The sequence below is a fragment of the Terrabacter tumescens genome (genome assembly GCF_014646815.1).
Taxonomy (GTDB): Bacteria; Actinomycetota; Actinomycetes; order Actinomycetales; family Dermatophilaceae; genus Terrabacter; species Terrabacter tumescens.
The window spans coordinates 1-228,938 of sequence record NZ_BMNZ01000002.1 but is presented as its reverse complement, the minus strand read 5'-3'; the positions used below and the strand labels follow the sequence as shown (position 1 = coordinate 228,938).

The 228,938-nt window shown below is 71.8% G+C and carries 207 protein-coding genes, 3 tRNA genes and 1 pseudogene (1 of these 211 running past the window's edge); 121 read left to right on the top strand and 90 right to left on the bottom strand.

The genetic code is table 11. The features are described from left to right. The 11 genes from IEY30_RS05025 to IEY30_RS04975 all read right to left on the bottom strand — a co-directional run. Positions 1–978, bottom strand: the 5' portion of a protein-coding gene (locus tag IEY30_RS05025) for a type VII secretion EssC family protein (protein ID WP_030197709.1). Its footprint begins 3,423 nt before the window's first position; the window shows 978 of its 4,401 coding nt (coding positions 1–978); its start codon is at positions 976–978; its stop codon lies beyond the left edge, outside the window. Continuing rightward, positions 975–3,671 (bottom strand): transglutaminase TgpA family protein, encoded by a 2,697-nt coding sequence (locus tag IEY30_RS05020; RefSeq protein ID WP_043416698.1) that lies wholly within the window; start codon positions 3,669–3,671, stop codon positions 975–977. The genes IEY30_RS05025 and IEY30_RS05020 overlap by 4 nt, the downstream gene beginning before the upstream one ends. Continuing rightward, the gene (locus IEY30_RS05015) at positions 3,668–5,137 is read right to left on the bottom strand and encodes a DUF58 domain-containing protein (protein WP_030197701.1); all 1,470 of its coding nucleotides are present in this window, start codon (positions 5,135–5,137) and stop codon (positions 3,668–3,670) included. The genes IEY30_RS05020 and IEY30_RS05015 overlap by 4 nt, the downstream gene beginning before the upstream one ends. A 46-nt stretch (positions 5,138–5,183) precedes the next feature. After that, a complete protein-coding gene (locus IEY30_RS05010) occupies positions 5,184–6,176 on the bottom strand; it encodes an AAA family ATPase (protein ID WP_030197699.1) in 993 nt (330 codons plus the stop codon). Positions 6,177–6,280: 104 nt separating this feature from the next. Continuing rightward, positions 6,281–12,598 (bottom strand): Ig-like domain-containing protein, encoded by a 6,318-nt coding sequence (locus tag IEY30_RS05005; RefSeq protein WP_043416697.1) that lies wholly within the window; start codon positions 12,596–12,598, stop codon positions 6,281–6,283. Further along, a complete protein-coding gene (locus tag IEY30_RS05000) occupies positions 12,595–13,404 on the bottom strand; it encodes a hypothetical protein (protein ID WP_030197695.1) in 810 nt (269 codons plus the stop codon). Before IEY30_RS05000 ends, IEY30_RS05005 begins: the two co-directional genes overlap by 4 nt. Positions 13,405–13,579: 175 nt before the next feature. Further along, complete coding sequence (locus IEY30_RS04995; RefSeq protein WP_030197690.1) at positions 13,580–15,283, bottom strand: serine/threonine-protein kinase; 1,704 nt, start codon at positions 15,281–15,283, stop codon at positions 13,580–13,582. Positions 15,284–15,326: 43 nt separating this feature from the next. Further along, complete coding sequence (locus IEY30_RS22110; protein ID WP_156035239.1) at positions 15,327–18,203, bottom strand: FHA domain-containing protein; 2,877 nt, start codon at positions 18,201–18,203, stop codon at positions 15,327–15,329. A gap of 2 nt (positions 18,204–18,205) precedes the next feature. Next, the gene (locus IEY30_RS04985; RefSeq protein WP_043416695.1) at positions 18,206–19,018 is read right to left on the bottom strand and encodes a PP2C family protein-serine/threonine phosphatase; all 813 of its coding nucleotides are present in this window, start codon (positions 19,016–19,018) and stop codon (positions 18,206–18,208) included. After that, positions 19,015–19,590 carry an LpqN/LpqT family lipoprotein gene (locus IEY30_RS04980; protein WP_030197677.1) on the bottom strand — a complete coding sequence of 192 codons (576 nt, stop codon included), beginning with the start codon at positions 19,588–19,590 and terminating at the stop codon, positions 19,015–19,017. The genes IEY30_RS04985 and IEY30_RS04980 overlap by 4 nt, the downstream gene beginning before the upstream one ends. Before the next feature lie 234 nt (positions 19,591–19,824). Further along, positions 19,825–21,321 (bottom strand): CCA tRNA nucleotidyltransferase, encoded by a 1,497-nt coding sequence (locus tag IEY30_RS04975; RefSeq protein ID WP_030197674.1) that lies wholly within the window; start codon positions 21,319–21,321, stop codon positions 19,825–19,827. A gap of 109 nt (positions 21,322–21,430) precedes the next feature. On the opposite strand from IEY30_RS04975, the gene IEY30_RS04970 reads away from it, so the two are divergent. From IEY30_RS04970 to IEY30_RS04935, 8 genes are all read left to right on the top strand, one after another. After that, positions 21,431–21,916 (top strand): NUDIX hydrolase, encoded by a 486-nt coding sequence (locus IEY30_RS04970; protein ID WP_030197670.1) that lies wholly within the window; start codon positions 21,431–21,433, stop codon positions 21,914–21,916. Between the two features lie 41 nt (positions 21,917–21,957). Then, complete coding sequence (locus IEY30_RS04965) at positions 21,958–24,348, top strand: DUF6049 family protein (RefSeq protein ID WP_229674846.1); 2,391 nt, start codon at positions 21,958–21,960, stop codon at positions 24,346–24,348. A 55-nt stretch (positions 24,349–24,403) separates the two neighbouring features. Continuing rightward, on the top strand, positions 24,404–26,383 hold the full coding sequence (locus IEY30_RS04960; RefSeq protein ID WP_030197662.1) for a protein kinase family protein: 1,980 nt from the start codon (positions 24,404–24,406) through the stop codon (positions 26,381–26,383). Between the two features lie 2 nt (positions 26,384–26,385). After that, complete coding sequence (sigM, locus tag IEY30_RS04955) at positions 26,386–26,958, top strand: RNA polymerase sigma factor SigM (protein ID WP_030197659.1); 573 nt, start codon at positions 26,386–26,388, stop codon at positions 26,956–26,958. Between the two features lie 180 nt (positions 26,959–27,138). Then, a complete protein-coding gene (locus tag IEY30_RS04950; RefSeq protein ID WP_030197654.1) occupies positions 27,139–28,002 on the top strand; it encodes an RsmA family anti-sigma factor in 864 nt (287 codons plus the stop codon). A gap of 269 nt (positions 28,003–28,271) precedes the next feature. Then, positions 28,272–29,315: a thioredoxin-disulfide reductase gene (trxB, locus tag IEY30_RS04945; protein WP_030197651.1), complete on the top strand. Its 1,044-nt coding sequence runs from the start codon at positions 28,272–28,274 to the stop codon at positions 29,313–29,315. A 59-nt stretch (positions 29,316–29,374) separates the two neighbouring features. After that, positions 29,375–29,698 carry a thioredoxin gene (gene trxA / locus IEY30_RS04940; RefSeq protein WP_081920461.1) on the top strand — a complete coding sequence of 108 codons (324 nt, stop codon included), beginning with the start codon at positions 29,375–29,377 and terminating at the stop codon, positions 29,696–29,698. A 141-nt stretch (positions 29,699–29,839) separates the two neighbouring features. Further along, positions 29,840–31,075 carry an N-acetylmuramoyl-L-alanine amidase gene (locus IEY30_RS04935; RefSeq protein ID WP_030197646.1) on the top strand — a complete coding sequence of 412 codons (1,236 nt, stop codon included), beginning with the start codon at positions 29,840–29,842 and terminating at the stop codon, positions 31,073–31,075. Positions 31,076–31,110: 35 nt separating this feature from the next. On the opposite strand, the gene IEY30_RS04930 is transcribed toward IEY30_RS04935, so the two are convergent. Further along, a complete protein-coding gene (locus IEY30_RS04930) occupies positions 31,111–31,761 on the bottom strand; it encodes a hypothetical protein (protein WP_030197644.1) in 651 nt (216 codons plus the stop codon). A 144-nt stretch (positions 31,762–31,905) separates the two neighbouring features. Between IEY30_RS04930 and IEY30_RS04925 the strand changes: the two genes are divergently transcribed. Further along, the gene (locus tag IEY30_RS04925; RefSeq protein ID WP_030197642.1) at positions 31,906–32,928 is read left to right on the top strand and encodes a glutathione S-transferase family protein; all 1,023 of its coding nucleotides are present in this window, start codon (positions 31,906–31,908) and stop codon (positions 32,926–32,928) included. A gap of 63 nt (positions 32,929–32,991) precedes the next feature. On the opposite strand, the gene IEY30_RS04920 is transcribed toward IEY30_RS04925, so the two are convergent. The 11 genes from IEY30_RS04920 to rpmH all read right to left on the bottom strand — a co-directional run bounded on the left by IEY30_RS04920 (position 32,992) and on the right by rpmH (position 43,379). Beyond that, positions 32,992–33,798, bottom strand: a complete 807-nt coding sequence (locus IEY30_RS04920; RefSeq protein WP_030197639.1) for an alpha/beta fold hydrolase — start codon at positions 33,796–33,798, stop codon at positions 32,992–32,994. A 102-nt stretch (positions 33,799–33,900) separates the two neighbouring features. Continuing rightward, complete coding sequence (locus IEY30_RS04915; RefSeq protein ID WP_030197637.1) at positions 33,901–34,794, bottom strand: metallophosphoesterase; 894 nt, start codon at positions 34,792–34,794, stop codon at positions 33,901–33,903. A 515-nt stretch (positions 34,795–35,309) separates the two neighbouring features. Further along, positions 35,310–36,170: an Fpg/Nei family DNA glycosylase gene (locus tag IEY30_RS04910; protein WP_030197632.1), complete on the bottom strand. Its 861-nt coding sequence runs from the start codon at positions 36,168–36,170 to the stop codon at positions 35,310–35,312. A gap of 173 nt (positions 36,171–36,343) precedes the next feature. Continuing rightward, on the bottom strand, positions 36,344–37,495 hold the full coding sequence (locus IEY30_RS04905; protein WP_030197628.1) for a ParB/RepB/Spo0J family partition protein: 1,152 nt from the start codon (positions 37,493–37,495) through the stop codon (positions 36,344–36,346). A gap of 290 nt (positions 37,496–37,785) precedes the next feature. Next, positions 37,786–38,640 carry a ParA family protein gene (locus tag IEY30_RS04900; RefSeq protein ID WP_052358503.1) on the bottom strand — a complete coding sequence of 285 codons (855 nt, stop codon included), beginning with the start codon at positions 38,638–38,640 and terminating at the stop codon, positions 37,786–37,788. A gap of 1,099 nt (positions 38,641–39,739) precedes the next feature. Beyond that, on the bottom strand, positions 39,740–40,639 hold the full coding sequence (gene rsmG, locus IEY30_RS04895; RefSeq protein WP_373286659.1) for a 16S rRNA (guanine(527)-N(7))-methyltransferase RsmG: 900 nt from the start codon (positions 40,637–40,639) through the stop codon (positions 39,740–39,742). Positions 40,640–40,714: 75 nt separating this feature from the next. After that, positions 40,715–41,404: a Jag family protein gene (locus tag IEY30_RS04890; protein ID WP_030197610.1), complete on the bottom strand. Its 690-nt coding sequence runs from the start codon at positions 41,402–41,404 to the stop codon at positions 40,715–40,717. A gap of 95 nt (positions 41,405–41,499) precedes the next feature. Beyond that, positions 41,500–42,495, bottom strand: a complete 996-nt coding sequence (gene yidC, locus IEY30_RS04885; protein ID WP_030197605.1) for a membrane protein insertase YidC — start codon at positions 42,493–42,495, stop codon at positions 41,500–41,502. A 93-nt stretch (positions 42,496–42,588) separates the two neighbouring features. Then, positions 42,589–42,876: a membrane protein insertion efficiency factor YidD gene (gene yidD / locus IEY30_RS04880; protein WP_043416753.1), complete on the bottom strand. Its 288-nt coding sequence runs from the start codon at positions 42,874–42,876 to the stop codon at positions 42,589–42,591. After that, a complete protein-coding gene (gene rnpA, locus IEY30_RS04875; RefSeq protein WP_030197599.1) occupies positions 42,873–43,223 on the bottom strand; it encodes a ribonuclease P protein component in 351 nt (116 codons plus the stop codon). The genes yidD and rnpA overlap by 4 nt, the downstream gene beginning before the upstream one ends. Positions 43,224–43,241: 18 nt before the next feature. After that, positions 43,242–43,379 (bottom strand): 50S ribosomal protein L34, encoded by a 138-nt coding sequence (rpmH, locus tag IEY30_RS04870; RefSeq protein WP_028051105.1) that lies wholly within the window; start codon positions 43,377–43,379, stop codon positions 43,242–43,244. A gap of 544 nt (positions 43,380–43,923) precedes the next feature. Here rpmH and dnaA point away from each other — a divergent pair. After that, positions 43,924–45,573 carry a chromosomal replication initiator protein DnaA gene (gene dnaA, locus IEY30_RS04865; protein ID WP_030197586.1) on the top strand — a complete coding sequence of 550 codons (1,650 nt, stop codon included), beginning with the start codon at positions 43,924–43,926 and terminating at the stop codon, positions 45,571–45,573. A 54-nt stretch (positions 45,574–45,627) separates the two neighbouring features. On the opposite strand, the gene IEY30_RS04860 is transcribed toward dnaA, so the two are convergent. Further along, complete coding sequence (locus IEY30_RS04860; protein ID WP_030197581.1) at positions 45,628–46,623, bottom strand: NAD-dependent epimerase/dehydratase family protein; 996 nt, start codon at positions 46,621–46,623, stop codon at positions 45,628–45,630. Between the two features lie 118 nt (positions 46,624–46,741). Here IEY30_RS04860 and IEY30_RS04855 point away from each other — a divergent pair, with 118 nt between their 5' ends. The 5 genes from IEY30_RS04855 to IEY30_RS04835 all read left to right on the top strand — a co-directional run bounded on the left by IEY30_RS04855 (position 46,742) and on the right by IEY30_RS04835 (position 52,473). Further along, positions 46,742–47,527 (top strand): TetR/AcrR family transcriptional regulator, encoded by a 786-nt coding sequence (locus IEY30_RS04855; protein ID WP_052358502.1) that lies wholly within the window; start codon positions 46,742–46,744, stop codon positions 47,525–47,527. A gap of 670 nt (positions 47,528–48,197) precedes the next feature. Further along, positions 48,198–49,325, top strand: a complete 1,128-nt coding sequence (gene dnaN / locus IEY30_RS04850; protein ID WP_030197575.1) for a DNA polymerase III subunit beta — start codon at positions 48,198–48,200, stop codon at positions 49,323–49,325. Between the two features lie 105 nt (positions 49,326–49,430). Further along, positions 49,431–50,447 (top strand): phosphogluconate dehydrogenase (NAD(+)-dependent, decarboxylating), encoded by a 1,017-nt coding sequence (gene gnd / locus IEY30_RS04845; RefSeq protein ID WP_052358501.1) that lies wholly within the window; start codon positions 49,431–49,433, stop codon positions 50,445–50,447. Positions 50,448–50,522: 75 nt separating this feature from the next. Next, positions 50,523–51,896 carry a DNA replication/repair protein RecF gene (gene recF / locus IEY30_RS04840; RefSeq protein WP_229674845.1) on the top strand — a complete coding sequence of 458 codons (1,374 nt, stop codon included), beginning with the start codon at positions 50,523–50,525 and terminating at the stop codon, positions 51,894–51,896. Beyond that, a complete protein-coding gene (locus IEY30_RS04835) occupies positions 51,889–52,473 on the top strand; it encodes a DciA family protein (RefSeq protein ID WP_030197564.1) in 585 nt (194 codons plus the stop codon). The genes recF and IEY30_RS04835 overlap by 8 nt, the downstream gene beginning before the upstream one ends. Before the next feature lie 29 nt (positions 52,474–52,502). On the opposite strand, the gene IEY30_RS04830 is transcribed toward IEY30_RS04835, so the two are convergent. Next, positions 52,503–52,994 carry a hypothetical protein gene (locus IEY30_RS04830; protein WP_030197560.1) on the bottom strand — a complete coding sequence of 164 codons (492 nt, stop codon included), beginning with the start codon at positions 52,992–52,994 and terminating at the stop codon, positions 52,503–52,505. 59 nt (positions 52,995–53,053) lie between these two features. Here IEY30_RS04830 and IEY30_RS04825 point away from each other — a divergent pair, with 59 nt between their 5' ends. After that, entirely contained in the window at positions 53,054–54,535 is a 1,482-nt protein-coding gene (locus IEY30_RS04825) for a protealysin inhibitor emfourin (protein WP_052358500.1), read from the top strand. Positions 54,536–54,568: 33 nt separating this feature from the next. Here IEY30_RS04825 and IEY30_RS04820 read toward each other — a convergent pair whose 3' ends face one another. Together IEY30_RS04820 and IEY30_RS04815 are read right to left on the bottom strand one after the other, a co-directional pair. Next, positions 54,569–55,873, bottom strand: coding sequence for a hypothetical protein (locus IEY30_RS04820; protein WP_030197553.1), 1,305 nt, complete (start codon positions 55,871–55,873; stop codon positions 54,569–54,571). Next, complete coding sequence (locus IEY30_RS04815; protein WP_030197550.1) at positions 55,870–56,376, bottom strand: SigE family RNA polymerase sigma factor; 507 nt, start codon at positions 56,374–56,376, stop codon at positions 55,870–55,872. The genes IEY30_RS04820 and IEY30_RS04815 overlap by 4 nt, the downstream gene beginning before the upstream one ends. Before the next feature lie 236 nt (positions 56,377–56,612). Here IEY30_RS04815 and IEY30_RS04810 point away from each other — a divergent pair, with 236 nt between their 5' ends. The 12 genes from IEY30_RS04810 to IEY30_RS04755 all read left to right on the top strand — a co-directional run bounded on the left by IEY30_RS04810 (position 56,613) and on the right by IEY30_RS04755 (position 70,952). After that, positions 56,613–58,052 carry a M4 family metallopeptidase gene (locus tag IEY30_RS04810; protein ID WP_030197547.1) on the top strand — a complete coding sequence of 480 codons (1,440 nt, stop codon included), beginning with the start codon at positions 56,613–56,615 and terminating at the stop codon, positions 58,050–58,052. Between the two features lie 444 nt (positions 58,053–58,496). After that, positions 58,497–60,707 (top strand): DNA topoisomerase (ATP-hydrolyzing) subunit B, encoded by a 2,211-nt coding sequence (gene gyrB / locus IEY30_RS04805; RefSeq protein WP_030197543.1) that lies wholly within the window; start codon positions 58,497–58,499, stop codon positions 60,705–60,707. Positions 60,708–60,977: 270 nt separating this feature from the next. After that, positions 60,978–63,533, top strand: a complete 2,556-nt coding sequence (gene gyrA / locus IEY30_RS04800) for a DNA gyrase subunit A (RefSeq protein ID WP_373286678.1) — start codon at positions 60,978–60,980, stop codon at positions 63,531–63,533. After that, the gene (locus IEY30_RS04795; RefSeq protein ID WP_229674844.1) at positions 63,530–64,243 is read left to right on the top strand and encodes a DUF3566 domain-containing protein; all 714 of its coding nucleotides are present in this window, start codon (positions 63,530–63,532) and stop codon (positions 64,241–64,243) included. Before gyrA ends, IEY30_RS04795 begins: the two co-directional genes overlap by 4 nt. A 158-nt stretch (positions 64,244–64,401) precedes the next feature. Beyond that, positions 64,402–64,478 (top strand) — tRNA-Ile (locus tag IEY30_RS04790). A gap of 29 nt (positions 64,479–64,507) precedes the next feature. Next, entirely contained in the window at positions 64,508–64,696 is a 189-nt protein-coding gene (locus tag IEY30_RS04785; RefSeq protein ID WP_030197533.1) for a DLW-39 family protein, read from the top strand. Positions 64,697–64,713: 17 nt separating this feature from the next. Further along, positions 64,714–64,789 (top strand) — tRNA-Ala (locus IEY30_RS04780). Between the two features lie 316 nt (positions 64,790–65,105). Continuing rightward, a complete protein-coding gene (locus IEY30_RS04775; protein WP_030197529.1) occupies positions 65,106–65,666 on the top strand; it encodes a TasA family protein in 561 nt (186 codons plus the stop codon). Between the two features lie 122 nt (positions 65,667–65,788). Further along, on the top strand, positions 65,789–66,454 hold the full coding sequence (locus tag IEY30_RS04770; RefSeq protein ID WP_081920460.1) for a signal peptidase I: 666 nt from the start codon (positions 65,789–65,791) through the stop codon (positions 66,452–66,454). Positions 66,455–66,732: 278 nt separating this feature from the next. Next, positions 66,733–68,547, top strand: a complete 1,815-nt coding sequence (locus tag IEY30_RS04765) for an Ig-like domain-containing protein (protein WP_030197523.1) — start codon at positions 66,733–66,735, stop codon at positions 68,545–68,547. Positions 68,548–68,974: 427 nt separating this feature from the next. Next, the gene (locus IEY30_RS04760; RefSeq protein ID WP_030197520.1) at positions 68,975–69,748 is read left to right on the top strand and encodes a response regulator transcription factor; all 774 of its coding nucleotides are present in this window, start codon (positions 68,975–68,977) and stop codon (positions 69,746–69,748) included. Continuing rightward, entirely contained in the window at positions 69,741–70,952 is a 1,212-nt protein-coding gene (locus IEY30_RS04755; RefSeq protein WP_030197517.1) for a sensor histidine kinase, read from the top strand. The genes IEY30_RS04760 and IEY30_RS04755 overlap by 8 nt, the downstream gene beginning before the upstream one ends. 434 nt (positions 70,953–71,386) lie before the next feature. Here IEY30_RS04755 and IEY30_RS04750 read toward each other — a convergent pair whose 3' ends face one another. Beyond that, a complete protein-coding gene (locus tag IEY30_RS04750) occupies positions 71,387–72,445 on the bottom strand; it encodes a hypothetical protein (protein WP_030197514.1) in 1,059 nt (352 codons plus the stop codon). A 125-nt stretch (positions 72,446–72,570) separates the two neighbouring features. Further along, the gene (locus IEY30_RS04745) at positions 72,571–73,197 is read right to left on the bottom strand and encodes an antitoxin (protein ID WP_052358498.1); all 627 of its coding nucleotides are present in this window, start codon (positions 73,195–73,197) and stop codon (positions 72,571–72,573) included. Between the two features lie 175 nt (positions 73,198–73,372). Here IEY30_RS04745 and IEY30_RS04740 point away from each other — a divergent pair, with 175 nt between their 5' ends. The 3 genes from IEY30_RS04740 (at position 73,373) to IEY30_RS04730 (ending at position 75,499) form a co-directional block, all read left to right on the top strand. Beyond that, on the top strand, positions 73,373–73,891 hold the full coding sequence (locus IEY30_RS04740; protein ID WP_030197507.1) for a peptidylprolyl isomerase: 519 nt from the start codon (positions 73,373–73,375) through the stop codon (positions 73,889–73,891). Between the two features lie 66 nt (positions 73,892–73,957). Next, positions 73,958–74,908 (top strand): rhomboid family intramembrane serine protease, encoded by a 951-nt coding sequence (locus tag IEY30_RS04735; RefSeq protein WP_229674843.1) that lies wholly within the window; start codon positions 73,958–73,960, stop codon positions 74,906–74,908. A gap of 6 nt (positions 74,909–74,914) precedes the next feature. Beyond that, the gene (locus IEY30_RS04730; protein WP_030197501.1) at positions 74,915–75,499 is read left to right on the top strand and encodes a P-loop nucleotide/nucleoside kinase family protein; all 585 of its coding nucleotides are present in this window, start codon (positions 74,915–74,917) and stop codon (positions 75,497–75,499) included. 236 nt (positions 75,500–75,735) lie between these two features. Here IEY30_RS04730 and IEY30_RS04725 read toward each other — a convergent pair whose 3' ends face one another. After that, positions 75,736–75,987, bottom strand: a complete 252-nt coding sequence (locus tag IEY30_RS04725; RefSeq protein ID WP_020141592.1) for a cell division protein CrgA — start codon at positions 75,985–75,987, stop codon at positions 75,736–75,738. Between the two features lie 185 nt (positions 75,988–76,172). Here IEY30_RS04725 and IEY30_RS04720 point away from each other — a divergent pair, with 185 nt between their 5' ends. The 3 genes from IEY30_RS04720 (at position 76,173) to IEY30_RS04710 (ending at position 78,580) form a co-directional block, all read left to right on the top strand. Further along, complete coding sequence (locus tag IEY30_RS04720) at positions 76,173–76,955, top strand: helix-turn-helix transcriptional regulator (protein WP_162181003.1); 783 nt, start codon at positions 76,173–76,175, stop codon at positions 76,953–76,955. Between the two features lie 93 nt (positions 76,956–77,048). Further along, a complete protein-coding gene (locus IEY30_RS04715) occupies positions 77,049–77,924 on the top strand; it encodes a DUF881 domain-containing protein (protein ID WP_030197496.1) in 876 nt (291 codons plus the stop codon). Between the two features lie 26 nt (positions 77,925–77,950). Next, entirely contained in the window at positions 77,951–78,580 is a 630-nt protein-coding gene (locus IEY30_RS04710) for an aminodeoxychorismate/anthranilate synthase component II (RefSeq protein ID WP_030197493.1), read from the top strand. A gap of 94 nt (positions 78,581–78,674) precedes the next feature. On the opposite strand, the gene pknB is transcribed toward IEY30_RS04710, so the two are convergent. The 7 genes and pseudogenes from pknB to IEY30_RS04675 all read right to left on the bottom strand — a co-directional run bounded on the left by pknB (position 78,675) and on the right by IEY30_RS04675 (position 87,771). Next, positions 78,675–80,528 carry a Stk1 family PASTA domain-containing Ser/Thr kinase gene (gene pknB, locus IEY30_RS04705; protein ID WP_030197487.1) on the bottom strand — a complete coding sequence of 618 codons (1,854 nt, stop codon included), beginning with the start codon at positions 80,526–80,528 and terminating at the stop codon, positions 78,675–78,677. Between the two features lie 115 nt (positions 80,529–80,643). Continuing rightward, positions 80,644–82,059, bottom strand: coding sequence for a serine/threonine-protein kinase (locus tag IEY30_RS04700; protein WP_081920458.1), 1,416 nt, complete (start codon positions 82,057–82,059; stop codon positions 80,644–80,646). Then, positions 82,056–83,516, bottom strand: coding sequence for a peptidoglycan D,D-transpeptidase FtsI family protein (locus tag IEY30_RS04695; RefSeq protein WP_030197482.1), 1,461 nt, complete (start codon positions 83,514–83,516; stop codon positions 82,056–82,058). The genes IEY30_RS04700 and IEY30_RS04695 overlap by 4 nt, the downstream gene beginning before the upstream one ends. Next, positions 83,513–84,910 carry an FtsW/RodA/SpoVE family cell cycle protein gene (locus IEY30_RS04690; protein WP_043416743.1) on the bottom strand — a complete coding sequence of 466 codons (1,398 nt, stop codon included), beginning with the start codon at positions 84,908–84,910 and terminating at the stop codon, positions 83,513–83,515. The genes IEY30_RS04695 and IEY30_RS04690 overlap by 4 nt, the downstream gene beginning before the upstream one ends. A gap of 867 nt (positions 84,911–85,777) precedes the next feature. Beyond that, positions 85,778–86,224 (bottom strand): annotated as a pseudogene (locus IEY30_RS21775) (PP2C family protein-serine/threonine phosphatase); the annotation flags it as partial. 115 nt (positions 86,225–86,339) lie between these two features. Then, positions 86,340–86,939 (bottom strand): FHA domain-containing protein FhaB/FipA, encoded by a 600-nt coding sequence (locus IEY30_RS04680; RefSeq protein WP_030197473.1) that lies wholly within the window; start codon positions 86,937–86,939, stop codon positions 86,340–86,342. A gap of 49 nt (positions 86,940–86,988) precedes the next feature. Next, positions 86,989–87,771, bottom strand: a complete 783-nt coding sequence (locus tag IEY30_RS04675; protein ID WP_030197465.1) for an FHA domain-containing protein — start codon at positions 87,769–87,771, stop codon at positions 86,989–86,991. Between the two features lie 232 nt (positions 87,772–88,003). Here IEY30_RS04675 and IEY30_RS04670 point away from each other — a divergent pair, with 232 nt between their 5' ends. Together IEY30_RS04670 and IEY30_RS04665 are read left to right on the top strand one after the other, a co-directional pair. Continuing rightward, positions 88,004–89,536 (top strand): hypothetical protein, encoded by a 1,533-nt coding sequence (locus tag IEY30_RS04670; protein WP_052358496.1) that lies wholly within the window; start codon positions 88,004–88,006, stop codon positions 89,534–89,536. A gap of 36 nt (positions 89,537–89,572) precedes the next feature. After that, on the top strand, positions 89,573–90,397 hold the full coding sequence (locus IEY30_RS04665) for an NAD-dependent epimerase/dehydratase family protein (protein WP_030197458.1): 825 nt from the start codon (positions 89,573–89,575) through the stop codon (positions 90,395–90,397). Positions 90,398–90,440: 43 nt separating this feature from the next. Here IEY30_RS04665 and IEY30_RS04660 read toward each other — a convergent pair whose 3' ends face one another. Then, positions 90,441–90,914 carry a MarR family winged helix-turn-helix transcriptional regulator gene (locus IEY30_RS04660; RefSeq protein WP_052358495.1) on the bottom strand — a complete coding sequence of 158 codons (474 nt, stop codon included), beginning with the start codon at positions 90,912–90,914 and terminating at the stop codon, positions 90,441–90,443. 56 nt (positions 90,915–90,970) lie between these two features. Between IEY30_RS04660 and IEY30_RS04655 the strand changes: the two genes are divergently transcribed. From IEY30_RS04655 to IEY30_RS04640, 4 genes are all read left to right on the top strand, one after another. Continuing rightward, on the top strand, positions 90,971–92,683 hold the full coding sequence (locus IEY30_RS04655) for a DHA2 family efflux MFS transporter permease subunit (protein ID WP_081920457.1): 1,713 nt from the start codon (positions 90,971–90,973) through the stop codon (positions 92,681–92,683). Positions 92,684–92,778: 95 nt separating this feature from the next. Beyond that, a tRNA-Leu gene (locus IEY30_RS04650) sits at positions 92,779–92,861 on the top strand. Between the two features lie 345 nt (positions 92,862–93,206). Continuing rightward, positions 93,207–94,208, top strand: coding sequence for a serine/threonine-protein kinase (locus IEY30_RS04645; RefSeq protein ID WP_162181002.1), 1,002 nt, complete (start codon positions 93,207–93,209; stop codon positions 94,206–94,208). Positions 94,209–94,267: 59 nt separating this feature from the next. Continuing rightward, a complete protein-coding gene (locus tag IEY30_RS04640; RefSeq protein ID WP_030197446.1) occupies positions 94,268–94,918 on the top strand; it encodes an LON peptidase substrate-binding domain-containing protein in 651 nt (216 codons plus the stop codon). A gap of 28 nt (positions 94,919–94,946) precedes the next feature. On the opposite strand, the gene IEY30_RS04635 is transcribed toward IEY30_RS04640, so the two are convergent. Further along, a complete protein-coding gene (locus IEY30_RS04635) occupies positions 94,947–95,654 on the bottom strand; it encodes a M50 family metallopeptidase (protein WP_030197443.1) in 708 nt (235 codons plus the stop codon). Positions 95,655–95,778: 124 nt separating this feature from the next. Here IEY30_RS04635 and IEY30_RS04630 point away from each other — a divergent pair, with 124 nt between their 5' ends. After that, positions 95,779–96,621: a matrixin family metalloprotease gene (locus tag IEY30_RS04630; protein ID WP_156035237.1), complete on the top strand. Its 843-nt coding sequence runs from the start codon at positions 95,779–95,781 to the stop codon at positions 96,619–96,621. Between the two features lie 49 nt (positions 96,622–96,670). On the opposite strand, the gene IEY30_RS04625 is transcribed toward IEY30_RS04630, so the two are convergent. Then, a complete protein-coding gene (locus IEY30_RS04625) occupies positions 96,671–97,615 on the bottom strand; it encodes a 2-dehydropantoate 2-reductase (RefSeq protein ID WP_030197436.1) in 945 nt (314 codons plus the stop codon). 120 nt (positions 97,616–97,735) lie between these two features. Between IEY30_RS04625 and IEY30_RS04620 the strand changes: the two genes are divergently transcribed. Genes IEY30_RS04620 through IEY30_RS04605 form a run of 4 tightly spaced genes read left to right on the top strand, consistent with a single transcriptional unit; the run spans position 97,736 to position 102,388 of the window. Further along, on the top strand, positions 97,736–100,363 hold the full coding sequence (locus IEY30_RS04620; protein ID WP_052358493.1) for a molybdopterin-dependent oxidoreductase: 2,628 nt from the start codon (positions 97,736–97,738) through the stop codon (positions 100,361–100,363). Continuing rightward, positions 100,360–101,325: an FAD binding domain-containing protein gene (locus tag IEY30_RS04615; RefSeq protein ID WP_030197431.1), complete on the top strand. Its 966-nt coding sequence runs from the start codon at positions 100,360–100,362 to the stop codon at positions 101,323–101,325. The genes IEY30_RS04620 and IEY30_RS04615 overlap by 4 nt, the downstream gene beginning before the upstream one ends. A 20-nt stretch (positions 101,326–101,345) precedes the next feature. After that, positions 101,346–101,897 (top strand): EVE domain-containing protein, encoded by a 552-nt coding sequence (locus IEY30_RS04610; protein WP_081920455.1) that lies wholly within the window; start codon positions 101,346–101,348, stop codon positions 101,895–101,897. Then, positions 101,894–102,388, top strand: coding sequence for a metallophosphoesterase family protein (locus tag IEY30_RS04605; RefSeq protein WP_030197426.1), 495 nt, complete (start codon positions 101,894–101,896; stop codon positions 102,386–102,388). Before IEY30_RS04610 ends, IEY30_RS04605 begins: the two co-directional genes overlap by 4 nt. A 240-nt stretch (positions 102,389–102,628) precedes the next feature. On the opposite strand, the gene IEY30_RS04600 is transcribed toward IEY30_RS04605, so the two are convergent. The 3 genes from IEY30_RS04600 to IEY30_RS04590 all read right to left on the bottom strand — a co-directional run bounded on the left by IEY30_RS04600 (position 102,629) and on the right by IEY30_RS04590 (position 105,848). Further along, positions 102,629–103,126 (bottom strand): DUF427 domain-containing protein, encoded by a 498-nt coding sequence (locus tag IEY30_RS04600; RefSeq protein WP_030197423.1) that lies wholly within the window; start codon positions 103,124–103,126, stop codon positions 102,629–102,631. Then, the gene (locus IEY30_RS04595; RefSeq protein ID WP_030197420.1) at positions 103,123–104,346 is read right to left on the bottom strand and encodes a cysteine desulfurase-like protein; all 1,224 of its coding nucleotides are present in this window, start codon (positions 104,344–104,346) and stop codon (positions 103,123–103,125) included. The genes IEY30_RS04600 and IEY30_RS04595 overlap by 4 nt, the downstream gene beginning before the upstream one ends. Before the next feature lie 86 nt (positions 104,347–104,432). Then, positions 104,433–105,848, bottom strand: a complete 1,416-nt coding sequence (locus IEY30_RS04590) for an FAD-binding oxidoreductase (RefSeq protein ID WP_030197417.1) — start codon at positions 105,846–105,848, stop codon at positions 104,433–104,435. A gap of 210 nt (positions 105,849–106,058) precedes the next feature. Between IEY30_RS04590 and IEY30_RS04585 the strand changes: the two genes are divergently transcribed. Together IEY30_RS04585 and IEY30_RS04580 are read left to right on the top strand one after the other, a co-directional pair. After that, positions 106,059–106,589: a mycothiol transferase gene (locus IEY30_RS04585; RefSeq protein ID WP_081920454.1), complete on the top strand. Its 531-nt coding sequence runs from the start codon at positions 106,059–106,061 to the stop codon at positions 106,587–106,589. A gap of 92 nt (positions 106,590–106,681) precedes the next feature. Then, entirely contained in the window at positions 106,682–107,521 is an 840-nt protein-coding gene (locus IEY30_RS04580) for a CPBP family intramembrane glutamic endopeptidase (RefSeq protein ID WP_229674842.1), read from the top strand. A gap of 77 nt (positions 107,522–107,598) precedes the next feature. On the opposite strand, the gene IEY30_RS04575 is transcribed toward IEY30_RS04580, so the two are convergent. From IEY30_RS04575 to IEY30_RS04565, 3 genes are all read right to left on the bottom strand, one after another. Continuing rightward, positions 107,599–108,177 carry an SOUL family heme-binding protein gene (locus IEY30_RS04575; protein ID WP_030197397.1) on the bottom strand — a complete coding sequence of 193 codons (579 nt, stop codon included), beginning with the start codon at positions 108,175–108,177 and terminating at the stop codon, positions 107,599–107,601. Positions 108,178–108,241: 64 nt separating this feature from the next. Continuing rightward, a complete protein-coding gene (locus IEY30_RS04570; protein WP_030197395.1) occupies positions 108,242–108,544 on the bottom strand; it encodes a hypothetical protein in 303 nt (100 codons plus the stop codon). A gap of 169 nt (positions 108,545–108,713) precedes the next feature. After that, the gene (locus IEY30_RS04565; protein ID WP_030197392.1) at positions 108,714–110,069 is read right to left on the bottom strand and encodes a S53 family peptidase; all 1,356 of its coding nucleotides are present in this window, start codon (positions 110,067–110,069) and stop codon (positions 108,714–108,716) included. A gap of 162 nt (positions 110,070–110,231) precedes the next feature. On the opposite strand from IEY30_RS04565, the gene IEY30_RS04560 reads away from it, so the two are divergent. Next, a complete protein-coding gene (locus IEY30_RS04560) occupies positions 110,232–110,756 on the top strand; it encodes a GNAT family N-acetyltransferase (RefSeq protein ID WP_030197388.1) in 525 nt (174 codons plus the stop codon). Here IEY30_RS04560 and IEY30_RS04555 read toward each other — a convergent pair. Continuing rightward, complete coding sequence (locus IEY30_RS04555; protein ID WP_043416689.1) at positions 110,714–111,550, bottom strand: hypothetical protein; 837 nt, start codon at positions 111,548–111,550, stop codon at positions 110,714–110,716. The genes IEY30_RS04560 and IEY30_RS04555 overlap by 43 nt on opposite strands. A gap of 213 nt (positions 111,551–111,763) precedes the next feature. Between IEY30_RS04555 and IEY30_RS04550 the strand changes: the two genes are divergently transcribed. Beyond that, complete coding sequence (locus tag IEY30_RS04550) at positions 111,764–112,105, top strand: MmcQ/YjbR family DNA-binding protein (RefSeq protein ID WP_229674841.1); 342 nt, start codon at positions 111,764–111,766, stop codon at positions 112,103–112,105. A 2-nt stretch (positions 112,106–112,107) separates the two neighbouring features. Here the strand turns inward: IEY30_RS04550 and IEY30_RS04545 are convergent, their stop codons facing one another. After that, positions 112,108–112,515, bottom strand: a complete 408-nt coding sequence (locus tag IEY30_RS04545; protein WP_043416688.1) for a VOC family protein — start codon at positions 112,513–112,515, stop codon at positions 112,108–112,110. Between IEY30_RS04545 and IEY30_RS22105 the strand changes: the two genes are divergently transcribed. After that, on the top strand, positions 112,514–112,648 hold the full coding sequence (locus IEY30_RS22105; RefSeq protein WP_268240965.1) for a hypothetical protein: 135 nt from the start codon (positions 112,514–112,516) through the stop codon (positions 112,646–112,648). The genes IEY30_RS04545 and IEY30_RS22105 overlap by 2 nt on opposite strands. A 171-nt stretch (positions 112,649–112,819) precedes the next feature. On the opposite strand, the gene IEY30_RS04540 is transcribed toward IEY30_RS22105, so the two are convergent. Beyond that, the gene (locus IEY30_RS04540; protein ID WP_030197377.1) at positions 112,820–113,017 is read right to left on the bottom strand and encodes a hypothetical protein; all 198 of its coding nucleotides are present in this window, start codon (positions 113,015–113,017) and stop codon (positions 112,820–112,822) included. Between the two features lie 27 nt (positions 113,018–113,044). On the opposite strand from IEY30_RS04540, the gene IEY30_RS04535 reads away from it, so the two are divergent. The 9 genes from IEY30_RS04535 (at position 113,045) to IEY30_RS04495 (ending at position 119,512) form a co-directional block, all read left to right on the top strand. Next, positions 113,045–113,392, top strand: coding sequence for a hypothetical protein (locus IEY30_RS04535; protein ID WP_030197374.1), 348 nt, complete (start codon positions 113,045–113,047; stop codon positions 113,390–113,392). Positions 113,393–113,491: 99 nt separating this feature from the next. Then, entirely contained in the window at positions 113,492–113,803 is a 312-nt protein-coding gene (locus IEY30_RS04530; protein ID WP_030197371.1) for a hypothetical protein, read from the top strand. Continuing rightward, positions 113,803–114,747 carry an FAD:protein FMN transferase gene (locus IEY30_RS04525; protein WP_030197368.1) on the top strand — a complete coding sequence of 315 codons (945 nt, stop codon included), beginning with the start codon at positions 113,803–113,805 and terminating at the stop codon, positions 114,745–114,747. Before IEY30_RS04530 ends, IEY30_RS04525 begins: the two co-directional genes overlap by 1 nt. After that, on the top strand, positions 114,747–115,310 hold the full coding sequence (locus IEY30_RS04520; protein WP_030197365.1) for a ferric reductase-like transmembrane domain-containing protein: 564 nt from the start codon (positions 114,747–114,749) through the stop codon (positions 115,308–115,310). Before IEY30_RS04525 ends, IEY30_RS04520 begins: the two co-directional genes overlap by 1 nt. Continuing rightward, entirely contained in the window at positions 115,307–116,425 is a 1,119-nt protein-coding gene (locus tag IEY30_RS04515) for an NADH-ubiquinone oxidoreductase-F iron-sulfur binding region domain-containing protein (RefSeq protein WP_030197362.1), read from the top strand. Before IEY30_RS04520 ends, IEY30_RS04515 begins: the two co-directional genes overlap by 4 nt. Next, positions 116,409–116,687: a ferredoxin gene (locus tag IEY30_RS04510; RefSeq protein ID WP_052358491.1), complete on the top strand. Its 279-nt coding sequence runs from the start codon at positions 116,409–116,411 to the stop codon at positions 116,685–116,687. Before IEY30_RS04515 ends, IEY30_RS04510 begins: the two co-directional genes overlap by 17 nt. A 136-nt stretch (positions 116,688–116,823) precedes the next feature. Next, entirely contained in the window at positions 116,824–117,729 is a 906-nt protein-coding gene (locus IEY30_RS04505) for an ROK family protein (RefSeq protein WP_030197355.1), read from the top strand. Further along, positions 117,726–118,682: a 1-phosphofructokinase family hexose kinase gene (locus IEY30_RS04500; RefSeq protein ID WP_030197343.1), complete on the top strand. Its 957-nt coding sequence runs from the start codon at positions 117,726–117,728 to the stop codon at positions 118,680–118,682. Before IEY30_RS04505 ends, IEY30_RS04500 begins: the two co-directional genes overlap by 4 nt. Continuing rightward, positions 118,679–119,512 carry a class II fructose-bisphosphate aldolase gene (locus IEY30_RS04495; protein WP_030197339.1) on the top strand — a complete coding sequence of 278 codons (834 nt, stop codon included), beginning with the start codon at positions 118,679–118,681 and terminating at the stop codon, positions 119,510–119,512. Before IEY30_RS04500 ends, IEY30_RS04495 begins: the two co-directional genes overlap by 4 nt. 184 nt (positions 119,513–119,696) lie before the next feature. Here the strand turns inward: IEY30_RS04495 and IEY30_RS04490 are convergent, their stop codons facing one another. Then, the gene (locus IEY30_RS04490; protein ID WP_030197336.1) at positions 119,697–120,596 is read right to left on the bottom strand and encodes an SIS domain-containing protein; all 900 of its coding nucleotides are present in this window, start codon (positions 120,594–120,596) and stop codon (positions 119,697–119,699) included. 126 nt (positions 120,597–120,722) lie between these two features. Here IEY30_RS04490 and IEY30_RS04485 point away from each other — a divergent pair, with 126 nt between their 5' ends. The 4 genes from IEY30_RS04485 to IEY30_RS04470 all read left to right on the top strand — a co-directional run bounded on the left by IEY30_RS04485 (position 120,723) and on the right by IEY30_RS04470 (position 124,844). Then, positions 120,723–121,523, top strand: a complete 801-nt coding sequence (locus IEY30_RS04485) for a DeoR/GlpR family DNA-binding transcription regulator (protein ID WP_030197333.1) — start codon at positions 120,723–120,725, stop codon at positions 121,521–121,523. A 156-nt stretch (positions 121,524–121,679) separates the two neighbouring features. Beyond that, positions 121,680–122,942: an extracellular solute-binding protein gene (locus tag IEY30_RS04480; RefSeq protein WP_030197330.1), complete on the top strand. Its 1,263-nt coding sequence runs from the start codon at positions 121,680–121,682 to the stop codon at positions 122,940–122,942. A gap of 13 nt (positions 122,943–122,955) precedes the next feature. Further along, entirely contained in the window at positions 122,956–123,951 is a 996-nt protein-coding gene (locus IEY30_RS04475) for a carbohydrate ABC transporter permease (RefSeq protein WP_229674840.1), read from the top strand. Beyond that, the gene (locus IEY30_RS04470; protein ID WP_030197324.1) at positions 123,948–124,844 is read left to right on the top strand and encodes a carbohydrate ABC transporter permease; all 897 of its coding nucleotides are present in this window, start codon (positions 123,948–123,950) and stop codon (positions 124,842–124,844) included. The genes IEY30_RS04475 and IEY30_RS04470 overlap by 4 nt, the downstream gene beginning before the upstream one ends. 24 nt (positions 124,845–124,868) lie before the next feature. Here IEY30_RS04470 and IEY30_RS04465 read toward each other — a convergent pair whose 3' ends face one another. From IEY30_RS04465 to IEY30_RS04445, 5 genes are all read right to left on the bottom strand, one after another. Then, positions 124,869–125,330: a DUF8821 family protein gene (locus IEY30_RS04465; RefSeq protein WP_030197317.1), complete on the bottom strand. Its 462-nt coding sequence runs from the start codon at positions 125,328–125,330 to the stop codon at positions 124,869–124,871. A 105-nt stretch (positions 125,331–125,435) separates the two neighbouring features. Beyond that, a complete protein-coding gene (locus IEY30_RS04460) occupies positions 125,436–126,932 on the bottom strand; it encodes a hypothetical protein (RefSeq protein ID WP_156035235.1) in 1,497 nt (498 codons plus the stop codon). A gap of 121 nt (positions 126,933–127,053) precedes the next feature. Next, positions 127,054–127,944 (bottom strand): hypothetical protein, encoded by an 891-nt coding sequence (locus tag IEY30_RS04455; RefSeq protein WP_043416686.1) that lies wholly within the window; start codon positions 127,942–127,944, stop codon positions 127,054–127,056. A gap of 446 nt (positions 127,945–128,390) precedes the next feature. Further along, positions 128,391–128,807 (bottom strand): (R)-mandelonitrile lyase, encoded by a 417-nt coding sequence (locus tag IEY30_RS04450; protein WP_030197302.1) that lies wholly within the window; start codon positions 128,805–128,807, stop codon positions 128,391–128,393. After that, positions 128,791–129,714, bottom strand: a complete 924-nt coding sequence (locus IEY30_RS04445) for a helix-turn-helix transcriptional regulator (protein ID WP_052358490.1) — start codon at positions 129,712–129,714, stop codon at positions 128,791–128,793. Before IEY30_RS04445 ends, IEY30_RS04450 begins: the two co-directional genes overlap by 17 nt. A gap of 310 nt (positions 129,715–130,024) precedes the next feature. Here IEY30_RS04445 and IEY30_RS21770 point away from each other — a divergent pair, with 310 nt between their 5' ends. Next, a complete protein-coding gene (locus IEY30_RS21770) occupies positions 130,025–130,369 on the top strand; it encodes a cyclophilin-like fold protein (RefSeq protein WP_229674839.1) in 345 nt (114 codons plus the stop codon). A 5-nt stretch (positions 130,370–130,374) separates the two neighbouring features. Continuing rightward, a complete protein-coding gene (locus IEY30_RS04435) occupies positions 130,375–130,950 on the top strand; it encodes a sugar O-acetyltransferase (RefSeq protein WP_043416733.1) in 576 nt (191 codons plus the stop codon). A gap of 1 nt (position 130,951) precedes the next feature. Here the strand turns inward: IEY30_RS04435 and IEY30_RS04430 are convergent, their stop codons facing one another. Then, positions 130,952–131,560, bottom strand: a complete 609-nt coding sequence (locus IEY30_RS04430; RefSeq protein WP_030197288.1) for a hypothetical protein — start codon at positions 131,558–131,560, stop codon at positions 130,952–130,954. A gap of 163 nt (positions 131,561–131,723) precedes the next feature. On the opposite strand from IEY30_RS04430, the gene IEY30_RS04425 reads away from it, so the two are divergent. Together IEY30_RS04425 and IEY30_RS04420 are read left to right on the top strand one after the other, a co-directional pair. Then, positions 131,724–132,218 carry a hypothetical protein gene (locus IEY30_RS04425; RefSeq protein WP_156035233.1) on the top strand — a complete coding sequence of 165 codons (495 nt, stop codon included), beginning with the start codon at positions 131,724–131,726 and terminating at the stop codon, positions 132,216–132,218. Between the two features lie 16 nt (positions 132,219–132,234). Then, positions 132,235–134,820 carry a M48 family metalloprotease gene (locus IEY30_RS04420; protein WP_081920452.1) on the top strand — a complete coding sequence of 862 codons (2,586 nt, stop codon included), beginning with the start codon at positions 132,235–132,237 and terminating at the stop codon, positions 134,818–134,820. Positions 134,821–134,844: 24 nt separating this feature from the next. On the opposite strand, the gene IEY30_RS04415 is transcribed toward IEY30_RS04420, so the two are convergent. Further along, positions 134,845–135,792 (bottom strand): insulinase family protein, encoded by a 948-nt coding sequence (locus tag IEY30_RS04415; protein ID WP_162181001.1) that lies wholly within the window; start codon positions 135,790–135,792, stop codon positions 134,845–134,847. Between the two features lie 87 nt (positions 135,793–135,879). Between IEY30_RS04415 and IEY30_RS04410 the strand changes: the two genes are divergently transcribed. The 7 genes from IEY30_RS04410 (at position 135,880) to IEY30_RS04380 (ending at position 141,671) form a co-directional block, all read left to right on the top strand. Then, a complete protein-coding gene (locus tag IEY30_RS04410) occupies positions 135,880–136,440 on the top strand; it encodes an NYN domain-containing protein (RefSeq protein ID WP_188960100.1) in 561 nt (186 codons plus the stop codon). Positions 136,441–136,586: 146 nt separating this feature from the next. Beyond that, positions 136,587–136,784 (top strand): hypothetical protein, encoded by a 198-nt coding sequence (locus IEY30_RS04405; protein ID WP_030197272.1) that lies wholly within the window; start codon positions 136,587–136,589, stop codon positions 136,782–136,784. A gap of 26 nt (positions 136,785–136,810) precedes the next feature. After that, positions 136,811–137,845, top strand: coding sequence for a methylenetetrahydrofolate reductase C-terminal domain-containing protein (locus tag IEY30_RS04400; RefSeq protein ID WP_229674838.1), 1,035 nt, complete (start codon positions 136,811–136,813; stop codon positions 137,843–137,845). After that, on the top strand, positions 137,842–138,609 hold the full coding sequence (locus IEY30_RS04395) for a class I SAM-dependent methyltransferase (RefSeq protein ID WP_052358488.1): 768 nt from the start codon (positions 137,842–137,844) through the stop codon (positions 138,607–138,609). The genes IEY30_RS04400 and IEY30_RS04395 overlap by 4 nt, the downstream gene beginning before the upstream one ends. A gap of 192 nt (positions 138,610–138,801) precedes the next feature. After that, a complete protein-coding gene (locus tag IEY30_RS04390; RefSeq protein ID WP_030197264.1) occupies positions 138,802–138,987 on the top strand; it encodes a hypothetical protein in 186 nt (61 codons plus the stop codon). Between the two features lie 180 nt (positions 138,988–139,167). Beyond that, positions 139,168–140,442: an LLM class flavin-dependent oxidoreductase gene (locus IEY30_RS04385; protein ID WP_156035229.1), complete on the top strand. Its 1,275-nt coding sequence runs from the start codon at positions 139,168–139,170 to the stop codon at positions 140,440–140,442. Positions 140,443–141,086: 644 nt separating this feature from the next. Continuing rightward, positions 141,087–141,671 (top strand): dihydrofolate reductase family protein, encoded by a 585-nt coding sequence (locus tag IEY30_RS04380; RefSeq protein WP_030197261.1) that lies wholly within the window; start codon positions 141,087–141,089, stop codon positions 141,669–141,671. A 102-nt stretch (positions 141,672–141,773) separates the two neighbouring features. Here the strand turns inward: IEY30_RS04380 and IEY30_RS04375 are convergent, their stop codons facing one another. Then, entirely contained in the window at positions 141,774–142,688 is a 915-nt protein-coding gene (locus IEY30_RS04375) for a tyrosine-type recombinase/integrase (protein WP_030197258.1), read from the bottom strand. A gap of 418 nt (positions 142,689–143,106) precedes the next feature. On the opposite strand from IEY30_RS04375, the gene IEY30_RS04370 reads away from it, so the two are divergent. Beyond that, the gene (locus IEY30_RS04370; protein WP_162181000.1) at positions 143,107–143,892 is read left to right on the top strand and encodes a hypothetical protein; all 786 of its coding nucleotides are present in this window, start codon (positions 143,107–143,109) and stop codon (positions 143,890–143,892) included. A 242-nt stretch (positions 143,893–144,134) separates the two neighbouring features. Here IEY30_RS04370 and IEY30_RS04365 read toward each other — a convergent pair whose 3' ends face one another. Then, on the bottom strand, positions 144,135–144,662 hold the full coding sequence (locus tag IEY30_RS04365; protein WP_156035225.1) for a GIY-YIG nuclease family protein: 528 nt from the start codon (positions 144,660–144,662) through the stop codon (positions 144,135–144,137). A gap of 119 nt (positions 144,663–144,781) precedes the next feature. Between IEY30_RS04365 and IEY30_RS04360 the strand changes: the two genes are divergently transcribed. The 5 genes from IEY30_RS04360 (at position 144,782) to IEY30_RS04340 (ending at position 150,748) form a co-directional block, all read left to right on the top strand. After that, on the top strand, positions 144,782–146,194 hold the full coding sequence (locus IEY30_RS04360) for a hypothetical protein (protein ID WP_052358486.1): 1,413 nt from the start codon (positions 144,782–144,784) through the stop codon (positions 146,192–146,194). Positions 146,195–146,940: 746 nt separating this feature from the next. Further along, positions 146,941–147,417: a hypothetical protein gene (locus IEY30_RS04355; RefSeq protein WP_030197245.1), complete on the top strand. Its 477-nt coding sequence runs from the start codon at positions 146,941–146,943 to the stop codon at positions 147,415–147,417. A 149-nt stretch (positions 147,418–147,566) separates the two neighbouring features. Continuing rightward, the gene (locus IEY30_RS04350) at positions 147,567–148,892 is read left to right on the top strand and encodes an ABC transporter substrate-binding protein (protein ID WP_030197241.1); all 1,326 of its coding nucleotides are present in this window, start codon (positions 147,567–147,569) and stop codon (positions 148,890–148,892) included. A 236-nt stretch (positions 148,893–149,128) separates the two neighbouring features. Beyond that, on the top strand, positions 149,129–149,896 hold the full coding sequence (locus IEY30_RS04345) for a carbohydrate ABC transporter permease (RefSeq protein ID WP_229674837.1): 768 nt from the start codon (positions 149,129–149,131) through the stop codon (positions 149,894–149,896). Then, positions 149,897–150,748, top strand: coding sequence for a carbohydrate ABC transporter permease (locus IEY30_RS04340; RefSeq protein WP_030197232.1), 852 nt, complete (start codon positions 149,897–149,899; stop codon positions 150,746–150,748). A 33-nt stretch (positions 150,749–150,781) separates the two neighbouring features. Here IEY30_RS04340 and IEY30_RS04335 read toward each other — a convergent pair whose 3' ends face one another. Next, positions 150,782–151,822, bottom strand: coding sequence for a LuxR C-terminal-related transcriptional regulator (locus IEY30_RS04335; RefSeq protein WP_156035223.1), 1,041 nt, complete (start codon positions 151,820–151,822; stop codon positions 150,782–150,784). Between the two features lie 202 nt (positions 151,823–152,024). Here IEY30_RS04335 and IEY30_RS22100 point away from each other — a divergent pair, with 202 nt between their 5' ends. The 6 genes from IEY30_RS22100 (at position 152,025) to IEY30_RS04310 (ending at position 155,659) form a co-directional block, all read left to right on the top strand. After that, positions 152,025–152,156, top strand: coding sequence for a hypothetical protein (locus tag IEY30_RS22100; RefSeq protein WP_268240964.1), 132 nt, complete (start codon positions 152,025–152,027; stop codon positions 152,154–152,156). Positions 152,157–152,327: 171 nt separating this feature from the next. Next, positions 152,328–152,594: a hypothetical protein gene (locus IEY30_RS04330; protein ID WP_221628574.1), complete on the top strand. Its 267-nt coding sequence runs from the start codon at positions 152,328–152,330 to the stop codon at positions 152,592–152,594. 115 nt (positions 152,595–152,709) lie between these two features. Next, complete coding sequence (locus IEY30_RS04325; protein WP_081920448.1) at positions 152,710–153,432, top strand: ABC transporter ATP-binding protein; 723 nt, start codon at positions 152,710–152,712, stop codon at positions 153,430–153,432. Next, positions 153,429–154,946 (top strand): hypothetical protein, encoded by a 1,518-nt coding sequence (locus tag IEY30_RS04320; RefSeq protein WP_030197220.1) that lies wholly within the window; start codon positions 153,429–153,431, stop codon positions 154,944–154,946. Before IEY30_RS04325 ends, IEY30_RS04320 begins: the two co-directional genes overlap by 4 nt. Continuing rightward, positions 154,930–155,163, top strand: coding sequence for a hypothetical protein (locus IEY30_RS04315; protein WP_162180999.1), 234 nt, complete (start codon positions 154,930–154,932; stop codon positions 155,161–155,163). Before IEY30_RS04320 ends, IEY30_RS04315 begins: the two co-directional genes overlap by 17 nt. A gap of 37 nt (positions 155,164–155,200) precedes the next feature. Continuing rightward, positions 155,201–155,659: a hypothetical protein gene (locus tag IEY30_RS04310; protein ID WP_156035221.1), complete on the top strand. Its 459-nt coding sequence runs from the start codon at positions 155,201–155,203 to the stop codon at positions 155,657–155,659. A gap of 88 nt (positions 155,660–155,747) precedes the next feature. Here IEY30_RS04310 and IEY30_RS04305 read toward each other — a convergent pair whose 3' ends face one another. Then, positions 155,748–156,080 carry a cupin domain-containing protein gene (locus IEY30_RS04305; RefSeq protein ID WP_030197216.1) on the bottom strand — a complete coding sequence of 111 codons (333 nt, stop codon included), beginning with the start codon at positions 156,078–156,080 and terminating at the stop codon, positions 155,748–155,750. Positions 156,081–156,146: 66 nt separating this feature from the next. Next, positions 156,147–156,512: a hypothetical protein gene (locus tag IEY30_RS04300; RefSeq protein WP_030197215.1), complete on the bottom strand. Its 366-nt coding sequence runs from the start codon at positions 156,510–156,512 to the stop codon at positions 156,147–156,149. 79 nt (positions 156,513–156,591) lie between these two features. Here IEY30_RS04300 and IEY30_RS04295 point away from each other — a divergent pair, with 79 nt between their 5' ends. After that, the gene (locus IEY30_RS04295; RefSeq protein WP_081920447.1) at positions 156,592–157,119 is read left to right on the top strand and encodes a DUF3995 domain-containing protein; all 528 of its coding nucleotides are present in this window, start codon (positions 156,592–156,594) and stop codon (positions 157,117–157,119) included. A gap of 21 nt (positions 157,120–157,140) precedes the next feature. On the opposite strand, the gene IEY30_RS04290 is transcribed toward IEY30_RS04295, so the two are convergent. Further along, complete coding sequence (locus tag IEY30_RS04290) at positions 157,141–158,283, bottom strand: carbohydrate kinase family protein (RefSeq protein WP_052358482.1); 1,143 nt, start codon at positions 158,281–158,283, stop codon at positions 157,141–157,143. 201 nt (positions 158,284–158,484) lie between these two features. On the opposite strand from IEY30_RS04290, the gene IEY30_RS04285 reads away from it, so the two are divergent. Further along, positions 158,485–159,855, top strand: a complete 1,371-nt coding sequence (locus IEY30_RS04285; protein WP_030197209.1) for a 6-phospho-beta-glucosidase — start codon at positions 158,485–158,487, stop codon at positions 159,853–159,855. Between the two features lie 10 nt (positions 159,856–159,865). Here IEY30_RS04285 and IEY30_RS04280 read toward each other — a convergent pair whose 3' ends face one another. The 3 genes from IEY30_RS04280 to IEY30_RS04270 form a co-directional block, all read right to left on the bottom strand. Further along, positions 159,866–163,048 (bottom strand): discoidin domain-containing protein, encoded by a 3,183-nt coding sequence (locus tag IEY30_RS04280; RefSeq protein WP_030197205.1) that lies wholly within the window; start codon positions 163,046–163,048, stop codon positions 159,866–159,868. Between the two features lie 109 nt (positions 163,049–163,157). Next, positions 163,158–164,252: a sensor histidine kinase gene (locus IEY30_RS04275; RefSeq protein ID WP_030197202.1), complete on the bottom strand. Its 1,095-nt coding sequence runs from the start codon at positions 164,250–164,252 to the stop codon at positions 163,158–163,160. Between the two features lie 2 nt (positions 164,253–164,254). Next, complete coding sequence (locus IEY30_RS04270; protein WP_030197199.1) at positions 164,255–164,926, bottom strand: response regulator transcription factor; 672 nt, start codon at positions 164,924–164,926, stop codon at positions 164,255–164,257. 321 nt (positions 164,927–165,247) lie between these two features. Here IEY30_RS04270 and IEY30_RS04265 point away from each other — a divergent pair, with 321 nt between their 5' ends. From IEY30_RS04265 to cobA, 12 genes are all read left to right on the top strand, one after another. Then, positions 165,248–170,722 carry an IPT/TIG domain-containing protein gene (locus tag IEY30_RS04265; protein ID WP_229674885.1) on the top strand — a complete coding sequence of 1,825 codons (5,475 nt, stop codon included), beginning with the start codon at positions 165,248–165,250 and terminating at the stop codon, positions 170,720–170,722. A 149-nt stretch (positions 170,723–170,871) separates the two neighbouring features. Continuing rightward, positions 170,872–172,152 carry a multicopper oxidase domain-containing protein gene (locus IEY30_RS04260; RefSeq protein WP_081920446.1) on the top strand — a complete coding sequence of 427 codons (1,281 nt, stop codon included), beginning with the start codon at positions 170,872–170,874 and terminating at the stop codon, positions 172,150–172,152. A 19-nt stretch (positions 172,153–172,171) separates the two neighbouring features. Continuing rightward, positions 172,172–173,512, top strand: a complete 1,341-nt coding sequence (locus IEY30_RS04255) for a multicopper oxidase domain-containing protein (RefSeq protein ID WP_052358479.1) — start codon at positions 172,172–172,174, stop codon at positions 173,510–173,512. 10 nt (positions 173,513–173,522) lie between these two features. After that, the gene (locus IEY30_RS04250) at positions 173,523–176,711 is read left to right on the top strand and encodes a multicopper oxidase domain-containing protein (protein WP_030197190.1); all 3,189 of its coding nucleotides are present in this window, start codon (positions 173,523–173,525) and stop codon (positions 176,709–176,711) included. A 68-nt stretch (positions 176,712–176,779) separates the two neighbouring features. Beyond that, entirely contained in the window at positions 176,780–177,295 is a 516-nt protein-coding gene (locus IEY30_RS04245) for a hypothetical protein (protein ID WP_030197185.1), read from the top strand. Further along, on the top strand, positions 177,295–179,127 hold the full coding sequence (locus IEY30_RS04240; RefSeq protein ID WP_030197182.1) for a copper resistance CopC/CopD family protein: 1,833 nt from the start codon (positions 177,295–177,297) through the stop codon (positions 179,125–179,127). The genes IEY30_RS04245 and IEY30_RS04240 overlap by 1 nt, the downstream gene beginning before the upstream one ends. 100 nt (positions 179,128–179,227) lie before the next feature. Beyond that, entirely contained in the window at positions 179,228–180,178 is a 951-nt protein-coding gene (locus tag IEY30_RS04235) for a lytic murein transglycosylase (protein WP_052358478.1), read from the top strand. Positions 180,179–180,301: 123 nt separating this feature from the next. Next, positions 180,302–182,026 carry a nitrite/sulfite reductase gene (locus IEY30_RS04230; RefSeq protein ID WP_030197176.1) on the top strand — a complete coding sequence of 575 codons (1,725 nt, stop codon included), beginning with the start codon at positions 180,302–180,304 and terminating at the stop codon, positions 182,024–182,026. Beyond that, the gene (locus IEY30_RS04225; protein ID WP_030197172.1) at positions 182,023–182,772 is read left to right on the top strand and encodes a phosphoadenylyl-sulfate reductase; all 750 of its coding nucleotides are present in this window, start codon (positions 182,023–182,025) and stop codon (positions 182,770–182,772) included. The genes IEY30_RS04230 and IEY30_RS04225 overlap by 4 nt, the downstream gene beginning before the upstream one ends. Beyond that, positions 182,769–183,767 (top strand): sulfate adenylyltransferase subunit CysD, encoded by a 999-nt coding sequence (gene cysD / locus IEY30_RS04220; protein ID WP_030197170.1) that lies wholly within the window; start codon positions 182,769–182,771, stop codon positions 183,765–183,767. The genes IEY30_RS04225 and cysD overlap by 4 nt, the downstream gene beginning before the upstream one ends. Positions 183,768–183,840: 73 nt before the next feature. Beyond that, on the top strand, positions 183,841–185,217 hold the full coding sequence (locus IEY30_RS04215) for a sulfate adenylyltransferase subunit 1 (RefSeq protein ID WP_030197168.1): 1,377 nt from the start codon (positions 183,841–183,843) through the stop codon (positions 185,215–185,217). A 44-nt stretch (positions 185,218–185,261) separates the two neighbouring features. Next, positions 185,262–186,485 carry a uroporphyrinogen-III C-methyltransferase gene (cobA, locus tag IEY30_RS04210; RefSeq protein ID WP_052358477.1) on the top strand — a complete coding sequence of 408 codons (1,224 nt, stop codon included), beginning with the start codon at positions 185,262–185,264 and terminating at the stop codon, positions 186,483–186,485. Positions 186,486–186,521: 36 nt separating this feature from the next. Here cobA and IEY30_RS04205 read toward each other — a convergent pair whose 3' ends face one another. Continuing rightward, positions 186,522–186,920, bottom strand: coding sequence for a DUF302 domain-containing protein (locus IEY30_RS04205; RefSeq protein WP_030197166.1), 399 nt, complete (start codon positions 186,918–186,920; stop codon positions 186,522–186,524). 23 nt (positions 186,921–186,943) lie between these two features. Continuing rightward, positions 186,944–187,321, bottom strand: a complete 378-nt coding sequence (gene trxA / locus IEY30_RS04200) for a thioredoxin (RefSeq protein WP_030197164.1) — start codon at positions 187,319–187,321, stop codon at positions 186,944–186,946. Positions 187,322–187,481: 160 nt separating this feature from the next. Between trxA (IEY30_RS04200) and IEY30_RS04195 the strand changes: the two genes are divergently transcribed. Beyond that, positions 187,482–187,655, top strand: a complete 174-nt coding sequence (locus IEY30_RS04195) for a DUF8730 family Cys-rich protein (RefSeq protein ID WP_188960099.1) — start codon at positions 187,482–187,484, stop codon at positions 187,653–187,655. Positions 187,656–187,703: 48 nt separating this feature from the next. Here IEY30_RS04195 and IEY30_RS04190 read toward each other — a convergent pair whose 3' ends face one another. Then, positions 187,704–188,258 carry a hypothetical protein gene (locus IEY30_RS04190; protein ID WP_030197163.1) on the bottom strand — a complete coding sequence of 185 codons (555 nt, stop codon included), beginning with the start codon at positions 188,256–188,258 and terminating at the stop codon, positions 187,704–187,706. 123 nt (positions 188,259–188,381) lie between these two features. Between IEY30_RS04190 and IEY30_RS04185 the strand changes: the two genes are divergently transcribed. Then, the gene (locus IEY30_RS04185) at positions 188,382–189,614 is read left to right on the top strand and encodes an AGE family epimerase/isomerase (RefSeq protein ID WP_043416680.1); all 1,233 of its coding nucleotides are present in this window, start codon (positions 188,382–188,384) and stop codon (positions 189,612–189,614) included. 12 nt (positions 189,615–189,626) lie between these two features. On the opposite strand, the gene IEY30_RS04180 is transcribed toward IEY30_RS04185, so the two are convergent. Continuing rightward, positions 189,627–190,568 carry a phosphotransferase enzyme family protein gene (locus tag IEY30_RS04180; protein ID WP_030197161.1) on the bottom strand — a complete coding sequence of 314 codons (942 nt, stop codon included), beginning with the start codon at positions 190,566–190,568 and terminating at the stop codon, positions 189,627–189,629. A gap of 30 nt (positions 190,569–190,598) precedes the next feature. Beyond that, entirely contained in the window at positions 190,599–191,186 is a 588-nt protein-coding gene (locus IEY30_RS04175; RefSeq protein WP_030197159.1) for a hypothetical protein, read from the bottom strand. 169 nt (positions 191,187–191,355) lie between these two features. Here IEY30_RS04175 and IEY30_RS04170 point away from each other — a divergent pair, with 169 nt between their 5' ends. The 3 genes from IEY30_RS04170 to IEY30_RS04160 are packed head-to-tail and all read left to right on the top strand — an operon-like array spanning position 191,356 to position 193,366. After that, positions 191,356–191,733, top strand: a complete 378-nt coding sequence (locus IEY30_RS04170) for a YciI family protein (RefSeq protein WP_030197158.1) — start codon at positions 191,356–191,358, stop codon at positions 191,731–191,733. 5 nt (positions 191,734–191,738) lie between these two features. Continuing rightward, a complete protein-coding gene (locus IEY30_RS04165) occupies positions 191,739–192,125 on the top strand; it encodes a YciI family protein (protein WP_043416678.1) in 387 nt (128 codons plus the stop codon). Further along, complete coding sequence (locus IEY30_RS04160; protein WP_030197151.1) at positions 192,122–193,366, top strand: RNA polymerase sigma factor; 1,245 nt, start codon at positions 192,122–192,124, stop codon at positions 193,364–193,366. The genes IEY30_RS04165 and IEY30_RS04160 overlap by 4 nt, the downstream gene beginning before the upstream one ends. Before the next feature lie 25 nt (positions 193,367–193,391). Here the strand turns inward: IEY30_RS04160 and IEY30_RS04155 are convergent, their stop codons facing one another. Then, entirely contained in the window at positions 193,392–194,675 is a 1,284-nt protein-coding gene (locus IEY30_RS04155; RefSeq protein WP_030197147.1) for an MFS transporter, read from the bottom strand. Between the two features lie 72 nt (positions 194,676–194,747). Continuing rightward, positions 194,748–195,947, bottom strand: coding sequence for an acetylornithine deacetylase (argE, locus tag IEY30_RS04150; protein ID WP_030197145.1), 1,200 nt, complete (start codon positions 195,945–195,947; stop codon positions 194,748–194,750). A 120-nt stretch (positions 195,948–196,067) separates the two neighbouring features. Here argE and IEY30_RS04145 point away from each other — a divergent pair, with 120 nt between their 5' ends. Further along, positions 196,068–197,138 (top strand): Lrp/AsnC family transcriptional regulator, encoded by a 1,071-nt coding sequence (locus tag IEY30_RS04145; protein ID WP_229674836.1) that lies wholly within the window; start codon positions 196,068–196,070, stop codon positions 197,136–197,138. A 21-nt stretch (positions 197,139–197,159) separates the two neighbouring features. Here IEY30_RS04145 and IEY30_RS04140 read toward each other — a convergent pair whose 3' ends face one another. Then, entirely contained in the window at positions 197,160–197,600 is a 441-nt protein-coding gene (locus tag IEY30_RS04140; protein WP_030197139.1) for a VOC family protein, read from the bottom strand. Positions 197,601–197,690: 90 nt separating this feature from the next. After that, positions 197,691–198,275: a helix-turn-helix domain-containing protein gene (locus tag IEY30_RS04135; protein ID WP_030197136.1), complete on the bottom strand. Its 585-nt coding sequence runs from the start codon at positions 198,273–198,275 to the stop codon at positions 197,691–197,693. A gap of 48 nt (positions 198,276–198,323) precedes the next feature. Between IEY30_RS04135 and IEY30_RS04130 the strand changes: the two genes are divergently transcribed. Beyond that, positions 198,324–199,274, top strand: a complete 951-nt coding sequence (locus IEY30_RS04130; RefSeq protein WP_156035219.1) for a class I SAM-dependent methyltransferase — start codon at positions 198,324–198,326, stop codon at positions 199,272–199,274. A gap of 40 nt (positions 199,275–199,314) precedes the next feature. On the opposite strand, the gene IEY30_RS04125 is transcribed toward IEY30_RS04130, so the two are convergent. From IEY30_RS04125 to IEY30_RS04070, 12 genes are all read right to left on the bottom strand, one after another. Next, positions 199,315–199,782: a GNAT family N-acetyltransferase gene (locus tag IEY30_RS04125; protein WP_043416677.1), complete on the bottom strand. Its 468-nt coding sequence runs from the start codon at positions 199,780–199,782 to the stop codon at positions 199,315–199,317. A 58-nt stretch (positions 199,783–199,840) separates the two neighbouring features. After that, positions 199,841–201,220: a phenylacetate--CoA ligase family protein gene (locus tag IEY30_RS04120; RefSeq protein WP_030197124.1), complete on the bottom strand. Its 1,380-nt coding sequence runs from the start codon at positions 201,218–201,220 to the stop codon at positions 199,841–199,843. Continuing rightward, positions 201,213–201,827, bottom strand: coding sequence for a hypothetical protein (locus tag IEY30_RS04115; protein WP_030197120.1), 615 nt, complete (start codon positions 201,825–201,827; stop codon positions 201,213–201,215). Before IEY30_RS04115 ends, IEY30_RS04120 begins: the two co-directional genes overlap by 8 nt. Further along, positions 201,824–203,635, bottom strand: a complete 1,812-nt coding sequence (locus tag IEY30_RS04110; RefSeq protein WP_030197117.1) for a vWA domain-containing protein — start codon at positions 203,633–203,635, stop codon at positions 201,824–201,826. The genes IEY30_RS04115 and IEY30_RS04110 overlap by 4 nt, the downstream gene beginning before the upstream one ends. Continuing rightward, positions 203,632–204,639: a serine/threonine-protein kinase gene (locus tag IEY30_RS04105; protein WP_030197109.1), complete on the bottom strand. Its 1,008-nt coding sequence runs from the start codon at positions 204,637–204,639 to the stop codon at positions 203,632–203,634. The genes IEY30_RS04110 and IEY30_RS04105 overlap by 4 nt, the downstream gene beginning before the upstream one ends. Then, the gene (locus IEY30_RS04100; protein ID WP_030197106.1) at positions 204,636–206,228 is read right to left on the bottom strand and encodes a MoxR family ATPase; all 1,593 of its coding nucleotides are present in this window, start codon (positions 206,226–206,228) and stop codon (positions 204,636–204,638) included. The genes IEY30_RS04105 and IEY30_RS04100 overlap by 4 nt, the downstream gene beginning before the upstream one ends. A gap of 36 nt (positions 206,229–206,264) precedes the next feature. Then, positions 206,265–207,290 (bottom strand): AAA family ATPase, encoded by a 1,026-nt coding sequence (locus tag IEY30_RS04095; RefSeq protein WP_030197104.1) that lies wholly within the window; start codon positions 207,288–207,290, stop codon positions 206,265–206,267. Further along, complete coding sequence (gene pnuC, locus IEY30_RS04090) at positions 207,287–207,898, bottom strand: nicotinamide riboside transporter PnuC (protein ID WP_052358474.1); 612 nt, start codon at positions 207,896–207,898, stop codon at positions 207,287–207,289. The genes IEY30_RS04095 and pnuC overlap by 4 nt, the downstream gene beginning before the upstream one ends. Before the next feature lie 125 nt (positions 207,899–208,023). Further along, complete coding sequence (locus IEY30_RS04085; protein WP_030197099.1) at positions 208,024–208,854, bottom strand: anti-sigma factor; 831 nt, start codon at positions 208,852–208,854, stop codon at positions 208,024–208,026. After that, entirely contained in the window at positions 208,851–209,462 is a 612-nt protein-coding gene (gene sigK, locus IEY30_RS04080) for an ECF RNA polymerase sigma factor SigK (RefSeq protein ID WP_030197087.1), read from the bottom strand. Before sigK ends, IEY30_RS04085 begins: the two co-directional genes overlap by 4 nt. A gap of 46 nt (positions 209,463–209,508) precedes the next feature. Beyond that, entirely contained in the window at positions 209,509–210,174 is a 666-nt protein-coding gene (locus IEY30_RS04075; protein WP_030197084.1) for a fasciclin domain-containing protein, read from the bottom strand. A 111-nt stretch (positions 210,175–210,285) separates the two neighbouring features. Then, positions 210,286–211,860: a molybdopterin-dependent oxidoreductase gene (locus tag IEY30_RS04070; RefSeq protein ID WP_030197080.1), complete on the bottom strand. Its 1,575-nt coding sequence runs from the start codon at positions 211,858–211,860 to the stop codon at positions 210,286–210,288. Between the two features lie 92 nt (positions 211,861–211,952). Between IEY30_RS04070 and IEY30_RS04065 the strand changes: the two genes are divergently transcribed. After that, a complete protein-coding gene (locus tag IEY30_RS04065) occupies positions 211,953–212,969 on the top strand; it encodes an LLM class flavin-dependent oxidoreductase (protein ID WP_030197076.1) in 1,017 nt (338 codons plus the stop codon). A 19-nt stretch (positions 212,970–212,988) separates the two neighbouring features. On the opposite strand, the gene IEY30_RS04060 is transcribed toward IEY30_RS04065, so the two are convergent. Beyond that, complete coding sequence (locus tag IEY30_RS04060; protein WP_030197073.1) at positions 212,989–213,432, bottom strand: hypothetical protein; 444 nt, start codon at positions 213,430–213,432, stop codon at positions 212,989–212,991. Between the two features lie 101 nt (positions 213,433–213,533). Between IEY30_RS04060 and IEY30_RS04055 the strand changes: the two genes are divergently transcribed. Genes IEY30_RS04055 through IEY30_RS04040 form a run of 4 tightly spaced genes read left to right on the top strand, consistent with a single transcriptional unit; the run spans position 213,534 to position 217,064 of the window. Beyond that, entirely contained in the window at positions 213,534–214,553 is a 1,020-nt protein-coding gene (locus IEY30_RS04055; protein WP_081920445.1) for an ABC transporter ATP-binding protein, read from the top strand. Next, positions 214,550–215,296, top strand: a complete 747-nt coding sequence (locus IEY30_RS04050; protein ID WP_030197071.1) for an ABC transporter permease — start codon at positions 214,550–214,552, stop codon at positions 215,294–215,296. Before IEY30_RS04055 ends, IEY30_RS04050 begins: the two co-directional genes overlap by 4 nt. Further along, positions 215,293–216,453, top strand: coding sequence for a sensor histidine kinase (locus IEY30_RS04045; protein WP_229674835.1), 1,161 nt, complete (start codon positions 215,293–215,295; stop codon positions 216,451–216,453). Before IEY30_RS04050 ends, IEY30_RS04045 begins: the two co-directional genes overlap by 4 nt. Continuing rightward, complete coding sequence (locus IEY30_RS04040; RefSeq protein WP_030197059.1) at positions 216,450–217,064, top strand: response regulator transcription factor; 615 nt, start codon at positions 216,450–216,452, stop codon at positions 217,062–217,064. Before IEY30_RS04045 ends, IEY30_RS04040 begins: the two co-directional genes overlap by 4 nt. A 25-nt stretch (positions 217,065–217,089) precedes the next feature. On the opposite strand, the gene IEY30_RS04035 is transcribed toward IEY30_RS04040, so the two are convergent. Further along, complete coding sequence (locus IEY30_RS04035) at positions 217,090–217,689, bottom strand: class I SAM-dependent methyltransferase (RefSeq protein ID WP_052358473.1); 600 nt, start codon at positions 217,687–217,689, stop codon at positions 217,090–217,092. A 142-nt stretch (positions 217,690–217,831) separates the two neighbouring features. Then, positions 217,832–218,371, bottom strand: coding sequence for an HdeD family acid-resistance protein (locus tag IEY30_RS04030; RefSeq protein WP_052358472.1), 540 nt, complete (start codon positions 218,369–218,371; stop codon positions 217,832–217,834). Between IEY30_RS04030 and IEY30_RS04025 the strand changes: the two genes are divergently transcribed. From IEY30_RS04025 to IEY30_RS03985, 9 genes are all read left to right on the top strand, one after another. Next, positions 218,370–218,570 carry a hypothetical protein gene (locus tag IEY30_RS04025; RefSeq protein ID WP_052358471.1) on the top strand — a complete coding sequence of 67 codons (201 nt, stop codon included), beginning with the start codon at positions 218,370–218,372 and terminating at the stop codon, positions 218,568–218,570. The two genes, IEY30_RS04030 and IEY30_RS04025, sit on opposite strands and share 2 nt — an antisense overlap. 142 nt (positions 218,571–218,712) lie before the next feature. Further along, positions 218,713–219,942 (top strand): ATP-grasp domain-containing protein, encoded by a 1,230-nt coding sequence (locus IEY30_RS04020; protein WP_030197048.1) that lies wholly within the window; start codon positions 218,713–218,715, stop codon positions 219,940–219,942. Positions 219,943–220,018: 76 nt separating this feature from the next. Continuing rightward, on the top strand, positions 220,019–220,888 hold the full coding sequence (locus IEY30_RS04015) for a Type 1 glutamine amidotransferase-like domain-containing protein (protein WP_229674834.1): 870 nt from the start codon (positions 220,019–220,021) through the stop codon (positions 220,886–220,888). Then, positions 220,885–222,036 (top strand): alpha/beta hydrolase-fold protein, encoded by a 1,152-nt coding sequence (locus IEY30_RS04010; protein WP_030197041.1) that lies wholly within the window; start codon positions 220,885–220,887, stop codon positions 222,034–222,036. Before IEY30_RS04015 ends, IEY30_RS04010 begins: the two co-directional genes overlap by 4 nt. 97 nt (positions 222,037–222,133) lie before the next feature. Further along, entirely contained in the window at positions 222,134–222,862 is a 729-nt protein-coding gene (locus IEY30_RS04005; protein WP_030197038.1) for an esterase family protein, read from the top strand. Continuing rightward, complete coding sequence (locus IEY30_RS04000; RefSeq protein WP_030197034.1) at positions 222,859–223,593, top strand: glutamine amidotransferase; 735 nt, start codon at positions 222,859–222,861, stop codon at positions 223,591–223,593. The genes IEY30_RS04005 and IEY30_RS04000 overlap by 4 nt, the downstream gene beginning before the upstream one ends. Positions 223,594–223,667: 74 nt before the next feature. Beyond that, positions 223,668–226,070 (top strand): ATP-binding cassette domain-containing protein, encoded by a 2,403-nt coding sequence (locus IEY30_RS03995; protein WP_030197029.1) that lies wholly within the window; start codon positions 223,668–223,670, stop codon positions 226,068–226,070. A 97-nt stretch (positions 226,071–226,167) separates the two neighbouring features. Beyond that, the gene (locus tag IEY30_RS03990; protein WP_030197026.1) at positions 226,168–226,581 is read left to right on the top strand and encodes a hypothetical protein; all 414 of its coding nucleotides are present in this window, start codon (positions 226,168–226,170) and stop codon (positions 226,579–226,581) included. 127 nt (positions 226,582–226,708) lie between these two features. Then, positions 226,709–228,538 carry an ABC transporter substrate-binding protein gene (locus tag IEY30_RS03985; RefSeq protein ID WP_081920442.1) on the top strand — a complete coding sequence of 610 codons (1,830 nt, stop codon included), beginning with the start codon at positions 226,709–226,711 and terminating at the stop codon, positions 228,536–228,538. Positions 228,539–228,938: the final 400 nt, after the last annotated feature.

Here is a 228,938-nt window from a genome sequence, read left to right as displayed (position 1 = left end):
GACGCCGCTCGGGTGCTCGCCGCGCCGGGTCCGCCCCTCGACCTCGAGCGACCCGCGGATGCGCTGCGAGAGCAGCTCGAGGTCCTCGCGGAAGTCCTGCATCGCCTGCGCGAACTCCTTCTTCTGCTGGCGACGGGCCTCGTAGTACGTGCCGGCCATCATCATCGGCATCATCAGCATGAAGATGATCGAGAAGGCGCTGCGGGTGATGAGGTACATGACGATGCCCATGAGCAGCGGCACGATCATCGCGACGAGCGGCATCGGGTTGAGCTTGGCGCGCTCGGGCAGGTCGGGGACCTGGAACTCCTGGCCCGAGAAGAGCGGCGCCACCCGCGGCGAGCGCGAGAAGGCGACCGTGCCCGCGTCACCCGAGAGGACGCCGCTGCCGGGTCGGCTGACGACGCCGTCGCCCTGCAGGTGCACCTCGAGCTCGCTGTCGCCGACGCGCACGACGTCGCCGCTCTTGAGGTGCGCGCGCGTGACCTGCTGCCCGCCCGCGGTGATGCCGTTGGCCGAGCCGAGGTCGACGACCTCGACGACCTCCTGGATGACGAGCTTGGCGTGCTTGCGCGAGACCGACTCGTCGGACAGCTGCACCTCGCAGCCGCGTCCGCGGCCGACGTATGCCGTGCCGCGGGCGAGCGGGAACTCGCGCCCCGCGTCGGGTCCCGAGCGGATGTAGGCGACGGCCGCGGGTCGACCGCGGTCGACGAAGCCCTCGCCGGCGCGCGTCGTGGAGACCCGCATGCCGGACTGGAGCCCGCTCTCGGCGACCGTGGCGCGCGGGTCGAGGCCCCGCATGTCCTGGTCGACGAGGGCGAGCGTCATCGGTGCGTCGACGCCGAGCACGCTCGAGCGGTGCGGGTCAGCCGCGGCGAGGTAGGCGGCGAGGTCCCCGACCGTGGTGGCGGAGTCCGTCGTCGCGACGAGGTCGGTCTCACGGTCGCCGGACCGGAGGACGAACTTCAGCTTCACGCGTCACCCTTCTTGCCGACACCCGTGCCGGAGCTGCTGCGGCCTGCGCCGGCGCGCCGGCTCGCCCTCGTGTCACCCGGCGCGGACGTGCCGACGCCGGCCTTGGTGGTGGCGGCCCGGCCCCGACGGGCCGGCTCCGCCTTGCCCTGGCGGCGGGAGGTGCGCGCCAGCGCCGGCCCGAGACCCGACCCGGTGGGCAGGTGGTCGCGGAAGGTGCGCAGCGACACGTCGCCGCGCAGCTTCTGCCAGAACGACTGCTCGCCCCGGATCCGCTTGCGGGCAGTCTCGACGTCGGCCCAGAACGCGTCGACCTCCTCCGAGGTCGGCTCGTCGACGTCGAAGACGTGCCCGTTGGCGGCGGCCGCGACCGGCACGAGCGCCAGAGGTCGAGTGCTCACCTTCCCCCCGTCAGGGGATGGGGTGGCCGTTGCCGGGTCGGGGGGAAAGTGAGCACTCGACCTGGGGGCACCCATGAGGGCGCCGTCGACGACGACGCTGGGCTTCGGCGGCGGCGGACCGTCGACGTGCAGCTCGAGCGCCCGGGCCTGCTCGATGCGGGTCCCCTTGGCGGGCACGGGCATCCGCAGGTCGCGCGCGGTGTCGATGATCTCGCGCCAGCCACCCGTGACCCGCGTGGCCATGCCACCGGTCGTGCGCCGACGCCGGCGACGAAGCCACTTGGCTCCGCGGATCGCGCCGTAGACGAGGAGCAGGACGGCCAGCGGCACGAGCACGTAGAAGATGAGCCAGCGCAGCCAGTCCGGCCAGTTGTCGGGGTTGAGCGGGTTGTCGTCCTTCGGCGGGTTGCGCAGCTGCGTCGCGTTCTGCGCCTGGTCGGGGCCCTGCAGCACGCTCGGCGGGTTGTTGGCCGCCGGCGGCGGCACCTGGGCGCCGGTCTTCTTCTCCTCCGACTTGCGGATGAGCTGCTGCGGCTTCTTGTTGCGGTCCGGGACGAACTGCGTGGCGAGGATGGGCATCCACGTGTCGTCGGCGAGCTTGACCTCGACCCACGCCCGGACGTCCTTGCCCTTGACGACGCCACCGGCCTCGGGGACGGCACCAAGGACGACGCGCGCCGGGACACCGAGCCGGTTGGCGACGAGCGCGTAGGCCGCGGCGTACTGCTCGTCGTTGCCGGCCAGCTGCGTCGACTTCATGAACTGGCTCATGCGCAGCAGGCTGTGGCCCGGCAGGAAGACGTTCTGGTAGTCGCCGGGCGTGCCGCCGTCGGTGTAAGCGCCGTCCTGGAGGGCCTTGGCCACGGCCGCGACCTTCTCCCACTGCCCGTCGACGCGGTCGGTCCACGGCGTCACCTTGTCGTCGAGGAACGACAGGGCCGACACGTCGACCGTCGAGCCGTCGGCGACGTCGAGCGACTTCGGCAGCTCCTTCGGCGGGTCCTGGACGTAGGCCGTCACGGTGTACTGGTCGCCCGTGGCGAGCTTCTCGGGGAGCACGCCGGTGTTGGTGTCGACGTTGAAGCGCAGGTCGTCGGAGAGCTGGTCGCTGCGGCTGCCGCCGAAGTCGAGTCCGGTGACCGTGCCGAAGGTCGGCAGCCACACGTCGCTGTAGCCGCCCGCGGGGACCGACACGGTGGCCGTGACCTCCCGCCCCGGACCCTCCGCGGCGATGTGGGTGCCGACCTTGCGGAAGCTCGTGCCCTGCGGGTCGGGGCCGTCGCCGAGGTTGGCGAAGTTGCCCGCGCCCCAGACGAACCCGTCGTAGGAGTCGAGCGCCGCGAACCGGAGCGGCACGTTCGCCGGCAGGCCCTTGACGGTGAGGAGCGTCTTGTCGAACTGCTTCGCGCTGTTGGGCTCGGTGTACTGGCGGAAGCCGGCGAGCGGCGAGGCGTAGCGGCTGACGTCGAACGGCGGCACGAGCGAAGGACGCAGGACCGTGCGGCTCTGGTCGGCGCCCGGCAGCATCGGCCCGACGAAGAAGCCGCCGACGGTCGCGACGGCGAGCAGGCCCGCGGTCGTGACCGCGCGGGTCGTGCGGCCGGCACCGTTCTGCAGGGCCGGTCGGTTGCGGTTGCTGCGCAGCGCGGTCCAGCCGATGGCCACGAGCGCGAACACCGCGCCCTGGACGAGGACGGCCGCCGGCGTCTGCGTGCCGAGCACGATGGAGGCGACGAGCAGCGCGACCGGCGAGACGAGGGCGAGCACCGCGCCGGGCCAGCGACGGGCCACGCCGTAGGTCAGCGCGGCCCCGACGAGACCGAAGAGGAACGGCAGCGCCATGTACGGGCCCTCGGAGTCGACCGGCGGCAGCGCCGTCAGCAGCTCCTTCCAGCCGGGGACCGCCATGTGCACGAGAGTCGAGAAGGTCGAGCCCGAGGGCAGGAACCCCGCGATGAGGTCCTCGCGCACGGCGATGGGACCGCCGAGGAGCAGGTAGGCCGCCGCGGCGCCGAGCAGGGTCACGACGCCGAGGGCGCGGAAGGCGGCGCCGACGTGGCTGACGAGCAGGCCGACGAGCAGACCCGCCAGACCGACCCACAGCCAACCGAGGCCGAAGAAGGTCGTGCGGAAGCCGACGAGGGCGATCCCGACGAGCACGACGGTGAAGCCGGCGTCGACGAGCTGCGGCACCGTCGGGCGCAGCTTGGCCAGCTGGGTGCCGAGGCGTTCGCGCGCGCTCGGGGGCTGCACGAGCGCGCTCGGCGGCGGGGCGGAGATACCGGTCTGGCTCATCGTGCGACTCCGGTGAACAGGAGGGGACGGAGGTCCTCGAGGGCGCTCAGGGTGAGGATCGTCAGGCCACCGCCGCGGCGCAGGCCGTGGTCGGCGAGCGGGTCGACGACGATGATGACGCGCGTCACCTCGGGCGGGAACTGTCCTGCCGCGCGCTGCAGCTCGATGAACGGGCGGTGCGGGCCGGTGACGAAGAAGACGGTCGAGGTGTCGGGGGCGAGGTCGGTGGCGTCGAGGCTCACCGCGAAGAGGTCGACCGGTCCCGGGTCGACGCGCGACATCGCGTCGAGCCCGACCTGCGGCACCGCGCGGCTCACCTTCTGGTCGCCGCAGACCATGGTGCAGTCCTGCTCGTCGAGCATGACGCGGACCATGATCGAGGAGCCGACCGAGATCGCCGTCTCGACGTCGGCCTGGATGGCCGTCGGGGCGTTGGCCGCCATGACGTCGCGCTCGACGTCGCGGTCGGTCCGGCCGGTCTTGCCGTGGCCCGAGCGGTACTGCTCCGGGTCGGGGTCGACGATGACGGTCACGTGCGAGCGCCGCGTGTCGAGGAACTGGCGCACGAGCAGACGGCCGGCCTTGGCCGAGCTGCGCCAGTGGATGTAGCGGCGGTCGTCGCCCGGCTGGTACTCGCGCAGCGCGTGGAAGGCGAGGTCGCTCATCGAGACGTCCTCGGTCGTGCTCCCCTCGAGGTCGCGCAGCAGGCCGGCGCCGAGCGACTCGAGGGCGACGGTGCGCGGGTGGACGAAGAGCTCGGTGCGCTCGGTCCACGTCAGGGTGCGGCGCATGAGGCCCAGCGGGTCGCCCTGGACCGTCGTCGCCGGGCCGACCTGGATGACGCCTCGGCGCGAGGTCGGGACGACGAAGAGCTCCTCGTGGGCGTTGCCCGGGGTCAGCGCCGGCAGGACGAACCGCGCCGCCGACAGGCCGACGGGCAGCTCGACGAGGATCGGCAGCATCGGGGTGCGCGCCTCGTTGGTCACGAGGATCCGACCCGTCGCGGGCTCACCGACGACGACACGACGCGGGTCGACCTCGGCGAGGATGCGGACCTTGGTGCGGCCGAGGGCGAGCACGAAGCAGACGAGGAAGAGCACGAGGGCGGCCGCGGCCACCATGAGCAGCTCGGTCCAGCCCCAGCGCGCGCCGACGACCCAGCAGACGACACCGAGAGCGAGGATCGTCCAGCCGAGCGGCGAGATCCAGCGCAGGATCCCGGCGACCGGGCGCCACACGCCCTCGGTCTGGCCCGCCACCTGCTCGATCGAGCGGGTGATCGGCTGGGTGATCTGGCGGATGCCGCGGCTCGTCGTGCCGCTGACGGCCCGCGCACGCCCACCGGTCGCGCCGGCGGGTGCCTCCGCCACGGGCGCGACGGCACCGGCCGACGCGCCCTTGCGTGACGGCATACGGAAGCGGCCGCCGCGACGCGACGGTGCGGCCCCCTGGTCCTGCTGGGTCATGCGGTCCCCTTGCTTGCTTCTGCGATCCTGCTGCGGTCCGGCGCGCTCAGGCCGAGGCGCGCTCGGCCGGCGGAGCGATGTCGCCGAGGATCTGGTCGATGCACTGCTCGACCGTCGTGCCGGCGAACTGCGCCTCCGCACCGAGCAGGAGGCGGTGGCTCAGCACCGGCTCGGCGAGCACCTTGATGTCGTCCGGGACGACGTAGGTGCGACCCTGGCTGGCCGCCCACGTCTTGGCGCAGCGCACGTACGCGAGGCAGCCACGGACCGACAGGCCGAGCTTGAGGCTCGGGTGGCGGCGCGACTCCTCGGCGATGCGGCTGACGTAGCCGAGGATCGCCGGGTCGACGTGCACCTCGTCGGCGAGCTTGCTCATCTCGACGATGACGTTGCTCGCGATGAGCGGGCTGAGGGTCTTGGCGCGGTCACGCGTCTTGGCGTCGGCGAGCACGGCGATGGTGGCCTCGTGGTCGGGGTAGCCCACACTCGCCTTCATGAGGAAGCGGTCGAGCTGCGCCTCGGGCAGGCGGTACGTTCCGGCCTGCTCGATGGGGTTCTGCGTCGCGATGACCATGAACGGCTCGCCGACCGAGTGCGGCTTGCCGTCGATGGTGACGCGGCCCTCCTCCATGACCTCGAGCAGCGCCGACTGCGTCTTCGGAGAGGCGCGGTTGATCTCGTCGGCCAGCACGATGGTCGCGAAGATCGGGCCGGGGTGGAACTCGAAGCTCTGCTTCGTCGGCTCGTAGATCGTCACGCCGGTGACGTCGCTCGGGAGCAGGTCGGGCGTGAACTGGATGCGGCTGTGCGTGCCCTGCACCGTCGCGCTCAGGGCGCGCGCCAGCTGGGTCTTGCCGGTGCCCGGGAAGTCCTCGAGGAGCATGTGGCCCTCGGAGAGCAGGCAGGTCAGCGCGAGGCGCGTCACGTGCTGCTTGCCGAGGACGGCCTTCTCGATGTTGCCGACGAGCTGGTCGAAGGTGTGCGCGAACCAGGTGACCTGCTCCTGGGTGATGCGACCGGTGGTGGGCGTGGCCGTCATGAGTGTCGTTCTCCTGTCAGGTGTTTCATCGAAGTGGGGGTATGCCGTGTGGGCCGGGTCGGGGTGGCGCCGCGGGGTGCGCGGCGTGCGCCGGGTCCGCGGCGTCATTGCCATGGGTTCTTGGTCGCCGAGTCCCGGCCGTTCGCGCCGGTGCAGGTCACGGTCACCCCTTGGTCCGGATAGCCGAGGAACTTGCCGGAGTTGTTGCCGCCGTTCGTCGGCCGGTGCGTGCCGGCGGTGCCGTCGTCGGGCTGGGACCAGCCGCTCACCGAGCAGCTGATGGCTCCCTCGAAGTTCTGCAGCTCGTAGCCGATGTGGTAGCAGTTCGTGCCGCACTCCTTGCCCTGGTAGGGGTCGAAGCAGCCCGTCGTGCCGCACCGGGTGCCGTGGTAGACGCTGACGACCTTCGGGTTCGGCTTCGGGTCGGTCGTGCCGGACACGTAGGCGGTCCACGGGCCGGGGCCCGAGTCCTGGGCGATGGCCCGGACGCGGATCTTGCGCGTCGTGGAGTAGCCCAGGCCGCCGAACGTCGTCGAGTGCGTGCCGGCGTCGACGGTCTGGTTGCGGTCACCGTCGATCTCGTAGCCGGTGATCGGGCGGCCGTTGTTGGCGGCGGTGCCCCACGAGAACGTGATGCTGTTGTTGTCGTGGCTCTCGCGCAGGTTCGGCACGCCCTGCGTCGGACCGTACGGGTGCACCCGGATGGCGTTGGACATCGGCGAGCAGTAGCCCGCCGAGTTGCAGGCCCGGATCGCGATGGTCCTCGACGTCGTGTCCAGCGGCCTCGTCGTCCCCGCCGACGGGCAGCTGCCGCCGGAGCACGGGAACGAGCCGGTGACGCCGTCGGTCGTCCAGTGGATCCGGTCGTAGGACGCGGCGTGCGCGCTGCCGACCCGGAACGTGACGTCGATCGTCTGGTCGGCCCGCGGCGTCGACGCCGTGAGCAGGGTCGGCGTGTCGGGGTAGCCGTTGGCGACGTAGGACGCGAAGTTCGCCTTGTCGGACGTCGCCGGGCCGCCGTTCGTCGCCGTGACGGTGTACTCGACCTTCTGCCCCTCGTAGGGGATCGTGTCGCTCGCCGTGCGGGACTCGCCGCCCGAGCGGGTCGCGATGAGGTTCCAGGCGCCGCCACCGGTGCGCCGGTAGACGTCGTACCGCGTGATCGGCGGACCGTTGGGGTCGGTGGCCGGCCAGGAGACCGACACCTGCGCATTGGTCTCGCCGGGCACCGGGGTGCGCGGTGAGAGCGCCGGCGCCGGCACGTTGGCCGGCTTGCCGAACGACTGCGCCTTGACCGTCGGACCGAAGGGTCCCCACCCGGCGCCGTTCTTGGCCTGGACGCGGATGTTGTACGCGTCGTCGTTGATCAGGCCCGAGAGCACCTTCGTCAGTGCCGGCGCCTTGACCGGCACCGTGCCGCCCGAGCCGGCGCTGGCGCCGATGTCGGTGTACTGGACGCGGTAGTCGGTGACGTCGCTGCCCTCGTTGGGCGGCATCGTCCAGTTGACGGTGAGCTTGCGGTCACCCGGCACGACGTTGGTGATGACCGTCGCCTTGGGCTTGGTGTCGGGGCGGACCGTGTTGCTCCGCGGGCTCTCGTCGGACCAGCCGACCGCGTTCTGCGAGCGGACGGTGAAGGAGTAGTCCTTGCCGTTGGTCAGGCCGGTGATCGTGCACGGCGAGCTCGTGCAGATCTGGCGCACCTCGCCGCCGTTGGCGATGACCTCGTACTGCGAGATCGGCAGACCGCCGTCGTAGGCCGGCGGGCGCCAGTCGACGCGGGCGGTGCTGCCGAGGATGCGGTCGGCGACGGCCACCGGGGCGTCCGTCGGGTCCGGCTTGCTGCGGACCGTGACCGTGACCTGTCCGATGGCAGCCGGGCGACCCGGGGCGTCGAGGACGCGCAGCGAGATCTTCGTGTCGTTGCGGGCCTTGTCGGACGCCGAGACCGTCAGCTGGCAGCCGCTCACCGACGCCGTGACCCCCACGCCCGAGACGACGCTCGACTCCTGCACCGAGCACTGGGGCGCGGTCAGCGGGCTGTCGAGGTACTGGGCGATGTTGACGGTGCGGCTCGTGCCGGCGATGAGGCCCTCGACGGTGATGGGGCGCAGCGTCGCGATCGGGGGCGCGCTCGTGACGCGGACCTTGATCTTGAACGTGTCGGCGCCGCCCTTGGCCTTGATGGCGACCGCACCGGTCGTGCCGGCCTGCGCGGCGGCCTGCGCCTTGAGGATGACCTGGCGGCCGCCCTGCCCGACCTGCGAGAGGTCGACGCGGTCGGCGGCCGGGTCCCACGTCGCCTCGTAGGCGGCGGCGCCGGCATCGAGGCCGTCGGGCAGCCATGCGTGGCACAGGCGCGGGATGTCGAAGGTGCGCGAGGGGCCGTCGGCCGCGAGGAGGACCTCGTGGTCGGGGCAGCGCAGCACGGGCACGTCGGGTCCGATCTGGACCGGGATCGTGACGTACGTCTTCTGCGCGGCCTTGTCGCTGGGTCCCGTCGAGTTGGTCACCTCGAGCATGAGCGCGGCCGGGCCGACGTAGCCGTTCGTCGAGGTGAGCGTCAGCTCGGTCCCGGACGTGACGGCGGACTGGAGGTTCTCGTCGGGCGAGGTGGACACGGTGTCGGGCGAGGTGACCGACACCTTGCCGCCGCGCGGGTCGATGACGTAGTCGCCGAGCGGCACCTTGACCGTCGAGTCCGCACCCATCTTCACCGTCTTGCCCGACACGACGTAGGGCTGGCCGTTGTTGCCGGCCGGGACGTAGATGAGGGCCATCGCCTGGGCGCCGTCGGCGTCCTCGATGACGTAGGGCACGACGCGCGCCTGCGGACGCAGGGCGATGCGCAGCTTGCGGCCCTCACGGGTCACGCCGTCGCCGTAGAACTTCACGATCTTCAGCTGGGACTGGTCGCCGTCGAGGTCGCGGTCGTTGGCGAGCGCGTCGACGACGATCGAGGTCTCGCCGGGCTTGGCGGAGCCCGTGTCGTCGACCGCCGTCGGCGGGTTGTTGAAGTCCTTCTGCCCGCGGACGGTCAGGGTCGACTTCGACGGGTCGAACAGGCCGTTCGTGATGCCGTAGGTCAGGACCTTGGCCGGACCGACCTCGGGCACGACGACCTTGAAGGAGTCGTCCTTCTGGCGCGAGAACTGCTTGAGGACGTCGGCGTCGTTGAGGGTCGAGAGGTCGACGAACGAGACCGAGTCACCGGCGGCGATGAGGTCGTTGGACAGGACGTCGGCGCGGACCGTGCGGCCGGGAGCGGCCACGACGTCGTCCTCGACGGCGACCGGCGGCTGCGGGTCACCCGGCTGGACGACACCGACGCGCACGAAGCCGTCGCTCGTCCCGCCGAACCGGTCGCGCAGCTGGTAGCGGATCACCTCGGTGCCGGCGCTGCGCGGGTAGGCCTCGTAGCGGATGGTCGCCGCACCGAAGCCGACGACGCGGCCGAACTTGAGGTCGACCGTGCCGCTGTCGCCGCCGACGATGCCGCTGACGAAGGTCAGGTCGCCGTCGGGGTCGACCCCGCTCGTCGGCACCGTGATCGACAGGGTGTCGCCGGCCGTGACGCTGGCACTGAAGCTGCGCGCCTGCGGCGGCTGGTTGGGGTACTTCACCGAGTCGGGCAGCGGGTTGACGGTCACCGTGATGCGACCGGTCTGACCCCGCGAGCGAAGGCCCTCGGGGTAGGTCGTGTACTCGAGGATGGCCGTCTTGGGCCCGGTCATGGGGCCGACCTCGGGGACGTAGCGCACGACGGTGCCCGACGCGAAGGCCTGGCCACCGCCGGAGAGCACGCGGACCTGCGGCGCGAGCTTGAGCGGGATGCCCTCGCTCATCGAGTCGTTGTCGAGCGCCGGGATCGTCACGGCGTCGCCGACGCGGACCGTGGCGAGGTCGTCGACGACGGTCGGCACCACCTTGTCCTTGGGCTCGGGCTTCTGCACGACGGACAGCTGGCCGACGGCGGTCTTCGTGCCGTCGGAGATCGTGTAGCGCACCGATCCCTGACGGGTCTGGCTGCCGCTCACCGGGGACGTCGCCTGCACCCGGACCCAGCGGCCCTGGACGATCGACACGCGCAGCCACGCCTGCGAGGTCTCGACGCGCTGGACGACGAGGACGTCGCTGCGGGGGCTGTAGTCGTTGGACAGGACGTCGGCGATGACCGGCGTCTGACCCCGCACGACGGCGGCGTCGGGGGTCGCGACCGGCGGGGCGTCGTTGTTCTTGTCGGGCAGGATGTCGACGCGGATCCGTCCGGTGGCGACGCCAGCACCCACCTGGGCGGTGTACGTCACGACAGAGGTCCCGGGCGTCTGGCCCGTCACGGTGACGACGCCGGTGTCGAGGTTGGAGTCGAGCTGCAGCTGGCCCGGACCGCGGACCGCTTGCGCGAGACGCATGCGCGCCTCGGGGTCGGTGGGGTCGGCGCCGGCGATGTCGTTGCCGAGCGGCTGGAGCTGGACCGGCTTGCCGACGACGGCGCGCACGACGTCGGGCTGGGTGCGGGGACGCACGGGCTTGGTGTCGTCCTCGCTCAGCACGTCGAGGCCGACCGAGGCCTGGGCGGTGCCGCCGCGACCGTCGTCGACGACGTACTTGGCGATCTGGTCGCCCTTCTGGCCCTGGGCCTTGATCGTCAGAGCGCCGGAGCCGTCGACGCCCGTCGTCTCGACGTCGACCGGCGTCACCTGGATCGGGTCGTTCTCGGCGTCGCGCCAGTCGGCGACGACGCCGACCCTCACCGAGCCGTTCGCGACGACGGGGTAGGACGACTGCGCGAGACGGGCCTGCCCGGCCCGCAGCTTGGGAGCGGAGTTGACGTCGTCGGTGACGATCTTGACGGTCACCTTGGCGGTGGCACGGCCGTTCTTGGCCGTCGTCCCGTTGTTGACGGTGTAGCTGAAGGAGAAGCCCTCGGAGCGGACCTCGTCGGGCACCGTCACCTGGACCGTCTGGCCGTCGGCCGACGGGGCGGCGGTGATGCCGGCGACGTCGGGCTGTGTCACGTCGCCGGGCGAGATCGCGAGGATCGAGCCCTGGCTGTCGGAGTCGTTGTCGAGCACGTGGAGGGTCGAGGTCCGGCCCGGTCGCACCTGCATGACGTCCGGCTGCGCCTTGGGCGGCGTCCGGTTCTGCTGGTCGTCGAGGAGGTTCTCGTCCTTCTTCTTGTTCTTGTCGTCGGTCTGCGGCGGCGGGATGACCGAGTTCCAGTTGTCGATCTTGACCTTGTCGCGGTCGATGTCCCAGACGTCGCCGGAGTCGAGGTCGTTGAGCACGATGAGGCCGCGGTTGACGCGCAGCTTGACGCCGTCGGTGCGCACGCCCTTCTTCATCGCGCCGAGGTCGACGGTGTCGGCGTCGGTCGGCGAGCCGCAGTTACGGCCGTAGTAGACGTTGGACGGCCCGGCCCACGCTGCGTGGATGCAGCTCGCGAGGCGGACGGGTGCCGAGAGGAGCAGCTGCTGGCCGGGTGCGCCCTGGCCCAGCTTGACGCCACCCGTGGTCGGGCCGTCACCGGTCAGCGACACCTGGGCGAGCTGCGACTCGTCCTGGATGAGGACCGAGGCGGCGTCGGGGCCCGGCTGCTGCAGCGCCGCGAACGCGGGGTTGCCGGGCTCGGCGCCGCCGATCGACAGCTGCTGCGGCTCGGACAGGGCGTCGGAGTAGAGCTTGCCGGTGCCGGAGTCCCAGACGACCCAGTGGCTGCCGACGGCCGTGACCTGCGCCGACTTCGAGGAGAACTTCAGGTCGGTCGTGACCGGCTTGTCGAACTCCGTCTTGCCCTTCTGCCGCAGGACGGTGAGCGTGCCCTTCGCGGCCGAGAGGGCGTAGACGGTGCCGTCGACACCCACCGCCACGGCCGCGTTGGCGCCCACCTTGGCGACCGGCTTGGCCTGGGTCTGCAGTCCGTCCAGTCCGCTGACCCCCGAGCGCTCGTCGACGCGCTGGGCGCGCAGCTCCCCGGTGGCGGGGTCGATCATCGCGATGCTGCCGCCGCGGAGGTCGAGGGGCGGCGTCGTGAAGACGCGGTTGCCGGTGGCCGTGCTGGCCTTGGGCAGCAGGACGGCCTGCTCGGACCGCAGGGTGCCCTCCGACGGGCTGATCGGGACGACCTGGTTGCTGGCCCGGGTGTAGCCGACGACGGCCGCGCCGTCCTGAAACATGTCGAGCCCCGAGCTGGCACCCACGTCGGCGTAGACGCCGGCGTCGAGCTGGCCCGCGGCCTTGTTGATGCGCCCGAAGCGGGACTGCTCCGAGTTGGTCACCCAGATGCCGCCGTCGTTGAGGTCGGCCTTGCGGACCATCTCACCCTCGCTGCGGGTCGCGAGCCAGACGAGCAGGCTCGCGACGAGGGCGACGACGACGGTGGAGATGACCCCTATCCGTCGCTTGGTGGCGGCGGTGCTCATGCGTTCCCCTGTTCGGCGACGACCTTGCGGCCGTCGACCCTCTTCTCATCGGCGGTGCTGGTGTGGGTGTCGGCGCCCTGGGCGCCGAGCCGCTCGTCGAGGAGGGCGAGGTCGCCCTCGGTGACGAGCTTGGTCGAGAGCGCGTGCTCGACGAGACGCGCCTTGCGGTTGGTCGCGAGCTTGCCGACGCCGCCGTGCAGGCCGCGCGTGCCGGCGTCGGCGAGCTTCTGGCAGACGTTGTCGAGCTTGCGGTTGAAGCGGGTGAGAGTCCAGCCGAGGCGGTCGGCGGCAGCGGCCGAGGAGGGTATCTGGCTCGTACCCGCTTCCCGGCGCAGGAGGAACGGCTCGCAGAGCGCGACGACGAGCAGCTTCTGGTCGGGGGTGAACGACACGCGCCCGACGGTGGCTGCGCCGACCTCGTCGTCGGCCTCGTCGTCGAACCCTGCGGCGGGGTCGGCCGTGACGGACCGGAAGGCCGGGCTCGCCACGTGGATCTCGAAGTCGTAGGTGGTGGGGCCGGCGGTGAACCAGACGATGAGCTTCTTCATCGCGAGCGGGATCTTCGCGCCCGGGTTGAGCCAGGCCTGGAAGAGGCCCTGCTCGTCGGCGACCGTCGCGGTCAGGGTCGAACCGGTGTTGCTGATCCACCAGAAGCCGTTCTCGAACGAGACGACGAGGAAGGTGCGGTGCAGGTAGGGGTTGTCGTCCACCTCGACGTCGCCGGTGCGACCGATGGTCAGCCCGGTGTCGGGTGACACGGAGTACTCCTCGCCGCAGAACACGACGGTCACCTTGCTGTGGATCACGATCAGGTCCCCTAATCCCTGTCGACACGCCCGCTACTGGCACTTCGCGGTCAACGATGTCCAGTCGTGCGTTGTTACGGAGTCTTGTGGTGGTTTGGTGGTTTCGGGGTCGAGGCTGCCGCGACGACCGCGCGATGTCCACCCGCCGGCATACTCAGACGTTCGGCGCCACGCCTCACTGCGCGGTCTCGCACTGGACGTCGGAGCCCGGCGAGACCTGGCCCGACCGGGACACGCGGACCGTGGCGCACACCTTCGTGCCCTTGGCCGCCTTGACCGTGTAGCTCCGGGTCGTGACCGAGACGAGCTTGGAGCGCTCGGGGTTCCCGGCGTCGGAGGCGGTCGGCGCGTAGGACAGCCGGAAGGTGTCCTTCTTGTCCGGTTGCGGGTAGTTCCACGTGAAACCGACGCTCCCGGCGCCCGACCTCGCGGTGACGGTCGGCTTGTCGAAGACGCCGTCGCCGATGGCGCTGTCGTCGCCCGGCATCGAGACGGTCGCGCTCGGCGACGGCAGGGCGGGTTCGGGCGCGTCCCCCCAACCTCCACGCAGCAGGAGGAACACGACGAGACCGACGAGCACCACGACCCCGGCGGCCAGGCCCCACAGCACGGGGGGCTTGGACAGCGGCGAGACCGGCGGCTGCGCCGGAGCCGGAGCCTCCTGCGCCCCGGCGGCGCCGGCGGCGCGACGGACGGTCGCCTCCTCCGAGGAGTCCGACCCCAGGGGCGCCGTCTGGCTCGTCACCGGGTCGGTCGCGGCGGCTGGGCGCACCGGCGCCGCCGAGGGTGCCGGTCCGGCGCTCGGCACCGGGGCCGGTGACCACCGCTGCCCACCGGCGTCGGACCGGCGACGGGTCTCGCCGTCGGGCATGGTCGGCGACGGCCCGAGCGGCTGCGCGACGACCGTCTGCGGCGCCTTGATGCGCGTGCGGTCCTCGTCGTCACCGCCGCGGCCCGTCGGCGAGCCCTGCGTCTGGCTCACCAGGGTCGTGTGGCCCTGCTCGTCGAGCACGACGATCGGCGTGCGGTTGAGGCGCTGCTGCTGCTCGACGGCCTGGAGGGCGCGCGCGAACTCCAGCGCCGACGCGGGACGGTGCGACGGGTCCTTGGCCATCGCCTGCGCCAGCAGGCGCTCGAGGCCGGCCGGCACGTCCGGGCGCCCGGTCGCGGGCGGTGCGGTGCTGCGGATCCGCGGCATCAACGCATACGCGGAGTTGTCGCCCCCCGGCACCTCGAAAGGGGAACGCCCGACGAGGAGCTGCCACAGCGTGGCCGCGAGGGAGTAGACGTCGGAGCGCTCGTCGCCGTTGCTCTGGCCGTAGAGCACCTCCGGCGGCGCCCACGGCACCGAGACGCCGACGTCGTCGGTGGCCTCCGGCTCGACGTCGCCGTCGCGCGCGCCACGGCCGGCGATGCCGAAGTCGGTCAGGCCCGGGGCGCCGTAGGCGCTGATGAGCACGTTGGCCGGCTTGATGTCGCGATGCGTGATGTGGGCCCGGTGCGCGGTCTCGACGGCACTCGAGAGCTGGATGCCGGTGCGCAGCACGTCCTCGACCGAGAAGCGCTCGGCGCGCGCCCGCATCGCGAGGTTGGGCGGCGGGTAATACTTCATGACGAGGTACGGACGACCGTCGTCGGAAGTGCCCGAACGGAACACCTGCACGATGTAGGGGTGGTCGCCGAGGGCGGCCATCGTGTCGGCCTCCTCGACGAACTGCTGGCGCAGCGCGTCGGTCAGGCCCTCGGGCTTGAGCACCTTCACCGCGACCGGCATGCGAGGGCTCTGCTGCTCGTAGAGGAAGACGTCGGCGTAGCCGCCCGACCCGAGCGGCTGGACGAAGACGAGGCCCGGGATCTTCGGGGGCGCACCCTTCTTCACGACGCACCTCCGGCCGCGGGTCGGGGGTGGACGGGCGTGCGGGTCACAGGGCCGCCTCGAAGGTGAAGGAGACCTCGTCGGCCATGGACACGCGCGACCCGGCCTCGAGGACCTGCTGGTCGTTGGCGCGCAGGCGCATCGGACTCTCGCCCGGCAGCGTCACGGTGGTGCCGTTGGTCGTGCCGAGGTCGCGGATCAGCACGTGCCATCCCTCGAGGATGACCTCGACGTGGTTGCGCGAGATGTCGCGCTCGGGGCTCGGCACCTTGACGACGTGCGGCCGGTCGTGGGCTGCGAGGCCGTCACCGAGCCGTGGCGCGCGGCCGAGCAGGACGCTGCGGTCGAGGGTGACGACGTCGCCCGTCGACAGGCGCAGCACGCCGAGCGGCGGCCGCGGCATCGTGAACGGCTCCTGCGGCGGGATGCTCGAGCCGCACACCCGGCAGCGGTCGCCGTGCGGCGGCGTCGGGTGACCCGCCGAGCACAGCACGGCCAGCACGCTGGGGCCCGAGAACGTCTGGTTCTGCGCGGCGTTGCGCGCCTCGAGCAGCGCGCTGCGGTCGACGGTCAGCTCCGTCTCGTCGTCGTCCGCTGCGGGAGCGGCGTCGACCACGGGAGCAGCCGGGGTCGCCGCGGGCGCCGTGGTTGCCGAGACCGGCGGGGCCGGCGGTGCCGTGGGCAGCGAGATGGGCACGTCGAAGCTCGGCTCCGTGGGCGACTGCACCGACGGGGCGTATGCCGCGGGCTGCGCGGGTGCCGATGGCGCGGCGGGTCCCTGGGCAGCCTGGCCGGTCGGCGGCGCAGGTGAGGCAGGCGCAGGCGAGGCAGGCGGCGGGCCCATGGAGATGAGCGGAGTGGCCTCGGGCGCCCGGGCGCCGGGCGGCGGGGTGTTCATCGGTGGCAGCAGGCTCGGGGCCGGGGGCGGTGTGTGCCGCCCCGAGAAGGTCGGCACCTCGGGAGTCACCTCGGGCCGGGGCGCCGCAGCCGGAGCGGGGCTCGCCCACGGGACGGACGAGATGAGGCCGCCCTCGGACGTCTCGGGGAGCAGCGGTGCCGACGGAAGGGGGCGCTCGGGCACCTCGGGGACGGGCGCGGCATTCGTCACAGGCACGTCGGGCACGTCGGTGACGCTCGGGACCGACAGGTGCTCGTCGTCGTGGGCGGAGTCCTCGTCGTCCGGCTGGGTCAGCTGGGCGAGGGCCTTGCGATGCTCGTCGGCCGTCGTGGTGTGACCGAAGAGGTAGTCGTAGCTGGGCAGCGCTGCCGCCGGCTCGTCGTCCGACTGGTCATCCGTGCCGGCGACGCCCGGCGGGCCCGGGGCGGGTGACAGTGACGTGGCGGATGCCGGCGCGGCCTGCGCGGGCGCGGCGGCCGGGGCTGCGTCCTGCTCGAGCAGGGGTCGGGCGGCCCAGGTCGAGTCGACGTCGCGCGGCTCGGCCGCAGGCAGGTCGCCGGCCACCGGCACGGCGGGCACGGCGGGCACGACGGGCACGGCGGGCACGGCAGGCACGGCAGGCACGGCGGGCGCGGCGGGCGCGGGAGAGGACGGAGCCGGCTCGGACCGAGCCGGCTCGGGTACCTGCTGCTGCACGGGCGTCGTCGCGGACGGCGCGGGAGAGGACGGCGCGGCGGGCGCGGGAGAGGACGGCGCGGCGGGCGCGGGAGAGGACGGCGCGGCGACGGGCTGGGGGGCGGCCGCCGGAGGTGCCGCTGCCTCGAGCTCATCGGGCTGAGGTGCCTCGGGCTGACCTGTCTCGGGCTGCGGAGCCTGCCCCTGGGGCGTCGTCAACGGCGCGGCAGCGGAAGGTCCGCTCGTCTGCGGGTGCAGCGGCGTCGTCTTCGGCGTGGCGCGCACGGGCGCCGGTGGCGCGGCGGCGGTCCACGCGCGCAGCGCCGGCGCAGCCGCAGCCGCAGGAGCAGCGGGAGCAGCAGGAGCCGGCTGGGCGGCGGGGACGGTCGGCGGAGGCTCGTCAGTGCTCGGCGGCTGAGACGTGGTGCCGGCCTCGGGGGGTGCCGCCGGGGTGTCGCGGCGGGCCCAGCTGCGGTCCCACGGCGAACGGCCTGAGTCGTTCGAGCCGGCAGGGTCGCCGGACGCGCCGGACGCGCTGGGCTCGTCGGCGCCCGCGGCACCAGACACTGCGGCGGCCCCGGCCGATCTCGAGACGTCCCCGAAGGTCGGGATGCCGGCACCGACGGGGCGGGCGTCCGGCACCTCGTCCGAGGCCCCGTTCGAGGAGTCTGCGGTGGAGTTGTCGGTGGAGTCTTCAGACGAGCCGGCAGGCGGCTGGGACGGGGGCGCCGTGCCCGGTTCCACCGACGAGCCGGGGGCGGACGAGGCCGGGCCAGCGACCACGTCGGCCGGTTGGTCGAGCGGGTCGTGCTGGTCGTGCTGGTCCGTCGGCGCGACGGCGTCCGGCTGGCCGGCAAGGTCGCCCGCACGGTCGGTGGACGCAGCGGAGGCCGCGCCTCCTGAGCCCTGCTGCACGGCATCGGAGCCCGCAGGACCTCCCGCGAGCCCCTGGGCCGGCACCGGCTGGGAGCGCTCGGACTCGTCGAGCACGCGCAGGACGACGCGCTCGGGGTGCTCGGGCAGGTCGAGGTCGGTCCAGACCTTGCTGCTCGTGGCCCGGACGTCGTGCTCGGTGCCGTCGGTGAGGGTCACGAGGGCCGACACCGGGCCGAAGGCCACGATGCGGGTCTGGGGCTGCCAGTGCACGCCGACGAAGTGGTGGGCCTTGCGCATGCCGCCGGCCGTCAGCACCTCGACGACGTCGTCGATGTCGCCGCCGTCGGCCGCGTCGCTCGCGGCGATCGTGCGCTCGTCGTCCTCGTCGAGGCCGATGAGCAGGTGCATGCCGGGGCCCCCGATGTGCGTCCACCCGTCGGGGGCCCGGTCGACAACAACGGACGGGCCACTCACGTCTACGACCTGCTCTCCCCTGATGAGCCGTTCACGTTCTCGCGCGGGGTGGTGTCCTCGTCGACGTCGGAGTCGGCGTCCTGCCCCTGCACGGCGACGACGATAGCAGTGACGTTGTCGCGGCCCCCGGCCTCGACACCGCGTCGCACGAGCGCCTCCGCGGCGGCCTCGGCGTCGGGGTGGTCGGCCAGGACGGCCTCCATCTCCTCACGCGTCAGCTCGTTGGACAGGCCGTCGGAGCAGATGACGAAGACCTCGCCCGGGTAGGGCGGGAAGACCCACGTGTCGACGACGCCCATGGGGTCGCGGCCGAGCGAGCGCGTGACGACGTTGCGCCCGGGGTGCCGGTGGGCCTGCTCGGGGGTGATGAGCCCGCGCTCGACGAGCTCCCACACCTCCGAGTGGTCGACGGTCACCTGGGACAGGCGTCCGTCGATGCAACGGTAGACCCGCGAGTCTCCGATGTTGAAGACGGCCCAGTGCCGCGAGCCGCCCACCGAGACCAGGGCCAGCCCGGCGATGGTCGTGCCCATCCCGGTCTGCTCGGGGTGGCGTGCGGCGGAGCCGAGGATGCGCCGGTTGGCCTCCTCGACCTGGGCGACGATGTCGCGCACCTGGATGACGGGACGGTCGGCGAGCTCCGCCACGGTCTCTGCGGCGATGCGGCTCGCCACCTCGCCGGCGGCGTGTCCGCCCATCCCGTCGGCGACGGCGTAGACGGTGCCCTGGGTGATGGCGGTGTCCTCGTTGTGCTGGCGGACCCGGCCCACGTCGGTCGCGAGGCCGACGGAGATCGCCGGAAGAGCGCCGCTCATGCGTCCGTTCCCGAAGCCGTGCCTGCAGCCGTGTCCGCAGCGTCCGCCGTGGCCGGCGCGGGGGGGTCGCTCGAGGAGTCAGCCGCGTCGTCGCTCCAGGGGGTGACCCGGACCGTCGTCAGGACCTGCCGGATGAGCTCGTAGTCGTCCACGGCATCCGGTCCGCCGACCGCGCCCGTCAGCTGGACGACGTGGGCACCGGCGTCGGGCGACCCCGAGCGCACGAGGTGGAAGAGGTTGGCCTGCAGCACCGTCTCGACGTCGGCGTCGGGCCAGGTCGCGTCGCACCCGACGAACTGCGCGCCGCCCAGGTCGGCGGCATACGGCTCGGAGACCGTGCCGCCCCGGGAGGTGGCCAGCGAGGCGATCTGCTCGAGCGACTCCTGCACGTCGAACTCGGGTCCGCACGACGAGATCGTGACGAGGACGTTGGGCGCGAAGCCGCCCTCGCGCGGCAGCCGGGCGGCCATCGTCGTGCCCGGCGCGTGCGCGGGCTCCCATCCGTCCGGAACCTCGAGGGCCACCGACGGCTGGCCCGGGAAGTCGGCGCTCGGATAGGCGAGGGTGCTCATGGGCTCGTTCCTTTCGGTCGTTCCCGCAGGGGTCGGGGACGGCGCGGTCAGTCAATCATTCACGAGATGCCGTGTCAGATCGGCCGAGGCGCCGTCTCGGGACGGTGGCGGCATGGGAACGAGGTGGTGCCGAGCGTACGACGACGGCGGCACCCTCGCGATGGGGAGAACTCCCCACCCGCGGACGCCGACCGGCAGCGCTCGGTCCGCGCTCAGCACGCGCTCAGTCCGCGCTCAGTCGGAGGACCGAGCCGCCCACCAGGCGAGCAGCCGCTCGCGCGCGGCGTCCTTGCCGATGGGACCGTCGTCGAGGCGGACCGACAGGAGGAAGTCGTAGGCCTCGCCGAGCACGGGACCCGGCCGGATGGCGAGCGCCTCGGCGATCTCGTTGCCGTTGAGCTCGGGGCGCACGCTGGCGAGCTCCTCCTCCGCGGCGAGCCGCTCGATGCGCTGCTCGAGGTCGTCGTAGGCACGCGAGAGCCGCTGCGCCTTGCGGACGTTGCGGGTCGTGCAGTCGGACCGGGTGAGCCGGTGGAGGCGGGTCAGCAGGGGCCCGGCGTCGTTGACGTAGCGGCGCACCGCCGAGTCGGTCCACTGGCCGTCGCCGTAGCCGTGGAAGCGCAGGTGCAGCTCGACGAGGCGGGCGACCTGCTTGGTCGTGTCCTTGTCGAAGCGCATCGCCTTCATCCGCTTGCTCGTCAGCTTGGCGCCGACGAGCTCGTGGTGGTGGAAGGAGACACCGCCACCGTCCTCGAAGCGCCGGGTCGCCGGCTTGCCGATGTCGTGGAGCAGGGCGGCGAGGCGCAGCACGAGGTCGGGCCCGGGCACGGACTCGGGCGGTCCGCCGGCAGGACCCTCGAGGGCGATGGCCTGCTCGAGCACGATGAGCGAGTGGTCGTAGACGTCCTTGTGGCGGTGGTGCTCGTCGAGCTCGAGGCGCAGGGCGGGCAGCTCGGGGAGGAACACGTCGGCGAGGCCCGTGTCGACGAGGAGCGTGAGCCCGAGCCGCGGACGGGGTGACAGGAGCAGCTTGGTGAACTCGTCGCGTACGCGTTCGGCCGAGATGATCGAGAGCGTGCCGGCACGCTCGGTCATGGCCGTGCGCACCTCGGGCGCGACGTCGAACCCGAGCTGCGAGGCGAAGCGGGCGGCCCGCATCATCCGCAGCGGGTCGTCGGCGAAGGACTCCTCGGCGGCCGCCGGCGTGGTGAGCCGCTGCTGCACGAGGTCGGGCAGGCCCCCGTGGACGTCGACGAACTCGAGGCCGGGCAGCCGGATCGCCATGGCGTTGACGGTGAAGTCGCGGCGCACCAGGTCGCCCTCGAGGGTGTCGCCGAACATGACCTCCGGCTTGCGGGACGAGCGGTCGTAGGTGTCGGCGCGGTAGGTCGTGATCTCGATGACGTGCTCGCCCTTGCGCAGGCCGATGGTGCCGAACTCGCGGCCGATGTCCCAGTGGGCGTCGGCCCAACCGCGGACCACCGCGAGGATGTCGTCGGGGCGCGCGTCGGTGGTGAGGTCGAGGTCGGGCGAGACGCGTCCGAGGAAGGCGTCGCGGACCGGTCCGCCGACGAGGGCGAGCTCGTGCCCGGCGCCCGCGAACCGCTCGCCGAGCTCGGTCAGCATCGGCAGGACGGGGGCGAGTCGGGCGACGGCGGCGCGCAGCAGCGGCAGGCCGGCGTCGGCGGGCTGCTCGCCGTCGGGGGCGGGCGTGTCGGGTCGGTCAGGCACGCGCCCAGCCTAGTGAGCGGTGGGCGCGGCCCCGACCGCACCGGCGGGCGCCCCGTGTTGCCGTCGCGACGACAGGATCGCCCATGGCCCCGCCCGTTATGGTGGCGATGTGAGCGCCCTGCCCGTCCCGAGCCCCGTGCCGGGCAGGCGCCTGCCCGCGGTCGAGGAGCGCTCTGCCGGGGGCATCGTCGTGGACGTGCGCGAGGGCCTGGCCCTCATCGCCGTGATCGCCCGTCGCAACCGGGCCGGCCGCATCGAGTGGTGCCTGCCGAAGGGACACGTCGAGCCCGGCGAGACGCTCGTCGAGACGGCCGCGCGCGAGGTCGCCGAGGAGACCGGCATCGTCGGTCGGGTGCTCATCGAGCTCGGCACCATCGACTACTGGTTCGCGACGTCGAACAAGCGGGTCCACAAGTTCGTGCACCACTACCTCCTCGAGGCCACGGGTGGTGAGCTCTCCATCGAGAACGACCCGGACCACGAGGCCATCGACGTCGCCTGGATGCGGCTCGACGAGGTGCACCGCAGCCTCACCTTCCCCAACGAGCGCCGCATCGCACAGGCGGCGTGGAACCGGCTGGCGGGGACGGCGTGATCCTTCGAGGGTCGCGGCGTCCGGACACGAGCGGGCGTCGCGTGACCCGCCTCGTGCGCAGCCTGACCACCACCGTGACGACACTCGCCGCCGCAGGCCTCTCGGTCGGTCTCTCGGTCGGTCTCTCGGTGGGTGGCAGCGTGGCCGGCGCCGCGCCCGCCGTCGCCGTCCCGATGACGTATGCCGTCACGCCGGTCGCGCAGGCCACGGCAGCCGCGCACGGGCCCGCGGTCACCCCCGCCAAGGACGTCGCCGTCATCGTCCTCGCCACCCTGTCGCCCGCGGTGGTGGGTCCGGGCAAGGACGTGACGATCACCGGTACCGTCACGGCCCCGCTGACGGGTCCGCTGTCGAGCCCCGAGCTGCGGGTCGTGCGGGGCGACGTGACGGTCAACGAGCGCGCGGCTCTCGACGCCTGGGCGTCGGGACGCACACCGACCGCCGGCCGCACCGTCGAGACGACGACGCTGCCGACTGTGGCCGCCGGGCAGAGTCGGGCGTTCAAAGCCACCGTGCCGTGGCAGCAGCTGCGCTCCGACGAGGCCTTCGCCGCGCTGCCGATCTCGGTCGAGGTCGTCCAGGAGGGGGCGAGCGAGCCGACCGGCCGGACGCGCACCTTCATCGCGTGGAACGGGCGCAAGGAGTACGTCCCGCTCAAGGTGGCGACCGTCATGCCGGTGACGCTCGATCCCGACGTCGACCTCTTCGCCCGCGACGACGCCGCACGGGAGGCCGCCTGGCAGCGGGCCATCGGACCCGACTCCCGGGTGGAGCGCATCGTCGAGGGCACCCGGGAGTCCCGGGTCGACCTCGCGGTCGACCCGTCCGTGCTCGGACCCGACACCGGCACCGACGCCACTCCCGGCGGGAGCACTCCGACCCCGACCCCGAGCGGCACGACGTCGACCACACCGACGACCCCCAGCACGACGACCCCCGGCACGACGACCCCCGGCGGCTCTGGCACGTCTGGCACCTCGGGCACCCCGGCGCCGACGACGTCCGGCCAGGCGACGCCCGCCCCGACGGGCACGGGCGGCCAGCCGTCCGGGGCCGCCGCCGCGATCGCCCGCCTCGGTGACGGGCTCGTGACGCAGCTGCACGGTCGCAGCGTGTGGGCGCTGCCCTACGCGGACGCCGACATCGCGGCCACCGTCGGCATCGACCCCGCCAACACCCTCGTGCGCGACCTCGTCAGCCGTGCCACCACCCTCGCCGCTCGACTCGGCCAGCCGGCCCGCGCCGACATCGTGTGGCCGGTCGACGGCCTCCTGCCGACCGGACGCGAGCAGGGCATCAAGAAGCTCCTGTCCGGCACCTCCGTCAAGAAGCCCGCCGGGATCGTCGTCAGCGCTCCCGCCGTGACGAAGGGGACGGCATACACCCCCACCGCGCGGCGGGTCACGAGCGCCGGGACCCGGCTGCTCGCGTACGACCCCCGCCTGTCGGCGCTGCTGCCCAAGCGCAGCGACCCCAGCCCGGTCCTGTCCGTGCAGCGCTACCTCGCCGAGACGCTCGTGCTGCTCGGCGAGCGGGCCGGCACCCCCCGCTCCGTCCTCGTCGCCGCCCCGCGCACCTACGACCCGGACGCCGCCGCCCTCTCGACCTTCCTCACCGCCACCGCGAGCGCGCCGTGGCTCGAGACCGTGGGCGCGGCCTCGCTGCTGTCCGACGACGGCACCGACAAGGCCGTCCCCCAGACGAAGCCCACCACGCCCGTCGCGTCCGCCGCCCCGCGCCCGGTGCTCACGGCGAGCCGCCTCACCCAGCTGGCCGAGCAGCGCGACACCCTCCTCAGCGTCTCGTCGGTGCTGCGCGACGGCGCCGAGTTCGAGCGCACCTACCGCGAGGTCCTCGACGAGCTCGGCAGCGCCCGCTGGCGGTGGCAGCCGGCGTCGTGGGTCAAGCTGTCCGCCTCCGTCGCCAACGACATCAAGGCCGCGACGCGGGCGATCCGCGTCGTGCCGCGCACGAGCACGATCAACCTGCTCGCCGAGAACGGCACGCTGCGCATCACCGTCGAGAACGGCCTCGACTACACGGTGGAGGACATCCGGCTGCGCCTCGTGCCCGACAACCCGCGCATCCGGATCGTGGAGCAGCCGGCGCCCGTGACGATCGGTCCGTCCTCACGCACCAACGTGCCCGTCGAGGTCGCCGCGGTGGCCGCCGGACGCGCCGAGATCCGCGCGTTCCTCACCACGGCCGACGGCACCCAGATCGGCTCGCCGGCCTCCATCCCGGTCGCCGCCAACCCGCTCGACAGCACCATCTACTGGGTCGGAGGGGTCCTCGTCGGCCTCGTCCTGCTGGCCGGTGTCATCCGCGCCGTCGTCAAGGGAACCTCGCGCGTCGACGAGATCGCCGACATCGAGGCGGTCACCGCGGCACACGAGTCTCTCGGCGGTGCGGACGAACGGGATGGCGCCTGACCCGCCTAGGATGGGGGCCGAGCCACGCATGCACGCACGGCCGGACGAGGGGAGGATGACGCACGTGCAGGGAGTCGGACCCGGATCGGTCCTCGGCGGCCGCTATGCCGTCACACTTCGCACTTCCGAGGGCGCCCACCACGAGCGGTGGCGTGCCAACGACCACACCCTCGAGCGTGAGGTCGTGCTCGTATGCTTCCCCGCAGCGGCCTCGGTCGCGGCCGCCGCGCTCGACGCGGCCCGGCGCGCCGCCGGCATCGAGGACCCTCGCCTCGTGCGCGTCCTCGACGTCGGCACCGACCAGGGTGTCGGCTTCATCGTCGAGGAGCCGCTGACCGGCGCCGTGCCCCTGTCGCACCTCCTGCAGAGCGGCGGCCTCGCCGCCGACGAGGTGCGCCGGCTCACGGGAGAGGCCGCCACGGCCCTCGACAAGGCCACCCACCGCGGCCTGCACCACCTCGCGCTCTCACCCAGCTCCGTGCTGCGCATGCCCGACGGCGCCGTCAAGGTGCGTGGCCTCGCCACCGAGGCCGCCCTCACCGACGCCGACCGGCTCTCCGACGAGCGGGCGTCCCGCGCCGACGCCGTCGGCCTCGTCAAGATCGCGTATGCCGGCCTCACCGGTCGCTGGCCGATGGTGGCCGTCGACGACGGGCTGATCCCGGCGGGCTCCCCCGTCGGTCTCGAGCCCGCGCCGACCATCGTCGGCGGGGTCGCCGCGCCGTCCGAGATCGCCGTCGGCGTGCCCAACGACCTCGACCTCATCTGCCGCATGACGCTGGGCAGCGGGCGACGCGGCCCGGTCTCCCCCGGCGACCTCGCCCTGCAGATCGCCCCGTGGCCCGCCGAGATGGCCACGTCCGACGGCGCCACCGGCATGCGACTGCGGGCCCGTGACGACCGCGAGTCGCTCGAGCCGACGCGGGTCATGCCCTCGATCGGTGCCGGCGTGGGCGCGGCCGGCATCGCCGGAGCCGCGGCAGCAGGCGCTGCAGGCGGCGACGGTGGGTCCGGGGTGGGCGGCGCGGGCGACGGCGGCCAGCACGACACGGTCTTCTTCGACCGCGTTAGCGACGAAGGCGCCGACCGGTCGGTGACCACCACGCAGGCGTCGGGCGAACGGCTCCCGGGCGGCATCGCCGCTGCCGGAGCCGCGGCGGCCGGAGTGGCCGGCGCCATCGGCGACCGGGTCGGCTCGTTCGCCCGGGCCGCGGCCGACAAGGCGGCCGCGCGCGCCGCCGAGCGTCGCGCCTCGCGCGACGGCGACCTCGACGACTTCGACGGCGAGGACATCGGCCTCGTCGACGCCCTCGACGAGGCCCCCACCACCCGCCTCGAGCCCCCCGTCCCGGTCTTCGGCCGCGACGCGCCCGAGGCCCCCAGCGGCACCCAGTCCCGCATCGCCCTGGCCATCGTGGGCGTGCTCGTCATCGTGGCGCTCGTCATCGGCGTCAGCAACGTCATGAAGATCGGGCAGCACGACGGCTCGGCCGCCCCGGCGGTCACAGTCACCAAGACGCGCACGCCGAGCTCGACCGCCGCGCCCACCCAGACCACGCAGGCACCGCCGACCACCACCGAGGCACCCCCCGCCGCACCCGTCTCCGTCGTCGGCGGCAAGAGCTTCGACCCTGAGGACGGCAACGAGGCCGACCAGAACGTGAAGCTCACCTACGACGGCGACCTCAGCACCGAGTGGCGCTCCCGCTGGTACGGCTCCGCCACCTTCAACGGCAAGAAGGACGGCGTCGGGGTCCTGCTCGACCTCAGCGCCCCCACGGTCGTCAAGGAGGTCGAGCTGGTGCTCGGCGCCGAGCAGGACGTCACCGTCTACGTCACCGACTCCGGGTCCACCGACTCGCTGGACGGTGCGCAGGAGGTCGGCTCCAAGAAGGGCGCCCAGGGCACCGTCGTCATCAAGGCCGGCGGCGATCTCAAGCCGGCCAGCAAGGTCCTCGTCTTCGTGACCAAGGCCGCGCCCGCCGAGGCCGCGAACCACTACCGAGCACAGATCAGCGAAGTGACGGTGCGCTGACCGTGAGCTCGGGGGACGCCGCCCCGGTCGCCGACCTCAGCGACCGGGAGCTGCTGGCACTGCACGTCGACGGCGACGACCATGCCTTCGCCGAGCTCTTCCGTCGGCACAAGGACCGGATGTGGGCCGTCGCGCTGCGCACCGTGCGCGACCCGGAGCTGGCCGCCGACTGCGTGCAGGACGGCTTCATCGCCGCCTTCCGCCGTGCCGACTCGTTCCGCGGCGAGGCGGCCGTCACGACCTGGCTGCACCGCATCATCGTCAACGCCTGCCTCGACCGGCTGCGACGGCGCAAGCCGACGGCCGAGCTGCCCGAGTACGAGCTCGCCGACCGGCACGACCACCACGCCTCCACCGAGGTGCGCCTCGACATCCAGGAGGCCCTCGCCAAGCTGCCCGAGGGACAGCGGGCGGCGCTCGTCCTCGTCGACATGCACGCCGTGCCCGTCGCCGAAGCCGCCGTCATCCTCGGTGTCGCCGAGGGCACCATCAAGTCCCGCTGCGCGCGCGGACGGGCAGCACTGGCCCAGCACCTCGGCCTGACCCCCGGGGTCCGGCCGGTCGAGGCGGACTGACCGCAGCTCGGCGCAGCACCAGCAGGCCGGCGCCGCGATCCCGCCGAACGATGATCCCGCCGAACAATGGTTGAATCCGGTGGAACCCGACGGCCACAGGGGGCCGTCGAAACCACGGCGACCGGCATACCCCTGCCTGCCCGTACGACCACTGCACGCTCTGCCCGAAGGACCACATCGGTGGACGAGTCCGCGAACCCCCCTGAGCCCGACCACGAGCCCGACCACGAGCCCGACCACGAGATCGACCACGAGATCGAGGACGACGCGCCCGAGCCGCGCCTCGACCCGGCCACCGAGTCCCGCGTGCGCTCCCTGCTCGCCGACGCGTCCGACCCCGGCCCGATGCCCGACGCGGTGTCCGACCGCATCGAGGCGGCGCTGCTCGAGGCCGCCCGCCTGCGCGTCGACCCCGGGCCGCTCCTCGCCACCAGGTCTGCGGCGGGCTCCGACGCGACCGGGAGGACGGGACACCCGACGGGGGGCGGCACGGTCCTTGCGATGCCCTCACGCGCCGAGCGGCCCAAGCCGATCTACCTCGCCGCTGCGGTGGCCGCGGCAGCCGCTGTCGTCGCCGTGGGGGCCTCGGCCCTGCACGTGACCAAGCGGCCCAACGGCGCCGCGGTCGTCGGCGACACGTACAGCTCGGTGGCCGGCGCGACGCCGTCGAGCCCGCCGCCCACGACGACCGGGCTGCACATCCAGCTCAGCACGACGGCATACTCCGCCGGCACGCTCGCCGCCCAGGCACGGACGCTGCTCGACCACCCCGGTGAGCAGATCCGCGACCTCGCCGCCGAGTCGCCGGGCATCGGTCCCATCGCCACCCCCATCGGTCTCGAGGCCTGCCTCGAGGAGATCGGGGCGCTCGACGGCACCGACCCGGCGCCCGACGCCGTGTCGGCCGACGTCGCGACGTTCGACGGGCGCCCCGCGGTCGTCGTCGTCGTGACGCGGGCCGGAGCGAGCACGGTCTGGGCCGTCGAGCGCAGCTGCACGACCGGTGCTCCCGGCGTGCTGGCCAGCGCCACGCCGGTCCCCTGAGCCCCACAGGCCCCTCTCGGCCCTCTCGGCCCTCTCGGCCCTCTCGGCCCTCTCGGCCCTCTCGGCCCTCTCGGCACGGCCGACCCGCGACACCGGGCGCCACGCGCCGGGCCGCTCCGCCGCTGACGGGCGCGGGAACAACGACCGCCTAGGATCGGTTGAGGCCTATGCGGCTCGCCGCTCCCGCCGTCCCGGCTCGTGCCGGTGCGCGGACGGGAGGCAGAGCGGGTCCCGAGAGCGACACGAGAGCGTCACGAGGAGCAGCACACATGTCCACTACGGACACCGTCCGCAACGTCATCATCATCGGCTCCGGCCCCGCGGGCTACACCGCCGCCGTCTACGCCGCCCGCGCCAACCTCGAGCCCCTCGTCTTCGAGGGCGCCGTGACCGCCGGTGGCGCGCTGATGAACACCACCGAGGTCGAGAACTTCCCCGGGTTCAAGGACGGCATCATGGGCCCGGACCTCATGGACGGCATGCGCGCCCAGGCCGAACGCTTCGGCGCGCAGCTGATCACCGACGACGTCACCGCCGTCGACCTCACCGGTGAGGTCAAGACCGTCACCGACGGCGAGGGCACCGTCCACCGGGCCCGCTCGGTCATCCTCGCGATGGGCTCGGCCTACCGCGAGCTCGGCCTGCCCCGCGAGAAGGAGCTCTCCGGCCACGGCGTCTCCTGGTGCGCCACCTGCGACGGGTTCTTCTTCCGCGACCAGGACATCGCCGTCGTCGGCGGCGGCGACTCGGCCATCGAGGAGGCGACCTTCCTGACGAAGTTCGCCCGCACCGTCACCATCATCCACCGCCGCGATGCCCTGCGCGCCAGCAAGATCATGGCCGACCGCGCCCACGCCAACGACAAGATCCGCTTCGCCTTGAACTCCGGGGTCGCCGAGATCCACGGCGAGGGCAAGCTCACCGGCGTCACCCTGCGCGACACCGTCACCGGCGAGACCCGCGACCTCGAGATCACCGGCCTGTTCGTCGCCATCGGCCACGACCCCCGCAACGAGCTCGTCACGGATGTCGTGGACACCGACGACGCGGGCTACGTCCTCGTCGACGGCCGCTCGACCCGCACCAACGTCCCCGGCGTCTTCGCCTGCGGCGACCTCGTCGACCACACCTACCGCCAGGCCATCACCGCCGCCGGCTCCGGCTGCGCCGCCGCCCTCGACGCCGAGCACTACCTCGCAGCCCTCGAGGACACCTCCACCCCGGCCGAGGCCGCCGCCGAGGCCGCCGTCATCGACGAGACCGACTCGGGCGAGATCCCCAACCCGCGCGCCACCGTCGGCGCCGACGCCTAACCTCGGGCCCACGCCCAGAACCTCCCAGAACCCCGCCGCACCACCGAGAAGGAATCTCCATGGCACTGAAGAACACGACCGACGCCACCTTCGCCGACGACGTCCTCATGAGCGACAAGCCCGTGCTCGTCGACTTCTGGGCGACGTGGTGCGGCCCGTGCCGCAAGGTCGCCCCCATCCTCGAGGAGATCAACGAGCAGTACGGCGACAAGATCGAGGTCGTCAAGCTCGACACCGACGCCAACGTCGACACCGCCGCCCGCTACGGCGTCGTCTCGATCCCCACGCTGAACGTCTACGTCAAGGGCGAGGTCGTCAAGACCATCGTCGGCGCGCACCCGAAGCCCAAGCTGCTCCGTGAGCTCGAGGAGTTCATCGGCTGACCGGCTCCGGTCACGAAGGGGTGGTCCACCGTCACGGTGCCACCCCTTCGGCGTACTACGCTGCAGACGGCGCCCGACCACTCCCGACAGACGCACAGCCCACCGCGACCCGTTCGGAGCCCTCCGAGGAAAGGAGCCGAGATGACCCCCCAGCAGTCAGTCGTCCTCCGGCGCGGCGACTCAGGCCCCGCCGTGGCCGCCGTGTGCGAACGTCTCGTCCTCTCGGGCGACCTGCCCGGCGGTCCGGGGCACAGCGACCGCTTCGGCGAGCCCATCTTCGACGAGCGCGTCGAGCAGGCCGTCAAGTCCTTCCAGCAGCGCCGCGGGCTCATCGTCGACGGCGTCGTCGGACGGTCCACGTATGCCGTCCTCGACGGCGCGCGCTGGGCGCTCGGTGACCGGGTGCTGCGCTACCTGCCCGAGCACTTCATCGAGGGTGACGACGTCGTGGCCCTGCAGGCGCGCCTCGCCGAGCTCGGCTTCACCCCCGGCAAGGTCGACGGCCTACACGGTCCCAGCACCGACTCGGCCTTACGCGCCTTCCAGGCCGCCGTGGGGCTCGTGCCCGACGGCACGGTCGGTCCCGAGACGATGCGTGCCTTCGCCGGCCTGCGACGCTCGGTCAGCGGCGGGTCCGCCAACGCCCTGCGCGAGCGCGAGCACATCCGGCGCGGCGGCTACAGCCTGAGCGGGCGCACCATCGTCCTCGACCCGGGCCACGGCGGCGGCGACTCCGGTGCCCACGGCCACCGTGGGCTCGTCGAGGCCCGCCTGGCCCTCGACCTCGCCCGCCGCATCGAGGGGCGCCTGTCGGCCCACGGCGTCAGCGTCGTCTTCACCCACACCGAGGCCACCGACGGGGGCACCGACGAGGAGCGGGCGGCCTTCGCCAACTCGTGCGACGCCGACCTCGTGCTCTCCCTGCACACCGACCACACGGCGTCCGGCTCGGCCCACGGGGCGTCGACCTACTTCTACGGTCACCCCGACAACCCGGGTCACGCCGACTGGTCGGTCATCGGCGAGAGCTTCGCCGACCTGCTCCTGCGCGAGGTCGTGGCCCGCACCGGCCTCACCGACTGCCGGTCGCACGCCCGCACCTGGCCGCTGCTGCGCCGCACGCGCATGCCTGCGGTGCGGCTCGACTTCGGCTACCTCAGCCACGAGGGCGACGCCGCCTCGCTCGCCAACGCCCAGATCCTCGACCACGTCGCCGAGGCGGTCGTCGTGGCCCTGCAGCGGGTCTACCTCGGCGAGGCCGACACCTCCCGCACCGGCGTCCTGCGGCTCGACGACCTCCGTCGCCACCTCGAGACGATGCGCGCGCAGCAGGTCCCTGCCGTCCCTGCCGTCCCTGCCGACCGCACGGTCGGCTGAGCGGACTCCTGCAGCCTTCGGCGGGCGGGTCGCGCTCAGTCCCTGACGTGCGCGTGGCTGTGGCCGTTGGGGTGGGTCTCCGGGACAGGACGCGCCCCCGGCACCCAGGCGAGGGCGCGGGCCAGCGCTGCCGCCGCCTCGTCGCGCAGCGTGACCACGGTGCGCAGGTCGATGCGCAGGCGTGGGTATGCCGGGTGGTCGCGCTCCACGTGGAAACCGACCTTCTCGAGGAACGCGACGTCGAGCACGCACGTGTGCCGGGAGACGGCGAGCGGACGAGCCGCCACCGCCTCGAGGGAGCGGCTCCGGTGGTGCAGGGCGTCCTTGGCCGCCACCTGCACCAGGGCCTTGCGCAACCCGCGGTCGGCGTGGCCGGCTGTGGTCATCGCCGTGACCAGCATGAGCGTCGAGGGGTCCGCCGGGGAGGTCGGGAAGGCCGCGAGGCGCGGCACGTGCCGCGCCGGTGCCAGGAGCACGTGGCCCGCCGGCTCGCCGTCGACGTAGGCGATGCGACCGGGTGGCCCCCAGTCGGCCGTGACCGTCTCGACCCAGTCAGTCAGCAGCTCGAGCGGAGTGCGCGGGTCGGAGTGCCCGTTGCGGGGCACGGTCTGCCAGAACGTGCACGGGGCGCACGTCCCGACGAGATCGGCGACCCGGTCGGGCGTCAGGGGCCGGAGCTCACGCATCGTGTCTCCTCGCAGCCCGTCATGCTCCCCATTCTGACCCGAGGGGGTGCCGCAGCACCATGACCCCCGCCGGGGAGGCACCACCCCTCTACGAACGGCACGGCGCCCCTCGACGACACGGCATACCGAATTAGGCTGGGGCGCATGAGCGAGCCGGGCACGTACGTCGAGAAGAGCTTCAAGCGCGACACGAACTACATCACCACCCGCATCACCGCCGACGGGCGCGACGGCTTCCCCGTCGAGGCCGGTCGCTACCGGCTCGTCGTCGCGCGGGCGTGCCCGTGGGCCAACCGCGCCATCATCGTCCGGCGGCTGCTGGGCCTCGAGGACGCCCTGTCGATGGGCATCTGCGGACCCACCCACGACAAGCGCAGCTGGACGTTCGACCTCGACCCCGGCGGCGTCGACCCGGTGCTGCAGATACCGCGCATCCAAGACGCCTACTTCAAGCGCGACCCCGAATACCCTCGTGGCATAACGGTGCCCGCGATCGTGGACGTTCCGACCGGTGCCGTCGTCACGAACGACTTCAAGCAGATCACGGTCGACCTCGAGACGCAGTGGCGCGAGTTCCATCGCGAGGGTGCGCCGGACCTCTACCCCGACGCGCTGGCCGACGAGATCGAGGCGGTGAGCGAGCCGATCTACCGCTACGTCAACAACGGCGTCTACCGCTGCGGCTTCGCCGGCACCCAGGAGGCCTACGACAAGGCCTACCGGAAGCTCTGGGACAACCTCGACCTGCTCGAGCAGCGGCTGTCCACGCGTCGCTACCTCGTCGGCGACCACATCACGGAGGCCGACGTGCGACTCTTCACGACGCTCGTGCGCTTCGACCCCGTCTACCACGGTCACTTCAAGTGCAACCGCAGCAAGCTCATCGAGATGCCGGCGCTGTGGGGCTACGCGCGTGACCTGTTCCAGACGCCCGGGTTCGGTGACACGGTCGACTTCACGCACATCAAGCGGCACTACTACGTCGTGCACACCGACGTGAACCCCACAGGCGTCGTCCCGCTCGGGCCGTCCCTGGAGAACTGGGCGACGCCGCACGGTCGCGAGTCGCTCGGTGGATCGCCGTTCGGTGACGGCACTCCCCCTGGACCGCCGCGCGAGGTCGTCCCGCCGGAGCACAACCCGGTGCTTGCCCTGCTTGAGAACTGACTATTTGCCGAGCGGATTCCTCTGTCCCGCAGAGGAATCCGCTCGGCATTGCTCGAAAGCCGTTCAGCCAGTGAAGAACTCGGCCAAGGCGGGAGCCAGCGTCGAGGCGGGGACGTGGTGGAACTCTCCAGGCAGCTCGACGGCGGTGGCATTGGGCAGGGCGTCGGCGATGACCTGGGCGGAGTCGTGCAGCCACGGCATAGCCGTCCCACTGCTGCACACCGTCAGGACCGGAATCATCACTCGTGCAAAGGTTTCCGTCGGAATGTCCTGCTCGTCCCCGCCGAGACAGAGCCCGTCGTACTTGACGGTGTAGGTCATCGAGAGCATCGGCTCCCACATGGGCGAGCCCTTGAGACCGTCGACCATCTCGTCCGGCATGCCGACGGCCTCCCGGTTGAAGAAGCGCAGGATACCCTCGCGGTCTCCGGCAGCTTCGAACGCCTCGAGCCGCTCGATGTAGTCCGCCGGGGGCGGTGGCCAGGTAGCGGTCCGGTACGGGACCTCTAGGACCGACGCCTTCGTCAGTGGCGCACCCGCTGCGGATGCCTCGATGACCAGTGCGCCACCGGACGAGGTGCCGAAAGCGTATGCGGCAGAACCGCTTTCACCAGCGGCGCTGATGACCGCGGTCAGGTCATCGACCTCTCGCGCGACGGCGTAGGGCTGGGTGTCACCGCTCTCCCCGCGGCCCCTCCGGTCGTACGTCACGCCGGTCAGGCCGAGCTCGCCCAGCACCTGCGCGACGTCGCGGAAGGCTCCCCTGTCGCAGAAGGCTCCTCCGACGACGACCGCCACCGGCCCCGATCCGTAGGCCTCGTAGGCGATCGGGGTGCCATCCGCCGACGTGGCTTGCTCCACCGTGCTCATGTCTGACTCCTCGAGGTGTGCGGCTCGCAGGTCGAGCCTTCATCACTGCGTCGATCGGCGGTGCCGCATCTCGACAGGTCGATCGTCGGAAGTTGTGCCTTCTCAGGTGCGTTTGCGGGAGAAGACCTCGCGTTGGTCCTCCTCGGGCACCGACTCCATGAACTCCATGACGGCTTCCGACAATGCCGGCCACGTCTCGTGCTGCTCGATCGGCACGACGGTGCCGACGACCTGGTCGTGGTGGATCTCCACGAGGTTCCACGACTGCGGTCCGTCGACCCCCATGAGCAGTTCACGCGGCGCTCCCACGTCGTCGACGTAGCTGACGCCGCCGGCCACGAGGACGGGGATCGCACCCAGCGTGCCGAAGCTCGTCACGTGCAGGTGACCGCTGAGGATCGCCCGGACGTCGCTGCCGGCCAGCACGTCGCGCAGCCGCTCGACGTCGTCGAAGTCCAGCAGCTGCATCACCGGCGAACGGTAGGTGATGGGTGCGTGGTGGATGACGAGGATCGTGCCGTGCTCCGCCGGATCCTCGAGTTTCTTTGTGAGCCAAGCGTATTGGGCATCCGAGAAGCCGCCGTGGTGGTATCCCGGTACGGCGGAGTCGATGGCGATGATCCGGAGGCCTCGGACCTTCGTGACGGTGTCCTGCGGGTCGTCGCTGTCCACGCCGTAGAGCGCCTGAGCCATCGGCCGGCGCTCGTCGTGGTTGCCCCCGGTGAGCACGAGCGCGCAGGCCAGGCGTTCGACGACGGGCCGCACGATCGTCAGGAGCAGCTCGTAGGCCGCTGGGTCGCCGCTGTCCGCCAGGTCACCGGAGATGACGAGGGCGTCGAAGAGCTCACCGGCGTTCTCGACCCGGGCCAGTGCGTTGCGCAGCTGGGTCTCGGTGTCGATGCGCCCCGCGAGCAGGCCACCGTTGCCGATGAGATGGGGGTCGGAGAGGTGGGCGATGACATGGGACGGCGCCTGCCGCGAACCAGTGAGGGCCATGGCGTCAGCCTAGGCGCGCGGGCGCCCACCGTGTCCCAGGTGCAGACCCGGTCATGGGGTGCGACGCTGGGGGTGGAGGTCCCGATGCCGATGCCCCGAGCCGTCGCCCGGCTGAACAAGAAGTACGTCAACAAGGTCCTCGTGCACCTGGCCGGTCACGGGTGGTTCGTGGAGCTCGAGCACGTGGGGCGTCGTTCGGGTCGCACCTACCGGGTGCCGATCATGGCCTTCGACCGGGGAGACGCCGTGACCGTCGCCCTGACCTACGGGTCGGGCGTCGACTGGCTCGCCAACCTGCGCTCGGCAGGGGGTGGCCGCATGCACGCTCGGGACGAGCTGCTCTGCTCGGGGCGCCGGCGAGCCTGTCCGAGGCCGCGGGGCACGCGCGGATGCCGCAACCGCCTCGGGCGATGCTGCCGGTCCTCGGTTGTCACGAGTACGTCGAGATCCCGGTGCTGTCCCGAGAGCCCTTCACCGGGTGGTGACCGAGACAGCTCCACGTGGGAGCTGTCCCGTCAGTGCCGGTGCTGGCAGACCGGACACCAGTACAGGCGGCGACCCGCAATCTCCTTCTCCTGCAACGTGTTAGCGCAGCGCGGGCACGGCTGGCCCGTCCGCTTGTAGACGAGAAACCGGCGCTCGAAGGTGTCACCGAGCCGCTCTCCCGTGAGTCGCCGGGAGATGGCGCGCCCCCGCCCGGACCGTCTCGCTCGCGCTGCGTCCTCGACCTGGTCGGGCATCGTGATGATCTGGGAGAACTTGCGCCCCAGGGGCATGAGCAGGACGAGGTCGTCCCAGATCTCCCGCCAGACCTCCTCGGACAGGTCGACGCCCCGGGTGAGCGGGTCGACGGCCAGACGGTGCAGCACCTCGCAGCGGTAGACGTTGCCGACCCCAGCGACCACGGACTGGTCCATGAGCAGCTCGGCCACCGTGCGACGGCTGCGGTGGACCCGCTCCCAGCCCGCATCGGGTCGCTGCCCCCGCCGGAGCGGGTCCGGCCCGAGCGTCCTCACGATCTCACGCTGCCTGGCCCGGTCGACGAGGGTGCAGATCATCGGCCCACGCAGGTCGGCGAAGTGCTCGGGGCCGACCAGACGGAGCCTCACCGCTCCCACAGCTGCGGGTGGGGTGCTGCCGGCGAGATGTTTCACGGGAAACATGCCGATCAGGCCGAGGTGCACGTGCAGCGTGGCGTCGCCGATGTCGACGAACAGGTGCTTGCCCCAGGCCTGCGCCCGTTCGAGCACACGTCCGTCCAGACGCTCGGCGTCAGCCGCGAACCGCCCCTGCGGACTCGTCGCCTCGACCACGTGTCCGCGGAAGGCCCGCTCGAGGCGGTCAGCCAGCGCATGGATCGTGTGACCCTCAGGCATCGTCGTCCTCTCCGTGCCGTCCGTGGTGGCGTCGGGCGATCAACCGGACCGCAACGGTCACGATCCCCGTACCCGCAGGACCATCCTGAACGGACGTGTGACGGGCTGCTCGGCGGTCAGGGGCACAGGCACTCGAGCGGCTGCCGCTCACGAGCGCGCTCGTCGGTCCCGGGTCAGTCTCGGGTCGGCTCGGGAACGCCCATCAGCCCGAGGATGCGTCGCAGGTCCTCCACGGAGGCGAACTCCACGGTGATCTTGCCCTTGCGCTGACCCAGGGCGATCGCGACGCGCGTCTCCAGGTGGTCCGAGAGGCCGGAGGTGAAGTCGTCGAGCTGCGGGTGACGGCTGCCTGCGCGCGGGCGCCGCGCGCGGGGCGCGTCATTGCCCTCCCCCAGGGCGACGAGCTCCTCGACGTTGCGCACCGAGAGCCCCTCGGCCACGATCCGCTGAGCCATCCGCTCCATGGCGGCGGCGTCGGCCATCCCGAGCAGGGCGCGGGCGTGACCGGCGCTGAGGACCCCTGCTGCGACGCGTCGCTGCACGAGGGGCGGCAGCTTGAGCAGACGCAGCGTGTTGGAGATCTGCGGGCGCGAGCGACCGATGCGGGTCGCGAGCTGGTCGTGCGAGCAACCGAAGTCGTCGAGCAGCTGCTGGTAGGCAGCGGCTTCCTCGAGCGGGTTGAGCTGGCTGCGGTGGAGGTTCTCCAGGAGGGCGTCGCGCAGGAGGTCGTCGTCGCTCGTCTCCTTGATGATCGCCGGGATGACTCCCAGCTCGGCCGCTTGCGACGCGCGCCATCGACGCTCACCCATGATGAGCTCGAACGTGCGCCCCTCGGCCTCGTCGAGCTGGTCGGCCGGGATGCGTCGCACGACGATCGGCTGGAGCACGCCGATCTCACGGATGGAGTGGACGAGCTCGGCCATGTGGTCCTCGTCGAAGACCGTGCGCGGCTGCTTGGGGTTGGGCCGGATCGAGTCGATGTCGAGCTCCGCGAACTCGGCGCCCGGGACGGCGGCCAGCCCGCTCCCCTCGTTCGCCTGTCCGGACTCACGCGCCGCCCCTGCGGCAGTGGCGTCGGACGTGGAGTCGGTCTGGCCGACCGACGTGGCGGCGGCGCCTGCGGACCCATTTGCACCGTCGGCCGGCGTGGCGTCGACATTGGTGCCCGACGAACCATTGGCTTCGGCGGTGTCCGCGGTCTTGGTGACCTCAGGCTGCTTCTGCTCGGTGAAGAAGACGTCGACAGGTCGACCAGCGCCCCCACTCGGTGCGCTCGGGATGAGCGCTCCGAGGCCTCGACCCAGTGCGCGTCGCTTCTCCGCCATCCGACAACCCTTCACAACGTTCCTGACGCGTCCGTCGCGTCCCGGGTCAGTCTAGGTGCTGAGCGCGCTCACCTCTGGCACCGCAGCACGATGTCGGGGTGTGAGCCGTTGCGCTACCAGAGGCCCGGTTTCACGTGGAACGCCGGGCAGCCGCCGCGGCCGGGGCCGGGCCTCGCGGCGGGAAGCGCGCGCCTCTGTCGTTTCACGTGAAACTCCATCTGTTGGTAGGGCTGTTTCACGTGGAACAGGGCCGCCACCGGTCGGTGACGGCCCCGCCCTGGATGAAGACCTCAGGTGTTGCCGGCGGCACCGCGGTCGGCGATCTCCCCCGCTGCCTCGAGGTACGCGAGGGCACCACTGCTCGCCGGGTCGTACGTCATGACCGTCTCGCCGAAGCTCGGCGCCTCCGAGACCCGGACCGAACGAGGCACCGTCGTGCGGAGGACCTCCTTGGGGAAGTGCTCCCGCACCTCGTCGGCCACCTGTGCCGACAGTCGGGTGCGACCGTCGTACATCGTGAGCAGGATGGTCGACACGTGCAGGGTCGGGTTGAGGTGGCGCTTGATCAGGTCGATGTTCTTGAGCAGCTGCGAGAGCCCCTCGAGGGCGTAGTACTCGCACTGGATCGGGATGAAGACCTCGCTGGCGGCGACCATGGCGTTGACCGTGAGCAGGCCCAGGCTCGGCGGGCAGTCGATGAGGATGTAGTCGAACTCGTGGCCGGCCTCGGCAGCGGCGGCGATCGCCTTCTGCAGTCGCGACTCTCGCGCCACGAGCGACACGAGCTCGATCTCGGCGCCGGCCAGGTCGATGGTGGCCGGAGCGCAGTGGAGGTTCTCGACCGTCGTGCAGGGCTGCACCACGTCGAGCATCGGGGTGCCATCGACGAGGACGTCGTAGATCGACGGCACCTCGGCATGGTGGTCGATGCCGAGGGCGGTGCTGGCGTTGCCCTGCGGGTCGAGGTCGATGACGAGCACCTTGAGCCCTGCCTGGGCCAGTGCCGCGGCGACGTTGACCGTCGTCGTGGTCTTGCCGACCCCACCCTTCTGGTTGGCGACGGTGAGAACGCGGGGCGAGACGGGACGGGGGAACTGACGACCCGTCAGCTGGATCCGACGGCGCGCATTGTCGGCGAGCTCCATGGCCAGAGGAGTGTCTGTGCCTGGGGTGGGCAGGGCTGCGGCCAAGGCCTCGCGGTCGGCGTGATCGTTGTCGTAACGGGTTCGCGCCTCTGCGCCGTCCACAGTGTTGTCCCCAGCCCGATTTGCCGCAATTTCCTGCTCAGTGCGCGGATCTTTCGCAGTTTCGTCCACCGCGTTGTCCACAGGCCCGGAAGGCGTGGGGAGGTCCCCACCCGGGCCCTCCTGAGGGCCAGCGGGCTGGTTGTGGACCGGCATCGAGGCGGCTCCCGAAGCGGGCTCCTCGGCGTGTGGCGCCGTTGCCTCGACACCGTGCGTGGCCACGTTCTGCTCCATGGCCGTAGGCGGCTTCATGGCTGGGTCGACATCCGAGTCCATTCCTGCCGCCATCTCTGTGTTCAGGTCGGCGTCACCGAGATCGGCTGAAGTCGGGTCCGCCACGGCTGCGGAGATCATGTCGTCGGCCGGTGTGAGGGGAGCCTCCACGACCGGGTCTTCCCCGGCCTGCGCGCCATCGTCGTCACTCGGGGAGGCCGGTCGAAGGTGCTGCCCGCCATCCGTGGCCTTTTCGAGGTCACGCGGCTCGCCCTCCTCGATGCGAGGAGCGTCGGCCTGGCCGACCGCTGCCTCCACGTCGCCCTCGACCTCGGGCGCCGCACTCCCGGACTCGTCCTTCGACTCGTCCTGCGGCCCCTTCGTGGAGCCGCTCGTGCTGTCGGTCCCGGTGCCGGTCCCGGTGTCGGTCGTGGTGACGATCGTGGAGCCCGTCGGCGCTTCAGTGGCGACGACGTGCTCCGTCGGAGCCTCAGCCTCCCGCTGCGTCGTGACGGGTGCGCCGCCCTCGGCCGTCTCAGGAGAGCCTTGCGCCGTATCGACGGCGTCCTGGTCGGGCCTGCCATCCGTCACCGCGGTGGCGCCGCCAGTTTCACGTGAAACGCCCAGCATCCGTGCGAGCCAACCGAGCCGGCGGTGCTCCGGCGCTGGCTCCGGTTCGCTCGGCCAGCCCAAGTTGGTCGACATCGTCACAGGGAGAGCACCTCCGGGGTTGAGGGGCGTCTCGCAAGGGGTGCGCGAGGCGTCCGTCGAAATGGTCTGGTCACGATCATGGCTGATGGGGCGGCTGCTTGCTGACTCCCGGGCCGGAGCGTCGTGATGCCCGTGGACGATCTGCCCTCCGACGGGCCGACCCGGCGCTCGAGGGCTGTCGAGAACGGAAGCGCCGACGGTCCACGACCTCTCCGATGGTGCAGCGCAGCACGATGGTCGGCTCGTCCAGCAGGTCGGCGCCGTACTCGTCGACGCCGGCGTCCACGACCCCGAGACGTGTCAGGGCAGTACGGCTCTCGGCCAGCTCGGTGACGGCGCGGCTGCCCTTGAGGGCGAGCAGGCTGCCGCCGGCGTCGAGCAGGGGCAGCGTCCACTCGGCGAGCTGCACGATCCGCGACACGGCTCGCGCCGTCACCCACGGGGCGTGCAGCCGGTCCCACATGGCTTCGGCGCGTGCAGTGTGGACCGTGACGTTGGTGAGGCCGAGCTGGGCCACCGTCCCCGTGAGCCATCCGGTGCGTCGCGCCAGTGGCTCGACGAGGTGCAGGTGGAGGTCCGGGCGGGCGATGGCCAGGGTCAGGCCGGGCAGGCCGGCCCCCGAGCCCACGTCGATGACCTGCTGGGTCGCATCGAGGCGCGGGATCGCCTCATGGACCACGGCGCAGTTGAGCACGTGCCGGTCCCACAGGCGGGGTGTCTCACGGGGCCCGATCAAGCCGTGGCTGATCCCCGTGTCGGCGAGGATCGCCACGAAGTGCTCGGCGAGTGCGAGCCGCTCCCCGAAGACGGCCGTGGCTGCCGGTGGCGTCGCCGGCAGCCCCTCGACGAGCCCGCCCGCCAGCCCCTGCGCGGCTGCACCCGACTCTGCGGCGCCGTCCGCTCCGAAGAGGTCGCGTGGTTGGTCGTGGGGCTGGTCAGGCTCGGGCCGGCCGGCTCCGGGAGCGCGCTGGGTCACGTGCCCTCACTCCTCGATCGGTACGGCTGGATGGTGCCGGTGAGCGGTACCCGTTTCACGTGAAACGGGGGTCCGTCATTCCGGCAGGATGACGACGTGACGGTGGGGGTCGACGCCCTCGGACTCGGACACCAGACCGGAGGCGGCGACCTCGTCATGGACCACCTTGCGCTCGAAGGCCGACATCGGCTCCAGGGCACGCTTCGTGCCGGAGTCCTTCACCTCGGAGATCGCCGCCTGGGCGAGCTCGACGAGGGCGGCCCGGCGCTGGGCGCGGTACCCGGCGACGTCGAGCATCAGCCGGCTGCGCTCGCCCGTCTCGGCCTGGACGGCGAGGCGGGTCAGCTCCTGCAGCGCCTCGAGCACCTTGCCGTCGGTGCCGACGAGCCGGCGCGGCACGCGGCCCTCCTCGGAGTCGACGATGGCGATGGCAGCGCGGTCCCCGTCGACGTCGACGTCGATGTCCCCGTCGAGGTCGGCGATGTCGAGCAGCGTCTCGAGGAAGTCGGCCGCCACCTCACCCTCGCGCTCGAGCTGGCGGACGCGCGACTTCTTGTCGCCCTTCTCGCCCTTCTCGGCCGGCTCGGTCTTCTCGGCCGGCTCGGTCTTCTCGGCCGGCTCAGCCTCGGCGTCCGCGGATGCTGCGGAGTCAGTCGCGGCCGTCTCGGTGCTGTCGGAGGCCTCGGTGGGCTCGGTGGCCTCGCTCGCCTGCAGGTCGGGCGCGTCCGTCGGGGTCTCGAGGTCGGTGGCCTGGGTGTCGCTCATGGATACTCCTTCGCTCGCCCGGGCCGATCTGTGGACAACTCGCGTTTCCGCAGTTCAGAGGCCCGAAGCAGTGTGGACAAGTGTGTGGACGAGCCTCAGCGGCTGTTCTTCGTCGGCTGGCTCTTCGGCTGGGTGCGCGCCCGCTTCTTGCCCTTCGGCTGCTGACGCTGGCCCGACTTGGGGGCGTCGTCGGGGACGGCGTCGCTCTGCTCGAGGCCGGGCACCGTGAGCTCCTGCATGTCCTTGCCCTTGCGCTTCATCCGCTCACGGCGGGCACGCTCGGCCTCGGAGCCGGGAGCCGGCATGTTGCGGATGACGTAGAACTGCTGGCCCATGGTCCAGAGGTTGGTGGTCAGCCAGTAGAGCAGGACACCGATGGGGAAGTTGACGCCGGAGATCGCGAAGAAGATCGGCATCAGGTAGAGAAGGACCTTCTGCTGCTTGGCGAAGGGGTTGTCCAGCGCAGCGGCCGGCATGTTCTTGCGCATCAGCTGGTACTGCGTCGTGAAGGTCGTCGCCGACATCAGCACGATGAGCACGGCCGTGAGGATCTTGGTGTTGAGCGGCACGTCGGCGCCGAGGAAGTGGTCCGACAGCTTCGAGCCGAAGATCGTCGAGCTCTCGATCTGCGCCGCGACCTCGCGGGTGATCGGGCCGATCGCGTCGTGGCCGGGCACGCCCTCGGCCTGGGCCTTGAGGTTGTTGAGCAGCTGGAAGAGCGCGAAGAAGAACGGGCTCTGGATGAGGATCGGCAGGCAGCTGCTGAACGGGTTGGTCCCGGTCCGGCGGTAGAGATCCATGATCTCCGCCTGCTGGGCCTTCTGGGACTCGGGGTCGCGCTTGCCCTTGTACTTCTTCTGGATCTTCTGCATCTCGGGCTGGATGAGCTGCATCCGGCGCGAGGAGTGGATCTGGCGGACGAAGAGCGGGATGAGCAGGAGGCGGACGACGACCGTGAGGCCGACGATCGACATGGCCCACGCCCAGCCGGTCGACATGCCGAGGCTGTCGAAGAGCCAGTGCCAGGCGTACATGACCCAGGCTTCACCGAGCTTGATCGGATAGAGCAGGGTGTTGAAGAAGTCGATCACGTGTTTCCTCTGTGGTCTGGTGGGCCGGCCGGTTCAGCTCGGGTTCGAGGTGTTGGGCCACTCACCACTGATCGGCAACCATATGCCGCTTGGTCAGGGGTTGGGACGGAAGTCCTCGGGGCGCACGTCGTTGCGGGTGGCCCACGTCATCGGAACGGGGTCGACCCCGCCGGGGTTCCACGGGTTGCAGCGGCCGATGCGCCGGATCGCGAGCCAGCCCCCGCGCAGGGGACCGAACCGGGTGAGCGCGGTGACGGCATACGCCGAGCAGCTCGGGTAGAAGCGGCAGCTCGGCGCGGAGAGCGGGGAGATGAACCGCTGGTAGAAGCGGACCGCCAGCAGCAGGGGCGAGGCCAGCACCTGGTTGAGCGTGACGCTCATCGTCGGCACGCCTTCTCGAGCTGGCGGCCGAGGGCGAGGTCGAGCTCGTCCCAGGTGGCGTCTGCGGCAGCGGGGTTGGCCCGCACGACGACGTAGAGACCTGCAGGTATGCCGTTCAGCCGGGTTGCGACGCTCGCGCGCAGCCGGCGCTTGGTCCGGTTGCGCACCACCGCGTTGCCGACGGCCTTGGACACAACAAAACCGACGCGCGGCGGAAGATCCGCACGCGCATCGGTCCGGTTGGCATGCACGACGATGAGTCGCCCGCCTGCTCTGCTGGCGCCGGGCCCGCGTACTGCCGAGGTGAAGTCCGTCCGCTCACGCAGTCGGTGACGTGCCGGCAGCACGCCGAGGCCTCCGGCGGCTCAGGCCGAGAGCTCGGCGCGGCCCTTGCGACGGCGGCCGGCGAGGATGGCGCGACCCGCACGGGTGCGCATGCGCAGGCGGAAGCCGTGCGTCTTGGCGCGGCGACGGTTGTTCGGCTGGAAGGTGCGCTTGCTCACGAGGTTCTCCGTAGGTTGCAGGGGCCCGTTCGACGCCATGACGACGTCGGCCGTGCTCCCGTGGTGGGGCTGTCGGTGGCCGATGCGACCGCAATCGGCAAGCCCGTGGAGCACCGAGGGGGTCCGGCTGGGCCGGGCTCGGGGCCATGGGCATGCGAAAGAGGTCGCAGACACGCTCGGTCAACGATACGGGAGCCGCGGAACGAGGGTCAAACCGGCGACGGGCACGGGCCGGCGACGACCGAAACCCACGATCTTCGAAGGTCGTGCGGCGATTGCAAGGCGACACGCCGACCGACCCGACAATCTGTGGACGACTCGATTGTCCTCGGCGCGCCTACCCCTGTAGGTTTTCGTCTCTCACGATCCTCACCCCTCCATGCACAGGCTGTGGACAAACGTGTGGACAACAGGCATCGTTCACCCAGACACAGACGTGCCCAAGGACGTCCGACCCGCCCGGGGTCGAGCTCCCGCTCGGACCCTTCCGAGCCGGGATCGCAGCAGGTGCAACAGAATTGACTCAGGGGTAGGTGGATATCAGGTGGCCGAGACAGGCGTCGATTACGCGCAGATCTGGCAGCAGACGCTGAGCACCCTGGACTCGGTGGGCCTGTCGAACCAGGAGCGCGCCTTCGTCCGGCTCTGCCGCCTCGTCGGCGTGCTCGAGGAGACCGCGCTGGTGCGCGCTCCCAACACGTTCACCAAGGACTTCCTCGAGACCCGGGTCCGTGAGCAGATCCACGAGGCCCTCGCCAGCCAGCTCGGCCGTCCGGTCCAGCTCGCCGTCTCCGTCGACGAGAGCCTCGAGACCGACCTCGGGATGATCACCGACGAGCCGAGTGGCCAGGCCTCGGTCCACGGCGGCGGGCACCACAACGGCTCCCACTCCGGTCCCTCGAACGGCGCCCATGCCGGCACCGTCGGCTACGGCGCGAACGGGGCCAACGGCTACGGCGTGCCCGCGCAGAGCACCGCCCACAACCCGCTGCGCGACCTGGCCGAGAGCGCGCCCGCGCTCAACGGCGCCGACCTCGACGAGCCCCGCCAACCGGCATACCCGGGCGGTCAGACGCGGATGGAGCTCGGCCCCGACCCGCTGAGCGGCGGCGAGAGCGGGCCGCTGCGCCTGCAGCAGCGTCCCGAGCCCAGCTCGCCCGGCGACACCCGGCTGAACCCGAAGTACACCTTCGACACCTTCGTCATCGGTGCGAGCAACCGCTTCGCCCACGCGGCGGCGGTCGCGGTCGCCGAGGCCCCGGCCAAGGCGTACAACCCGCTCTTCGTCTACGGCGAGTCCGGGCTGGGCAAGACGCACCTGCTCCACGCGATCGGGCACTACGCGCGGACGATGTTCCCCAACGTGCGGGTGCGCTACGTGAACTCCGAGGAGTTCACCAACGACTTCATCAACAGCATCCGTGACGACAAGGCGAGCGCGTTCCAGAACCGCTACCGCAGCGTCGACGTGCTGCTCATCGACGACATCCAGTTCCTCCAGGGCAAGCTGCAGACGCAGGAGGAGTTCTTCCACACCTTCAACACGCTGCACAACGCGAACAAGCAGATCGTCATCACCAGCGACCTGCCGCCGCGCGAGCTGTCCGGCTTCGAGGACCGCATGCGCACGCGCTTCGAGTCGGGGCTGCTGACCGACGTGCAGCCGCCCGACCTCGAGACCCGCATCGCGATCCTGCGCAAGAAGGCGATCCAGGACCGGATGAAGGTGCCGGACGACGTCCTCGAGTACATCGCGACGAACTTCAGCACCAACATCCGCGAGCTCGAGGGCGCCCTGATCCGCGTCACGGCGTTCAGCAACCTCAACCGGCAGGAGGTCGACCTGCCGCTCGCCGTCATCGTGCTCAAGGACGTCCTGCCCAACGAGACGCCCAACCAGGTGACGGCGGCGACGATCATGGCGGTGACGGCGGCGTACTACGCGGTGACGCTCGAGGACCTCTGCGGCTCGAGCCGTTCGCGCCAGCTCGTCACGGCCCGCCAGATCGCGATGTACCTCTGCCGCGAGATGACCGACCTGTCCCTGCCCAAGATCGGCCAGCACTTCGGCGGCCGCGACCACACGACGGTCATGCACGCGGACCGCAAGATCCGCGAGCTCATGGGTGAGCGCCGGGCCATCTACAACCAGGTCACCGAGCTGACCAACCGGATCCGCCAGCAGTCGCACTGACGCTCGCTCCCGTGGGCCCGACCCGATGGCGTATGCCGTGGAGCCGGGCCCGCGTCATGCCGCGGCCGCCGCTCGGGTGGCCTTCGCCTCGCGCCGGGCGGCGATGGTCACCGTGAGTGCCTCGTCCCACGGGGTCGGCGCGAGTCCGAAGGTGCGCTGGGTGAGGTCCGAGTCGAGCACGAAGGGGCGCTCGAACTGGTGCCGGGTCTCGCGGACCTCGCGCATGAACGGCACGACGAGGCCGGCTGCGGTGCCGAGGGACCTCGGCAGCACGCGCACGCGGCGGGCCTTCACGTTCGCGAGGCGGGCGACGTCCTCGGCGGCCTGCTCGAACGTGCGGGCCGGCGCCGTGGGCACGTGCCAGGCACGGCCCCACCCGTCGTCGCCGGTCGCGACGCGGGCGCCGAGCCGGCCGACGTCGGGGACGTAGGTCCACGAGTGCGGCGCATCCGGTCGCCCGACGGGCACGAAGGGTGCACGCCCGGCGAGGAGCGCGTCGATGACGATGTCGTTCAGGTAGCTGGTGCGTGGCGTCGTGCCCGGGCCGAAGTAGTCGCTCGAGCGCAGCTCGGTGACGCGCAGGTGGCCGGCCTCGTGGCGGGCGAGCGCCTCGTGCCACATGTCGGCGCGGAGTCCGCCCTTGTGGCCGGCGGGACGCATGGGGTCGTCCTCTCGCATGGGCCGGTCAACCTGGCCGTAGCCGTAGAGGTTGCCGATGATGACGAGCCCGGCACCCGAGCCCTCGGCGGCCGCGAGCGTGGCGGCGGCGATCGGTGGCCAGTCGGTGTCCCACGTCATGTAGCTGGGCGGGTTGACCGCGTTGACGATGCTCGCGGCGCCGCGGGCCAGGGCCGTCACGGCGTCTGCGTCACCGGCGTCGACGCTGACGACCTCCACCGCGTCGGCGGCGCCGGCGCGCGTGGTCTCCCACGGCCGCTCGGTGACGCGTCCGGAGCGTGAGGCGAGGGTGACGGTGTGGCCGAGGGCGACGAGCTCGGTGGTGGTCGAGCGGCCGACGCCTCCGGCGCCGAGGACGAGGTGGTGCGACATGGTCTACTCCTTGGGACGTGAAGTGTGAGCATCGCTCACACTTTGAGGATGACGCGTCCCGCGCCAAAAATCAAGAGCGGTGCTCACATTTATCGTCAGGCTGTGGCACGCTGGCGACATGGAGCAGGAGGCGAGCACCCAGCCGAGCACGCAGGCGAGCACGCAGGCGAGCACGATCGGCGGCGAGGCAGGGCGCCCGCTCGGCAAGCGCGCCACCAAGCGGCTCGCCGTCGAGGCCGACATCCTGCGCGTGGCCCGCGAGCACCTGGCGACGGACGGCGCGGCAGCCCTGAGCCTGCGGGCCGTCGCGCGGGACCTCGGCATGGTCTCGTCGGGCATCTACCGCTACGTCGAGAGCCGCGACGAGCTGCTCACCCGGCTCATCATCGACTCCTACTGGTCGCTGGCCTCGGCGGTGCGGGCCGCCCACGACGCTGTCCCCGTCGACGAGTTCGACGCCCGGTGGGACGCCCTGGGACGCGCCCTGCGAGCCTGGGCGCTCGAGCACCCGCACGACTTCGCGCTCATCTACGGCTCCCCGGTCCCGGACTACGAGGCCCCGGCCGAGCGCACCGAGGAGGCGGGGACCGCCGTCATCGCGCTGCTCGTCGGCCTGCTGGAGGACGTGCGCCGCGCCGGCCGCCTCCCCGACCCGGACCGCCTGGGTCTGGTCGCGGCACGCGCCGACGGCGGTGTGGGCGAGCTGCTCGAGTCGCCGCTGTTCGCCTCGACCGGGCTCCACGCCGTCGAGCTCGCCCAGGGGATCGCCGCCTGGACCCTCCTGCTCGGTGCGGTGACGAGCGAGGTGTTCGCCCAGCTGGGCCCGCTTCCGGACGGTGAGGCGCTCTTCGACTGCCTGCTGTCGGTCTCGCGCCGGTGCGTCATCGAGCCCGCCGGTGACTAGTCAACACGGCCTGACGCCTTCGCACCTGCCCGGCCACACGGCATACGTCCACATTCATCCACAGAGTTGTCCACACCTGTGTGCACAGCGTGACCTCGTTGTGACCTGCGGCGGGACGAGGCCTGTCCGAGCGTCAGGAGGGCGTCGCGGGGAATCCGTCCCGAAAGTTGTCCACCGTCTGTGGAAAAGTCTGTGGAAGTGGAGGCGCTCTCCATGCACAGGGGACTAGTCCCGAAGCGCGGCAAACCGGACATATGCCGACGGCTGTTCCACATGACTCTGTGGAAACGTGTGGATGACGCTCCCGAGCCTGCGGACAACCGGCCCTCGACCTGTGAGGACGATGTGCACGGCCGAAATCCGTCCACAGCCGGCAACTGTCCGCCCGGTCGTGGCCCCACACGCCGTGCACACCCCCATCGACGCGCTGACCAGCGCCGACGCGAGTTGTCCACAGCGTCCACAGCACCTATGACTATGACGAGATCCCAGTCAAAGGGGGAAGCCCCGACAACGAGGGTCTCCCCACGACGACCCGGGCGGCCTCGGGCGACCGGAAAAACCACGTGAATCGGTCCGGAGGACGATTGGGGGAGTGTCTGTGGTGCCAGTCACCCGCAGGCACTAGTGTCTGAGCCCCAATGTCCTTCCCCGTCGAAGTGAGTGCACCGTGAAGTTTCGGGTTGAGCGAGACGTCCTGGCCGAGGCCGTGACCTGGGTGGCCCGCGGGCTCCCGGCCCGCCCGCCGGTACCCGTGCTCGCTGGCGTGCTCGTCGACGCGAACGAGGACGGCACGCTGACGCTGTCGGCCTTCGACTACGAGGTGTCCGCGCGCATCACCGTGCCGGCCGACGTCGCCGAGGCCGGACAGGTGCTCGTGCTCGGTCGACTGCTCGCCGACATCTCGCGCAACCTGCCCAACAAGCCGATCGACGTGAGCACCGACGGCACCAAGGTCAACGTGGCGTGCGGGTCCTCGCGCTTCGCGCTGCGCGAGATGCCGGTCTCGGACTACCCGACGCTGCCGGCCTCGCCCGAGACGAGCGGCACCATCGCCGGCGACGTCTTCACGCAGGCGGTCGCGCAGGTGTCCATCGCCGCCGACAAGGGCGACACCCTGCCGATCCTCACGGGCGTACGCATGGAGATCGACGGCGACAAGGTGACCCTCCTCGCCACCGACCGCTACCGTCTCGCGATGCGTGAGCTGACTTGGAGCCCGTCGGTCACCGACGCCAGCCACGTCGCGCTCATCCCTGCCCGCCAGCTCTCCGACACCGCCCGCGCCCTGGGCGCGTCCGGGTCCGTCGAGCTCGCCCTCGGCCAGGGCGGCGACGGCCTCATCGGCTTCGAGGCCGGCCAGCGCCGTGCGACCACCCGCCTGCTCGACGGCGAGTACCCCAAGGTCACCTCGATCTTCCCGACCTCGGTCGACACCACCGCGGTCATCGAGACGGCCGCTCTCGAGGAGGCCGTCAAGCGCGTGGCCCTCGTCGCCGAGCGCAACACTCCGGTGCTGCTGAAGTTCACCGACGGCCAGGTCGCCATCGAGGCCGGCACCGGCGACGACGCCCAGGCCTCCGAGGCGGTCGAGGCCACCCTCGACGGCCCCGAGATCCAGATCGCGTTCAACCCCCAGTTCCTGCTCGACGGCCTGCACGCGGTCGGGACGGCCTACAGCCGACTGTCGTTCACGCAGCCGAGCCGCCCGGCGGTCCTGACCGGCCAGGCCGAGGTGGACTCCGAGCCCGACACCGGCTACCGCTACGTCCTCATGCCGGTGCGCTTCGCCAGCTGACGTCCACGTCCCACCCGTCCGGCGCGAGCCGCCGGTGGGTAGGCGTAGCCTCGAAGCGCTCCATCAGCACCACCACGCACGCTCCCCCGCAGAAAGGCTCGCGACATGCAGCTCGGTCTCATCGGTCTCGGCAAGATGGGCGGCAACATGCGCGAGCGGTTGCGTCGCGCGGGCCACGAGGTCGTCGGCTTCGACCGCAACCCCGACGTCGCGGACGTCGCGTCCCTGCCCGACCTGGTGAAGTCCCTCGAGGCCCCCCGCGTCGTGTGGGTCATGGTCCCCGCCGGTGACCCGACGCGCGAGACCGTGGCTGCGCTCGGTGACCTGCTCGAGCCGGGAGACCTCGTCATCGACGGCGGCAACTCCCGCTTCACCGACGACTTCGAGAACGCCAAGCTGCTCGGCGAGAAGCAGATCGGCTACGTCGACTGCGGTGTGAGCGGCGGCATCTGGGGCCTCGACAACGGCTACGGCCTCATGTGCGGCGGCGAGGAGCAGTGGGTCGACCGGGCCATGCCCATCTTTGACGCGCTGCGTCCCGAGGGGCCCCGCGAGGAGGGCTTCGTGCACGCGGGCGAGGTGGGCGCCGGGCACTACACGAAGATGGTCCACAACGGCATCGAGTACGGCCTGATGCACGCCTACGCCGAGGGCTACGAGCTGCTCGAGAAGAAGGACATCGTCAAGGACGTCCCGGGCGCCTTCAAGGCCTGGAGCCGTGGCACCGTCGTGCGCTCCTGGCTGCTCGACCTCATGGTCAAGGCGCTCGAGGAGAACCCCCACCTCGACGACGTGTCCGACTACACCAACGACTCCGGTGAGGGCCGGTGGACGGTCGAGGAGGCCATCGCGCTCGGAGTGCCGATGCCGGTCATCTCCGCCTCGCTCTTCGCCCGGTTCGCCTCGCGTCAGCAGAGCTCGCCGACGATGCAGGCCGTCGCGGCGCTGCGCGGCCAGTTCGGCGGCCACCAGGTGATGTCGATCGCCGAGGGCGAGCAGCTGCGCAGCGGCGCCGGCGCCGAGGGCTCGACCCACCCGGCCCCGGCCAGCGAGCACCCCAGCCCGGCTGCCGGCGACGCCGCCGACGCCGGCCCCTCGTCGGGCACCGGCTCCACCTCCTAATGCCGATGCCCCGGTCGGCGGGTCGCTGCCGGCCGGCTCCCCGTCCGACCCGAGCAGAGAACCAGCCGACCTGACGTGCACGTCCGCCACCTGACCCTGAAGGACTTCCGGAGCTATCCGAGCGCCGAGCTCGCGCTGACGCCGGGTGTCACGACGCTCGTCGGCCTCAACGGTCAGGGCAAGACGAACCTCGTCGAGGCCGTCGGCTACCTCGCGACGCTCGGCTCGCACCGGGTCGCGACCGACCAGCCGCTCGTGCGGTTCGGGGCGGCCCAGGCGATCGTGCGCGGCGCGATCATGCGCGACGACCGCGAGACGATGGTCGAGCTCGAGATCACCCCGGGGCGGGCCAACCGGGCGCGGCTCGGCCGCTCCCCCGTCTCGCGGCCGCGCGACGTGCTCGGCACGGTGCGCACGGTGCTCTTCGCACCCGAGGACCTCGCCCTCGTCAAGGGCGATCCGTCGGAGCGACGCCGCTTCCTCGACGACCTGCTCGTCCAGCGCCAGCCGCGCTGGTCGGGGGTGCGCTCGGACTACGACAAGATCCTCAAGCAGCGCAACGCGCTGCTGAAGTCGGCGGCGCCCGTGCTGCGCAAGGGGTCCCGCCGGCCGCCGCGACCGCCACGCGACGGTGACGTGCCGCTCGACGAGGCCCGCGAGTCGGCGCTGCACACCCTCGACGTGTGGAACGACCACCTCGCGACGGTCGGGGCGCAGCTGCTCTACGCCCGACTGCGCCTGCTGCGTGACCTCGCGCCGGACCTGTCCGAGTGCTACGACGCCGTGAGCGCAGCGGCGTCCAACGCCCGGGCCACCTACAAGAGCTCGCTCCACGAGGACCTCGCCAAGCGCCTGGCCACGGGCGAGGTGCCCGAGATCGACGAGCTGCGCGCCGGCATGCTCGAGACGCTCGATCAGCTGCGGTCCAACGAGATCGAGCGCGGCATCTCGCTCGTCGGCCCGCACCGTGACGACCTCGTGCTGTCCCTCGGCGAGCTGCCGGCCAAGGGCTACGCCAGCCACGGCGAGTCGTGGAGCTTCGCGCTGGGCCTCAAGCTCGCGGCATACCGGCTCCTGCGACGCGACCTCGGCGACGACCCCGTGCTCGTCCTCGACGACGTCTTCGCCGAGCTCGACTCCGGGCGCCGCGAGCGGCTCGCGACGCTCGTCGCGGACTGCGAGCAGGTGCTCATCACGGCTGCCGTGGGCGCGGACGTGCCCGACGTGCTCCGCGAGAGCGGGACGACGTATGCCGTCGAGCTGGGCCAGGTGCACCCCGCCGGGTCACCGGTGGTCCCCTCCGAGAGCGGTGGAGCCGACGGTGAGGTCACTGACGGTGCGGTCCCTGACGGGGACGGCCCCGACATCGACGGCCCCGACATCGACGGCCCCGACAGCGACGGCCCCGACAGCGACGGCCCCGACAGCGACGGGCACGACGATGAGTGACGAGCCGGTCGACGGGCCGGTCGACGGGCCGTCGGACGGCGCAGCCGACCCTCCCGAGCCGACCGACGAGGACACCCGCATCGCCGACGCAGCGGCCTCCGCCCTCGCGCGCGCCCGGGCCGGCGCGGCCGAGAAGGGCCTGCGGCCCGGCATGAAGCCGAAGAAGCGGCGCCGGCCGATCGGCCACGCGCCGGTGCTGTCGGGGTCTGCGCGCGACGGCCGCGACCCGGCCCTGCTCGGCGACCAGCTCGACCGCCTCCTGCTCGACCGCGGCTGGAAGGTCGACGTCGCGGTCGGCTCGGTCATGGGCCGCTGGCCCGAGATCGTCGGACCCGACATCGCCGGGCACGTCGAGCCCATGACGTTCGTCGACGGCGTGCTCACGGTGCGCGCCGACTCGACGGCGTGGGCCACCCAGATGCGCCTGCTCGCCTCGTCGCTCCTGTCGCGGATCGACGAGGAGATCGGCGCGGGCGCGGTGAGCGAGCTCAAGGTGCTCGGCCCCAGCGCACCGTCGTGGAACCGCGGCCTCCGGCGCTCCCCCGACTCCCGAGGTCCCCGCGACACCTACGGCTGAGCCAGCCGGCGGCTCAGACCCTGGGCCGCTCAGACCCCGGAGAGTCCGATGACGACCACGGTGGCGACGAGCAGCACCGTCGCGCCGATGACGATCCAGCCGAAGAGCAGCGGCACGCGGCGGGGCGTCCCCGCTGTCGCACCGTCGGTGGTGTCCTCTCCGTCCGCCAGGGCGTCCGGCGGCTCGGGCGCCGTTGGCGACTGGGGCGCATCGGGCGCATTGGGTGCATCGCCGGAATCGGTGGTGGGAGGCGCCGACGCGGATGCCGCCGGCGGTGGCGGGCCGAGCGCCTCGACGACCGCCTCGAGCAGGCGGGCGACCCACGGAGGCAAGGGCTTCCCGTCGGGACCGGTCACGAGGGTGTGCCGGCTCACCGCGCCGCCCGCCCGGGACAGGTCGAGGGAGTCGAGCTGCCCGTCCGGGCCGGGGTCGACACCGGCGGCGAGCAGCTGCGCGCGCACCGGCTCGGGCAGCGCGTCCCACGAGTCGTACTCGCGGCCCCCGACGAGGATGGTGATCACGGGCGAACTGTACGACCGCTCGCAGGGCGGGTGTCGGTGTTCCGACGCAGACTGATGCCATGACCTCGACGACCTCGACGCACTCCCCGGCTGCCGGCCCGACTCCGCGCTGCACGATCGTGCCGCCCTACATCCTCGAGGCGCTGGCGGCGAGCGACGAGCCGGCGCTGGCCACGCACGCCCGTGAGGCACTGCGCCACGACCAGGAGCTCCGCGCGGCGCGGCGCACCCCGACGGCGCGTCCCACCGGCCGGCGCGCACCGCGTCGGGGCGACGTGACCACGGCCCACGGCGAGGGGCCGCACCGCACCATCTACGACGCGAAGGGCACGCAGACCGCCCCGGGCACGCAGGTGCGCGCCGAGGGCGGCGCGCCCAGCTCCGACGCCGCGGTCAACGAGGCCTACGACGGACTCGGCGCGACGTGGGACCTGTGGTCGACGGCCTACTCCCGCGACTCGCTCGACGGCAAGGGGATGCCGCTGCTCGCGACCGTGCACTACGGCCGCAACTACGACAACGCGTTCTGGGACGGCTCGCAGATGGTGTTCGGCGACGGTGACGGCGTCGTCTTCGAGCGATTCACCCGCAGCGTCGACGTCATCGGCCACGAGCTCGCGCACGGCGTCACCGAGCACACGGCCGGCCTGCTCTACCAAGGCCAGTCGGGCGCGCTCAACGAGTCGGTCTCCGACGTCTTCGGGGTCCTCGTCAAGCAGAAGGCGCTGGGGCAGAGCGCGGCCGAGGCCGACTGGCTCGTCGGCGCCGACCTGCTCAATCCCTCCGTCGAGGGCCGCGCGCTGCGCGACATGCGCAACCCCGGCACCGCCTACGACGACCCGCGCCTCGGCACGGACCCGCAGCCGGCCGACATGGCGCACTACGTCGACACCCAGGACGACAACGGCGGGGTCCACATCAACTCCGGCATCCCCAACCGCGCCTTCGTGCTCGCGGCCGAGGCGATCGGCGGCAACGCCTGGGAGGGCGCCGGCGCGATCTGGTATGCCGTGCTCTCGGGTGACGGGATCAATGCGGACTGCGACTTCGAGACCTTCGCCGGCCTCACGGTGGCCGCCGCAGGCAGTGCCCACGGTGACGGCTCGGCGGAGCAGAAGGCCGTGCGCTCGGCGTGGGAGACGGTCGGCGTGCTCACCGCTGCGGCCGGCGATGGTTCCCACGGCGCGAAGAGGACGAAGAAGTCCGGTGGGCGGTCGACGGCTCCCGCCCCCGCCCCGGCCGGGCCGACCCCGAGCTCCGAGGCCCAGGTGCTGCTGCGGCGCACCGGGGGCTTCGCCGGGCAGGTCCGCGAGCGGCGGGTCGCCATCGGCGAGCTGCCCGAGCGCGACGCCAAGGACTGGCAGCACCTGCTCGCCGCGTCCACGCTCCAGCGCATCGCCGCCTCGACCGAGCGCACCCACCCCGACGCGTTCGTCTACTCGGTCGTCTGCGACGAGGTGGGGTGCGACATCACGATCCAGGAGCCGCACCTCCCCGAGGCGATCCACTCCCTCTTCGAGCGCACCCTCGCCGACGACTGAGCCGGCCTCGACCCGAGGGCCTGCGAGCGAGGCTCAGTTGTCTGAGAGCGTGTAGGGGTCCTCGCCCTCCGGGATGTCGACGGCGCGCGGGCTGTCGGGCGCGACGACCTCGCAGACGCCCTCGAGCGTGCACCGCTGGAGGCCCCGGAGGCCGGTGGCCGAGCCGACCTGCACGACGAGCTTCGAGTCGTCACCCATCCGGTACGACACGGGCGAGCCTCCAGCGCCTGTGGCTCCGCCGCCCTCGAGCACGAGCGACCCGTCGCTGGTGCGGACCACGACGAGCCCGCCGTAGCGGAACGTCCCGTCGGGGTTCAGCTGCGAATCGTCGAGGCCGTCGATGTATCCCGTCGCCATCAGGTAGAGGCCGTTGGAGGAGAAGGTCCGCGGCAGGAGGGGACCACAGAGCCTCCACCGCGTCCGGAGCGTGAGCAGGTCCCTGAGCTCGAGGCAGCTGGTCCGCGCCTTGGCACCGGGGGTGAGGACGGCCGCGGTCTCCGTCGCAGGGTCGACCACGGACAGGCGGAAGGGCAGCCGACGTGTCTTGCCGGTCGACACGTCCCAGGCCACCGACGCCTCGAGGTCGCCGCGGTTGGCATAGACGGTCGTGTTGACGACCCCCGCCACCTCGTAACCGCTGCTGCCGCCGCTCGAGCAGCCGCAGGTCTTGACGTCGAGCGAGGCCACCGGTGCGCCGAGGTTGTCGTAGGCACGCAGGCTGCCCCGGACGTCGGACGCGGCGATGAGCAGCCCGGAAGCGGACACGCGTGTCGTTCCGGTGATCTCGGTGAGCGGCAGCCCCGTGCTGTCGAGGACGGTGGAGACGAGGGTGTCCCCATCGGTGACGAGCCAGCCGTCGTTGGACAGGCGTGACAGCGAGCCCCAGCGGCCTTCCGCCTGGATGCGGATCGTGCGTGACTGGTCGTGGATGACGTCGCCGATCAGGTACGGCACCTTGGTCGTGCCGGTCGGCTCGCCGGTGGCGAACCGCAGGTTCACCGGGGCGGGCGACCCGTCTGCGGTGAGGGTCGGGATCGCGGTCGGCGTCGGGGCGCTCGGCGGTGTGTTCGTCGGCGCCGAAGGGCTGCCGGTGGGCGCGGTCGTCGACTGGGACGGGCCGACGGGAAGCGGCCGGACGCTGCTGGCGCGCAGGGCTCCCCAGCCCATGGGCACGGCAACCGCCAGCACGAGCCCGGCCGCCAGGGCTGCGACCCCGAGCTCGCGGCGCTTGTTGGAACGGTCGCGGGCGATGGCGCGCTCCGCGAGGTCGGCCACGACGCGTACGCCCTCGGTGTGCTCGCCGAGCGCCCGCTTGAGCCGCTGGTCCATGTCGCTCATGCCGTGGCCTCGCTCATCCTCGTGCGCAGCGCGGAGATCGCGCGGCTCGTGTGGCTCTTGACGGTGCCGACGGAGCAGCCGAGCACCTCGGCGGTCTGCGCTTCGGTCAGGTCCTCGTAGTAGCGCAGCACGACGGCCGCCCGCTGCTGCGTGGGCAGGCCCTGGACGTGGCGCCACAGGTCGATCGACGCGGTGGGGTCGAGCCCGACGACGCCCGGTGGGTCGATGACCTCGAGGACGTGGCTGCTCGGCGACTCGTGGCGACGCAGCAGGCCGCGCCAGCGGGAGTTGCTCTCGTTGACCATGATCCGGCGGACGTACGCGTCGGGCAGCTCGGCCGCGCGGACGCGCTCCCAGTGGCGGTAGACCTTGGCCAGCGCGTTCTGGAGCACGTCCTCGGCAGCGTCGCGGTCCCCGGTGAGCAGGTACGCGAGGCGCGCGAGGGCCTGCTCGCGCGCCCTGACGTAGGCCGTGAAGTCGGCCCTGCGCTCGGCGTCGTCCATGACGTGTGTCCCCTGTTCGATCCTCTGCCCGGCTCGGTCTGGCTCGTTCCGGCACGGTCCGGCGGGTGCCGGCACCCATCAGGACCGTCGGTGCGCGTCAAAGGTTGTCCGACGGCTCCCGGTATCGCGGGGCGCCGCCACGAAACCGGGGGAAGTCTTTACGGATCCTTTCCGGACGCGGGAGCCGGAGGCGTGGTTGCCTGAGTCGTTGGCCTCCATCTCCCGAAAGGTTCGACATGCGTCGTACGCCTCTTCTCGCCACCGGCGCGGTCGTCGCCGCGGTCGGTGCCCTGCTGTCGACGGCCGCCTCCGGCTCGGCCGCCGCTCCCCTGCCGGCCGTCGCCGGGACCCCCGGAGCCGCAGCAGCCGCCGTGCCCGCCGACGTCACGCTGGTGCAGGTGCGCCGGAGCCTGCTCGGCTCGCACAGCTGGTACGCCCAGACCTACCGGGGCGTCCCGGTGCTCGGCGGCTGGTACGCCGTGCACGCCACCGGGGCCACGGCCTCGGTCGACGACGGCCGCCAGGTGGTCACGGGGCTCGCCTCCGTCGCACCGGGCGTCGCCCGATCCGCCGCCGTCACGGCGGCGAAGGCCCACGGCAACGCACGCGCCAGCCGCCTCGTCGTCGTGCCGGCTGGTGCCGGCGGGGCCGCGACCCTCGCGTGGCAGGTCTCGACCGACCAGGACAAGCAGGTGCTCGTCGACGCCCGCAGCGGCAAGGTCACGAAGGTCACCGACGAGCGCCGGCTCGCCAACGGCTCCGGCAAGGTCTTCGACCCCAACCCCGTCGTCGCGCTGCAGAACGAGTCCCTCAAGGACGGCAACAACGCCGACAGCGCGGTCCCGGCCAGCGCGTACAAGACGGTCACGCTCGCCAACCTCGACGGCTCCGGCTACCTCAAGGGCAGCTGGGCCAACGTCACGAACGCCAAGAAGGGCAAGACTCCCGCCGCCTTCTCGTCGTCGCTGTCCTTCCTCTACACCCGCAGCGACAACCGCTTCGAGCAGGTCAACAGCTACTACGCCGTCGACCGGGTCCAGACCTACATCCAGAGCCTCGGCTTCGCGGACGTCAACCACGAGGCGCAGGACCTCAGCGTCGACACGACGACCCAGGACAACTCCTGGTACACCCCGAGTCAGGACACCATCACCATCGGCACGGGCGGCGTCGACGACGGCGAGGACCAGGAGGTCGTGTGGCACGAGTACGGCCACGCGGTCCAGGACGACCAGGTGCCGGGCTTCGGCAGCGGCTCCGACGCCGGCGCCATCGGCGAGGGCTTCGGCGACTACCTCGCGGGCACCATGTCGCAGGCGAGCGCGCCGGACACCGCGACGACGCCGTGGGCCTGCCTCATGGACTGGGACTCGACGAGCTACACCTCCACGACCCCGCACTGCATCCGCCGGCTCGACACGGCCAAGACCGTCGCGAACCGCACGGGCGAGGTCCACGACGACGGTGAGATCTGGAGCCACGCCCTCTGGGACGTCAACAAGGCCTTCGGCCGGGACAAGGCGACCCGCATCATCCTCGAGGCGCAGTTCTCCTACGCCCCGTCGACGACGTGGGCCGCTGCCGCGCAGAAGACCGTCGACGCCGCGAAGGCGCTCTACGGCGCGACCGACGCCGCCACGGTCCAGGCCGCCTTCCACGCCCGCGGGATCCTCTGACCGCGGGGCCACCACACCGAAGGTCGTATGCCGGGAGGCCGGGTTCCGTTCGGGACCCGGCCTCCCGCACGCCGCCGTTGAGAGCCCAGTGCGCGGCTCCTGTCCACAGCCGTCGTCCACAGTCGTCGAGGGCTGCGGGACGCTGTGGACGCGGGTCGCGGAGCCGGGGCGAGCAGCGGGAGAATGGGAGTCCGCGGCCGGTGTGCGAGGCGACGCGCGAGGTCGGCGGTGATGCGGCGGTGATGCGGCGGGTGAAGGCGCCTGAAAGGCGCTGAGGCCCCCAGGCGTGATCCTCCCCTCGGATCGAGGGGTGTTCGGCCGGGAAAATGGCCGTTTCGCGCGTCTGAGGGCACGGTTCGGGGCGCGGGACCGTTAGACTGGAGAGGTTGCGGCTCGACGTCCACGTCGGGCCGCCCGCATGAGGTCAGACCACCGAGGAGAGACGTGTCCGACGCCGACGAGCCGACCACCCCCAGCACCGCCCCCAGCTCCACCGGACCCGACTCCGTGACAGCGACCGACACCGAGGCTCCCGCAGAGCCCGCTGCGCCCGCAGTGCCGGCGGCCCCTGCCGTCCCCGCTGACGTCCGCCCCAACGGCGTCGACTACGACGCCAGCGCCATCACCGTCCTCGAGGGCCTCGAGGCCGTGCGCAAGCGCCCGGGCATGTACATCGGCTCGACGGGTCCGCGCGGCCTGCACCACCTCGTCTACGAGATCGTCGACAATGCCGTGGACGAGTCGCTGGCCGGCTACGCCGACACCATCGACGTCACCCTCCTCGCCGACGGCGGCGTGCGGGTCAAGGACAACGGTCGCGGCATCCCCACCGACATCCACCCGGTCGAGAAGATCAGCGCCGTCGAGCTCGTCCTGACCCAGCTGCACGCCGGCGGGAAGTTCGGCGGCGGTGGCTACAAGGTGTCCGGTGGCCTGCACGGTGTCGGCAGCTCGGTCGTCAACGCCCTGTCGACGCGCCTCAAGGCCGCGGTCCGCCAGAAGGGCCACGTCTTCCGGATGAGCTTCACCGACGGCGTGCCCGACGGCCCCCTCGAGCAGCAGGAGGCGACCGACGAGACCGGCACGACCATCACGTTCTGGGCCAACGCCGACATCTTCGAGACCGTCGACTACGACTTCGAGACCATCCGCGCCCGCATGCAGCAGATGGCCTTCCTCAACAAGGGCCTGACGATCAACCTCGTCGACGAGCGCGTGGCGCCCGCCGAGACGGCCGGCGACGACGTCGACCTCGACGACATGGAGTCCGACCTCACCGAGGTCGAGCACGACGAGGAGGACGAGCAGGCCGACGGCAGCGCCGATGCCGGCGAGAAGAAGAAGGTCACGGCCAAGAAGGTCAGCTACCGCTACGACAACGGCCTCATCGACTACGTCCACCACCTCAACGGCTCCAAGCGCAGCGAGCCGGTGCACCCCGAGGTGATCTCCATCGAGGTCGAGGACGAGGCCCGATCGCTCAGCCTCGAGCTCGCCATGCAGTGGACCAACGCCTACAGCGAGTCGGTCCACACCTACGCCAACGCGATCAACACCCACGAGGGCGGCACGCACGAGGAGGGCTTCCGCGCGGCGATGACCAAGCTCATCAACGACTTCGCGCGCCGCCAGAACCTCCTCAAGGAGAAGGACGAGAACCTCACGGGCGACGACATCCGCGAGGGCCTGACCGCGGTCATCTCGGTCAAGCTCGGCGAGCCGCAGTTCGAGGGCCAGACCAAGACCAAGCTCGGCAACTCCGAGGTCAAGGGCTTCGTCCAGCGCGCCATGACCGACGAGTTCGGCCACTGGCTCGGCGCGCACCCCAACGAGGGCAAGGACATCGTCCGCAAGTCGGTCCAGGCCGCGGCCGCGCGCATGGCCGCCCGCAAGGCCCGAGAGGCCACGCGCCGCAAGGGCCTGCTCGAGTCGGGCGGCCTGCCGGGCAAGCTCAAGGACTGCCAGAGCAAGGACCCGCGCATCTCTGAGGTCTTCATCGTCGAGGGCGACAGTGCCGGCGGCTCGGCCACGCAGGCCCGCAACCCGCACACCCAGGCGATCCTGCCGATCCGCGGCAAGATCCTCAACGTCGAGAAGGCGCGCATCGACAAGATCCTCGCCAACAACGAGGTCCAGGCGCTCATCTCCGCCTTCGGCACCGGCATCGGTGAGGACTTCGACATCGACAAGGCGCGCTACCACAAGATCGTGCTGATGGCCGATGCCGACGTCGACGGCATGCACATCCGCACGCTGCTGCTGACGCTGCTCTTCCGCTTCATGCGTCCGCTCATCGAGGCCGGCTACGTCTACCTCGCGCAGCCGCCGCTCTACCGCCTGCGCTGGAGCAACGCCCCGCACCAGTTCGCCTACAGCGACCGTGAGCGCGACGGCCTGCAGCAGATCGGTGAGGGCAAGGGCTGGCGCCTGCCCAAGGACAACCCGGTCCAGCGCTACAAGGGCCTCGGCGAGATGAACTACGCCGAGCTCGGCGAGACGACGATGGACGTCAAGACGCGCACGCTGCTCCAGGTGACGCTCGAGGACGCCGCGAAGTCCGACGAGGTCTTCGCCGTCCTCATGGGCGAGGACGTCGAGTCACGGCGCTCCTTCATCCAGAAGAACGCGCGCGACGTGCGCTTCCTCGACATCTGACCCGGCCGTATGCCGTCCGGCACGTTCCACGTGAAACGTCACCACCCGGCATACCTCCTCTACTTGCCTGAATCTGACTGAGAGACAAAGGGATCTGACGTGAGCGACGACCTGCCTCCCATCGACGGAGACGACGTCAACGAGACGCCCGACGAGACGACCGAGCCGGACGGCGAGGTCGTCGACACGGCGCACGAGCAGGGCACCGCCCCGATCGAGCGTGACGACGACGAGACCGACCGCGTCGAGGCCGTCGACCTCAACAACGAGATGCAGCGCAGCTACATCGAGTACGCCATGTCGGTCATCGTGTCCCGTGCGCTGCCCGACGTGCGCGACGGCCTCAAGCCCGTGCACCGGCGCATCGTCTACGCGATGTACGACGGCGGCTACCGACCCGATCGCGGTTACAACAAGTGCGCGCGCGTCGTCGGTGACGTCATGGGTCACTACCACCCGCACGGCGACTCGGCGATCTACGACGCCCTCGTGCGCCTCGTGCAGGACTGGTCGCTGCGCTACCCGCTCGTCGACGGCCAGGGCAACTTCGGCTCGCGCGGCAACGACGGTGCGGCCGCCCCGCGATACACCGAGTGCCGGATGGCCCCGATCGCCATGGAGATGGTCCGGGACATCGAGCAGAACACCGTCGACTTCGTGCCGAACTACGACGGCAAGACGCTTCAGCCCTCGGTGCTGCCGAGCCGCTTCCCCAACCTGCTCGTCAACGGCTCCGCCGGCATCGCCGTCGGCATGGCGACGCAGATCCCGCCGCACAACCTGCGTGAGGTCGCGGCCGGCGCCGAGTACTACCTCAAGCACCCCGACATCGGCCGCGAGGAGCTGCTCGAGCACCTCCTGACGATCATCAAGGGCCCGGACTTCCCGACCGGCGCGCTCATCATGGGCCACCGCGGCATCGAGGACGCCTACCGGACCGGTCGCGGCTCGATCATCATGCGCGCCGTCGTCAACGTCGAGGAGGTCGGCAACCGCCAGGCCCTCGTCGTCACCGAGCTGCCCTACCAGGTCAACCCCGACATGCTCGCGATGAAGATCGCCGACCTCGTCAAGGACGGCAAGATCTCCGGCATCGCCGACATCAACGACGAGACGTCGGGCCGCACCGGCCAGCGCCTCGTCATCACGCTCAAGCGTGACGCCGTCGCCAAGGTCGTGCTCAACAACCTCTACAAGCACACGCAGCTGCAGACGACCTTCGGCGCCAACATGCTCGCGCTCGTCGACGAGGTGCCGCGCACCCTGCCGCTGGACGGCTTCATCCGGCACTGGGTCGACCACCAGATCGAGGTCATCGTCCGGCGCACGACCTTCCGCCTCAACAAGGCCGAGGCCGACATCCACCTGTTGCGCGGCTACCTCAAGGCCCTCGACATGCTCGACGAGGTCATCGCGCTCATCCGCGCCTCGCGCACCGTCGAGATCGCCCGCGACGGCCTCATCGAGCTGCTCGGCATCGACGAGCTGCAGGCCGGCGCCATCCTCAACATGCAGCTGCGCCGCCTCGCCGCCCTCGAGCGCGAGAAGATCCAGCAGGACCACGACGCCCTGCAGGAGATGATCGACGAGTACCGCGCGATCCTCGCCTCGCCGCAGCGCCAGCGCGACATCGTCTCCGAGGAGCTGCAGGCGATCGTCGACAAGTACGGCGACGACCGGCGCACCGAGATCTTCCCGTTCGACGGTGACATGTCGATGGAGGACCTCATCCCCGAGGAGGACGTCGTCGTCACGATCACCCGTGGTGGCTACGCCAAGCGCACCCGCGTGGACCAGTACCGCTCGCAGAAGCGCGGCGGCAAGGGCGTGCGCGGCGCGAGCCTGCGTGGCGAGGACGTCGTCGAGCACTTCATCACCACGACGACCCACCACTGGCTGCTCTTCTTCACCAACCTCGGCCGGGTCTACCGCGCCAAGGCCTACGAGCTGCCCGAGGGCTCGCGCGACAGCAAGGGCCAGCACGTGGCCAACCTGCTCGCCTTCCAGCCCGGTGAGCAGATCGCCCAGGTGCTCGCGGTCCGCGACTACGCCAAGGCCGACTACCTCGTGCTCGCGACCCGGGGTGGCCTCGTCAAGAAGACCCGCCTGGCCGACTACGACTCCAACCGCTCCGGCGGCCTCATCGCGGTCAACCTGCGCGAGGGCGACGAGCTCGTCGGGGCCGGCCTCGCCTCCAACCGCGACGACCTGCTGCTCGTCTCCCGCAAGGGCCAGTCGGTGCGCTTCACCGCGACCGACGAGGCCCTGCGCCCCATGGGCCGCTCGACCTCCGGCGTCACCGGCATGAAGTTCCGCGACGGCGACGACCTGCTCGCCATGTCCGTCGTCGAGGAGGGCGAGAGCCCCGACGTCTTCGTCGTCTTCGAGAACGGCCTCGCCAAGCGCACCCCGATCTCGGAGTACCGCCTCCAGGGTCGCGGCGGCCTCGGCATCAAGGTCGCCAAGCTCTCCGAGAAGGGCGGCGACCTCGTCGGGGCCCTGACGGTCATCGAGACCGACGAGGTCATGGTCGTCATGGAGAAGGGCAAGATCGTGCGCTCGCGCGTCGACGAGGTCCGCCACACCGGCCGTTCGTCGCAGGGCGTGAAGTTCGCGACCCCCGACAAGGGCGACTCGATCGTGGCCGTCGCCCGCAACGCCGAGTCCGAGATCGCCGTCGCCGAGATCGAGGACGGCAACCCCGTCGACCAGCCGTCCGGCACGGGAGCGCCGGCTACGGTTCCCGGCCCCGATGGCGTACCGTCGGACCAGACGTCGGGTGACGAGGCGAGCTCGTCGGACGCCGACAACGGAGGTGACGAATGAGCGCGACCAGCCCTGAGGGCTCTGTGAGCAGGACTGGCACGTCCACCCGGACGGGCAGCGGTTCGGGCTCGGACGGCAGCGGCCAGAACGGCTCCTACTACGCCTCCACCGGCGCCTCCAACGGTGCCTCGGGCAGCACGTCCGGCGCCTCGGGTGCGTCCACGGCCGACCAGGGCACCGCGCTCTCGCGGGGTGCGGTCACCAACCGCACCGCCCCGACCCAGCGCGTCGGCTCCGGCACGTCGGGCCAGTCCGGCTCGTCCGGCTCGTCCGGCTCGTCCGGGCAGGCTGCTGCCGCGACCGGCGCCGGTGCACGCACGACGACCGCCCCCCGCAAGCACAAGGGCCCGCGCCGCGTCCGGCTCGCCGTCGCGCGCGTCGACCCGTGGTCGGTCATGAAGATGAGCTTCCTGCTCTCCGTCGCGCTCGGCATCGCCGGCGTCATCCTCACCGCCGTGCTGTGGATGATCCTGTCGACGATGAACGTCTTCACCGACATCGAGGGCGTGCTCCAGTCGCTGCAGACGACGACGTCTGACCCGTTCTCGATCAAGGACTACGTCGGCTTCGGCCGGGTCGTGTCCCTCTCGATCGTCATCGGCGTCATCGACGTCATCCTCATGACGGCGATCGCGACCGTCATGGCCTTCCTCTACAACATCTGCTCGGCCCTCGTCGGCGGCGTGCAGCTCACGCTCACCGACGACTGAGCCGGTCCGGCCGACCCGGCCACACGGCATACGCAGGACGGCCCTCGCCCTCATGGGTGGGGGCCGTTTTGTAGGTTCGCGGGGGCATCGGGTAACGTTTCCCCTCGCGTCCGGTCGTCATCTCTGACGGGGTGGATCGGGTGCGCGAAGGTGACGATGGGCCTATAGCTCAGACGGTTAGAGCGCTTCCCTGATAAGGAAGAGGTCGGAGGTTCAAGTCCTCCTAGGCCCACCATCACCGCCACCACGGAGAGGATCCCTCGCATGCTGAAGCGTCTCGCCCTCATCGGTGGCGCTGTCGCCGGCCTCGTGCTCGTGCGCAAGAAGGCGAAGCAGCAGCAGGCTGAGCAGGACCTGTGGACCCAGGCCACCGACGACGTGCACGCCCCCGTGGCGACGCCCGTCCCGGCACCGGCTCCCGCGGCGAACGACGAGGCTCCGACCTCGGCCTGAGGCCGCTCTCCCCACTCGGGGCCATGGCGCAATTGGTAGCGCACCTGCTTTGCAAGCAGGGGGTTAGGGGTTCGAGTCCCCTTGGCTCCACCACAGGTCAGAGCCCCTTCCCGGTCTCCGGGAGGGGGCTCTGTCGTGTCCGTACCGCGGTGCTCACTCGAGGTGGCGGTCCCGACCGGTCGGCGTGCGACTGCGGCGAGTGCGCCCTGGCGACAGTGACTGCGCGCCCTGAGCCGGATCAGGGCGCCTGTTCGAGACTGCGCGCGAACCGTGCCCAACCGTGGAGAGCGTGTGGCCTTCGCGGGGAGAGCGTGTGGCGTGGGCCTCCGTAGGTTTCTGGTCAACGGGATCGACTCGATCCCCCCAGAACCTCCGGGCCGCGCCCGGCCCGGACACCAGGAGCACCACCATGAGCGTTCTCACCAGCAAGAAGGTCCTCATCCCCCTCGCCACCGCCGCCATCGCCGGCTCGCTGGCCGTGGGCTCCGGAGCCGACTTCTCGTCGACGTCCGGCAACACCGCGAGCTCGGTCACCGCCGGCACGCTGACGCAGTCCAACAGCAAGGCGGGCGCGTCGATCCTCAGCCTCAACAACATGAAGCCCGGTGACTCCGTCTACGGCCAGGTCGTCATCACCAACACCGGCTCACTCGGCTCCGTCTTCTCCGTCACGGAGACCGACACCTCGAGCTTCAGCAGCGGCGTCCTGACCGAGAAGATCGAGGACGTCACGAACTCCGCCTCGCCCGTCACCGTCTACAGCGGCGCGTTCGGCAGCGCCGGCACCAAGGCCCTCGGCTCGTGGGCGGCCGGCGAGGCGCGCACCTACCGCGTCACGGTCACCCTCCTGTCGAGCGCCACGAACACCGAGCAGGGCAAGACCGCTTCCGCCTCCTTCGCCTGGAACGGCACGCAGGCCTCCGCCACCGTCACGAACGCCGACACAGGCGCCGTCACGGCCGCTCCCTGATCCACCGGGCCGGCCCTCCGGGCACCGGCGCCGACGATGGGAGGTCGTCGGCGCCGGGTCTCGGCTCCACCTCCGCCTCACCTCCGCCCCAAAACCTGCCGTCGCCGTCGAGAGGAACCGCCATGAGCACCGCCGTCCACGCCGGCGCCGCTGCCGGCACCGCCGACCAGCGCCCCGGCCACGCCGTCGGCGCCAGCGCCCCGACGGCCCGGCGCCGGAGCCTGCGCGGAGCCGCCCTGCTCGGCAACCTGGGTGTCATCGCGCTCCTGCTCATGACGGTCGCGTACGTGCTGCCGTCCCTGCTGGGCTTCCAGCGCTACGTCATCACCGGCGGCTCCATGACCGGCACCTACGACAAGGGATCGGTCGTCTTCGACAAGGTCGTGCCGGTCGGTGAGCTGCGCGTCGGTGACGTGATCACCTACGTCCCGCCGGCGAGCAGCGGTGTCACCAACCTCGTGACCCACCGGATCGTCTCGGCCGAGCCCGGCAGCGCCGGCACGGTCTACCAGACCAAGGGCGACGCCAACCCGAGCATCGATCCGTGGACGTTCACCCTCGACCGGGGTGAGCAGGCGGTCGTCGACTTCGCCGTCCCCCACATCGGGTGGGTCCTGCTCTACCTCGCCGATCCCGGGCACCGCAAGCTGCTCATCGGCATCCCGGCCGGGCTGATCGCCCTGCTCAGCGTGCTCGAGGCGCTCCGCAACGCCCGCCGCGAGAAGGGCACCGGCCGACCGGGTGACGAGACCGCCTCGCGCCCGACCGGGGTGACGACCGCGCCCTGATCGACCCACTGACGGCCCGGCCGATGCTCGGGCGTTGCCCAGCCCGTCCCGGCCGATGCCCGGGCGATGCCGGTCGATCCCGGCCGATGCCCGCCCCTGCGGCGGCCCCCACGCTCCAGCAGGCCCGTCCTCCCCCTGGGGACGGGTCTGTTGGCACGTCCGGGCCGGTCGACCCCTGCGAGGGCACGGCGAGCCAGTTCCAAGTTGTGGAAGTCCCGCATCCGGGCCGTGTGCTCCGGCACGTCTCCCGTGGCGGCCGTCTCCGTAGCGTGGGGACCATGCCGAGGACCCGAGTGCTGCTGCTGACGATCGCCGCCCTGGCGACCGTGCTCGGCATGACGTCCTCGTTCTCGACCGCTGCGTTCACCTCGCAGTCGACCAACCAGCCGGCGGTCTTCGCGGCGGCTGCCGACTGGACGCCACCCACGGTGACGATGAACAGCCCGGGAAGCGCGGTCGGCGGGACGATCACCGTCTCCGCGACCGCCTCCGACGCGAACAGCGGCGTCGCCTCCGTGCTCGTCGAGTACCTCGGCCCCACGGGCTCGTGGACGAGCATCTGCACTGCGACCGCGAGCCCGTGGTCGTGCAGCTGGAACACCACGGCTGGCGCCGACGGGTCCTACGCCCTGCGGGCCACGGCAACCGACAAGGCTGCCAACGTGACGGTGTCCGACCCGGTGTCGACCACGGTCGCCAACAACTTCACCGTCGTGCTGTCCGATCCGGGCAGCTACCTCCGCGGCACCCCCACCCTCTCTGGGGCGATCTACGGCGGAGGCTCGCTGACGTACTCGGTCACGGTCGAGTACGCCGTGAGCGGCACCACCACCTGGCGGACCGCCTGCACGACCGGTGCCGTCGTCACGATGAGCTTCGGCTGCGCCTGGCCGACGGGCACCCTGGCGAACGGCGCCTACGACCTGCGGGCCACGGCGACGTCGGGCAGGACGAGCGGCATCTCTGCCTCCGTCACCGATGTCGTCGTCGACAACGCGGCCCCGGCCGTGACGATGAGCGACCCCGGCGCGACGCTGAGCGGCACCGTCACCCTCGCGGCCACCTCGACCGACGTCGACTCGGGCGTCAACCAGGTTGTCCTCCAGTACGCCCCCGCCGGAACGTCCACGTGGGCCACGGCGTGCACGATCGGCTCGGCACCCTTCAGCTGTCGCTTCGACACGACGAAGCTCACCAACGCCAGCTACGACTTCCGGGCGGTCTCGGCCGACACCGCGGGCAACTCGGCCACGTCCGTGGCCGTGACGGGCCGCACCGTGGACAACACGGTGTCCTCGGTCGCCATGGAGGACCCCGGCGCCTACCTCACCGGCACCGTCACCCTCAGCGCCACGGCGACGGCGCGCACCGGCGTGGCTTCGGTCGCCATCCAGCGCTCATCGAGTGGCGCTGCCACGTGGACGACCGTGTGCAGCTTGGCCGGCGGCACGTCCCCGTACTCCTGCGCGTGGAGCTCGACGACCACTCCGGACGGGCTCTACGACTTCCGTGCGGTGCTCACCGAGACCGGTGGCGCCGTGACGACCTCGAGCGTCGTCATCGCCCGCCGCGTCGACAACACGGCCCTTCGCGGCTACGACGTGCAAGCGACCAACGGCGGCGCGACCGTCGGCAAGGTCGAGGCCAACGACATCCTCACCCTGACCTACACCGACACGGTCAAGCCCGCCTCGATCACGTCGACCTTCACCGGCGCGTCCCTTGCGGTCCAGGTCCGCATCCGGGACGGCGGCGTGCTGGGACTGACGACCAAGGACGACACCCTCGACGTGCTCGTCGGCGGCAACGTCGTCAACCTCGGCTCGGTCAACCTCAAGGAGGACTTCGTCCGGACCGGCAAGACGAGCGTCTTCAACGCGACGATGACGGCGAGCACCTCCGTCGTCGGAGCCAGCAACCGCACGGTGATCACGCTCAAGCTCGGTGCCGTGTCGAGCGGTGGGGCCCTCCGCACGGTCTCCACCGCTCAGAACCTCGTGTGGTCGCCCTCGACCGGTGCCACCGACACCTTCGGCACCACGTCCTCCGGCGCGCCCGTCACCGAGCTCGGCACCATGGACCGGGACTTCTGATGAGCCAACGCGTGCCCCGGGCCTCCCGCCCCATGGGCTGGTCGTACGCCGCCGCGTCGGCATCGCTCGCGCTCAGCGGTCTGCAGCTGGTCACCGTGGTCGCCCGCGGCGACGATGCGGCATACGTGGCGGTCATGCTCGGCGTCGGCGCGACGGTGAGCGCGACCACCGCTGCCGGTCTGGCGCGACGCCGCAGCGTGCTGTCGCGGACGGCGGCCGCCGTCGTCGCTGCGGCCACCGTTGCTGCCATGGGCCTGCTCGTGACGGTCGGCGCTCCGGGCGCGGCGCCCGTGCCTGCCGGACCAGCCGTGTGGTCGGCGCTCGGGCTCGCCTCTGTCGTGCTCCTGTCGCTCGTGGCGGATGGGCGCCCGCGAAGGCGACAGGCCGCTATCGGGCCGGAGACGGCAGATGCGGATAATTTGGGCAGATGGCACCTCAGGTTCTACTCGTCGAGGACGACCCCGACATCGCGCCGACGCTCATCATGGCCCTCGAGAGGGAAGGTCATGTGGTCACGCACACGCCCACGGGCCATGCGGCGGTCGAGCACGTCGCCGGAGGCGAGACCGAGGTCGTCCTGCTCGACCTCGGCCTCCCCGACATCGACGGACTCGAGGTGTGCCGACGCATCCGTGCCGGCGGCTACGAGGGCGTCGTGCTGATCCTCACCGCCCGCGACGGTGAGCTCGATCGTGTGGTGGGACTCGACGTCGGCGCCGACGACTACCTCTCCAAGCCGTTCTCGCTCTCGGAGCTGCTCGCCCGGATCCGGGCGACGTTGCGCCGCGGCTGGGCCACGACACCGCGCCCGACCGACCCGTCGGCGGCGCCCGCCACACCCGCACCCGTCGCCTCGGCCACGGCGCAGGAGGCCCCGGGCCCCTCCCCGACCACAGCCCTCCCCGGCGCACTCACGGTCGACACACGCTCGCGGCGCGCGTTCGTCGGCGGTGCCGAGCTCGGCCTGACGGCCAAGGAGTTCGACGTGCTCGCCCTCCTCGACGCCGAGCGAGGCGCCGCCATCACCCGCGAGCAGCTGATGAACCAGGTGTGGGACGAGAACTGGTTCGGCTCTACCAAGACGCTCGACGCCACCATCGGGCGGCTCCGCCAGAAGCTCGAGACGAGTGCGAGCCCCGCGCGCATCAGCACCGTCCGCGGTGTCGGCTTCCGGCTCGAGGACGAGCCGCCGGATGCGTGAACGGATCGTCGCGGCCCTCGTCGGGACGGTGGTCGTCGTGGTGGCGGTCATGGGAGTGGTGCGCGCGTACGCCACTGCAGGTGAGGTCGAGCGGTCGGCGCACGCCACGGTCGAACGGTCGCTCGTCATGGCGAACGTCGCGATCGACGAGCGGCTCTCTGGCGGGGGCCGGGTCACGCGCGGCTTCCTGACGGCCCTCTCCGCCGGTGTCGTCAACCTCAGCTACCGGCCACCGTCCGGGGCACCCGTGAGTGGTGGACCTCCCGTGACGGCCTCGGACCGCGAGTTCGCCGCCAGCACCCTGCGGTCGGACGGCAGCGAGCTCACCGTGGTGCGCCCCGCGGACGACATCGGCCGCCGGGTCACCGACGCCCTCCTGCCCCTCGTGCTGCTCGCACTCGGTCTGATGTTCGCTGCAGTCCTGGTCGGCTGGTTCCTCGCCCGGCGGCTCTCCCGTCCGTTCCAGGAGCTCGCATTCGCTGCCGGCGCGTTGGCCCACGGCCGCACCGGTGCGCGCGTGCCGCACTACGGAGCGCCGGAGGCGGAGGCGATCGGCGAAGCCCTGCGTGAGGGTCTGGCGCGGATCGACGACCTCCGCGAGCGCGAGCACGAGTTCGCCGTCACGGCCTCGCACGAACTCCGCACCCCGATCACGGCACTGCGGCTGCGCGTCGAGGGCCTGGGACTGCACCCCGACCTGCCGGCCGACGCCCGGCACGAGGTCGAGGAGCTGCAGCGGGGACTCGAGCGGCTCTCCGCCGTGGTGCTCGAGGTCCTGGCGACGGCCCGCGATGACCGGAGCGTGCACGGCGTCGACGCCGCGCAGCTGCTCGTCGAGGCCGTCGAGCGGGTGCCGTCCCATCGGGCTCGGCGACGGGTCGAGCTGGCACCCGCGTCGGGAGCCATCCTCGTCGACGCACCGGCCGACGCCTTCACCGCCGTCGTCGCGGCCCTGGTGATGGACTGTCTCTCCTCGGGCGCCGGCCTGGTCCGCGCCTCAGTGCGTCAGGAGGCGACCCACGTGGAGCTCGTCGTCTCGGACGAGGGCCCGCGCCGCACCCCGCCCGACCTCGTCCACGCGCGGACGGCACCGGTGCACCTGGCCGAGACCGTGGGCACCGCGGAGTCCTTCGGGGGACGGCTCCTCGTCGTCGACGCGCCGACGCACCGCTACCGGCTGCTCGTCCCACGGGCTGTCACCTGACGCTGGTGCTTCACAGCGGCGCCCGAGCCACGGAGGCGACAGCACGCCCAGCCGATCCACGGCATCTTCCTCTGGCGCAACCGCCGCAGTGGTGCCATGCTCGAGGGAGCACCTCATCCGCGCCCTCACCGGCTCGGGTCACGGGTGTCCTGCGTGGAAGGAACCGAAACTGACGCGCTTGATGTGATGGAAACTTCATCGAGCCCCTCGCGCAACCGGCTGGACTGGGTCTAGACTGGTGGAAGCGAAGGGTTGGGCACGCACGAACCGCGCCCAGCCCTTCTGCATGTGCTGGCTCGCGCTGTCCCCCTGTCGGTGCGAGCCAGCTCAAGCAGAGAAGGACCCGGATGCCCTTGGCATCCGGGTCCTTCTCTTTGTGCTCTCTTGCTGCCCTGCGGTCCGCTGCGTGCTCGTGGAGCACGCAGCGGAAACGGTCAGCTCGGGCTGTCGCCGTTCTCCTCGGCGAGCTTCGCCTTGGCCGAGCCACGCGGGGACGCCTTGGTGGAGGCGCCGTTGATCGTGCCGCCCTCGACCGCCTCGGACGTGATCGCGTCGGAGTCGGGCGCCGGGTCGACGGCGGTGACCTCGCCGGCGGAGGTGCCGGCCTCGTCGGCGACGGACTCGATCGACTCGACGGACTCGCCGGAGCGGTCCTTGGCGTCGGCGATCGCGGACTGGCCCTTGGCGGCGAGGTCGCCGGCCTTGTCCTTGGCCGCGTCGGCGATCTCGGCGCCCTTCTCCCTGGCCTTGCTCGCGGCGTCGGCGACGGCATCCTTGGCGTGGCCGACCTGCTCGGCCGCCTTGTCCTTGAACGTCGTGTCGGTGCCGAGGGTGCCCGTGCCGGAGCGCGAGTCGAGCGGCGTGGCCCACGGGTCGTCGGCCTGCTGCTGCTTGCGGAAGGCGGCCACGGCAGCCACGGCGGCAGCGGTCAGACCGATGGCGATGAGCCACTTGCCCTTGCCGGCGCGCTTCTTGGCGACCGCGTCGCCCTTGAGGACGGAGTAGGCGTCCTGGGCGCGGTGCCCACCGACGGCCGCGGTCTCGCGGGCCTGCGCGGCGGCCTGCTCGAGGTGCGGAGCAGCCGCCTCCCGAGCCTGCTCGGCGCCGGCCGCGAGCGCGGCGGCGGCGGTCGCGATGGCGGCGCCGACCTTAGGCAGCACGGACTCGGTCAACGTGGACTGCGCGGCCTCAACCCGTGGCCTCGCGCGGTCGGCGGCGTCGTGCAACGCCTCCTCCGCGGCCTCGCGGGCCTGGGTGGCCGTCGCGACGAGGGCCGGTGAGGCTGCCTCCTTGGCGCTGTTGAGGCGCTCACGGGCGCTGTCAGCGACGTGCTGCAGCATGGGCGTGGCGCCCTCACGCGCAGCGAGGGTGCGCTCCTTGGCGAGCGCGGCGGCCTCTGCTGCCGCGGCTGCGGCGCTTGCCCTGAGGTCGGCTGCCGCAGCCTGAGCCTGGTCTACGGCAGCCTCCGTGCGGGACTGCTTGGTTCGGAACATACGTCCTCCTAGGTCCTGTCGTCCGTACCCATCCTGCCAACTTCGGCCACGCGCCGCACGGACACGGGGTCGGGCGTGCCCGACGTCATGCCCGCACGGATCGCGTATGCCGTGTGGTGCCCCGGTCAGCTCGTGGCGTCGTGCGGGGGCTGGGTCCCCCGGGGTGCCGCGTCCGCGTCCTCGGGCGCCGGGGCGTCCGGGTGCGGGGCCGTCGGAGCGGGCGGGTGGTCGAGCCCGAGGACGGTGTCCTCGAGGGTCGTGTCCTCGAGCGCCTCGCGCGTCGGGACGGGGACGTCGCCGGCGGCTGCGCCGAACCCGCTCTCGTGCACCGGGGTCGGCGGGTCGATCGGGGACGGCGCGTCGAGCGGGCTCGCCGACACGGGCGCCGGCGCCTCGGGGTCGGCGGGGAACGGCTCGCCGCCGGTCACGTCGGTCGCCCCGGCTGCCGCTGCCGCGCCGGTCGCGGTCGTCGGACCCGAAGTGTGGCCCTCGGCGACCTTGTCGACACCGCGGTCGACCTGCTCCCTGACCTTGGCCACCTTGTCGGCGTACTTGCCCTCGGTCTTCTCGTCGATCTTGGCCGTCGCCGACTCGACGTAGCCGTCGATCTTCTCGCGGTTCTGGACGGCGTAGTCACCCGCCTTCTCGCGCGCCTGCTTGGCGGCGGCGGCGGCCTGCTCCTGCAGGTGCTTGGCCTTGGCCTCGAGGTCGAGCTCCTCGGCCTTCTTCTTCAGCTTGTCCATGAACGACATCGGCACTCCGTCCTGCGCCGGCCGGTGGCCGGCTGCTCATCGCGTCGCGTCCCCAACTGCTGTGAGGTCGATCCTTCTCCTTGGCCAACGGTGGGTCCAGCCCCAGCGTTCCGCCTCACGGGGGCGCATACCCGGCCGGACGGCATACGTGCTCGGTCATGCGAGGATTGGGCCCATGAAGGCAACCCTGCACACGAACCACGGTGACATCGTCATCGACCTCTTCGAGCACCAGGCCCCGAAGACGGTGGAGAACTTCGTCGGTCTCGCCAAGGGCGAGAAGGAGTACAAGGACGACGCCGGGCGCACCAACCCGACCCCGTTCTACGACGGCCTGATCTTCCACCGCATCATCCCGAACTTCATGATCCAGGGCGGCTGCCCGATCGGTCAGGGCTTCGGTGGCCCGGGCTATGCGTTCGACGACGAGATCAGCCCCGACAAGGACTTCACCAAGCCCTACATCCTCGCCATGGCCAACGCCGGCAAGCGCATGGGCAAGGGCACCAACGGCTCGCAGTTCTTCATCACGACCGCGGCCACGACGTGGCTGCAGGGCAAGCACACGATCTTCGGTGAGGTCGCCGACCAGGCCTCGCGCGACGTCGTCGACAAGATCGGTGCCGTCGCCACCGGCGCCAACGACAAGCCGCTCGAGGACGTCGTCATCAACTCGGTCACCATCGAGGACTGACGCACCACCGCTCCACCGCTTCAACTGCTCCACCGCCCACGGACGCGACCGGCAGGGGGAATCCCGTTGTCTGACAACCCGATCAGTGGCCAGCCCGGCCACGACTCTGCAGAGCCGGGAGTGCCGCAGCCCGCTGCCGGTCCGTCCGTGTGCCCGCGCCACCCCGACCGCGAGGCCTACGTCCGCTGCCAGCGCTGCGGCCGTCCCGCATGCCCCGAGTGCCAGCGTCCCGCCGCCGTCGGCATCCAGTGCGTCGACTGCGTCCGCGAAGCCGCCCAGACCGCGCCGAGCGCGCGCACCGTCTTCGGTGGCCGGGCGACCGACGGCACTCCCGTCGTCACCTACACGATCATCGCCATCTGCGCCGTCGTCTACCTCGCGCAGCGCGCGAGCGACACCGTCACCCAGAACTACGCCTTCGCGCCCTACCTCGGGTGGACCGAGCCGTGGCGCTTCGTCACGGCGGCGTTCCTGCACTCGCCGACGACCTTCTTCCACATCCTGCTCAACATGTTCGCGCTGTGGTCGCTCGGTCAGTACCTCGAGCCGATGCTCGGCCGGGCCCGGTTCGCCGCGCTCTACCTCATCAGCGGCATCGGTGGCCAGGTCGCCGTCACCCTGCTCGCCGCCGCGCCGACGCTCGAGAACCTCCGCGCCGGCATCGGTGGCGCCTGGTTCGGCGCCGTCGTCGGTGCCTCCGGCGCGATCTTCGGCCTCTTCGGCGCCCTGCTCGTGCTCAACCGTCACCTCGGCCGGTCCTCGACGGCGATGTACGCGACGATCGCGATCAACGCCGCCTTCGGCTTCCTCTACCCCGGCATCTCGTGGCAGGCCCACCTCGGCGGCCTCGTCACCGGCGTCATCTGTGCTCTGGCCATCGTGGTGTTCCGGCGCCAGGGCGTGCGCCACCTCGTCTGGGCCGCCCTGACCGCCGTGCTCGCCCTGCTCGTCGTCGTCGCGGTGGCCAAGTACCTCACCGTGCCCCAGGCCATCCGCGATCTGAGCATCTTCGGCTGAGGCCCCGTGCACCTCCTCTGCCTCACCGGGCCGCCGGCCGTCGGCAAGATGACGGTGGGACGCGCCGTGTGCGACCGCACCGGCTTCCGGCTCTTCCACAACCACATGTCGATCGAGCCGTTGCTCGGCGTCTACGACTTCGGCACGCCGTCCTTCCAGCGGATCAACGCGATGATCCGCCGCGAGGTCATCGCCGAGTCGGTGGTGGCCGACCTGCCCGGCCTCGTCTTCACCTTCGCCATCGACCTCGACCGCCCGGGTGAACTCGCTCAGCTGCACGAGCTCATCGGGCCCGTCGAGCGAGCCGGCGCCCCCATCGACGTCGTCGAGCTGCTCGCGCCGCAGGAGGTCCGCCTCGCCCGTGAGGGTGGCCCCGACCGGATGGACCACAAGCGGAGCAAGCGCGACGTCCAGTGGGCCCGCTCCCACGTCGTCGACCTCGAGTCGCGCGCGAGGTTCACCACCGACCCCGAGCGGGACGGCGACCGACTGGTGCCGGGGCACCGGCACCTGCGCCTCGACAACGCCCACGGGGACCCCGCCCTGACGGCCGAGCGCATCATCACCGAGCTCGGCCTGCCGCACCTCTGACGAGCGGTTCCCACAGGCGCGGGAGAAGTTGTCCACCGGGTGTGGACAAGCCTGTGGATGTAGTTACACACGTGTCATTCATCCCCAGCTGGGGACAACTGTGTGGATAACTCGGGGGTCCTGCGCTGGAGGTTGTGCACGGCCGTCATCCACAGCTGTGGACCGAAAAGCAGGACGCCGGCCGTCCACAGTGTGTGGACAGCCGGCGTCGACTCGCCTGTGGGGAGAGCGCGTGGTCAGCGCCACCGCATCGTCATGATGAAACCGCCCATGAGCAGCACGAAGCCCACGCCGAGGTTCCAGACCCCGATCGAGCCGATGGGGTACTTGTACTCGGTCACGTAGTAGACGACGATCCACAGCAGCCCGAGGACGAGCAGCGTGATGAAGACGGGCGCCCACCAGGTGGGGTTGGGCTCGGCGGCCTTGCTGGTGCGGGGCGGGGTGTATGCCGCCGCCTTGTGGTCGCGGCCTTTGGACTCGGGCACTGCGTTCTCCTTGCTCTGAGTTGAGGCAAGGGTAACCAATGACGCACGCCGCGTCCCTGCCCGAGCAGGTGAGCCTGCCCCGGCAGGTGTCTGCGTCGCTGTGACCTCGGTACCCACGGGTCCGCGCTCGAGTTGACCCGGGCGACGAACCCGGCATGCTGGCAGCAAGCACGCGAGAACAGGGGATGACGTTGAAGACCAGCCCAGTGCCGGGCGACACCGACCTCGCCGCGTCGGCCGTGGAGCTGTCTGGCGTCGTCAACTCCCTGGCCGTGACCCACCTCGGCGGTGGCCCGACGCCCGGCTTCCGGCGGCTCGGCACCGGCAGCGAGGAGATCGAGCGCAACCTCGCCGAGGCCGTCGAGCCCCTGACCCGCCGCTCGGCGTGGTCGATGCAGCCGCTCATCCACTTCGATCCCAGCGACGGTGTGCGCAGGACCAACGCCCGGTCGAGCGCGCGCGGACTCGACATGCGCACGATGACCACTGAGCGCACGTTGCGCATCAACCCGCTCGCCTCGTCCGAGGACCCCGGCCTCCGCATCGGCCCCGCGCTCTTCCAGTGCATCCTCGTCGACGAGTCCACGGCTGTCGTCGGTGGTCCGCTCAGCCCCCAGGGCTTCCCGACGGCGTGGCTCGCCACGCGGTCCGACGTCGTGGAGCACGTGATACGCCTCTGGCACGAGACCTGGGCGCGGTCGCGCCCCGCCGTCCCTGCCGGCACGGCCCCGACCTTCACCGCGCGGCAGTGCCTCGTGGCCCGGCGTCTCGTCGTCGGCACCAAGGACGCGGCCATCGCGCGCGAGCTCGGCGTCTCGCTGCGCACCGTGGCCGCCGAGATCTCCCACCTCGTGGCCCAGCTCGGCGCGAGCAACCGTGCGGCGGCCACCCTCGCGCTGCGCGGTGGCACGCAGCAGGGCGACACAGCCTCGATGGCGCCCTACCTCCGGGCGGCCGGCGAACGGTGACGGGCGCAGCCGCCAGCACGGTGGTGAGCCCCCACCTGCCGTGACGGGGCACAATGGAGGCTGCGCGGACGGTCCGCGCGAGCGAGGTCACCCGTGAAGCAGGACAGCGAGCACCCCGAGGCGCCCGGGCAGCCCCAGGCCCCGGAGCCGACCGAGGTGTCGGACTCAGCCGCCGACACCTCTGCCGTGTCCTCTGCCGTGTCCTCGACCCAGCCCTCGACCGAGCCTCCCGCCGCGGAACCTCGCCCGCGACGACGGCTCACGTGGGGCCTGCTCGTCCCCGTCGTCATGGGTGCAGCGGGCCTGATGTTCGCCATGAGCTTCCAGGCCGCCCAAGGCCGGGACCTGCGCGCCGACCGTGACCTCCCGCAGCTCATCATGGAGGGGGACTCCCGCGTCGCCGAGAAGGCCGGGGTCCTCGACGAGCTCCAGAAGGAGGTCGAGGCGCTGACCAAGACGAACGCGCCGACCGACGACCACCTCTCGAGCCTGACCCGCGCCGCCGACGAGCTCGCCGCGACCGCCGCCACGACCAAGGTCCGCGGCGCGGCGCTCGAGGTCTCGCTCGACGACGCGAAGCGCAGCGCCGACTCGCTCCCCGACGGCTTCACCGCCGACGACATCGTCGTGCACCAGCAGGACGTGCAGGCCGTCGTCAACGCGCTGTGGACCTCCGGCGCCGAGGCGATGATGATCCAGGACCAGCGGGTCATCTCCACGAGCGCCGTCCGCTGCGTCGGCAACACCCTGATCCTGCAGGGTCGGGTCTACGCGCCGCCCTACCGCATCACCGCCATCGGCGACATCGACCGGATGGAGCGCGGCCTCGACGCCGACCCGTCCGTCACGATCTACAAGCAGTACGTCGACGCCGTCGGCCTCGGCTACGGGCTGCACACCATCAGCTCGATCGAGTTCCCGGCCTACTCCGGCTCGGTCGACTTCCAGTACGCGACGCCGATCCGCTGAGCGCCCCCACCATCCCTGAGGCCCGCATGACCCGCATCCTCGTCATCGACAACTACGACAGCTTCGTCTACACGATCGTCGGCTACCTCGAGCAGCTCGGCGCCGAGTGCACCGTGGTCCGCAACGACGCCGTCGAGGCGCGCGCCGCCGCCGACCACGACGGCGTCCTCGTCTCGCCCGGGCCCGGCACCCCCGAGGGCGCCGGCGTGTCGATGGACGTCATCCGTGAGTGCGCCCGCACCGGCACGCCGATGTTCGGCGTCTGCCTCGGGCACCAGGCGCTCGGCGCCGTCATGGGCGCGACCGTCGACCGGGCTCCCGAGCTGCTCCACGGCAAGACCTCGCTCGTGCACCACGACGGGACCGGCGTCCTCGAGGGCCTGCCGAGCCCGTTCACCGCGACGCGCTACCACTCGCTGACGATCGACCCGGCGACGTTGCCCGCCGAGCTCGTCGCCACCGGCCACACCGACTCCGGCCTCGTCATGGCGGTGCGGCACCGCGACCTGCCGCTGCACGGCGTCCAGTTCCACCCGGAGAGCGTCCTGACCGAGGGCGGCCACCGGATGCTCGCGAACTTCCTCGCGATGTGCGGCGACGCGCACGCCGTCGAGCGCTCCGTCGGGCTCAGCCCGCTCGTGACCGCCGCGGTCTGACGGGCGCCGGCCACCCGGCATACGCCATCGACAACGAAAGGGCCCTCCCGCTTGGGAAGGGCCCTCTCGTATGCCGTGTGGAGCTGCTGGCGCGCTACTGACCGGGCGGCGTGGTCGGCGTGCCGGTGTCGGTGCTCGTCGTCGTCGGCGTCTGCGTCGGGGTGACGGTGACCGTCGACGGGGTCGGGGTCGGGGTGCGGGCCACCTTGACGGTGATCTGCGTGCCCGCCTTGACGACGTCGCCGGCCCGGTCGACCGAGAGGACCTCGTCGGGGTTCTTGTCGGAGTCGACGGTCTCCTTGCGCGGGTCGAGACCCGCCTTCTGGAGGGCGACGGCGGCCAGCGCCCAGTCCTGCCCGACGAGGTTGTCGGGGACCTTGACGTTGCCGGTGGCGTAGAAGATCTTGATCTTCGAGCCCTTGGCGACGACCGACTGGGCCGCCGGCTCGGTCTTGGTCACCTTGTCCTTGGACTGGTCGGGAGTGTTCTCCTCCTGGAAGCCGGACACGACGAAGCCCTGCTTCTCCAGCTCCGCCCGCGCCTCGTCCTTGTCGAAGCCGGTGACGTTGGGGACCGTGAGGTTGTCCGGCCCGGTCGAGACGACGTACTTGACGACCGACTGCTCGGCGATCTTCGTGCCCGACTTCGGGTCCTGGCTGATGACGTCGCCCTCGGGCACGGTGGTGCTCGCCGCGGGCGACTTCTCGCCCCGCAGGTTGTTGGTCGCGAGGGTGCGGGCCGCGGTCTCCTCGTTCATGCCCTCGATGGCGGGCACCGAGACCATCGTCACGGCGGGCGTCTGGTTGCCGAACCACGACACGGCGCCCCAGCCGACGAGCGCGAGCACGGCGATGACGAGCAGCGTGATGAGGGCGGCCTTGCCCTTGCCGCCCTTGCCCTGCTCGTCGTCCTCCTCGTGGCCGACGGCCGGGAGCCCGGCGGTGTTCTCGTAGCGGTCCCGGCGGGCGGTGACCGGCGCCTGCACGGCGGTGGGGGTGCCGGCGACGGCATACGCCTGCGGAAGGGTCTGCGTGGCTGCGGCGCCGACGGAAGCGGCCGTGCCGAGCGCGGCCGCGCTGATCTGGCGCCCGAGCCGGACGTTCTCGAGGTCCGCCCGGAAGGCGCCGGCGTTCTGGTATCGGGCCTCGCGGTCCTTGGCGAGGGCGTGGAGCGTCACGGCGTCGAGGTCGCCGCCGACGGCGTCGTTGAAGACGCTCGGGGGCTGCGGCGGCTCGCCGACGTGCTGGTAGGCGATGGCGACGGGCGAGTCACCGGTGAACGGTGGGCGCCCGGCGAGCAGCTCGAAGAGCAGGCAGCCCGTCGAGTAGAGGTCGGAGCGCGCGTCGACCGTCTGGCCCTGCGCCTGCTCCGGCGAGAGGTACTGCGCGGTGCCGACGACCGACTGGGTCTGGGTCATCGTCGCGGCCGTGTCGGCGATCGCGCGCGCGATGCCGAAGTCCATGACCTTGACGTGCCCGTTGCTCGTGATCATGACGTTGGCCGGCTTGATGTCACGGTGGACGATGCCCATCCGGTGGCTGTAGGCCAGCGCGTCGAGGATGCCCTCGGTGACCCGGATGGCCTCGGCGGGCTCGAACTGCTCGTGCTCGGTCAGCTGCTGGCGCAGGGTCTGGCCGTCGACGTACTCCATGACGATGTAGGGCAGCGTCGTGCGCGTGCCGTTGGGGCCCTCGACGACGCTGTCGTCCTCGCCCGAGTCGAAGATGGCGACGATCGCCGGGTGGTTGAGCCCGGCCGCCGACTGGGCCTCGCGGCGGAAGCGCATGAGGAAGTTCGCGTCGCGCGCGAGGTCCGAGCGCAGCATCTTGATGGCGACCTGGCGTCCGAGACGGGTGTCGTGGCCGAGGTGCACGTCGGCCATCCCGCCACGACCGATCAGCTCGCCGACCTCGTAGCGTCCGCCGAGGACACGGGGTGCGGTGCTCACGTCGTTGGCCTCTGCTCGTTCGGGTGCTGGGTCATCCTGGTCCGCTCGTCGTGCGCCTGCGTCGCGCTGTTCGGGCTGCTCGGGTGGGTCGGGCTGGTGGGGCTGCTCGGGCATGTCACTTCGCCTTGCCGCCCTTCCCCTTGTTCCTGCCGGGGTGGGCGGGCTTCGGGGAGGTCTTCGTCGTCGTGGCCTTCGTCGTGGTCGTCGTCGTGGTCCGGCTCGACGTCTGCTTCGGGCTCGCGGTGGTCGGCTTCGGGGTGCTCGTCGCGCGGGGCGTGCTGGCCGTGCTGGGGGTGGTCGCAGTCGGGACCGTGGCCGCGGGCGTCGTGGCGGCGGCCGGCCGTGCGTCGGGGCTCGCGGCCGGACCGTTCATGACGCTGCCGAGGGCGAAGGCCCCCAGTGCGACGACCGCGACGGCCGGGACGGCGAGCCAGGCCAGGCGACTGCGGCGGCTGCTGTCCCGCGAACCGGCTCCGGACGACGATCCCGACGACGGCCTCGACGACGCGAGGCGAGAACGGCGGGACGACGCGCGGGACGCGGCCCGGGACGTGACGCCCGAAGCGCCAGGGGCGCCGGCGGCGACCGGCAGCAGCCGGGTGGTGGAGGGCGTCGTGGGAGGTGTGGGCGTCACGCCGGGCAGCGACCCGAGCGGCACGCCCGCGGCCTCGGCCACGGCGCGCGCGTCGGCGGGGCGGTCGGCAGCCGACTTGGCGAGGCACGCGTCGACGACCTCACGCAGGTCGAGCGGCACCGTGCCGGGCAGCTCGGGCGGCGGGTCGGTGACCTGGGCGATCGCCGTCGCGACGGGCGTGCCCATGTCGAACGGCTTGCGGCCGGTGATCATCTCGTGCGCCACGACGCCCAGGGAGTAGAGGTCGCTCGAGGCGGTCGCCTGCTCGCCGAGGGCCTGCTCCGGGCTGATGTAGTCGGGGGTGCCGAGCACCTCGCCGGTCAGGGTGTGCCCTGAGCCGTCGCCGACCCGGGCGATGCCGAAGTCGGTCAGCTTGGCCTGCCCCTCCGGCGTCACGATGATGTTGGCGGGCTTGACGTCGCGGTGCACGACACCGGCCTCGTGGGCCGCCGACAGGGCCAGGGCGGCCTGGCCGAGCACCGAGCGCACCTCGTCGGCCGGCATGCCGCCGTCGCTCTCGCGGATGATCTCGCCCAGCGTGCGTCCCGGCACGAGCTCCATGACGAGGTATGCCGTGCCGTCCTCCTCGCCGTAGTCGAAGACGGCCGCGATGTTGGGGTGGTGCAGCGACGCGCTGCCCCGGGCCTCGTCACGGAAGCGGTCGAGGAAGGCGACGTCGTCGGGGCCCTGGGGCCGCATCACCTTGACGGCGACCGGGCGCTGGAGCACGTCGTCGGTGGCCTCCCACACGTCGCCCATCCCGCCGGAGGCGATGGCGGCGCCGAGCGTGTAGCGGCCGCCGAGGGTCGAGCCCGTCCGGAGGCTCGGCGGGGTCGACAGGGGGGTCGACAGCTGGGTCGTCGGGTGGTTCGACAGGGGCGTCGTCGGGTGGGTCATCGGCTCAGCACCGCCTCCATGACTGCCCGCGCGATCGGTGCGGCGACGCGGCCACCGCCGATCTCGCTGCCGGTGACACCGCCGTCCTCGACGACGACGGCCACGGCGACCTTCGGGTTGACGGCCGGGGCGAAGGAGATGAACCACGCGTGCGGCGGCTTGCCGGGGTCGTGCTGCGCGGTGCCGGTCTTGCCGGCGACGTCGACGCCGGCGATCCGGGCGCGGGCGCCGCTGCCGTTGTCGACGACGGAGACCATCATCTTGGTCAGCGTGCTGGCGGTCTGCTCCGAGACGGCCTGCGAGAGCTCGACCGGGTCGGGCGTCGACTCGATGATGTCGAGGTTGGCGCTGCGCACCGAGTCGATGAGGTAGGGCGTCATGACCCGGCCCTGGTTGCCGATGCCGGCCGCGACCATCGCCATCTGCAGCGGGGTCGAGCGCACGTCGTACTGGCCGATGGCGGCCTGGGCGGCTTGGGGGGCGTTCAGGTCGGCGGGCACCGAGCTCGTCGCGACGCGCATCGGGATCTGGAGCGAGTCACCGAAGCCGAACTTCGCGGCTTGCGCGCGCAGCTTCTCGCCGCCGAGGTCGAGGCCGAGCGAGCCGAAGGTGGTGTTGCACGAGATCTCGAGCGCGTGGATGAGCGTCGTCTCGTTGTTGGGTCCGCAGGCGCGGCCGTCCTCGTTGGGCAGGTTGGTGCTCGTCAGCGGCAGGTCGAGCTCGGCCGGTCCCGGCACGGTGGAGTTCTCGTCGCTGACGACGCCGTTCTCGAGCGCGGCCGCGGCCGTCACGACCTTGAAGGTCGACCCGGGCGGGTAGACGCCGCTGATGGCGCGGTTGAGGTAGGGCTTGTCCTGGTCGGTCGACAGGCTCTGCCAGGCCTTGGCCGCCTTGGAGAGGTCGTGGCTCGAGAGCGGGTTGGGGTCGTAGGTCGGGTGGCTGACCATGGCGAGGATGGCGCCGGTCTTGGGGTCGAGGGCCACGACCGCGCCCTTGCTCTCGCCGAGCGCCTTGTCGGCGGCGGCCTGCGCCTTGGGGTCGATCGTCAGCTCGATCGTGGCGCCCGACGTCTTGCGGCCGGTGATGAGGTCGGTGACCCGGCGGACGAAGAGCGTGTCGGCGTCGCCGGAGAGCAGGTCGTCAGCGGCGTGCTCGAGGCCGTACGGGGCGCCGACGGAGTAGGAGTAGAAGCCGGTCAGCTGCGCGTAGAGCTTGTCCTGGGGGTAGGTGCGCAGGAAGCGGTACTGGTCCTCGACGGACACCGACTTCGCGACGGCCTGGCCGCCGACGACGATCGACCCGCGCTCGCGCGAGTAGGTGTCGAGCAGCGTGCGCTTGTTGGTCGACATCGCGTTGAGCGTCTTGGCCTGGGTGAACTGCACGATCGTCGAGGCCACGAGCAGGGTCGTGAAGAGCACGGCGATGAGGACCGAGAGGCGGCGGATCGGGGTGTTCACGGGAGCCTCACCACCTGGGTGACCTCGGCCGGCGACGGGTCGTCGGCGGCGACGCCCACGGGGATCTCGGGCATCGGCCTGCGAGCCTGGTCGGAGATGCGCAGCAGCAGCGCCATGATGACCCAGTTCGCGAGCAGGGACGAGCCGCCGAGCGACATGAACGGGGTCGTCAGGCCGGTCAGCGGGATGACCCGGGTGACGCCGCCGATGACGATGAAGAGCTGGAAGGCGACGGAGAAGGCGAGGCCGATCGCGAGCAGCTTGCCGAAGCCGTCGCGCACGCCGAGGGCGGTGCGGATGCCGCGCTCGCAGAAGAGCAGGTAGAGCACGATGATCGCGACCGAGCCGAAGAGCCCGAGCTCCTCACCGAGGGCCGGGAAGATGAAGTCGCTCTCGGCGAAGGACGTCAGGTAGGGCCGGCCCGCGCCGAGCCCGGTGCCGGTGAGGCCGCCGGAGGCCATGCCCCAGAGGCCGTTGGCCAGCTGGTTGGACCGCTCGAGGTTGTCCGCCGAGAAGGGGTCGAGCCAGAGGTCGACGCGCTTCTGGAAGTGCGTGAAGGCCGAGAGCGCGAAGGTGACGGCGACCGCGAAGAGCAGCAGGCCGATCGCGATCCACGAGACGCGCTCGGTCGCGACGTAGAGCATCGCGACGAAGAGGCCGAAGAAGAGCAGGGCCGAGCCGAGGTCCTTCTGGAAGACGAGCACGAGCAGCGCGAGCACCCAGGCCACGAGGATCGGCCCGAGGTCGCGACCGCGCGGGAAGGTGAAGCCGAGGACCTTCTTGCCGGCGAGCGAGAGCACGTCGCGGGTCTGGACCAAGTAGCCGGCGAAGAAGATGGCGAGGGCGATCTTGGCGAACTCGCCGGGCTGGAAGTTGAGCGGGCCGATGGAGATCCAGATCTGCGAGCCGTTGATGGTGCGGCCGATGCCGGGCACGAGCGGCAGCAGCAGGAGCACGAAGCCGGCGGCCATCGTCACGAAGGTGTAGCGGCGCAGCAGGCGGTGGTCACGGAGCACGAAGAGCACGGCCACGGCGAGCACGACGGCGAGCGTGGTCCAGATGAGCTGGCGGTAGGCGTCGCCGTCGGTGCCGAGCTTGCCGCGCGCGAGGTCGAGGCGGTGGATCATGACCAGGCCGAGGCCGTTGAGCACCGTCGTGATGGGCAGCAGCACCGGGTCGGCGTAGGCCGCCTTCCACCGCAGGACGAGGTGGACGCCCAGCGTCAGGAGCGTGAAGCCGCCGGCGACCGGGATGATGTTGGCCGGCACGGTGCCGTTGCGGTTGAGGTCGGTGGTGACCCACGCCAGCAGCACGATGGCGATCGCGAGGACGAGCAGGAGCAGCTCCGCGCCGCGGCGCGTCCGGGGGGTCAGCGGCTCGACGGTCGTCGTCACGCCACCACCCCCACGAGGCGGTCGGCGGACCCGGCGGCGGCGGGCGGCTTCGTGCTCGAGGTGCTCGGGCCGGGCGTCGACGGCGACGGCGACGGGGTGGGTGACGTCGGGGACGGCGAGGTGGGGGGCGTCGTCGGGATCGGCGTGGGCGCCGGCGACGTGCCGCACGGCGTGCCGGTCGCGGCGAGGTGTTGGCAGCGCAGGGCCTCGCCGCGCAGGGCCGACACCTTGATCTCGGCGTCGGCGATGTCGCGGGCCGGGATCGTGTTGGCGACGGAGGCCTGGACGTCGGTCGGCAGGTCGGAGACGAGTACGTCGGACGGGGGACTCGACGTGCGAGAGCTTGATCGGGCCGAGGTCCTGCGAGACCCCGCGGAAGATCGCGATGTGGCCCGCGTCGGCGGCGACGAAGAACTGCTTCTGCGACCAGGCCCACGCGGCATAGCCGCCGCCGCCGAGGATGGCAGCGACGACGAGCACGCCGATGGTGCGCAGCACGATCTTGGACCGGCGCGAGCGCTTGCCGTCCTCGGCGAGCTCGGGGGCGTCGTCGTCGGGCTCGGCGCGGCCGGTGGCCTCGCGCGAGAGCGCCGCGGCCTTCTCGGCCGGGCTCGTCGGGATCGCCCGGGTGCGTCCGCGCATCCGCTTGCCGGCGGCGCCGACGACCTGCGGCACGGTGGTCGGCAGGTCGTCGCCGTCCGCGTCGACGACCTCGGCGACGATGACGGTGACGTTGTCGCGCGTGCTCGCCTTGAGGGCGATCTCGATGCAGCGGTCGGCGGCCTCGTCGGGGGTGCGGGCCTCGCGGAGGATCTCCTCGATGACGTCGGCGCCGACGAAGTCGGACAGGCCGTCGGAGCACATGAGGAAGCGGTCGCCGATCTTCGCCTCGCGGAGCGAGGTGTCCGGCTCGTCGTCGGGCTGGCCCGTCATGACCCGGGTCACGACCGAGCGCTGCGGGTGGTGCCCGGCGTCCTCCTTGGAGATGCGCCCCTCGTCGATGAGCTGCTGGACGAAGGAGTGGTCCTTGGTGATCTGCGAGAACGTGTCGCCGCGCAGCATGAAGGCGCGGGAGTCGCCGATGTGGGCCATGGCGAGCTTGTTGCCGGTGCGGAGCATGACGATGGTCGTGCTGCCCATCCCGGCGAGCTCGGAGTTCTCGCGCATCGCCTTGGTGAGCTTGGCGTTGGCGGAGTGCAGGGCCTCCTCGAGGAGCGGGATCGCCTGGTCGGCGGTCACGTCCTCCTCGTCGAGGGGGGCGAGCTCGCCGACGATCATCGAGCTCGCGACGTCGCCCGCGGCGTGCCCGCCCATCCCGTCGGCGAGGACGAGCAGGTTGGGGCCGGCATACCCCGAGTCCTCGTTGCGGGACTTAGGTCCCAGCCCGAGGTCGGAGCGCGCGGCATAGCGCAGGGCGATGGCCACCGGGTCAGCCTCGCAGTTCGAGGACGGTCTTGCCGATCCTCAGGGTCGTGCCCACCTCGACGGGTCGTGACCCGGTCAGGCGGTCACGGCCGATGAAGGTGCCGTTGGTGGAGCCGAGGTCCTCGACGGCCCAGCCGTCGCGGCCCGACGGGTCGGGATAGATGCGGCAGTGCCGGCCCGAGGCGTAGTCGTCGTCGAGGACGAGCGCGCACTCGGGGTTGCGGCCGATGAGGATGCCGCCGCTGCGCAGCGGCAGCGACGTGCCCGCGAGGGGGCCCTCGGTGACGACGAGCGTCGTCGGGGTGCCCTTGCCCCGGCCGCGACCCTTGCGCCCGACCGGCTGGGGCGCGCCGGCGGCACCGGCGGCACCGGCCGCACCGGCCGCACCGGCGGCACCCGCTCCCGCGGCTGCCGGGACAGGCGTGCGCGGTGCGCTGCGCTGGCGGTCCTGCTTCTCGGCCTGCTTGAGCGCCTTGCGCTGTCCGCGACGGCTCACCGCCGTGCCGTAGATGTCGGTGCGGAGCACGCCGACGACGCTGAAGATGAAGATCCACAGCAGCGCCAGCAGACCCAGCCGCAGCAGGGTCAGGGTGAGTTCACTCATGCGTCACCAGTCGTCATCGCCGGAAGGACGTGCACGGGGGTCATCGGGCTCACCGGCGTCCCGCGCGGAACGTGGCCGAGGTGCGGCCGATGGTGAGGCGGTCGCCGTCCTGGAGTCGCTGGCTCGAGACCCGGTCGCCGTTGACGAAGGTGCCGTTGGTCGAGTTGAGGTCCCGGATCGAGGTGACGAGGTGCGGACCGTCGGTCGTGACCCGGATCTCGCTGTGCCGCCGCGAGACCCCGGGGTCGTCGATGACGATGTCGGCGGTCTCGTCGCGGCCGAGCGTGGTCAGGCTGCCGAGGAGCGGGTAGCGGTCGCCGCCGATGTCGAGCCACGGACGGGCTGACGGGTTGGAGCGCGGGGCGGGCCGGTGGACCGGGGCCTCGTCGATGACGGTGCCGGCGTTGGTCTGCGGGCGGGGGGCGGGGCTCGCCTGCTCGCGGGCCGGCTCGCGGCCGGCCTGCTTGGCGGTGGCGGGGCGGACGCGGAAGACGCCGGTCTCGAGCCCCTCACCCTCGACGAGCTGCACCTCGAGCGGGCCGCCGGGCTGGTAGCCCTGCGAGTCCGCGTGCTCCTGCGCCGCGGCGACGAGGTCGTCGGACAGGTCCTCCTCGTAGTCGCCGAGGCGGTCGTAGTCGGTCTGGCTCAGCTCGATCGTGTAGAGGTTGGGCACCATGGCGCGGCCGTGGCCCAGCAGTGCGGCGCGGTCGTCCATGGCCCGGCGGATCGCCGACGCGATCTCGACGGGCTGCACCTCCGACTTGAACGCCTTCGCGAAGGCGCCGTGGACAGCCTTGGCGAGACCGTGCTCGACACGGTTGATGAGTCCCACGCCGTCTCCTCCTCCGTGTTGAGCGCTCGTGCTGGGCGCTTCATCGTAACCGGGTCACCCCCTACAGCCCCCAACCGACAGTCTGTGGAGGCCCGGGCAAAACGCCCGTTCGGGCCCACAGGGTGGTGGTCGGCGGGTTTGATGTGTGGCGCAGTCGTGGGACGATCACACGGATCCCGTGGCGGGGTCGCGCACCAGGTTCCCGCCGCGTCAGGCCAGCAAGGAGTGCTCGATGAGCAAGGACGAGACCGGTAGCACCGAGAGCCAGGGCATCCCCGGCTTCTCGGCGAACAACACCATCCCGGGTGGCTTCGCTCTCCCCATCCCCGTAGCGGGTGCCGGCGCCACCGAGCCCGAGGCGGCCCCGGCCGACCCATGGAGCTCGACGTGGGACGACACCTCCTGGCAGTCCGGCGAGGTCTCCGACGACACCGCCGCCTACGACACCTCCGAGCTGGGCCGCCTGAACGGCTACTCGCAGAACGGCGGCTCGCTCGGCAGCGACGACGCCGAGGACGCCGGCCCGGCGAGCACGTCCGGCTCGACCAACACGTGGACCGACTGGGAGCCCTCCGACCCCGGCACCGCCGACTGGTCGGCGTCCGCCACCGAGGAGCCCGAGCAGACCTCAAGCGGCTGGACGCCCGCCGGGTCCGCCTCCGACGCCTACGACTCGGGTGCCGCGTCGACGTCCGCGGCCCCCGGGACGACCGACCACACCGCGGCACAGCGGGCGTATGCCGCCCGGCCGGCCGTCGACCCCGACGTGGCCGCCATGGCCGCCGAGCGCGGCTACGACCCGGCGGAGTACGACCTGACCCCCGCCGCGCGCGCCGGCAACTCCGACCGGCCCAGCGCCGAGGACCTCATCACGGCCCGCTCCAAGGGTGAGCGCCAGAAGACCAAGGCCAACTCGGGCCTGCGCAAGGCCTTCGGCATGGGGCCGAGCGTCAAGGAGATGCTCGAGCGCGACCGCATCGACCGCATCGCCCGGCCCCTGGGCGGCCGCAAGACGATCATGGTCATCAACACCAAGGGCGGCGGCGGCAAGACGCTCGTCACGCTCATGCTGGCCAGCTACCTCGGCCGCTACCGGTCCGGCTCCGTCCTCGCGTGGGACAACAACGAGACCGAGGGCACGCTCGGCATGCGCGCGCCGTCGCAGAGCCACCACCGCACGGTCGTCGACCTGCTCGGTGCCCTGCCGACGATCGCCGAGGACCCCAACGCCGGCACGTCCGAGCTCGAGCACTGGGTGCGCGAGCAGCGGGGGCTGTCCTTCGACGTGCTGGCCTCGGCTGACGACGACGAGGCGATGCGCATCATCGGCGAGCAGGAGTTCGAGGACCTCCACACGCAGCTGTCGCGCTTCTACCGGATGATCGTCGTCGACACGGGCAACAACCGCCTGTCACCCAACTGGCTCGCGGCCGCCGCCCGCGCCGACATGCTCGTCTTCGCGACGTCGCTCAAGGACGACACGTCGGTCGTCGCCGCCAAGAACCTCGACGCGCTCGTCGCGATGGGCCGGGGCGACCTCGTGCGCAACGCCGTCTGCGTCATCTCGCACACCTCGGCCAAGGGCAACGACGTCGGCGCCGGCGTGCACACGCGCGAGCACTTCGAGCAGTGGGTGCGCGCGGTCGTCGACATCCCCTACGACCCGATGCTCGCGCCGGGCCTGCACCTCGACCCGCTGAAGATCAGCCGCAAGACGCACGAGTCGTGCATGGAGATGGCTGCCGTCGTCGTCGACGGCCTCTGAGCCGGGTGCGGGTGGCTCGTCGGGTCGGTCGCTGACGTGGCGCTCCTCGCCCTGACCGGCGCCTCCGGTCGAATCGCCACGGCGTTGCGACCACGCCTGCGCGCGGCGGGGCACCATCTCGTCCTGGTCGACGGCCCCGGCGTGCCGCTGCGCGACGTCGACCCGGCGACCGAGCGCGCGGTCGAGTCCGACCTGCGCGACGTCGACACCCAGGCGGAGGCCTTCGCCGGCGCCGACCTCGTCGTGCACCTCGGCGCGCACTCCGACGAGCGGGCCTGGGCCGACATCCTCGCCGTCAACATCGACGGCACCCACGCCGTGTGCGAGGCGGCGCGGTTGGCCGGCGTCCCTCGGCTGCTGCTCGCCAGCTCGGTCCACGCCGCGGGGTTCGTGCCGGTGGACGCACCGCTCGTCCGCGAGGGGATGCCGCTGCCGGCGCCCGACACGTACTACGGCGTCAGCAAGGCGGCCCTCGAGGCGCTCGGGGGGTTGTATGCCGGCCGTTTCGGGATGACGGTCGTCAGCGCCCGCATCATGACCTTCGACGACGCTCCCGGCGGGCCGCGCTCGCTGCAGTCGTGGCTGTCGCCCGACGACATGACGCGGCTCGTGCTCGCGACGCTGACGACCGGTGCGGTCGGCCACCACGTCGTGTGGGGCGTCTCGCGCAACACGAGGCGCAGGGTCGACCTGGCCCCCGGTCTGGCGATCGGCTTCGACCCCCAGGACGACGCCGAGGTCCACGCGTCGGGGGTGGAGCGTCGTGACCCCAGCCGCCCGCCCGGGGTGCTCGGGGGCGCGTTCGCCGACGCGGCATACCTGCTCGGTGTGCCGCACGGCGGCACCCGGCCGGCCCCCTGACCGAGTCCTGAGCCGAATTCGCGCGACCCCCGCGCGACGGGCGTCAGCCCTCGTCGACGGCGAACCGGTGGTAGGCCTCGGTCGCGGCCTGCAGGTAGCGGTGGATCGCGTCGCGCTCGGCGTCGGTGAAGTCGTCGGTCAGGGCGTCGAGCCGGTCGAGGAGGCTGCGCAGCTGGCCGCGGACCTCGGTGGCGGCGGACTCGGTGGGCACGAGCCGCACCCGGCGACGGTCGGCGGTGTCGCGCTCGCGGAGCAGGTGCCCGGCGGCCTCGAGCCGGTCGACGACGTCGGTCATCGCGGCCGGGGTGATGCCGAGCCGCGTGCTCAGCTCGCGCGGGCCGAGGTGGCCGTCCGAGGCGGCGACGTGGCTCATCGCCGACAGGTCGGTCGGGTGCATCCGCATCCGCCGGGCCAGTGCGCCGGAGGCCTCGGCCGAGGCCGTCCCGAGGGCTCGAAGCGCCCACGTCTCGGGCTCGTGGGCGCGCGGCGGGGTGCCGTCCGGGAGCGGGATTGCCATGGGGCGATGGTACTGCTTCCATATGTTTAGACGATCTAAACATCCTTGGAGGAAGCATGAGTCAAGAAGCGGCTCAGCCGGGCGCAGTGGCCCGCGGTGGCGACCGTCGGCGCTGGTTCGGCCTCGTCGCGATCAGCGTCGCGGTGGCGCTGATCATCGTCGACTCGACCATCGTCAACGTCGCGGTGCCCTACATCGTCGACGACCTGGGGCTCAGCTCGTCGCAGGTCCAGTGGGTGCAGGAGTCCTACACGCTCGTCTTCGCGGCGACGCTGCTCATCTGGGGCACGATCGCAGACCGCATCGGGCGACGCCGGATGCTCCTCATCGGCGTCGTCGTCTTCGTCGCCGCCTCGGTGCTCGCGGCCGTCGTCGGCTCGGGCGAGGCGCTCATCGGGGCCCGGATCATCCAGGGCTTCGGCGGCGCCATGATCCTGCCGACGACGCTCTCGCTCATCAACGCCGGCTTCACCGGGCGCGAGCGCGGCATCGCCTTCGCCGTCTGGGGCTCGACCATCGGCGGTATGGTCGCCGTGGGCCCCCTCCTCGGCGGCTGGCTCACGACGTCGTTCTCGTGGCGCTGGGCCTTCGGCATCAACCTGCCCATCGGCCTGCTCATCGTCGCGGGCGTCCTGCTCTTCGTCGACGAGTCGCGCTCGCCGCGAGCGGGGCGCATCGACGTCGTCGGCGCGCTGCTGTCGGCCGTCACCTTCGCGACTCTCGCCTTCGGGCTCATCGAGGGCCGCACCTACGGCTGGTGGGCCGTGACCAAGCCGTTCCAGCTCGGCACGTGGACGTGGTCGAGCGGTCTGTCGCCGGTCGCGGTGGCCTTCGCGGTGACGGTGCTCGCCGGGACGATCTTCGTCGTGCGGACGCTGCGGCGCACGGCGGCCGGGCTGCCGACGCTCTTCCGCTTCGACCTCTTCGGGATCCGGTCGTTCCGCAACGGCAACATCGCCGCGATGATCGTCAGTCTCGGCGAGTTCGGCATCGTGCTGTCCCTGCCGCTGTGGCTGCAGAACGTCCTCGGCTACACCGCCTTCCAGACCGGCCTGGTGCTCCTGGCGCTCGCCATCGGCTCGTTCACGGCGAGTGGCCTCGTCACCGTGCTCAGCGCCCGCCTCACCGCGGCCGCCATCGTGCGGATCGGCATCGTCGCCGAGATCGTCGGCGTCGCCGGCCTCGGCCTGGCCATCGGCCCCTCGACGTCGTGGCTCGCGGTCACGCCATGCCTCTTCGTCTACGGCTTCGGCGTCGGGCTCGCGACCGCGCAGCTGACCGGGGTCGTCCTCGTCGACGTGCCGGTCGAGCGCAGCGGCGAGGGCTCGGGCCTGCAGTCGACGGCCCGCCAGGTCGGCTCGGCGCTCGGCATCGCGATCCTCGGCACGGTCCTGTTCACGACCGCCGGCGCCCGCCTCGACTCGGGCCTGACCGACCTCGGGGTGCCCGAGGCCGCCCGGACCGGCATCGTCAACGCCGTCGTCGAGAGCGCGGGCGGGGCCATCCCCGCCCTGGCCAAGGACCCGCGCACCGCGGCTGCCGCGCCCGTCGCCGAGCAGGCCTTCTCCGACGCGACGAGGTTCGCCGCGTTCACCGCCGCCGGCTTCCTCGTCCTCGGCCTGCTCGCCACCCTGTCGCTCGGCGACCCGCGCCGGACCCCTCGCGGACGCCACCGGGAGGGGTATGCCGGGGGCTCGGGCTCCTCGGCCGAGCGACCTCAGGTGGTGGCGGGCGAGGTCCCCGACGCGGACGCACCGGTGGTCACGTAGCCAGCCACACGGCATACGCGATCGGCCTTGACGGCCTCCGGGCGTGCCCGGTTTGGCGATAGTGGGCCTGATACAGCACACTGTCTCCTTGTCACGCGCGAGTGGCGGAACGGCAGACGCGCTGGCTTCAGGTGCCAGTGTCCGAAAGGGCGTGGGGGTTCAAATCCCCCCTCGCGCACGCGATGACGAAGGGCCCCAGTTCATGGAACTGGGGCCCTTCGTCATGTCGGAGGGGCCCTTCGTCATCGCGTGCGCCGCCGGGATTTGGGAGGACGACCGAGCGCCAGCGAGGGAGGACGGCTCCCCCCTCGCGCACCCGAGGACGCGACGAAATCACCTGTTCGAGGCGGTACGGACAGGGGTATGTAGGCGGGAGCCGTGCACCCGGGGGGACGGCTCGAATCAGTCCGGGACGGGAAGTTCACCAACCTCCACGTCCTCACGTACCATGACCGCTGACGAAGGCCCCTTGAGATGTCAACTGACGCGCACCTTCAGTCCGAAAGCCGCAGGTGCCCCTGACATGAACCGTCTGGAAGAAGGGTTCGTGCTGGGCGAGCGCTACCGCCTGGACCAGCGCATCGCCTCCGGGGGGATGGCTGACGTCTGGGCCGGCACCGACTCGGTGCTGCAGCGCGAGGTCGCCGTCAAGATCATGCGTCCCGACGCCGACCACGAGCGGCTCTTCGCCCTGCGCTTCCGCGACGAGGCCGTGCACTCGGCGGCCCTCATGCACACCAACATCGCGACGGTCTTCGACTACGGCGAGGACCAGGGCCTCGCCTTCCTCGTCATGGAGCTCGTGTCCGGCGAGCCGCTCTCCGCGGTGCTCAGGGAGCGCGGGCCGCTCCCGGCGAGCGAGGTCCGCTCGATCATGGGTCAGGCGGCGCTCGCCCTCGGCGTGGCGCACGAGGCCCGGGTCGTGCACCGCGACATCAAGCCGGCCAACATCATGGTCCGCGACGACGGCCTCGTGAAGCTCACCGACTTCGGCATCGCCCGTGCCCTCGACGCCTCGGGCCACACGCAGCACGGCGAGATGCTCGGCACCCCCAACTACATCAGCCCGGAGCAGGCCCTCGGGCACGCGGCGACCGGCGCGAGCGACCTCTACGCCCTGGGCGTCGTGGCGCACGAGATGCTCGTGGGACAGCGCCCCTTCGACCGGGGCACCCCCATCGCGACGGCGCTCAGCCACGTCAACGAGCCGCCCCCGCCGCTGCCCGACGAGATCCCCGAGGACCTGCGCGACCTCATCGCGGAGTGCCTCGAGAAGGATCCCGAGAAGCGGCCCGTCAACGCGGCCGCGGTGGCGGTCCGGCTCGGCCTCGGCGATCAGGAGCTGCGTGGGCTGGCGCTCGGGCTGGCCACGGCCATCAACGGCTCGCCTGCGGAGATGCTCGACGAGGTCGAGGAGCTGCACGGCGAGGTCCGCGAGGGCTCGATCACCGGCTCGCGTCCCGCGGTCGTCGACCCGGAGGACCTGCCCGCCACGCAGGCGATGACGTCCGGGGTCTCGGACTGAGGTCCTCAGGGTTCGACAGCGCCACTGGCGCTGTCGCGGTTGCGACCTAGGCTGGTCGTATGGCGATCCTGCCGCTGTTCCCGCTCGGCACCGTGCTCATGCCCGGTGGGCGGCTGCCGCTGCAGATCTTCGAGCCGCGCTACGTCCAGCTGCTGAGAGACCTGCTCGACGGCCAGGACGAGCGCTCGCCGGTCTTCGGCGTCGTCGCCATCCGTGAGGGTTTCGAGGTCGGCGAGGACGGCGTGCGCGCCCTCCACCCGGTCGGCTGTGGCGCGCTGCTGACCCAGGCCGCCGCCCTCGAGGGTGAGCGCTTCCTCGTCGTCTCCGAGGGCACCGACCGCTTCCGCCTCGACGCCATCGACGAGTCGGCCGACACGCCCTACACGACGGCGCGCGTCACGTGGCTGACCGAGCCCGACGGTGACCCGGCGACGGTCCTCGACCTCGCCGCCCGGCTGCGCGCCGAGCTGACCGCGTTCGCCGACGCCACGGGCCAGGTGCCCGAGTTCCCTGCCGACGACCGCTCGCTGGCGTATGCCGTGCCCGACACCGTGAGCCTCGACGTGGCCGATCGCCAGCGCCTCCTCTCGAGCAGCGACACGGAGTCGCGTCTGCGCCTGGGCCTGCAGCTCGTCCGGCGCGAGCGTGAGTTCGCCTCCGCGCTCGGCGCCGTGGCTCGCGCCCCGTTGCCGCCGTTCAGCCTCAACTGAACCCGCCGGGCCGAGGCCGGCCCGGCGTTCAGCGGAGGGTCGCGACGACCTCGGCGCCGACCACCCAGGTCGCGAGCGCGCAGACGACGAAGAAGGAGAGGTTCCACAGCCCGCGCGGCACGCGGGTCAGTGAGGCGAGGACACCGGGGTCGCTCCCGCGGCTGCGGTCGCGGAGCACCGCGGACAGGTGGCGCCACGCCCCGACGAGCAGCACGACCCCGAAGCCGACGAGCACCTGCGTCTGAAGCGCGTCGTCGCGCCACCACCACAGGGCGGCCGAGGCGGCGATCGAGACGACCATGACGACGACGGTCAGCGCCGACCGCACCCGGACGAGGGCGAAGAGCAGGACGGCGAGCCCGGCCGTGATGACGGGAGCGGCCCAGCCGCGTCCGGCGGCCCACACCACGGCGGCGCCGAGCAGGGCCGGCATCGGGTAGCCCGCCCACGTCGAGGCGACGCGGCCGGCCCCACGGACGGGGCCGCGCGTCACGGCGTGACCGGACATGTCGCCGCGCAGGACGAAGCCGGTGAACTGTCGACCGACGAGGACGCCGACGACGGCGTGTCCGAGCTCGTGCACGAGGGTTACGGCGAGGCGCACGACCCGCCACAGCGGCTCGACGGCGACGAGGACCAGGGCGACGCCCAGGACGATGAGCAGGCGAGGCGCCGTCAGCGCGACGTCGCCGGTCGCCGGGACCACCCGGTCGCGTACCGCCTCGAACCAGTCCACGGACGCTGAACCTAGCCGACGACCGTGTGGGCGACGCACGCGCGCTGGGTACGTCACGGGTCGGTCCCGCACGGGCGACGGACTCGATGCGACAGGACAGGCGGTTCACGGCACGATGCAGGACATGCGTCAGGGGTCCCTCGTTCGCGTACCCGGCCGGCACCGGGCCACCCGTGCGCCTCTCTCGTGGGCGGGTCTGTCCCTGGGGCGGGCCGTGGCGGTCCTCGCCGTCGTCGTGGCGGTCTCGGTCTGGCTGTGGCAGGTGCGGCCCTTCGACTCGCGGCACGGTCTCGGCGCCGACGCGCCGCCGGCCGGCATCGGCGCGGCCCGTGCGCCGCTCGGTGCGCCGCCGTCGATGCCGGGCGGCCACGGGGGCTACACGTTCATGCGGATGCAGGGCAACGGCGCCGACCCGGTGGCCTACGACCCGTGCCGCCCGATCCACTTCACGACGAGCACGGTCGGGCTGCCTCCCGGCGGCGACGCCCTCGTGCGCGAGGCGGTCGCGACGATGTCGGCGGCCAGCGGCCTGCGGTTCGTCGACGACGGGCTCACCGACGAGCCCCCGACGCCCGAGCGTGACCCCTACCAGCCGGACCGCTACGGCGACCGGTGGGCGCCGGTCTACGTCTCCTTCGCGACGCCGGAGCAGATCCCCCGGCTCGCGGGCGGCACCGTCGGGCTCGGCGGCAGCACACCGCGCGCAGCGGGCGACGGCGTGCTCGTCTACGTCACCGGGTCGGTCTGGCTCGACCGCGCCGCCATGGACGACCTGCTCGCGGCGGGCCGTCGTGACTCCGCCCGGGCCGTCGTCGAGCACGAGATCGGCCACGTGCTCGGCCTCAACCACGTCTCCGACGCGACGCAGCTGATGTCCGAGACGGGTGGCACGGGCGCCGGCCCCTCCGACGGTGACCGTCGCGGGCTCGCGATCCTCGGCCGCGGGGTGTGCCGGCCCGACCTCTGACCGACGCGTCGACGCGGAGGCGGGCACGCGGCATACGCCGTCGGTGTGCTCAGCCCAGCAGGGCCCCGGGGTGGCGCGCGGTGAGCACCTCGAGGAGCAGCCGGTGCAGCGGCACGTCCACGCGCGACTCGCTCGCGAGGCGCACGACCGCGCCCGTCCACGCGTCGAGCTCGGAGGGCCGGCCCTCGAGCAGGTCGCGCTGCAGGGTGGTCGTCCCGTCGGCGGGCTGGTCGTCGACGAACGCCATCGTGCCCGCGACGACGCGATCCGGCAGGCGTATGCCGCGTGCCCGGGCCAGTGCCTCCACCTCGCGCATCGCGTCCTCGAGGAGCGCACGGCTGGACGGCTTGGACCGCAGCTCGCCGATCGTGGCGTCGAGGGCGGCTCCGAGGCTGCCGAACGGCACGACGAAGAGCATCTTCGACCACAGCTCGGCCCAGATGTCCTCGGGCACCGGCGACGCGGCTCCGGAGTCGACGATCGCCTGGCGCAACCGGGTGACCCGGTCGGAGGGAGCGCCCGGCGTGGCCGACCACTCGTCGACCACGAGCGACCCGGGCCCGCCCACGTGGGTGATGCGGCCGGGGTCCTCGATGTGGACGAAGAGCTTGGCGATGCCGGGCAGCACGGCCGCGCGCCCGACGGCGTCGGCGACCTGGTCGGGCGCCTCGACGCCGTTCTGCGTCGTGATCACCGCCGTGCCCGGGCCGACGAGGGCCGGCAGCGCCGCCAGCACCGGGGGGAGCTGCCACGTCTTGACCGCGAGCAGCACGACGTCGACGGGACCCGCCCCGCCGATCGAGGCGATGTCGTCGGTGGCCTGCGCCGGCTGCACCGTGAAGTCGCCGGCCACGCTCGTGACGACGAGGCCGTGGGCGCGGATCGCCTCGAGGTGCGCGCCGCGGGCCAGGAACGTGACGTCGTGCCCTGCCGCAGCGAGCCTCCCGCCGAAGTAGCCGCCGATCCCGCCCGTGCCGAGCACCGCGATGCGCATGACCGTCTCCTCGTGTCGAGTCGTCGAGCCCTCGACACCATCATCGCGCCGGAGGTGGTCGCGGAGGTAGCGTCGTGAGCACCGTCTCGTCGAGACCCAGACGCAACCGCAGGAGTCCTCATGGAGCTCACCACCACGGTCAACGACGAGACGCGGGTCGTCGAGGTCGACGGCACGGAGTCGGCGGTGGACCTCGTGCGCGACGGGCTCGGCCTGACCGGCACGAAGCTCGTCTGCGGCAGCGGGGTCTGCGGCGCCTGCACGATGCTCGTCGACGGCGAGCCGGTGCTCGGCTGCCTGACGCCGGCGACGCGGTTGCGCGACGCGAGCGTCACGACGGTCGAGGGCATCGCGCGTCGTGGTGGCGATGATGGTGGCGGGGACGACCTGCACCCGGTGCAGCGCGCGTTCGCCCACCACGACGGGCTCCAGTGCGGCTACTGCACGCCGGGCTTCGTCGTCGACGCCGTCGCCTTCCACGACCGGTGGCGCGCCGAGCACGGCACCGACGAGCCCGACCGGCAGGCCGTCGCCGAGGCGCTCGCGGGGCACCTGTGCCGGTGCGGCGCCTACGAGGGGATCTACCGGGCGGTGGCCGCCGCGTGCCGGGGCGAGCACGACGCTGCCGGGGGCAGCGGCGAGCACGTCGAGCGCGTCGAGCGCGTGGAGGCGCCGGCCAAGGTCACGGGCGCCGCGGTCTACACGACCGACGTCGTGCGGCCGGGGATGCTCCACGCCGCGATCCGCCGGTCGGACCACGCTGCGGGGGTCGTCGGTCCGATCACCTTCCCGGACGGCGTCCTCGGCATCGACGTGCTGGGCGAGGACCGCCGCGTCCGGTGGGCCGGGCAGCCGATCGCCGTCGTGGCCGCCGAGACGCAGGCCGAGGCGCGACGTCTCGCCCGTGAGCTGGCGGTGCCGTTCACGCCGGAGCCGTTCGTCATCGACCCCGACGAGGCCGCGCGTCCCGGGGCGCCGCTCGTCTACGCCACCAAGGCCGACCGCAAGGAGGCGCCGACGGCGAGCGAGGGCGCGCCGATGCCGGCGCCGTGGGACGGCAACGTCCACGGGCCGTCGCGCGCCCCGTTCCTCGGCACCCTCGCCAAGCGCCGCATCCGGTCGGCGCGCTCCGAGGGGCGCAAGGGCCTGGTCGAGCTCGAGTTCCACACGGCGGCGCAGCTGCACACCGCCTTCGAGCCGCACGCGTGCGTCGCCGACTGGAGCGACCCGCAGTACCTCCGGGTGTGGCTCAGCACCCAGGGCGTCGCAGCGATGCGCCTCGAGATCGCCGACCACTTCGACCTCGACCCGACGCACGTCGAGGTCGTGGCCGAGCACGTCGGCGGCGGCTTCGGCGCCAAGCTCGGCCTGACGATGGAGGCCGTCGCCGCCATCTCGCTGAGCCGTCTGAGCCGTCGTCCCGTGCGACTCGTCCTCGACCGGCACGAGGAGCTGACCGGCACGGGCAACCGCCCCGGCAGCCGCTCCCGGGTGTCCCTGCTCGTCGACGACGACACCCAGGCCGTGCGGGCGCTCACCGTCGACACCGACAGCCACGCCGGCATCGCCGTCGGCAACAGCGTCGCGGCGCTCGCGATGTTCCTCTACGACCGCACGCCGCGCCTGGCCCGTGACGTCGACGTCGTCACGAACGCCCCGCCCGGTGCGCCGTTCCGCGGCCCCGGCGGCCCGACCATCGCGTGGGCGCTCGAGCAGACCGTCGACGAGACCGCGCACCGCTTCGGCCGCGACCCCATCGAGCTGCGCGCGCAGTGGGACGGCAACCCCAAGCGGCAGGCGCTCTACCGCTGGGCGTCGGCGCTCCCGACGTGGCAGGGCCGCCCGGCGACGGGCAGCCAGACCGGCCGCTACCGTCGCGGCGTCGGTGTCGCGGCGGGCAACTGGATGTACTTCGTCGACCCCGACTGCGAGGTCGTCGTCCGGGTCGAGGCGGGGCGCCTCGTCGTGTCGACCGCGGTCCAGGACATGGGGACCGGCAGCCGCACGGTGCTCGCACGGGCCGTCGCCGGCGTGTTCGACGTCGAGCCGACCGCGGTGGACGTGCGGCTCGGGCTCGCGAACAGCGGCGCGACCCACGGGCCAGCCTCGGGTGGCAGCCGCACGACGGTCTCGCTGTGGTCGACCGCCGTCGACGCCGCCACGAGCCTGCGCGCCCGCATCGGCACCGATCTCGCCGGCGCCCCCGACGGGGTCTCGGCCACGGCCAAGCGCGGCGGCGACCGCGGCATGCGCGCCGTGCCCGTGACGATGGGCGGCATCCAGGTCGGCCGCGGCTTCTCGGCAGCCGTGCACGTCAGCGAGGTCGAGGTCGACACCCGCACCGGGAAGACCCGAGTGCTCCGCGTCCACGGCGGCATCGCCGTCGGCCGCATCCACGCCCCCGTCCTCGCCCGCAGCCAGTGCGAGGGCTCGGTCATCCAGGGCATCGGCCTCGCGCTCTACGAGAACCAGGTGCTCGACCCGCACACCGGACTGACCCTGACGGCCAACCTCGAGGACTACCGCATCCCGCAGCTCGGCGACACCCCGGAGATCGACATCCACTTCCACGAGGACGGCTGGGACCGCGTGCCCGGCGGTGGCGTCGGGCTCGGCGAGGTCGCGACGATCAGCCCCGCTGCGTCGGTCGGCAACGCCATCTTCAACGCCACCGGCTGGCGCCCGCTCACCCTTCCCGTGCGACCCGACCGGCTGCTCGAGGGGCTGCGGGCAGGGGGTGCGCGATGAGCGTCACGATCCTCACGGCATACGACCAGCGGCCCGACGGGCTCGACGGGCTCGACGGGCCCGACGGTACGGGCGAGTTCGCCTACCGCGCCGGCGGCACCGACCTCCAGGAGCGCCTGCGCACCACCGGTGCCACGCCCCACATCCTCGACCTCACGGGTGTGCCCGGCTTCGCCGCGGTCGAGCGCACCGACGACGGCACCACCCTCGGCGCCGGCGTGACCGTCGCGGCCCTGGCGCGCGACCTTGCCGGCGACTACCCGGCGCTCGCCCTCACGGCAGGTGGCCTCGCGACGCCCCAGGTCCGCACCGCGGCGACCATCGGCGGCAACCTGCTCCAGCGCACCCGCTGCTGGTACTTCCGCCACCCGCACACGTCGTGCTTCAAGTCCGGCGGCGACTCCTGCCCGGCGCGCGACGGTCGGCACCTCTACGGCAACGTCTTCGACACGGCGCCGTGCGTGCACCCGCACCCGTCGTCCCTCGCGATGGCCCTGCTGACGTATGCCGCCACCGTCGACACGACGCAGCGTGACGGTCTCGCGGTGGGTGAGGTCCTCGGAGACGGCTCCGACCCGACCCGCGACCACCTGCTCGCCGACGACGAGGTGCTGACCCGGGTCGTGCTGCCACCGCCGGCGCCGGGCGAGCAGGCGGCCTACTTCCGCTCGATCAGCCGCTTCGAGGCCGAGTGGCCGCTGGTCGAGGCGGTCGTCCGGGTGGTCCGTGACGACGCCGGCACGGTCACGTCGTGCGGCGTGGCGATCGGCGGGGTGGCCCCGGTCCCCCTGCGGCTCGCCGCGGTCGAGGCCCTGCTCACCGGGTCGACGCTGGACGACGACACGGTGGCGCGGGCCGCGGCGTCGGCCGCGCAGGGCGCCAACCCGCTGCCCGAGACGGGCTACAAGGTGGCGCTCGTCGAGGCCACCGTCCGCGAGGTGCTCGAGCGCGTCCGCGGGTAGGGAGCGGGTAGGGAGCGGGCATGGCAACAGGCGTGCGCAACGGCAGGGCCGTCGACCGGGAGCGTCTCGGGGCGTGGGTGCTCAAGTGCAACCCGGCGCTGTGGGACCTGAGAGGCCTGCTCGACACGGGTGAGCGGAGGCTGACGTCGTGGGCCGTCCACCCCAGCTACCGGACTCGTCTGCTCGCCCCTGGGGACAAGGCGCTCTTCTGGGTCTCGGGCGACGGCCGTGAGGGCCTCTATCGCGGGATCTGGGGACTCGGGCACACGGTGTCCGAGGTCGAGCCCTGGACGGAGTCGTCGCAGGTGCACTGGCGCACCGCCGCCGACGCCGGCACCGTGCGGGTGCGCGTCCGGGTCGACGTCGAGCTGCTCGAAGAGCCCGTGGAGGACGCCGAGCTGCGGTCCGTCGGCATCGACAGCCTCGAGGTGCAGCGACAGCCGTTCATGGCCAACCCCTCGTTCGTGACACGCGACCAGCTGCGCGCGCTCGAGCCGTTGCTGCCGCCGTGGCCGGCGGTCCCATCGGTCCCATCGGCCGCGTCGGCCGCAGCCGTCGAGGCGACGTCGTGAGGGTCCTCGTCCTGTCGGACACCCACGCGCCGCGGCACTGGAAGGCCTGCCCGCCCGCGCTGCTGCCGCACCTCGACGCGGCCGACGTCATCCTGCACGCCGGCGACGTGTGCACGCCCGACGTGCTCGACCTGCTCGCCGGCCACGCGCCCGTGCACGTGGTGATGGGCAACAACGACGTGCCCGAGGTCGCTGCCTGGGGTGCCCTGGAGACGCTCGAGATCGAGCTCGAGGGCGTGCGCATCGGGATGGTCCACGACAGCGGGGCCAAGCAGGGGCGCACCGCACGCCTGCGACGGCGCTTCCCGACCGCCGACCTCGTCGTCTTCGGCCACTCGCACATCCCGCTCGATCAGACCGGCGACGGGCTGCGCATCCTCAACCCGGGGTCGCCGACCGACAAGCGGCGACAGCCGGTCGGCACCGTCGCGCTGCTCGACCTGCGCGACGGCGAGGTCGTCGAGGCGCGCATCGAGCCGGTCCCGCGCTGACCCGCTCAAGCCCCTGCCTCGTCGAGTGCCCACTTCTCGACGGTCCTACCTCGTCGAGTGCTCAGTTCCCGACGCGCCCTGCACATCGGTGCTCAGTTCCCGACGTCGGAAAGACGGCATTCGACCAAACGGGGCGCCGAATGGCGTCGGAATGGGCACTCGTTGAGACGTGGGTGTCGCGAAGTGGGCACTCGACCAGGGGTCGGCGTCGGCAAGTGGGCACTCGATTCGGGGTTGGCGTCACCAGCCCCAGGAGCCGGGCCCGCCCTTGAACGGCCCGACCACCCGGTCGGTGATCCACCCGCCGTAGAAGCCGCCGTCCTGCGCGCGCACCTGCTCGCCGTCGACGAAGCAGCCGTCGACGAGCCCGGGCATGACGGCGACGTGACCGGCCAGGACGGCATACGTCGGCACGGGCTCGGGATAGGTCCACGCGGCGCGGGCCGCGCGCCGGCCGCCACCGACGAGGTCGTAGTAGGCCGCGCGACCCTTCCACTCGCACACGGTGCTGCCCTCGACGGGCACGAGCGCGCCGTCGACGAAGGCGTCGAGGGGCAGGTAGTACGTCGGCGGGTGGCTCGTCTCCAGCACCCGCAGCGCCGACCGGGTGCGCGCCACGACCTCCCCGCCGAGGTGGACCTCGACGAGCTCGCCGCTCGGGTCGACGGCGGGCGGCCGCGGGTAGTCCCAGACGGACTCCTGGCCGGGACCGGCCGGCAGCGGCACCGGGCGGCTCACCGCTCGCCCCCGCAGATCTCCTCGAGGCCGGTGGCCAGCCGGTCGATGTCGTCGGCGTTCGTGTAGGGCGCGAGGCCCATCCGCAGACCGCCGGTAGCGCCCAGCCCGAGATGGTGGCTGCAGTCCCAGGCGTAGAAGTGGCCGGCCGGCGCGTTGACGCCGCGCTCCGCGAGGGCCGCGCGCAGCTCCTGCGGGTCGCGTCCCTCGACGGTGACGAGCAGGGTCGGCGTCCGGTGCTTCGCGGTGCTGTATGCCGTGAGGCCGGGGATCGCGCGCAGCCGCTCCTCCAGCGTGGCGAGCAGGCCGTCCTCGTGCTCCTCGAGCGCGGCGAAGGAGGCGACGAGGCGCTCGCGGCGTGGGAGCGAGGGGTCGGTCAGGGCGAGGTCGGCGAGGAAGTCGACGGCTGCGGTCGTGCCCGCGAGCAGCTCGTAGGGCAGCGTCCCGAGCTCATACCGCTCGGGGACGGCGTCGGACGACGGGACGAGCTTGTCGGGGTGCAGCGACTCGAGCAGCTCGGGTGAGGCCGCGAGCACGCCGAGGTGGGGGCCGAGAAACTTGTAGGGCGAGCACACCCAGAAGTCGGCGCCGCTCGCCGGCACGTCGGTGAGCACGTGGGCCGTCGCATGCACGCCGTCGACCCAGACGAGCGCCCCTGCGGCGTGGGCGATCTCGGCGATGGCCGGGAGGTCGGGGCGCGTGCCGATGAGGTTGCTGGCGGCGGTCACGGCGACGAGCCGGGTGTGGTCCGTGACGACGGCCGCGAACGCCTCCGGGGCCAGCTCGCCGGTCGCCGGGTCGAAGTCGGCCCCGCGCACGGTGGCGCCGACGGCCTCGGCCGCCAGCACCCAGGGGCGGATGTTGGCGTCGTGGTCGAGGCGGCTGACGACGACCTCGTCGCCCGGGCCCCAGTCCTTGGACAGGGTGCGGGCCAGGTGGAAGGTCAGCTCGGTCGCGGACCGCCCGAAGACGATGCCGCGCGGGTCCATGGCGAGCAGGTCGCCCATCGCCGCTCGGGCCTCGACGACGATGCGGTCGGCGCGACGCTCGGCCGGTGTCACCGTGCCGCGGTTCGAGATGGCCGAGGTCAGGGTCTCGACGACGGCGGTCGCGACGGTGTCGGGCACCTGGGACCCGCCGGGTCCGTCGAAGTGCGCGGCGCCCTCGCGCAGGGCCGGGAAGTGCCACCGGATCCGGTCGACGTCGTAGCCGGGATGTGTCATGCCCTGATTCTCACCCACGCCTCGGGATCGAGGTGATCCCGGCACCGTCGTCGGTGCCGGGATCACCTCGAACAGGGTCCGCCGGGTCAGGCGGTGACCTTGCCGTCCTCGAAGAGGCGCGGCACGCGGTGGTTGGCGAGGAAGCGGTCGTCCGGGTCGTAGGCCGACCGGATGCCCTTGAGCTGCAGCCACGCCGACTCGGTGTAGCCCGTGCGGGCGTCGACCGCGTTCTCGGCGAAGTTGAGGTAGCTGCGGCCCGTCGACCACGGCTCGAGCGCCGCCGTGAACTGGTGGGCGTCGAGCTGCCCCTGCATCGCCATCTCCGGGGTGGCCGCGATCGCGACAGCGAAGCCTGCGTATGCCGCGTCGATCGTCGCGAGGGCACCGTGGCCCTCGGGTGCCCGGCCGAGCGCGCCCCCGAGCTGCCGCAGCTCGGCCGAGAGCAGCGACGAGGTGGAGCCGGGCCCGACCTGCTCGAGGATCGTGTCGATGGCCGCGTCACCGAGCTCGCCGAGCAGGGTCCCGTCCGAGACGGCGGGCGAGGGGCCCTCCGGGTCCATGTGCAGACGGGTCAGGGTGCGGGCGGGCACGCGGTCGAACGTGTCGATCTCGGGCCCGAGGCCGCGCAGCAGGCTGAGGACCCCGCGCGCCTCGGCGTCGCAGCCGAGCACCGCCCCGTCGATGACGACGAGCGACCGGCCGCGCAACGGCTCGGGGATCATCGGCAGCGGCGGCAGGTTGAGGAAGCGGAACGCCGTCGTGACGGAGTCCGGGGCCTCCGGAGCCCAGTCGGCCCAGCGGCGCAGCACGCGCTCGGCCTGGTCGCGGTCCCAGACGAGCATGCCGGCATACGCCGTCTCGATCGGGTAGAGGCGGAACTCGAGGGCCGTGACGACCCCGAAGTTGCCACCGCCACCGCGCAGCGCCCAGAAGAGCTCGACGTTCTGCGTCGCGTCGGCGCGCGCGTGCTCGCCGTCGGCGGTGACGAGCTCGACGGCCGTGAGGCTGTTGGAGGCGAGCCCGAGCTTGCGGGCGTACCAGCCGATCCCGCCGCCGAGGCTGTAGCCGGCGATGCCGACGTCGGGCGAGCTGCCGTGCAGCGCCGCGAGACCGTGGTCCGCGGCAGGCTCGGTCGCGTCGATCCAGAGCGCGCCGCCCTCGACGCGGGCGATGCGGCGGGTCGCGTCGACGGTGACGCCGCGCATCCGCTCGGTGCGCACGAGGACGACGTCGTCGAGGCCGTGGTCGACGAGCGGACCGGCGTTGTGCCCGGTGCTCTGGGGCGCGACGCGCAGGCCGGCGGCCGCGGCGGCGCGGACGACCTCCTGGACGTGCGCCACGGTGGTGGGCAGGGCGACGGCGGCGGGGCGCTGGTCGAGCGCGACGTTCCACGGCAGGCGTGCCGCGTCGTAGCCGGGGTCGCCGGGGAGGTGGACCGCACCGTCGCAGAGTCCGGCGAGGCTCGTGGCCCGTCGGGCGGTGGGGGTGAGGTTGAGGGTCATGCGCTTCTCCTGGGTCAAGGCACCCTGCGTCATTGCGTGTGTGTGGTGGGCGCGAGGGGTAAGAGCGCTGTGGCGGCGCTCAGATACATGCCGCGCGAAACGTCCGTTTCGTCCGGGGACGCTTGTGCACGAATCGGATTCGAGTGCCGTGTCATCAGCCGGCCGGGTGCTTCGCCGCCGTGGGCCAGGCCCGAGGTGCATGCTGGGCAGATGGACGACGCGATGACGGACACGGCACGGGACCTTCTGCTCGACGGCTTCGGGCGCATCCGGGACGGGGTGCCGGAGGTCGTCGACGGGCTCTCCGTCGACGAGCTGCTGTGGCGACCCGACGCCGACGCGAACCACATCGCCTGGCTCGTCTGGCACCTCGCCCGCCAGCAGGACGACCAGGTGGCGCACCTGGCCGGTGAGCAGTCCGCATGGCTCGGCGACGGCTGGGTGGACCGCTTCGGGCTGCCCTACCCGCCCGACGCGCACGGCTGGAGCATGACCTCGAAGGACGTCGGCCGGTTCACCGTCGCCGATCCCGGCCTCTTCGGCGACTACCACGCGGCCGTCCACGACCGCACGGCCGCGCTCGTGCAGGGCCTCGACACCGAGGGCTACGACCGGGTGATCGACGCGCACTGGGACCCGCCCGTCACCGTTGCGGTCCGCATCGTGTCGGTGCTCGACGACGCGGCCAAGCACCTCGGCCAGGCGGAGTACGTCAGGGGCCTCGTCGAGCGTCGCCGCTGACTCCTGTGACCCGAGTGACCGGCGTGGTGAACGTGGTCACGTTGCGCCCGGAGCACAGTCGTTCCACAGGTTGACCTGTGAAAATGGAGGGGATGAGCCTCCCTGTCCTGCGCCCTGCTGCCGTCGCCGTCGAGCCAACACCCGGCGGCGTCCCCGTGCCGGCCGCCGACCCGCACGACACGCTGCACGACCCGGTGCGGCGACACCGTCTGGCCCTCATCGCCCGCGGTCGACGCGCTCGACTGGCGGCCACGGTGGCAGTCGTCTTCGCGCTCGTCGGGCTCAACGTCGCCAACCACGTGCTCGGCTGGGACACCATGTGGCTCGGCCCGCTCGGGGCCGTCACCCTCCTCGCCTTCGCGCGGTGGCAGGGCCTGACCTGGCACCAGCTCGGTCTCGCCCGGCACACGCACGCACGCGGCATCCGGTGGGGCCTCGGCGTCATCGCGGTCGTCGGGGCCGTCTACCTCGTAGGCATCCTGCTGCCCTCGACGCGCACCGCCTTCCTCGACGTGCGCTACCACCTGCCGCCGGCCGGCGCCCTGCTCACGGCGTTCGTGATGATCCCCATCGGCACGATCCTGCTCGAGGAGGTCGCCTTCCGCTCCGTGCTGTGGGGCTTCCTGTCCCGGCACGCCCGCATGTGGCAGGTCCTCGTCGGGTCCTCGCTCCTCTTCGGACTGTGGCACGTCTTCCCGGCCATGGCCTCCGCCACCGGCAACGCCGCCATCGGCTCGGCGGTCGCGGGCCTCGGCCCCTTCGCCAAGGTCGCCGTCGTCGGCGGCACCGTGCTGTTCACAGCCCTCGGTGGCGTCCTCGCGGGCGAGCTGCGCCGCCGCAGCGGCAGCCTCTTCGCCAGCGTCGGCATGCACTGGGCGACCAACGCGCTCGGCGTCCTCTTCGGCGTGCTGGCCTGGCGTCTCGCCGCCTGACGCTCCTCGTCGGGCTCGCCCGGTTCGGCCGGCTCGCCCGGCTCGCCTTGGGCGTCCTTTCGCTCGGCTCGACCTTGCTAGTCGTCGGTCTCCGGGACCGTCGGGTCGACGACGTCCTGCACGACTTCGTTGCGGCGCAGGAACCACGGCATGAAGGGCGGGTCGAAGCGGGCCCACCGCGGCGCGCCCACCGGGGTCAGTCCCGCCTCCCGGACCGCCGCGTCCAACGCCTTGCGGTGCTCCTCGAAGGAGGACTCCGTCCACCGGCCGCCGTAGCGCCGCGCCGCACCGAGGGTGGCGGGTCGCTCGCGCAGCCGGACCTCCGGACTCGTCGGCACGGGGGCGTCCTCGAGCGTGATCGACGCGGGCAGGACGAATGCCACGGCATACGACCCCTCGGGCGTGCGGGTCTGCTGCACGGGCTCGGTCATCGCCATCGTCGTCGAGTCGCTCTGGATGACGGGCGCGGTCATGGCGACCTTCGTCGCGGAGCGGTTCTGCCCGGTGATGTAGCCGAGGAGGGTGCGGAAGGCCCGGTTGCCCGCGTCCTCGAAGGAGCCGGTCACGACGACCTCGGCCACGAGGTGCGGGGCGTAGCGCCGCAGCTCGAACTGCGGGTGGCGCCGCACCACCTCGTAGCGCTGCTGCTCGGTCACGTCTCCGACGCTACGCCGTCCCTCGGGCCGGCGCGACGGGTCGAGCGACGAGCCAGACGGCACGTCAGACGGCGACGGCCTCGCGGCTGCGGTTCGGGTGGGCCGAGTGGGCCGAGTGGCCGGGGTGGACGATCTCGTCACCGCAGTGCGAGCAGCACCAGCCGGCGGCGTCCTTGAGGTAGTGGTGCCCCGCCGACCGGCAGGAGCGGCCGGCCTCGGCCGCAGCCCGCCCGGCACCGGCGACGGCGGTCGGACGCCCGGCCCGCACGAAGGCCGTGCCGACGAGCGAGCCGATGACGAGCGCGAGGAGCACGAGGGGCCAGGCGGCCAGCAGCGAGGCCGCGTCGTCGAGGGTCACCGAGTTCATGTCGTGAACTCTGCCCGGCGCCGTGCAAGGGACCGGGGCGCAGAGCGGCAAGAACTCCGCAAGACCGGCACAAGCCGCATACCGGTGCTCACTGCTTGTGGACGACGGCGTGGCCACCCAGCGAGGTGCTGGGTGGCCACGTCACGGCATACGCCGTCGGTGATGGGCGTCAGTGGACGAGCTGGCCCACGAGGTTGGAGACGTCCGGTGAGCCGAGGCCCGTCGGGTCGTCGTAGCCGGCCTTGGCGTCGAGGCCCGGTCCGTCCCAGGCGTTGTTGCCCGAGGTGACGTCGTGGAAGGCGAGTGCGTGCGTGGCACCCGCCCCGATCGCGTAGAGCGCCGGGTTGAGCTGGCCGAGGCGGTGGCCCGCCTGCTGGTCGGCGAGGGCGCCGATCGCAGCCCACTGCGGCGAGCCCGAGCTCGTGCCGCCGTAGAAGTAGAAGCCGTTGTCGTCGGGGTTGGCGTTGAAGCCGACGTAGACGAAGACCGAGGTGTAGACCGACGCGTTGTAGGACACGTCCGACGTCGTGCGCATCGGGTTGCCGTTGACGGCTGCCTGGTAGGCGGGCGCCGGGAAGATCGTGCTCGGGGCGCCACCCGTCGCACCGATCGGGCCGAGGGTGCAGCCGAACGGCTCGTGCACGGCGCACGACGCCTGGTCGCCCCACACCGTCTCGCCCTCGTAGGCGCCGGTGTCGCTCGCGAAGAGGTTGGTGCCGCCGACCGCCGTGACGAGCGGGTCGGACGCCGGGTAGCCGGCCGCGAGGGCCGGGCCGCCGTTCGAGGCGCCGTCGTCACCGGACGAAGCGAAGAGCGAGATCCCCTTGGCCGCCGCCGCCGCGAAGTTCGCGTGCGACTGCTGCAGCTGCAGGTTGTTGCCCTTGCCCTTGATCGCGGCCTCGTCGGCGCCGTAGCTCATCGACAGGACGTCGCCGAGGTCGTGGTCGACGGCGTACTTCACGGCCACGTTGAGGGCGTTGCCGTAGTTGTTCGGTGCCACGACGAGGTTGATCGTCGCGTCCGGCGCGATGGCGTGCGCCCACTGGACGTCGAGGCTCGTCTCACCGGCCCAGCCGAGCGGCTGGCCCTTGTGGGCCGTGCTCGTCTGGGGTGCGCCTCCGGGGTAGTACACGTTGAGGTCGGCCTTGGGCAGGCCGAAGGTCTGGCTGAAGACGTCGAGGTCCTGGCGCACCGTCGGGCTGCCGTAGGCGTCGACGATGACGATGCGCTGGCCCTTGCCGGTCCAGCCGGCCGGGATGTCGTACGCCTTGCGGATGAGCGCCGGTGTGTAGCAGGCGAGTCCGATGCGCGCGATGCACTGCGACGGCGCCGGCAGGGCGCCCGGGTGGGTGCCGGTCGAGTACTGCTTCGTCAGCGGGTGGACGGTGTAGACGATGTCGCTCTTGTCGGTCCCGGCGGCGGTCGCCGTGGCCGAGCCGGCGACGAGGCTCGTCCCGAGCGCGAGGGCCGTCGCCGTGAGGCCGATCCCTACCGATGTCCGCCTGCGTCTGGAATGTGTACGCATGGTGCCCCTCTCCCTGTTCGCCCCGAGACGACCCACTCGGGCCGTCTCGGAACGTAGGTACGGTGTCTGCGAACCGCCTGAACGTCGCCTGCCGATCCCATGGGAGGTGACGCCGGGGGCGAGGCGGCGGGAGACGCCGCGACGGTGCGGGAGACTGCGCGCATGGACGGTTTCACGATCCGCCCGGCGCGGCCGGAGGACCACGAGCGGCTCGGTGAGCTGACGGCAGCCGCCTACCTCGACGACGGGCTGCTCGACTTCGGCGCCGACGACCCCTACCTCGAGGTGCTGCGGGACGTCGCGCGTCGGGCCGAGCATGCCGAGGTGCTCGTCGCTGCCGACGCGTCCGGCACGGTGCTCGGCGGGGTCGCCTTCGTGCCCGGCCCGGGGCCGTTCGCCGACGTCGCCCGCGAGGGTGAGGCGGAGTTCCGCACGCTCGCCGTCGCGCCCGACGGCCGCGGTCGTGGCGTCGGCACGGCGCTCGTCCGCGAGTGCATCGACCGCGCGAGAGCTCTCGGGCGCAAGCGCGTCGTGCTCTCGACGCAGCCGATGATGCACGCCGCGCACCGCGTCTACGAGCGGTTCGGCTTCACCCGCGCCCCCGAGCGCGACTGGTCACCCATCGACACCCTCACGCTGCTCGTCTACGAGCTCGAGCTGTCCCCCGACGCGGCTGTCCGCGACTGAGCGTCTGCGGCCGCGCGTCCGATGAGGTCGCGCACGGCGGCGACGATCGTCGGGTCGAGGTCGACGTGCGCCTCGAGCAGGGCGAGCAGGGTGGCCGCCGCGTGCGCGTTGCGCTCGTAGCCCGGCACGAGGTCGGCGAGCGGGAGCAGCTCGGGGCCGAACCGCCGCTCCGCACCCCGGTCGATGATGAAGACGTCCTGCTGCGCGCCGCGACCGAGCCCGAGGTGGCCGAGGATCGTGATCCAGCGGTCGACGGCATACCCCTGGATGAAGCGCGAGGCCGTGAGGCGCTCGCCGCGCAGGTCGCGGTGCAGCCCGACGTAGAGGTTCGTGATCGCCTCGCCGACGTGGTGCTCGATCGGGAGCGGTTGCGGCACAGGCACTTTCGGCACCTCGAGGCCGGAGGGCGCGTCGGCGCGGCTCCAGTGCAGGCGGCCCGGCGGGTAGCCAGCGGTCTCCATCTCGGCGAGCGAGAAGACGGCGTACTCGGCGAAAAGGCCGTCCTCGAGCAGCGCCTTGCGGCCGGCGTCGCTGTTCTCGAACGACCACACGACCGGCTGCGCGGCCTCGAGCCAGTCGATGTCGGCGAGGTAGCGGTCGCGCGCGGCTGCGTCGTCTACGACGACGAAGAAGTCCGCGTCGGAGTGCTCGTCGAGCCGGTGCAGGTCCCGGCCGACGGAGCCGAGGCCGAGCAGCGCGACGGCGTCGCCGCGACGGTCGAGCTCGGCGCCGAGGCGGTCGAGGAAGGCGAGCAGGCGCTGAGGGATGGTGGGCTGGGTGGGTGCTGACGGCATACGTCGTCTCCTTGTCGTGGTGGAGTCGACGTTTCAGCCCGCCCGGCACACGTCCGTCGGGGTCGCGACAGAGGCAGGGTATGCCGTCACGTGGGTGGGCGGAAGGGGTTCGGCGGGTGCCGGGTCGGGTCCGCGGACGTCGGCACTGCCTCGGATCCAGAGGCTTCGGATGGTGTGTCGCAGGCGGGCACGTGGCAGGCTGGAGGGGTGCCCGTGACCATCGAGGACGTGCGGCGCGTGGCCGAGCAGCTGCCCCGCTCCTACGAGGTGCTCGTCCGTGACCGCGTGAAGTTCCGCGTCGGCAGGATCGTGTGGCTCGCCTTCTCCGCGGACGAGACGCAGATGGGCTTCGCCTTCCCCAAGGAGGAGCGCGACGTCCTCGTCGCGAGCGAGCCCGAGGTCTTCCTCATGCCGCGACGGTCCGACCTGCGGTTCAACTGGGTCGAGGTGCGGCTCGACGCGATCGACGAGGACCGGATGCGCGAGATCGTCGTCGACGCCTGGCGGCTCGTCGTGCCCAAGACCGTCGCGCTCGCGCACAGCGCCGACGGCTGAGCTCACGTGGTGATGCGGAAGGCGCGCGAGTGTCGCGGCCCCGTCTCGGCTGCGCCACGCTCGATGCAGAACTCGTTGCCCTCGGGGTCGGCCAACGTGACCCAGCCGGTGCCCTCGGGCGTGCGGTGGTCGCCGACGACGGTCGCGCCCAGGGCGAGCGCGCGCTCGACCCACTCGTCGCGGGTGCCTGCATCGGGGGTGAGGTCGAGGTGCTGGCGGTTCTTGGCCGTCTTGCCCTCGGGCACGGGGATGAAGAGCAGGCCCAGGCTCGTGCTCGGGAACGACGCGGCGACGACGACCTCGGGGTCGTCGTCGTAGTAGACGTTCCAGCCGAGCAGCTCGGCCCAGAAGGTGCCGAGGGCGCGGGCGTCGGTGCAGTCGAAGGTCACGTTGTGGATGTGCAGCGTCATGGTGGCAAGCGTCCTGCCCGCCCTGGTGCGGGGCAAGCGGATTCCGGTCGTGCGCCGCCGCGCGAAGGACGGCCTGTATGCGTCCAGCCGGGTTGCGGGCGATCCGCGCAGTGAGGACGTCACCGCCTTCTGACCTGCGGCGGAATGTGTGCATCGCGTGGGGTCAGGACCCCGAGATCTGCACACGCGGCCGGCGTCACGGCACCGCCGCGGCGGTTAGGTTCGGGCTCGACCATCAGACGAGGACACGGGGGGGTTCGGCGTGGGCAGGGCGCAGGCCATCGCACGACGAGGCGGCATCGCGCTACTGGCGGCGACGCTGGTGCTCGTCGTGGGCACGGTCGTCCGGCCGGCCGTGCTCGTCCTCGGCGACGGCGTGACCAGCGTGGGCGACGCCGCGACCGGCCTCGTCGGGGGTGGCCTCGGCCTCCTGGTCCTCGCGCGGGTGCTCGGCCGCGTCGAGCGGCGGCGAGGCGCCTCCCCGCTCGGAGAGGGCGGACATCGCCGGAGTCCGGGCCGAGGGTTGGGCGTGGGGCTGCTCGTCGTCGGCGCAGGCGCTGTCGCGGCTTTCGCCTGGGCGCTCGACAGCACGTCGGTCGCGGTCGTGCTCGAGCCGGCGAGTGCCGCCGGGTGCCGGGTCGTGGTGCAGGAGCACTCGTTCCTCATGGGCGGCCGGGGCGCCGTCTTCGCCCTGCCCGCGGACGGTCTCGTGGCCCCACGCGTGAGCCGCTACAGCATGGACGACGGCTACCGACCCGTCGATGCGGGGTCGTTCTCCCTCACCTGGACCGGTGAGCGCGGCTACCTCGAGGTGTCCGGCTCGGGCGTCGACCCCGTGTGGCCAAGGGGCCACGAGATCGACTGTCCCGGCGGCTGACCCGCGCTCCGGGCGATGCATGCCGAGGTCATCGGGCCGGCACAGCGGCCCCACAGCGGCGCTCGCGACGGTGGAGTCATCCCCACCGAAGGAGTCCCGATGAGCACCGTCCCCCGCGCCCTGCGCCGAGCCCGACTCTGGACCGCCGGCCTGATGACCGCCTCCACCGTCCTCGTCGGCGCCATCGGCATCCACCTCGCCGACGCGCAGACCACCGCCGCCCAGACCGTCGCGACCCAGACGTCGTCCGGGTCGAGCGACAGCACGTCGAGCTCCTCCAGCTCGTCCGGCTCCTCGGGCTCGGATGACAGCGGCTCCTCGGACGACTCGGCCTCGAGCTCGGGCTTCAGCGCTGTGGCCCCGGTGAGCGGCAGCAACGCCCAGGCACAGACGAGCTCGGGCGGCTCGTGATGGACACCCTGACGCCAGCGCCGGTCGCGACCGGCACGTTCCGGGCCATCGGCACGTCGAACGCCGTCCTCGTCACGCGTCCCGAGGTGCTCCCCGAGGCGGTCGAGATCGCCCAGCGCCACCTGCGCGAGGTGGACCGCGCGGTCAGCCGCTTCCGGCCCGACTCCGAGGTGAGTCTCCTTGCGGCGCGGGCCAGCCGGGCACCCGCGGAGGCGTTCGCGTCACCGGTCTTCACGGCATACCTCCAGGCGGCGCTGCGCGTCGCCCGGCTGACCGGCGGGCTCGTCGACCCCACCGTGGGCTCGGCGCTCGTCGCCGAGGGCTACGACGGCGACCTCGACCTCGTGCGCAGCCGGGCCGGCTTCCACCAGGTGCGCGTCGCCGGCGTGCCGCGCTGGCACACCGTGCACCTCAACGTCTCGGCCCGCCGCGTCTCGGTCGCCCGCGGCACGCTCCTCGACCTCGGCGCCTCCGCGAAGGCGTATGCCGCCGACTGCATCGCCGACCTCCTCGCCGAGTCGCTGCCGGGCGGCTTCGCCGTCAACCTCGGCGGCGACGTCGCCGTGTCCGGCGACCTCCCCGAGCACGGCTGGGCCATCGGTGTCGAGGACGCCGTTGGCGCCGTCCGGCAGGTCGTGACGAGCACCGGCCAGGCGATCGCCACGTCGTCGACGCAGCTGCGGGTCTGGGACACCGACGACGGCCCGCGCCACCACATCGTCGACCCCCGCACCGGCCACACCGCGCCCGCGGTCTGGGCTCAGGTCTCCTGCGCCGCGGCGACGTGCCTCGAGGCCAACGCCGCCTCCACGGCAGCCATCGTGCTCGGCGCTGATGCACCGGAATGGCTTGCCCAGCAGGGCGTTCCGGCCCGGCTCGAGACCCGCGACGGCCGGGTCCTCACGACGCCGGGGTGGCCCGACGAGGCACGCAGGGCCGCCTGATGAACGAGCTGCTCTGGTACGTCTCGCGCGCCACCGGCGTCGTCAGCATCGTGCTGCTCACCGTCGTCGTCGTGCTCGGCCTCGTCACCGCGGGCCGCCGTCGACCGACCGGTGACTCCGCGACGGTCGTCATGGCGCTGCACCGCTGGCTCTCCCTCGGCACGAGCGTCTTCCTCCTCGCGCACATCGCGACGGCAGTCGCCGAGACGTACGTGTCGATCGACCTCGTCTCGGCGGTCCTGCCCTTCACGTCGGGCTACGAGGCGCTCTGGGTGGGCCTCGGGACCCTCGCCTTCGACGTCCTGCTCGCCGTCGTCGTGACCTCGCTGCTCCGGCACCGCCTCGCCGAGCGCACGTGGCGCCGGGTGCACCTGCTCTCGCACGCCCTGTGGCCGATGGCGATCGTCCACGGCCTGGCCCTCGGCACGAGCGGCGAGCTGCTGCTGCGCGGCACGACGATCGCGTGCGCGGTCGTCGGCGTCGGCGCCATCGCCTGGCGCTACACCTCCACCCATCACGACGAACGGCGACGGGTCGCCGTCGCAGCACAGGAGTGGTCATGACCATCGTGTCCCTGCTCGCCGAGGCCGGCCTGACCGGCCGCGGCGGCGCCGGCTTCAGCACCGCGACGAAGGTCGCCGCCGCCCACGCCCACGACGCCGAGCTCGTCGTCAACGCCTGCGACGGCGAGCTCGGTGCGACCAAGGACGCCTGGGTCGTGGCCAACCGCCTCGGCGAGCTCATCGACGGCGCCAGCGAGATCGCCGACGGCGCCAGGGTGACGTATGCCGCCCACCGCGGCTCCGAGACCGCGCACCTGCTGCGCTCGGCCGGGCTGCGCCTGCTCGTGGTGCCGCCGCGCTACGTCTCGTCGGAGGAGTCGGCGATCGTCTCGCTCGCGCAGGGCGGCCTCGCGCGACCGATGACGAAGCGCCAGCCCTTCGTCCGCGGCGGCCGCGACTCCGACGGCCGCCGGATCCGCCCGATGGTCGTGCTCAACGCCGAGACGGTCTGGCGCGCCGCGCAGGTCTCGCGGCACGGCGCGACGTGGTTCCGCTCGTACGGCACGCCCGAGCAGCCGGGGCCGAGGCTCGTCGCCGTCAGCACGCCGTCGGCTCGTGGCGTCGTCGTCGAGACGGCCGCCGGGGCTCGCGTCACCGACCTGCTCGACCTCGCCGGCGGTCTGCCCGGCGACTCGGGCGACTCCGGAGCCGTGCTCGTCGGCGGGCTCGGCGGCAGCTTCGTCCGCGCGGCCGACGTGCCGGGGCTGCGGTGGTCCGACGCCGACCTCGCTCGGGTCGGTGCCCGCACCGGGCCCGGCGTGCTCGAGGCCCTCGACCCGCGGGACTGCCCGCTCGGCTTCGTCGACCGCTGCCTCACCTGGGCCGCGGGCGAGTCCGCCGGCCAGTGCGGACCGTGCATGTTCGGGCTGCCCGCCCTGGCCACCGACTGGCGCGCCCTGGCCGCGGGAGGTGACCACGCGGCATACGACCGCGTGCGTGCACGGGTGGGCCTGCTCCCGGGACGCGGCGCGTGCCGCTTCCCCGACGGCGTGGCCGGCTTCGCAGGGTCGGCCCTGCGCGTCTTCGCCGAGCACCTCGAGCAGCACCGCGCCGGCCGGTGCGACGCCGCCGACCTGCGCACCACCCCGAGGAGGACCGATGTCCACGCCCAGTGACCGAACCGTTGAGGTTCCGAGCGACGTCGACGACCACACCCGACGCCGGCTCGGGCTCGCCCACGAGCCCCGCCTGGCCGTCGATCGGATCGCCTGCACCGGGCACGGCGTGTGCGCGCAGCTGCTGGCCGGAGTGACGCTCGACGAGTGGGGCTACCCCGTCGTCGGCGACGACCGAGCCACCGCCGGCGGGGAGGACGGGCGCGAGCTCGTCGACCTGGCCGTGCGGCTGTGCCCCGCCCGGGCGCTCTACTTGCGCTGACGGCGCGGCGGCCTCGCTCCGCGAGCGGTGTGCGGCGACCGGTGGCAGGCTGGGCCCCAGCAGGTACGAGTGCCTGTCCGAATGTGATTGATCGGGTGTTCAACCGTGCACGATTGCTCATAGACTGCGCACCGTGATGCGCGAAGCAGTGGTCGGGATCGACGTCGGGGGCACCCGGATCAAGTCGGCCCTCGTGACCCCCGACGGCCAGGTGCTCGCCGAGACGGCGCGCCCCACCCCCGACCGCGTCGGTGACCACCTCGGCGAGGTGGCCGCCAAGGAGGTCGTCGAGCTGACGGCGCGGGCCGGCGACGCCATCGACCTGCTCGCCGTCGGCGTCGCGGTCCCCGGGCTCGTCGACGAGGTGCGCGGGGTCGGCGTCTGGTCGGCCAACCTCGGCTGGCGCGACCTCGACCTGCGTGGCACGGTCGCCGCCCACGTCGACGTCCCGGTCGCCGTCGGTCACGACGTGCGCTCCGGCCTGCTCGCCGAGCACCGTCTCGGCGCCGCGCGTGACGCCGACAACGTGCTCTTCGTGCCGCTCGGCACCGGCCTCGCGAGCGCGATCCTCTGCCGTGGCCAGCTCGTCACCGGCTCGTTGTGGACCGGCGAGATCGGCCACATCGTCGTCGTGCCCGACGGTCCGCTGTGCGGCTGTGGTCAGCGCGGCTGCCTCGAGGCGCTCTCGAGCGCCGGGGCGATCGGCCGCCGCTGGTCCGAGGCGACGGGGCTCGTCGGCGACGCCGAGGAGGTGGCCCGCCGTGCCGAGGCCGGTGAGGAGGTGGCCCGCCGCATCTGGCAGGAGGCCATCGACGCGCTCGCCATCATGGTGGCGCCCGTCGTGGCGGCCGCCGGCACCGAGCTCGTCCTCATCGGCGGCGGGCTCGTGCACGCCGGCGACACGCTCCTCGAGCCGCTGCGCACCGCCCTGAGGGGACGCCTCGGCGGACGCGACGACGTCACCGTCGAGGCCGCCGCCCTGGGCTCGCGCGCCGGCTCGCTGGGCGCCGCGACGATCGCGCTGGACCTCGTCGGTCGATGATCGTCACCGTCACCCCGAACCCCGCGCTCGACATCACGTATGCCGTGCCCGTCGTCGCGCTCGGCGAGTCCCACCGCGTCGCCTCGGTCAGCGAACGCGCCGGCGGCAAGGGCCTCAACGTCGCCTCGGTCCTCGCGACGATGGGGCACGGCGCGGTCGCCGTGGCCCCCGTCGGCGAGACCGACATCGACCTCTTCCGCTCGGACCTCGGCGCACGTCGCGTGCTGCACCGCCTCGTGCCCTCCCCGTGCCCGACCCGGCGCTCCGTCGCCGTCGTCGAGGCGAGCGGTCGCGCGACGCTCTTCAACGAGCCCGGCATCGGTCAGTCGCAGCGGGTCTGGGACCGCGTCGTCGACGAGGTGGCGACGCTCGCGCCGACGGCCTCGGTGCTGACCGTCTCGGGCAGCTTCCCGCCCGGGGCCGACGCCGACCTCGTGCGGACGCTGACCCGGCTCGCGCACGAGGCCGGGCTGCGGGTCGTGCTCGACGTCAGCGGCGTGCACCTGTCGCGCGTGCTCGCGCTCGGTCCCGACCTCGTCAAGCCCAACCGGGTCGAGGCGGCACAGACGCTGACCGGGCTCGGCCGCGGTGAGGTGCCGTCGGTGCCCGGAGCGGCCCGAGCGCTCGTCGCGGCGGGCGCCCGGTCGGCCATCGTCAGCGACGGCACCAACGGCCTCGTCCTCGTGCACGGCGACGTCGCGCTCCGCGCCCACCTGCCACGCCCGCTCTCCGGCAACCCGACCGGCGCGGGCGACGCCCTGACGGCGGCGCTCGCGGCCGACCTCGACGGCATCGCCGACCTGCCGCAGGGTGCGGAGGCGTGGGCTGCCGTGCTGCGTCGAGGTGTCGCCTGGGCGGCCGCCGCCGTGCTGCAGCCCGTCGCCGGGACCGTCGACGAGGCCGACGTCGAGCGGCTGCTCCCCGCCGTCGAAATCGAGGAGCTCCGCTCGTGACCCGCTCCGCCCTGACGCCCGTCCTCGCCGAGGCGCTCGCCGCCGGTCGTGCCGTCGCCGCCTTCAACGTCATCCAGCTCGAGCACGCCGAGGCGTATGCCGCTGCGGCCGAGCGCGTGAGTCTGCCTGTCGTCATGCAGATCTCGGAGAACTGCGTGCGCTACCACGGGTCGCTCGCGCCGATCGCGGCCGCGACACTCGCCATCGCCGACGCGTGCAGCCAGCCGGTCGTCGTGCACCTCGACCACGCCGAGGACGTCGGTCTCGTCGAGGAGGCCGTCCGGCTCGGGCTGACGTCGGTGATGTTCGACGGCTCGACGCTCCCTGACGACGAGAACCGTTCGGAGACAAGGCGGGTCGTCGAGCTGTGCCGTGCAGCAGGTGTGTCGGTCGAGGCCGAGCTCGGTGAGGTCGGCGGCAAGGACGGCGTGCACGCGCCCGGGGTGCGCACCGACCCTGCTGACGCGGCACGCTTCGTCGCCGACACCGGCGTCGACGCGCTCGCCGTCGCCGTCGGCAGCAGCCACGCGATGACCGACCGCACGGCCGAGCTCGACACGGATCTCATTGCGGCGCTGAGGGACTCGGTGCCCGTGCCGCTCGTGCTTCATGGCTCGTCCGGGGTGCCGGACGCCGGGCTCGTGGCCGCGGTGCGCGCCGGCATGACGAAGGTCAACATCGCCACGCACCTCAACCAGGTGTTCACCCGCGCGATGACGGCCCGGCTCGAGGCGTCACCGACCGTCGACACGAGGAAGTACCTCGGCGCCGCCCGCGACGCCGTCACCGACGAGGCCGCCCGCCTGATGCACCTCCTAGCCCACCCCTGAACCCCAACCGTCGAGAGGCCAATGTTTGCGGGTCTTTCCACGTCGAGTGGCCAATGTTCGTGGGTGCCCGCACATCGAGAGGCCAGCGTTCGTCAGACTGATTCACGAACTCTGGCCTCTCGACCGCTCGACACCCGCGAAGTTTGGCCTTTCGACGGTTCAGGGTCGGGCGGTTGAGGGTGGGTCAGGTGAGGACGATGCTCCTCGTCAGGTTGCGGGGGGCGTCGGGGTCGAGGCCCGCGGCGTCGGCCTTGCCGAGGCACAGCCGGTGCAGCCGGACGAGGTCGGCGAGCGGGTCGAGGTCCCGGTGCTCGAACCGCGCGCCCGTCGCCTCCACCTGCTCGCGCAACCCCTCCGGCACCTCGCCGAACGCCCACACGGCGCGCCCGGGCGCGGCGATGCTGATCGGGCCATGGCGGTACTCCATCGCCGGGTAGGACTCGGACCAGAACTGCGCCGACTCGCGCAGCTTGAGCGCGGCCTCGTTGGCGATGCCGTTGCTCCACCCGCGCCCGAGGAAGGTGACCTGCTCGGTGTCGAGCAGGGGGCCGTATGCCGTGTCGGCGTCCTCCGCGAGCACCGCGCGCGCCTGCTCGGCGACGGGGGCGAGGTCCTCACCGAGCGAGGCGCGAAGCAGCGCAAGGGTGGTCGTGGCGAACCGGGTCTGCACGACGCTCTGCTCGTCGACGTCGTCGAGCAGCACCAGGGCCTCGGACCGCTCAGCGACCGGCGTGCCGGGCGTCGCGACGAACGACACGTGCGGTGTGCCGGCAGCACGCAGCTCCTCGACGACCGCCATGACCTCGGTCGTGGTGCCCGACCGCGAGATCAGCACCACGCGGTCGTAGCCACGGGCCAGACGGTGCTCGGAGGCGGCGTACGCGTCGGTGGCGCCCTGCCCCAGCGACTCGCGGCGGGCGGCATACGCCTGGCCCATGAACCACGACGTGCCGCACCCGATCGTCGCGACCCGCTCGCCGGGGCGCGGGAGGTGGGGCGAGAGCTCGTCGAGGCGACCGGCGACGCGCTCCCAGTCGTCCGGCTGGGTGGCGATCTCCTGGGCGAGGTGGGTGGACTGCGACATGGGCTCTCCCGCGAGTGGTGGCGGGCGGAGGTCGCCCGACGATGGTGCTTGTGTGTGCGCGAAACCAACCCTAAACGCGCAGAGATGCACATGTCCATTGCTCGAAGTGCGCGGTATCGTCAGCGCGTGACCGAAGAGATCGATCCCGCCCGCAACCGCGCCAGCCGCTGGTCGGTCATGCTCGACCGGCTCGCGACGACGGGCCGGCTCGGGGTCGGCGAGGCTGCCGAGCTGCTCGGCGTCAGCGAGGCCACGATCCGGCGCGACTTCTCCGAGCTCGCCAAGCGCCAGCTCGTCGCACGCAACCACGGCGGCGTCGTCGCCACGAGCGTCGCCTACGAGCTGCCCTACCGCTACCGCAGCAGCATGGCCGACGACGACCGCACCCGCGTCGCCGAGGCGGCTGCCGCGCTCGTGCAGCCCGGCCAGGTCATCGGTCTCAACGGCGGCACGACGACCACGGCGACCGCGCGCGCCATCACGGCCCGCGAGGACCTCGCCGCCGACGGCGAGATCACCATCGTCACCAACGCCCTCAACATCGCGACCGAGGCGGTGCTGCGCTCGCACGTGCAGTGCGTCTCGCTCGGCGGCGTCGCCCGGCCGGAGTCCTACGAGGTCACCGGCCCCCTCGCGACCCTCGTGCTCCAGCAGCTCTGGCTCGACGTCGCGATCGTCGGCGTCAACGCCCTCTCGGCCCGCGAGGGCGCGACGTGCCGGCACGAGGAGGAGGCCGCCATCATCCGCACGATGATCGAGCGCTCCAAGCAGGTCATCTGCGTGGCCACCGGTGAGAAGCTCGGCCTGCGCACCTTCGCCTCGATCTGTCCCGCCGAGCGCATCGACCATCTCGTCACTAGCGTGGGCGCAGACCGCGAAGAGGTGGACGCGCTGCGCGAGGCGGGCGTCGAGGTCCACGAGGTCTGAGCGCGCACGCCTTTGCGTGATTGTGATCGGATCGACGAAGTTTCGGTCATCATTGCTCTTGCGGAGGCCCAGACGCCGCTCTAGGTTGGGCGTCACGTGGCCGGGTCGGCGTGTGCACGCGCCGCCAGCACCCCGGCACCGAACCAAGGGAGAGACATGACGTCGACGAAGAAGTCTGCGGTCGTCGCGGGCCTGGCCATCGCGGGCCTCGCCCTCGGCGCGTGCGGTGGGGGCACCGGGGCCGGCACGACCGCGGGCGCGAGCGGGGGCAGCGGCCAGGAGGTCAAGACGATCAAGCTCGTCGCGGCCGAGTACTCCAAGGACCACACCAAGGCGTTCTGGGACGCGTTCGCCAAGACGTACAAGGACAAGACGGGCTACACCCTCGAGGTGCAGGTCGTCAGCTGGGACAACATCGACCAGCAGTCCTCGACGATGATCCAGAACAACCAGGCGCCCGACATCCTCAACCTCAACGCGTACGCCAGCTACGCCAAGGACGGGCTGCTCTACGACTCCGACGCGGTGCTGCCCGCGGCCGTCAAGAGCGACATCCTCGACACGTTCGTCAAGTACGGCACCTACCAGGGCAAGTTCTACGGCTTCCCGGACCTGTCCTCGGCGCGCGCCTTCTTCTACAACAAGACGCTCTTCAAGCAGGCCGGCATCAACGAGCCGCCGAAGACGTGGACCGAGCTCGAGGCCGACGCGAAGAAGATCACCGCGCTCGGCAACGGCAACGTCGGCTACGCCCTCCCCCTCGGTCCCGAGGAGTCGCAGGGTGAGTTCTCCATGTGGCTGTTCAACAACGGCGGCACGTGGAAGGACGGCGACAAGTGGACGATCAACTCCGACAAGAACGTCGAGACGCTGACCTTCCTCAAGAAGCTCGCTGACGAGAAGCTGACGCAGAACAACCCGGCCCGCACCAACCGCGCCGACGCGTTCGACCTGTTCAAGTCGGGCAAGGCCGGCATGGTCATCGGCTTCAGCCCGCTGGCCGGCGCGCTCGACCAGGACAAGAAGGTCGACTACGGCGTCGCGCCGTTCCCGACCAACGACGGCTCCGAGAGCAAGACGTTCGGCGTCACCGACTACCTCATGGCCTTCAAGAAGCCGGGCAACGAGAAGGCGGTCAAGGCCTTCTACGACCTCTACTACCAGCCCGACCAGGTCAACACCTTCATCAAGGCCGAGGGCTTCCTGCCGGTCACGAAGACGGGTGTCCAGCAGTTCCAGAGCGACCCGAAGCTCAAGGTCTACCTCGACACGCTGCCCAACGCGCAGCTGACGCCGACCGACGACCCGACGTGGGACAAGGTCAAGCTCGCCGTCCAGCAGAACCTCGGCGGCGGCATCAACGGCTCCCCCAAGGCCACCCTCGACAAGCTGCAGCAGACTGCCGAAAACGGCGGCTGAGGCATACGCCCCGATGACCGAGAGCTCCACGGTGACCCCCGACCCCGCCACCTCGGCGGGGTCGGGGCACCCCCGTTCCCGTATGCCGTCACGCGCGGGCCGTCGCCGAGGTGCGGGCCGCATCGGCCAGGTCCACCCCGTCGTGGCGCTGCTCTGGCTCGCGCCGGCACTCGCGCTCATCCTCGGGGTCGTGCTCTACCCGGCGATCAAGCTCTTCGACGCCTCGCGCGGGGAGTACTCGATCACCGGGCTGCGCAAGGGTGACGCCGGCTGGGGCAACTACGTCAAGGTGCTCGAGCACCCGGACCTCGGCACGGTCCTGCGCAACACCGTCATCTGGGTCGTCGCGGTTGTGGCGATCACGATCGTGCTCAGCCTGGCGCTGGCGCAGTTCCTCAGCAAGAGCTTCCCTGGCCGGCGCTTCGTGCGGTGGGCGGTCATCATCCCGTGGGCCGCGTCGCTCGTCATCACGAGCCAGCTCTTCGTCCTGCTCTACGACTACAACTACGGGATCATCAACCACGTCCTGCAGGGGCTCGGGCTCATCGACCAGCCCATCGACTTCCTCGGCAACGACAGCTGGACGATGTTCTCGATGGTGGTCGTCGGTGTCTTCGTGTCGCTGCCGTTCACGATCTTCGTGTTCATCGCCGGACTCGGCGCGATCCCCGACGACGTCATGGAGGCGGCGACCGTGGACGGCGCGAGCCCGTGGCAGCGCTACTGGAACATCACGCTGCCGCTCATGCGCCCGGCGCTGATGATCGCGACGGTGCTCAACGTCATCTACGTCTTCAACAGCTTCCCGATCATCTACACCCTCAACGACCGCAACCCGGGCTACGCCCACGACACGACGATCACATTCATGTACAAGCTGGCCTTCAAGAGCCAGGAGCACGACGTCGGCATGTCGGCCGCGGCGGGCATCTTCAACGTCGTGCTGATCCTCGTCGTCGTGGGGATCTACCTCAAGATCATCAACTGGCGCGAGGAGACGAGCCGATGAGCACGACCACGGCCGCCGCGCCCGTGAGGCCCGACGGCCCTGAGCCGCAGGGCAACCGGCACACCACCGACCCGCGGCGGCGCAAGCGCACGCTCATGGCGATCGGCGGCGTGCTCGTCGCGTTCGCCTTCGTCGCCCCCTATGTCGTCATGGTGCTCGACTCGCTGCGCACGAGCAGCGACGTCAAGAGCACGCCGCCGTCCTTCCTGCCGAAGGTGTGGCAGTGGGACACCTACGCCCAGATCCTCGGCGACGAGCGCTTCCTCAACTGGCTCAAGACCTCGCTCATCGTCGCGGCCGGCTCGACGGTCATCGTCATCCTCGTCGCGATCCCGGCCGCCTTCATGACGGCCCGGCATCGCTTCCCGGGGCGCGGCGCCTTCCTGCTGCTCGTCCTCGTGACGCAGATGTTCGCGCCGACCTCGCTCGTCGTGGGCCTCTACCGGCAGTTCTTCGAGCTCAACATGATCAACACCTACGGGGCGCTGATCCTCACCAACGCGGCGTTCAACCTCGCCTTCGCGATCTGGATCCTGCACGGCTTCTTCTCATCGATCCCGCTCGAGGTCGAGGAGGCCGCGGCGCTCGACGGCGCGAGCCGCTTCGGGATCCTGCGCCGGGTCATGCTGCCGCTGACGCTGCCGGGGCTCGTCACGGCGACGATCTTCACGTTCATCGCGGCGTGGAACGAGTACGTCGTGGCGCTGACGCTGATGATCGACGACGACAAGAAGCCGCTCACCGTGGGCATGCGCGCCTACATCACCGGCTACGAGCAGCACTGGGACCAGCTCTTCGCGGCGTCGGTCATCGCGGTCGTGCCGGTCGTCATCCTCTTCGCCGTCATCGAGAAGCACCTCGTCGGCGGCCTGACGGCGGGCTCGGTCAAGTAGGTCGGTCGAGCCGGGCGGCCGACCTCAGTAGTCGCCCTTGATGACGAAGTAGGAGCCGCGGATCGTCCCGGCGAGCTTGGACCTCTGCCGCGCGAACTTGAAGGCCGCGAGCTCGTCGGGGACGTCCATCCCGTCGCAGAGCTTGAAGCCGACGGCGCGCTTGCCGCCGTCGGCGATCGTCCAGAGCACGTTGATCGACAGCCCGGACGCGTAGAAGACGTAGGACCAGCGCACGCCGTCGACCTCGAACTGCGTCGCCTCGAGCGCGGGCGAGCCGATGACGATGTCGCGCTCCTCCTTGAGGATGCGGGCGACGTGGTCGACGACGTCGTCCGCCTCGTGCGCCGGCTGCGTGCTGAAGGTGTGGTCGTACTTGTTCTTGAAGTAGCGGGCCTCGTTGGCGCGCAGACCCGCCAGCGCCTCGGCGTGCGGTGACGACTCGAGCCCGACCGTCGAGACCTCGGCGAAGTCCACGTCGTATGCCATGACCAACCTCCTGCTCCGCGTCTGACCTTCCCTCTCCAGCAAGGCTAGCCGCGGGTGCCGCGTGTCGGGGCGGGTCTCGTGCTGCTCTCGTGCTGCTCTAGGGGCTCAGACCCAGCCGGGCGTGGGCGGCATGATGATCGCGACGACGTGGCCGGAGCCGCCCGGGACGTCTAGCCGGACGACCGGGCCGGCTGCCGCGAGCTGGGACAGGTCGATGCACTCCTGGCCGCGACACATGCGGGGCAGGATGCCGCCGGTCTGCTCGCGCACCGCCATGACCATGGTGCTCGCGATGAGCCGCCCGTCGCGCGAGTTCCGGGCGGCGGGGTCCTGCCACAGGACGATCGTCGGCACCGTGGTCCCCGGGGCGTGGGCGGTCGCCTGCTCGGCGATGGCGGCGAACTCCATGCGGGTGGCCTGGTGGGCGCCGATGTCCGCGCGCCAGGAGAGCACTCCCGCAACGGCGAGCACTGCGAGCAGCGCGGTCGCGACGTGCCCGATGCGGGGATGGCGTATGCCGTGTGCCCCCTCGGGTGCGTCCCCCTCGTCGCGGGGTCGGTCGAGCAGGAGCAGCGCGACCGGCAGCAGCGCCACGAGCCACGTCCACAGCTGTCCGCGGGCCTCGGTGACGATGCCGGTCGCGAGGGTCTGGGCGGCGTCGAGGCCGCAGGCGACGGCGAGGACGACGAGGAGGCGCTGCAGGCGGGGGCGCACCGCGCGGTCGCGCCAGCCGAGGACGACGGCGACGAGACCCACGGCGGCGACCCACCACTGGGCGGCCCACATAGCGCCGGTCGCGGAGAGCCAGCGGCCCGCGTTGGTGACGAACGCGTCGACGGAGGTCATCGGGTTGGACTGGCGCCAGGCCGGGAGGTCGAGGCCGAAGTGCCCGTAGACGAGCCAGTTGAGGGTGTAGCTGATGGCAACCCCGACGGCGAACGCAGCGACCCAGGCAGCGATGACGGACAGCACACGCCGCCAGGGGGATTCGCGGAGGTGGACCACCGTGAAGACGAGCAGCACCACCCCGACGGGCGGGTAGGTCATGACGGCTGCGGCCTCGGCGACGAGGAGCCATAGGCCCAGCCGGACCCGCGAGCGAGCGGCCCACGGCAGCAGCCACGCGGCGGCCGCGGCGACGAGCACCGACGGCGTCAGCGCGCCGGGCCAGTAGAGCAGCTGCACCCACACGGCCGAGGCGTAGAGCGCCAGGCCGAGGAGCACGTCGGCGACGGGACGCGGCCGGATGCCTGAGAGGTGCAGCAGGCGCCAGAGGCCGGCGACGAGCGCGAGGTAGCCCACGGCATACGTCATCGAGGCGGTCGTGGGGGTGCCGTGCTGGCCGACGACCTGCCACCAGAGGGTGTTGAGCCAGCGGCCCTCGCTGCTGTTGTAGTACGCCGGCGGGAGCACGCCCTTCGTGCCGTCGGGGAGCAGGAAGGGCCAGTCGTCCTGGCGGATGAACGGTGTGACGGCCTGCGCGACGGCCTGGGTCACGAGGAACGCGACGGCGAGGGTGGCGGGGACGAGGTAGCGGCGCGGCGGCGCGGAGGGCAGCAGGCGTGCCCGCGTGGGGGCGGGTGCCTGGGTCTGCGTCGTCATGGTCGTGTCGCTCTCGGGACGGGGAACCACAGGGTCGGGGTGACCCTACTGATCCTTGATACCCGGACGACCTGAAGACCGCATCCCAGCCCGACAGGTGGGAAACGGGCGCCGTGCGGCGTCAGTCCGCGGTTTCGGGTCGCCACTTCTCGAATGTCGGGTGCCCGGCGGGCACCCAGACGATCTCGAAAGCAGTGTCGCTCGGTTCCACGGCGTTGGAGTCAAACCCACCTGTGTAGGACGCGACCCACTCGGTCTTCTCCTTCTTGGGGATGGTCTTCTGGAAGTAATCAATCCCGTGTTCCGCAATGAAGCTCTCCATCGTGGAAGGGGACTCCGCCAGGGCGATCTCCTTGTTGGTGACGACCTCAAGCAAGAACTTGTCAGTGGCCTGGTCGCGCGCGATGTCGGCGATGATCAGCTTGACCTGGTCCTTGTATGCGGCCGTCGAGCGGTCGAGCTTGCTCGTGTAGATCCAGTACTGGTCCAGCTTGGCCACGGTCTGCTCTTCGTCGCGCGCGACGATCTCGTACTTCGGCCCGTGGTAGGTGTACGCCTCGGCTACGGGCGCGGTCGATGTCGCGGTCTGGCTCGGCTCCTCCAACTGCGTTTCGCTCGCCGACACCACCGCCTTGTTTGGAGCTGCGATCGGTGTGGAGCTGCCACTGTCACTGTGGATCCCGACGGCGACGCCTGCGATCACCAGGAGCAGGACCAAGCTCCCGCACACTGCCATCGCGCGCTTCTGGGTCAGCGGCTCCAGGCGGCGGAATGCCGCATAGCTCTGAAGGGCGAACGCCTTGAGGTAGGTGCCAGCCGTCTTCGGCTTGGGGCGGCGGAAGGTCAGCTCCGTCCACAACAGCCCGGGGTTTTGGCTGAGGAGCTCCCAGCCGTCCTTCTCCCACTTTGCAATGTTGCTTGCTTCGGTCCCCCTGATTGCCCGCACCTCGTTGTGCTCGTACTGCGCGTCCTCAGCCACCTGGCTCCCGGCCCCAATCGACTTGTCACTCACCGATACATCGTGAGGAGAGTAGTGGCGCGGTACCCATGCCCCGCCAACAGGGTCCAGTCACGAGACAGCTCCTGGGCGAGTGGGCTCACGGCATCGAGCGGGAGGCCCGCGGAGCGGTCCCTCTTCTTCGGCAGCGGGTGAGCTTCCCGCGTGACCAGTGGTGCGGAGGCAAAGTTGGCCAGTGCTGTGCGCAGCTCCCCCAGACGAGCAGGGGTGAGCGCTTCGTTGAAGGACGGTACCGGTAGTGCCGGGGTGTCGGCCTTCGACAGCGTCCAGAAGGGCACGACAGTGGTGTCGGCGTCGCTCTTGAGCCTCCCTGGGTGAAGTCCACGGATGCTATTCGGTGCTTCCGCCGTGCCCGTGCACTGCTCCCGAACACTCGCCGCCGCGAGGATCCTCATCGCGCGCGAGGTGGCGACCCCGAGAACTGACGGCGACCTGGCGACTCAGGCGTCGGTGACCGAGGGTGCGGCGGCATACTCCTCGTCGGTGACGGCGGTCAGCCAGTGCACGACGTCATGGTCGGCGTCGCCCTCGTTGATGGCCACGTGCACCATGAGCCGGCTGGGCGCGGCGCCGTGCCAGTGCTCCTCGTCGGCCTCGAAGAGGACGCGGTCGCCGGGGCGGATGACCTCGATCGGCCCGCCGCGGCGCTGGCACAGGCCGACGCCTTCGGTGACGAAGACGGTCTGGCCGAGCGGGTGGCGGTGCCAGTGGGTGCGGGCGCCGGGCATGAAGTGCACGAGGTTGGCGGAGACGCGCGAGGGGGCGGGCGCGGCGGCCATGGCGTCGATGTAGACGTCGCCGGTGAACCAGTCGCTCGGGCCCTTGGCCGTGTCGAGGGAGCTACGGGTGATCTGCATGGGTTTCCTTCTCGTTGTTCGGGATCGGGGTGTCGGTGGTGGCGGTGGGGCTCGGGGTGTCGGCCGCCCAGGAGGCGAGCATCTGGAGGCGCTCGGCCGACGGCGAGCCGGGCTCGGCGGTGTAGACCATGAGGACGAGGCCGGGCTCGGCGGTGATCGCGAGCTCCTCGTAGGCGAGGGTCAGCTCGCCGACGACGGGGTGGTTGAAGCGCTTGGTGCCGGTGCCGTGGGTGCGCACGTCGTGGGCGCTCCACAGGCGGCGGAAAACCTCGCTGCGCGTCGAGAGCTCGCCGACGAGGTCCTGCAGGCCGCGGTCGTGCGGGTCGCGGCCGGCCTCGGTGCGCATGATGCCGACACACATCCCGGCGAAGAGCTCCCAGTCGGGGTAGAAGTCGCGCGAGGCCGGGTCGAGGAACTGGAAGCGCGCGAGGTTCGGCATCCGGCCGCCCTCGCCGATGACGGGCGAGTAGAAGGCGCGGCCGAGGGAGTTGGTGGCGAGCAGGTTCTGGTGCGGGTCGCGGACGAAGGCCACCGCGTCGCGGATCGACTCGAGCGCCCACTGCAGGCTGGGTCGTGAGGCCGGCTTGCCGGCCGCGCGGCGACGCGGGCGTCCGGACGTTGGTATGCCGTCCGCTGCCCTTGCGAGGTCGAGCAGGTGGGCGCGTTCGGTGTCGTCGAGCTGCAGCGCGCGAGCGAGGGCGTCGAGCACCCCGGCCGAGGCTCCGGCGATCTGGCCGCGCTCGAGCCGGGCGTAGTACTCGACGCTGAGCCCGGCGATCGTCGCGACCTCGCTGCGGCGCAGGCCGGGCACGCGTCTGCCGCTGCCGACGGGCAGGCCGACCTGGTCGGGGGTGATGCGGGCGCGCCGGGTCGTCAGGAACTCGCGCACCTCTCGGCGGTTGTCCACGCTGTCGAGACTAGGCCGGGTCGGGGCGGTGGCGGAGCCGTGAGAGGTGCCCTGTCAGTACGTGCCTCGACAGGGACTTCCACCGGGTGTCGGCGGCGGCTTGACTCGTGTGGTGATGGGAAACGTGACGTCGTCGGCCAGGACGCCCGGTGCCGTGGCGGGGCTTGGGCTGGCAGCGGTCCTGGCTGCGGGCTGCGGCACGGCGCCCAAGGCCGTGGATGCCCAGCCCACGCCCCACCGGGCGCACGGCACGGCGACCGCGACCACACGGCATACACAATCGAACCCGGTGAAGGACGAGATGAAAATCGTGATCAGATTGGGAGACAAGCGTTTCGGCGCCGTGCTCGACGACAGTGCCGCCTCGCGTGACCTGCTGCGGCAGCTGCCCGTGACCGTCGACATGGTCGACCACGGCGGCGTCGAGAAGACCGGACCGCTGCCGTCACCGCTGTCGCTGGACGGGCAACCGGAGGGAGCGGACCCGGACGTCGGGGACGTGGGCTACTACGCCCCCGGCAACGACCTCGTCCTCTACTACGGCGACCAGTCGTACTTCGCCGGCATCGTCGTCCTCGGCCGGCTCGACGACGACGCGGCGCGACAGGTCCGCGAGCAGGACGGTCCCGTCACGGTGACCGTCGAGGCCCGGTGAGCGCGGTGACGCTGGAGGAGTTCCTCGACCACGTGAACCGCGGACGCCTCATCGAGGGCGGGTCGGAGGCGCACGAGTTCATGCACGCGGCGTCGCAGGAGGCGATGCGGACGCTCGCCGAGCTGAACGGCGCCTACCGCACGCCGGACGAGGTGCGGGCGCTCCTGTCCCGGCTGACCGGTCGGGAGGTGCCTGGGTCGGTGACCGTCTTCCCGCCGTTCTACTCGGAGTTCGGCAAGAACCTCACCGTCGGCGAGGGCGTCTTCATCAACATGGGCTGCCGCTTCCAGGACACCGGCGGCATCACCATCGGCGACGGCACGCTCATCGGCCACGGAAGCACGCTGACGACCCTGAACCACTCGATGGACCCGGCTCGCCGTGCCGACATGGAGCCGGCTCCGGTGGTGATCGGCCGCAACGTGTGGCTGGGAGCCGGTGTCACCGTCGTGCCGGGAGTGACCATCGGCGACGGCGCGGTGATCGGTGCCGGAGCCGTCGTCACGAAGGACGTCCCGGCAGACACCGTCGCGGCAGGAGTCCCAGCCCGAGCCATCCGGCCCACGGGCTTCACGGCCTGACTCAGCCCTGGGCGGTGAGCCGCACGGTGATCGTGTGGATCGCTGAGGTGGGCAGCTCGGCCGAGTGCCTGGCCGCATACGTCACCTCGAGTCGGCGACCGTCCGTGGTCACGTACGAGACGGTGTGCTCAGTCCCCCATCCACCGGTCTGCTGGTCGCCCGGGCCGTACCGGGTGACGACCGAGCCGTACGTGTCCCGCCACGTGAGTCCGGCAGGCAAGGTGCCGGCATACGCCCTGAAGCTCGTGTCGGACGACGGGAGCCCCAAGGAGTCCTCGTCGTTGTAGAGCACCACCGCCACGACCGTGCCCGCGTCGTCGAGGTCGAGCTCGAAGCCGTTGGCGTGAGCGAGGATGTTCGTCTTCGAGGAGCGCCCCAGCGACGAGGCGAGCCCCGTGAGGGTGGGGTCCGCCCAGGCGTTCCGGCCGAGCGCCCACTGCCAGATCTCAGCCTGCGGCAGGGTCTGCGTGACCTCGGAGGTGACCGTCGTCGTGGTCGGCGGAGCCGGGCCCGGCCCGCCGGCGCACCCGGCGACGAGCGGGCTGAGCGCGAGACCCAGGATCGAGACGACCGATGCCCCCCGTCGGCGTGACCACGCGCTCCTGCCCATCCCGTCGCCTCCTGTGTCGGTGGCTGAATTCGCCTCTCCCGACGAGTGTCCCGAGGTCCGTGATGAGGCCGACAGAGGCAAAAGTCCCTCTTTGCGTTGAAAACCTGCGGCCCCACCCCCCGGTGCCTACGCTGAAATGAGGGAACTGGTGGAGGAGGATGCCATGTCCAGCCATCCCGAGAGCCTGACGCAGCACGACGAGGACGCCCTCGTGCGTGAGCTGGCCCAGCAGGTGCTGGAGACCACGGCGCCGGAGGAGCTCGCCGTCTTCGACGAGACGGCGGACGAGTACTTCGCCGATCCGCAGGGCGTGCTCGACGCGAAGAGCCGTGACGAGGCCGTGGGCTTCGGCGTGGAGCTGGCGCTGCTCACGCCCTACATCCTCGCGGTGGCCAAGACGGTGGTCCAGCTGCTGGCCTCGATGGTCGGCGACGCGGTCAAGAAGGAGGGGCAGCCGTCGGTCAACAGTTTCATCCGGCGCCTCTTCGGCCGCCGCGAGCAGGGTCCGTCGGCTCCGGAGACGTTGACTCCCGACCAGCTGGCCCTCGTGCGCAAGGTCGCGGTCGAGAGGGGCCGGCTGATCGGCCTCAAGGCCGATCGCGCGGAGCTGCTCGCCGACGCCATCGCGGGCGGCATCTCGGTGGCACCCTCGAGCTGAGAGGCAGGCGAGCACCATGGCTGGCCCACTCGTCAGCGACGCGCCTGCTCCACCCGCGCCCGTCGACGTGCGCCTCGACGTGCTCGCGCTGCCGTCGCCGACCGTCGCGAGGTTCGTCCTGCTCCTCGGCGCGCTGCTCAGCTCGGGGTTGTTCGTCGGGACGTGGGTGCACAACCAGACGGCCGTCGGTGACGACTGGCTGGCGAGGGTCGCCGAGTGCGAGCGCCAGCGACCCTCCGTGCCGAGCGGGGCCGGTGGCGACGCGATCCTCGCCGCGCAGCAGTCCGTGCTGCAGTGCGTCGAGGGGGCGCAGCAGAGGCTGGCATGGTTCGCCCTCGGCGGCGTCGCCCTGACGCTCGTCGCGGCCGGTGTGGTGCTGGCCGTCGTGCCGCGGTTCATCGTCCGCCGACGGGCGCTGCGCCTCGCCGGCCCGAAGCTCGCAGCCGCGTCGGAGCGCGTGGCTGCTCTCGCCGAGGAGGGCGGCCTGCGTCGCTCACCCGACACGATGGTCGGGACGTCGAAGCTCCACGACGCCTTCAGCTTCGGACTCCCCGGGCACTACGCGGTCGCGCTGCCGCCCGCCGTGGCGGTCCGCAGCACCGGTGTCGCCTTCGAGTCGCTCGTGCGGCACGAGCTGGCTCACGTGGCGCGCCGGGACGTGCTCATCGCCTGGTCGGCCCGTGCCCTCTGGTACGTCCTGATCGCCCTGCTGGCCCTCCCCGTCGTCGTGGCGCTCGCGCGGGCGGACCTCAGCATCCTGCCGTCCTACGTCTGGCGGGCGGCGCTGCTCCTGGTGGCCGCGATGCTCGCGTCAGCCGGCATCCTTCGGTCGCGCGAGTTCGACGCGGATCTCGGCTCCGCCCGCACGGCCGCTCGGCGAGACGCCCTGAGCACGCTGCTCGGCACGTCGGGCCGTGCGGCCAGCACGGGCTGGCGGCGCGTCGTCGCGCTGCACCCGGACCCCTTAGAGCGCGTGCGGATGCTCGGCGACCCCGCCCGCCTGGCCCGCGCCTCCGCGGTCGACGCGGCGATCGCGGGCTTCCTTGCGGCAGTGACCCTTCCGCTGTTGGTCTCCGTCTTCGCCACGGTGCCCTCGCTCACCAGCTGGGCGTATGCCGTCCCGGCGGCTCTCGTGGGTCCCTTGATGGGGGTGACCGTGGGTCTGTCGCTGTGGCGTCTCGCGGTGGTCGACCTGGCTCAAGCGACGTCTGGACTCGGCGGCGCGGCGCGTCGCGTGGCTGCTGGAGTGTTTGCGGGCTTCCTTGTGGGACAGGTGGCTTCGCTGGCCGCCGTCGGCTCTGACACGTTGACCGGGACCCGGTCGCCATTGCTGCCCCTGCTCGGTGCGCTGGCCCTCGGCGGCACCACCGTCGTGGTCGCGGGCCTCGGAAGGATCGCTGCAGACCGGTCGAGGCACCTGTCTGCGCGTGGCTACACCACGCTCGCCATCGCCCTGTCCGCGATTGTCTTCGCGTTCGTGCTGTGGGCCGCGACGATGCTGAGCAGCACTCTCGACCTCGGCGGTGGGCGGCTGGCGGCGCTCACCAGCGTCACCCTCCTGACCCAACCGGCGGCCGTCGCCGTCGTCGCGGTCCTCGCCGCGGTCGTCCTCGCGCTGGTGGCGATCCGGCCGGCCGAGATGGCTCCGGCGTGGGCGTTCGAGGGTGAGGCGCCTGTGGTGCCCGTGCTGGATCGACACTCGGTGGGCCTGCGTGAGGTGAGCGTCGTCGGGCTCGTCTCCGGGGTGGCCGCCGCGCTCTCCATCCTCGCGTTCCGCCTCGTCGCAGGACCGGCCACGACGTTCGAGGAGCAGACCCAGCGGTTCGACGCCTACGTCTGGCTCTTCGCTGGCGCCGGGGTGGCTGCCGGACTGTCGCTCATCGTGCTCCACGGCCTGCGTGGTGCGGGGGCCGGAGTCACGGCGGGCGCGCTCGCCTCGTGCGTCGCGGCGCTGGGCTTCGTCGTCATCAACGCCGGCTTCGGAGGGGACGTGACCCTCGACTTCGTCGGCGGTGTGGTCGGTCCCGGACTGCCGCTGGGCCTCGTGCTGTTCGTGCTCGTCTCGCTGCTCGCCGCGCTGCCGATCCGCGACGCGCGAGGCCGTCGACCGGTCGTGGTCCTCGTCGCGGTCGCGGCCCTGCTCGGCGGCCTGGCCGCCACCGCCGCCATCGTCAACCGGGACACCATCAGCCCGCTCCAGCCGAGCGCACCCGCCGGACTCTCCACGCACGACTACGTCACGACGTACGCCCCGACGGTCGCCGCGGTGGTGTCCGGGATCGACCAGGCGGCTGTCGCCATCGACGCGGATCACCAGCTGTCCCCGACCGAGCGCGCCCAGCGCATCCGGGTCGACCTCGTGGCTCCTCTGGACGCTGCCTTGAGGCAGGCGGCGGCAGTGACGCCGGCCGAGGAGTCCGTGGTCCAGCTCCACGCCACACTCGTCGCCGGGCTGCAGGGCACCCGCCGCGCCTTCGAGAACTTCGCCCGCGCCTACGAGACGAACGACTCGACGCTCTTCGCGCAGACGCAAGCCGATCGGGCTGGGGCCCAGCAGCTGCTGCGCGCGTGGCTCGACGGCATACGTGCTCGTCAGGGTTGATGGGCGCTGCCGACGAGGACGTGATCAGGCGAGGATCTCGTCCGGGTCGGCGTCGAAGGCCAGGCCGGACGTGTAGCCGTCGATCTGGGCAAGCATCTCGTCACCGTCGCGCAGGCACTTGGCGATGAGGGAGAGCTGTCGGCCGTCGGAGGCGATGATGCCGCGCACTCCGGGAGCCGAGGCCACGCCCACGGTGTCAGACCAGTCGACGCGGCCGGTGACTCCGCGTGCCGTCACGGAGATGCCCTGGTCGCTGACGCGGACGGCCAGGTCGCGAGGCGCGATCGCGAGGACCTTCCGCCGGTAGAGGTGGCCGTCGATCGGGTCGGATGTCGGCGGGTCGTCCTCGGTGATGTCCGGCACGTCGTCGAGGTGCACGCGCGCGTCGGGCGCCAGGAGCAGTGCCGTGTCCAGCATCTGCTGTGCGCAGGCCTGGATCGTCGCGGCGTCGAGGGTGCGCTCGAGCTCGGCCTGCTCCTGACGGGTGCGGGGCTCTCGCCCGTTCAGCGTCCGGGCCGCCTGGAAGACGAGCCAGCCGGCGATGGCCCGGGGATCCTCGAGCTCGGCGCGGGCGACGGCGAGGGCATGGTCGAGCTCCTCGGCGGTGGGCCCGTCGTCGGCGAGCGTCTTCAGTGCCGTCCAGAGGGTGTCGACGACCACCTGCCACTTGTCGTCGTGCCCGTCGGCCCAGACCACGGGCATCGACTGGCCCAACCGGATCGATGCCCCGCCGAATCCGACGTCGTACGAGATGCCGTGACGGCCGCGGAGCTCGTCCTCCAGACGCTCCTTGAGGATCGACGCGGTGACAGAGGCCGCGGCCGAGTCGTTCTCGCTCCCGTCCACGACGCCCGAGAGCGCGACCACGGGGAAGTGGTCCGCGGCGATGAGCCCGGGGAGTCGAAGGTCGACGTGCGGGGCGCTGGGGAGCGGGACTGGGGAGCCGCTCGGCAGGATCATCGCTTGGTACAAGGCTCGGGGATATCGCTTCGTCGCGATGGACGGCACTTCCGGCCTCATCCGCTGAAGGCGCAGCTGCTCAGCACGTAGGCTCCGGTCATGGCTGACGCTCCCCGGATCACCTACGTCCTCGTCGACGGGGAGAACATCGATGCCACGCTCGGCACCTCGATCCTCGGGCGGCGTCCCCGTCCTGAGGAGCGCCCGCGATGGGAACGGCTGCTGCAGTTCGCGGAGGAGCTGTGGAGGCAGCCGGCTGTGGGCCTCTTCTTCCTCGCGGCCAACAACGAGCTCCCGATGCCGTTCGTCCAGGCCCTCATGGCCATCGGCTACCGACCCGTGCCCCTGTCCGGTGCGGCTGGCGAGAAGGTCGTCGACATCGCCATCCAGCGCACGCTGGTCGAGATCCGCCAGCGCCGAGCCGACGTGCTCCTCGTCAGCAACGACGGCGACTTCGTCGACCAGATGGGTGACCTGCTCGACGGGCGGCGAGTGGGCGTCGTCGGCTTCCAGGAGTTCCGCAGCAGCGCGTTCCTGGAGCTCACCACTCAGGGACTGGCCACCTTCGACCTCGAGTACGACGTGCAGGCCTTCCGAGAGTCGCTGCCGCGCATACGGATCATCGCCATCGAGGACTTCGACCCGGCCGACTTCCTCTGAGACCTGCCTGCCTCAGCCCATCACCACACCCTCCATGTCGTGCTGGTGCTCGCCAATCCGATGGCTGTCATTTGGACAACGTCCGAACGGGTAGTGACACGGGGAGTCGACGCTACGACGGCCCGACAGGAGGACGAGGAGGAACCATGGAGATCCCCAGGCAACACATCATCGAGATCCTCAACAACAGGGGCGACCACGAGCAAGCGCAGAAGGCGCAGGCCGAGCTCCCGGACCCGGTGGACCTCGAGCAGCACGAGGACGACCTGAGGCGGCTGCGCATCAGTCATGAGGAGCTGCCGGGTTGGGCACGTGGGCCGGCAGACGAGGGTGGGGAATCCTGATCTCAGCCCCGCGAGGAGGTGTGCAGTTGTTGTCCGAGCAGCGGGCCCCGGGCTGTCCGAAGCGGATGGTGTACGGCCCGTGCGGAGGGGTCCGCGCCGACGGTGAGTGCGAGATGGTGCCGGCCCCTTGTGTCTTCGACGAGCTGATCGAACCGCAGTCCTTCCTCGATGGTCCTGTCCCACGGGGCCTCAACCGCCCCTCGGAGCAGTCCACCCCGATCCCGGTGGTGCCCATGGTCCTGACCGATCTGAGTGTCCCGCCGGCCGACGCGGCCACGCTCCGCTCGACCGTCCGGCTGCTGGCCCCGAGCTGCGACGCTGTCCTGGTCGGCGACCACCAGGACCGGCCCGACTTCCCACCCAGCACGCTGGCCCGGCTGATCGCGGACGCCGGCGCTGTCCCGTGGGTGACCCTCGCTTGCCGTGATCGGAACAGGATCACCCTCGAGCAGGAGCTGCACGCTCTCGCGCTCGACCGGTTGGCCACGGTCCTGTGCGTCACGGGCGACGGCCGGGCCTACGACGTCCGCACCGACGTGACCCAGGCCTTCGACCTGGACGGCACCCGGCTGGCGGCGCTCGCCGGGTCGTTCGGACTGCCCGTGGCGGTGGCGGAGACGCCGACCGCGCGTCCGGTGGCGTTACGACCCCGCCGGCTGGTGCACAAGCAGCGGGTCGGCGCCCAGGTGGGTGTCCTGAACCACGTGTCCGCCACTGCCCAGCTCGTCGAGTTCCTCCACGCCGCCCACGAGGTGGGGCTGGTGATGCCCGTGATTGCGTCCGTTGTCGTCTTCACCGACCAGCAGTCGGCGGCTGCGCTGGCTGCGCTGCCCGGTCTCGACATCGCTCCCGAACGTCAGGAGGCGGTGCTGACAGCCCACGACCCGGTCGAGGCCGGCATCGCAGCGGCCGTGGACGAGGCACTCCAACTTCTCAGGGTGAAGGGGGTGGCTGGGGTGAATCTCTCTGGGCTGGCGTCGGCCCGCAGCGTGCACGCGGCTGCCGAGATACAGGCCGAGGTAGGACGTCGAATCCGAGCGGCGCAAGGGGATCCACGATGAGCGGCTCTGCCGACTCGATGGACGCCGAGTTCGACACCGTCGCGGCGTGGACGGCCGATGTGGTGGCCGGGCTCGACCCGGCCTACCGGATCCCCGCGGGATGCCGAGGCAGCGGCAGCCCCGGTGCGCTGCACTGGCTGCTTGACCACATACGGCCGGAGAAGGGCGCCATCTTCCTGGACTGCGGCGCGGGGGTGGGAGGCCCGGCCGCGTTCGCGGCGGGAGAGACCGGGGTGCGCCCCCTGCTCACCGATCCTGAGTCTGGGGCGTGTCGAGCCGCTCGCTCGATGTTCGACCTGCCGGCTCTTCAGGCCGGCAGCCAGCTGCCGATCGCGACTGGGGCGATAGACGTCGGGTGGAGTCTCGGCGTCCTGTGCACCGTCGACGACCAGCCGGCATACCTGGCCGAGGTGCGACGGGTGCTGCGGCCGGGAGCACGGTTCGGTCTGATCGTCTACTGCGCAGCGCAACCCGGCGACTTCGGCATCGAGCCGCCGGAGGGCAACACCTTTCCCACCGTGGAGGCACTGGACGAGCTCCTTGAGCGGGCGTCGCTGCGAGTGCTCACCAGTGGCTGGACCGACCATTTCGCCGAGTTCCCAGCCGACTGGGAGGATGCCATGGCGACCGTCCAGGCCGAGCTCGAGCGCCGCCATGGCGACGATCCCCGTTGGCGCACGGCGGAGGAGCAGTCGAGGCGGATGGGGTCGCTGCTTGCTGCCGGTGAGGTGCGCGGCCGGATGCTCGTGCTGCAACCGGCTTGAGCTGGCCCAGCACGGCCCGCAGCGCAACGCCCATCTGAAGCAGCCCTTGCTGTGCCCGCCACAACCTACGGACCCGACTTCGCGTGGACGTTCTCGCGACCGTGAGGGGCCAGGTGCTGTGTCGGTGCGGCAGGTTCGCGCCCGCACCGGGAAGTCCGCGGTTGGCGGCATCTGCGCGGGTATCGTCGGGCAATGAGCCAAGGACGTCACGCGAAGGACCCGATCCAAAGCCGTGCTGAGCTCTTGCCGGAGGAACAGGCGGCCGGCAGCGACGACCCCGAGATGCAGGCCCGCGCGATACTCGCGGAGTCAGAGGCGCGCACCGAGCACCCTGAACGCACTCGGGAAGAGTCCACGCAAACGCCGGACGAGGCTTGACCATCCGGACGAGGTGACTCAGTAGAGCGATTCACCCTTTGCGGCAAACTCGCTAAACACCGTGCGGCCGGCAGGCGGGAGTGTGACGCCCGGTCGTCAAGGCGGGCATCAGCGCATGGACGGATGTCTCCTCCTCCGCGTGGCATGCCCGGACGCGCTATCACTGGGAGACTGGTTCGCGTGGCGTCGCCCTTGATTCAACAGGAAGCCTGGGCTCGGATGGGGTTCGGCATCAGCGTCGCTGCGTTCGCTGTAGGCGAGTTCTCTCAGGTGGTGAAATGGCGTTGCGGTGGCTCGCGCACGGACGTCCGAGGTGAAGTGGTGTTCCGGGTGATCTTCTTCGCGGGCATCCTCATGCTGCCGCTCGCCCAGGCCCTCGCGCCCGAAGCCGTCCTCGATGGTGCCGGGGTGTTCGTACTGGGCACAGTGATCTGTTGGCTCGGCCTGCTGCTGCGATGGTGGTCGTTCGCCACCTTGGGCACGTACTTCACGACCGTGGTGAAGACATCTTCCGATCAGGTGGTCGTCGAACGCGGCCCCTATCGGATACTGCGGCACCCCAGCTACGCCGGCCTCCTGGCGGCGTTCCTCGGCTGTGGACTGATGCTCGGGAACTGGGTGGGCACCGCTGCGTGCTTCCTTCTGATCCTGGTTGGGCTCATCTACCGACTTCAGCGCGAGGAGCACGCGATGGCGGTGGCTCAAGTGACGACTCGCTTGGAGCTCGGCACCTTGGTGGCTTCGACCGTGCTCCGTGGCCCGGCCCCGCTGGCCCGCGTCGCGGCGACCCTGCAAGATCTCAGCGGGGGCCGCTTCGTGCTCGGCATCGGCGCCGGTGTGCCCGGTGATGAGAAGGTCGTGTCGGGGGTTGCGAGCCAGAGCGCGGAGCGTTTTCAGGTCTTCACGGAGACCGTGGAAGCGCTTACGGCCTTGTGGCGCGGCGCTGCATCGTGGTCAGGGAGCCGTGTCCGCGTCGAGGGAGTGGTTCCCCTTCCTTTGGTGCCGGGGCAAGCGCCGCCCCACTTGATGATCAGCGCGCACGGCCCACGCGGCTACGACCTGGTGGCGAGACTGGGAGATGGTTGGAGTACTTATGGCGGTGTGACAGCCCCCGCTCTTCCTGAACGCGACTTCTGGGCGCTCGTCACCCAGCAGTCGCAACAGGTGACGCGCGCCTGCGAGCGAGTCGGGAGAGACCCCGGGACGCTACGCCGGTCGCTGCTCGTCGGCTATGGGTCCATGCAGCCGCTGGCTAGCGAGGAGGCCTATCTGGACACGCTGGAGCACGCCGCCCGGGCAGACTACGACGAAGTCGTCGTCTATTGGCCCTGGCCCGACACGGTGCCTGGGGATCGCCCGACACGGTGCCTGGGGATCGGTTTTGGGCTGAGCCCGAAACTGTCGCGTCCGCCGTGGCGCGCGCACGGGGGTAGCGCGGCGAAAACGGTTCCTTGAGGCAACCAAGGGCCCGTCGAGCGGCTGAGCCAACGCCCATTCGCTCGTCAACCAGCCGCCGCCGCACTCACCTGAGCAATTGATCCCCGGCGATTCCCGGGCCGGGACGCCAGGCGGCGTCCGCAGACACAGCAGTCCGATCTGCCCACCGCCAAGCTCAATGCGACAAGGCTGCCTTGACGAGCTGGCGGGGGTTTGGTGCGGGACGCCATCGATGACGACCGTGGGGACGGTTCGTCCCCCTCATGGACACTCGCCACATCGACCGACCCGCCTCGTCCTGCAAATGTTGACCCAGCGGGCCCCGTCACGTGCGCGCGGATGGCGATGCGAAGCCGCACACTATGGCGGCATCCCGGACGCCATTGCATTGCGACCTCGTTATCAGCGTCGGCGAACAACCCGCGCTGGCGTGCGTAGCTCAGGAAGGCACGCTCTGAGCCGGCCGCCGGCACATTCAGTCGCGACCGCGGTCCCGCCTGGAATAGGAGCGCAACGCGAACAGGCATGCATTCACTCGGCCAAGTAGGTGACAGGCACCCGGCAGGTCGGCGGCGGTCACTGGCGCCACGAGGTGAGCGTTGGCACTCTGGAAGTCGGTGGAGCACCGGACCGCCACTCACTGACCCGGCAGAGGGGACACCATGCAGGAACTGCTCGTCGACTTCATCGCCTCACTCGACGGCTACGGGGCCGCCGAGGGCTGGCCCGGCTGGTGGGGGCTGGAAGGGCCCGAGTACCTCGCTTGGCTGCAGCAGCAGTCGGACGACTCCATCGTGCTCATGGGTGCGACCACCTACAGGCTCATGTCGGAACTGGCCAGCGGGGGTGAGCCCGGGACGGAGGTCCTCGCGGGACGGCCGAAGGTCGTCTTCTCGACCACCTTGACCGAGCCGCTGGCCTGGCCGAACACGGAGCTGGTTTCCCGCGACCCGGTGGTGGCTGTTCGTGAGATGAAGGTCTCGGGCAACCGGCCGTTGACGACCTTGGGCAGCCTGACCCTCTGCCGTGCTCTGCTCAAGGCTGGCCTGGTGGATCGTTTTCGCGTGGGCATCTTCCCCGTCATCACGGGCAGCACCGGGACGGACAGGATCTACGACGGCTACCCCGACGTGGCCCTCGACCTGGTCGAGAGTCGCACCTTCGATGGTCGCATCCAGCTCCTCGAGTACATCCCGAAGCTGCTGTCCGGGCCTCTTGGAACCACCAAACCGACCCCCATCGCGTAAGTGACCGCGCCGCGCGTCGCCGCGGGACACCAACGACCGCGCACGGCACAGTTGAGCGACGCCCGTCTCGCGGCGGAGTTGACGCTGGTGTCGCACCGCAAGTCAGACGCCTGCGACGTAGGCGGTGAGGAAGTGAACGCCGTGTCGGTCGAGGTTGCCGCGGGCGCGGTCGTAGTGCTCAGTGGTTCGCGGGTCGGCGTGCCGGGCGAGAATCTGTGCGTCGCGTAGAGGCACGCCGGCGTCGAGGGCGTTGGTGATGGCGGCGTGCCGTAGCGAGTGGGGGCTGATGTGCCGCGGGATCCCGGCGCTCTTCGCGATCCGGGCGACCATCCGGTACACGTCGCGTTGGTCGACCGGCTTGCCGGAGACCGGCCCTAGGACCAGCGGCCCCGCCGTTCGTTGGCCGCGGCAGGCCTCGAGTGCACGGAGCACGGGGACGGTCACGGGCATGGTGGCAGGCTTGTTGCCTTTGCCGACTAGGTGCAGGACGCGGTGACCGCGGAGGGTATCGGCGTAGTCCTCGATCCGCACGGCCGCCGCCTCGGAGGCGCGCAGGGCGTTGATGCCGAGCAGGTAGGCCAGGGCGCCGTGGTGGACGGTGATGCTCTGAGCGACCTGCAGGAACCGGATCAGCTCGAGCCGATCCAGTCCTTGGGTACGGGACTCGTCGCGGTGGATCTTGGGCAGGCGGGCGTAGACGGCTGGGTCGGCAGTGATGAGCCCGTCGATGTGGGCGAAGCGGAAGTAGCCGCGGACGGCGTGCATCATCGTGTTGACCGAGGAGTCCATTAGCCCCCGGTCGCCGAGGTGGCGGATGTAGAGCTCGACGTGGGCTCGCTGGATCCCGGTCAGGGCGTCGAGCTTGTTGCGGTCGCACCAGGAGAACCACTCCCGCAGCTGGAATGAGTACAGGATGTGCGTGCGGCCGGAGTAGCGGGCTAGGTAGGACACCGCCGCCAGCTGAGCCGTCGAAATCGTCGCGGGCTGGAACGGAAGGAGCGTCGTGGGAGCGGACATGGCAGTCACCTCACGCGGCGACCGGCTACCGGACCAGACCCCGCTCGCCGCCAACACGGCCGGGCACCTGGACCGCATCGACACTAGACCCCTCCATCGCGTGCGTCTGCAGGCGGCGATAGGACGCAGCTCACGGGGGCCGCCACCTGAGCAGTAGGAGCGACTATGGACCCACTTCGGCACTGCTGGCCCGCCGGCGTCTGGCCCTGCGCCGACTGCGCCCCGAGGGCCGTCAATCGCCAAGGCGTCCAAGCCTGCTGGCGTTCCTCGAGGTCTCGAGGCCGCAGGAGCAATACGCCTCCGGAGGTCCGACTGAAAAGGGCTATGCCCTGACACTGCTTGTTCACTCTGATTTCTGTCAACATTGGGCGATACTGGAGCGGCCAACATCGGGTGATGTGAGTGTGGTGGGCTTCCTATGACCGAGAGCGTGACAAGCGCTGGTAAAGACAGTTCCAGCTCGACGACGAAGAGTAAAGCGGTCGTGACGTCCGCCCTGATCTTCCTGGGAATCGCTCTTATCGGTGCTGGGGTGGTGGCGGTGTTCCGCACCACAAACGACGTCGGTTCAGCGGCCCTCCTCTCGTTCGGGGGGGTCCTCTTTGTGCTCGGCGCCATGGGGGACCGCTTGGAGTCCCTGCGGTACGGCGACCTGGAGGTCGTCTTGCGCCGCAAGGCTAAAGAAGCGGCCAAGAAGGGCGAAACGGAGACCGCCGAGGTCCTGCAAATGGCGGCCGATCGTATCGGCGGCCGAGTAAAGGAAATTCAACGCTCTTACCAGGCAGTCCGAACCAATATGCCGTCTGGAGCACAACGTACTGCTCTGATGGACCGAATCATCAGGGATGCGCGTGCCGACGCGCACGACCCCGATCTGGATGAGGAGCACGTGCTGGGACTCTTGTGGACGGGCTCGGAGGGTGCCCGCGTTTGGGCGCTAGGCGTTCTTCAAGAGAGACCGGAGATCGCGACAGTCAGAGCTGTTCTGGAGGCGGTGATACGCCCAGACCAGATGTTTGACCAGTACCAAGCGTTACTCCTTGCAGAGCGATACCTCGCGCTACCTGATGTCCGAGAATGGCCCCGAAAGCGCATTCAACAAGCGGTGCGTAGTCAGTTCGATTCTGGCGCACTCGGCAAGGACCAAAATAGCCTCTCGATCGCCAAGCGCATCCTTGACGAACCGCCGCAGTCGCGTACCTGACGGACATGTGACTCTGCTGACATCTTCGACCATGACTTGGTGACAGGCCGGCGATCTATGTTTAGCTGACACCTGGAGGTCCAAGCCAGACTCGGCGGGCTGTCCGAGGCAATTCTACTTTGCCGAGGAATGATCAACGCAGGTGGCGTCCCGAGCGTCCACAGGCGGCGGTGTGACGCAACTCCGCGGGGAGCCTGACCCGTGGCCGGCAACTCTCGGTGCCTTGCCGACGACGTGGAGCATCAGTCAGCGGACGGCTGTAACCGTTCCTTCAGGCTTGAGAAGGTACGAACGGTCGGCGCGTGATCGGCGACTTGCAGCCAGGCGGTCGCTTCCTGAAAGTTCGTTTTCAGAGTGTTGCCGGGAGGCGAGGTGACCGCGAGGAGTAAGGCCTCCATCTCACGGATGACCAACTTGTCGGTGGCCTCTTCGATGCCCGCCCACTCGTCATCCTTGAGCACTCCGTCCGGATATACGTCTGTTTCGGACGGTCCATCGAAAGCGAACCAAGAGAAACGAGTCCAACGCCCGCTGTGCACATCGGACAGGTGGTCCTTAAGGCGACCGCCGATTCCGTTGGCCCCAGAGGCCAGACCCACGTAGTAGATGCCAGTGTCCGAGTACATGACGTAGACTCCGCGTGCTTTACGAAAGTCAGCAATTTTGAGCGTTTGTGCGTTCATTCCCTGACGACCGAGCAGGCGCCAACCGTAGGCATTCCAGTCGATCAGATTGGCATCCCAGAAGACGCCATAAGCTCCAACCAGCACAAGTCTCCCCTTTCATCGGCAGCGGCAACGTAGCACCCGTGACTGGACCGCCGGACTTGGCTCACGGTACCCGTGGGCAGCACAAGTCGCCGCTTGAGGTACTAGTGCCACGTGGGCCATTGACGCTCCCGTTGCTGGAGAGTCGCACCCACGACGTCCTCGACAGGCTCCTGCCTGGGGCGGTCCATCGAGACGGGCTCCAGTACTACATTCCCGCAAACGAGCGGGAGTTGAACTCGGCCGATCCACTTCAGTACACCAAGCGGGTCGAGGGCGACCACCTCGTTATCCTCGACGACCTCGCGGTCATTGTGGAAGATAAGGCCGTCGCACTCAGCGCGCTGTCGAAGGGTGGCAAGACCGCCCGCATCAAGAACGACCTGACCGGGATGGTCACCAAGGCCGCCGAACAGTCAGGACGGCTGCGAGAGCTCATCGAACGAGACGGCGTTGTACGCATCCACGGCGAGGGTCTGGTGGATCTCAGTCACATTCGGGAGATTCACACCATCGCCGTCAGCCTCGACGACCTGACGAGCGTAGCGACCGCCACCGCAGACCTCGTTCGAGCTGGTCTCCTGGATCTAGACAACATCCCTTGGACGGTGTCCATCCATGATCTCGACCTCATCGCCGAACTCGTCGAGCGACCCGCCCAGTTCCTCCTGTACCTGCGAAGGCGTCGCAACCCAGACACGACCGTGATGTTCACGGCCCCAGATGAACTCGATCTGTTTCTTCACTTTCTGGAAGCTGGGCTGTGGGTGGAACCAGACCCTGAACAAGTGCGGGTCGCATTCCCGTGGATGCAGGCCCCCACGACCGGGGAAATGCGCCGCTACCGCGAACAAATGCCGGCTTACATCACGAGCCGCACCGACCCGCTCGACGCGTGGTTCTACACGAAGGACTCTGCCGACCCGGGAGTAGTAAAAGCCCCCAAACCGAGCTCTACGCCTTCGCCTCTCGCCGCTCTCGTGGACGAGATCCAGGCGCGCGGCACCTACGGATGGTTAAGCATCGGAGCCACCATGCTTGAGGGGTCATCCACAGCCCAGCACAAGATGCTTGGGAACTCGAAAGACCTACTCAAGAACCCGTCTGCCACCGGAGCACCTCGGAACTTGACTGTGCCCATCACTTCGACAGTGAACCCCGCTGAAGGGTGGGTGCTCGTATGGTGGACTAGGCCGACTGGGCACACGCTGGTTCAGATCAAGCGAGCGGCCGAGGAACACCTCCGCGCCAAGAAGTACCAACTCGGGGTGCCGCGAGGCGTGGCCTTCATCTACGACGAGGACACCGGTGCCCTTGAGGACGTGATCTACAACGGTCATATCGGTGAGCTGACTGCCCAGGAAAGTGCCCGACTGACAACTCTGAAGCCGATCGAGGCGTTACATGGTCGGCTTCACCCGAACGCGAAGAAGGCCCCTTCACGCGCGAGGTCATCACCTTCTCGGCCTCCAGCGGCCAGGCCCAAGCCCAAGCGGAAGGCAAAGGCGAAGAAGCGGCCCAAACGTAAGCGATGAACCATTCTTGGCGCGCGTCTCCTGTGATTCAGACAGCGTTGTCGGTACGCGCAATTCTGGGCGCCGAATCCCAGCTCTATCTGGGCGGGATGGGCTACAGGTGGGCGGGCCCGGCACTAGCGCGGCCGGAACGTCGCGCCGACCTTGACCGGCTCGATAATTGAGGCCGCGGTGCTGACGATCACCGGTCCCCGAGTCGACGTAGGCATGGACCGTGGCCCCTGCAGCGCGAGTACGCGCTCCAGGAGACGGGCTACGGCCACTGAGGACTCAGCCCGTCGTCCTGTCCGGCCGAGGGTTACTCCGTTCGGGGTGCCTCCCATCGCGGGGGAGACCGACGGCTACCCGCGTGAGCGCAACCGCGCGGTCTTCCTGACGCCGCACGCTCGGCGATGGCGCTCATGGCCGAGGCGAAGGCCGAGCCGCCGCCGACAACTCGTCCAGACCTAGCGTGACCTCGGCGCCCTACGGTCCCGAGGCTTCATCGACGCCGTCGGCACGCGGACCGGGCGGCACGCTGGGCGTCACCCGTGGCTCGACCAGTCGATGGCGCTCGGGTCCTTGGCCAACGTGCTCGCCGACGACTACCTCCGCCGCTGGTTCGACCCCCGAGGTCGACGCCGTGCTGCGCCCGGTAGTCGCCGCCCGCGAGTGCCGCTGACCGGGCGAGCCTGACCGGACCGGCCTGACCGGACCGGTCGTACGCTGGTGGGGTCCGGCAGCGGACGAGAGGCGGTGTCGCGGGCATGTCGCAGTGGCGAGAGCAGTGGTCGGAGCAGGAGTGGGTCACGCTCCGGCTCGCCCCGGTCTGGGTGCTGAGCGCGCTTGCCGGCCGCATCCGCTTCGACGACGACGAGCGTGGCGCGTTCTGGGACGCCGTCACCGACGCGGCACTGCGCAGCACCGGCCCCGGCCGGGACCTGCTCGGCACCGCCGCAGCCGAAAGGCGTTGGCTCTTCGACGAGTTCGAGCTCGACGGCCGTCCAGTCGTCTCGGGCCTGCTCTCCGTGACCCGGCTGCTCGAACGCATGGACGCCGACACCCGGGCCGACGTCCGAACGAGCATCCTGCGCGTCGGCGCCGGCGTCGCCCTGGCCCGCGGCCACTTCGGGCGGCGCATGACCCTCGAGGACGAGCAGACCCTCCTGCTCGTCGAGCAGCTGCTCCAGACCGCACCCGAGACCCTGAGCGACAACCCGCTCAACTCGCCGGCCACCATCTGAACCGCGCCGGCGTCGCGGAGCGGGCCATCCGGCATACCCGGAGGTTGCGGGCATACGATCGCAGGGTGGGCGAGGTCGAGCAGACTGGCCGGACGCCCGCCGTCGTCAACGGTGCCCGCACCCCGGGCAGGAAGGACGCAGGGGAACCTATGTCTGACAAGCAGATCGGCCGCGAGATCGGCCAGGCCCTGGGGGCCAACCTCACCCGGCGCTCGCTCTTCGCGCTCGGCGGGGCGGCGGCGGTCACGGGCGCGCTCGCCGCCTGCGGCAGCAACACCGGGCGCGAGCCGGCAGCGACCGGCGGCGGTGCCAGCGGCGGCAGCGGGGTCACGCTCAACCAGTGGTACCACCAGTACGGCGAGGCCGGCACGCAGCAGGCCGTCGAGAAGTACGCCGCCGCCTACAAGGACGCCACCGTCAAGGTCAGCTGGAAGCCCGGCGACTACGACCAGTCCACGGCCGCCTCGCTGCTCACCGACGCCGGCCCCGACGTCTTCGAGTACGGCAACGGCCCGACCATCGACATGATCAAGGGCGGCCAGGTCGTCGACCTCACCGACCTCATCGGCGACACGAAGTCCGACTTCAACCCGAGCATCCTCGAGCGGATGACCTACCAGGGCAAGACGTATGCCGTGCCGCAGGTCGTCGACATGCAGCTGCTCGTCTACCGCAAGTCGATGCTCGACAAGGCCGGCATCCAGCCGCCGCAGACCATCGACGAGCTCATCGCCGCGGCGAAGAAGCTGACCCAGGGCAACGTCAAGGGCCTCTTCCTCGGCAACGACGGCGGCGCCGGCCTCATGGGCGGCCCGATGCTGTGGTCGGCCGGGCTCGACTACCTCACCAAGGACAACCAGTTCGGCTTCGACGACCCGCGCGCGGCGACCGCCCTCGGCAAGCTGCGCGAGATGTGGGACGCCAAGGTGCTGCTCCTCGGCGCCCCCAAGGACTGGTTCGACGCGTCCGCGCTCACCTCCGGGCTGACGGCGATGCAGTTCACCGGCCTGTGGACCTTCCCCGACATCAAGAAGGGCCTCGGCGACGACTTCGGCGTGCTGCCCTGGCCGGCCCTCGACAGCAGCGGCAAGGCCTCGGTGCCCGTCGGTGCCTACGGCTCGTGCGTCAGCGCCAAGAGCAAGGACGTCGAGGCGGCCAAGAAGTTCGTCAAGTGGCTCTGGATCGACCAGACCCAGGACCAGCTCGACTTCGCGACCTCCTACGGCTTCCACATCCCCTCGCGCACGAGCCTCATCAGCCAGGCCTCCACGCTCAAGAGCGGGCAGGCCGCCGACGCGGCCAAGCTCGCGACCGACGTCGGCCACGCGCAGAGCCCGATCCTGTGGACTCCCAAGTGCGCCACGGCTTTCGGTGACGCGATGAACCGCATCGTCAAGGAGGGCGCCGACCCCGCCGGCGAGATCGCCAAGGTCAAGGCCGTGGCCGATCCCGAGCTGAAGCGGGTCCTCGCCTGACAGCGCAGGCCGACCCGGCGGCATACGACCACGCCGCGCAGCGGACGGCGACCGACCGGACGACGCCGCCTCCCACGGACGGGAGGCCGTCGCTCGGTCGGCGCCTGCGCGGGCGCCAGGACCGCAACCTGTGGTTCTGGGTCTTCGTCGGGCCGTTCGTCATCGGGCTCATCGTCTTCGTCTACATCCCGATCGCCTGGTCGATCTACCTGTCGTTCTTCGAGTCCTACAACACGGTGACGCCGACGAAGTTCGTCGGAGTCGGCAACTACCTCGACATGCTGAGCGACCCGGCGTTCCGCAGCAGCCTCGTCACGTTCCTCGCCTTCGCCGTCTTCATCGTGCCGACGACGTTCGTCATCTCGCTCGGCGCAGCGCTGCTCGTCGCGCGCACCCGGGTCATGCAGAGCTTCTTCCGGTCGGTCTTCTTCCTCCCGACCGCCTGCTCCTACGTCGTGGCGTCGCTCATCTGGAAGATGTCGATCTTCAGCGGCATCCGCTCGGGCCTGGCCAACGGGGTGCTCGGCTGGTTCGGCGTCGACTCGATCCCGTGGCTGAGCCTCGCCGACCCGCCGTGGTACTGGCTCGTCATCGTCACGGCGCGCCTGTGGCTGCAGGTCGGCTTCTACATGATCCTGTTCCTCGCCGGCATCCAGCGGATCAGCCCGACGCTCTACGAGGCGGCCGCGATCGACGGCGCCGAGGGGTGGAAGGTCTTCCGCCACATCACCCTGCCGCAGCTGCGCGCGACGTCGACGGCGGTGCTGCTGCTCCTGCTCATCAACGCGTTCCAGGCGTTCGACGAGTTCTACAACATCCTGTCGACGTTCGGCACCTACCCGCCCTACGCGCGCCCGCCGCTCGTCTACCTCTACTACACGGCGCTCGGGTCGGGTCAGGACTTCGGCCACGGGTCCGCCGGCGCCGTCATCCTCACCCTCATCATCGCGATCGTCGCGGTGGTGCAGGGCCGCATCCTCCGACTCGGCGACAGGGGCGAGTAGATGGCCATCGTGCGCAGCAAGCGCCAGTCCCGCGTCACGGGGTGGGCCCGCTACAGCGCCCTCGTCGTGGCGGCGCTCCTCTTCCTCATCCCCTTCTACCTGCTCATCCGCAGCGCGTTCATGCGCGAGCAGGACCTCGGCTCACCGGACTTCCACTGGCTGCCGCCGGTCTGGGAGACCTCCAACCTCACCGGCCTCTTCGACAACCCGGCGATCCCGATGGCGCGCAGCCTGCTCAACTCGGGTCTCATCGCCGTCACCCAGACGGTCGGGGTGCTCGTCATCTCGGGCCTCGCCGGCTACGGCCTCGCGCGCATCCCCTACCGCTGGTCCAACGCCGTCTTCTATACGATCACCGCCACGTTGCTCATCCCCGCGGCCGTGACGTTCGTGCCGAGCTTCGTGCTCGTCTCGACCCTCGGCTGGATCTCGACGCTGCGCGGCCTCATCATCCCGGGCCTCTTCCAAGCGCTCGCGACGTTCCTCTTCCGGCAGTTCTTCCTCGGCTTCCCCAAGGAGATCGAGGAGGCAGCCTTCATCGACGGCCTCGGCTACTGGGGCACGTTCTGGAAGATCGTCGTGCCGAACTCGATGGGCTTCGTCGCGGCCATCGGCACGATCACCTTCATCGGCTCGTGGAACGCCTTCCTCTGGCCGCTCGTCATCGGCCGCGACCAGGAGTCGTGGACGGTGCAGATCGCGCTGTCGACCTTCCTCACGGCGCAGTCGGTGCAGGTCAGCCAGCTGTTCATGGCCGCGCTCGTCGCGATCGTGCCGCTGCTGCTGATGTTCCTCTTCCTCCAGCGCTGGATCGTCGAGGGGGTCGAGCGCACCGGCATCGCCGGCGACTGAGCCCACCGAGGGCGTATGCCGTGTGGCCGCGTCTCAGACGAGGCCGCGGTCCCGGCAGCGCAGGCCCAGCTCGAAGCGGCTGGCGGCGTTCATGGTGTCCATGAGGCCGGCGATGATGCGGCGGACCGACCGCACCGAGACCCCGGTGCGGCGGCTGATCGCCTCGTCCTTGTTGCCCCGGGCCAGCAGCCGGACGACGGCTGTCTCGAGCTCGGTGAGCGGCTGTTCCTGCGCGCCCGCCGTCGGCGCCGTGCCGGCCGGTCGCGCGGAGTCCCACAGCAGGTCGAAGAGGGCCGTCATGGCGTGGACGGCGCCCGGGCTGCGCAGCACCAGCGCTCCGGATCCGGGCTGGCCCGGGTCGAGCGCGACGGCCGCGACCGTGCCGTCGAAGACCATGAGCCGGACCGGTGTGATGCCGGCCAGGCGGACGTGGGCGCCGTGCTCCGAGAGCCAGCGCAGGTGCTCCTGCAGGGCGCGTGACTGGCGCGGATGGCCCTCCTGGTAGATCGCCCGCACCCGCACGCCGCGGGCGAGCAGCCCGGCGTCACCGACCCGGGCCTGCTCGAGGGCCTGGGGCGTCGGTGCCGCGGCGACGACGGAGTCGACGGACTCGGTGCAGTCGCGGAGGAGCTCGCCCACCCGCACGACGGCGGCATCGCGCCCGGAGACGACCTCGGACTCGGAGTCCTGCGCGCGGTCCGCCCGCAGCTGGGCGTAGCGCTCGCTCAAGGAGTTGGTGAGCAGCCGCAGCCGCTGCACGTACTGGCTCTGCTCGAGCAGCCCCTGCTCGGCGTCGCCCGCGAGGCGCCCCAGGCCGACGACGGGCGAGACGGCGACGATGCGGTCGGCGTCCTGCTGGGACGGCCGCACGAGGCCGTGCGCCCGCAGTCGCTCGAGCAGCGGCGGGACCTCGTCGACCGCGCAGTCGCCGAGTGCGCCGGCGAGCGTCTCGGGCGTCCAGTCGGGCGTGAACGCGAGGTGCTCGTACGCGGCCAGCTCCAACGGTGACACCAGCGAGGTCGGGGCGAGCCCGGTCTCGCCGGTTGCGTCGATGCCCCACACCCTGTCGTCCACGAGTCCCCCTGCGCCTGGCCGTCACACGAGGGACGGGGCCTCGCGGGCCCTCGTCCCCGCCCTCACCCTAGGCGTCACGGGTCCGACGGGGCTAGTTCATGCCATGGCACCAAATGCCTCCTGTCGCCGCGGCGGCGCTCTGCGAGGGTGACGGTGCGCCCGGGGTCCCGGGTGCGCAACCGGTCAAGGGGAAGGCTCCACCATGCGCAAGATCGTTCTCACCGTCGCCGTCGTCGTCGGCATCTCGCTCCCGTCCGCCGCGGAGCGCGCGGAGGGCTCGGAGGGCATCGCGACGGCGCGGGCCGCCGTTCCGTGCATCGACTGCTGGCGCTGAGCTGGCAGGTAGGGGCCGCGGCACGAAAGGGACAGGCGCAGGGGCCGACTCCCCATTGTCCGACCGCGGCCCCTGCTGGTTCGGTCGGTCATGTCGCACCACGCAGCACCGCGACACGGTCCCGGACTCCCGGTGGCCGGCCACAGAACAGCAGTGGAAGGAAGTGCACCCATGTCCCTGACCCACGTCAACGACACGCTCTCGACCCGCACCTACGAGTCGTCGGCCCGTGCCATGACCGCGGCCCGCGCCAAGTTCGACGACGCGCTCGTGCGGTACGACGCGTGGTTCCTCGTGTTCGTCGCGGTCATCCTGGCGCTCGGCGCCGTCCTCATCACCGGCATGGCGATCTGGTGCGTCGTCAAGCAGGGCAAGCGCTTCACCGGCCGCTGGTCGTTCCGCAACTTCGGACTCAGCGTCTACTTCGAGTGCGTGTGACGTCGGAGATCGGCCAACGATCTCCGACGTCCTAGAACCTGTGGCCGGCCCGACCGCAGCAACGGTGCAGGGTCGGCCGCAGGTTCGCTCGGAGGGCGAGGAAGGAACCACACGCATGACCATCCTAGACGTGGCAGGCCTGTCGTACTCCTACGACGGCGTGACGCCCGTGCTCGACGACGTGAGCCTCCAGGTCGAGGCGGGCACGATCGTCGGCCTCATCGGGCCCAACGGGTCCGGCAAGTCCACCCTCATCAAGAACGTCCTCGACCTGCTCCGCAGCCAGTCGGGGACGGTCACCCTGGGGGGCCACCCGCATACGAGCACTGCCGCCCGGGCCGAGGCGGCCTACCTCGCGAGCAACGACTACCTGCCCCAGTTCCTCACGGGCCGCGAGTACGTCCAGACGCTCGCGAAGCTCTACGGCGTGCGCGTCGACGACGACGCGGCGCGGGCCCTCTTCGCCCGGTTCTCGATGGAGGGGCGCTACGACGACCTCATCGAGGACTACTCGCACGGCATGCGCAAGAAGACCCAGCTCGTCTCGGCGCTCGTGCTCCGGCGCTCCCTCACCGTCATCGACGAGACCCTCAACGGGATCGACGTCGAGGCCCTGCACCTCGCCGAGCGTGAGCTCCGGGCGCTGCGCGCCGAGGGCCGTGCCATCCTGCTGTGCACCCACGACTTCACCCTCCTCGAGCGCCTGGCCGACCGCATCGTCTTCCTCGACCTCGGTGAGGTCGTCGCGGCGGGGCCCACGGCCGACCTCGTGGCGGAGCACGGCTCCCTCGCCGACCTCGTCTTCGACCGGCTCGACTCGGACTCGAGGGCGTCGTGAGGCTCGGCCACTCGTTCGTGCTGGCCGGCATGCTGCTGCGCTTCTTCAGCCGGAAGGTGCTGCGGCTCGGGGTGCTCCGCTCGGCCACGGTGCGTGTGCTGGCCCTCGTGACCCTCGGCGTGCTGCTGCTCGCGGGCGTCGCCGGAGGGTATGCGTTCTTCCGCCCGATGGTCGCCGACGAGAACCAGTGGGGCCTGCTCTTCGACCTGTCGACGGTCTCGGTGGTGCTCTGGGCGCAGATGGCGTTCCTGCTCGTCAAGGTGCTCTTCCTCAACGCGGATGCCCTGCTCGACCTCAGCTTCCACCTGCCACTGACGAACCGGGAACGCACCCTGGCCTTCCTCGTCTACGAGGCCGTCATGGCCTCGGTCGTCGCGGCGGCCGGCTTCGTCTCGCTCATCGGTGCCGCCTTGCTGCTCCAGGGACCGGCCGTGGTGCCCCGGCTGCTCGAGTCCGTCGTGCTGCCGATGATGCTGACGTATGCCGTCATGACCGTCGCGTACCTCGCGCTCGGCCGGCTCGCGCTGGCTCTCGGGCTGCGCCGCATCCGCAACGTCCTGCTGATCCTGGCCGTCTTCGCCCTGCTTCTCACCTATGCCGGTCAGCTCTCGCACCTCACGGCAGTCGTGTCGGACAACTACCTCGCGGGCCGGGACTCCTTCGTCTGGGTGACCGCACTCTCGTGGCTGTCCGGCGAGATCGGCTCGCCGCTGGCCCTGCTCTGTGCCGTTGCCGCGCTGCTCGTGCTGGTGGCCCTGGCCGTCGTGCTGACCCCGAACGAGCACGTGCGCCACTCGCGGTTCGTCAACGTCCCCACCGGGAGTCGGCTGCGCGCGGTCCTCGACCCCTATGACCTGTGCCTCGTGCGGAGCACCCAGACCTGGCTCGGCGTGGCCGTGGCGGCCGCGCTCTACGCGGCGCTGGCCCTCTCGGGTCTGGCTAACCCGGTGTGGGCCCTGTCCCTGCTCTCGATCGGCGGGCTCTACCAGTTCGCGGCGACGGGACCGCTCCGCGCGCTCGTCGCCTCGCGGTCCTCGGCGTGGGTCGTCTACGGGAGGCTCGTCCGCGGACCCGTCGGCCTCGTGGTCGCGGGCGGGGTGCCGGCGACGGGACTGCTCTGGCTGATCGATCCCGAGCAGCTGTCGGGCGTGCCTCTGGCGCTGGTGGGTTCGGCTGCCGGTGCCGTCGTCGCGATCGGCATCGGGGTCATCTTCCCGGCCGAGAACGACAACCCCTTCTCGGTCTTCGTCGGCCTCTCGGTCACGGCCGCAGTGATGGCGCTGGTCGGTGTCTCCCTCGGCATCCTGCAGGCCCCACCGGCAGTCCTCGGCGTCGTCGCCGTCGCCAGCCTGGCCCTCCTGTCCTGGTACAGCGTTCAAGGCATTCGCATCGATGAGTCGAGGAGACGTCATGAAGAAGTCCCTGTTGGTCGTCAACACGGTGGTCGGCGCCGCCCTGCTGACCTTGGTGAGCGCCGCGGCCACGCTGCTCTCACTCATGCTGTCGACCGGTGAGGAGTCGGTGCGCCGCCTCGGGCTCTTCGGCTCGGTCTTCTTCGAGACCAAGGAGGTCCGGCCGGGCGTGACCGGGGCCGAGATGGGTCTCGCGAACCCCGTTCCGCTGGTGTTCGTCTTCCTCGGCTTCGCGGTGCTCATGGTGCTGGTCCAGCTCGCGTTCGCCGCGCTCAAGCAGTACCGCGCCGAGCTGATCGCGGAGCGGTCCCATAGCTGAGGCACGCCTCCATGCGCGGCACGAGCTGTCGTGGTGGGTGGTCCCCCGGGCGGTGGTCGGTCAGGTGTGGCCGCTGCTCGCCTTCCTCGGCGTTCTCGTGGCCGCCTCCCTGACCTATGCCGTGCGGTCCGGCGACGGGGTGCCGCTCGAGCTGTCGTGGGGGCTGTTCCTGCTCGCGGGTCCCGGCGTGGTGGGCTCTTTCGTGCTGCACGAGGGCGCCCACGTCGTCGCGCTGCGCGGGGCGCCGGGGGTGACGCACATCGCCGTCGAGCGCACGCTGCTCCGGGTATCCGTCGTGCCGGTCGGCGAGATGACGCCGAGCCGTGCAGCTGCAGTGGCCTTGGCGGGCCCGGGGGCGTGCGTCCTCGTCGGCGTGGCGCTCTGGGCCCTGGGCGTGCCGGCGGCGTGGTGCTGGTGCTACCTCGCGCACGGCGCCATGCTGCTGCCGTTCTTCGGCGACGGCAGGACGCTCGTCCGCAGCCTCGCACGGCCATGACGCCGGCGCGGTGGATTGCCGGCGCCTGGTGGCGGAGATCCACCGCACTCCCGTCCTCGGAGCAGAGGACGTATGCCGTGTGGCCCGGTCAGGGCAGCTTGGCGACGGTCAGCAGGATGGCTGAGTCCTCGAGCGCCTCGAGCGAGTGGCGCGCCTGCGGCATGACGAGCAGGTCCCCCGGGGCGCCCTCCCACGAGAGCTCGCCCGCGCTGATCCGCACGCGCCCGTGCATCACCTGGACCGTGGCCTCGCCCGGGTTCTCGTGCTCGGCGAGGACCTGTCCGGCTGCGAGCGCGACGACCGTCTGGCGCAGCACGTGCTCGTGGCCGCCGTAGACGGTGTCGGCACTGCGACCGTTCGAGGCGTGGGTGGCGTGCTCGAGCAGCTCGCGGGCGAGCGCGGTCAACGACGACTTCTCCATGCCTCCACCATGGCACTCGCGCGAGCGGCGGGACAGACTTCTGGCGCCGTGGACCCGGCTCCGCGCTCAGCGCACGCGACGCAGGTGGTCGGGTGCCGGCATACGACGAACCTCCACGCTCCAGAAGCGCACGACGAGAGGGTAGTCGGGCGCGAGCACGACCCGGTGCTCGAAGCCGCCCTCCCCGGTGGGCACGACCTCGGCGCGCGCGACCTCCGCGGCGGCAGCGACGGCCCGGTCGAGGTCACGGCGGTTGGTGTGGAGCACGACCGCGCCGACATAGGTCACGGTCGCGAGCTCGTGGCCCCGGTCGGGGTCCCCGGTGAGCAGCGTCCACGTGAAGGAGTCGCCGGCGATCGACCAGTCCTGCACCTGGGCGGCCCGCAGGTCGAGGGCGACGAGGTCACGGACGTCCTCCGGCAGCTCGGTCATGCCCCTATCGTGCCCGCCCGCCCCGGACGACACCGCCGCCGACCCCCTCCCTCGGACGCGCGTCGTCTAGCGTCGAGGTGTGGACATTCCCGACACGACCGGTGAGCGGCTCCTCCTTGCGGCGGCGGGAGTGGCCTTCCTGCACGCGGTGCCCAGCCTCTACTGGGCTGTCGGCGGCACGCTCGGCATGGACTCGCTGGGCACGTGGGCGCCGGCATGGCGGGCCGAGAGCCCCGTTCTCGTCGGCGTGCTGCTGGTCGGCATCTTCGCCGTCAAGCTGGCCGGCGGCATCGTGCCGCTGCTCGCCACTCGAGGACGCCTGCCACGAGCTCGCCTCTGGCGAGGCCTGAGCTGGGTCGGGGCCACGGTCCTCGTGCTCTACGGCGCGGCAAACGTCGTCGTCGGGAGCCTGGCCCTGCTGGGCGTCGTGCAGGGCCCTGCGGATGCCGCCTCCCGGACGGCGCTGACCGGGCACGTCCTGCTGTGGGATCCCCTGTTCCTGGTGTGGGGGCTGCTGCTGGGCGTCGGGCTCGCCCTCACGCGACAGCCCTCCGGGGTTGTCTCCGCTCCCCGCGACGTCAGGGAGGTCAGCAGGCGCCAGGCCTGAGAACCCGTGCCGCGGCCGGGGTCAGTCGAGGTCCTGCACGTCGGCGCGCCTGGCGATGGTCGCGGTCGCGCGGCGGCAGGCGAGGACGGGCACGCGCGGCACGATGTCGTCGAGGAAGCCGAACCGGCGCCGGAGCGAGCGGTGGTAGGCGTCCGCGCTGCGGTCCGAGACGAGCGCCGTCCACCAGTCGGCGAGGTCGCCCCAGCCGGGAGCGGCGAGCGAGCCGCCGTACTGCTGCAGCGCGAGCCCGGCGCAGAGGCTGGCGAAGGTCATCCGCTGCTCCAGCGGCCACTCCGCGAGGGTGCCGACGAGCAGGGCCGCGCCGAAGACGTCGCCGGCCCCGGTCGGGTCGACCTCCTGGACGCGCAGCGACGGGACGCGCGCCTCCTCGCCGGTGCGGGCGTCGATGCCGAGCGCGCCGTCGGCGCCGTTGGTGACGATGGCGACGGGCACGCGGTCGGCAAGCGCGTAGACGGCCTCGACGGGCGAGCCGGTGCCGGTGTAGGCCATGGCCTCGACGGCGTTGGGCATGAAGACGTCGCACCGGTCGAGCCGCTCGAGCACGTGCGGCGACCACTGCTCCTTGGGGTCCCAGCCGACGTCGGCGAAGACGAGCGCGCCGGCGTCACGGGCCCGGTCGACCCACGTCGGCCCGGTCGCGCCCCAGACCTCGTCCTCACCCAGGTCCACCATGACCGCGCGCGAGCGCGGCGGAGTCCCGATGAGCTCGGCTGCCGGCACGGGCGAGGGGTGGCCGTGCGAGACCATGCTGCGGTCGCGGTCGACCGACATCGAGACCGTGACCGGGCTGTGCCAGTCGGCGAACCGGCGGCTGCGGGCGAGGTCGATGCCCTCCTGCTCCTCGAGCGTGCGCCAGCAGAAGTCGCCGTAGTCGTCGTCGCTGAACGCCGCCGCGAGACCCGTGCGCAGCCCGAGTCGGCGGGTCGCGACGGCGAGGTTGGCGATGCCGCCCGGGCACGACGCGAGCCCCTCGGCCCACACCTCGGTGCCCGGCTTGGGCGCGCTCGGCAGCCCCGCGAAGATCATGTCGAGGAAGACGGTGCCCCAGACGAAGACGTCGAGCGATGGCTCGTCGGCGCCGCGGAGCGACGCGAGCGGGTCGAACGAATGGTGGTGGTGGGGCACGAACCCATGATCGCGCATCGTCGCGCGCGACTCACCGGGATTCCCGAGCAGGTATGCCGTGTGCCCCCACCCGGCGAGTGCTCAGTTCCGGACGTGCGTTCGTGGGCACTCGACGTGTGGGTGGGGTCGAGTGCTCAGTTCTCGACGTGGGTCGGTGGGCACTCGAGTGTCGCGTGGTCTCGTCGTCACGCCTTGGTACGGTCCGAGGGTGGTGGTGCCATGAAGCTGGTCATCCTCGGCGGGGGCGGGTTCCGCGTGCCGCTCGTCCACGGTGCGCTGCTGCGCGACACGGCCGACCGCCGCGTCACCGAGGTCGTGCTGCACGACACGGACCTCGCGCGCCTCGACGTCATGCGCCGCGTCCTCGCCGCGCAGGCCGCCCAGGCGGCCGACGGCCCCGGTCTCCCGGCTGCGCCACCGACGGTCACGGCCACGACCGACCTCGACGCGGCGCTCGCCGGCGCCGACTTCGTCTTCTCCGCCATGCGGGTCGGCGGTCTCGAGGGTCGCACCGCCGACGAGCGGATCGCCCTCGACCTCGGGCTGCTCGGCCAGGAGACGACCGGGCCCGGTGGTGTCGGCTACGGCCTGCGCACCGTCCCGGTCGCGCTCGACGTCGCCACACGCATACGCGAGCTGGCGCCCGACGCGTGGGTCATCAACTTCACCAACCCGGCCGGTCTCGTGACGCAGGCGATGCAGTCGGTGCTCGGCGACCGCGTCGTCGGCATCTGCGACTCGCCCCTCGGGCTCGCCAAGCGGGCCGCCGGGGCTCTCGGCCACGACCTCGACGACCTCGAGATCGACTACGCCGGCCTCAACCACCTCGGCTGGCTCACGGCCCTGCGGCGCGACGGGCGCGACCTGCTGCCGGACCTGCTCGCCGACGAGACGGCGCTCGCGGCGATCGAGGAGGGGCACCTCTTCGGCCCCGACTGGCTGCGCACGCTCGGGTCGCTGCCCAACGAGTACCTCTACTACTACTACTTCACGCGCGACGCGATCGGGCAGATCACGGCGGCGCCGCAGACGCGGGGCGAGTACCTCCTCGACCAGCAGGCCGCCTTCTACGCCGGGGTTGCCGGCGCGCCCGACGAGGCCTGGCAGCGCTGGGACGCCGTGCGCCGCGAGCGCAACGCGACCTACATGCAGGAGACCCGTGAGACCGACGACGGCGAGGCGCACGAGCGCGCCGAGGCCGACGTCGAGGGCGGCGGCTACGAGGGGGTCGCACTCGCGCTCATGGCGGCCATCGCCCGCGACGAGCCGGCCCGCCTCATCCTCAACGTCCGCGGCGGCGGAGCGGTCGCCGGCCTGCCGGACGACGCCGTCGTCGAGGTCCCGTGCCGGGTCGACGCCCGCGGGCCCGTGCCAGTGGCCGTCAGCCCCCTGCCCGGGCACGCGCTGGGGCTCGTGCAGCAGGTCAAGGCCGTCGACGAGCTCGTCATCCGCGCGGCCGCCGAGCAGTCGAGATCCCTTGCGGTGGAAGCGTTTGCGCTCCACCCGCTCGTCGACTCCGTCACCGTGGCACGGCAGCTCGTGACGGCCTACGAGCGCCGCCTGCCCGACTTCTACGCCTCGCTGGGCTAGTCCAGCCGTCTCATCCGGCCGTCACCCGAAGAGACACCACGGTGACCTTCCGGTCCGAACTGCCTGGTGAGTCGACCGACAGGCCGACGTAGCGGGCGTTCGTGCCGAGCGCGACGGAGCCGAGCTGGGTGCCCGGACCGACGCGGCCGGCGCGACGGAAGTCGATGCCGTCGTCCGACACCTCGACAGTCCCGAATCCGGGAGCGGTGCCCCAGTCGACGACCGCGTTGCCGAGAGCATGCGCCTTGCCGAGGTCGACGACCATGCGACCCGACCCCGTCACCTCCCACGCCGTCGAGTCCTTCCCATCGACGGCCGCAGCCGGCGAGGTCATCGTCGGCGGCAACGGCGAGGTCGGGAACGTCTGGCAGGCGAGGGCGAGATCATCCAGCGGGAAGGGCTTCCCGGTTCCGCGAACTGTCGTCGTCCGCCCGGACGACACCGTTGCGCGCCGGCGCCGGCCGTCAGCAAAGGCGACGTCGACCTGACCGTCGATGCCGCTGAGGCGCAGGGTGGCCGCATCGTCCACCGTGACGACGAGCTCCGCCGGTGGCCGACCGCCCCCGACGGCGGAGATGGTGGCCCGTGCTGCAAGCACGGCGCCGTCCGCCGTTTCGAGTCGCGTCTGGAGGATGCTGCCCCTCTCGGTCAGCCGCTGCGTGCCCTGGTAGCAGGGCACCGCGCCGTCGACCGCCATCGCGACCTCGCTCTCCACTGCGGCGCCAGTCAGGTTGAAGATGCTGAGCAGACCGCCGGCGAGAGAGGCAGTGACGCCCGGCGCACTGGGCCGGGGGGCTGCGGCCTCGGCATCGTCCGCGAGGCGGGCGAGGTCGGCGGACCGCACCTGCGGAAGGCCTTCGACGACCATGCCGGCGCTCCCGGCCGCGGGGCCGGCAGACAGGGTCACGATGCTGTCACCGACCTCGATCGGGTTCGTCCCGCCGCGCACGAGGAAACCGACGCGGTCGTCGATGCCGAGCCATCGCGAGCTGCGAAGCACTCGGGGATAGGACGCGCGCGTCGTCCACGTGACGCCGTCGTCGGAGGTCTGCACGACGTAGGCACGACCGGCGGCGGCCTCCCAGTCGATCGTCACCTGACCCACAGCGGTCGGGGTGCCGAGGTCGACCACGAGCCAGCTGTCGGTGCGGGATCGGTCGCCGCGCGAGACCGCCCATCGCGTCGCCGAGCTCGCGTCGGTGGCGAGAGCAGCCCCGCGCCCCGTGTCGCTCGACGACGCCGTGGTCGGGCGCCGGGCTGCGAGGTCGGCACCGCCCGCGGCCGTGCGCACCTCGAAGGAGATGATGGAGTAGCCGTAGGTCGGGTCGGGGGTGACGCCGAGCATCCGGACATGACGCGCTGTCACCGAGCCGGACACGTCGAGGACGTCGCGGCGGGCGACCCCGCTCGGCAGGTCGCCCTGCGCATCGGCGGCCGTGGCCTCGAGAGTGCCGTCTCCGGTGACGAAGGTGCGCGTGCCGTCGAGGCCCCGCACCCCCGGCATCGTCAGGTTGTGCAGGCCGAACGTGCCTTCGCGGTCGGCGACACCCGAGCTCGTCATCACGACTTCGCCGCCCGGCAGAGTTGCCAGCGCGACCCGCCCGGCCGTGCCGAGGGTGAGCACGGTGACCGACGCGTCGTAGCCGTCGCGTGCCGCGGCATACGTGCGCACGTTCCGACCGGTCACTCCGAGGTTCGTGCGAGGGAGGTACATCGGTGAGCTGCCACCGAGGTTGAAGAACCAGTCGTCGTGGTCGGGCTGCCACGCGAGCTTGACGAAGCCCGGCTTGCTGATCGCGCCTGCCCACGCCCGCCGGCTCTGGTGGGAGACGATGCCGGGACCCTCGCCCAGGTCGACCGCACCGGCGCCCGCGGCATACAGCTCCTCGGAGGTCAGGGGCACAGGCACGTCGCCATGAGCGGCGCGCCACTCGTGGAGCAGGAAGCTGATCGCGACCTCGGCGCGCGCCTCGGGCTCGTACTTCGGCTCGCCGGAGAACTTGGTCAGGCGGTATTCCGGCGGGTAGGCGAGGTAGGGCAGCAGCCGCTCCGCGAGGTCGGTCTCGGCACGGGCAGCGGCCCGGTCACCGGCCACCTGCGCGAGGAAGGCGATCGGGATGACGTCGCGGCCGTAGAGGTGCTCGCGGTCGTCGACGAGCGGCATGAGTGGCTCGCCCGCGTCGCTCATGACGCCGAGAAGGCGGTTCCACAGCGGCTCGCCGTTGGGCTGGCGGGTCAGCACCTCGGGCAGCGGCCGGCCGGCGACGATGAAGTGGGCGGAGTTGCGCCCCGAGGTGCGCCAGAGCTCGGACTGGTAGTGCGGGCCGAACGACCCGTGGTTCTCGACGACAAACGTGTCGTAGACATTGTGGGAGGTGTTGGTCAGCACCGGGACGCCGTCCACGAGGGCCGGGTTGGCCGCGTCGGCCTGCGGGAGGCCGGCCTCGTTGCGGCTCCAGCGGCCGTAGGTGGCCATCCAGCTCTCCCAGCGGGGGTCGTCGGACCCCCACGCCAGGCCCGGGGCGAGGGACTGGGTGTAGACACCCATCTCCTCGAGCTTGGTGTCACCGACCCAGCCGCCCTTGAGGCCGTTGGGGCTCCACGATCCGGAGGCGGGGTCGTCGGAGGTGCCGAGGGACGTCGTGTAGGCCGCCTGCTCGACGGCGATGGCCTGCATGCGGGCGCGCGTCCGTGGGTCGAGCTCGTCCCACAGCAGGCGTGCGGCGAGCTGGACGTAGAGCTGGAAGGTGCTGTCCCAGAAGAGGGTCCGGCCCCATTCGGTGCCGCCGGCGTTGCGGTTGGTGCCGGCGAAGTGCGTGATCGTGGCCAGGGTGCGCTGCCGGAGGGTGGCCTCGTCGATGCCGGCCTCGTCGGCGTCGTAGTGGCCCCGGGTCAGCAACAGTGCGTGGCCGAGGACGACGGCGAAGTTGAAGTCCGCCTTGCGGTAGGTGCCCGCGGACGCGTCCCACTGCGTCTCCGTCCAGCGCGTGTGTCGCAGCAGTGCCCGGTGGTAGGTCTGTGCCACCTCGTCGCCATCGAGCCAGCCGGAGGGCGGCGAGAGCAGTGCTGTCTCGCCGGTCGCCAGGCCCAGCGCCGAGGCCGGGGATGCCTGTGCGACGGGGAGGCAGGTCGCGACGCCTCCCGCTCCGAGGAGCCCGAGGAACCGACGGCGAGAGGTGACGGTCGTTGTCATGGCGTGATCCTTCGGCCGCCCACGACCGGCAGTCAACGGTCTGTCGGCCGGCTGTCCGATCGGGACAAGCCCATCGGACACGGCCGGCACGGGCGCCGGAGCGGATCGGTCAGGCAGTTCCGGCCGGTGCCGTGGTCTGGACCGGCCGGAGCATCGGCGCCACCGGGACCTGAGGCACGAGCGGCAGGATCATCGCGACGTCGGCGCCACCCCACGGGGACACGCCCAGCTGCACCCAGCCGCCGCGCCGGGTGGCGACGTCCCGCACGAGCGAGAGGCCGAGACCGGTCTGCGAGAGGTCGTCGCGCACCCCGTCGAGGATCTCGCCGGGCCCGTGGTCGTGGACGAGGCCGTGCCCGGCGGCCGTGCGCAGCATCTCCGTGGAGAACCCGCGTCCCGAGTCGGCGACCCCGAGCGCGATGGCGTCGCGCATCGGACGGGCGTAGAGCAGCACCGTGTCGTCGTCGCGCTCGGTGTAGCGCAGGGCGTTCTCGACGAGGGTGTCGAGGCAGGCTCGCAGCCGCTCGCCCGAGCACGTCAGGGTGATCCCCGACGACTCGACGGTCCACGCCCGCTGCGCCACCATCGACCAGCGCTGGGCGGTCTGCCGCAGCACCGCGTCGACGTCGATGTCCGTGATCTCGAGGTCGGCCCCGACGCGCATGCTGCGCACGAGCCGCTCGCACACCCGGGTGAGGCGCACGAGCTCCTCGTCGACGACCTGCAGGTCCGCCAGGTCCTCGCCCGCCGGGGTGCGGTCCATGAGCATCTCGATGTAGCCGCGCGAGATCATGAGCGGCGAGCGCATCTCGTGCGAGGTCCGCAGCGTGAGCAGCTCGCGCATCGTCGACTCGGCGCGCTCCCTCGCCGCGTTCTCGGTGAGGTCCGACAGCGCCTGCTGGCGCCGGCGCACGTGCCAGATCATGAGCGCCATGAGCAGGAGCATGAGCGGGATCTCGGTCGTCTCCTGCCAGTCGAGGACGCCGCTCGCGACGCGGGTCACGAGGATCCCGCCCGTCACGACCGTGTAGAGACCGAGGCCGATCCACGTGGCCCGCGGGCTCCACTGCTCGAGGCCGAAGCAGAGCGCGAAGGCGGCCCACCCCACGTGGTAGGGCACGGTCTCGCTGCCCGGCAGGGCGAGCATGGCGGCCGCGCACAGCGTCGCGACCACGGTCCAGACGACCACCATCCGCTGGCGCATCGTCAGGCGTCCTCGTAGAGGCCGTAGCCGACGCCGCGCAGCGTCTCGATCGGGATGTCCTGGCCGAGCTTGGAGCGCAGCCGCCCGATGCAGACCTCGACGACGTTGCTGCCCGGGTCGAAGTCGAGGTGCCACACGTCGTGGAGCAGCTCCTCCTTGCGGCACACCTCCCCGCAGCGGCGCATGAGGTGCGCGAGCAGGCTGAACTCCCGCTCGGTGAGCGAGGCGCTGACCGACCCGAACGTCGCCCGTCGCCGCCCGACGTCGAGGCGTATGCCGCCCACGTCGAGGAAGCGGTCGTCCGCGGGTGCGCGCGCCGCGCCGACGTTGCGCCGGACGCGCGCGAGCAGCTCGGTCAGGCTGAACGGCTTGGCCACGACGTCGACGGCGCCGCGGTCGAGCGCCTCGACCCGGGTCCCGACGTCGGTGACGCCGGACAGCACGATGACCGGCGTCGACCTCTTGCGCGCGTTGACCGCGTCGAGCACTGCCAGGCCCCCGAGGCCCGGCATGACGAGATCCAGGACGATGAGATCGACGTCCCTCGACTCCAGCCGCTCGATGGCAGCGCTCGCCGTCCCCGCGGTCACCACCGAGTGACCTTGCGACGCGAGCGACTTCGCCAGCAGTGTGCGGACGCGCTCCTCGTCGTCTACGACCATGACAGTAGCCATGCCAGACCCCCATCCCCGAGATGCCAGATCAGTATGGATCTCGGCTCACAGGCCCGGCACCGAGAACCGTCAGAAGCACTGCAGATTGGGGTTCCGGAGTCGTACCTATCGACGCAATCCGGGCGCCAACATGACAGGAACATGACAGCGGCCTCTCGGGGTGGTGACCCGTCCCTGACCCGACGGCCACCGGATCGATGACAGTTGCCTGAGCCCTCCTCCGATCTCGACGGAGTGCCCTGACCGCGCGTGCGACCTTCGCGGGACGACGACCTCGCACCGAGGCCGTCACAGAGCATCACGTGGGGGTTTGCCGTGGACATGCCGAAGCTGCGCAGGCGTTGCGTCCCGATCGTTGCCACTCTGACCGCGCTCGCCCTCGCCGGAGTGGCGCAGGTGGGTGGGCCGCTGGCGGCGGCTGCGGCCGCGCCGAGACCGGCCGCCGCACCCGCTGCTCCTGCTGCGGCGGCGCCCGCGGCCACCCGCGCTGCGGCGCCCGCCGCAGCCACGCCGACGGGTGGTCCCTGCCCGTCGACGACCGCGGCGGGCAAGGGCTGCATCTCGCTCACGGTCACGAGCGCTCGTGACGTCGGCCCGGCGGACGCACCGCACAAGGGCGACGCCGTCACGGCATACAGCTGGATGATCAACGAGGACAGCACGGGCGACCCGGGGACGGCCGCCGCGCCGCTCCTCGACCGCTGCCTCCCGTCCCGGGCACCGGGTGGGAGCACCAAGCCCGCCAGCCCGGCTGCCGGCGACCCCACCGAGCCGTATGCCGACAGCTGCCCTTGGCCGTCCGTGCGGCCGACGTCGGGGCACTCGAAGATCGTGGCCCAGGGTGACGAGAGCGACCTCGGCACGAAGGTCCTCGAGGGTCTCGCGCCCGGCAAGTACCTCATCTCCGTGACCGCGGACGGCTACAAGATCGACGGCGCGCACTTCATCGTGACGGCCGGCCAGAAGGGCCTCGTCAGCGTCGGCATGCAGCCGCTGCCCCTCCCGCTCGCGACGATCAAGATCCAGGTCTTCAACGACAACGTCCCCGCCGACGGCACCTACGAGGCCGACGCCGAGCGGGGTCTCGCCGGCTTCACCGGCAACCTCTCCGACGTGCTCGGCCCGGTCTCGACCGACTACTACGGCAACGCTCTGTGCACCGTCTACAAGCACGGGACCAACGGGCGCATGCTCTTCGGCGCTGACGGCAAGCCCGTCGTCGACACGACCCGCTCCACCGGCAAGTGCACGAGCGACGCCCAAGGCGTCATCACGATCCCCAACCTCGGCCCGAACCGCTACGGCGCCACGGTCTCCCCGCCGGCCGGCTCGTCCGGCTGGGTGCAGACGACGACGCTCGAGGGCGGGCACGACCACGACATCTGGGTGCGGGAGGGCGACACCGGCCTCGACACCGAGTTCCTCAAGGGCGCCGAGCCCGTCCCCTCGACCCAGTTCGGGTTCGTCAGGGTCCGGGCGCTGCCCGCCTCCTCCGCGACCGGTGAGGTCAAGGGCGTCGTCATCGCCGGACTGCCCTACATCGGTGGGCAGAACGGGCAGGTCGTGCCCGAGACCGGCTGGGCCGGTGCGAAGTCGGCCGGCCCGATCGCCTCGCCGTGGGTGGCCCTGTCCGACCTGAACCGTGGAGACGCCGCTGTCTACGTCGGACGTGGCGCGGCCAACGGCTCCTTCGACATCAAGAACGTCCCCGACGGCACCTACCAGCTGACCCTCTGGGACGACGACCAGGACTACATCCTCTGGAGCTTCAACGTCGAGGTGTCCGGTGGCGACCTCGTCGACGTCGGCAACAAGATGCTCGTCGGCTGGTTCACCCACGTGCGCGGCACCGTCTTCGTCGACGACAACGGCAACGGCCGCCGCGACCCCGGCGAGGCTCCGGTCCCCGGCTTCACCCTGACCGTGCGCGAGCGCGACAACACGCTCATGGACCAGTACACGAACCTCGTCAACACGAGCGACCAGGGCGTCTACGACATCAAGGAGGGCTACCCCCTCAGCAAGTGGCTCGTCCTCGAGGCGTTCAACACCCGCTACCGGACGACCGGCGTGACCTACCAGGCCGACAACGAGGACTCGCCGACGACGATCCTCGGCGCTCTCGTCGACCTCGACTTCCTGCCCGTCATCGGCCTGTCCGGCCGGGTCGACTGGGGCGTCGAGCCCTACGGCACCAACGAGAACGGTGGCATCGCCGCGACGGTGTCCTACGACACGACCCGCAACGAGCTCGACCCCGCCGACGCCGTCAGCGAGGACTACCAGCCCGGCATCCCCGACGTGAACGTCCACGTCTACGAGCCGGTGACCTGCACCGCGACCACCGCCGAGGAGAAGGCGAACACCTGCCGGCAGGGCAAGCAGATCGTGCCGCTGTCGGTGCCCAACCCGGCCCACGAGACGGACCCGACCGCCCCGGCGACCATCGCCAACCCCGACCCGGAGCGCGGCGCGCTCGTCAAGGGCTCGGAGCTCCAGCCGAAGTACACGACCGAGGAGTGGGCCGCCCCGCGCGGCTGCACCGCCCGGCAGTGGGACGGCACCGAGCTGACCGACCAGCTCGCCCTGCCCGAGTCCGGCTCCGCCGCGAACAACCTCTGCGTCGAGGCCCCGATGATGGGCTTCCAGGCAGGCGCGTCCGACACCAGCACGCCCGGTGCGGCGGGCCAGACGGTCAACGGCAACTACGGCTTCGGCGACCTCGCGGCCGGCGACTACATCGTGGCCGTCGAGGTGCCCAAGGACCCGGTCGACGGCAAGCCGATGTACCAGGTGACCAAGGAGGAGGACGTCAACGTCTTCGACGGTGACACCTACCTCTCCCAGGAGAACTTCCCGCCGAGCTCGACGGAGGCCGCCTCCGACGGACCGGGCACCGGCAACGACCCGCTGCCGCCGACCCAGCCCCCGTCGCAGGGAGCCGGCATCATCTCCGGCTGCGCGGGTGCGCTCCACAAGGTCGACGTCACCAACCCGGCCTTCCTCGCCGGGGGCGGCAGCCCCTTCCAGGGCCAGGACCGTCCGCTCTGCGACGCGAAGCTCATCACCGTGCGCAGCGGCCAGACCGTGGCACCCAACTTCAACCTCTTCACGCCCGTCCCGCTCCCGACGCACTTCTGGGGCCTGACGATCAACGACCTCGGCCTGTCCCTCGACAAGCGGAGCGCCAACTACGGCGAGGCCCAGGGCCTGCCCAACGTCCCCGTCGGCCTCTACGACTGGAGCGGACGCCTCGTCGACACCACGCACACCGACTTCAACGGCTTCTACGAGGCCCTCGAGCCCTCGACCGGGACGTACAACTGCCCGGTGCCTGCCGGTCCGTGCCCGAACATGTACCGCTTCACCGGCAACGACCCCGGCGCGCCGGGTGACCCGAACCCGGACTACGACCCGGCCTACCGGACCATCAGCACCAACTTCCAGGGCTGGCCCGGGCTCTACACCGTGACCGACACGGCGCCCACCCAGGCCGCCGCGACGGTGCTTGCCCCCGGGACCACGGCGTCGAACCCGGCACGCTGCAACCTCGGCACGACCGACCCGCAGCTGCTCTCCGTCGACCACCCCTACGTGCGGCCCACCGGGACCGGACGCACCGTCACCGTGACCGGCACGGGCTTCGGGTCCACCCGCGGCACCGGCTCCGTCACCCTGACCAACAGCGCGGGCACCAACGTGCCCGTCACGAGCTACGGGACATGGTCCGACACGAGCATCACCTTCACGGTCCCGGCCGCGACCTCGACCTCCCGGGGCGCCCTCAAGGTCTCGATCACCACGGCCGCCAAGCGCTCGACGTACAACGGCATCACGATCTGGAACCTCGGGTCCGCACCGGGAACCAACGCCTCGACGGCCTACAACCCGAACGTCGTCGAGGTCCGACCGGGCACGCAGTACGACACCGTTCAGAAGGCGCTCGAGGCAGCGGCACCGACCTCGGCCCGCAGGTACTGGCTCGTCGTGGTCTGGCCCGGCACGCCCACCGCGCTCAACCCGCGCGGCGAGTACAACGAGAACGTCATCGTCCACCACCGCGTCGCCATCCAGGGCGTCGGCCCCGGCGGCTTCGTCCCGCAGGCGGACGGATCGCAGAAGTGGATCGCGGGCTCGATCATCGACGGCTCCGGCTTCAGCCCGGACCTGCCCGGTGGGACGGCCTGGATCGCGCTGCTCTCGCGGCTGCGTTACAGCGGTGAGCTCGACGTGCCCGACGCCGCCACGGTGACCGTGCTCGACGACCCCGCAGCCTCGGCAGCGCGACTCGACGACACGGCATACCCCGTCGCGATCGACGGACTGCAGGTCACCGGCGGAGCCCAGTCCGACTTCCCGGGCAACGTCAACGTCCTGACCGGCGGCGTCACGACGCCCTACGGCGCCACCGGCGCGCTCGTCACCCAGGGCGGCGGGATCTACCTGCACAACAACAACCGCGGCGTCCGCATCACCGACGACCTCATCGTCGGCAACAGCGGCAGCTACGGCGGAGGCATCCGCGTCGGCACGCCCTACACGGGCGACAACCACAACTACGACGCGCTCATCGCCGACAACCAGGTGCTCAACAACGGCGGGACCAACCTCGCCGGCGGCATCGGCCTCTTCACCGGCAGCGACGGCTACACGATCAGGCACAACGCCATCTGCGGCAACTTCTCCGCGGAGTACGGCGGCGCGCTGACGGCCTTCGGCTACATGAGCAACTCCGGCGGCCACGACGGCGGCACCATCAGCGGCAACACCGTCTGGTTCAACAGCTCCTACGACGAGGGCGGCGCGATCATGCTCGCCGGCGAGCTGCCGGCCGACCCGACCGGCCTCAGCCCCGGCACGGGCGAGGCGACGATCGACTCCAACGTCATCGACGCCAACCTCGCGAGCGACGACGGCGGCGGCATCCGACTGCTCCAGGTGGCCGGCACGCACGTCACGAAGAACGACCCGCAGACGATCACGATCACCAACAACACGATCACGAACAACGTCTCGGCCCACGAGGGCGGCGGCATCGCGCTCGACGACGCCCCGTTCGTCACCATCGCCGACAACACCGTGGCGGGCAACCTGACGACGGCGACCGCGGTCACCTCGGACGGCCTCCCGGCGCCCGCGGGTCTCTCGACCGGACCCAACAGCGTCCCGCTCATGGCCCGCCTGAACAGCAGCCGCAGCTTCTCCTCCTTCTCCCTGCTGAAGGTGGACGGGCAGCAGACGTTCAGCCGGCCGGTGCTGCTCGACAACGTCTTCAACGACAACCGTGCGGGCACCTACATCGGCGGCTACGTCTACGGCATCGGCGGCACGCTGCCCGACGGCTCGGACAACTCCGTCGACCCGTGGGACATGGGCGTCGTCGGCGACCCCGGCCAGCTCCACCCCGTGGGCGGCGTCATCCAGACGACGACCGGCACGGACGGAGGGGAGTTCGTCACCGTCTCAGACACCGCCGGGTTCAAGGACCCGACGCCGGAGCTGACGGTCACCGTCCTGGCGGCCCGCACGTACCCGGCCTTCCGTGAGGCGGCCATCGTCACGGCCCTGCTGCCGCCACGACTGCGGGCGGACTACCACCTCTCGGGGACGACCGCGACGGCATACGGCAAGGGACGTGGGACCACCACGGTCACCTACGGGACGCAGACGCTGCTCGGAAGGACGACGCCGTGGACCGTCACCGTCAGGGCTCCCAGCCTCGACATCGACGGGCAGGCCAGGCCGACCGGCTCGGCCAGGCGGTTCGACTCCGGCTCCGACCAGTACGTGCCGTAGCCCACCGACCGGCCCCCGGGGCCATCCAGGCACTCCCACTGGACCCCCCGGCCCCGGGGACCCCGGTCGCCCGCCTTCCAGAACCTTCCCGACCCGCTCCACGCTCCACCCGTCCGGCGAGACCCGTCGGACCGACCTCAGGAGACCTGATGACCGACGAAACACGCTCAGAGACGACCGGGCCCGGCCGGCGGGCGATGTTGCTGGGTGGCGCGGGCGCCGTCGGCAGCGTCCTGCTCGGCACGCGCCTCAGCTTCGCCCAGCCGACGCGGCCCACCGTGGTGCAGGCCGCCGCGTCGGGCACCGCGAAGTCGGTGCACCTGGCCGGGACGGACGGGTGGGTCAGCATGCCGGCGGGCTCGCCCCCGGACCTGCCCTTCTTCCCCGACTCGCTCGCCCCCTCGCCCTTCGACACCTACGTCTTCGGCTTCCGTGACGTCACGGCGATGGCGACGGCGCAGGAGGTCGCGGCGGTGCGCGGCAAGGCGCAGATCTCGGCGCCGATGCTCGCCTTCGACGAGGGCGACGACGTGACGATCAAGCTCTCGAACCTCGGCCTCCTCATGCGGCCCGACCTCTTCGACGGGCACACGCTGCACTGGCACGGCTTCGTCAACGCCATCCCGCTCTTCGACGGGGTGCCGGAGCTGTCGCTCGCCGTGCCGATCGGGCGGGACCTGTCCTACTTCTACCGTCCGCACGACGCCGGGACGTACATGTACCACTGCCACTTCGAGGACGTCGAGCACGTGCAGATGGGCATGACCGGGATGGTCTTCGTGCGGCCGAAGCAGAACGGGACGCGTGTCGGGAACGTCCCGACCGGCGTCCGGTTGGCCTACGCCTACAACGACGGCGACGGCAGCACGCGCTACGACCGGGAGTTCGCGTTCATGATCACCGAGCTGTGGTCGGCGGCGCACTACCGCGACGCCCACATCCAGGTCAGCGACTGGACCGACTACGCGCCGAGCTTCTGGCTGCTCAACGGCCGCGGCTACCCCGACACGATCGCCCCCAACGGCGACCCGCAGGTCACAGCAGGGGGCCGCCTCCAGTACCAGCCGATCTCGTCGCTCATCACCTGCAACGTGGGCGAGACCGTGCTGCTGCGGCTGTCGAACCTCGGCTACCAGAACCACCCGCTGACCCTCGACAACGTCGACATGCAGGTCATCGCCAAGGACGCCAGCCTGCTCCGGGGCCGCGACGGCTCCACGAACTACCAGGTGACCAACACCGTCGACGTGGGGCCCGGGGAGAGCCGGGACGTGCTCGTCACGCCGCGCCAGCCCGGCGAATACCTGCTCTACGACCGTAACTACGCCTACCTGGGCAACGGCGGGGGACCGGGGTGGGGCGGCATGATGACCGTCCTCCGCGTCGGCGCGGCCGGCACGTACGCCCCCCAGACCCAGCCGAACACCTGAGAGCCGACGGAGGACGACCATGCGACTCAACCGAACCCGAGCCCGGACGCGTGACGCGGCGTCAGCCGCGCGCCTCCGCCGGCGCTCCGGCATCCTCGCCGCCGTCGGCGCGCTCGTGGCCGCGGTGGCCATCGGCTCGACCGCCGGAGCACAGGCGGCCACGTCCGAGGGGCTGCTCTGCCAGACCGACCCCCACCAGACCTTCTCGCTCACGGCGCGGACCGGCTACATCTCCACGCCCGACGGCAACTCCATCTACATGTGGGGCTACGGGATGAGCTCGGGCCAGTTCCAGCTGCCCGGCCCGGTCCTGTGCGTGACGTCGGGCCAGCCCGTCACCGTCATCCTGCACAACACGCTGACGGAGCCGACCTCGATCGTCTTCCCCGGCCAGAAGGCGGTCAAGGCGAACGGCAACCCGGCCCAGCCGCAGCTCGACACCGGCGGTTCGCTGACCTCCATGGTGCAGGCCGCTGACGCCACGGACGGCTCGGTCACCTACACGTTCACCGCGGGTTCGCCTGGTACGTATCTCTACTCGAGCGGCACCGACGTGACGAAGCAGCAGCAGATGGGCCTCTACGGCGCGCTCGTCGTGCGTCCTGCCGGCGCCGCCGGCCAGGTCAACGACCGCACCGACTCGGCCTTCAGCCCGCAGCACGAGTACGTCTTCCTCCTCTCGGAGGTCGACCCCGAGGTGCACCTCGCGGTCGAGCGCAGCCAGCCGGTCGACTGGTCGGCCTACAACGCCCGCTACTACCTCATCAACGGCCGCAGCATGCCGGACACCCTGGCGCCCAACAACGCCTCGTGGCTGCCGAGCCAGCCGTACGGCGCCCTGGTGCACATCAAGCCCTGGGACGCCGCCACCAACCCGCTGCCGGCCGTCATCCGCTACCTCAACGCGGGCCGGGTCAGCTACCCGTTCCACCCGCACGGCAGCGACGAGCGGGTCGTCAACAAGGACGGCCACGCGCTGCAGGGGACGAGTTCGACTGCGCCGCAAGACCTCTCGTACCTCAAGTACGACATCGACGTCATGCCCGGCCAGACCGTCGACGCGCTGATGGACTGGCGCGACGTCGAGCACTGGGACGCGACGACCAACCCGATCCCGACGCAGCTGCCCGTCATCACCGACCAGCTCCTCGTCGGTGCCGACACGTGGTTCAGCGAGAGCCCCTACCTCGGCACGAAGGGCAGCTACCCGGCCAACATCACCGTCAACAACGAGTGCGGCGAGTACTACCACGTGGCCCACAGCCACGCGCTCCAGCAGGCGACCAACTACGGAGCAGCCTTCGGCGGCATGATGACGGTCTTCCGCATCGACCCGGCCGCCGGCTGCCCGACGAGCTGAGGACGATCCGATGACCTCTCGACACAGCCTCCGGCACCGTCTCGGCGTCTCCGCCGTGGCCGCCACGCTCGCGTCCGTCCCCTTCGCGGGCACGGCCCTCGGCGCCACGACGGCGTATGCCGGGTCGCCGGCCTCGGCGTCCGCGTCCACTCCCGCGTCGGCTCCCGCTTCGGCTCCCGCCGCAGCACCGGCCGCTCCCGCGGTGCCCGTCGGCAAGCTGACGCCCAACACCCCCGGGTGCACGGTCACGCCGGCCGCCGGCACGACGCCCGAGACGGTCGCGTGCGACCTCTGGGCCAAGACGGGGACCAACCAGGTTCTCGGACAACCGATCCCGATCTGGGGCTACTCGACGACCGCGGACGGGCCGGCCTCGGCACCCGGTCCGGTCATCATCGCCCGGCAGGGTGACCGGGTCGTCCTGACCGTGCACAACGGCCTGGCCGAGCCGACCGCCCTCGCCCTGCCCGGGCAGCCCGCCTCGGCCATCACCGAGGGGCTCTCGGCCACGGCCGAGGTCACCGGGATCACCCCGGGCGCGAGCGCGCGCTACACCTTCACTGCGGGACGGGCCGGCACCTTCCTCTACGAGGCCGGCCACACCGCGGGCGGCGCCCGGCAGGTCGCCATGGGGCTCGCGGGTGCGCTCGTCGTGCTCGGCGACGGCACGGCATACGGCCACTCCTTCGACGACGAGTCGGTGCTCGTGCTCAGCGAGATCGACCCGGCCTTCAACGCGCACCCGACGACCTTCGACATGCGCGAGTTCCACCCGGCCTACCGCCTCATCAACGGCAAGCCCTTCCCGTCGAGCGACCCCGTGCCGACCGACCAGGGGCACACGGTGCTGCTGCACTACGTCAACGTCGGCTCCGAGCTGCACTCCATGAGCACGCTGGGCACCGAGCAGACGGTCCTGTCGCACGACGGGCACGGGCTGGCGTTCGCCGAGCCGTCGGTCGTCGCGGCGGTCGACCCGGGCGTCACCGTCGACGCCCTCGTCACGGTCCCGACCGGTCCCGAGTCGAAGATCGCGGTCTTCGAGTCGGCGGCCCGTCTCGACAACGCCGGCCAGAACGCCGGCGACCCCCTGTCGGTGGCCTTCGGCGGCATGCTGACCTTCCTCGACACCAACGCGCCGGCGCCGAGCCTCGACAAGATCGGGCCGGTGTCGACCGCCATCAAGGTCACGCCCAACCCGTCCGACGGGACGGGTGCGGTCACCGTCACGGCGACGGTCAGCGATGCGACGACGGGCAACCACCTCGTGAGCGGCGCCGAGCTCGTCGTCGACGACGCCGTCACGGTCGGGCCGGGCTTCGGTCAGGCCATGTCCGGCCCGTTCGGCACGACGAGCGCGACTGCGACCGGGACCATCCCGGCCGTGGCGACCGCCGCCGACTGTGCCCTGCCGGCCCCGCCTCTCGACCTGCACTGCCTCACGTCGGCCAAGCACACGATCTTCGTGCGCGGCCTCGACTCCGACGGCAACTGGGGCGTCGTCGGGTCGGTCATCCTCAACCTGGCCAAGACCGGTCCGCAGACGGTCGCGCTCAGCGTGACCCCGTCGCCGGCCAACGGCACGGGCGCCGTCACGGTCAACGCGACCGGTGACGACACCGCGGCGGGCGGCACGATCACCGACGCGGAGTACTTCGTCGGCGCAGCCGCCGGCACCGACGGCCAGGGCACGCCGATGACCCTCAACCGGGTGGCCACCAAGGTCGCCGAGACCGGGTCGATCCCGGCCGCGCAGGTCACGGCCCTCGGTGAGGGGACGGCCCAGGTCTGGGTCCACAGCCGCAACTCCCAGCACATCTGGGGCCCGGCCGTGCCCGTCGACCTGACCGTCGACCTGACCGCACCCGCGGTCAACGCCGCGACCGTCGGACCCAACCCGAGCAACGGGGTGGTCGGCTCGAAGGCCTACCCCGGCTACCTCGTGATCTCTGCGGAGCTGCAGGACCGCGACACCAGCGGCGGGCTCCAGAGCAAGGTCCTCGCCGGCGAGGCGTTCATCGACCCGACGAGCACGACCCCGGCCTTCGGCAAGGGCCTCAGCCTCATCGCCGTCGACGGAGCCTTCGACTCCCCGACCGAGCAGGTCTACGGCCTCATCCCGCTGACGCAGGTCAAGGCCATGACGGCGGGCGAGCACAAGGTCTACGTGCACGGCAAGGACGCCGCGGGCAACTGGGGCAGCCTCACGGGTGCCAACTCGCTCGTGCGACTCTACGTCGACAGGACGGCGCCCGTCCTCGGCACGTTGACGGCGTCGCCCAACCCGACGAACGGCGCGGCCGCTCTCGACGTGGCCGCCCCGGTCACCGAGGCCGTCATCCCGTCCATGACCGGCCCCCGCTTCCAGGGCGCCGAGTACTGGACCGGGACGACCGACCCCGGCGCCGGCAAGGCCACCCGCGTGCAGACCACCGACACGGGCACCGGCATCACGGCGTCGATCCCGCTCGCAGGCATCGCCAACGGCACCGTCCAGTTCAACCTCCGCGTCCAGGACGCGGCCGGCAACTGGAGCAACGCCTCGTCGGTCTCGGTCAGGGTCGTGCGGCCCAACGCGATCTTCAGCGACTCGTTCGACAGCACGCTGTCGACCTGGACGACGAAGGTCGGGTCGGTCGCCGGCACGACGGCAGCGGGTCTGCCGAACGGCGGCGGCAACGTCGGACTCGCGGCGACCGTGGGCTCGCGCAACGCCCCCGCCTACGTCGTCGACGAGAGCCCGGCCAACGAGGTGACCTACCACGCCCAGTTCGCCTTCCACCCGAACACCCTGTCCACCGGCGCCAGCGCGACGGCCTGGGTGACGGTCTTCGAGGGACGGACGGCCACCGGCCAAGCCTTCGCGGTGCAGTTCCACCGCGTCGGCACGGGCGCCACCGCCGGACAGCTGCGGATCGTCATGAACCGCAACACGACCGGCAACACGACGGGTCCGGCAGTCGGCCTCTCCACGGGCTCGCACACCGTCCGGGTCGACTGGGTCCAGGGGACGGGCGGCTCGCTCCGCCTGCTCGTGGACGGCACCCTGCGCGACACCCGCACCGGGAACAACACCGGCTCGGCGATGCAGGTCCAGGCGGTCCGCCTCGGCATCACCTCCGGACCCACCACCACGTCGACCATGGCGGGCACGGCCTGGTTCGACAGCTTCGTCTCGACCCGGAACAGCATCCCCTGATCCGGTCCCACCTCGTGCCGGGGTCACCTGCCCGTGACCCCGGCCGGCAGCATCGGAGGGCAGTCCGAATGAGCACCACCACCATCCCCGCGGGTCCGCCGGCAGGCGCCCCCGCTCCCGCGCCCCGCCCGGAGCGCGGGACCTGGTCCCGCACGGCGCTCGCCGTCGTGGCCGTCCTCGTCGTCGCCGTCCTCGGCCTGCTGGGGGCTCGTGCCCTCCGGGCCGGGGACGACGACCCGGGGCGGCCGGTCCCGCAGTCCGCCGAGATGGAGACGGCTCTCGGGGTGCGGATCTCGCGCGTCGCCGTCGTCGGTGACGGTGGCCTCGTGACCGTCAGCTACGTCGTCCTCGACGTCGACAAGGCCTCGCGCTTCCAGGCCGACACGAAGCACCCGCCGGTCCTGCGCAGCGAGGCCCGCGACGGGTCGACCAACCGGGTGTCGGTCATGCGCCAGGGGCACATCAACCGTGCCGGGGCGACGTACTACTTCGTCTACCAGAACACCGGTGGTGCCCTCCGCGCCGGTGAGGACGCGACGATCGAGTACGCCGGCCTGCGCCTCGAGCACGTCCCGGTGCTGTGATGGGCGCGCGCCGGGTCCTCGTGACCCTGGCCGTGGCGCTCGGCACGGCCCTGCTCGTCGGGCTCGGGGCGTCGCCGGCCTCCGCCCATGCCTACCTCGCCTCGAGCACCCCCGGTGACGGGGCGAGCCTGTCTGCTGCGCCGCGCACGGTCGAGCTGCACTTCACCGAGCACGTCGTCCCCGAGGCGACGGAGATCAGCGTCGTGACGGCGGACGGCCACCGGCTGCCCGCCACGGGGCTGCACCTCCTGGAGAGCGACGAGGACCAGGAGGCGCCGGCGAGCGTCGTCGCGACGCTGCCGTCGCTGGGCGTCGGCGCCTACCATGTCGCGTGGCGCACCCTGTCGAGCGACGACCTCCACGAGTCGGCGGGCACGTTCGCCTTCGGCGTCCAGAGCGAGGTCGAGGCGACCGGGCCGAGCGAGACGAACCCCGACCTCTTCGAGCTGGTCGGCCGCTGGGCCGTGCTCGCCGGCATCGGCGCCGGCCTCGGTGCCGTCGTCGTGGGCCGTCTGCTCCACCGCCTGCCGGCGGAACGAGGGCGTATGCCGTGGGCCCACCTTCGGCGCCTCGCCGCCCGTCTGCTCGTGGTCGCGGCCGTCGTGGCCGCTGCGGTGGCCCTCGTCGACCTGGCCAGGTTCGGGGCGGGTGCGTTCACGACGGGCTACGTCGTGCGGTGGGGGCTGCGTGAGGTCGCCCTGCTCGGTGCCGCGCTGGCACTCGCGCGGGGGTGCCGGTGGACCGCGACCGCGTCGCTCGGCGTCGCCGGCCTGCTCACGGTGAGCATCGGCCACTTCGGGCTGCGGGGCGGCCCGACGTGGGTGCTGACCTCGACGGCGCACCTGCTCGCCGCCCTGCTGTGGGCGGGCTCGGTGGGCGCGCTCGCGCTCCTCGGCCTGCGGTCCGCGGGACTCGGCCTCACGGGCCCGGAGGTCCGCACGGTCCTGCGCGGCTTCCGGGTGCCGGCGACGGTCTCGGTCGTCGTCGTCGGCGTGACCGGCCTCTACCTCGCCAGCGACGTCGTCGTCTCGGTCGACGCCGCCCTGCTCACGACGTACGGTCGCGTCCTGCTCGCCAAGGTGGCGCTCGCGGGTGTCGTCGGGCTCGTCGCCCTGGTGACGACCCGCCGCCTGCACGCTCGGGGGGTGCAGGCGCAGGGCACCCGTCGACCCCTCGTCGGGGTCGAGGCCGTCGGCCTGCTCGTCGTCGTCGCGCTGGCCGGGCTGCTCGCGACGGGACAACCGGCGGTCTCGCCGCGGCTCGTCACCGAGCAGGCCCCCAGCGTCATCGACGACCGACCGGTCGCCGACCTGCAGCAGACGGTCGCCCTGCGGCCGAACCGGCCCGGTGCCAGCGTGGCCCTCGTCGACGTCCTCGACACGCGGCGCCCCTCCCCGGGACCGGTCACGGGGGTGTCCGTGACGGTCCGTGACTCCTCCGCGGGAGACGCGGCGGCAGGCGCCGCAGGGCCCTCGAAGGCCCAGGCGGTGACGGCGACCCCGGTGACCCGCACGCGCTGGTCGGCGGCGCTCGAGCTGCCCTCGAGCGGGGCCGTCGACCTCGACGTCGTCGTGCACCGCCGTGGCGTCGCCGACGTCCGCAGCACGGTGCACTGGGTCGTCGGGCCGAGCAGCTCCGAGCCGGTCACGGTGGTCTCGCGCGCCCCGGTCTCCGGCCTGCTCGCGTGGTCGTCGGTCGCGCTAGCCTTCGCCGCGCTGGGAGCCGCCCTGCTGCTGCGGGCCCGCCGCTCGCGAGCGGTGTCGCCGCCTCGTCGTCCGCGTCCGGCGGACGAACCGGGCACCGCCGCCCTCCGCGACCGCGTGGCACGATGACCTCGACCCTGTGGGTGTCGGCGTTCGTCGCCGACGGCGGCAGATCCACGCTGTACTGGAGACCAGGGCGGCCACGCGCCGCCCGGGGAAGGGATGCGACATGCGACGCCGGACCGAGCGGAGGCTGACTGCCGCACGCGCTGCGGCCGCCTCGCTCGCGGTCGGAGCGGTGCTGCTCGGGTCGGGTGCCGGGGCGTCGGCCGCGGACAGCCCCGCCCCGCCGACACCGACACCCGCCCCGCTCCTGTCGCCCCTGACCCCGGGAGCGACGTCCCCGTCGGGCGGCACCGGCGCGGCAGGGTCGCCGTCGCCGGTCGGTCCCGGGTTCGGTTCCGTCGCAGGCGATCTCGTGCTGCCCGTCTTCGACGAGATCCGCGTCGCCGCCACCCTGTCGATGGAGGGCGTCGCTCCGGTGCCCGCCGCGGCCCTCGAGCCCGGCGGAGGGACGAGCAGCAACCCGACCCCGTGGAAGCCCAAGGCGGTCATCAAGATCCCCGTCGCCGCGCCCCCGCGCAAGACCACCGGCACCGCCAAGGCCACGCTGAGCAAGGACGAGATCATCTGGGCGGCCTACGTCTCCGCCGCCAAGCGCCAGAGCAGCTGCCACATCCCGGTCATGCTGCTCGCCGCGATCGGCGAGGTGGAGTCGTCGTCGCTGCGCGGACGCAGCCTCAGCGCCTCGCACGACGCCGTGCCCCCGGTGCGTGGTCCGGCGCTGACGGGCGGCGCCTACTCCTCGATCCGCGACACCGACGGCGGCCGCTACGACGGCGACCCCGTGTGGGACCGCGCCGTCGGCCCCATGCAGTTCATCCCCGGCACGTGGCGGCTCTGGGGCGCCGACGGCAACGGTGACGGCGTCGCCGACCCGCAGAACATCGAGGACGCGGCGCTCGCGGCGGCCGACTACCTCTGCGCCGGCGGCCGCGACCTGTCCAGGCAGGCCGACCTCGAGGCCGCGGTGCTGTCCTACAACCACTCGCAGCGCTACCTCTCGACGGTGCTCGGCATCGTGCAGGCGGTCGACTCGGGACAGCTCGCCGGTCCCTGACCCGGGCACACGGCATACGCCCGTCGTGACGGCGCGACGGCGCATTCCCACCGGCTTGGTGGGAAAGGGCCGCACTCTGGACCCGTATGGGTCCAGATAATGGTCGGTTATACATTCGATTACATGACCGTCACCGACTCCACGACCGGCGCCGCCCGACCCGGCACCCGTCCGCCGCGGGCCGACCGCTCCAACGGGCAGTGGAAGGTCGACGGCCCCGAGCCGCTCAACGGCAACGAGACGTGGAAGCACGAGGACAACGGGCTCAACGTCCGCGAGCGCATCGAGCAGATCTACTCGCGCGAGGGCTTCGACTCCATCCCCACCCAGGACCTGTCGGGACGTTTCCGCTGGTGGGGGCTCTACACGCAGCGCCGCCCGGGCATCGACGGCGGCCGCACCGCGCAGCTGAGCGACGACGAGCTGAGCGACCGCTACTTCATGCTCCGCGTGCGCAGCGACGGCCAGGCCCTCTCGCCCGAGCGGCTGCGCGTCCTCGGCGGCATCTCGACCGACTTCGCCCGTGACACGGCCGACATCACCGACCGGCAGAACCTGCAGTACCACTGGATCGGCATCGAGGACGTGCCCGAGATCTGGCGACGCCTCGAGTCCGTCGGACTGCAGACGACCGAGGCGTGCGGCGACACCCCGCGCGGCTTCCTCGGCAGCCCCGTCGCCGGCGTCGCCGCCGACGAGATCATCGACCCGACGCCCCTCATCGCGCGGATCACCGAGAAGTACATCGGCGACCTCGACCTGTCCAACCTGCCGCGCAAGTTCAAGACGGCCATCACCGGACACCCGAGCCTCGACGTCGTGCACGAGATCAACGACATCTCGCTCGTCGGCGTCGTCCACCCCGAGCTCGGCCCGGGCTACGACCTCTGGGTCGGCGGCGGCCTGTCGACCTCCCCGCACCTGGCCGAGCGCATCGGCGTCTTCGTCTCCGAGGAGGAGGCCGTCGACGTCTGGCACGGCGTCATCTCGATCTTCCGCGACTACGGCTACCGCCGGCTGCGCAACAAGGCGCGCCTGAAGTTCCTGCTCGCGGAGTGGGGGCCGGCGAAGTTCCGCGAGGTGCTCGAGACCGAGTACCTCGGCCACCCGCTCCCCGACGGCCCGCCGCCCGCACCGGCCACCGGCCCCGGCGACCACGTCGGCGTGCACCTGCAGAAGGACGGCAACTACTACGTCGGCGCGACGCCGACGGTCGGGCGCATCAGCGGCACCCTGCTCACCCGGCTCGGCGACCTCCTCGAGTCCTACGGCGCGAGCGCCGTGCGCCTGACCGCCCACCAGAAGCTCGTCGTGCTCGACGTGCCCGCCGACCGGGTCGAGGACTTCGTCACCGACCTCGAGGCCCTCGGCCTCACCGCCCGCCCGAGCCCGTTCCGCCGCACGACGATGGCCTGCACCGGCATCGAGTACTGCAAGCTCGCCATCGTCGAGACCAAGCAGACCGCCACCGACGCCATCGCCGAGCTCGAGACGCGCCTCGCCGACCTCGTCGACGACGGCTCGCTCGACGCGCCGATCCTGCTCAACGTCAACGGCTGCCCCAACTCGTGCGCCCGCATCCAGACGGCCGACATCGGCCTCAAGGGCCAGCTCGTCACCATCGACGGCCAGCAGGTGCCGGGCTTCCAGGTGCACCTCGGCGGCGGCCTCGCCTCCCACGACCGTGACGAGGCCGGTCTCGGACGCACCGTCCGCGGCCTCAAGGTGACGGCCGACGACCTGCCCGACTACGTCGAGCGCGTCGTGCGCTCCTACGTCGCCGGCCGCATCGACGGCGAGACGTTCGCCCAGTGGAGCCACCGAGCCGACGAAGGAGCCCTCCAGTGACCGCAGTCCCCCTCGCCACCCCCACGGTGCCGCGCAAGCGGAGGACCGAGGCCGAGCTCAAGGCGATCGTCGACGACTTCAACGCGACCCTCGCCGCCGACCCCGAGCGCGAGCCGACCGCCGACGAGGTCGCCGCCTGGGCCGCCTTCCACTTCGACGGCACGCTCGCCGTGGCCTGCTCGATGGCCGATGCCGTCCTGCCGCACGTCGTCTCGCGCTTCGCGCCCGGCGTCGACGTGCTGTTCCTCAACACCGGCTACCACTTCTCCGACACGATCGTGACGCGCGACATCGTCGCCGAGGACCTGCCGATCACCCTCGTCGACGTGCTCCCCGAGCTGACCGTCGCCGAGCAGGACGAGAAGTACGGCGCGCACCTCTACGAGCGCGACCCGGCTCTCTGCTGCCAGATGCGCAAGGTCGAGCCGCTGGCCCGCACCCTCCCGCTCTACGAGGCGTGGGTGACCGGGGTGCGCCGCGAGGAGGGCCCCACCCGGGCCGACACCCCGCTCGTGACGTGGGACGCCAAGAACGGCCTCGTCAAGATCAACCCGCTCGCCGCGTGGACCTTCGACGAGCTGCTGGCGTATGCCGGTGAGCACCAGGTCGAGGTCAACTCCCTCCTCTCCGACGGCTACCCGTCGATCGGCTGCGAGCCGTGCACGCGCCGGGTCGAGCCCGGCGAGGACCCCCGCGCCGGCCGCTGGGCCGGCTTCGCCAAGACCGAGTGCGGACTCCACACATGACGACGACCACGAACACGCCTGACACCCAGGCCGCGGCGGCAACGTCCGTCGCGGACGCGACCCAGCCGAACGCGTACGCAGGCGGCTCGACGTCCGCCGACCGGCGACTGAGCCAGCTCGACGCGCTCGAGGCGGAGGCCATCCTCGTCATCCGCGAAATGGCCGGCGAGCTCGAGCGCCCGGCGCTGCTCTTCAGCGGCGGCAAGGACTCCGTCGTCATGCTGCACCTCGCGACCAAGGCCTTCTGGCCGGCGCCGATCCCGTTCCCGGTGCTCCATGTCGACACGGGGCACAACTTCCCCGAGGTCCTCGCCTACCGCGACGAGACCGTCGAGCGGCTCGGCCTGCGGCTCGTCGTCGCGAGCGTGCAGGACTACATCGACGACGGCCGGCTGCGCGAGCGCGCCGACGGCACCCGCAACCCGCTCCAGACGGTGCCGCTGCTCGACGCCATCAACGACAACCGTTTCGACGGCGTCTTCGGCGGCGGCCGGCGCGACGAGGAGAAGGCGCGCGCCAAGGAGCGGATCGTCTCCCTCCGTGACGAGTTCGGCCAGTGGGACCCCAAGAACCAGCGCCCCGAGCTGTGGAACCTCTTCAACCCCAGGCACCGCCCCGGCGAGCACGTGCGCGTCTTCCCGATCAGCAACTGGACCGAGGTCGACATCTGGCGCTACATCGACCGCGAGGACATCCCGCTCGCACCGCTCTACTACGCCCACGAGCGTGAGGTCTTCCGCCGCGACGGCATGTGGCTGGCCGTCGGCCCGGTGAGCCGGCCGCGCGACGACGAGCCGACCTCGACGCGTCTCGTGCGCTACCGCACCGTCGGTGACATGTCGTGCACGGGGGCCGTCGACTCCCCGGCGCGCACCAACGCCGAGATCGTCCTCGAGGTGGCCGCCTCGACCCTGACCGAACGCGGGGCGACCCGCGCCGACGACCGGATCTCCGAGGCCGCCATGGAGGACCGCAAGAAGGAGGGCTACTTCTGAACTCCCCACGAAGTTCTCCGCTCGTCCCTCGCTCCGATACTTCGCGGGGGCCCCAAGACAAGGACAGTCTGAGATGAGTGCCTCCACGCAGACCACGCCCGTGCTCGACCCAGCCGCCGTTGCCGGCGCCGGTCGCGGCACGCTGCTGCGCCTCGCGACGGCCGGCTCCGTCGACGACGGCAAGTCGACCCTCGTCGGCCGCCTGCTCCACGACACGAAGTCGGTGCTGTCCGACCAGCTCGCCGCCGTCGAGCGCGTGTCGCGCGACCGCGGCCTCACCGCCGCCGACCTGGCGCTGCTCACCGACGGCCTGCGCGCCGAGCGCGAGCAGGGCATCACCATCGACGTCGCCTACCGCTACTTCGCCACGGCGACACGGTCGTTCGTCCTCGCCGACTGCCCCGGGCACGTGCAGTACACCCGCAACACCGTGACGGGCAGCTCGACGGCCGACGTCGTCGTGCTCCTCGTCGACGCCCGCAAGGGGGTGCTCGAGCAGACCCGTCGCCACCTCGCGGTGACCGCGCTGCTCCGGGTGCCGCACGTCGTCGTCGCCGTCAACAAGATCGACCTCGTCGACTTCTCGCAGGAGGTCTACGACCGCGTCGAGGCCGAGGTGCAGGCCGTGGCCCGCGAGCTCGGCGTCGTCGACGCCATCGCGATCCCGGTCAGCGCCCTCGACGGCGACAACATCGCGGAGCGCTCGTCGCGCACGCCGTGGTACTCCGGCCCCAGCCTGCTCGAGCTGCTCGAGGCGCTGCCGCCCTCGGACGACCCGGCCCACGAGTCCTTCCGCCTGCCCGTCCAGCTCGTCATCCGTCCGCAGGGTGCGGCCCGCGACGAGGCCCACCGCGACTACCGGGGGTATGCCGGCCAGGTCGCCACGGGCGTCGTCCGTGTCGGTGACGACGTGGTGGCCCTTCCCTCGGGCCGCCGGACCACCGTCGTGGGGATCGACCTCGGCGAGCGGACGCTCGACGAGGCCTTCGCTCCGCAGTCGGTGACGCTGCGCCTGGCCGACGAGATCGACATCTCGCGTGGTGACGTCATCGCCGCCGCGGTCGACGCTCCCGAGCCGACGCAGGACATCAAGGCCGTCGTGTGCTGGCTCGGCGACGCGCCGCTGCGTCCGGGTCAGCGTCTGCTGCTCAAGCACGGCTCGCGCACGGTGCAGACGGCGGTCCGCACGCTCGACGGCGTGCTCGACCTCGACGACCTCCACGCCGTGCCGTCGGAAGCCTTGTCGCTCAACGACATCGGCCTCGTGACGCTGCGCCTGGCCGCTCCCGTCCCCGTCGAGAACTACTCGGTCTCGCGCCGCGGCGGCTCGTTCCTGCTCATCGACGCCCACGACGGGCGCACCGTCGCAGCCGGCATGGTCGGCGCCACGCTGCCGACCGCGGCCGCGGCCCCCACCGAGCCCGAGGGTGACGAGGAATGGGAGATCTGAGCCCTTGGGGGGCTCCGCCCCCCAAGTTCCCCCCGAAGACCCGCGTGGCCGGCTCCAAGTCCGCGCTTCCAGTAGTTATCGACGTGGCGGGTCGGCTCGTCGTGGCCGTCGGAGGCGGCCCCGTGTCGGCCCGACGGGTGCGGGCCTTCCTCGACGAGGGCGCCGTCGTGCGCCTCGTCGCCCCCTGGGTCTGCGAGGACCTGCGCGACCTGGTGGCTGCCGGCCGGGTCGACTGGGTCGAGCGCGACTACGCCGGCCCGCCCGACCTGGACGGAGCGTGGTTCGCGCACACCGCGACGGGCGAGCCGTCGGTCGACCGCGAGGTCGCCGCCGACGCGGAGTCCCTCCGCGTCTGGTGCGTCGACGCGACGGACTCCGCGGGCACGACGGCCAGCGTCGCCGCGCGAGCCGACGTGACCACTCCCGACGGCCGGGTCACCGTGGCTGCGTATGCCGCGGGCGACCCCGGTCTGGCCGTGACCGTCCGCGACGGGGTCGAGCGGGCGCTCGTGTCGGGCGCCCTGGACCTGCGCCGCACCCGCACCCACGGCCGACGCGGCTGGGTCGCGCTCGTCGGCGGTGGTCCCGGGACCGACGGGCTGCTGACCACCCGCGGCCACGAGCTGCTCGCCTCGGCGGACGTCGTCGTCGTCGACCGGCTCGCCCCGCGCGCCGTCGTCGACCGGCTGCCGGCCTCTGTGCGGGTCATCGACGTCGGCAAGACGCCCGGCCACCACCCCGTGCCCCAGTCACGGATCAACGACCTCCTCGTCGAGGAGGCACAGCGGGGCCTCGGCGTGGTCCGGCTCAAGGGCGGTGACCCCTACGTGCTCGGCCGCGGCGGCGAGGAGCGCGACGCGTGCGAGGCACACGGCATACGCGTCGAGGTCGTGCCCGGCGTGACGAGCGCCGTGAGCGTGCCTGCGGCAGCGGGGATCCCGGTGACCCACCGCGGCGTCGCCCGCGGCTTCACGGTCGTCACCGGCCACGAGGACATCCCCGTGCTGCCGACCGGCGGCGACCACACGCTCGTGCTGCTCATGGGGGTCACCCAGCTCGCTCGCACCACCGAGCTGCTCGTGCAGCACGGCCGGTCGGCGGACTGTCCCGTCGCCGTCGTGGAGCGCGGCTTCGCGCCCGACCAGCGCACGACCGTCGGCACGGTCGCCACCATCGCCGAGCTGGCCCGCGAGCGGTGTGTCCAGGCGCCGGCCGTCGTGGTCGTCGGCGACGTCGTGCGCCTCGGACCCGACTGGCGCGCCGGCTGAGCTGCCCGGCTGAGCTGCCCGGCTGAGCCGCCCGACCTACTGGGCGGAGTCGAGGGCCGCGAGGGCCTTCGTCAGCCGCTCGCGGGCGTCGGCCGCGACGGTGGCGAGCGTCTCGTTGTCGGTGAGGCGCACCATGGCGTCGGGGTCGATGGCCTCGACGACGGTATGCGTCTCGTCGACCGAGCGGACGACGACGTTGCACGGCAGGAAGACGCCGATGGACGGCTCGGCCTCGATCGCGGCGAGCGCGAGCGGCGGGCGGCAGGCGCCGAGGATCACCTGAGGGGCGACGTCGGCGCCGAGCTTGGCCTTGAGCGTGCCTGCGAGGTCGATCTCGGTGAGGATGCCGAAGCCGACCTCGGTGAGCTGGGCGCGCGTGGCCTCGAGGGCGCGGTCGAAGCCGAGCTCGAGGGTCGTGCTGAGGCTGTGCGACATGAGGGCTCCTGGGTGTCGTCGGGTCAGGCGGTGACGTCGTCGGACTGCTGGGCGGCGACCTGGCGACGCACGTCGTCCATGTCGAGGCCGCGGACGGCGGTGATGACCTGCTCCAGGCCGGCTGCCGGCAGGGCGCCGGGCTGGCTGAAGACGAGGATGCCGTCCCGGAAGGCCATCAGGGTCGGGATCGAGGTGATCCGGGCCGCGGCGGCCAGCTGCTGCTCGGCCTCGGTGTCGACCTTGCCGAAGAGGATGTCGGGGTGCTGCTCCGACGCCGCTTCGTAGACGGGGGCGAACATGCGGCACGGGCCGCACCAGGACGCCCAGAAGTCGACGAGCACGATCGGGTGCTCGGAGATCGTGGTGCCGAAGTCGGCGGCCGTGAGGGTCTGGGTTGCCATGGGGGCTCCTTCTCTGTGGTTCGACAATATACCCACCGGGGTATCCAACGTCAGACTTCGCGTCGATGTTCCCGGTTGGCTGCCGCGGCGGTGTCGGCTATCGTGAACGCAGATCGATACCCCTATGGGTATTGCCGAGCGAACTTCAGGAGAGACCACCATGTGCCGAGCTGCCACCTGCAGGACCTGCGGCAAGACGACGTGGGCCGGTTGCGGTCAGCACGTCGACCAGGTCATGCGCAACGTGCCCTCGGGCCAGCGCTGCCCCGGTCACGCCCCGGCGGAGAAGGCCTCGGGCCCCGGCTTCCTCGGCCGCTTCCTCGGTCGCGGCTGACGCCCGTCGCACGCGGCGAAGTCTGAGCCGAGCCGGGCCCAGCCCGGCTCAGCCGAGCGCGGCCACCTGCGCCTCGACGATCTCGGCGAGCTGCGGCCACCGGATCGCCTCGGACCGGCCGCCGAGCGCCGCGACGACGACGGTCTGCCCCGCCACGCACCACACGGTGAGGGTGCGCGAGTGCTCGCCGTCGAGCAGGAACGCCTGCTCGGCCGCCTCGACGTGCGTCGTGCCGGCGATCGTCGGCGGCGCCACCGTGCGCAGCTCGCCGACGTCCGAGAGCCCCTTGCTCTGCGGCATCGTCCGCGGCAGGCCACGCAGCTCCGTCAGCCCCCCGCGCGCGTCCTCGGGGGACGCGAACGGGATGACCTGGATGAAGAGGTCGGCGCGACCGACCTCCTGGTAGCCGCGCACGCTCGTCACGGAGCGGATGGCGCGCGCCCGCGTGATGGCCTCGCTCGTGCTCCCGCTCGCGCCCGTGCGGTAGGTGCGTCCGCCGCGTGCGGCCCACGGTCCGCCGGGCAGCTCGCCCGCCGCCAGGCAGGCGTTGCGCGACCCGATCGACCTGACCTGCGCCAGCATGACCCGTCCGATGTTCGTCACGCGGTCACGATATGTCGCGCACCGCCGCCAACGTCCGGACGCGCGGCACGGCGTTGCGGGAGGATGGCTGGGGCCGCGGTTCCGCGCCGGCTGCCAGCCCGAACCGACCTGACGAGGACGACGATGCCCGAGACGCCCCATCCCGAGAGTGCACCCCGACTCCCGGAGACCGAGGCCAGCCGCCTCGAGCACGCCGCGGCCCGGCTCGTCGACGTCGCGACCCACTCGCTCGACCCCGCGGGCGGCTTCGGCTGGCTCGACGACGCAGGCCGGATCACGCCGGGCCGTCCCGCCGAGACGTGGGTGACGTGCCGGATGACCCACACCTTCGCCCTCGCCCACCTCCACGGCGACGAGCGCGCCGCCGGCCTCGTCGACCACGGGGTCCGCGCCCTGCGCACGACCCTGCACGACGACCGGAACGGTGGCTGGATGTCCGTCGCGGGCCGGCCAGACGGCGGCAAGGAGGCGTACGCCCACGCGTTCGTCGTCCTCGCCGCGGCCTCCGCGACCGGGTCGAGTCACCCGGACGGCCGGGCGCTGCTCGACGAGGCGCTCGGCGTCATGGACGAGCGCTTCTGGGACGACCGCGAGGGGCTCGTCGTCGACCAGTGGGACGCCTCGTGGAGCCGCCTCGACCCGTACCGTGGCGTCAACGCCAACATGCACACGGTCGAGTCCTTCCTGGCGGCCGCGGACGTCACGGGCGACCGCCTCTGGCTCGACCGGGCGACCCGTGTGCTGACCCGCGTCGTCGACGGCTTCGCGCGCTCGCACGACTGGCGCCTGCCTGAGCACTTCGACGAGCAGTGGCGCCCGCTCCCCGACCACAACGTCGACGACCCGGGTCACCCGTTCCAGCCCTACGGCGTGACGATCGGCCACCTCATCGAGTGGTCGCGACTCGCGCTGCACGTGCGGACGGCGCTCGGGAACGAGGCCCCGGCGTGGATCCCCGGCGCCGCTCGCGACCTCTACGCGGCCGGGGTGCAGCACGGCTGGGACGTCGACGGCGCCCCGGGCTTCGTCTACACGACCGACTTCGAGGACCGGCCGGTCGTGCGCGAGCGCATGCACTGGGTCGTCGCCGAGGCGATCGCCGCCGCGTGGACGCTGCACCGCGCGACGGGCGAGGCGGGCTACGCCGAGGACTACGAGCGCTGGTGGGCGTATGCCGTCCGCCACCTCGTCGACGAGCGTGACGGCTCGTGGGTCCACGAGCTCGACGAGCACAACGAGCCGTCGAGCCGCGTGTGGTCGGGACGTCCCGACGTCTACCACGCCTACCAGGCCACGGTGCTGCCGCTGATGCGCGAGGCCTCGAGCTTCATCGGCGCCGCGCGCGGCGGCTGGTGAGGCGCGCCGTCGTCAGGTGACCGCGGCGAGCACCCGGTCGATGCGCGGCAGCGTCACCGGGTCCTCGGGGATCTCGAGGAACCACCGGGCCAGGCGCTCGCGCTCCGACTCGCTGCTCGCTCCGACCCAGCGCGAGCACGCGAGCTGACCGATGTGCGCCTGCTCGGCGACGAGCATCGTGAAGTGCCCGCGCCTGGTCACCCGCCCCGGGCCGCCGGCGTCGCGGTAGGCCCGGTGCAGCAGGCGGGCCCTCGCCGGGTCGTCGTCGCCGAACTCGAAGAGCACCATGGCGAGCTCCTGGCTGGGGTCGGCCGGGCCGAGGTTCTCGAAGTCGATGACGCACACCCGCCCGTCGTCGGTCGCGAGCACGTTGTCGGCCCAGAGGTCCCGGTGGCAGAGGATCGGCGCCTGGTGCGGCTCGATGACCGACTCGACGGCGACGAGCTCGTCGACGAGCGCGCCGAGCTGACCTGCGAACGGGGCGCCCTCGTCGACGACGCGCTGGTGCACCTCGCGCCAGCGCTGCTCGCCGAAGCCGGTCGCGAACCAGTTGTCGACGCCTTCGTCGGTCGGGCCGCCGGCACGGTGCAGGGCCGCGAGCGCCTCGCCCACCGCGACGGGGTCGAGCCGGCGCGACCGGGGCTGGAGGTCGACCCACTCGAAGACGCGAACGGCCGTGCCGTCGACGGTCGTGGCCACGTCGCCGGACGGGGTGCGCCGGACGGCCGGCGTGAGCACGCCCTCCTCGCGCGCGGCGTCGACGAGCTCGGCGCCGCGTGACAGGTCGTCGAGGTCGGGCGTCGCGAACCACTCCTTGACGGCGTGGCTGCCCTGCACGGTGTCGAGCCGCCACACCTGACCGAGCTGTCCGCGTGCGACCGGGCCGGTCAGGGTGGCTGCGCCACCGAGGTCGTATGCGTCGGCGACCTCCTGCGCCGAGGTGACCCTGAGCACCGGGTTCCCTTGCGTCTCAGTCGGTTCCGTTCACGGCAGCAGTCGCCAGACGGCGACGCCCACCGTGACGACCGCGAGGGCCAGGGAGGACCATCCGAGCGCCGAACGTCCGGCGCGCCCACGACCGAGGAGCAGCAGCAGCGCTGCGAGCACCGAGAGCACCGCTGCGACGACGGTCTCCTCGGCCCCGAGGTCGATGGTGCGGATGAGGATCGTGTCGGTGAGGCCGTAGCGGGTGAGGTAGCCGAGCACCCGGATGAGGAAGAAGAGCCACCAGCCGACGGTGACCCAGAAGAGCGCGACGCCGATCTGCCCGAGCAGCGGGTCGACGTCCTCGCCTGCGACGCGGGCGTTGGTGCCGGGCGTTCCCGGCCAGACGGGCTGGCCGGCATACGGGTTCGGCGGGACCGGAGGCCCAGAGGGGACGGGTGGCACGGCCGGTGAGGACGCCGTGGGCTGCGCGGACGGGACGGCGACGGGCAGCTCACGCGTCGGGTCGAACACCGGGATGGCCTGCGTCGGTGCGGGCCCGCGCTGGACATTGGGCACCGGCACCGTGAACTGCTCGTCGGGCGGGGGTGGCCCGCTGGACCCGACCGGACCGGGGGGCTCGCTCATGGCGACAACGTACCCCGCGGTGGGCGGCGTGGCGCCGATGCCGCCGCGACCGGGACTTTTCCGGAAAGGTGTCGTATCGGGACGCGGTCGTTCGTGGACCTCGTGTGCGGCGATCGCCGCACGCGGGGCGCCGGGACGGCCCCCCACCGACGACCACGAGGAGACGAACATGACCGAGTACCTCATCAGCTTCAACGACGAGTGGGTCGGGGAGCACACGGAGGACCAGAGCGCCGCCAAGGGGGTGGCCGCCCGGGCGATCGTGCGTGAGATGCAGGAGCAGGGCGTGCTCATCTTCACCAACGGCGGGCTCGATGCCGACACCGCGATCTTCAGTGTCGTCGCCGAGGACGGCAAGCCCGTCTTCACCGACGGTCCCTTCGTCGAGACGAAGGAGCACCTCGGCGGCTTCTGCGCCATCGACGTGCCCGACGACGAGACGGCCCGCTACTGGGCCGGCCGTCTCGCCGTCGCACTCGAGTGGCCACAGGAGGTCCATCGCTTCCGGGGGCGCGGGATGGCCCACGACCCGGCCGAGAAGGCGTGAGAGCGATGGCCAGGTACCTGCTGTCCGTCTTCGGGCCTGCCGAGCCCACCGAGTTCGGGTCCTACCCCTCGCGCGAGGAGATGCTCGAGGCGTTCGCCGACACCGGCGCCTTCAACGACCGGCTCGAGCGGGAGGGCCGCCTCGTCTTCGCCGACGGCCTCGAGCCGGCCACGACCGCCACGACCGTCGACGGCCGGGGCGAGCGACCGGCCTTCACCGACGGCCCCTACCTCGAGACCAAGGAGCACCTCGGCGGCTTCTGGGTCATCGAGGCCCCCGACCTCGACGTCGCGCTCGCGCTCGCCGCGGAGGCGTCCAAGGCGTGCCGCGGCACGGTCGAGGTGCGGCCGTTCCAGACGCCCGCGTCGGTCCAGGCCCTGATGGAGCCGTGACCGACCCCGCCGTCGAGCAGGCGATCACCCGGGTCCACCACGAGGAGTGGGCGCGGGTGGTCGCCGGCCTCGCCCGCCGCTTCGGCGACCTCGACGTCGCCGAGGAGGCCGCGGCCGAGGCGTTCGCCGTCGCCGTCGAGCGATGGCCACGGGACGGCATACCGCCCAACCCCGGCGGGTGGCTGACGACGACGGCGACCCGACGGGCGATCGACCGGCTGCGCCGCGAGTCCCTGCGCGACGCCAAGTACCAGGCGGCCCTCATGGTCCACGACGACACCCCAGCCGAGCCGACCGGCCCGGTCCAGGACGACCGGCTCCGGCTCGTCTTCACCTGCTGCCACCCGGCGCTCTCGATGGAGGCGCGCGTCGCCCTGACGCTGCGCCTGCTCGGCGGGCTCACCGTCGCCGAGATCGCGCGCGCCTTCTTCGTCCATGAGACGGCGATGGCGCGGCGCATCACGCGCGCCAAGGGCAAGATCGCGGCGGCGCACATCCCCTACCGTGTCCCGTCCGCCGAGGACCTCCGCCAGCGCGTCACCGGCGTGCTCGCCGTCGTCTACCTCGTCTTCAACGAGGGCTACCTCGCCGGGGAGGGGGACGATGCGGTCCGGGTCGACCTGTCCGACGAGGCGATCCGCCTCGGCCGGCTGCTTCACGACCTGCTCCCCGACGACGGCGAGGTGGCCGGGCTGCTCGCCCTCATGCTCCTCACCGACGCCCGGCGCGCGGCGCGGGTCTCGAGCACCGGCGAGCTGGTGACCCTCGACGAGCAGGACCGCGGTGCTTGGGACCGGGACCTGCTCGCGGAGGGCCGGGCCCTCGTCGAGGAGCGGCTGCGGGTGGTCGCCGCGGGCGGCGAGAGGCCGGGGCGCTACCAGCTGCTGGCCGCCATCAACCTCGTGCACACCGACGCCCCGACCGCGCGCGACACGGACTGGTCGCGGATCGTCGCCCTCTACGACGCGATGGCGCGACTCGACCCGTCACCGGTCGTCCGGCTCAACCGCGCCGTGGCGGTGGCCGAGCTCGACGGACCTCTCGTCGGCCTCGCCGAGGTCGACCGCCTGGGCGACGCGCTCGAGGGCTACCACGCGTTCCACGTCGCCCGGGCCGAGCTGCTGCGTCGGCTCGGTCGCAGCGGCGAGTCGCGGACGGCATACGACCGCGCCATCGAGCTGACCGGCAACCCGGGCGAGCGTGCCCACCTCACCCGGCGACGGGACCAGCTCGTCGGGTGAGGCGGGCACGCACGGGTGGGCGCTCCTAGCTGGCGTCGTAGCGGCGACGGGCCACGGCGAGCCCGACGAGCGAGATGACGGCGACGGCCATGTAGTAGACGCTGGGCGCGTTGAGCGACCCGGTGAGGCTGATGAGCCAGGTGAGCACGAGCGGCGCGATCCCGCCCATCACCGTGACGCCGACGTTGTAGGCGACCGAGACGCCCGTGGCGCGCACGTCGCGCGGGAAGAGCGTCGTCAGCAGGGCCGGCAGCGGGCCGAAGTAGAAGGCCATGATGACGCCGAGGATCCCGATCGAGACGACGAGGACCGGCACGGTCGGCGAGGCGATGACCACGGCGAAGAGCGGCCAGGCGAGCACGAGCGCGCCGACGGCCGCCCACGTCATGACCCGCGCCGGACCGACCCGGTCGGCCAGACGGCCCACGAGCGGCACGCCGACCATCGTCACGATGCCCGCCACGACACCGCCGAGGTAGGCGGCGCTCGCCGGGACCCCGAGGTTCTTCACGGCATACGTCGGCATGAAGAGGATGAGGTAGACCGAGATCGTCGCGACGCCCACGCAGGCCGAGCCGGTGAGCACGCGGCCCAGGTGCTCGGTGAAGGTCGCGCGGATCGGCGCCTCGTGCGGGGTGCTGTCGGTGAACTCCTTGGTCTCCGTCAGACGGGCCCGGATGTAGAGGCCCACCGGGCCGATGAGGCAGCCGAGGACGAACGGGATGCGCCAGCCCCACGAGTAGAGGTCCTGCTTGGACAGCTGGTTGAACAGCACGTAGCCGAAGGCCGAGGCGAGGAACATCGAGATGCCCTGGCTCGCCACCTGCCACGAGGCGTAGTACGCCTTGCGGTGCGGCGCCGTCTCGACGAGGAACGTCGTGGCGGAGCCGAACTCGCCGCCGGCCGAGAAGCCCTGGACGAGGCGCGAGATCAGGATGATGACGCCCGCCCAGGCACCCACCATGGCGTGCGTCGGGGCCGCGGCCATGAGGATCGTGCCGACCATCATGAGCAGGAGCGTCAGGGTCAGAGCCTTCTTGCGCCCGTGGCGGTCGCCGTAGCCGCCGATGATCATTCCGCCGAGCGGTCGCACGAGGTAGGAGATGGCGAACGTCGCGAAGGTGAGGATCAGGCCCAGCGTCTGGTCGCCCTCGGGGAAGAAGTTCTCCGCGATGACGATGGCGAACGACGCGTAGACGATGATGTCGAACCACTCGAGGGCGGCACCGATGGAGCTGCTGAGGACGGCCTTTCGGGCGTCGGCCAGCCGCTCGGGAGTCACCTCCGTGGGGGTGTCGGTCAGGGTCATGGTTCTCCTTCGGTCCGGCGTGGGCGTGAGCGTGGGCGTGGGCGTGCGGGCGTGCGGGCGTGGGGTGGGCGGTCAGGCCGTGAGGTGGCTGATGAGCTGGTCGACCAGCTCGTCGCAGCGCTCGATCTGCTCGAGGGCGACGAACTCGTCCGGAGCGTGGGCCTGGGCGATGTCGCCCGGGCCGCAGACGACGGTCGGGATGCCGGCACGCTGGAAGAGCCCGGCCTCGGTGCCGTAGGCCACCTTCTCCTCGCTCGCGGCGGCGCCGAGGCCGGTCACGAAGGCGATGACGTCCTCGTCGTCGGCCGTGTCGAGCCCTGGTGCCTGCGCGCCGATGGACACCTCGACGCGGGCGTCCGGGTTCTCCTCCCGCATGGCCGCCTCGATGCGGCGTGCCTCGGCGCGGAACGCCTCGACGGTGGCGTCGACGTCGACGGCCCCGACCGCCCGGAACTCGAACGTGAGGGAGCACTCGGCGGGGACCGTGTTGACGGCGATGCCGCCCGCGATCTGGTTGACGGTGGCGGTCGTGAACGGCACGTCGTAGTGCTCGTCGAACGGTCCGTCGGCACGGAACCCGTCGGCGACGCCACGGACGAAGCGGACGAGCTGGGCGGCATACTCGATCGCGTTGACGCCGTGGGGAGTTCGCGACGAGTGGGCCGCGACGCCGTGGAAGACGACCTCGATCATCGTCAGCGACTTGTGACCGCGGATGACGCGCATGCTCGTCGGCTCGCCCACGATGCAGGCGCGGGGACGCAGCCCGCGCTCGACGATCTCGTCCACGAGCGAGACGGCGCCGACGCAGCCGACCTCCTCGTCGTAGGAGAAGGCGAGGTGCACCGGCTCGCTGAGCGGCGTGGTGCTGAGCCGCGGCACCGCGGTCATGACGGAGCCGATGAAGGCCTTCATGTCGCACGTGCCCCGGCCGTAGAGGCGGCCGTCGCGGATCTCGGGGACGAACGGCCCGCTCGACCAGTCCTGCCCGTCGACCGGCACGACGTCGGTGTGCCCCGAGAGGACGACGCCCCCGGTGGTCGTGCCGTCGGCCGCCGGGAAGGTCGCGAGGAGGTTGGCCTTGGTGCCGTCCTCGTTGGCGACGAGGACCGGCTCGACGCCGTGCGCGCGCAGCTCGTCCGCGACGAGGTCGATGAGCGGCAGGTTGGTCTCGCGGCTCGTCGTGTCCACCTGAAGCAGCCGCCTGGTCCAGTCCAGGCTGGCCGGCTGGGTGGGGCGCGAGGTCTCGCGGGTGGTGCCAACGGACGGCATGCATCTCTCCCGGGTCGTGGTCTGCGTGCCGGGACTTGAGGTGTCCCGCACTGGTGACCGAGGATGGCAGGCATGCCACCGAGAGGCCGCTCGACGCAGGATGACGCGACGCGTCATGAGATGACGCAGGATTCCGCCGCCCGCGCCGACGAGCTGGACCTGGCCATCGTCAACTGCCTCCAGCTGCAGCCGCGCGCCTCGTGGACGCTCGTGGGCCGGGCGCTCGACATCGACCCCGTCACGGTCGCCCGCCGGTGGCAGCGCCTCTCCTCGGCCGGCATCGCCTGGGTGTCGGGTCGGGCGACCGGTCAGGGGCGCCCCGAGTCGTGCCTCGCCGTCGTCGAGCTGAGCTGCAGCGCGGCCGAGACGCTCGCCATCGCGCGGCGCGTGACCGAGCTGCCCCACGTGCTCAGCGTCGAGCACACGTCCGGACCGCGCTCGCTGACCATCCTCGTCGAGGTGCGCGACCTCGCCTTCCTCTCCCGCTTCCTCCTCGAGTCGGTCGGGACGATCCCGGGCGTCGTCGCGACGAGCAGCCACGCGGTGACCAAGGTCTACTCGATGGGCGACCACTGGCAGCTGCACGTGCTCGACCCCGCGCAGCAGGCCGTCATGCTGCGCGGGCAGCAGCCACGCCTCGACGGGCTGACGTCCGAGCAGGCCGACCTCGCCCGCGGCTACGACGCCGTGGACCGGCAGCTGATCCTGCTGCTCGGTGAGGACGGTCGTATGCCGGTCGCGACCATGGCCGCGCGCGCCGGCCTCAGCGAGAGCACCGTGCGTCGCCGTGTGGCGGGCCTCGTCGGCAACGGCCGGGTCGTCCTGCGCTGCGACATGGCCCTGCCCGACTCGGGCAGGCCGGTCATCAGCTGGCTGTGGGCGTCGGCCGACGCCGGGGACATCGACGCCGTCGCCATGACGCTGCGCCGCCTGCCCGGCATCCGCGTCTGCTGGCGGATCTCCGGGGGTGGGCCCAACCTCATGCTCGCGCTGACGACGCACTCGCTGCACGAGCTGTCCCAGGTCGAGGCGAGGCTCGCCGCGGAGGTGCCGCAGATGACGATCCACGACCGCTCGATGGTGCTGCGCTCGATCAAGCGGATGGGCCGCGAGCTGGACCTCGACGGCCGCAGCATCCGCTCGGTGCCCCTCGACATCTGGGCCGACGCCGGCGACCGGCCCCCGCGGTGACCTCGCGAGTCTCGTTTACCGTCAGCGCAGATCCTGCGACAGCGCGATGATGATCCCCTCGGGACCGCGGACGTAGCAGAGCCGGTAGACGTCCTCGTAGTCGACGATCTCTCCCATGAGCTCGCCGCCGTGGGCGACCGCGGTCTCGGCGGTGGCGTCCACGTCGTCGACCTCGAACATGATGCTCCGCAGCCCCAGCGTGTTGCTCGGGGCCGGACCCGACCCCTCGCCGACAGCCGCAGGCGAGTGGAACTTCGTCAGCTCCAGCCGGCCCTGGCCGCGCGGCGTCCGCATCATCGCGATGTCCACCCGGATGCCGTCGAGGCCGTTGATGCGGTCGACCCACGTGCCCTCGATGGGTGCGCGACCCTCGAGCTCGAGTCCGAGGGCGGTGAAGAACGCCGTGGCCTCCTCGAGGTCGTCGACGACGACGCTGACGTGGTGCAGGCTCTGGACGGTCATGGTGGGTCCTCTCGTTCGCCGCGGCTCGGTCGTCCGCTGTTGCCCGTGGGACGGAGCCGTCGCGACGTCCTCGACATGGCCGTCCTCACGCTACGGGTGGTCGTGCCCCTCGCCCGCGTCGAGATGGGCGCGCCGGCCCTCCCGGTCGAGCACGACGATGACCTCGACCGGCCCGTCCACCGCCGTGATCGCGTGCGGCACCATCGTCGAGAACTGGGCCGACTGCCCCTCCTCGACGAGCAGGACGCGCTCGCCGAGGTGCAGCCGCGCGGTCCCCGACAGCACGGTGAACCACTCGTGGCCCGGGTGCACTCCCGGCGTGCTCGTGCGACGCCGGGCGGTGATCCGCATCTTCGCGACGACGAGGCCGTTCGGCTCGTCCTCGCGGGTGAGCAGCCACGTCGTGTGGCCGTGCGCGGCGTTGCGCCGCGGATGGATGACGACGTCGTCCTCGCTCATTAGCTCGACGAGCTGGTCGATGCTCGTGCCCAGCGCGCGGGCGATGGGGCTGAGCTGGTCGATGGCGATGCGTCGGTGGCCGGTCTCGATCCGGCTCAGCGTCGAGGCGCTGAGGCCGCACCTGGCCGCGAGCGCGTCGAGGGACCACCCGCGGGCCAGACGGAGGCCGCGCACGCGGGCGCGGATCACGGCGTCGAGGTCGAGTTCTTGCGTCATCGGCAAGATCGTATGCCGCGTGCGCAAGGCCGTCGTAGCGTGGCCGTCATGACGCACCCCCATCACGAGCAGCCCCGTCACGAGCACTCCGGTCACGAGCACGCGCGTCACGAGCACGCGCCCGCCGGGCACTCCCACGACGACCTGACCTCCGAGTCGCAGGGCGCCGACCTGCTCGACCTCGACGGTGAGGTCCTCGGCGCCTACTGGGGCCGTGCCCTCGACCGGGTGCTGGCTGCAGTGACTCCGGCCCTTGCGACTGCGCAGCAGTCGGGGGCTCGGGCGCGGGTCGTCGACCTCGGGGCGGGCACCGGCACGGGGGCGCTGGGTCTGGCCTCGCGGCTGGCGGACGCGGGGATCGACGCGGAGGTCGTCGCGGTCGACGTGTCCGAGCCGTCGCTCGCGCGCGTCGCCGCCAAGGCGCAGGCCGCCGGTCTCGGCGACCGGGTGCGCACCCTGGTTGCCGACCTCGACCAGGGCTGGCCCGACCTCGCGCCGGTCGCTCTGACGTGGGCGTCGATGTCGCTGCACCACCTCGCCGACCCGGTGCGCTCGCTGGCCGAGCTCCGCCGGATCACCTCTCCGGGTGGGCTGCTCGCCGTCTCGGAGTTCGTCGAGCCGGTCCGCTTCCTGCCGGAGGACCTCGGCATCGGCCGGCCCGGCTTCGAGGGCCGCGCGCTCGAGGTGCTCGGCTCGGTGCACGCGGAGGCGCTGCCGCACCTCGGCGCGTCGTGGGCCGCGCTGCTCGCCGAGGCCGGCTGGACCGTCGTCGACGAGCACGACGTCGTCATCGACGAGCGGTCGCCGGAGCACCCGCTCGCCGGCGCCTACGCCCGCGCCTGGTTCGCGCGGCTGGCGCACGGTCTCGACGGGCGCCTCGACGCCGGCGACGAGCGCACCCTCGCGGGGCTGCTCGACGACTCCGGCCCGCACCGACTGCTGCGGAGCGCGGACCTGCACCTGCACGGCACACGCACGCTCACGATCGCGCGCGCCTGAGGGCGCGTGCGGTGCGAGCCGCCCGCGCCACCCGGTCGCGTCAGGCGCGCCGCTCCATCCGGTTCTCCGGGGGCTCGTCGGCCGGCCAGTCCTCCGGGACGCCCACGTCGACGAATCCGGCCCGCTCGTAGGCCGTGCGGGCGCGCACGTTGTCGCTGCGGACCATGAGGCAGGTCCTGCGGTCCTGGGCGGCGGCCCAGTCCACCACCGCCTCGATGAGCCGCGCGGCGGTCCCGGTGCCGCGGGCCTCCGGAGCCACCCACATCGAGATGAGCTCGACCCACTCGTCCCCGTCCGGCTGCCCGCTGACGACCCCGACGATGCGGCCGGACTCCTGCGCCAGCAGGGTCAGCGGCACCTGGGTCAGGCGGTCCCGCCAGCGCTCGACGGGCGCGTCGACCCAGTCCTCGTGGCGCGAGCCGAAGGCCGTCGGGGCGTCGGCCAGGGACGCCAGCCGCACCTCCCGGAAGCGCTCCCAGTCGTCAGGTCCGATGCGCGTGATCTCCACCCGGCGAACCTAGCGAACCGCGGCGGCCCCGGCGCACTCCTTTCCGCGTCTACAGCGTCTACGGCGCGCTCGCGAAGCGACGGGGCTTGCCGGGACCGAGGTCGGCGGCATCGGCGACCGGCTCGACGGCGACCGGGCGGTCGAGCAGCGCCTCGAGGGCCCGGCGCAGGCCTTCGCCGTCGCCGCCGAGGCAGCGCGCCGTCACAGCGCCGTCCGCGTCCTGTCGCACCGACCACGCCCTGACGCCGAAGCGCTGGAGCTGCTGGGTCAGCTCGACGGACTGCACACGTCGACCGTCGCCCGCGGTGAAGACGATCGCCGAGCGTCCCTCGAGACCGACGACCCGACGGCCGGCGCCGGTCCCGACGAGCGCGCCGCGGTCACCGGTGCGGTAGCGCAGGAGCGGCAGGTAGGGGTTCTCCAGCGACGACACGGTGAGGTCGCCCGGCACTCCGTCGGGCACCGGCTGGCCGCCGTCGTCGACGACCTCGACCCACATCCGGCGCGGCACGAGCACGTGCCCGGCCCCGGCAGCGGTCTCGCAGGCGACCGGCCCCACCTCGCGCAGCCCGTAGAGGTCGAGCACGGGCGCGCCGAACGCCGATTCGAGGTGGGCGCGCGCCGGGGTCGCGAGGTCGACGGCACCGGAGACGAGGGCGAGCGGCGAGCACGGGAGGTCGAGGGCGGCATACGTCTGCAGGGTGAGGGCCGAGCCCGTGACGACCTGAGGGTCGGCCCCCGTGAGGAAGGCCCGCCGCGCGTCGTCGTCCGGCCATGCCGACGGGTGGAGGCTGACGCGCGACATCGACTGGCCGCCGCGCAACGTCATGGCGGACGCGTACGTGAAGGCCTGCTCCTGGTCGACAACGCTGAGCAGGCCCATACGAGAGGGGTCCTCGCGCCACTGCACCCCGACGCCCGCGAGGAGCAGGTCGAGCAGGGCGAGGTCCTTGGCGATGTCGACGGGGTGCCACGGGATGACCAGCGCCGAGCCGCTCGAGCCCGAGCTCGTGCCCTGCACCACCCGGTCGAGCGGCAGGTCGACAGGCACGAAGTCGGCCACGCCGCGGGCGAGATCGGCGCGGGTCGTCGTCGGCACGTCGCGCCAGTCACGGATCCCGAGCCGCCGCAGGTGCGGCACGACGCGGGCGAGCCGCTCGGTCTCGGCGAGCAGCCAGTCGGGTGGCTGGTCCGTCGCCCCGGCAGCGATCGCGGGCACGTCGCGCGCCCACTCCGCGATGGCCGCGTGGTCGGCTGCCGTGAGCAGGTCCCCGCACGCGTGGCTCCAGGCGGGGGCGTATGCGTGGTGCCGGAGGGCGTCGAGGCGCTCGCGTCCGCCGTGGTCGAGGGCGGGGAAGCGCTCGGCGTCGGAGCGCACGGCCGCCCCCATCGGCTCGTAGCCCGGGAGGGCGGTCGGGCGCGAGACCGGGTCAGACATGGGTGTACTGCGCCGCCGCCTCCTGGGCGCGCTTGTCGGCCAGGGCCTTGGCGAGCTCGGCGGCACGCTGCTGCTCGAGCGCCGCGAGGCGCAGCGCGTCGGACCGCAGGCCTGTGCTCACCGACTGCCACCGGTCCTCGGACTGCGCGTGCGTCTCCCCGCGGGGACGGATCGCCATGCAGCGCAACAGGGCTCGCACGACCTCCTCGTGGCGGTCCGGGTCGTCACCGAACCACTGGCGCAGGGGCACGACGCCCACGAGCGCCGTGAAGTGCTCGATGCCCGCGGCGGTGTCGACGGGGGCGCGCGCGCCGAGCACGGGTCGCAGCGACGGCTCCGTCACGAGGTGGGCGGCGACCTGGGCCGCGAGGCGCTCCGGCAGGGCGGCGCCGCCGAGACGGCGCACGGCGGACAGGGCGTCCGCCTCCAGGGGAGCGTCCGTCACGAGCTCCAGGGCGTCGCGCAGCACGGCCTCGGTGACGACCTCGGGTCGCAGGAACGCCTGGGGCGTGGCGACGAGCCGGTCGGTGAGGGTGCGCAGCCACGGGCCCTCGTCGGAGTGGGCGAGCGGCTGCTCGAGCGGGTTCGGGGCGGTGCGGTCGGTCATCGGAGGGTCCTCCTCGGGCCAGTGTCCCAGTGCCGGCGGGCGAAGTGGCGGGCCAGCGTCACGACGTCGTCGAGTCCGGCGACGGCCTCCACGACGTAGTCGCCCGCCATCGTGCGGGTGCGCTCGGCAACCTGGGGCGCGACCCGGAGCACGAGGGTGCCGCCCCCGCCGGCGTGGTCGAGCGCCCGCGTGGCGGCGGTCTCGAGGCCGGCGTCCTGCCCGCGGCCGAACATGGACTCGACCCCGTCGTCGGAGATGACGGCGATGTGGCAGCGGCGACGCGTCGACCGCGCCGCGGGCAGCCCGTCGTGGGCGGCGGCGAGGCCGTGGAGCGGGAAGCTCGTGCCGCCGCCGTGGTAGGTCAGCAGGGCCGTCATCAGCCGGTCGCGGTCGGTGCCGAGGTCGCCGCTCGAGGTGACCTGCCCCGGGCTCGACCAGCTCGTCACGCGCACCCGGGCCCCGGCGCGCAGGGCGGAGAGCACGAGCACCGCTCCGCCGAGGACGGCGGGCGACACGAGCCCACGCGGGTCGGGCATCGAGCCGCTCGAGTCGACGTAGAGGTCGAGGTCGACGGGACGTTCGACGGGGTCGAGGCCCTCGGCCGCCTCGACGACCCGGCGCTGGGTCGTCATCCCCGGCAGCACCGTGGCCGAGCGCAGGGTCGTGCCGGTCCAGTCGAGGTCGGTCAGGTCGTCACCGAGCTCCCACGTCTCGAGCCCCTGCAGCTCGGGCTCGCTCACGGGCTGCTCGTGGTCGACCGGGAACGGCACGAGGTGGCGCCGGGCTCGGGCGACGTACCAGTCGACCGCGGCGTCGCGGGTGGTGCCGAGGGTGGCGTAGAGCGTCGCGAGGTCGGCTGGCCCGAAGACCTGGCCCGACCCCTGGCCGGTGCCCTGGGGCTCGCCGTCGGCCGTCCCCGGCGCGCCGGCGCCACCGGACGCGGGCGCCTGGCTGTTGACTCGGGGGTCGAGTGCCGGGTGCACGGGCAGCTCCGCGAGAGAGTCGTCCTCGGCGACGTCGGGCGCCGTGCCGGCTCCGCCGGTCACCCGGCACGGACCCTGCAGCCCCTCCTCGGTGGGCTCGGGCAGCCACCGGCGCATCAGCGCCGCGAAGCCGCCCGCACCGCCCACCGCGTCGCGCGCGAAGACCCGCGCGTGGCGGGCCAGGAAACTGGCGTCGACCTCCTCCTCCGCGCCCAGGGGTGGCACGAGGCTGCCCCTGGGCAGCGACCACAGGAGCTCGTATGCCCTGAGGTAGACGTCGAAGTACGTCGCCTCCGTAGGTGGCTTGCCTCGCCTGGTTGACCGGGTGGTGTCCACTGCGGACGCAGGCTCGGCCTGCTGGGCGGCGACGGTCCCGCGCGAGGCCCGGTAGGGCGCGGTCATGTCCAGCCCGGACAGCCGTGTCAGTCGGTCGTTGATGAGCAGGTCGGTCCAGAGGTTCGAGACCATCGGGGCGTCCGCGTCACGGTCGACGAGCCCGCGACGGCAGCGCTCGACGATGCGCGCGCGCCCGGTCGCGTCGGCCGGTGCGAGCACGTGGTGGCCGATCTCGTGCGCCAGCACCGGCACCGGGATGTCCTCGATGCCGAGACGGACGACGGCGCGCAGGTCGATCGTCGCCCCGACGGCGTCCATGTCGAACCACGCGAAGCTCGTGGTGCCGGGCGGGTCCGCCGGGGTCAGGAAGCGCGGCTCGCCGAGCCGCAGGGACGGTCCCCAGCACTCGAGGGCCGCAGGCCAGGCTGCGCGCCAGCGGGACTCGAGCGCGACCCAGTCCACGGCAGGCGGCCGCGCGGCGACCGTCACGGCGTGGCTCCGCCGTCGGCGACGAGCAGCAGTCGGTGGCTCGACCGTCGGCTGACGAGGACGACCCCACCGGCGCGCACGGCCCCGGTGACGTCGTCGCCGTAGCGGTCCCACCACGCCTGCCGGGGCGCCGGCCCCGCCGCATCGGAGTCCGGCTCGCTCTCGTCGGGCAGCACGGCCTCGCCGAACGCGTCGGTGAGCACCGTCCAGCGGGTCTGGCCCGACACGACGCTCCAGCGGTGCCCGTCCCCGCCGGTGACGACCGGCGGCAGCAGCCAGGCGCCGCCGAAGCCCCGGAAGGCGCCGATCGGTCGCTCCGTCACCGGTCCACCCCAGGCGCAGGGCACCTCGGCATTGCGGGCGAGCAGGTCGCGGACGTCCTGACCAGGCTCGACCCGCAGGACCGCGTCGGCCACGGCATCGGGCAGGTTGGGCACGAGCGACCTTGCGGCAGAGCGCAGCCGCACGTGACCGGCCCGCCAGGCCGACACGGCGCCGACCTCGCGCACTCGGTCGTCGGTGAGCGGCACGCCGGACGGCCAGGCCGCCAGTCCCGCTTCGATGCCGCGCGCCCAGTGGGTGGCGTCAGCCCGACCGGACACCTGCGCGGCCGCGGTGACGAGGTCGTCGATGACGAGCGGTGTCACGGTGCGCAGGTCCAGGCGCAGCGCCGGCACGACCCACTCGAGCACCCAGCGGGAGACCGACCCCTCGCCGAATCGCCCTGCACCGACGAGGGCCACGACGGATCGCGCCCAGTGCGTCGCCCACCGGTCGACGACCGGCTGCGCGACGGCCGGTCCTGCGCCGCCCTGGCGCGCGACGAGCCGGTCGAAGCCCGGCCCCACCGCCCGCAGGCCCTCGGCCAGCGCACGGTCCGCCGCGCCCCCGGCCCGCGCCACGTCGAGGTCCCGCGCCAACGTGCCCGAGACCCGCCGCAGCGCCGCAGCCCAGAGCGGCGCCGGCTCGGCCGCTCCGCCTGGCCCCACGGCATACGTGCTCATGACGACCAGCGCAGCCAGGAGAGGTAGTTCGTGTAGCGCTGGTGGAGGTACTTCAGCGTCAGCGCGTCGTCGAAGGTGTGGCCGTAGACCTTGCGCTGTGCGGCGATCGACGTGAGCAGCCGCCCGACGTGGGTGATCCGGGCGCGCACCTCGCCGGCGCCGAGCCCGTCGAGCCCCCGGTCGAAGAGGGCGAGTGCGTCACCGACCGGGTCGTCGTGGTCGAGCCCGTCGGCGTCGAACTGCCGGCACGTCGTGTCGAACATCGCGTGCAGCCACGACACCCGGTCGAGCCGCAGCGCCGCCGTGTCGTCCTGCTCGAACACGCGGGCCTCGGTGTCCATCGGCAGCTTCTGGAAGAGCACGAAGGGCAGGACCGCGCGCACGTGGTCGACCCCGACGGCGTCGTCGCCGCGGAAGAGCGCCATCGCCTTGCTGTAGAGCACGAGCGACTGGAGCGCGCGCACCGAAAGGCCCGCGGTCGTCTGGGTGCCGACGTCGCTGAGCGCGTCGCGGCCGGTGTCGTCCTGCTGCACGAGGTGGGGGTCGACGCCGGCGAGTCGCGCGGTGTCCTTGGTGCGGTACTCGAACTGGCTGCCCGCACGCTCGAGGTACTCGAACTGCCCCGCGAAGTGCTCGATCCGGCGCAGCACCGGCCGCGGGATGGGCACGTCGAGGACGGCCCGGTGCAGCCGGTCGTGCTCGGCCTCGGTGAAGACGATCGAGTCGGGCACGACGTCCTCGGGCCGCACGCCGCGCTCGGCCCTGGCCACGAGCGCCGAGAGGAAGCGGTTGTTGAAGGGCAGCGCCGCGACGACGACGTCGATGCGGTCCCGGAGCGCGTCGATGACCTGGTAGGTGCCGCCGCCCGCGTCGTCGTTGGCCGTGAGATACCACGCGCTCGCCCCGGTCTCGTAGACCTGGTCGAAGGTCTCGACGTAGCCGTCGGCGAGCACGGTGAGCAGCGCCGACTGCGTGCGCGTCGGGATGCGGTTGTACTCGTCGACGATCTTGACGCGCATGCCCAGCCACGAGCGCCACGCGACGTCGACGTCCGACAGCTTCTCGGCCTCGACGAGGTCGCGCGGCAAAGGCGTGCCGAAGAGGTCGGCGACGGTCAGCTGCGGGTGCCCGTGCTGCATGCCGCGACGCATCTCGGTCGGTGTGTAGCCGGCGAGCACGCCCATGAGCAGGGCGCTCGCGGTCTTGCCACGGCCCGGGCCGCCGACCATGAGGCAGCGCCCGCGCACCATGAAGGTCAGCAGCGGCATGAGCACGTAGCTGGAGTAGGACTGCCCGCTCGGCAGCGTCAGCTCACCGCGACTGTCCCCCAACGGGATCCGCTCGCTGGGACCGTCGTGGAACTCGACGTCGTAGTGCGGGCTGATGATGGCGTGGTTCGTGATCCAGAAGTACGCCTGACGCAGCTTCTCGTCGAGCGGCGGCCCCGCGTCGGGCGTGGCCTCGCGGGACGTGCCGTAGAGGTCGGTGAGGTCGAGCTCGTCCGTGTGCCGCCCGGCGGCGCCCGGGCGCGTCGGTGCGTTCGAGACGTGGCCGAGCCCCGTGTGTGCCTGCTCCCCTGACGTGGTCACCCGTGCGATTGTGCCAGCCGGGTGGTGGCCGGGTCGTCAGCCCACCGGGTCGGCGAGGTCCCAGCCCGCGGCGACGACCTCGTCGACCGCAGCGGTGGCGACGGCGAGCCGCTCCTCGTGGCTGCCACGCACCTCGACCCACGGCACCTCGCGGGCGGCGAGCTCCTCACGGAAGCGCCCCTGCATCCACTCGCGCACGTGCTCGCCGTCGCGCATCCCGTCCTGCACGAAGGGGATCTCGTCGCCGGTGAGGACGTAGAGCGCCGGCGCGGGTCGGGCGCGGGCAAGGGCGCGCACCGTCGGCGACGGTGACCCGACGTAGCGTTCGTGCCACAGCGTCGTCGCGAAGACATCGGTGTCGCAGACGACGAGCGGTCGCGGGGCCGCGGCGGCAGCCGCGTCCTCCTGCGCGGCCTGCTCACGGGCGACGAGGTCGAACTCGGCCGTGTGCCACGGCGCGGCCAGGCCGCCCGGGCGCCGCTCGGTCCACTCGCGTCCGAACTCGGGCACGACGGTCGTGCCGTAGTGCGCCCCGAGCGCGTCGGCGAGGGTCGTCGTGCCCGTCGACTCGGCGCCCACGACGACGACCCGCTTGGCGAACCAGGCCCGCACCGGCGACGGCAGCGCCCACCACGAGCCGCCGACATCGGCGCGCACCGCGGTGCCCGAGATCGGGATCGAGGCGCGGCCGGGGTCGACCTGCACCCACGTCGCGCCGAGCCGCCGGGCCATCTCCTCGCCGTAGGCGTCGCTGGTGAAGACCGCGTCGACCGGCCCGTCGAGGTGCGACTCGATGACCGCCATGTGCAGGTCCCACACCTCCGGCGAGTCGAAGTCGACGTCGTGGTCGTCGGGGGCCGCGACGACCCTCGCCGTCGGGTGCTCGGCCTGCACCCAGCCGACCCGGACGTCGACGGGGATCGACTCGACGGCGTGCGCCATGACCTCGACGGTGACCCGGTCGCACGAGCCCGTCGCCGCCCGCACGAGCGCCTGGTGCCCGGCGTGGAAGGGGTAGAACTTGCCGATGACGAGCCCGTGCCCGTGACGTGCCGGGCTCACCGCGAACCCACGGCTGCCAAGACCGCGTCGTCGTTGCCGGCCACGTCCGCGGGTGCGTCGCGCAACCGCCACCACTGGAGGAGGCCGACGGCGCAGAGGACGACGAACCCGGCATACAGGATCGCCGTCAGCGTCAGGCCCTTGTGCAGGTAGAGAGGGACGTAGAGCAGGTCGGCGGCGATCCACAGCACCCAGTTGCCGATCCACTTGAAGCTCAGCATGAGCTGGGCCACGAGGCTGAGCGACGTCGTCAGGGCGTCCCACGTCGGCACGTCCGAGTCGGTGTGCCTGGTCAGCAGCGACCAGACGGCCCACGTCGCGGCCGCCACGAGCACGACGGCGACCGGCCAGAACCAGCGCGGCGTGCGGCGCACCGTCAGCGGGCCGCGGTCGGGTCCGCCGCGCAGCCACGCCCACCAGCCGAGCACCGCGAGCGCGATGTAGAGCACCTGCAGGCCCGCGTCGCCGTAGAGGCCCGAGCCGGTGAAGAGCACGAGGAAGAGGAGATTGTTGGCGATGCCGACGGGGAAGTTCCACACGCTGCGGCGCACCACGAGGGCCACGCAGGCCGCCCCCGTGACGAAGCCCGCGACCTCGGTCCAGTCCATGGTGCGTCAACGTACACGCGTGCGGACACGGCGGAGTCGGGCGGTCACGAGCCCCTGGCGAGGAAGCCGGGAGCGGGCTCGTGACCGCCCGACGTTCGGGCGACCGGTCGTGCGGGTCAGGCAGGTCAGGCGAAGGCGACGAACGCGACGGGGTTGGAGGTCGGCTGGTCGGAGCCGCCCGCGGGCTCGACGGTGATGCCCGCGCCCTTGGAGTGGCTGGCGTCGCCGCTCAGCACGACCACCTGGTCGCCGCCGCCGGGCATGAGGCCCGCCGACGTCATGTGACCCGTCGCGTCCTGGAGCCACAGCTGGAAGACCTTGCCCGAGGGCGGCTGCGACATGCCGGACGTGACGATGACGGCCTTGTGGAGCGAGTTGGAGCGGACGACAGTGGCCGTCGCGCCGCCGGCGAGCCGCGCCCCGTAGCGCGTGGCGTCGGGCGCCGCGAGCACCTGGTCGGCGATGGCCCGGGACGGGTCCTTGTCGATCTGCTTCCAGACGGTGAACCCGCCGATGGCGAGCACGGCCACCGTGGCGGCCGCGACGACCATGCGCCAGCCGCGGGCGAGCCCACGGGTGGAGCGGGACCGGCGGCGCTCGGTGAGCTCGTCGGGGCGCTCGACCGGGGTGGCAGCAGTGGCCGGACCTGCGGCGGGAGCATGGTCGGGCGCCGACGGCGTGGACGTGACGTCCTCGTCGGCGGAGTCGTGCTGCGGAGCCGTCAGCGGCGGCAGCGGACGGACGGACGAGATGTCGGCGAGCACCTTGGCCCGGAGCGAGGCCGGCGGGGCGACCTCGGTCAGCACCGACAGCTCCGACGCCGCGGCGACGAGGCTCTCGACCTCGGCCCGGCACGCGGAGCAGCCGTTGAGGTGGCGCTCGAACCGGGCCCGCTCGACGTCGTCGAGGGCGTCGACGGCATATGCGCCGGAGAGCGCGTGGATGTCCTCGCTCACAGGGTCACCCCCAACGTGTCTCGTAGTCTGATGAGTCCATCACGGATGCGTGTCTTCGCGGTCCCGAGTGGCAGGTCGAGCATGGTCGCCACCTCCGTGTGCGTGTATCCCGAGAGGTAGGCCAGCTCGAGGGCCTGCCGCTGAACGGCTGTCAAGGTCTCCAACGCCCGATGAACCCGCTCCGCATCGAGCCGTTCGACGACGGTCTCCGCGGTGGAGTCGTGCGTGACCTCCTGGTTGCTGGCGCCGTAACCCTCGTCACGGTGCCGGGCCGCCTCGGCCGAGCGGACCCGGTCGACGGCCTTGCGGTGGGCGATCGTGAGCATCCACGACATCGCACCACCCTTGCTCGGGTCGAAGCGTGCGCTGTGACGCCAGATCTCGAGGAAGACCTCCTGGGTCACCTCCTCGGACTGGGCCGGGTCGCGCACGACGCGACGGACGAGACCCAAGAGCCGGGAGGAGACGGCGTCGTAGAGGTCTGCGAACGCCGTCTCGTCTCCCGTCGCTGCTCGGCGGAGCAGCTGCTCCAGCTGGACTGGGCGGGCGGGCCCCTCCGGCGACTCATCGCCGGAGGGGACCACCGAGAACCGTGACATGGGGTCCATTGTGTCGCCCGTCGTCGTGCTCTGCGTCAGCCTGGTCGGCAGACGATCAGGGCATCAGCACGCCGTCGATGATGTACACCGTGGCGTTGGCGGTCGGGACGTTGCCGCAGATGACCTTCGCGTCGGCCTTGCCGACGGTGAAGTTCTCGCCAGAGCCCTTGACCGTGATCGTGGTGCCGGCGAGCGTCTTGTGGTCGCCCGCGAGCTGGTCCGGCGAGAGCTTGCCGGCCACGACGTGGTTCGTGAGGATCTTGGTGAGGGTCGGCTTGTCGGCCAGGACCTTCTTGAGGTCGGCGGCGGGGATCTTGGCGAACGCGTCGTTGACGGGCGCGAAGACGGTGATCTCGGGGGCCGAGTTGAGGGTGTCGACGAGGCCGGCCTGCTTGACGGCGGTGACGAGCGTCGAGAGCAGCGGGTTGTTGCTCGCGGCGGTCGCGACGGGGTCGGTCGCCATGCCGTTGAACGAGCCCTTGCCGTCCTTCGGCACGGCCGCGCAGCCCTCACCGAAGACGGCGGACGAGGCGTCCATCGACTCGGAGGAGGTCATCGTGTCGGAGGGCGTGCTCGTCATGGCGTCGGAGGACGTCGCGGCGGGCGTGTTGCCGGCGCCGGCGGAAGCAGTGTTGTCGCTCGAGCTGCCACAGGCCGCGAGGCTCAGGGGCAGGGCGATGGCGAGGGCGACGAGGCCGGTACGGGTCTTCATGCTCTTCATGTCAGTCACTCCTTGTGGCTGTGTGGTGCACGGTCATCTGGGATTCGGTGCCGCTGTGGCTCCGGATTGCTTGTCGGACAAGTTTTTTCGTGGGTTCTTCGTCGTGGGCGTTCACGCGACGGTCACCACCACCTCTTGGATGCCGCTCGAACCGCTGGGGAACGGCGTGGCACGTTCGGTGATCTGGGCCTGCCCCTTGAGGTCGGTCGCGCGCACGGAGATCCGGTGCAGCCCCGGCTTGGCGTCCCACGGGAGGTACCACTGGCGCCAGTAGTCGACACCGACGTCGGGACCGAGCTTCGTTGCCTGCCAAGGGCCGTCGTCGATCTTGACCTCGACCTTGCCGACACCGCGGTGCTGGGCCCAGGCGACGCCGCCGATGGCGGTCGTGCCAGCCTTGATCGTCGAGAGCGGTGCGGGGGTGTCGATGCGGGCGCTCGTCTTGATGGGTGCGTCCGTCGCCCACTGGCGCTTCGTCCAGTAGGCCTGGTCGGCGGCATACGTCGTCAGAGTCAGCTTGGTCAGCCACTTGGTCGCGCCGACGAAGCCGTAGAGGCCGGGCGTGATGAGGCGAGCCGGGAAGCCGTGGGTGTCGCTGAGCTGGGCGCCGTTCATGCCGATGGCGATCATCGCGTCGCGGCCGTCGCGCACGACCCCGAGCGGTGTGCTGATGGTGAAGCCGTCGACGGCCGTGCTGAGCACCTGGTCGGGGCTGCCCTTGATGCCGGCGCGGTCGAGCACGTCGGTCAGGCGGACGCCGAGCCAGCGGGCGGCCCCGATGTAGCCGCCGCCGACCTCGTTGGAGACGCACGTCATCGTGATGTCGCGCTCGATGAGCGGCATCGCCGACAGCTCGGCGAAGGTCATCGTGAAGGGCTTCTCGACCATGCCGTCGACCTCGAGCGTCCAGCTGTCGACGTCGACCTTGGGCACGACGAGGTTGGTGTCGACGCGGTAGAACTTCGAGGTGGGCGTGCGCAGGGGCGAGATGCCGGAGACCTGCGTCTCCAGCCCGGTCGGCAGCGGCTTGGCCTTGTCGGCGGCAGCGGGCAGGACGATCTTCTTGACCGACTCGGCGCCGGCGCGCAGCTGACCCCCGACGGCGGCGAGGACGGACAGCGCGGTGACGCCGAGCGCGCCGCCGATGAAGCCGCGTCGTCCGGTGCCCCGCTGGGTCGCGGAGTCGGCGGCGGGGGTCATCTTCGAGCCACGAGGACCGTCGACCGTCGCCTCGTCACCCTTCGCCACGGCCGCGTCGGAGGCACGGCGGGCGAGGCGGACGAGCCAGACGAGCGTCGCCACCCCGGCGGCCATGGCGGCCAGCGCGGGCAGGACGTCGAGCGGGCGGGCGGCAGGGCGCAGCAGCGCAGCGGCACCGGCCAGGCCGGTCAGCAGCACGATGAAACCGACGGCCAGCGGCATACGGCGTCGGGCGAGGAGGCCGGCCACCGCGGCGAGGACGAGCGTCACGACGAGGACCGACCCCTGCAGGATCGCCTTGTCGTTGGTGCCGAACGTCGCGATGGCCCACTCCTTGACAGGGGTGGGGGTCAGGTCGATGACGGTCGACCCGATGGCGAGCACCGGCGACGACGCTGGAGCGAGGAAGCCCGCGACGAGGTGGCCGGCGGCGATCCCGGCCACGGCCGCGAGGATCCCGCTGAGGGCAAGTCGTAGGCGCATCATGCCGGGTGGTTCGCCGCGGGAGGCGTTCCCGGATTGTCCGGTTGCCCTTCGAAGGGCGGGAAGAGCGTCGTGACCGCGGTTGTTGACCGCACGTGAAGAACATCGGATTCCTCTCGTTCGGGCACTGGAACCCGTCGCCGCAGTCGCAGGCGCGGTCGGCCCAGGACGTCCTGCTCCAGTCCATCGACCTCGCGGTCGCGGCCGAGGAGCTGGGCGCCGACGGTGCCTACTTCCGGGTGCACCACTTCGCCCGCCAGCTCGCGTCGCCGTTCCCGCTGCTCGCCGCGGTCGGCGCTCGCACGAGCCGGATCGAGATCGGGACCGGCGTCATCGACATGCGCTACGAGAACCCGCTCTACATGGTCGAGGACGCCGGCGCCGCGGACCTCATCTCCGGCGGCAGGCTCCAGCTCGGCATCAGCCGTGGGTCACCCGAGCAGGTCGTCGACGGCTACCGCTACTTCGGCTACGAGCCCACCGACGGCGACCACGCCGCGATGGCGCGCCAGCACACCGAGGTCTTCCTCGAGGTCCTGTCGGGCCGGGGCTTCGCCGAGCCGAACCCGCGGCCGATGTTCCCCAACCCGCCGGGCCTGCTCCGCATCGAGCCGCACTCGCCGGGTCTGCGCGACCGCATCTGGTGGGGTGCCGGCAGCCGGGCGACCGCCGAGTGGACGGCGCAGCAGGGCATGAACCTCATGAGCTCGACGCTGCTGACCGAGGACACGGGCGTGCCCTTCCACCGCCTGCAGGCCGAGCAGATCCAGCGCTTCCGCGACGCGTGGAAGGCGGCCGGCCACGAGCGCGAGCCGCGGGTGTCGGTCAGCCGCAGCGTCTTCCCCATCGTCAGCGACGTCGACCGGGCGTACTTCGGTCGCGAGTCGGCCAGCCAGGACCAGGTCGGCATCATCGACGGCGGCACGGCGCGCTTCGGCAAGACGTATGCCGGCGAGCCCGACCAGCTCGTCCGTGACCTCGCCGAGGACGAGGCGGTCGCGGCCGCCGACACCCTGCTCATCACGGTGCCCAACCAGCTCGGCGTCGACTACAACGCGCACGTCATCGAGAGCCTGCTGACGCACGTCGCGCCGGAGCTCGGCTGGCGCTGACCGCCGCGGTCGGGCGCCGTCAGCCGCGGGCGAGCAGCTTGCGCAGGGCGGTGCCGTAGGCGGCGCGCGCCACCGTGGCGACGACGCGATCGAGCACGGCCGGCACGCCCCGCACGTTGATCTGCTGCCTCCAGACGACCGTCGACCCCGCCGCGGTCGGGGTCACCGACAGGTCGATCGCGCCGCGGACGACCTTGCCCTCCTTGCGGATCCGCGCGGTCCCCGCCGTCGTCGGGGTCGGAGGGACGATGCTGTCGACGACCATGACGTCGTCGAAGCCGACCGGGCCGAGTCCCGTCCGGGCCACGAAGCGCGACCCGTCGACGAGGTCGCTCGCCGCCATGGCGTCCCCGGTCACGGTGGTGAGTGGGATGACGGCGGTGTGCGCGCGCAGGTCGAGCACGCGGCGCCACGCCTCGGGGGCGGTCAGCGGTGGGACGAGGTGCACCTCGAAGTCGGCCATGCCGACAGTCTCTCCGGTCGCGGCTCCCGTGACACCTGTCATGGCCACGTCGTGACGCCTGCTGCTGCCGCGAGGCGGTGTCCGCACGGGAGAGTGGGGCCATGACCACATCACCCATCTCCGTCGCCGGGGCCTCGGGGGCCTCGGCGGTCGAGCTGCGCGGCCTCGTCAAGACGTTCGCGCCGGCCCGTCGCTCCCACGACACCGAGGTCCGCGCCGTCGACGGCATCGACCTGCGCATCGAGGCCGGCGAGATCGTCGCCTTCCTCGGGCCGAACGGCGCCGGCAAGACGACGACCCTCGACATGGTGCTCGGCCTCACCGAGCCGACGAGCGGCACCGCCGAGGTCTTCGGCCGCCGCCCGCGTGAGGCGGTCATCGGCGGGCACGTGTCCGCGGTCCTGCAGACCGGAGGCCTGCTGCGCGACCTCACCGTGCGCGAGACGGTCCGCATGGTCGCGTCGACGTATGCCGTCACGACCCCTGTCGACGAGGTGATCGAGCGTGCCGGGCTGGCCGCGCTCGCCGACCGGCGCGTGTCGAAGTGCTCGGGCGGCGAGCAGCAGCGGCTGCGGTTCGCCCTGGCGCTGCTGCCCGACCCGCGGCTGCTCGTCCTCGACGAGCCGACGGCGGGCATGGACGTCACGGCGCGGCGCGACTTCTGGGACACGATGCGCGCCGACGCCGGCACCGGACGCACGGTGGTCTTCGCGACGCACTACCTCGAGGAGGCCGACGCCTTCGCCGACCGCATCGTCCTCGTCGCCGGCGGCCGCATCGTCGCCGACGGCACGACCGCCGAGATCCGGGCCCGGGCGAGCGGCCGCACCGTGTCGGCGACGATGCCGGCCGGCTCGGTCGCCACCAGCGTCGCGCGGCTGCGCGGCGTCGACGGTGTGCGCGACGTCGAGGAGCGCGGCTCGCGCGTCGTCGTCACCGCGACCGACTCCGACGCCGTGGCCCGCCTGCTGCTGCTCGAGCTCGGCGGCACCGACCTCGAGATCGTCACCGCCGGCCTCGAGCAGGCGTTCATGACCCTGACCGGCGACGACCGGCCCGTCCCTCCCGGCACTGCCCACACCGGCGGCACCCACCGCACCGAGAGCGAGCTCGTCCGATGAACGCCACCTTCACGCTGCTCGAGATGCGGCGGATCACCCGCGACTGGGCGGGCATGTTCTTCACCGCCGTGCTGCCGGCGTTCTTCTACCTCATCTTCGGCGCGACGGTCGACGCCAAGGACGCGAGCATCGGCAACGGCAACGTCGCGATGTACGTCATGATCAGCATGGCCGCCTACGGCGCCGTCACCGCGACGACGAGCATCGGCGGCAACGCGGCCGTCGAGCGCCAGCAGGGCTGGGGCCGTCAGCTCGGCCTGACGCCGCTCGCCGACTCGTCCTACATCGCCATGAAGGCGCTCATCGCGATGACCGTCGCCGCGGTGCCGATCCTGCTGACCTTCACCCTCGGCGCCATCACCGGTGCCCGCGGGTCGATGCGGGCCTGGGCCCTCAGCGCGGTCCTGTGCCTGGTCGGCTCGGCGGTCTTCGCCGTCTACGGTCTCCTCGTGGGCACGGCATTCCGCTCCGAGGCCGCCGTCGGCGCCGCGAGCGGCACGATGGTGATCTTCGCCTTCCTCGGCAACCTCTTCATCCCCCTGTCGGGCACGCTGCTGGCGTTCGCGAAGTTCACGCCGCTCTACGGGTATGCCGCCCTGGCGCGCTACCCGCTCACCGAGGGCTACCTGCCCGACGGGTCGCAGGACCCGCTGTGGCTGCCGATCGTCAACGTGCTCGCCTGGCTCGCCATCTTCGGGACCGCCGCCGTGCTCCTCGTCCGTCGCGGGCGGGAGCGCCAGTGACCGAGCAGGTCAGCGCCGAGACCTCGCCCGCCGAGCCGGCGGGCGGGGCGGCGGCGAACGGGGCACTGGCGACCGGGGCGCCGGGCCGCAACCCGTGGGAGCGCTACGGCTGGGTCGTGCGCGGGGTGTGGCTCGTCTTCCTCGTCTTCCCCGTCATCGCCCTCGTCGGGGCGCCGCGCCCGGCGTGGCAGGTCGTCGTCGGGCTCGTCCTCGTCGTCGTCTTCGCCGTGGCCTACGTCCTGGGGTCGAGCCACCTCGAGCGGATGGGCCGCCGCGGGCCGTCGACGACGCGCGGGGCGGTCGCCTACCTCGCGCTCCTGCTGGCGTGCACCGTCGGCTCGGCCCTGATCATCGGGGCCAACAGCCTCGGCTTCCTGCCCTTCGTCGTCGCCTTCGGGATGTTCGCCCTGCCGATCCTGCCGGCGATCGGCCTGGGCGTGGTGGCCACCGTCGTGGCCGGCGCCGCCGCGGTCGTCACCGATCCCGGCGAGGGCACGTGGAGCGTCGCCATCATCGTCTTCGCGGTCGGGGTCATGACCGGGGGCGTGCGGGTCGTCGCCGACCGGGGCGAGCAGTACGAGCGGATGTCGCGCGACCTCGCCATCGTCGAGGAGCGCGAACGCGTGGCCCGTGACGTCCACGACGTGCTCGGCCACTCGCTCACCGTCGTCACGGTCAAGGCCGAGCTGGCCGAGCGGCTCGTCGACCTCGACCCGGAGCGCGCCAAGGGCGAGCTCGCCGAGATCCAGGCGCTCAGCCGCCAGGCGCTCGCGGAGATCAGGGCCACCGTCGGAGGGCTCCGGGTCGCTCGCCTCTCCGACGAGCTCGCCTCTGCCCGAACGGCGCTCGCAGGCGCCGGCATCGAGGCGCACGTGCCCGACGACCCGTCCGTCGTCGACCCCCGGCACCGCACGGTGCTCGCCTGGGTGCTGCGCGAGGCGACGACCAACGTCGTGCGGCACAGCGACGCCGACGAGTGCTGGGTCGAGCTCGCGACGAACCGCCTGACGGTGCGCGACGACGGACGGGGGCTCGGCGTGCGGCCCGAGGGCAACGGCATACGTGGTCTGCGTGAGAGGGTCGGGGCCGCGGGAGGTCGACTCTCGATCGAGACCGGCCCAGAGGGCCACGGGACCGTGCTGGAGGTGACGCTGTGAGCGGGACGATCAAGGTGCTGCTCGCCGACGACCAGGCCCTCGTGCGAGGGGCGCTCGCGGCGCTGCTGGCGCTCGAGCCCGACCTCGAGGTCGTCGCCGAGGTCGGCCGCGGGGACGAGGTCGTCGACGCCGCGCGCGCCTCGGGCGCCGACGTGTGCCTGCTCGACATCGAGATGCCCGGCATCGACGGCATCGCCGCGGCAGGCCAGGTCCGCGCGGCGCTCCCGGCCGTGCGCACGCTCGTCGTGACGACGTTCGGACGGCCCGGCTACCTGCGGCGCGCGCTCGAGGCGGGCGCGTCCGGCTTCGTCGTCAAGGACACCCCGGCGCGCCAGCTCGCCGAGGCGGTCCGCCGCGTGCACGCAGGGCTGCGGGTCGTCGACCCGTCGCTCGCCACCGAGTCGCTCGTCGACGGCGTCAACCCGCTCACCGCGAGGGAGCGTGAGGTGCTCGCCGTCGCGCTGCGCGGAGGCACGGTGGCGGCCATCGCCGGCGTCGTGCACCTGTCGCAGGGGACGGTCCGCAACCACCTCAGCTCGGCGATCGGCAAGACGGGCACGTCGACCCGCGCCGAGGCCGCCCGCGTCGCCCAGGAGCGCGGCTGGCTCTGACGAGCCCCCGCCGCTCGGTCACCCGTCAGGAGACGACGACGCGCGCCCACTGGTAGTGCCCGCCGTCGGTGAAGTGCGTCCACGTGTCGAAGGCGACGACCTCACCGACCCCGCCCAGCAGCCCGCGAAGCTCCTCGTCGGTGCGGCTGCGGAAGTAGCGCCCGCCGTCGTCGGTCCACTCGCCGCTCGTGTCGGCGCCCCACACCCCGACCTCGAGCAGACCCCCGGGCCGCACGACCCGGCGCAGCTCGGCGAGCGCCGTCACCACCTCGTCGCCGGGCAGGTGCATCAGGGTGCTCATGGTCCAGCCGGCGTCGAAGGAGTCGTCCGCGAAGGGCAGGTCGGTCGCCGACGCGACGTGCGCGTCGAGCCCCAGCCCGCGGCAGAGGTCGACGGCGGCCGGGGTCAGGTCGACCCCGCTGTAGGCGACGCCGGCCCCTGCGATCCGGAAGCCGTCGCGCCCGGCGCCGCAGCCGACCTCGACCACCGACCCGAGACCCTCGGCCCGGAGGTGCTCGACGAACGCCGTCAGCCGCTGCTCGCGCTCGTCGTCGAGCGGCCGGGTGGCACGCTCGGCCATCTCCCGCTCGTAGTAGTCCACCAGCCGGGCCGCGACGTCGCTCATGCGCGACAACCTAGCCATCGTCGGTCTTCGGAAGGGCCGGCCGAGGTGAACGTGGAGGTTCGCACCCCGCTGAGGGGGTGCGAACCTCCACGCTGTCGTGCGCCGTCGTGGCGGCGTGTGCCCTCGGGCGTGGCGTATGCCGTCAGGCCGGGGCGGGTGCCGCCGTGCTGCCGGTGCCCGCACCGGTGCCGGCGGCACGGCGGGCCATGAAGGCCGTGACGAGCTCGGCGATGCCGATGAGGATGAGCATGATGCCGGCGAGCCGCGCGAGCAGCACGAGCGAGGATCCCGGGAAGACCGCGACGACGAAGCCGGCGATGATCGAGACGACGCCGCTGACGATGAGGAAGACGCGCGCGCCGGTCGAGCGGTCCGAGCCGAAGCCCTGGGCGAGGGCGGCGATGCCCTCGGCGATCCAGCCGGCGGCGATGAAGATCGCGATGACGAAGAGCGAGGTGCCCGGCCGGAAGAGGCAGATGATGCCGGCGATGATCGACAGCACGCCGAGCACCATCGAGACGGGCTTCAGCCAGCCCGGCTCGCTCGGCAGGTCGCGGCTCACCGAGAGGCGCACGGCGCCGGCCACGATGAGCTGCAGGCCGAAGGTGATCGCCACGACCAGCAGCGTCGCCTTGGGCCAGACGAGGACGAGCACGCCGAGGACGACGGACAGGATGCCCATGGCGATGAGGGCGCCCGACCACCCGGACGAGGTCGAGGCGACGGCCCAGCTGCTCGAGGCCGCGGCCTCTCGGCGGGTCCGTGGCTCCGACCCCGATGACGACGATGACGACGAGGCTGGCGACGGGTCGACGGGATCGGTCGGGTCGGGTGACGCGGGGTTCGGGACCGTGCTCGACATGCTTCCTCCTGAGGGGTGAGGTCCTGCCCGAGGTGCGGCGCCTCCAGTCTGGCTCCCGACGCGCGCGGGCGCCCGCTTTTCGCGCGCGACCCGCCCGGCGGCATACGGCCGCGGGCGTCGGTCCATGGCAACCGCTCCGGAGGACCGATAGCGTCGGCGAGGTGAACATCATCTTCGTGGAGCCGTCGTTCCCGGCGAACCAGCGCCGCTTCGTGCACGCGCTCGCGTCGGTGGGCGCCAACGTCTACGGCATCGGCGAGACCGATGAGCACGACCTCGACGACGAGGTGCTCGGGGCGCTGCGCGGCTACTACCGCGTCGGCAACGTCACCGACGTCGACCAGATGGTCGAGGCGGTCCGCTACTTCCAGGACAAGGTGTGGATCGACGCCCTCGAGGCCGTCGTCGAGTCGCACACGATGACCGCCGCGCAGGTGCGCGAGGCGTGCGGCATCCCTGGCACGAGCGTGCGCACGACGTGGCTGTGCCGCGACAAGCCGTCGATGAAGGAGGCGCTCCGGCAGGCCGGCGTCCCCACTGCGGCCAGCGCCGCCGTCGACTCGGCCGCCGAGGCGCGCGCGTTCGCCGAGCGCGAGGGCTACCCGCTCATCCTCAAGCCGCGCGCGGGCGCCGGCGCCCAGGGCACGGTCCGCGTCGACAGCGACCACGACCTCGAGCAGGCGCTCGCGGCCTACGGTCGCGAGGGCCAGAGCTCGATCGCCATCGAGGAGTTCGTCGAGGGCCACGAGGGCTTCTACGACACCATCACCCTCGACGGGCACGTCGTGCACGACTGGGCGACGCACTACTACCCCAACGTCCTCGAGGCGATGCGCCACCGCTGGATCTCGCCGCAGTTCATCACGACCAACCGCATCGACGAGCCGGGCAACGCCTTCTACGCCGAGGTGCGCGACCTCGGCCGCCGCGTCATCGAGGCGCTCGGCATCGAGACGTCGGCGACGCACATGGAGTGGTTCTTCGGCCCGAAGGGCCTGAAGTTCAGCGAGATCGGTGCCCGGCCGCCGGGCGTCGGCGCGTGGGACGTCTACTCCGCGGCCAACGACGTCGACGTCTACCGCGAGTGGGCGCACGTCATCACCCACGGTGCGCCCGAGCAGCAGATGCAGAGGTCGTATGCCGCGGGCATCGTCGCGCTGCGGCCTGACCGCGACGGAGCGGTGACCGGCTACTCCGGCATCGACGAGATCCGGTCGCGCTACGGCGAGTGGATCATCGACGGCCACTTCCCGCCGGTCGGGCACGGCACCCAGGCGGTCGAGGCCGGCTACATGGCCAACGCGTGGGTGCGTCTGCGCCACCCCGACTTCGACACGGCGCGCGCCATGCTCGACGACGTGGGTGGCACGATCCACATGCACGCGGGCTGAGCGGCTGAGTCACCAGTTCATGTCGACGACGATTCTCCTTGGGCCCCAACGGTTCACGACGACGGTCGGGTCCACGGTGCGCTCCCTGGACATCAACGGCCGCATCGCGATGGTCAACTCCGGCTGGGAGGAGCGCGAGTCCGACGACGGCGAGCTCGCCGGCCACCTCGACGGTCGGGGCGTCAACCTGCGCCTGCACCACCGGATGCTCGACGTGCTGGGCAAGGACGAGCAGGTCGCCGCGGCGGCGCTCGCCTTCCGCGACCGCATGGACGAGCTGCGCGCCTTCTACGGCATCCGGCTCCAGGCGGCCATCGACGCGGTGCAGGCGGTCTCGCACCGCACGTCCATCCATGCGGTGGGTCCTGTCGCGGAGGAGGCCGCGATCGAGGCCGTCCGTGACGTCGACCGGTGGTATGCCGCCCAGCTCGACGAGCTCTACCGCGCGGTCCGTGCCACCGCGGCTCCCGACGAGAACGGCACCATCGGCTGGCACCGCGGCGAGATCGGGGCGGTGCTCGACGAGGTCGAGGCCGTCGTCATCGCCGGCGGCAACGTGCGCACGCTGCTGTGGACGCTGCGCTTCTTCGACGTGACGCTCAGGCCCGAGCAGACCGTGGTCGCATGGTCGGCCGGGGCGATGGCGCTGACCGACGAGGTCATCCTCTTCCACGACTTCAGCCCGCAGGGCGTCACCGCTGCCGAGGTGCACGACAGGGGCCTCGGCCGGCTGCCCGGCATCATCGCCCTGCCGCACGCCAAGCGGCGCCTGCACCTCGACGACCGCGACCGGATGTCGGTGCTGGCCAGGCGTTTCGCCGAGCACCGCCTGCTTCTGCTCGACGACGGGGCGGTCGTGCGCTTCCCCGACGGCGCGACCGACCTGCCGGCTGGAGCCCGCGTCATCGACCGTGCCGGCCACGTCTCCGTGGTGGGCGCCGCATGAGCGCCATGGAGCGCCTCGCCGTCAACCGGCTGCGCGAGCGGCTGCCGCTCGACGGCCCGACGATCGACCGCTTCGTCGAGCGCTACGGCTGCCCGATCATCGAGGGCGAGCGCGCGACCTTCCTCTACCGCGGCGACGTCGACGAGGTCTGGGTGCGGCACCGGGTGATCGGTCTGCCGGACCCCTTGCCGCTCAAGCGGATCGGCGACTCCGACCTGTGGGCCGTCACGACGGTGCTCCCCGAGGGCTCTCGGGTGGAGTACCAGATCGAGATCCGCAAGGGCGAGCACTACGAGCGGTTCAACGACCCGCTCAACCCCCGGCTCGCCCACAGCCCGATGGGCTCCTCGTCGGTGTGCGCGGCGATCGGCTACCGCGTGCCGGAATGGGCGGTCTTCGACCCGGAGGCCCGCGAGGGAACGCTCGTCGAGGAGCAGGTGCGCAGCAAGGCGCTGCGCCGCGACCAACCGGTCCAGATCTACCTGCCGGCCCGCTTCAACCGGGCCCAGCGCTACCCGCTGCTCGTCGTCCACGACGGCACCGACTACCTCCAGTTCGCGGCGATGAAGACCGTGCTCGACAACCTCATCCACCGCCTCGACATCGACCCGCTCGTCGCGGTCTTCGTGCCGCCGCGCGACCGGCTCAAGGAGTATCCGAACCACGCGCCGCACGCCCGGTTCATCGCGCGCGAGCTCGTGCCGCTGCTCACCGAGCGGCTGCCGCTCGTCGACACCCCGGAGGCTCGCTGCCTCATGGGTAGCTCGTTCGGTGGCATCGCCGCCCTTTCGACCGCAGTGCGCTACCCCGGCTTCTTCGGCTCCCTCCTGCTCCAGTCGGCGTCGCTCGTCTTCACCGACATCGGCTTCGACCACGGCGGCGGCCCGGCCTTCGACCCGGTCGTGAAGTTCGTCAACCGGTTCCGTGAGAAGCCGACCGCCGTCGTCGACCGGATCTTCATGTCGTGCGGCGTCTACGAGCCGCTCATCACCCCGAACCGGTCGATGGTGCCGGTCTTCCGCCACACCGGCATGCGCGTGCGCTACACGGAGTCGCGCGACGGCCACAACTGGGAGAACTGGCGCGACCGTCTCGGCGACGGGCTGTCGTGGCTCTTCCCCGGACCCCAGAAGTTCGTCTACGAGTGAAAACGCACGGGGGCTCCCGGCCGCGAGCGGCCTGCGCCCCCGTGTTCCCCCGAAGACCCGCTCGGCTGAGTTGGCCGGCACACAGAGAGGCAACCCGATGAAGGTGACCGACCGGTGGTACTCCGACCGTCTGGGCCAGGACATCAGCGTCGCGAGGTGGGGCACCTACGGCGCGCCCGTCCTGCTCTTCCCGACCGCGGGCGGTGATGCGGAGGAGGTCGAGCGGCACCACATGATCGCCCACCTCGAGCCGCTCATCTCCGCCGGACGCGCCAAGGTCTACTCCGTCGACAGCGTCGCCGGACGGGCCCTGGCCCAGCACCGTGGATCCGTCGACTACCGCCTCTCGCTCTTCAACGCCTTCCACGAGACGATCGCCCGCGAGGTCATCCCCGCGATCCACTCCGACCTCGGCGGCCACCACGTCCCGGTCACCGTCGCGGGCGCCTCCATCGGGGCCTTCAACGCCCTCGCCATCACGTGCCGCTACCCCGAGCTCGTGCACTCCGCGGTGTGCATGAGCGGGACGTATGCCATCGAGCAGTTCCTCGGCGGACACGTCAACGAGGACCTCTACTTCAGCTCACCGCTGCGCTTCCTGCCCGGGCTCGAGGGGCCCGCCCTGGACCAGCTGCGCACCCGGATGGTCGTCCTCGCCTCGGGCAGCGGCCGGTGGGAGGACGTCGGTGAGTCGCGCGCCGTCGCCGACGTGCTCGGCAGCAAGGGCATCCCCAACCGCGTCGACGACTGGGGCCCGTCCTACGACCACGACTGGCCCACGTGGTGGGCGATGCTCCCGCTCTACCTCGACGACCTGCTCCCGTGACGGGACGCCCCTTCCTGCTCCTCACCTCCCGCGTCGACGACGCCCTCGCCGAGCAGGAGCGCGCCGCGTTCCTGCGGCTGACCGGCCTCCCCGCCGAGCGGGTCGTGCACGTGCGCCTCGAGCAGGGTCCCGTCCTGCCCGTGGACGTGACGGCATACTCAGGCGTCGTGCTGGGCGGCAGCCCCTTCACGGTCAGCGAGCCCGAGTCGGCGAAGTCGCCCACCGAGCGCCGCGTCGAGGACGAGCTGGCCGAGCTCGTGCGCGAGCTCGTCGAGCGGGAGGTGCCCTACCTCGGCCTCTGCTACGGCGTCGGCGCGACGAGCCTCGCGCTCGGCGGCGTCGTCGACCGGACCTACGGCGAGCCCGTCGGCACGACGACCGTCCGCGTCACCGACGGCGGCCGCGACGACCCGATCTTCGGCGCGCTTCCTCCCACGTTCGACGCCTTCGTCGGCCACAAGGAGGCCGCGACCGAGCCACCACCCGGAGCCGTCGTCGTCGCGACGAGCGACGCCTGCCCGGTGCAGGCCTACCGGATCGGGCCGTGCGCGTGGGTCACCCAGTTCCACCCCGAGCTGGAGGCGGAGACCTTCGTCGAGCGCATCCGGGCCTACGCCCACCTCGGCTACTTCCGGCCCGACGAGCAGGACGCGATCATCGAGCGCGTGCACCGGGCCGACGTCTCGGCCGCCCACGACGTCCTGCGCCGCTTCGTCGCCGAGTTCGCCTGATACGCCAGACGGCCCGTGCGCAAGATGTACAAACCAGGGGGCCGCGGGGGTGCCCGGCGTCGTAGCGTACGAGCATGGAGACGAAGAGCAGCGCCGCCCGCCCCTCCTCGGTCGGGACCGGCGGTTCGCATCCGGCCGACGTCCACGACACGATTCGCGTCGACGGCGCTCGCGAGAACAACCTCAAGGACGTCAGCCTCGAGCTGCCCAAGCGCCGGCTGACCGCCTTCACCGGCGTCTCCGGCTCGGGCAAGAGTTCGCTCGTCTTCGCGACCATCGCCGCCGAGTCGCAGCGGTTGATCAACGAGACCTACAGCGCGTTCGTCCAGGGCTTCATGCCGTCGCTGGCCCGTCCCGAGGTCGACCGCCTCGAGGGGCTGACGACGGCGATCATCGTCGACCAGGAGCGGATGGGCGCCAACCCGCGCTCGACCGTCGGCACCGCCACCGACGCCAACGCCATGCTGCGGATCCTCTACAGCCGCATCGGGACCCCGCACATCGGTCCGCCCACCGCCTTCGCCTTCAACGTCCCGACGCGCGTCGCGAGCGGGGTCATGAAGACCGATCGCGGCAACCGCACGGAGACCTCGATCGTGCGCGAGGCCGTCTACCAGGGCGGCATGTGCCCGCGCTGCGAGGGGATGGGGTCGATCAACGACTTCGACCTCACCGCCATCTACGACGAGTCCAAGTCGCTCGCCGAGGGCGCCCTGCTCGTCCCCGGCTACAGCATGGACGGCTGGTACGGCCGGATCTTCAGCGGCGCAGGCCTGCCCTTGGACAAGCCGATCGCGAAGTTCACCGACAGGCAGCGGCAGAAGCTGCTCTACGGCGAGCCGGAGAAGATCAAGGTCGAGGGCGTCAACCTCACCTACGAGGGCGTCCTGACCAAGGTGCAGAAGTCGATGCTGTCCAAGGACCTCGACGCGATGCAGCCGCACGTGCGCCGGTTCGTCGAGCGGGCCGTCACCTTCACCACGTGCCCGGACTGCAACGGCACCCGCCTGTCCAAGGAGGCGCTGTCCTCGAAGGTCAGGGGCAAGAACATCGCCGAGCTGTGCTCGATGCAGATCAGCGACCTCGCCGTGTGGCTGCGCGACCTCGACGAGCCGTCGGTCGCGCCGCTGCTGCGCGGGCTGCAGCACCTGCTCGACTCGTTCGCCGACATCGGCCTCGGCTACCTCTCGCTCGACCGCCCCGCCGGCACGCTCTCGGGCGGCGAGGCCCAGCGCACCAAGATGATCCGCCACCTCGGCTCCTCGCTCACCGACGTGACCTACGTCTTCGACGAGCCGACCATCGGCCTGCACCCGCACGACATCGCGCGGATGAACCAGCTGCTCCTCCAGCTGCGCGACAAGGGCAACACCGTCCTCGTCGTCGAGCACAAGCCGGAGACCATCGCCATCGCCGACCACGTCGTCGACCTCGGTCCGGGCGCTGGCACCGCGGGCGGCGAGGTCGTCTACGAGGGGACCGTCGAGGGCCTGCGCGGCAGCGACACCGTCACCGGCCACCACCTCGACGACCGGGTGAGCCTCAAGGAGTCGCTGCGCGAGGCGTCCGGCGCGATGGAGGTGCGCGGCGCCTCGACGCACAACCTGCGCGACGTCGACGTCGACATCCCGCTCGGGGTGCTCTGCGTCGTCACCGGCGTCGCCGGCTCGGGCAAGAGCTCGCTGATCCACGGCTCGGTCGCCAAGCGCGACGGTGTCGTCGTCGTCGACCAGGGCGCGATCCGCGGCTCGCGCCGGAGCAACCCGGCCACCTACACCGGCCTGCTCGAGCCGATCCGCAAGGCCTTCGCCAAGGCCAACGGCGTCAAGCCTGCCCTCTTCAGCTCCAACTCGGAGGGTGCCTGCCCGGCCTGCAACGGCGCCGGCGTCATCTACACCGAGCTCGGCGTCATGGCGACCGTCGAGTCGACGTGCGAGGAGTGCGAGGGTCGCCGCTTCCAGGCCGCCGTGCTCGACTACGAGCTCGGTGGCCGCAACATCGCCGAGGTGCTCGCGATGCCTGTGACCGAGGCGCTCGACTTCTTCGCCGAGGGCGAGGCTCGCACCCCGGCCGCGCACACGGTCCTCGCGCGCCTCGCCGACGTCGGCCTCGGCTACCTCACGCTCGGCCAGCCGCTGACGACGCTGTCCGGTGGGGAGCGCCAGCGCCTCAAGCTCGCCGCGCAGATGGCCGAGAAGGGTGACGTCTACGTCCTCGACGAGCCGACGACCGGACTGCACCTCGCCGACGTCGAGAACCTCCTCGGCCTGCTCGACCGGCTCGTCGACTCGGGCAAGTCGGTCGTCGTCATCGAGCACCACCAGGCGGTCATGGCCCACGGCGACTGGATCATCGACCTCGGACCGGGCGCCGGCCACGACGGCGGCACCGTCGTCTTCGAGGGGACGCCCGCCGACCTCGTCGCGGGTCGCTCGACGCTGACCGGGGAGCACCTCGCCGCCTACGTCGGAGCCTGAGCGGGCTCGCCCGGGGCCGAGGGGTATCACCGCGACCGTCGGCGTCCTCTGAGGAGACAGGGTCCGTGGGGTCGGGCCCTTCCCGGAAGGACGACTCATGAGCGTGACCGACGTGTTCCCCCTCATCAAGGCGCCCGAGGCGTGGCCCGTGCCCGTCGTCGCGACCATGGCCATGGTCTGCCTCGCCGGCCTCGACCTGACGGGGGCGCTCTTCGCCAAGGAGTGGGCCGAGAACGGCAGCGTCCGCGCGCTCGTCCTCGGCGCAGGCGTCTTCCTCGTCCTCTTCTGGGTGTATGCGTCGTCGCTGAGGTACGCCGAGCTCGCCCTCGTCACGATGGGCTGGGTCGTCATGCTCCAGGTGGGGCTCGTCCTCATCGACCGCTGGCGCTACGGCGTGGAGCTGCCGACGGGCAAGTGGGTCGCCATCGGGGTCGTGCTCGTCGCGCAGGCCTATCTCGTTCTCGCGCCGAGCGCGTCGCAGGCGACCACCGCGGCGGGTGGCGGCGGCTAGACTCCGGACCACGGGCAGGGGTGCTCCGGGTCGCCGTCGGTGCCGCTCGCCGTGTTGCTCCCTGTGCCCGCCGCAGTCCCGAGTCCGGCCCGGTCGACACCAGGCCGGGTGCCCCCGAAGGAAGTCCATGCGTCGACGTCTCGTCCGCCCCGCGATGGTGGCGACGGTCGGCGTGCTCGCGCTCGGCACCGCCGCCTGCACGACGGCCACCACCGATGCGACGCCGCTGGCCAGCACGCCCGCCGGTGCGGTGACGCCGGGCACGGGAGCGACGACCCAGGCTCCCACCACGGCATCCCCGCCGCTCGTCGTCGGCGCCGTCTTCGACCACACGACCCTCGACCCGACGCGGCAGTTCGACCGCAGCGGCTCGATGCTGACGCACGCGCTCTACGAGACGCTGACGACGCTCGACCCCGACGACCCGACGAAGGTCGTGCCAGGGATGGCCGAGTACACCCTCTCCCCCGAGGGACGCTGGCTCACGCTGCGCCTGCGCAAGGGGCTCGTCTTCTCCGATGGCACGCCCGTCACCACCGACGACGTCATCTTCACCCTCGAGCGGGCCAAGGGGCTGTCGGGTCCGGCCGCCTCGATCATCGGCACGGTCTCGACGACCAAGGTCGACGACCGCACCTTCACGCTCAGCTCGACGGGCTCGAACTTCGCCCTGCCGGCGATCCTCGCCAACCCCGCCTTCGGCATCCTCAACTCCTCGGCGGTCAAGGCCCACGGTGGCACCATCGGACCGGCCGACACTGCGGGCGGCTACCTCTCGCAGCACTCGGTGGGGTCGGGCCCCTACGTCATCGACAGCGCGCGCGGCAGCTCGGAGGTGCGGCTCAAGGCCAACCCGCTGTGGCGAGGGACCAAGCCCGCCTTCCCCGAGATCGTCGTGCGCAACCTCGACCCGAAGCGCCAGCTCTCCGAGCTGCGGTCGGGTGGCATCGACCTCGCCCTCGACCTGTCGCCGAGCCAGTCCGAGGCCGTCACGGGGGAATCCTCCTCGACGATCACCGTGACATCGATGCGCTCGAAATCGCTCGTCTACCTCGCGCTGAACCGCAACGCCTCGCTCAACCGGTGGACGGCCGACCCGAACTTCGCCGAGGCGGTGCGCCGTGGCCTCGACCGTGAGGCGCTGAGTCGCGTCGCGGCCGGCTCGACCCCGGCGGCGGGCCTGATCCCCGCAGGCCTCGTCGGGGCGCTCGAGGACCTCGCGCCCTCACCGGCGCCCACCACCTCCGGCACCGGTGACGCGGGCACGGGCACCCCGGCCCCGTCCTCGACGACCTCGCTCACGACCTCCCCGCCGACCGGCACCTCCGCCACGTCGGCCTCCACGGCGACACCGGGCGGCGCCGTGACGACCGGGCCCAACGGCATGCCGACTCCCGTGGTGACGCTGCCGCTCGTGTCCGCGCGTGACCTCGCGGCCGCCAAGGCGGCGCTGCGCCGGTCGGGCTACCGGGGGCAGCCGATCCCGCTGTCGTATGCCGCCGACCTGCCGATCCAGGGGATCCCGACGAGTGCGCTCGCCGTGGCCGTGCGTTCCGAGCTGGCCCAGGTGGGCATCAAGGTGCAGCTCAACCCCGCGCCGGCCGCCGAGGCGCTCGCCGCCTACCGGTCCGGGCGCAGTGCCTTCAGCCTGTGGAGCTGGAGCCCTGACTTCCCGGACCCCGAGAACTACCTCGCCTTCGCGCCGGGTGAGCTCGTCGGCTCACGGGCCGTGTGGGAGCGTGGCACTGACCAGGTCATCGACGACCTCACCGAGGCGGCGCGCGCGTCCGTGGGCGACAACCGTGCGGGGGCGTATGCCGCGTGGCAGCTCGCGATGAACGAGCGCAGCCCGTTCGTCCCCCTGCTTCAGCCCTCGACGCGCTTCGCGAGCGGCGAGCGGGTGACGGCCGTGCCCGGCAACCCGGTCTGGACCGTCGATCTGGCTCGGATCCGGTGACGCCGCAGGGGCTTTCGGGCTGGTAGGAGCGCCGGCCACCGCCCGGTTTTGAGATCTCCGGGGCCTCCATGTAACGTTCTCCTCGTCAGCCCGACAGGGCGAAACGGACGCCACCGCGGAGCGAGTCATCGCCAGCGAAGTTGGCCGGTCCCGGGGCTGACCAGCACGGTCCGAACCACTCCGGTTGATCCGGTACAGTTCGGTGAGCACAAACCGCTGACACCAAGCGGGTCCAAATCGGGCAATCTGAGATTGTTTCACGGTTTTGACTCCCAAGCTTGAGGCGTGTAAGTTTGAAGGGTTGCCCCGGATGCCTCCTCGCGGAGGTGGTTGATGGTGTGTGTCCGATTCTTGAGAACTCAACAGCGTGTCAAAAATCGATGCCAATTACCTCGTCCCG

Excerpts from the sequence above, each read along its gene's own strand:
- IEY30_RS05020 (WP_043416698.1), bottom strand. The coding sequence starts at position 3,671 with ATGAGCCAGACCGGTATCTCCGCCCCGCCGCCGAGCGCGCTCGTGCAG.
- IEY30_RS05015 (WP_030197701.1), bottom strand. The coding sequence starts at position 5,137 with ATGACCCAGCAGGACCAGGGGGCCGCACCGTCGCGTCGCGGCGGCCGC.
- IEY30_RS05010 (WP_030197699.1), bottom strand. The coding sequence starts at position 6,176 with ATGACGGCCACGCCCACCACCGGTCGCATCACCCAGGAGCAGGTCACC.
- IEY30_RS05005 (WP_043416697.1), bottom strand. The coding sequence starts at position 12,598 with ATGAGCACCGCCGCCACCAAGCGACGGATAGGGGTCATCTCCACCGTC.
- IEY30_RS04985 (WP_043416695.1), bottom strand. The coding sequence starts at position 19,018 with ATGAGCGGCGCTCTTCCGGCGATCTCCGTCGGCCTCGCGACCGACGTG.
- IEY30_RS04980 (WP_030197677.1), bottom strand. The coding sequence starts at position 19,590 with ATGAGCACCCTCGCCTATCCGAGCGCCGACTTCCCGGGCCAGCCGTCG.
- IEY30_RS04960 (WP_030197662.1), top strand. The coding sequence starts at position 24,404 with ATGACGCACGTGCAGGGAGTCGGACCCGGATCGGTCCTCGGCGGCCGC.
- trxB (WP_030197651.1), top strand. The coding sequence starts at position 28,272 with ATGTCCACTACGGACACCGTCCGCAACGTCATCATCATCGGCTCCGGC.
- trxA (WP_081920461.1), top strand. The coding sequence starts at position 29,375 with ATGGCACTGAAGAACACGACCGACGCCACCTTCGCCGACGACGTCCTC.
- IEY30_RS04935 (WP_030197646.1), top strand. The coding sequence starts at position 29,840 with ATGACCCCCCAGCAGTCAGTCGTCCTCCGGCGCGGCGACTCAGGCCCC.
- IEY30_RS04930 (WP_030197644.1), bottom strand. The coding sequence starts at position 31,761 with ATGCGTGAGCTCCGGCCCCTGACGCCCGACCGGGTCGCCGATCTCGTC.
- IEY30_RS04925 (WP_030197642.1), top strand. The coding sequence starts at position 31,906 with ATGAGCGAGCCGGGCACGTACGTCGAGAAGAGCTTCAAGCGCGACACG.
- IEY30_RS04920 (WP_030197639.1), bottom strand. The coding sequence starts at position 33,798 with ATGAGCACGGTGGAGCAAGCCACGTCGGCGGATGGCACCCCGATCGCC.
- IEY30_RS04915 (WP_030197637.1), bottom strand. The coding sequence starts at position 34,794 with ATGGCCCTCACTGGTTCGCGGCAGGCGCCGTCCCATGTCATCGCCCAC.
- IEY30_RS04910 (WP_030197632.1), bottom strand. The coding sequence starts at position 36,170 with ATGCCTGAGGGTCACACGATCCATGCGCTGGCTGACCGCCTCGAGCGG.
- IEY30_RS04905 (WP_030197628.1), bottom strand. The coding sequence starts at position 37,495 with ATGGCGGAGAAGCGACGCGCACTGGGTCGAGGCCTCGGAGCGCTCATC.
- IEY30_RS04900 (WP_052358503.1), bottom strand. The coding sequence starts at position 38,640 with ATGGAGCTCGCCGACAATGCGCGCCGTCGGATCCAGCTGACGGGTCGT.
- IEY30_RS04890 (WP_030197610.1), bottom strand. The coding sequence starts at position 41,404 with ATGAGCGACACCCAGGCCACCGACCTCGAGACCCCGACGGACGCGCCC.
- yidD (WP_043416753.1), bottom strand. The coding sequence starts at position 42,876 with ATGAGCGTCACGCTCAACCAGGTGCTGGCCTCGCCCCTGCTGCTGGCG.
- IEY30_RS04860 (WP_030197581.1), bottom strand. The coding sequence starts at position 46,623 with ATGTCGCACCACCTCGTCCTCGGCGCCGGAGGCGTCGGCCGCTCGACC.
- IEY30_RS04855 (WP_052358502.1), top strand. The coding sequence starts at position 46,742 with ATGGAGCAGGAGGCGAGCACCCAGCCGAGCACGCAGGCGAGCACGCAG.
- gnd (WP_052358501.1), top strand. The coding sequence starts at position 49,431 with ATGCAGCTCGGTCTCATCGGTCTCGGCAAGATGGGCGGCAACATGCGC.
- IEY30_RS04835 (WP_030197564.1), top strand. The coding sequence starts at position 51,889 with ATGAGTGACGAGCCGGTCGACGGGCCGGTCGACGGGCCGTCGGACGGC.
- IEY30_RS04825 (WP_052358500.1), top strand. The coding sequence starts at position 53,054 with ATGACCTCGACGACCTCGACGCACTCCCCGGCTGCCGGCCCGACTCCG.
- IEY30_RS04820 (WP_030197553.1), bottom strand. The coding sequence starts at position 55,873 with ATGAGCGACATGGACCAGCGGCTCAAGCGGGCGCTCGGCGAGCACACC.
- IEY30_RS04815 (WP_030197550.1), bottom strand. The coding sequence starts at position 56,376 with ATGGACGACGCCGAGCGCAGGGCCGACTTCACGGCCTACGTCAGGGCG.
- IEY30_RS04810 (WP_030197547.1), top strand. The coding sequence starts at position 56,613 with ATGCGTCGTACGCCTCTTCTCGCCACCGGCGCGGTCGTCGCCGCGGTC.
- gyrA (WP_373286678.1), top strand. The coding sequence starts at position 60,978 with ATGCAGCGCAGCTACATCGAGTACGCCATGTCGGTCATCGTGTCCCGT.
- IEY30_RS04795 (WP_229674844.1), top strand. The coding sequence starts at position 63,530 with ATGAGCGCGACCAGCCCTGAGGGCTCTGTGAGCAGGACTGGCACGTCC.
- IEY30_RS04785 (WP_030197533.1), top strand. The coding sequence starts at position 64,508 with ATGCTGAAGCGTCTCGCCCTCATCGGTGGCGCTGTCGCCGGCCTCGTG.
- IEY30_RS04775 (WP_030197529.1), top strand. The coding sequence starts at position 65,106 with ATGAGCGTTCTCACCAGCAAGAAGGTCCTCATCCCCCTCGCCACCGCC.
- IEY30_RS04770 (WP_081920460.1), top strand. The coding sequence starts at position 65,789 with ATGAGCACCGCCGTCCACGCCGGCGCCGCTGCCGGCACCGCCGACCAG.
- IEY30_RS04765 (WP_030197523.1), top strand. The coding sequence starts at position 66,733 with ATGCCGAGGACCCGAGTGCTGCTGCTGACGATCGCCGCCCTGGCGACC.
- IEY30_RS04760 (WP_030197520.1), top strand. The coding sequence starts at position 68,975 with ATGGCACCTCAGGTTCTACTCGTCGAGGACGACCCCGACATCGCGCCG.
- IEY30_RS04755 (WP_030197517.1), top strand. The coding sequence starts at position 69,741 with ATGCGTGAACGGATCGTCGCGGCCCTCGTCGGGACGGTGGTCGTCGTG.
- IEY30_RS04750 (WP_030197514.1), bottom strand. The coding sequence starts at position 72,445 with ATGTTCCGAACCAAGCAGTCCCGCACGGAGGCTGCCGTAGACCAGGCT.
- IEY30_RS04745 (WP_052358498.1), bottom strand. The coding sequence starts at position 73,197 with ATGTCGTTCATGGACAAGCTGAAGAAGAAGGCCGAGGAGCTCGACCTC.
- IEY30_RS04740 (WP_030197507.1), top strand. The coding sequence starts at position 73,373 with ATGAAGGCAACCCTGCACACGAACCACGGTGACATCGTCATCGACCTC.
- IEY30_RS04720 (WP_162181003.1), top strand. The coding sequence starts at position 76,173 with ATGACGTTGAAGACCAGCCCAGTGCCGGGCGACACCGACCTCGCCGCG.
- IEY30_RS04710 (WP_030197493.1), top strand. The coding sequence starts at position 77,951 with ATGACCCGCATCCTCGTCATCGACAACTACGACAGCTTCGTCTACACG.
- IEY30_RS04700 (WP_081920458.1), bottom strand. The coding sequence starts at position 82,059 with ATGACCCACCCGACGACGCCCCTGTCGAACCACCCGACGACCCAGCTG.
- IEY30_RS04680 (WP_030197473.1), bottom strand. The coding sequence starts at position 86,939 with ATGAGTGAACTCACCCTGACCCTGCTGCGGCTGGGTCTGCTGGCGCTG.
- IEY30_RS04670 (WP_052358496.1), top strand. The coding sequence starts at position 88,004 with ATGAGCAAGGACGAGACCGGTAGCACCGAGAGCCAGGGCATCCCCGGC.
- IEY30_RS04660 (WP_052358495.1), bottom strand. The coding sequence starts at position 90,914 with ATGGCAATCCCGCTCCCGGACGGCACCCCGCCGCGCGCCCACGAGCCC.
- IEY30_RS04655 (WP_081920457.1), top strand. The coding sequence starts at position 90,971 with ATGAGTCAAGAAGCGGCTCAGCCGGGCGCAGTGGCCCGCGGTGGCGAC.
- IEY30_RS04645 (WP_162181002.1), top strand. The coding sequence starts at position 93,207 with ATGAACCGTCTGGAAGAAGGGTTCGTGCTGGGCGAGCGCTACCGCCTG.
- IEY30_RS04640 (WP_030197446.1), top strand. The coding sequence starts at position 94,268 with ATGGCGATCCTGCCGCTGTTCCCGCTCGGCACCGTGCTCATGCCCGGT.
- IEY30_RS04630 (WP_156035237.1), top strand. The coding sequence starts at position 95,779 with ATGCGTCAGGGGTCCCTCGTTCGCGTACCCGGCCGGCACCGGGCCACC.
- IEY30_RS04625 (WP_030197436.1), bottom strand. The coding sequence starts at position 97,615 with ATGCGCATCGCGGTGCTCGGCACGGGCGGGATCGGCGGCTACTTCGGC.
- IEY30_RS04620 (WP_052358493.1), top strand. The coding sequence starts at position 97,736 with ATGGAGCTCACCACCACGGTCAACGACGAGACGCGGGTCGTCGAGGTC.
- IEY30_RS04615 (WP_030197431.1), top strand. The coding sequence starts at position 100,360 with ATGAGCGTCACGATCCTCACGGCATACGACCAGCGGCCCGACGGGCTC.
- IEY30_RS04610 (WP_081920455.1), top strand. The coding sequence starts at position 101,346 with ATGGCAACAGGCGTGCGCAACGGCAGGGCCGTCGACCGGGAGCGTCTC.
- IEY30_RS04595 (WP_030197420.1), bottom strand. The coding sequence starts at position 104,346 with ATGACACATCCCGGCTACGACGTCGACCGGATCCGGTGGCACTTCCCG.
- IEY30_RS04590 (WP_030197417.1), bottom strand. The coding sequence starts at position 105,848 with ATGACCCTCAACCTCACCCCCACCGCCCGACGGGCCACGAGCCTCGCC.
- IEY30_RS04585 (WP_081920454.1), top strand. The coding sequence starts at position 106,059 with ATGGACGACGCGATGACGGACACGGCACGGGACCTTCTGCTCGACGGC.
- IEY30_RS04580 (WP_229674842.1), top strand. The coding sequence starts at position 106,682 with ATGAGCCTCCCTGTCCTGCGCCCTGCTGCCGTCGCCGTCGAGCCAACA.
- IEY30_RS04570 (WP_030197395.1), bottom strand. The coding sequence starts at position 108,544 with ATGAACTCGGTGACCCTCGACGACGCGGCCTCGCTGCTGGCCGCCTGG.
- IEY30_RS04565 (WP_030197392.1), bottom strand. The coding sequence starts at position 110,069 with ATGCGTACACATTCCAGACGCAGGCGGACATCGGTAGGGATCGGCCTC.
- IEY30_RS04560 (WP_030197388.1), top strand. The coding sequence starts at position 110,232 with ATGGACGGTTTCACGATCCGCCCGGCGCGGCCGGAGGACCACGAGCGG.
- IEY30_RS04555 (WP_043416689.1), bottom strand. The coding sequence starts at position 111,550 with ATGCCGTCAGCACCCACCCAGCCCACCATCCCTCAGCGCCTGCTCGCC.
- IEY30_RS22105 (WP_268240965.1), top strand. The coding sequence starts at position 112,514 with ATGGTGGCAAGCGTCCTGCCCGCCCTGGTGCGGGGCAAGCGGATTCCG.
- IEY30_RS04545 (WP_043416688.1), bottom strand. The coding sequence starts at position 112,515 with ATGACGCTGCACATCCACAACGTGACCTTCGACTGCACCGACGCCCGC.
- IEY30_RS04540 (WP_030197377.1), bottom strand. The coding sequence starts at position 113,017 with ATGTCCGCCCTCTCCGAGCGGGGAGGCGCCTCGCCGCCGCTCGACGCG.
- IEY30_RS04530 (WP_030197371.1), top strand. The coding sequence starts at position 113,492 with ATGAGCACCGTCCCCCGCGCCCTGCGCCGAGCCCGACTCTGGACCGCC.
- IEY30_RS04525 (WP_030197368.1), top strand. The coding sequence starts at position 113,803 with ATGGACACCCTGACGCCAGCGCCGGTCGCGACCGGCACGTTCCGGGCC.
- IEY30_RS04520 (WP_030197365.1), top strand. The coding sequence starts at position 114,747 with ATGAACGAGCTGCTCTGGTACGTCTCGCGCGCCACCGGCGTCGTCAGC.
- IEY30_RS04515 (WP_030197362.1), top strand. The coding sequence starts at position 115,307 with ATGACCATCGTGTCCCTGCTCGCCGAGGCCGGCCTGACCGGCCGCGGC.
- IEY30_RS04510 (WP_052358491.1), top strand. The coding sequence starts at position 116,409 with ATGTCCACGCCCAGTGACCGAACCGTTGAGGTTCCGAGCGACGTCGAC.
- IEY30_RS04505 (WP_030197355.1), top strand. The coding sequence starts at position 116,824 with ATGCGCGAAGCAGTGGTCGGGATCGACGTCGGGGGCACCCGGATCAAG.
- IEY30_RS04500 (WP_030197343.1), top strand. The coding sequence starts at position 117,726 with ATGATCGTCACCGTCACCCCGAACCCCGCGCTCGACATCACGTATGCC.
- IEY30_RS04490 (WP_030197336.1), bottom strand. The coding sequence starts at position 120,596 with ATGTCGCAGTCCACCCACCTCGCCCAGGAGATCGCCACCCAGCCGGAC.
- IEY30_RS04480 (WP_030197330.1), top strand. The coding sequence starts at position 121,680 with ATGACGTCGACGAAGAAGTCTGCGGTCGTCGCGGGCCTGGCCATCGCG.
- IEY30_RS04475 (WP_229674840.1), top strand. The coding sequence starts at position 122,956 with ATGACCGAGAGCTCCACGGTGACCCCCGACCCCGCCACCTCGGCGGGG.
- IEY30_RS04470 (WP_030197324.1), top strand. The coding sequence starts at position 123,948 with ATGAGCACGACCACGGCCGCCGCGCCCGTGAGGCCCGACGGCCCTGAG.
- IEY30_RS04465 (WP_030197317.1), bottom strand. The coding sequence starts at position 125,330 with ATGGCATACGACGTGGACTTCGCCGAGGTCTCGACGGTCGGGCTCGAG.
- IEY30_RS04460 (WP_156035235.1), bottom strand. The coding sequence starts at position 126,932 with ATGACGACGCAGACCCAGGCACCCGCCCCCACGCGGGCACGCCTGCTG.
- IEY30_RS04450 (WP_030197302.1), bottom strand. The coding sequence starts at position 128,807 with ATGCAGATCACCCGTAGCTCCCTCGACACGGCCAAGGGCCCGAGCGAC.
- IEY30_RS04430 (WP_030197288.1), bottom strand. The coding sequence starts at position 131,560 with ATGGGCAGGAGCGCGTGGTCACGCCGACGGGGGGCATCGGTCGTCTCG.
- IEY30_RS04425 (WP_156035233.1), top strand. The coding sequence starts at position 131,724 with ATGTCCAGCCATCCCGAGAGCCTGACGCAGCACGACGAGGACGCCCTC.
- IEY30_RS04420 (WP_081920452.1), top strand. The coding sequence starts at position 132,235 with ATGGCTGGCCCACTCGTCAGCGACGCGCCTGCTCCACCCGCGCCCGTC.
- IEY30_RS04410 (WP_188960100.1), top strand. The coding sequence starts at position 135,880 with ATGGCTGACGCTCCCCGGATCACCTACGTCCTCGTCGACGGGGAGAAC.
- IEY30_RS04405 (WP_030197272.1), top strand. The coding sequence starts at position 136,587 with ATGGAGATCCCCAGGCAACACATCATCGAGATCCTCAACAACAGGGGC.
- IEY30_RS04395 (WP_052358488.1), top strand. The coding sequence starts at position 137,842 with ATGAGCGGCTCTGCCGACTCGATGGACGCCGAGTTCGACACCGTCGCG.
- IEY30_RS04390 (WP_030197264.1), top strand. The coding sequence starts at position 138,802 with ATGAGCCAAGGACGTCACGCGAAGGACCCGATCCAAAGCCGTGCTGAG.
- IEY30_RS04380 (WP_030197261.1), top strand. The coding sequence starts at position 141,087 with ATGCAGGAACTGCTCGTCGACTTCATCGCCTCACTCGACGGCTACGGG.
- IEY30_RS04375 (WP_030197258.1), bottom strand. The coding sequence starts at position 142,688 with ATGTCCGCTCCCACGACGCTCCTTCCGTTCCAGCCCGCGACGATTTCG.
- IEY30_RS04370 (WP_162181000.1), top strand. The coding sequence starts at position 143,107 with ATGACCGAGAGCGTGACAAGCGCTGGTAAAGACAGTTCCAGCTCGACG.
- IEY30_RS04355 (WP_030197245.1), top strand. The coding sequence starts at position 146,941 with ATGTCGCAGTGGCGAGAGCAGTGGTCGGAGCAGGAGTGGGTCACGCTC.
- IEY30_RS04350 (WP_030197241.1), top strand. The coding sequence starts at position 147,567 with ATGTCTGACAAGCAGATCGGCCGCGAGATCGGCCAGGCCCTGGGGGCC.
- IEY30_RS04340 (WP_030197232.1), top strand. The coding sequence starts at position 149,897 with ATGGCCATCGTGCGCAGCAAGCGCCAGTCCCGCGTCACGGGGTGGGCC.
- IEY30_RS22100 (WP_268240964.1), top strand. The coding sequence starts at position 152,025 with ATGCGCAAGATCGTTCTCACCGTCGCCGTCGTCGTCGGCATCTCGCTC.
- IEY30_RS04330 (WP_221628574.1), top strand. The coding sequence starts at position 152,328 with ATGTCCCTGACCCACGTCAACGACACGCTCTCGACCCGCACCTACGAG.
- IEY30_RS04325 (WP_081920448.1), top strand. The coding sequence starts at position 152,710 with ATGACCATCCTAGACGTGGCAGGCCTGTCGTACTCCTACGACGGCGTG.
- IEY30_RS04315 (WP_162180999.1), top strand. The coding sequence starts at position 154,930 with ATGCTGTCGACCGGTGAGGAGTCGGTGCGCCGCCTCGGGCTCTTCGGC.
- IEY30_RS04305 (WP_030197216.1), bottom strand. The coding sequence starts at position 156,080 with ATGGAGAAGTCGTCGTTGACCGCGCTCGCCCGCGAGCTGCTCGAGCAC.
- IEY30_RS04300 (WP_030197215.1), bottom strand. The coding sequence starts at position 156,512 with ATGACCGAGCTGCCGGAGGACGTCCGTGACCTCGTCGCCCTCGACCTG.
- IEY30_RS04290 (WP_052358482.1), bottom strand. The coding sequence starts at position 158,283 with ATGCGCGATCATGGGTTCGTGCCCCACCACCACCATTCGTTCGACCCG.
- IEY30_RS04285 (WP_030197209.1), top strand. The coding sequence starts at position 158,485 with ATGAAGCTGGTCATCCTCGGCGGGGGCGGGTTCCGCGTGCCGCTCGTC.
- IEY30_RS04280 (WP_030197205.1), bottom strand. The coding sequence starts at position 163,048 with ATGACAACGACCGTCACCTCTCGCCGTCGGTTCCTCGGGCTCCTCGGA.
- IEY30_RS04275 (WP_030197202.1), bottom strand. The coding sequence starts at position 164,252 with ATGCGCCAGCGGATGGTGGTCGTCTGGACCGTGGTCGCGACGCTGTGC.
- IEY30_RS04270 (WP_030197199.1), bottom strand. The coding sequence starts at position 164,926 with ATGGCTACTGTCATGGTCGTAGACGACGAGGAGCGCGTCCGCACACTG.
- IEY30_RS04265 (WP_229674885.1), top strand. The coding sequence starts at position 165,248 with ATGCCGAAGCTGCGCAGGCGTTGCGTCCCGATCGTTGCCACTCTGACC.
- IEY30_RS04260 (WP_081920446.1), top strand. The coding sequence starts at position 170,872 with ATGACCGACGAAACACGCTCAGAGACGACCGGGCCCGGCCGGCGGGCG.
- IEY30_RS04255 (WP_052358479.1), top strand. The coding sequence starts at position 172,172 with ATGCGACTCAACCGAACCCGAGCCCGGACGCGTGACGCGGCGTCAGCC.
- IEY30_RS04250 (WP_030197190.1), top strand. The coding sequence starts at position 173,523 with ATGACCTCTCGACACAGCCTCCGGCACCGTCTCGGCGTCTCCGCCGTG.
- IEY30_RS04245 (WP_030197185.1), top strand. The coding sequence starts at position 176,780 with ATGAGCACCACCACCATCCCCGCGGGTCCGCCGGCAGGCGCCCCCGCT.
- IEY30_RS04240 (WP_030197182.1), top strand. The coding sequence starts at position 177,295 with ATGGGCGCGCGCCGGGTCCTCGTGACCCTGGCCGTGGCGCTCGGCACG.
- IEY30_RS04235 (WP_052358478.1), top strand. The coding sequence starts at position 179,228 with ATGCGACGCCGGACCGAGCGGAGGCTGACTGCCGCACGCGCTGCGGCC.
- IEY30_RS04230 (WP_030197176.1), top strand. The coding sequence starts at position 180,302 with ATGACCGTCACCGACTCCACGACCGGCGCCGCCCGACCCGGCACCCGT.
- cysD (WP_030197170.1), top strand. The coding sequence starts at position 182,769 with ATGACGACGACCACGAACACGCCTGACACCCAGGCCGCGGCGGCAACG.
- IEY30_RS04215 (WP_030197168.1), top strand. The coding sequence starts at position 183,841 with ATGAGTGCCTCCACGCAGACCACGCCCGTGCTCGACCCAGCCGCCGTT.
- IEY30_RS04205 (WP_030197166.1), bottom strand. The coding sequence starts at position 186,920 with ATGTCGCACAGCCTCAGCACGACCCTCGAGCTCGGCTTCGACCGCGCC.
- trxA (WP_030197164.1), bottom strand. The coding sequence starts at position 187,321 with ATGGCAACCCAGACCCTCACGGCCGCCGACTTCGGCACCACGATCTCC.
- IEY30_RS04195 (WP_188960099.1), top strand. The coding sequence starts at position 187,482 with ATGTGCCGAGCTGCCACCTGCAGGACCTGCGGCAAGACGACGTGGGCC.
- IEY30_RS04185 (WP_043416680.1), top strand. The coding sequence starts at position 188,382 with ATGCCCGAGACGCCCCATCCCGAGAGTGCACCCCGACTCCCGGAGACC.
- IEY30_RS04175 (WP_030197159.1), bottom strand. The coding sequence starts at position 191,186 with ATGAGCGAGCCCCCCGGTCCGGTCGGGTCCAGCGGGCCACCCCCGCCC.
- IEY30_RS04170 (WP_030197158.1), top strand. The coding sequence starts at position 191,356 with ATGACCGAGTACCTCATCAGCTTCAACGACGAGTGGGTCGGGGAGCAC.
- IEY30_RS04165 (WP_043416678.1), top strand. The coding sequence starts at position 191,739 with ATGGCCAGGTACCTGCTGTCCGTCTTCGGGCCTGCCGAGCCCACCGAG.
- IEY30_RS04155 (WP_030197147.1), bottom strand. The coding sequence starts at position 194,675 with ATGACCCTGACCGACACCCCCACGGAGGTGACTCCCGAGCGGCTGGCC.
- argE (WP_030197145.1), bottom strand. The coding sequence starts at position 195,947 with ATGCCGTCCGTTGGCACCACCCGCGAGACCTCGCGCCCCACCCAGCCG.
- IEY30_RS04145 (WP_229674836.1), top strand. The coding sequence starts at position 196,068 with ATGACGCAGGATTCCGCCGCCCGCGCCGACGAGCTGGACCTGGCCATC.
- IEY30_RS04140 (WP_030197139.1), bottom strand. The coding sequence starts at position 197,600 with ATGACCGTCCAGAGCCTGCACCACGTCAGCGTCGTCGTCGACGACCTC.
- IEY30_RS04135 (WP_030197136.1), bottom strand. The coding sequence starts at position 198,275 with ATGACGCAAGAACTCGACCTCGACGCCGTGATCCGCGCCCGCGTGCGC.
- IEY30_RS04130 (WP_156035219.1), top strand. The coding sequence starts at position 198,324 with ATGACGCACCCCCATCACGAGCAGCCCCGTCACGAGCACTCCGGTCAC.
- IEY30_RS04120 (WP_030197124.1), bottom strand. The coding sequence starts at position 201,220 with ATGTCTGACCCGGTCTCGCGCCCGACCGCCCTCCCGGGCTACGAGCCG.
- IEY30_RS04115 (WP_030197120.1), bottom strand. The coding sequence starts at position 201,827 with ATGACCGACCGCACCGCCCCGAACCCGCTCGAGCAGCCGCTCGCCCAC.
- IEY30_RS04105 (WP_030197109.1), bottom strand. The coding sequence starts at position 204,639 with ATGAGCACGTATGCCGTGGGGCCAGGCGGAGCGGCCGAGCCGGCGCCG.
- pnuC (WP_052358474.1), bottom strand. The coding sequence starts at position 207,898 with ATGGACTGGACCGAGGTCGCGGGCTTCGTCACGGGGGCGGCCTGCGTG.
- sigK (WP_030197087.1), bottom strand. The coding sequence starts at position 209,462 with ATGGACCCCATGTCACGGTTCTCGGTGGTCCCCTCCGGCGATGAGTCG.
- IEY30_RS04075 (WP_030197084.1), bottom strand. The coding sequence starts at position 210,174 with ATGAAGAGCATGAAGACCCGTACCGGCCTCGTCGCCCTCGCCATCGCC.
- IEY30_RS04070 (WP_030197080.1), bottom strand. The coding sequence starts at position 211,860 with ATGATGCGCCTACGACTTGCCCTCAGCGGGATCCTCGCGGCCGTGGCC.
- IEY30_RS04060 (WP_030197073.1), bottom strand. The coding sequence starts at position 213,432 with ATGGCCGACTTCGAGGTGCACCTCGTCCCACCGCTGACCGCCCCCGAG.
- IEY30_RS04055 (WP_081920445.1), top strand. The coding sequence starts at position 213,534 with ATGACCACATCACCCATCTCCGTCGCCGGGGCCTCGGGGGCCTCGGCG.
- IEY30_RS04050 (WP_030197071.1), top strand. The coding sequence starts at position 214,550 with ATGAACGCCACCTTCACGCTGCTCGAGATGCGGCGGATCACCCGCGAC.
- IEY30_RS04035 (WP_052358473.1), bottom strand. The coding sequence starts at position 217,689 with ATGAGCGACGTCGCGGCCCGGCTGGTGGACTACTACGAGCGGGAGATG.
- IEY30_RS04025 (WP_052358471.1), top strand. The coding sequence starts at position 218,370 with ATGGCGATGAGGGCGCCCGACCACCCGGACGAGGTCGAGGCGACGGCC.
- IEY30_RS04030 (WP_052358472.1), bottom strand. The coding sequence starts at position 218,371 with ATGGGCATCCTGTCCGTCGTCCTCGGCGTGCTCGTCCTCGTCTGGCCC.
- IEY30_RS04010 (WP_030197041.1), top strand. The coding sequence starts at position 220,885 with ATGAGCGCCATGGAGCGCCTCGCCGTCAACCGGCTGCGCGAGCGGCTG.
- IEY30_RS04005 (WP_030197038.1), top strand. The coding sequence starts at position 222,134 with ATGAAGGTGACCGACCGGTGGTACTCCGACCGTCTGGGCCAGGACATC.
- IEY30_RS03995 (WP_030197029.1), top strand. The coding sequence starts at position 223,668 with ATGGAGACGAAGAGCAGCGCCGCCCGCCCCTCCTCGGTCGGGACCGGC.
- IEY30_RS03990 (WP_030197026.1), top strand. The coding sequence starts at position 226,168 with ATGAGCGTGACCGACGTGTTCCCCCTCATCAAGGCGCCCGAGGCGTGG.
- IEY30_RS03985 (WP_081920442.1), top strand. The coding sequence starts at position 226,709 with ATGCGTCGACGTCTCGTCCGCCCCGCGATGGTGGCGACGGTCGGCGTG.